Raw genomic sequence first — 230,686 nt, 5'->3', positions numbered from 1 at the left:
CCGGGACGCCGGCGGCATCCGCGGTTTCGCGCGCGCTGGCGCCGCCGGGACCGCCATGCTTGCTGCCAGCGAGTGAAGCTCCCGCCGCCGCGTCAGTGCCGCCGCCGGCGCCGACCACGGCGGCGTTGCCGCCATGGTGCACCTGGTCCGCGGGCGAACCGCTGTGCTCATCCTGCCTTGCCGCCCGGGCCGAGCCGGTTTCCGTGACCGGTACCGGGTTATCGGGCGGCAGGCGGCTATCCGACCGCGCGCCTGCTTCGCCTTGCAATGCATCGGGGACATTGTTTCCTGATTTGCCCGCCATGGGTTGTGATGGTTGATTGGGGATCATGGATCTCTCGCTCCGAATGTGGGAAATGGTCCAGTTCGATTCGAACATACCTCCAAAGTTGCCGGCGCCGGCAGACCGCGAAAAACTCCGGCAAACTGAACTTCCCGATGCCGGTTTGCATCTTGTCGAGGTCGGGCGTGCATTTCGATACCGCTGCCGACACCCGCAAGGGTGTGCACGGCGGCGTACACAGAGATGTGCACAAGGGCGTACGCGAAGGCCTGCGCGAAGGCGACTGTCTTCCATGCGTTGAACATCGGGACTCATCACTTCAGAAGGAGCAGTGCAGCCGTGCAACAGCAAGCCGAACTCGCCATGCCGGCGCAGGAAACCGATGTCCCCATTCGCTACGCGCATATCGATGTGCTGCGCGGTATTGCCGTGTTCGGCATTCTCGTCGTCAATATATGGTCATTCGTATGGGGTTTCGGCAGCCTGCGTTATGGCGTGCTGCCCGACCAGGCCACATTCGTGGACAAGGCCGCGATATTCGGCATCGCCTTTCTTGCGGAACAGAAGTTCTATCCGATTTTTGCCTTCCTGTTCGGCGCCGGTCTTGCGTTGCAGGGAGGCCCTCTCGAAAGCGGGATTGGCGAACGTGCGCTCGCGCAGCGCAGGTACCGCCGCCGGCTGGCCGGATTGCTCGGTCTCGGGATCATTCACGGCACCCTGGTGTGGGGCGGCGATATCCTGACGATTTACGGCAGCATCGGCTTTCTGATCGTCGGCCTCGCCGGCGCGCAGCGCAAGGCCATCGGCATCCAATTGTGGAACTGGACCGTGGTCTGGCTGACGCTGATTGCCTGCAACATCGCCATGGCTCTCACCGCCTATGCGGACAGCGATCCTTACACGCTGGGTGCACGGCTGATCGGCGAGGCGCGCTCGGCGCACCTGGCCTATGCCCATGGCTCGCCGGTCCGGCAATTCCTGCAGCGGCTGTTCGACTACGCCGCCGTAACCATGAACTCGCTATTCATGGTGCCGCATGTGCTGGTGCTTTTCCTGCTCGGTCTCTACTCCGTGCGCGCCGGCTGGCTGACCGAGCCGCAGCGCCATGCCGGCCTGTGGCGCAGGGTGCGCCTGACCGGCTATGCGTTCGGCATCCCCTTCAATCTGCTGTGGGCCTGGGTCGTGCTGAGGGAAACATCCAATCCCTTCGACGCAAATGTTTTCGGCCTGACGGTGTATTCGCTGCTTCCGCTGGGCGGCTCGCTTCTCGCGGCGGCCTATGTGGCAACCGTCATGCTGGCGGCGGGCCGCCGTTCAACAGCGCAGGCGAGTCGCCTCGCGCCAGTGGGGCGCATGGCGCTGACCAACTACCTGGCGCAGTCGGCGTTCGGCGTGCTGCTGCTCCAAGCCGTCGGGCTGGGCTGGGGCAGGCATGTCGCCGAAGCGCCGGCTTTGCTGCTGCCGTTGCTGGCGCTCATCATGGTGTGCCAGACGGCGTTCAGCCGATGGTGGCTGTCGAAGCATGCGCAGGGACCGCTGGAACGGTTGATGGCGCGGTATGTGCGGCGCTCGGGCTAGCGTCGCGCCACGCATCCTAATTGCCGGATTTCGTATGTTCCCGCGCCCAGTCGGCCAGCGCTTTCGCCGGGCCGGCAAGCGATTGCCCGCGTGCCGTCAATGCATAGGTCACCTTGATCGCCTTGCCGGCATCCACGGTTCTCAGCACCAGGCCTTCGCGTTCCAGCGTGCGCAGGGAAACCGTCAGCATGCGCTGCGAGATGCCGTCGATGGCGCGCTTGAGCTCCGTGAAACGCATCGGCCCGTCGTCCAGGTTGCGAATGACGAAAATGCACCAGGGTGTGCATACCTCGCCGAGAATGTCGCGGTCGGTCATGCCCGTGTCGTCCGCTGCGACTCCGCTCTGCAAATCAGCTGTATTCATGCTGCACATAATCGATTCCATTCAAGATTCATCGGATGGCGAATCCAGACCGGCCGTCACTTGCGACGCCTGCATACTCCACATACATCAGTGACAAGGCGGCAACGCGGGTTCCCCGACCTGCAATGCCTTCTATTGAATAATCCTCAGGATCTCCGCCCGCATGTTCGCAAAGCACGGTTGCAGGTCGTCCGCGGTGCGGGCATGGCAATAGACGCCCTTCGGCTGGCCGGCGCCTGCGGTGCGGCAGCGCTGCGGGGCGTCCGCCGTATTGGCCATGCATTTCAGGAGATTCTCTCCGGTGTCGTCGGGCGCCAGTTCAGGCCCGCTGAGCTGCTGCAGCAGCGGCCCGAGTCCGAGCGTAAAGACATGAATGCCTTCGGCGCGTGCGCGCGCCGCAAGCGCTTCCACCATGTTCCTGGCCGCATGGTTGATGTTGACGAACGCGCGCTCCGGCGTGCTCGTATCGTTTTCCACCAGCCGCGGGCCGCCGCCGACGATGCGGAACTCGCGGTCATCGATACCGTGCGCGTTGTACCAGTCGGGCAGGGCGTTCGCGGTGAGAATCGACGCCAGGTTACGGTTCTGCGCGCAGCCGCCGCCGACCAGTTCCTGGGCCTTGGCCTGGTTCCAGAGCCCGCGCGGCGCTTCGCGCATGGCGATATCGTCGGTGGTGCTGATCACGCCCGACACGTTGCAGTTCGCCGACGGCTGAAACTTGAAGAACGAGGCCAGCGAATTGGGCGTGCCATCGGAAAACAGCACGATCACGCGCAGGCTGGAGCGATGAGGCGAGGTCACGCGGTTGAGCTGATCGCGCGCATGCCACATTCCTTCAATGGAATTGGTCGCACCTTGGAACGGCAGGCTTTCGATTTGTTGCACGATGCGGCGCTTGTCGAAGCCGCGCAGCGCGCCGGTGCGTATCGGCTCGTCGACCTCGGCGCCGTTGGAAAAATGGATCAGCGACATCCTGTCGGTGGTGCTGCTGAAACCGTTCATGAAGGTCGCAGCATGTCGGCGGACTTCCGCCGCCACCGGCAGGATCGAGCTTGATGTATCCATCACGAAAGCCATGTCAACGTCGCGCCGGATGGTCTCGGCGCTTGCATCGATATCGAGTGCATTGAATCCGAAGACACGCATGAAGCTCACCGCAACCGTGGCGCGCGCGGATACCTTCACGGCGATCCGGCCCGGCGCCTGGGAATTGAAGTCCACCTGTATGCCGGCGATCTCCGCGCTGGAACCGAGGTAGCCCGCCGGATAGTTGGCCGCAAAGAACCTGCGCGCCGCGGTTTCCGCGTGCTGGCGCTGTTCCGGTTCGCTGTCGCCCTGCACAACGGCACGGGCGCCGGCCACCGCCGCGGCATCGACCGCGGCATTCAGCTTGGCCTTGACCAGATAGCCCAGTCCGGAATCGACCGCCAGGCCGAGGGCGCCAACCAGGACGACCAGGGAAAGCGCCACGATGATGAAAATTTGTCCGCCTTGTTTTTTTGCTGTGAACTTGATCATGCTGTTTTCCGGGCAAGGGCTTTAAAAAATCGTCGATGCATAAAGGTCGGGATTCAATTCGGGAAACGCGACACCGCCAAGACCCAGATCGAGGCTGCCGAACAGCAGCGGAAAGCGATAAAACACTTCGACCAGGTGCGCCACGTCGCCGTCGTCCAGCTGGCCCGACATGAGGTGCGTCTCAGGTGCGCCCGGCAAGGCGGGAAACCCGGCGCAGCTTCCATCGGCATCCCAATACGTGCCGGCGCTGCCGCATGTCCAGACGCCGTTCGCCGGCAGATAAGACCCGCCGTTCCAGCGATGCTGTGCGATCACGACATTGCGGACCACGCCGTTCTGCCGGGAAGCGAGAATCCTGGTGACCCGGATCATGCCGTGGGCCCGCATGTCCAGCGGCTGCGCCGTGGACGCCAGCACATCCATGATTTCCCCCGCCGGCATCGATGTGCGCGAGGCCAGGTTGGCGCCTTCGCGCGAGAGGCTCGTCAGGATCATGTTGGCCTGGATCATGCGGGCGATATCGGCTATCGGAAGCAGGAGCACGAGCAGCAGCGGCAGGCAGAACAGGAACTCGACGGCGGCACCGCCGCGGCGGCGAATGAAATGACGTGGATCGCGTTGCATCAGAATTCCTCGTTGCGCATGGTGGCGGCGACGGAAAACCGGTATGTCCCGTCCTGGAAGAAAGGCTGCACCATGGGAGTCATCAGCGGCCAGCTGCCGTCCAGTCGCAGGACGAAAACCTGGCCGGGCGTACCGAACATGCCGGTGTGGTACTGGCCATTGTCGCCATGGCTTACGCCGTTGATGCGCGGTGAAACCCGGTCGAACAGGCCCATCGAGTTCTCCCTGATCTTCTCAATCACCGCGAGATGACGCTGCGCGCTGCCTTGCGGCGCATGATCGCTGCGCCCGGTGACGGCATAGCGGGCGCCTTCGCGTACCGCATGCTGCATGGTCAGGTTGACCCAGAACATCACGCACAAGTCGATCACGGCGAACAGCAGGAAAAACACCAGCGGCGCGACAATGGCGAACTCGACCGCCGAGGCGCCGCGCTGGCTATGCTTGGTTCTTGTCCGGCAGGCTGCTTGCATGCTTGTCTCTCCCCGGTTGGTCAATCAGCGGGCGGAGGCGAGTTGCGTCCCCGTGGTGCGCACATCCGCCTGAGCCGACCTCTTGCCCAGGACGAGGCGCACAGTGGATGCATCGGCGGCATCGCGAGTGCGGGTATTGTTCACGACGGCCGGCGGCACCGCGAACATGCGGCTCAATTCCAGGGCCTCCTTGCGATAGCCGTCGCGGTACAGGATGACGGTCCGCTGCTGCCTGTACGGCGCGAGATCCGTCATGCGGCTGACATTGACGCCGTTTCTGCGAAGACCGTCGGCGATCCTGCCGGCCATCGTCTCATCGCGCGTGCCGTTGGCGATCACGACGGCGATCCCGCCTTGCGGCTCGGCCTTTGCCAATTCGATCCTTGCGGGCACGGCCGCCATGCCGTCTTTTTTCTCTTCCTCGGTACCGGTCTGCGCCGCTTTCACCGCTTCTTCTACCGCTTGCACCGTTTGTACCGCTTGCACCGTTTGTACCGCTTGTGCCTCCTGTGTAATCTCGGCAGCCTGCAACGGCTGCACATCACCGGCTTGCATCGCTTCCGCCGCAGCCCCGGCCGTCGCCGCCGGACGTGCCTGTCCTTCCTTCACCATTGCGCCGAGACGCTCGTAAGCGAGCGTCAGGTTGCCGAACGCTCGCGCATTCGTCGGATCGATAATGATTGCCTGCGCAAGCTCCGGCATCGCGGCCGCATAGTTTTCCTCGAGCATGTACGCGTATCCCAGGTTGCTGTGGACATGGGAAAGTCCTGGCCGCTGCTGCAGGATGGTCTTGAATTCCGACATGGCAGCAATCATGTCTTTCTGCGCGAAATAGATCGTCGCCAGGGCATTGCGGGCTTCGATATGACCCTCGTCCTTTTGCAGCGCGGCACGGTAGGCGCCTGCGGCTTCCTCCAGCCGGTTTGCCTGCTGGTGATGGCGCCCGAGCCGGTACAGCGACTCCACGCTGTCATCCGAATGACGCACCGCCATGAGCGGCTCGACCCGGAATTTGCGCGGGTCGCTGAGTTCATCGAGCTCGCTGAGGGTGATCTCGGCGGCATGCGAGGCCGGCGCTGCCGCGCAGAAGGCGGAAAGAGCCGAAAGGGCGCAAACGAGCGCAACGGAGAGTTTGGTGGCTTTCATGGCGGTCATCCTTGATGTGGGCATGTGGTAACGGAATTTACTGTGCGGCGAGCGAAGGCATCAGCACGCGGGTGATCTGCAGGAAGGAAGGACCCACCATGATCAGGATCAGCGCCGGAAAGATGCAGAAGATCAGCGGCATCAGGAGCTTCAGCGCAATCTTGGCGGCGCGTTCCTCGGCCTGCTGGCGCCGCCTGGTGCGCAGATGGTCGGCATGCACCCGCAGCGAGTCGCCGATGCTGGTGCCGAACTGCTCGGCCTGTATCAGCATGGTGACAAGCGAATCCACTTCGTTCACGCCGGAACGCACCGACAGGTTGCGCAATGCCAGCTCCTTGCTGCTGCCTGCGCGCAGCTCCAGCGTCACCAGTTGCAGTTCGCTGCTCAGGACCGGCGAAGCCTCTGCCATTTCGGCAGCGATGCGGCCGATGGCCATGTCCGTGTTCAGGCCGGCTTCCACGCAGACGGTCATCAGGTCGAGAGCATTCGGCAGGTTCTCGAAGATCTCGCGCCGGCGACGTGCGATCAGCGCCTTCAGGACGAGATTCGGAACGAGATAGCCGACTGCCGCCGCCGCGCACAGCGCGGCCAGAAGCGTTCCCGTCTTGAGGCCGGCGCCGGCAACGGCAAGCGATGCCCATGCCAGTGCCGGCAACGCAACGGCAAGCAGTACTTTCAGCGCGAAATAGATCGTCGGCGCGTGCTCGCCGCGATAGCCGGCCTGCACGAAGCGGGCGCGCAGCGCGGAGATCTTTTCCTGCCGCACCGGAGCGGACAGGCGCGCCAGCGGACCCGAGATGCGAGCGATACGGGCAACCCACTCGGACGCGCCGGGCGCGTTCTCCGGGTCGGCCGCAGCGGCCATGGCGCGCACGCGTCTGCGCAGCCTGCCGTCCGAGATCAACCGGCTCATCATGAGGCAGCCCGCGAACACCGCCAGGAATACGACGGCAAGAATCAATGTGGATGGGTTAAGCATGTTGGTTTCCTTGCTGAGCTGTGGCTTTAAACGCGAATGCGGATCACCGAGCGCATCCAGAGCACTCCGATCCCCATCAGCGCCGCGACGATGACGAGCATCTTGAGCCCGGCGGCGTCCTGCCACAGCGGTTCCAGGAATGTCGGGTTCACCAGGTACAGCACCGCGCCCAGCGCGAACGGCAGCAAGCCGAGAATCCATGCGGACAGCCGGCCTTCGGCGGAATACACCTTGACCTGGCCCGCGAGCTTGAGCCGCTCGCGGACGATTCGGGCAATAACGTCGAGCAGCTGCGTCAGGTTGCCGCCCACCTCGCGCTGGATCAGCGTGGCCACGACGAAGTAGCCGACATCGCTTCCGGGAATGCGGCTGGAGAGACCCTTGAGCGCTTCCTGCATGGTGATGCCGTAGGTGACCTCGTCATGCACGATGCGGAATTGTCCTGCCAGCGGTTCCGGCATTTCATCTGCCACGATCTTGATGGCGGTCGGCAGTGCATGGCCGGCACGAAGAGCGCGGCTCATCAGTTCCAGCGCCTCCGGCAGCTGCTGCTCGATCGTGGCCAGGCGGCTGGCCCGGCGGCGCAGCACCAGCAGCAGGGGAACCGTGCCGGCAAGCAGGCCGGCGGGAATGCTTGCGGCCGGCGAAGCGCCCTTCAGGCCCAGCACCGCGACTACGCCGATGAACACGGCGCCGCAGAGCAGGAAGAAGCGCGCCACCGTCAACGGCGATCCGGCCTGTTCCAGCAGGCTGGCCATGCCGTCGGCGGCCTTGAAGGTGCCGAGGAAGCGTTCCACCCGTGCATGATTGCTCAGGCGCCGGCGCTTTTGCAGCGTGACTTCGGCAGGTGCCTGCGCACGGTCGTCGCGCAGGCGCCGGGCAAGGCGGCGGGCGCCCTGGCTGCAGACGGCATTCCACCAGAGGTAGATGCCCTCGATCAGCAGCGCGACCGATATGAAGACGGCAATCGCCGCGGAGATGTGCAGGATATCCATGTCTCTTCCTCAAGCCTTTACGTCGTAATGGCGCTGCGGATCGAAGATGCCTTCCGGCAGGGCGATGCCCTTCAGCTGAAGACGCTCGCAGAAGCGCGGACGGGTTCCCGTGGCGCAGAAATAGCCGCGCACGCTGCCGTCCGGCGCCATGCCGGTCTGGCGGAACGAAAAGATTTCCTGCATTGTGACGACATCGCCTTCCATCCCGGTCACTTCCTGTAGGCTGAGCAGGCGGCGCTTGCCATCGGACAGGCGACCGACCTGCAGCACCACCGATACCGCGGAAGCGATCATCTGGCGCGTGGTCCGGGCCGGCAGCGAGATGCCGGTCAGCGCAATCATGTTTTCCAGGCGCAGCAGCGCGTCGCGCGGTGTATTTGCATGCAGCGTCGCCAGGGACCCGTCGTGGCCGGTATTCATGGCTTGCAGCATGTCGATCGCTTCCGCGCCGCGCACCTCGCCGACGACGATGCGGTCGGGGCGCATGCGCAGCGCATTCTTGACCAGCGCGCGCTGCGATATTTCCCCCTTGCCCTCGATATTGGCGGGGCGCGATTCCAGGCGAACCACGTGCGGCTGCTGCATCCGAAGTTCCGCCGTGTCTTCGATGGTGACGACGCGCTCGTCGGCGCCGATGCATCCGGACAGGATATTGAGCATGGTGGTCTTGCCGCTGCCGGTGCCGCCCGAGACAAGAATGTTCAGCCTTGCCTTCACCATGCCTTCCAGCAGGTGGGCCATCGGCGGCGTCAGGCTTTGCAGGCCGATCAGGTCCTGCATGTTCAGGGCCTTGGCGCCGAAACGGCGGATCGACATGACCGGCCCGTCCACCGCGAGCGGGGGAATGATCACATTGACGCGCGAGCCGTCCGCAAGCCGCGCATCGACCATGGGACTGGATTCATCGATGCGCCGGCCGACGCCGGACACGATCTTGTCGATGATCTTCATCAGATGGGCATTGCCGCTGAAACGGATGCCGGTTTCCTCCAGTTTGCCGCCGCGTTCCACGTAGACGTGCTCCCAGGTGTTGACCAGGATGTCGGACACGCCGGGATCGGCCAGCAGCGGCTCCAGCGGCCCGAGTCCCAAGACTTCGTCAAGGACGTCGCGCACCACGTTCCTGCGCTCGGCGTCGTTGAGGGCGACGTTTTCGGCGACGAGAACCTTTTCGGCCACGCATTTAAGTTCGTCGCGGCGCTGCGTCGGCGGCAGCTTTTCGACCAGCTTCAGGTCGATCTGGTCGAGCAGGGCCAGGTGCGCGCGCAGCTTGATGTCCTGGTAGGCCTGGTCGTCCCGCGTGTTCTTCTGCGATGCGGACGTATCTTCGTGTACGGGTTCTCCGTAGTGCATCTGCAGGCGATCTCTTAGTGACATGTGCTTTTCCTTCCCGAAGTTTGTCCCGACGCGGCGCTCAGGCGCGCTTCAGGATGCGATTGAACCGACTGAACCTGTTGAACCAATGGTTTTCTTCCGCCGGCGCCTTGCCGAGCAGGGCGCCAGCCCAGCCGGCAAGGCTCTTGGCGATGGGACTGCCGCCGGCCAGTGCGGTGACGGCCACGCCCTGGTTGGCCGCCGCCTCCGCCGCCTCCTCATGCAGCGGCACGGTAAGGCGTATCGAGACCCCGCAGGCGGCTTCCAGGTCCTTGATCGTCAGTGCGCCGTCTTTCTGGAAACGGTTGACCACGAGTTCGATCTTTCGCGTCGGGTATTCGAGCGACTGGAAGATGCCCAGCATGCGCTTGGCGCCGTGGACGAACGGCAGGCTGGCCTGAACCACCGCAAAGATCGTGTCGGCATGGTCCAGCGCGCGTATGGTCAATCCATCGAGATTGCGGCCCACGTCGAGAATCACGTAGTCGTAATGGCGCGTTGCCAATGCAAGCAGCGCATCGATATGCTCAGGCTTGATCTCAAGCCCGAGAGCCGGATCCTCAGGCGCTGCAAGCAGGTCGAAGTCGGGGCTGACCTGCATCATGTTCGCCTTGAGAAAGGCTTCGTCAAGGCGGTAGATGCCCTGCACCACATCGGCAATGCTGGTTGCGGCCTTGCCGTCGGACAGGTACAGGGCCGCATCGCCAAACTGCAGGTTGAGGTCGAACAGCGCGACCTTTGCGCCTTGCTCGGCGAGAGCGTGGCCGAGATTGGTCGCCAGGAAGGTTGCGCCGCTTCCGCCCTTGCAGGAAGCAAAGGCGAGCACCTTGCCGGACCTTCCAGCCTGGTCGCCACTCCTGCCGGTCTTGGCAGCGATGCGTTCGATGGCCGCATCGAATGCCGCGCCGTCGGCGTTCGACGGAAGCACTTCGCGCACGCCGCAGCGCATCGCCTGGATCAGGAAATCTGCCGACTCGCATTGGCTGAGAATGATGATGGCCATGCGCGGATGCTGCATGCCGACCTGCTCCAGCGACGTCAGCGCCGCGGCATTGTCACCGCCCTCCGCACAGTCGACGATGAGGATGTCGGCGGCCAGCTGCGAGGCGAGGGCGCCAAGGCGCTGCGGCGTGCATTTCATCTCGGTCACCTGCAGCCGGCGTGCCGCGGATGCCAGCGCGCGTCCGATGCCGTCGAGGCGGGACATGTCGGCGGACACGATGGCAATGTTCAAGTCATTCATGATGTTCTCTGTATCCAGGTCAGATCGTGGTCCGAAGCGGCATTGCCTAGCGGGCGCCGCCGGTGTTGAGCACGCTCTGGTGCGGCGTCGGTGCGCTGTAAGACTTCACGTAGCGCCCGGTGGCTTCAGCCGCGGACTTGCCGTCCTGCGCCGGATTGTCCGTCCTGGCCGATGCGGCGGGATCGATGATCTGCGAGCGCTTGAGCGTGCTGAAAGCGTCGCCGAAGCGGCTGTCCAGGTTGGGCGTGAGCGGCGTGCAGCCCGCAAACATCGCGATGGCAGCGACGGCGCAGGCAAGTGCGTGCGGGCGGCTGTTGTGCTTTGCGAATTTCATGGTCTTCTCCTGACGTGCTTACTTGATTTCAAAGCCGGTGGGATGCGCAGCAGCCTTCGCCGGCTTGTTCTCCGCGGTTGCCTGTGCCTGCTGGCCCTCCATCCGGCCTTGCAGGAAGAATTCCTCGCGGCTGGGCTCGACCAGATGGTCCGTAGGCAGAGGGAATGTCTGCGGCAGCGGCTTGACCAGGCGCGGCGTCACGATGAAGACCAGTTCGGTCTTGTCGGTCTGGAAGTCGCTGCTGCGGAACAGCGGGCCGAGAACGGGCAGCTCGCCCAGCACCGGCAGTGCCTTGACGCTGGTGATCATGTTGCTCTTGATCAGACCGCCGATTGCAAAGCTTTGGCCGTCGAACAGCTGAACGGTCGTCGCCGCGCGGCGCGTGGTGATCAGGGGCAGGACGGCATTGCCGCCGGTGCCCGAGGAAGAAATGCCGACACCCTCGCGCGACAGTTCCGAGACTTCCGGCGACACCTTCAGGTTGATGCGGCCGCCTTCGAGCACCGTGGGCGTGAAGCGCAGCCCGACGCCGAATTCCTTCTCTTCCAGCGTCACCTTGCCGTTGGCGTCCTGCGCGACCGGAATGAAGATGCGTCCGCCGGCGAGGAAGCTGCCGTCCTGGCCGCTGATGGCCATCACGGTCGGCTCGGCGAGAATCTTCACCAGGCCGTTGCGGCGTTCGGCATCGATCTGCATGAAGCCGTCGCCGCCCTTGTCCAGGCGCACGCCGCCGTTGCCGGCGCCGCCAAGTTTCGACAGCAGGCCGAGAGTCCAGCTGCCCTTGTTCGCGGTGGCGTTCAGTCCGACGCCCAGGTGGTCGAGCAGGGTCTTGGAAATCTCGGCGACCTTCACTTCCAGCATCACCTGCTGCGGCGCACCCACCGACATCATGTTGACGATGCGCTCGGTGCCGTTGCCTCCGGCTGTTCCGGCATCGTTGCCGCCCTTGCGCACGAAGGCGTTGGCGATGGTCAGGATGCGATCCACCGCGGCGGCGTCGGTGGCGGTGCCGCTGATGACCAGCGAATCGGCGGCGGCGCTGACCTTGATATCCTTCTCGGCCGGCATCAGTTCGCGCAGGCTGTCGCGCACGGCGGCGGTATCGACGCCGACAGCGACTTCCACCATCGCGCAGCGGCCACCCTTGTCCTGGAACATCAGGTTGGTGGAACCGACCTTCTTGCCGAACACGAAGAACATGCCGCGCGCCGCCGCCGATGTCAGCGGTTCGATCTGCACGATCTCCGGATCGGCCACCGCGCGCAGCCATGCCGGCGAAGGCAGCTTCAGCGCCGAGAGGTCGATGCGGGTGGACTTGCCTTCGGCTACGCGCAAGTTGGCGGCCTGCGGGAATTCACCCTTGCAGACCGGCACGGACGCGGCGGCGCTCTTGGCATGGATGCCGGCTTTGGCACCGGCATTGGCAGCGGCTTTTGCGGTGCCGGCTTCTTCACGCTTGGCCTTGCCAGCCTCGGCATCGGCCGCGGACTGCGCCGGCGCGGCGTGCGCAAGGCCGGCCATGGCGGCGACGGCAACCGCGGCGATGCATTGCCTGAACAGGCCGCCACCGTGATGCGGCATCGGCCGCGCGAACATCTGATTCATCTCTGTCATTTCCCGTTCCCCCTTGTCAAATTCTCTGATCTGCGTTGAGCACGTTCCGACTCAGCGGCATTGCGTGATGTGTCCCGAGCCGGTGAGGACCGACTGGCATTGTTCCGCGGCGGCCGGCTGGCTCTTCGCGGTGCCTGCGGGCTTCCTGGCGGGCCTGGCCGCTTCGGCGGCTTTTTGTTCCGCCTTGTCTTTATCCTTGGTTTTGACCGGCTCCGGCTTTGCCTGCGATAGCAGCGTGGCCTTGGTCGCGCCCGTGGTCTCGGCCGGCTGGTGGTCGATCTGGTTGCGCAGCACCAGCGAAAGCTGACCGACGCTGCGCGCCAGGTCGAGCTTCTCGGCCTGCTCCGGCGTCACCTCCAGAGTGACCGCATTGACGACCTTGGGCCGGGTGTCGTTCTGGCTGGCTTCCTGCGCCACCGCGAGCACCAGGATGCGCTCCAGGACCAGCTTGGAAATGTTCTGGTCGCTTGTGTCCGACGGCCGGCGCTCGCCCTGGGTACTGACCAGGATGTCGACGTAGTTGCCCGGCAGCGCGAAGCCGGCGACGCCGATGACATCGTTCACGCGCACGGTCATCGCGCGCTTGCCCTCGGCCACCACGGCGGAAAGTCCGCCGGTCGCGCCGGGCGATGCCAGCTTGGATTCGAGGATGGGTTCGCCGCGCTGCACCGCGACGCGGGTCACGCGGCTGTCGATCTGCTTGCCATCGCTGAAAGCGCCGGCGGGAACGCTGTCGGCCGGCCAGTCGACCATGCGCACGACGTCGCCGCTCAGGCGGGTACCGAGGTTGATGTCCGTCGACGCGACCATGACCTTGCGCGAATTGATTCCGGCCTGCTCGTTCATCCACTGCGATGCGAGCACGACGGCGCCCGCGGCTGCGGCAAAGGACACGCCGATCATTACCATGGCTTTTGAGCCTTTCATACTTTCTCCCTGTTCGTCTAAAAAATGCCTTGAATCGCTGGTGCGTCGTCCCGGACGGTTCTCTGGATCAATCTCAATGAAATACGCTTGCAAACCATGGAAGTTCGAAGCCGCCGCGCTTGAGCGCGATGCAGACCAGCGTTCCCGCCGCGATCGCCACGCCGTAGGGCATCTTTCCCGCTGAATCAGGCAAGGAGGAAGCGCTCGGCATCTCGTTCATCGCGAGCTTGAAATAGCCGGCAAGCAGCATCGTGCGCAAGTTGTCCGCCAGGCAGCGCAGCCGCCCCGCGCGGATGGCGACGAGCAGCGAAAGCACGCCGCCGGCAATGAAGGTCGCCAGGGCGACGCGCGCGATCATGTCCGGTCCCAGGAACGCGCCCGTCATCGCCATGAGTTTTACGTCTCCCGCTCCGAGTGCGCGCAGCAGATACATCGGCAGCATGAGACAGAATCCGACAGCCGCTCCCGCAAGCGCGGCTCCGATGCCCGCCGCTCCCGGCAAGGCGCTGAGGAAGCCGTTCCCTTCGGGCAGGGCGCCGTTGAGCAGGCATCCCGCGCACAGGCCGGCGAGAATCAGCTTGTTGGGAATGCGGCGGCATTGCACATCGCTGCACACCGCGGCGGCAAGGAAGGCGCCCAGCAGGCACAGCACGCCATCGGCGATCAGCGCTGGGTTGAGTTGATCCATCATCTGCCTCCGCCTGCTTGTTGTGTTGAATGGATTGAAGTCGATCTGCTTCTGCTGATTCGATCCGGCATGAATCTTTCATGCCGGATCGGGGAAGCCGTCTCAGGACAGGGCCGCCGGGCAGTTGACGCCACCGCCGCCGAGGCGGGTCGCGATCGTGTTGAAGGTGGCGCAGAGGCGATTGCCGACGCTCGACACCGCCACCACGATGACCACCGCGATAAGAGCGGCCAGCAGGCCGTACTCGACAGCGGCGGCGCCCTCTTCGTCACGCAGAAAACGAACCACACCGGAGAAAAACTGGTTGTTCATACAAGCTTCCTTTCAGTAGAAATGAAAAATTTGATGGTGAGGCGGGACGAGGCGCGTGCCTTCAGGGCACTTGCCGGTTCCCGGTGTGACGTTCCCGCTGGATGCCACTCCTCTCGATCGACCCAAGTAATCGGCTGCGATGGCGCTTTAAGCCCAGGGCTCTGCGCGACAGGCAGTGAAGATTGATTACTTAGTTATGTGTGGTAACCGAAAAAGGAGTGGTTCGGACGGACGCCGGGTGTTGAGGTTTGTTGAGGATCGAGTGAGGATTTGTTGAGAATCCGGGGCGAACCGCCGGTCGGCTGGCCGCTGGCGCTTGAGGAAAGGCGGCGGGAGGGAGACTGCTTCCGGTGCGGCTAAACCATGCTTGTTGCCAAAAACGCCATGCACGGGGTATTGACGCAGATCTGCAGTCGGGCCCTTTCCAGCCATTGGATGGTGACCCACGACGCCAGGGTTTTCATCTGGCGAGTGCCGCTTGAAACCCGCCGTTCCCCGGAGATATCCAGCATGTCGGCATGCCTGCTCGCGCTAGAGCGTTTTCGGTTTGACTGGAGTAGGCGAAGCCGAGAAGATTTGCCCGCAGGACAAGGCGTGGTGACGCGACATGGCGGGGCCATGGCAAGGAGACACAACGCAGTACTGTGGGCAAAGGTTCCTGCATCGTCAGTACAGTCAAGCCGAAAACGCTCTAATGCACGCCTTATGACAATCATTGGGTAAAACACTCGTCCCCGGCATCGATGATGCCGGGGCGTTCTCGTTTCCGTTTCCGCTTACCGGAATGCCACGGGAGATGCTTCCGCCACTCCATGCATGGCATTCGCTATCACCGAAGACAGCCAGGCTGATGCCGCTTCCATGGTGAATGCCGGCAGTATTGCCCGCGATCCGGGCTTGAACTCCTTCACATTGGCGTTATTGGCATAGGCAAGCTGTTCGATCGTTCCCGTCTCGTCGACCAGCCCCAGCTTCAGTGCCTGTTCGCCGCTCCATACTTCGCCGGTGTCGTAGGCGACGCCCTCCTTGAGTTTACTTCCCCGGCGCTCCTTGAATTCCGCGAAGAACTGGCCACCCGCATTGTCCACGAGTTCCTGTGCCTTCCGGCCGGCCGCTTCCGAAGGAGGCGAGAAGGGGTTCAGCATGTTTTTCAGATCGCCCGAGGCGTAAACCTGGTGCCTGACGTCGCGTTTGTTGAGTGCCTCATGCACGTCCCATGTCTGTAGCGCGGCGCCGATCGACCCCACCAGGCTATAACGGCCAGCATAGATCTTGTCGGTATGCATGGCGATCATGTAGCCGGCGCTGGCGCCGATGTTCTGGATGACGGCATACACCGGTTTCTTGTGGCGCTTCTTCAGTTCCCCAACCGCGAAATTGATACGTTCGGCCTCTACCGGCGCGCCTCCAGGCGAATCGATCGAGAGGACCACGGCTTTAACCTTTGGATCGGCAAATGCCTCGTTCAGTGCAGGAACCACCTTCTCCGCCGAAGCGTTGGATGAATTCTTGATCGCGCCGGTGATGCGCACCACACCGAGATAACCGTCGGCATCTTTCAGCAATGGCCCGGTCTTGGGCTCGTAGAACAACGTGGCGAGATAGACGCCGATACCGGCCAGAAGGAACAGGGCGGTGATGACCCGGCGCACGGCCCTCCAGCGGCGGTCGGACCGGCGCTCCTTGAGCATATCGCTGACCATCAGCGACGTAATCGCCTGATGTGTTTGCTCCGGCGTCATGCCTGCAAAATCCAATCCCGTTGAGCGTTTGCCGAACCACCTGCTGCGACGGGATTTTCCATCCGTTTCGTACTCCATGATCCATTCCTTTCTTTAACACGACGGGTACATTGTGGACCATTCGGAAGACGCGTCACAGATTCTCCACAATGCACGACCTGAAAACGGCATCCCCTGCGGCGCCTTATTTCTTTAATGCGGCATCCTGATGCCCGAAAGAATTCCGTCGGGCCTGGCCAACTGTTTTCGCTCCAATATGCGGCCTCCACCGCCGAAGCTCGTCATTGGATAACAATCGCTAACAATCACCAACAGTCACGCCATTTCCAGACGCCCATACGCCCATACACCGGAATCGACCCGCTTGGCATTGTTGTATATTGTTCGGCGTCGCAGCGCCTTTTACGGCGCTTGCTCCTACCCAACGACCCTATGAAAGGGAGGTGAAACTTGTATCGTCTTCATGGTTTCTGCCAGTCCGGCAATTCATACAAAGTGGCATTCTTCCTGAATGCGCTAAGGCAGCCCTGGGAGCCTGTGTTCGTCGACTTCATGAACGGCGCCACGCGCACCGACGAATGGCGCGCGTCGACCAACGAGATGGGCGAGGCGCCGGTGCTGGAAGACGGCATGCGCCGCCTGACCCAGTCAGGGCTGATTCTCGGCTACCTGGCGCGCAAGCATGGCGCCTTCGAAGGGCGCACCGAGGATGAGAAGCTGGAGGCGCAGCGCTGGATCCTGTTCGACAATCACAAGTTCACCAGCTATTTCGCCACTTATCGTTTCATGAAGGCCTTCGGGCCGGCGGCACCCGACCCGGCCGTCATGGGCTGGCTGCGCGGCCGCATGGATGCCGCTTTCTCGGTCGTCGACAAGCACCTGCGGGAGCGGGCCTTCATGGTGGGCGACGCGCCCACGATCGCCGACTTTTCGATGTGCGGCTATCTGTTTTACCCGAATGAGGAGAGCGGGTACGACTTTGCCGAGCGCTATCCGCATATCGGAGCTTGGGTAGAACGCATGCGGGCCATTCCGGGGTGGGGGTCGCCTTACGATATTTTGCCTGGAGAGCGCCTGCCGGTGCGGTGGTAATACCAATCCCAAGTTATGACATGACAGATGAGATCGGTGGATTTTTTCGTCTGGCAAGGCACGGGAGGAATCCATAGCGGGGCTATGGATGACGAGCGCAACGACGCCAGGCGGGAATGGTGGCTGGAAGTGTCAGCTTTATGAACGAAACCGGTCATTGAATATGGTGCCCGTTCAAAGCGGATCGCCATTACGCCAAGGTGATGCCTGCGGTTGTTCCGTGGGTGACTATCGCTTGGATAGAGATCGTTCCTTGGAATTGTCCGTTTAGCCGAAATTTCAAGTATCAATTGCCCAAAACGACGATGGGCCTCTACAGGCGCCGAAAACTTTCAACTCTGATTGTGCATTTTCAACTTTCAATTGGCGGAACCATTTTCCGGTTCGGTATGGATGGCGCAAGCAAATTTATGCAGGAAATTTATCGCGGTTTCGATCCTGTCGCTTTCGTACATCGATTTCAGTAGGCAAAAGCCATTTCCCGCAGAAAGGCTTCACGTTCATCCACCGTTGCGTGAACTTCAGTAAGCCTGGGCTTCTAATCTTCTTTGCCATATGACGTCACAGGTCTGTCATTCCGGACCGCCCTCTGGCATCTTCGATGCGCAATTTCCAGGCTTTTCTTAAATCAACGAAAGACACGGAGGCAGTCATGCAAACCCCCGATCAGAAGCACCTCGGAGAACAGCAGAAAAAAGCGGCAGGATTGAACGAGCTTCAAGGTTCCATGGGTGGAACGGGAATCGAAAACATCGGCGACCAGGATTCGCCGGCCGGCGTCAATACGGCCGTATCGTCCGGCGCTCCGATTGACGATGTCGGCGGCTCGGGCATGGGCAAGGCGGCGGGAGAAAGCGATATCGATGCCGAGGCGCAGCCAGCCGAAAAACGCGCGGTCGACGTTCAGGACCGCAGGGACCAGGCTCATTGACCGGCGGGCAGCGGTGTTTCCCGGTTACCGGCCCCTTCCCGGTTTCCCCGGGCAGGGGCCGGTAACCGGGCTGCCCCCGGCACAAAGAACGGGACAGGGCCGTCGGCATACTGCCGGTACAGCTCGCCGTAGGCATCCCGCAGCCGGATCTCTTCGTGCCTGGACCCGAGCACGAAATACACGGTGCTCACCAGGTTGAACGCAAGCCGCCGGGTGGTCATGTGCGGTGTCAGCCAGAAGATGGGGATGCCGGCGAAATTCAAGGGATGCCGGCTGTGCAGGAAAGGCCCGCTGATGCCGAGCCGTCCGTCCTGCTTGAGCTCGGGTCCCTGCGCGGCAGGGCCGGGAGGGAGCGGCAGGCCGCGCTTCCATGCCTGCAGATTGGCAACGCCGGACCACTGTGCGACACCGGCCTGCTTCAAGCCATGCAGCAGATAGGCCACGCCGGCGGCCTGGCCGAGCCGCAGCACGAGTGCGCCGGGTCCGTCGATGCGATACAGCGTGACCGTCGGCAGGCGCGCGCCGTAGGCCAGCAGCGCGCTGAATCCGGCCAGCGACTGCACCACGAAGAACACCCGGTAGCCGGCATCCCGCCTTGTCTCGCCCAGCCATTGCGCGGCGACTCGTTTCGCGCTGCGCGTGGCAAGCGCGCTGTGCACGGCGGCGAAGGCGAGAGTGGCAATCCCGATCTTGATGGTGGTGCGCATGGCGAGTCCGTTTCCGGTTCAGGCCGGCGCACTGCGGCGCCGGGCTTCGCTCAGGAACTTGAGCAGCAGGCGGTTGACTTCCGCCGGCGCCTCGTTCGGCGCCCAGTGACCGGCATCGCGCAGCAGCTGGATGCGAATGCGCGGCGCGAAACGCTGCAAGCCCTCGAGCAGGAAACTGCCCAGCGACGGATCCTTTTCTCCCCAGATCACCAGCACCGGCGCATCGGTCTTCGCATGCCGCGCAAGCGCCATCGCCCCGGGCCGGGCATTGATGCGGTAATAATCCAGCGCCGCCTTCAGTGCGCCCGGCTGCGACAGCGTATGCACGAAGTCGTCGATCTCTTCATCATCGAAGGCCGGCTTGCGGTAGGGCATGGTCTTGAACATCTGCCGCACGACCAGGAAGCGGCGCGCGGCCAGCAGGCGTTCGGGCAGCAAGGGCAGCTGGAAGAAAGCCGCGTACAGGCTGCGCACCGCCTGCGAGGTGCGCAGTGCCTTTTCCGCATACACCTGCATGTGCGGCGCGTTGAGGATGATCAGGCGGTCGAGCAGTTCCGGATAGGCACCGGCGAAGGTCCAGGCGATGACGCCGCCCCAGTCGTGGCCCGCCACCACGGCGCGCGGGTAGCCTGTAGCCTTGACGATGAGGGCGACATCCTTGACCAGATGGCGCAGGTGGTAATCCTCGCGCCGGGAAGGCACGTCGGATGGCGGATAGCCGCGCAGGTTCGGCGCCCAGACCGAGAAGCCGGCCGCGACCAGGGGTTCGATCTGGAATCGCCAGACATGGCAATTCTCCGGAAAGCCGTGCAGCAGGATGACCGGAGGACCCTCTCCGCTGATCTCTACATGCAGGAAGACGCCGTCGCCCTGTATGCGCTCATGGCGCGTTGACACGGTCGTCACCGGGCTTTCCTTTCAGGAAGGCCGGAATTGCGACGCACGCGCCCGCAAGCCCGTCCGGCAACGCGCCGCTTCATACTTCAACTTCTGCCGGCGCGAACTGCGGATCGCTTTCCTTCAACGCGTCGCGCAATTGGTCCGCCATGTCTTCCAGCTCGGCGATCAGGGCCGCGACCTGCAGGCCGATGAACAACCTCTTGTAGATTTCCCGCTTGCGCTTTCTCATTTTCATGTCGGCATCCTCCTGGTTGAATGATTGCATTTGCGCAGCACCCGGCAGGCCTCTGCGGCGGGGTGAAGTACCAGCTGCAATCGCAATCAGTAGGCAATCCGGGCTCCGGCGAGTTCCATGAGCCGCTATGCCTGCCGCATGACTTCGAAACGCCCCTCGAGCGCCCGCACCAGGTAAAGCTCGTCGAAGCCTTCATCCATGGACGGCCGCTGCAGCCGCTTGAGCGTGCCGAACAGACCGACAGGTGGTACAAGCTGCTTTTTGTCGCGCTGCGCGTTGCGCTGCTCGGAAGCGGACGGGTCCGGCTCGAAGAAGTAGCCGATCACCCGGAAGCGCGCCTGTCTTGCCGCGGTGATATAGCGCGCTCTTTCTTCACGGGAAGGATTGGTATTGTCGACGACGAAGCGCTGCTGCGTGGACAGGCAGGCGTCGAGGAAACGCGTTTCCCGGTGCCGCGTCTTGAGGAGATCGAGGCTGATGCGCATATGCGTATCGAAAAAGCGCTGCCGGTAGAACGTGGACTTGCCGCTGGCCTGGATTCCGATGAAGAGAAGCATTTCCACGACCGAATCGCCATTCCCGCTTTACATCATCGACTGGCCGAGCAGGCGCTGGAACTGCTTTCTGACAAGGTCATAGCATTCGCAGGTCGCATGCTCCAGGCCTTGCCGGTCGAGCACGGTGATCACGCCGCGCTTGTATTCGATCAGCCCGCGCTCCTGGAACCTGCCGGCAACCAATGTCACGCTGGGACGGTGCACGCCGAGCATGGAAGCAAGATACTCGTGGGTGAGCTGGAACGGCGCCCGATGCATGCGGTCATGGCTCATCAGTATCCAGCGCGCAAAACGGTGTTCGACCGAATGCAGCGCGTTGCATGCTACCGCCTGCGACACCTGCGCGAGGTAAGCCTGCAGGTAGCGCAGGCATATCCGGCGCAACGGCGTATCTTCATTTGTCAACGCGAGAAATCGGCCTGTCTCCATGCGCAGCGCTTCTCCCGGAATCTGGCATACCGTGGTCGTGATGGCGATGTCGTTGCCGGTGAGCAGATCGACGGTGCTGAAGCCTTCGTAGCCGACCGTGCCGACTTCCACGGATGCGCCGTTGGACATGGTGCTCAGTATGGAATGCTCGCCGCACAGTGGAAAATAGGCATGATGGATCGGGCCGTTGCGCTCGAACAGCTTGAAATGCAGGGGCGTCCGCATGTACTCCAGGTCGGGAACGAGTCGCTCGTAATCTTCGTCGGGCAGCATGGCCAGCAACAGGTTCCGGCATTCGTGTCTCGACTGCGGAACATGCATCATTGGAGTCTCCTGGTATCACGGAATAATTGACAAGCTTGCAATCGCTGTGACAAGGAAAGGCCGGCAAAGTTTGTGGCGGGGATAGAACTCGTGGCTCAGGCAGATATGCCAGCGCGGACGGCAGATGCCGATACCAGCGGGCAATGGGAGAAATAAAAAAGGGCGAACCTCGCGGCCCGCCCGTCAAACGCAGGTACTCTTTACGTATCGATCTGATCCTTAAACGAATTTGCCGATCTTCTTCTCCACCGCGGCACGCACCGAACCGGTAGTGATGAAGGAATGCGCGGCCTGGATGTCGTTGTGGAACCAGCGGTCGCCGTCGAGGCAGGCCGGCAGCTGGCGGCGGATTTCATCGTAGGCGGCCTGCGTGCCCTGGCCGAGCACGAAGCCGGGCAGCAGCGGCTCGGTCATGGTCAGGCCCTGCGCGGCGAACAGCATCTCGACGCCGACGATGTATTGCGTGTTGGCGATCACGGTCGCGGCCTTGCGCGCGCACCAGGTCGAATTGGAAATATGGTCTTCGCTGTTGCCCTTGGCCGGGATGCTGTCGACGCTGCCCGGCATGCACAGCGTGCGGTTTTCCATCACCAGCGCGCTCATCGAGCACTGCACCACCGGATAACCGGTGTTGACGCCGCGGATGCCGGTCATCAGGTTGCGCGGCAGGCCCCAGGACAGCGTAGGATCGATCAGGCGGTTGATGCGGCGCTCGACGATGCTGCCGAGGTCGGTCACCGCCATCGCCAGCAGGTCCATCGCCTGCGCCAGGTACTGGCCGTGGAAGTTGCCGCCGGAAATGATCTCGAAGCCGCCGCCGTCCTTGGTGAAGATCAGCGGATTGTCGGTCGCCGAATTGATCTCGCGCGAGACGATGGTGTCGATGTAATCGAGCGCATCGAATACCGGCCCGTACACCTGCGGCGCGCAGCGCAACGAATACACGTCCTGGATGCGCGGGGTGTAGGGAATGTCGGTGCGGCGCAGTTCTTCGGGGAACTGTACGGCGCGCGCCTCGTGCGTGGTGCGGGTGGAACCCTTGAGCAGGTTGCGCATGATGGCCGCGGTCTTGATCTGGCCGACATGCGGACGCGCCAGGTGGATGCGCTCGTCGAAGGCCGACATTTCGGCGCGCATCGCTTCCAGCGTCAGGCCGAGCGACAGGCAGGCGTCCGACAGCAGGTTGCGCGAATCATGCGCGGCCAGCACGGCCACGGCGAGCGACACCGTGCAGCCGTTGATAAGCGCCGACGCATCCTTGGCCTTCAGGTCGAACTTGACCGGGCCGACGCCCGATTCCTGGATCGCCTGCGGCGCGCTCATGCGCTTGCCCTTGTACATCACTTCCGCTTCTTCGAAGCCGGCGATGGCCGCGCCGAGATAGGCCAGCGGCGCGAGGTCGCCGGAGGCGCCGACCGAGCCCTTCTGCGGCATGATGGGATGGATGCCGGCATTGATAAAGGCCAGCAGGCGGTCCAGCACTTCCACGCGCGGTGCGGAATAGTTGCTGGCGAAGGCGTTGGCGCGCAGCAGCATGGTGGCGCGGCTGACTTCTTCCGAGAAGGGCTCGCCCAGGCCGGCGGCATGCGCCTTGATCAGCTGGGTCTGGAACAGTTCGATGTGCTCGACCTTGATGCGGGTGTCCTTCAGCAAGCCGACACCGGTGTTGAAGCTGTACATCATCGGCGCTTCATCGTGCATCCAGGTCGCTTCGATGTAGTCGCGGCTCTCCTTGAGCGCGGCGCGGGAGGACTGGGCGAGGTCGACCTTCACCTCCGGATCGCGTGCAATGGCGACCACCTGTTCCGCTGTGAGATTGAAGCCGTCGATAAGGATTGTTGTCATGATGGTCCCGTAAGTAACTTTAACGTTGATTAGGCGGCGCGCACTGCGCCCGAATATGGTTGATGCAGGACAGGGGGCGCTCGCTAGCGCGGCCTGAAGTTCTCGACGAAGCCGGAAAACACCCGGGCCGCGATGTCGGCATCTTCCGCCGTCATGGTTTCATCCGGATGGTGGCTGATGCCGCCGTTGCCGCAGCGTACGAACAGCATCGCCACATCGGTCAGCGCAGCGATCGCCATCGCGTCATGGCCGGCGCCGGAGGGCAGGTGGCGCACCGGCAGGCCGGCCTGACTGATGACGGCGCCGAGCTGTTCCTGCAGCCAGCCGGCGCAGGGCACGCTCTTCGCCTCATGCGTGCGGTTGATGTCGAGGCTGACCTTGCGGCGCGCGCCGATGGCCTGCATTTCGTTGATCACGTCGCTTACCGCCGCCTCGCGCACCGCATCGGTCTCGGCACGGATATCGATGGTGAATACCGCCTTGCCCGGCACCACGTTGGCCGCGCCGTTCGGCACCTCCAGCTGGCCGACGGTGCCGACCAGGCCCGGAATGCCGGAGCAGCGCTTCTCGATGTAGAGCCCGATCTCGGCGGCCGTCATCGCCGCGTCGCGCCGCAGGCTCATCGGCACGGTGCCGGCGTGTCCGGCAAGGCCGGTGGCCTGCACCAGGAAACGGCTGGCGCCGGAAATCGCGGTCACCACGCCCACTGGCAGATTCTCGTCGAGCAGCACGGGACCCTGTTCGATATGCACTTCCATGAAGCCGAGCACATTGTCGCGCCGGTAGGCGGCGTGGGGCAGGTTGTCGGGATTGAAGCCGGCCGCATGCATGACCTGGCGCATGGTCTGGTCGTTGCTGTCGCGCTTGTCGAGCACGCCGTAGTCGAAGCTGCCGGCGATCGCACGGCTGCCCAAAAGGGTCGCCTTGAAGCGCACGCCTTCTTCCTCGGCGAAGCCGATGACCTCGATGGCGAAGGGAAAGCGCCGGCCGGTCCTGTTCCATTCGGCGATGCAGGCGATCGGCAAAAGGATGCCGAGATTGCCGTCATACTTGCCGGCGTCTCGCACCGTGTCGAAATGGGAGCCGGTCAGCAATGCCGGCGCGCCGGGAGCCGAGCCCTCGTAGCGGCCGATCACGTTGCCGGCGGCATCGCGCCGCACGTTCATGCCGGCGTCGCGCATCCATTGCGACAGCTGCTCGGCGGCGCCGCTGTGGGCCGCGGTAAGGTAGGTGCGTGTCAGCATGCCTTCGGCTTCGCTGTGGCCTGCCAGCTCGTCCGCCCAGCGCATGATGGTTGTTCCCGCTGTTCCTCTGCTGCCTGCGTGATTCATGAAGTCTCCTTGTGCGCTCCGGTAGGCATGCGCAATTCCCAGATGTCGAAAAGTATAATATCGTATTCAAACATTGTATACAAAAACCTTGGGCAAAACAGGTGTGCGAGGATTGCTGCCTGCTATATTATCTATATGCGGCGGCATATTGCCGGCAAGCCCGGGAGTGCTCTAATAAGGTGCGCCCTTGCATTGCGGCGGCTGCATGGCGCTTCATCGCGGGCGCCATGTTGCTTTCATGATAAGCTGCCGTCGCCTGATTGATTTGTTTTCCTCCACCTATGGTAAAGCCACGTACAGAAGAAGAACCGGCCGCAGTGAAAAGCGCCAACGAAATCGCCGAGGACATCGCCGCGGCGATCGCTGCGCGCCAGCTGCCGCCCGGCACCAAGCTGCGCGAGGAAGCCTTGTCCCGCCTGTATTCGGTCAGCCGCACCAAGATCCGCGCCGCGCTGCTGACATTGTCGAAGGACAAGCTGATCAATATCATTCCGGACCGCGGCGCATTCGTCAGCCAGCCGACCGAAACCGAAGCCCGTGAAATCTTTGCGACACGCCGCATCATCGAAGCTGCGATGGCGAGGGAATTCATCGCCAAGGCCAAGCCGGCCGACTACCGGATGCTGGAAAAGCACCTCAAGGCCGAGCGCGCCGCCATCAGCGGCAAGGATTCGAAAGCCCGGTCGCAGCTGCTGGGCGACTTCCATGTGCAGCTGGCCGAAGTGGCCGGCAACCAGGTGCTGACCGATATCCTCAAGGAGCTGGTGGCCCGCAGCTCCCTCATCACCATGCTTTACCAGTCCGACCTCGACGCCGTCTGTTCATCCGACGAACACATGGAATTCCTGGAGGCGGCCAAGGCTGGAAAGGTGGAGCGGGCCGTCAAGCTGATCCTCGAACATCTCGACCACGTCGAGGCCGCCCTGCATTTCGACAAGAGCCTGGAAGACAGCAGGAAGGACCTGGTTTCAGTGCTGCTGGCGTGAGCGGGTCGAGTGTCTTTTCATCTTCGTCCTGAATGAGATCTGCCATGCAGACCATATGATCGCTGTCCGTATAATTATGGATATGTTGAAAATTCATATTTAAATCAATAATTTGGATGCAGAACATATCCGTGCATATCGGACAGCCGTCGTGTGTACCGGACGTTTGGTGTCCGTATAGCACACAGTTAGGTCCCAGGAATGAAACGACAGTTTTTCCTTTCACTTTTCTGTCAGAGGCTCGACGAATGGTTCGCTGCTGTTCTGGGCTTTAGTGCCGGGGCTTATGTCTTGTCGGGATGTTTGCGGTCCGTCACGTCAGGGATGTTCGCTTACCATACGAAGCTGAATCTCGGACATCCTGTCCCAATTTCCTTTTCCAGTGATCCCCTACTGTTCGCAGGTCTTGTCCTGGTCCAATTCGGAATCGCGGTCGTCCTGGTCCACACAGTCGGCTGGTGGGGGCTGCGACATATCCTGCGCCGAGCATTTCCGGCTCTTGGTTGGTCTGCTGGAGATGGCGGTCGCATGCCGGGTTTATGGATCATGTTCCTTGGAGCCTTGGCTATTGCCGCCGGTTTAGTGCCTATTGTTTGGCGGATTTCATCAGCGTCATGAGGACTAACGTCCTGGTCAGCCGGACGCTGTAGAAGCATTGCTTCACGCTGCCCGCACAGGTCGATTACATCAACCGTTAGATCAGACCACCCATGATCACGATCCAGATCAGAACAGCAACAATTGCTGACCTTGATGTCGTAGCCTCACTCTTCGATGCATATCGTCAGTTCTACGAACAGCCAACCGACCTTGCGTTGGCAACACGCTTCATTGGCGAACGAATTCAGAACAATGAATCCATGATCCTTCTCGCATCGAACGATCTACAACAGGCCGTGGGCTTCTGCCAGTTATATCCTACGTTTTGTTCAGTCGAGGCAAAGCCGATCTACTCGCTCTACGACCTGTTCGTCGTTCCGAATGCACGGCGTCATGGTGTCGCAAGGGTTCTCTTGCAAGCGGCAGAGCGGCTTGCGGCAGAGAACGGCAAGGCGAGAATGGACCTAACGACTGCAAAGACTAACCAGCCGGCGCAAGCAGCCTATGAATCGCTTGGATGGATTCGGGATGATGTCTTCTATGCCTATAGCAAGCGTATTACGAACTAAACTATCGTTGTTCCCTCGCGCTTACAGCTCATATCAATGACAACCTTAGGCAGAGCACTATGCCAATTGCAATCGAAGAGGGTTTTTATCAAACACATGACCTCGCTCACGTGAGCTGTCTCGGAATAGAGACGAGCCGTCTGCAAGACTGTGTGGCCAAGGTAAAGATCGAACGTATCAAAGGGGTTTTTGGAGCAGCCTCGTTCGGGTTCACTGGCTCAACCCTGGATTTTCTTGCTGAGTTACCCTGGCTTGAAGCCGTCTGGTTCTGGGACATGAATCTGCAAAGCATTGAGGGGCTTTACGCGCTTGAGAATCTTCAATACTTTGGGGTTCATCCGAAGCGACCACCGATTGATTTTAGCCGCTTTCCACGGTTGCGCCATGTGGTAATCGAACCGAGAGCTAAGGATACAGGGCTTGAAAAGCTTAAAGAACTGCAGCTACTTCACGTATGGCATTTCCGTTCAAAAGACAACACCTTTGCCGCACTCGACTTCCCGGAGTCTCTTGAAGAGCTACAGATAAATTGGGCAAACCTCGACAGTCTCGAATCGCTGCCCGCCATTCCGAACCTTCGTCGGCTGGAGGTACATCGGTGTAGGAAGCTTGCGCATCTGGGTGACCTAGGGCGGAAGTTTCCGAACCTCGAGCATTTAGTGGTGGATGCCTGTGGTCGATTGCAGTCAGCAGAGGGTGAGAGAGTTGTGCGAGATTTGCCAAAAATTTGTCACGCCTATATTCAGGGCCATAAACTTGTGTAAACGAGGCCTCACATGATCTTAAACTTCGACGGCTACGCCGCTGGTTACCTCGAACCTAATATTGCTTTAGCATCCTGGAATCATTGCCGGTAGCATCCTTCACAACACTGGCCGTTTGCCATTCCAGGCTGGTGAATAGCCCGCTTGGGGCGCACTCAAGACGAAGCTCGGTGGGCAGCCAGTCGCTCTACGCTTCCGCCGGCAGATCCTGCTGCAGGAAACGTTCGAACTTGTCGGCCGGCAGCGGCTTGCTGAAGTAATAGCCCTGCACCTGGTCGCACTTGTTTTCCTTCAGGTAGTTGAACTGCTCCACCGTTTCCACGCCTTCGGCGATCACCTGCAGGCGAAGGTTGTGCGCAAGGGAGATCACCGACATCACGATCATCGCATTGTCGGCATCGGTGGTTATGTCGCGCACGAAGGACTGGTCGACCTTGAGCACGTCGATGGGGAACTGCTTCAAATAGGACAGGCTGGAGAAGCCGGTGCCGAAGTCGTCGATCGACAGGTGGACATCGATATTCTTCAGTTCATGCAGCGTGCGGATCGTATGCTGCACATCCACCATCACCGTGCTTTCGGTGATTTCCAGTTCCAGGTTGCTGGGGTCGAGTCCGCTTTCGGCCAGCGTGCTTTGCACCGTGCGCAGCAGGTTGGGCTGGCTGAACTGCCGCGCCGACAGGTTGATCGCGATGCGCAGCTTTCCGAGTCCGGCCTGCTCCCATTTCTTCGCCTGCGTGCAGGCGGTGCGCAATACCCATTCGCCGATGGCGCCGATGAGCCCCGTCTCCTCGGCCAGCGCCACGAATTCCGACGGCGGGATCAGGCCGAGCTCCGGATGCTGCCAGCGGATCAGCGTTTCGGCGCCCACCACGCGCCCGGTATTGACGTCCACCTGCGGCTGGTAGTACAGCGTGAGTTCCTGCCGCTCCAGCGCGCGCCGCAAATCCCCTTCGAGGCGCAGGCGCTTGGCGGCGCGCTCATGCATGCGCGGCGCGTAAAACTGGAAATTGTTCCGGCCCTTTTCCTTGGCGCTGTACATCGCGATGTCGGCGTGGGTGAGCAGGGTTTCGAAGTCTTCCCCGTCGGTCGGATATACCGCGATGCCGACGCTGCAGGTCGGGAAGAAGTCCTTGCCGTCCACCGGCACCGGCCGCGCCAGCGCCTGCATCACCCGCTGCACCACCTTCGCCGATTCGGTCACGTCTTCGGATTCCGGCAGCACCAGCACGAATTCGTCGCCGCCGTAGCGCGCCACGGTGTCGGTATCGCGTACCGCGCGCTTGAGGCGCGAGGCGATGGACTTCAGCACGAGATCGCCGGCGCGGTGGCCCATGCTGTCATTGACGAACTTGAAGCGGTCCAGGTCCATGAAGGCCACGCATACCAGTTCGCCGTGGCGCGCGGCCATCGTCAGTGCCTGGGTAACGCGGTCGCGCAGCAGGTTGCGGTTGGCGATGCCGGTCAGCAGGTCGTAGTTGGCCTGGAATTCCAGCTCGCCCTGGTAACGACGCATCTCGGTGATGTCGTATTGCGTGATCACGAAATGGCTGACCTCGCCGCTGTGGATGGACACCGGCGCCACATAGACGTCGCTCCAGAACTGGGAGCCGTCGCGCCGGGTCTGAGAGACGATCGCGTGCGTCTGCGTGCCCGCGTGCAGCGCCGCCCGCAGGTCCGCCACGCCGGTCTGGTCGTCGCCCGGGCGCGCCAGCGGCGCGAAAGGTTTGCCGATCACATCCTCGGCGCTGTAACCGGAAATTTTTTCGAACGCCGGATTGACATACTCGATGGAAAAATGCGGTCGGCGCGCCGAGACGATGATGATGGCGTTGGCACTGGCTTCGATCGCGCTCTGGCGCAATTGCAGGTCTTCGCTCGTCAGCCGCAGTTCGGCGGTACGCTGTTCCACCAGCTGCTCGATCTTGCGTTCCCGGTTAGCTGCGGCCCGGCGGTTGTTGGCGGCATACAGCGTGACCAGCATGCCGAACAGCAGCACCAGCAGCGAACCGCGGTGGCTGTAAATGAAGGCGGACGAACTGCCCGATACCTGGACATGCCAGACCGTGCCGCCGACATCGAAGGATTCTCCGACCAGCATCGGCGGTTCCAGCACCTTGCGCAGGAACCCCGGCTGCGGCTCGTCAGGATTCTCGACCTCCGCATGATGCTGGAAGGCCAGATGCTTGTCCTCGGGCGTCACCGCGGTGGAGATGCTGATGTCGATGCCGGGCATCGACAGTGCTTCCTTGCCGAGAATCTTGCTCACCAGGTTCTTGGAGTTGAACACGGCCTGGGTCACGCCGAACATCGCGCGCCGCCGCTCTTCCGGCGAGCCCAGCGGCATGTCGCGGCGATACAGCGGCATGATGACGAAAAAGGTCGGTTCGGGATTGTCGGCCATGAGAAGCTGCACGATGCCTGTCGCGGATGGCCTGGCGCTGTCCACCGCGCGCCATGCGGCGGCGGCGCGCTGCGGATGGAACAGGGCATCGTTGCCGATGCGCACTTCGTTGTTTTCCTGCGGCGAGATATAGACGGTCGGCAGATACATGTCGCGCGGGCCGGCCGGGGCAACGCCGCGGTCCTTGTATTCGCTGATGCGAAAGCCCGGGAAGTCGCGCCGCATCGCAGCCTCGAAACGCTTGCGCTCCGTTGCGGCGACGAAACGATGATAGGTGAATGCTTCGATGTAGGGCTGGCGCTGCAGCAGCGGCAGGGTGAAGGTATGGAATTCTTCGCGCGAGACTTCACCTACCGCCGCAAACAGTTGATTGACTGCCTGCAGGCTGGCAATGGCGTCGCCGAGGCCTTGCTGCACGTCGGCTATGTAACTTTCCGCTCGCCTTCTGAAGTCCAGGTTCGCCTTGTCGCTCTCCAGTTCGAATGTGAAAAAGAAGAGCGCGATTGTCGTCATGAAGCCTAGGACAAACGTGGCTGCGGCGGCCAGACCAGGCGAGCGCATGCGGTTTCGATGCAACATGAGTGCTGCGGTTTCCTTGCAATATTCCGTGGAGCGGTGCTTGTATTTTTAACATCATACCCGGCGGTGCCGGTTCGTAGGGCACCGACGCACCGTGGCATGGAGATTGCGCAAGAAGACGTGCGCAATCGCTGTAAAAATTGCGCAAGGGAAAGGAAATGGTTGTGCGAATGTCACATCGCCGAGCAGCTTGCGGCGCACTTGCGGCAAGCCTCCGCACAACGCGCCATTTCACCGTCGGGGTCGGCGTGTTCTTCGCAAAGCGCCGCGCAGGCATTGCAGATCTCCGCGCACTCCTTTGCGAGATGCGTGTGATGAGGAGAGCGGCGTGTCATGAAATCGGCATGCACCAGGCAGATCTGCGCGCAGTCTAGCAGGGCGACCAGATGCTTGGCCTCGCTATGCACATGTCCGCCATGCAAGACATGGGCTGCGGTTTCGGTGCAGAGACGGTGACATGCCAGGCAATTGTCCAGGCATTGCTTCATTTCGGGGCTCATCGTATCGGGCATGCTCATCCTCCTTGTCGTTTCCGGTTCCGGCGGGCATCGGGCCCGCCGGCTGCGCCGGGCCATGAAAGACTTGGCAAATCGATAGGTACTTTTTGCCGTAAAAGGTTCACGCCTTCCCAATCTATTGGTCAGGCCCGAAAAATGGTCATTTTTCGGGTCGCTGATCTCACCCTCTCCCTCTGGGAGAGGGTCGGGGTGAGGGGATCCGGCCCAACATATTTTCGGGCCGGATCTATAAGCTTCCCGGCAGGGCGGTCAAGAACCGTAGGCATGCAAGAGGAATTGCTGCAGCGCTTCTGCCGGTGCGCTCAGTACCGCGCCTTGCCGCCACAGTACGCCGGCTTCCATGTGCGGAACCACGTCGAGGATGGGGCGCGCCTCGATGCGCTTGCCTTCCAGCGACCACGGACGGAAGACCATGTCCGACAATACCGTCACGCCGAAGCCGTGCGCCACCAGTCCGCGCACCGCCTCGATCGAGCTGGTGCGGAACACGATGTTGGGTTTCAAGCGCTTGGTCTTCCAGTAGGCAAAGGTGGACGCCTCCGCCTCGTCGGCCGTCACCAGGATGTAGGGATGCTGGGCGATGTCCTTCAGCGAGGGCGATGCCAGCTGCGCCAGGGGATGCTCCGGCGCCATCCACAATTGCCTTCTCGAACGCACCAGGATCGCATGCCCGAAGCGGTTGAGCCTGGACACGTTGGACAGGATCGCCACTCCCAGTTCCACTTCCCCCTTGCCGACCGCCTCCTCGATCCCGGGGCGGTCCATGTCGCGCAAGTCGATCTCCACGTCCGGGTAACTCGCCCGGAAACGCGCCAGCAGCTCGGGCAGGAAATAGCCAAGCACCGTGTACGATGCGGCAAGCCTCACCGTGCCGCGCAGGTTGTTGGCGCGGAAACGCGGTTTGTGCATTGCATCACGCACCGAATCGAGGATGTGGCGCGCATGATGGAAGAAGTCCTCGCCGTCGGCGGTGAGCGCCACGCCCTGCGGAAGGCGGTCGAACAGGCGCACGCCGAGCTCCTGTTCCAGCGCCAGGACGGCATTGGTGATGGCCGACTGCGATACATGCTCGTTGCTTGCCGCCATCGAGAACTGGCCGGTGCGCGCCGCCGCGACGAAATAGCGGAGCTGCCTGAGGGTGACGTTTTCTGCCATGCGTTTTTCGGATATCAGAGTTGTGTATTTGTGATTTTACGATAGCTTGCGGGCTTACTATACTCAATACACAGCCCCAAAAAGGATGGAGACAAGCACGATGAACGCACCCCTGACATCGGACCAGCGCAAGCTGCTCGACAACGTTACCCTCGACGACAAATTCACGCTGGAGCGCGGACGCGCCTTCATCACCGGCACCCAGGCGCTGATCCGCCTGCCGATGATGCAGCGCCAGCGCGACGTCGCCGCCGGCCTCAATACCGCCGGCTACATCACCGGCTACCGCGGTTCGCCGCTTGGCAACGTCGACATGACGGCCATGAAGGCGAAGAAATATCTTGAGCAGCATCATGTCCAGTTTCATCCGGGAATGAACGAGGACCTGGCGGCGACCGCGGTATGGGGTACGCAGCAGGTCAATCTTTTCCCCGATGCCAAGTACGACGGCGTGTTCTCGATGTGGTACGGCAAGGGCCCAGGCGTGGACCGCTGCGGCGACGTCTTCAAGCATGCCAACATGGCCGGCACCGACAGGAATGGCGGCGTGCTGGTGCTGGCCGGCGATGACCACGCGGCCAAGTCTTCCACCACCGCGCACCAGAGCGAGCACATACTCAAGGCCTGCGGCATTCCGGTCCTGTATCCGTCCACGGTGCAGGAATACCTCGATTACGGCCTGCACGGCTGGGCGCTGTCCCGCTATACCGGCCTGTGGGTGTCGATGAAATGCGTGACCGACATCGTGGAATCCGGCGCCTCGGTCGATCTCGACCCGGAGCGCGTGAGGATCGTCATTCCCGAGGACTTCGAACTGCCGCCCGGCGGGCTCAACATCCGTTATCCGGATGCCGTGCTCGACCAGGAAGCACGGATGAACAACTACAAGTGGTATGCGGCGCTCGCTTACGTGCGCGCCAACAAGCTCAACCAGATCATCTGGGACAGCCCGCGCGCGCGCATCGGCATCGTCACCGCCGGCAAATCCTATCTCGACACCCGCCAGGCGCTCGACGACCTCGGCATCGATGAAAACGTCGCCCGCGACATCGGCATCCGCCTCTACAAGATCGGCATGACCTGGCCGCTCGAAGCCGAGGGCGTGCGCCAGTTCGCGCAGGGCCTGGAAGAAATCCTGGTGGTCGAGGAAAAGCGGCAGATCCTCGAATACCAGCTCAAGGAAGAGCTCTACAACTGGCGCGACGACGTTCGTCCGCGCGTGGTCGGCAAGTTCGACGACACCGGCGAATGGAGCGGCAACCACCGCGAGGGCCACGGCAACTGGCTGCTGCCGGCCACCTACGAGCTCAATCCCGCGCAGATCGCGCGCGCCATCGCGGCCCGCATTTCCAAGTACTTCGCCGGCCATCCGATCGAGCAGCGCATCAAGGAAAGGATTGCCTACCTGGAAGCCAAGGAAGCGGTGCTCAAGGTGGGCAGCGGCAAGCCCGACCCGAACAAGGACCGCATCCCGCATTTCTGCTCCGGCTGCCCGCACAACAGCTCGACCAAGGTGCCGGAAGGCAGCCGCGCGCTGGCCGGCATCGGCTGCCATTACATGGTGCTGTGGATGGACCGCCAGACCTCGACCTTCACCCACATGGGCGCGGAAGGCGTGACCTGGGTCGGCCATGCGCCGTTCACCAGCGAAAAGCATGTCTTCGCCAACCTGGGCGACGGCACCTATTTCCATTCCGGCCTGCTCGCGATCCGCGCCGCGGTCTCGGCCAAGGTCAACATGACCTACAAGATCCTGTTCAACGACGCGGTGGCGATGACCGGCGGCCAGACCTTCGACGGTCCGCTCGATCCGGCCACCATTTCGCGCCAGATCGCGGCCGAAGGCGTGCATCCGATCATCGTCGTCACCGACGAACCGGAAAAATATCCGGCCGGCGTCAACTGGGCGCCGGGCGTGACCATCCGCCACCGCGACGAGCTCGACGCGGTGCAGAAGGAATTGCGCGAAGTCAAGGGCGTCTCCGCGATGATCTACGACCAGACCTGCGCGTCGGAGAAGCGCCGCCGCCGGAAAAAGATCGGCAAGGACGGCAAGCCCGGCTTTCCCGATCCGGCCAAGCGCGCCGTGATCAACGAAGCCGTGTGCGAAGGCTGCGGCGACTGTAGCGTGCAGTCGAACTGCCTGTCGGTGGAACCGCTGGAAACCGAGTTCGGCCGCAAGCGCCAGATCAACCAGTCGTCCTGCAACAAGGATTTCTCCTGCGTCAAGGGTTTCTGCCCGAGCTTCGTTACGGTCGAAGGCGGCCAGCTGAAGAAGCCGAAGAAAGCCGCCGTCGCGCAGGATGCGGGCGCGAAGAAGCTGCCGATACTCGACGGCAGCAACCTGCCGCAGCCGACCCTGCCCACGACCGCCGAGCCGTTCGGCATTCTCGTCACCGGCATCGGCGGCACCGGCGTGGTGACCGTCGGCCAGATCCTGGCGATGGCGGCGCACGTCGAAGGCAAGGGCTGCTCGGTGCTCGACATGAGCGGGCTGGCGCAGAAGGGCGGACCGGTGATGTCGCATGTGCGCCTGGCCGACAGCCCGGACAAGATCCACTCCACCCGCGTCGGCACCGGCGCGGCGGACCTGGTGATCGGCTGCGACGTGATCGTCACCGGCAGCCGCGATGCCTTGTCGCGCATGGGCGAGGGCCGCACGCATGCGGCGGTGAATGCGACCGGCAGTCCGACCGCCGCCTTCGTCAAGAATCCCGACTGGAAATTCCCGGGTCAGGCGGTGGAGAACGACATCCGCGCTGCCTGCGGCAGCGACCTCGTCGATTTCGTCGATGCGGGCAAGGTCGCCACGGCATTGATGGGCGACAGCATCGCCACCAACATGTTCATGCTCGGCTATGTATGGCAAAAGGGCTGGGTGCCGCTGTCGGAAGCCGCCGTGATGCGCGCCATCGAACTCAACGGCGTGTCGGTGGAATTCAACAAGCAGGCTTTCGTCTGGGGCCGCAATGCCGCGCATGACTGGGCGGCGGTGGCGCGCCTGGCCAAGGTGGATGACACGGCTGCGCAGGTGATCGAATTCAAGCGCGCGCCTTCGCTGGACGACGTTGTCGCTGCCCGCGTCGATTACCTGACCAAGTACCAGAACGCCGCCTATGCGCAGCAATACCGCGATTTCGTCGAGCAGGTGAGGGATGCCGAGCGCAAGGCCGTCGGCGAGAAGTCGCACAAGCTGGCCGGCGCGGTGGCGCACTATCTCTACAAGCTCATGGCCTACAAGGATGAGTACGAGGTCGCGCGCCTGCACGCCGACACGGCCTTCAAGGCCAAGATCGAAGGCATGTTCGAAGGCGACTACAAGATCAAGTTCCATCTTGCGCCGCCGCTGCTGGCCAAGCGCGATGCCGAGGGCCACCTGGTCAAGAAGGAATACGGTCCGTGGATGCTGAAGGCTTTCGGCATGCTGGCGAAGATGAAGGTCCTGCGGGGCACCGCGCTGGACGTGTTCGGCTATACCGAGGAACGCAAGACCGAACGCGCGCTGATCGCCCAGTACCGGCAGACCGTCGCGGCGCTGCTGCCGAAACTGAAGGCCGACAACCTGTCCGTCGCCACCGCGATCGCCAGCATTCCCGACGGCATCCGCGGCTTCGGCCATGTGAAGGAAAGGCACCTGAAGGCGGCGCGCGAGAAGGAAGCCGCATTGCTGAAGGAATTCGATGCTCCGGCGGCAAAGGGAACTACGACCGCGCATGCGGCCTGACGGATGGCAGGACGTCGGGGCCGGTTCAACCGGGCCTGGCGTCTCTTCGCCGTCGATCATTGCATCTTGTCTCTTCCGATGGTGCAGGCCGTCCGCCTGCAACGCGCTGATGACTGCCGAATAATGCCGACGGCAGTGCCATTCTTGCCGCATGCCCATGTCAGTTAATCATCTTTCCCCGAATCATTTCCGATTTAAAGAAGACTCTCTCCTTCTTTCTTAGGTTTTTCATGCGGGAATAATCGGCAACACTGTCCATCGTTGATTTCATTCGTTAAGCCATTCATGGAGACGCCAATGGACGTGCAGATACTCGCCAAGGAATACTGCTTCACCCCCTTTCTCCAGGAATACCTGGAACGCAGCGTGCGCGCCGCGTTCACACATACGCACAACCATGTCAGGCAGGTCGCCGTCCAGCTGCGCGAAATCAGGGCGGAACGCGGCGGCCGGGAAAACCTGTGCGAAGTCAGCGTCATGCTGCCCGACCGTCCTACCGTGGTGATTCATGAAGTGCAGGAAAACATGTACACCGCGATCGATTACGCAGTGCGGCGCGCAGCCCATCGCACGAAGCGGATGACGATGCGCAAGAAGTCCGGCTCCCACGCTATTGCGCATGATGCCGCCGCGACACATTCGGAACATCCGGCTCACAAGGAATAAGCATGCCGAAGTCTCAGCGTTCATGGATGAACGCATCGGAACTATTGAAACATCATCCCCAGATTGCACGTCTTCTGCGCAGCGGCCGGCCTCAGCTGTGGGCGCCGCGCCGGCGTACGGTCGCCGTCGGCGCGGCCATCGGCACCGCTATCAGCGTACTGCCGATTCCGGCGCAAGCGCTGCTGGCGGCTTTTGCCGCCATCCAGTTCAATGCCCACCTGCCGACGGCGGTGGTGCTGACCTTCATCGGCAATCCCTTCACCATGCTGCCCATCCTTGGTCTCGCATGGATGCTGGGCGCGCTCTGCCTCGGCCAGCCGCTGGCCTGGCCCGCATTCGGATTGCCGTCGGGTGGAGGCGAGTGGCTTGGCCTGTTTCAGGAAGCGGGAATGCCCTTGCTGCTGGGCGTGCCGCTGCTGGCCCTGATTTCGGGCAGTCTTGCGTTCGGCATCGTGCTGGCAGGATGGAAGGGCATGGTGCTTTATCGGTGGAGAAAGCGGAGAGCCGAAGGTAGTTGAGGCAGCTAAGGCAGCTAAGGGCAGCTATCGGCAAGCAGCATGTGCCCATGCTCCTATTAGCCTACGAGCCGCGCTCGGCATGCTCCGGCTGGCAAGGTAACCATGAGCAGGTTTCCCTGCCAAATTCGACACGGCCGGAGCAGAAGGCGATACAGCTATTCATCGTCGGTTGATGCCGTATCGGCTTCAACGCATCGTTACGAACTCCTCGGCCGCAGTGGGATGGATTGCCACGGTATCGTCCAGGTCTTTCTTGGTGGCGCCCATCTTCAAGGCGACGGCGAAGCCTTGCAGGATTTCGTCCATGCCGTGCCCAATGCCATGGATACCGACCACACGCTCGTCGGGCCCGACGCATACGAGCTTCATGCACGCCGGCTGCCGGTGCCGGGTGATGGCGGTGTACATGGTGGTGAATGAACTCTGGTAGGTCTTCACCTGCGCATCGCCGAATTTCAGGCGAGCCTCCGGTTCGCTGAGGCCGACGGTTCCGATAGGAGGATGACTGAACACCACGGTCGGGACGTTCTCGTAATCGAGGTGTTCGTCCGGCTTGCCATTGAACAGGCGCTCGGACAGGCGTCTGCCGGCGGCAACCGCAACGGGCGTCAGATCCAGCAGTCCCGTAATGTCGCCTACCGCATAGATGCCGTCGACGCTGGTGTTCTGGTACTTGTCCACCACGATGCGGCCTTCGGCATTCAGGGCCACGCCGGCGGCCTCCAGGCCTAGGCCGGACGTATCCGCATGGCGGCCGATCGCCCAGACCAGGCAATCCACGGTATGGCTTCGACCGTTTTCAAGTTCAAGGGTCAGGCTGCCGTCGCTGTTTTTGATGACGGCCGTCGGAACCGAATGGCGATGCAGCGTCGGCCCATCCGTCTTCATCACCTGTACCAGGGTCTCGCTCAAGAGCGGGTCCATCTGTCGAAGCGGCGCCTCGTGGCGCACGAACAGGTGCGTTTCCGAGCCCAGCGCATGGAGCGCGCAAGCGAGTTCGACCGCAATGTAACCGCCGCCCACGATAGCGGTGCGCTTCGGCTGCGCCGCCAGTGCGAAGAATCCGTCGGAATCCAGGCCATGCTCGGCGCCCGGGATATCGGGACGGGCGGGACGGGTGCCGGTTGCGATAAGGATGTGATCGGCCGTCATGCGCGCGCCGCCCACCTCGATGTTGCGGGCATCGATGAAGCTGGCAAAGCCGCGGACCAGTTCGACCTTGTTGCGGTCCAGGCTGCTTTCATAGGACGCGTGGATGCGTTCGATATAGGCGCTGCGGTTTTTGACCAGAGCCGACCAGTCGAAGCGGTTCACCGTGGCATCGAAGCCGTAATCCGGACCATAGCGATGGATTGCTTCCGAAACGTGCGCCGCATACCACATGACTTTTTTGGGAACGCAGCCCACATTGACGCAGGTGCCGCCGATCTCCTTCGCTTCGATCAGGACGCACTTCTTTCCATGCATGGCGGCCCGGTTGGCGGAAGCGATGCCGCCGCTGCCGCCGCCGATGACGATATAGTCGTAATGCTTCATCACAGCTTCCTCAAGTTCTCATGGCTTGGATACCGCATGGGTTGATAGTCTGGCGAGCGTTCCTCCAGCAACACCAGCGCGGGATACCGCAGGTCATATCCCGGTGAAGATATTGCTCACTTGCACAGTTTGGCATAGATTGACCCGATCGGATCGTTCCGGAGTGGATGTCATCGGAACGGGGGACGGACACGTCGGCGCGGCGCCGGGGACAGCATCGGCTCTCCGGCATGGAGGAGCCCGAGGAAAGCTGCCTGGTGCACGCAGCCATGCGTTCGTGTGTCCATGTGCCTATGTGCCTATGTGCCGGTTCTGTGGATCAAACTGCTCTTGAGCCAATCCCGAGCGCCAGCCTCCATCGCCGCGGCAATGACGTCGGGCGGCAGGCTGTAAACCGTGGCCCAGGTGGCGCGACCATCGGCCGAATTGGACGGGAAGCTCGCCGTTTCTATCGGCCAGTGATATTTTCGCTTCAAGGTCCTGACGATTGCGGCGAGCGTCACGCGTCCGCGTAGCGGTTCGGCGCCGGTCTGGTCTGCGTTGGAAAGCAGGACCGCAAGTACGGCACCCCGTGCGGTACGCGGGCCGGGAAGAATGGGAGACTTTGCTGGCATCCCGGTATTCTAGAGCGCTTTCGGCTTGACTGTACTGTCGAGGCCGAGACGATTTGCCGCCGTTTCAAGCCATGCCCTTGATGCCGGCCGGATGCCGGTTTACGTGCGACGGCGGGTGAAGATGTTGACAAACCATGCCTAGTCGGAACTCGGACGAGTTTTCCTGCGGGCGAGTTCGCGGTCAAGCGCATTGGCGAAGTTCTGGCGGTCGGCGTGGCTGAACGCGGCCGGGCCGCCCGTATCGACACCGCTGCCGCGCAGCTCTTCCATGAAGGCCCGCATCGTCAGTTGCTGGGCAATGGTGTCCTTGGTGTACCACTCGCCGCGCGGATTGAGCGGCAGCCCGCCCTTCTCCAGCACCAGCGAGGCCAACGGTATGTCGCCGGTCACGACGATGTCGCCGGGGCTGACGCGCTCAACGATTTCAGCATCGGCCGCGTCCGGGCCGTGCGGGACCTGGAGCGCGCGGACGTAACGCGAGCCAGGCACGCGGATCAACTGGTTGGCAACCAGCGTGACATTGAGCTGCAGGCGTTCGGCAACCCGAAACAGGATGTCCTTGATGACGACGGGGCAGGCGTCGGCGTCGACCCAGATGTGCATGACGAATCGGAAGAAATGAGCGGAATGACGCATTGTAACTGCATAAAAAGCTTTGCTTTCCGTTCGTGTGGGAACAGAACATCCTACCCGCAGAGCGCGGCAAGGCAGAAGGGGCGTGAATGCGCACCGCTATCCAGCAAAGATCGTCACGTCGAAGGCGCGTTCAACCAGCCAGCCAAAGGCCACGAATGCAATAAGAACCGACCCGGCTCTAAACACGAGACGCTGATATACCCATGTCTGGCGCAAGACGAAGGCGATCGGCAGGAAGGCGGCAACAATGGCAAGCTGTCCAAGTTCCACCCCGATATTGAAGCCCACCAATGCGGCAACCAATGCCGTCGTCGGCAGACCGAGATCTGTCAATACGGAAGCAAAGCCGAAGCCATGGACCAGTCCGAAAACGAAAGCGGCGAGCCAGCGCTTGCCATGGAAAACCGGGAACAGATTGTTAAGGGCCGCCAGGACGACGGAGGCTGCGATGACCGACTCTATCCAGCGTGACGGCAAATCGACGAAACCGAGCGAAGCGGCGCTAAGCGTGATCGAGTGCGCAACCGTAAACGCGGTGACGATCTTCAGTACATCCGTCAGCGAGGACTTGAATGTCTGCGATGAATGCCAGGTTTGGTTGCGGAGCACCAGCACCGCTGGCAGTAACAATGACAGCAGGAACAGAATGTGATCAAAGCCGATCCAGATATGCCATACGCCGTGTTTCACGTAGTCGATAAATTGAGCGAAGCGGCCGGCGCCGCCGGTGCCCAGCTGCTGCACTGCCTGTTCCGGAGTAAAGATCGCCGTGGATGTTCGGCCATCAAGTTCAAGCTTGAGAAGTCCCTTGTGCTGCGGATCGATGTCGAACAGAAGCTTGTAATGGATGTTCAGCGTTTCGATGGCTTCATTGCATTCGGCGGTGAAACGGATCACGGCATAGGCGCCATCGGTATGATTGTCGATCAGATGCCCGGCGACTTTGGGCGTGCAGGCTTGATCGGCCGACATCAGGCTTAGCCGGGAAAACGCATAGGCGGAAATCTCGCCATGCTTGCTCCGCACTTCATTCCAGGTCAGCTCGCCATTGCCGTCGGCGTCCAGGCCGATGGCCATGTCGAGGTCGCGCAATGCAATGTCCCAACGGCCGGAAACAAGCCTGTCCTCGGCGTCAAGGCTGAGGTAGCTATCGCTCGGCTTGTGCGCAAGAGCCGGTGTGCTGAAATGGCAAAGCAGCGCCAGCAGAAAGTAAAGGACACCCCTTGGCATGCTCATCATTGGCTTTCCAGCTTTGCCGCGAGGTTCGCGAGCAGGGGAGTGTCTATCCTGTTTTGCCGAAGCCAGTTCAGTACGGGCGCCGCCGCCGCCTTGTCATTGCTTGCGGCTGCGGCCTCCAGCAGGAGTCGTGCGTCGGCAAATTCCTTTTGCTCATTCCAGTTGTCCTGCGCATGAACAAGTGCGGATCGAGGATTGTCGCGCAGGTGCAATTCAAAACGGGCCTGCTCACGTTCGTGGACAGTGTCGCCCCTGAGCATCGCCGCGTCAAAGCGTGACTGCAAGATATCGATCTGACGGGAGGCAATGGGTGAGCGGAGCTTCCTTAGGGCGAGCGTGTGTCTTAAAAGCAGTCCATCCGTCCGATGATGGCTGGCGAGAAGAGGAACAACTTCGGCTTCCCTGCCGGCATCAAGTAAAAAATCAGCATAGGCGCCGAGCAGGTAAATGTCAGCGCTGTCAATGGAAAGCGCCTGCCGAAAATGATGTTCTGCCGCCGACGGGTTGTTCTCCCTGGCCGCCATTTCACCCAGCAGCGTGAGAGCCCATGCTTTGATGCCCGGTTCGGCGTTCGGGTGTTTTTTCAATGCCGCGTCCAGCGAGACATAGCTTTGCATGGCATTCGGTCCGAGAGCGTTCGCACCAGAGAGACAGGCGGAAACCACCAGTTCCGATGCCAGGCCGTGCAATCTTGCGCAGCTTTGTCTTGCCTTCTCGTACTCGCCCTGCACGGGCAATATTGTCGCGCGCGTCAGCCATGCCTGGGCGTTGCGGGGATTGGCCTTAACCACATCATCCAGGTCGGACAGGGCGCGCGAGAACTGGTGCTGGCTCTGCCAGACCGTCGCACGCAGTACTTTTACTTCATGGGGCGCCTGCGGCTGGTTCCACCATGGCGATAATGTTGCCTGCGCATATCCGAGATAGCGCGGCTCCCCGGTCCTGCGCGCCGTTTCGATGTATCGCCGTGCGAGCGCGACGGCAGTCGGCACATCTTCCGGCGAAGCCGCTAGCGCCGTGCGCAATTGCCGCAGTTCACGCTGAGCGGGATCGTTACGGCTGGGCAGGCGTTCAAGCACTTGCGCGCCATCGGCCGGCACGTAAGGGGAGGCATTTGCCGGCGCCATGGCAAACTGCGCCGCAACGACTGCGCAGCCTGCGGCTTTGACGACACGTGTTATGAACATGCGTTGCTTCCTTCAACGGTCCCGTTATGCGTTATTTGCCGTCGCTCGGCGACTTCCTTGGTTGGCTCGACTCTCAATCTGTTTATGCTGTCCGTGGTTAGCTCCGGTCATCCTCATCCTGCCGCCGGCAGGATGAGGATTCGGTTGCCGTTGGATGTGCGCGCCTTGCGGAGAACCGAAGGCGGCGCCAATCGGATTAGCTGACCGGTATCGGCTCCGTGCCATCAGGCGTTGTCACCTGCACTGATCCGATGTCCTGCGGTTCGGCCGTATCGGATGTTGTGCCGATCAGTGCCGCCACTCTGCTCACGAACGAGTCGGTCGCCGGCGCCTGAGTTGCACCGGTGTCGTCCGCGGCCGTGCTGGCCGTGCCACTGCTTCCGCCGCCGCAAGCCGCAAGGGACAGAAGAAGCGCAGTCGCGGCCGCCTGTAAAAGATGACGTTTGTTAAGCATGAAGTTCTCCCGTTCGATTACTGGCCGCTGCTGGCGTTGCCGGAAATCGGTGTATTGAAGTAAGGGAATGCTGTCTTGAAATCCCCGGCTGTTTTTCTCACGCCATCCGTCAACGGTGCCGCCCCTGCCGGTGCGTCGGAAGGCTTGCAGCCCACTTTAAGTGCATCGTTCGCACCTGTCAGCACGCAAAGCGCTCCCATTGCCACTCGCAATGAAAGGTCGACGACATCGTCCGCCGGGCGCCGCCCGTTCGGAAAGCCCGCATTATCTCCAGCGGCGACTCCAAGCGGATTCTGTGCATCGCGTGCGGTCGGCGCAATGGAAGTGTTAAGTCGCAGCATTTCGGAAGGCACCACGTTCCTTGGCTGATTCAGTCCTTCAATCCCTTTCAAAAATACCGTGACAAGATCGGTGCGCGGGAAATTGGTCGGCGCGGGCGCGGACGGGAACAGGGTTTGTACAAGTGCCGGCAAGGTCGGGTTGGTCACGTAATCGATGAACTGCGCGTCGCCTGTCGGTTTCGATGTATTGAATCGATTCTTGTCGTCCATTCCGATGACGACTTCGTTCACCAGTGGCATGCCGAGACGGGAAACCTGAGCCCACGAGCCGCCTTCCTTCGCCGCGGTGTTGAGACCCGACTCCGGCGTCGGATTGATCAGTCGTCCCTGGCGCTTGCTTGCCGTGGTATACGCGCCGATCACGGGCTCGCCCGCGGTGGTCAGGCAGGAGATCGGCAATTCCAGCGCTATCGTACTGACGTTTTTCCCTTCCAGATCATTCCTGTTTCCATTTGCCTCCGGCCCGAGCGGATTCAGATTGATCAGGTCGAAGGTCCTGCCGACGGCAATGTAGAAGGGCTCCTTGCGCTGGCCGACGAATACGCGTCCATTGCCGCAGTTGGGAATCGACACGTTGTGTATATGCTGGTTCGCATACGCTTCATAGCCATCGGCCCCGCCGAATGTCTTGTCTCCGATATTGTCGACCGGCTTATCGAACTCGTTGCTGCCTCCCCCCATGCTGACAGCCGATCGTGTGCCGGTTCGCCGGTCACCCCGCACGACGTCGATGGTGTATGTCTCGCGCACATTCAAGGTTGCGGGATTGACGCCGGTAATCGGGCCGGATTGGATGAGCGGGATCTTGACCTGCTTGCCGCCCACCGGAAGCGCGGTGCTTTTGGACGTGTTCTTGAAACGGAACTGGAATGTCAGATCTTCCTTTCCATCTCCGTTGTTGTCGAAGTGGATTTCATACAAGCCGTTTTCGTCGAACTGATAGAAATTGGGGCCGCCGAAAGGATCCTGGAAAGGAATGTAATTGGCCATGACCGTTACAAAATCCTGGCGTCCCGGCTCGTAACTCCGGAACATGTACAAGTCCGTGCCGTCGACCTTCGGCTGTTCGGTCAGGAATGGCGCTTCGCGATGGCTTGATGCAAGCGCAGGCAATGCGAACACGCCTGCCAGGGCAGACGCCATGATTGTGACGGGTAAGATACGCCTTGTTGCCGTACTCCGCATGATGATCTCCAGTTGTTTTCATAAAAATCTTGATCCGGCCCGAAAATATGTTGGGCCGGGGTGAGGTCAGCGGCCCGAAAAATGAACCATTTTTCGGGTCGAATCAATAAGTCAGGCGTCCAGGGATGAATTCCGGCTTCCGGAACATCGATGGAGCAGGAGGTGACTTAGGTGCGTGATACATCTTTCTGCGCACTCGGGGTCTTCCGGCCGGCGTGAAGGCGCGTGTCCGTCAGGTGCCGGCCCCATGCGTCGCGTGCTGTCCGCAATGTGTGCAGGGAGCCGGCGAACGTTCATTTCTTGGATTGATCCAAGGGGATCGCAATCCCGATCACCTTGTTGTTGTCGGAGAAGTTGCCAAGCGCCTTGATCTTCCCGGTCGGCAGACTGACGCTGTACAGGCCGCTGGTTCCATTCTCCACGTGCACCGAGGCAAGCCCGATGACATCGACGGTGGCGCCGTCGCTGATAGCGCTGTAGATATCGAAGCCGGTCTGCATGCTTGCATTGGCGCCAAACTTGCCTGCGGCGGCCAATGTTCCATCGTTCGGCGGAGACTGCAATGCAAGCTGGTCTAGCGTGGCATCGAATGCATAGAGCGTGGTGCCGGTCGATGCGTCGAGGTCATTATTGGTATAGGCCGATCCCGTGATGCCCATGGCATTCGGTCCGATTGCGTTCAAGGGAGTGGCCGGGGGATAGTCAAGCGGATCATCCACGAGCGTCGTTCCTTGCGGATTGATGTTGTGGCGCAGATTCTGGCCGGTATCGCTTACGATCCTCAGGCGGTCCGCAGCCGGGTTGAAATCAACGCCAAACGAGCTGCCTTCCAGTGCGACGGTCAACTGGCTTACCTTGGTGGCGCTCGCGTTGCCTTGGTCCAGCATATAGATGCCGCCCGATTTGCTGACGCCGTACAGCTTGCCGTCCTGCACCCGGAAATCGATTCCAATCAACATGTCACCGGACATCAATCCGGAAACAGTGCCGATTTCCTTGGCGTTATCAGGTTGCATGTGGCTGAAGGAGACGAGTCTGTGGTCATCCGTCAGGCCGATGACCTGCAAGGGACGATTCTGCAGGCCACTGCTGCCTTTGCCATGATCGTCGGTCGCATGCGCCGGCAACATCGTTGCACCCAATGCCGCACCGAATGCGATAGCGAGGGTTGAGCGTAGTGTCTTGTTCATAAGATTTCTCCTGAATGCACAATTCCAGGCGCTGCATTGCCGCAGCCCTGTGTGAGATGGAACGGGTCGCCAGTGTTCAGCGACTGCTTGTCAATGGACGAATGACGGGACCCATCACGCATCCGGCTACCGGGATTTGCATCCGAAAGCGGGGCCGGCCTGATGCGACCTGTCTTTTGTACTACGCACGAACCGGGGGTTTGGATGCAGAAGGTGTTAAATAAATTTGATGATGCGTTCTGAAAACGTTTTGCGCGTCAGAGAGGGGCTGCCGTTCCCACGGCAAGAATCGGCCCGGTAGGTCGGCCGGTAGGCGAGCCCGATTGCGGTTCGAGCGTCACCTCAAACAGCTGATTCGGACCAAGCCCGGGCAACATGCTCAGAGGCACGGAGGTGGGACGGTCCGCTGCGACGAGACCGAGGGACGTGGGAGCGGCCGCACCTTCCGGCTTGGTCCAGAATTGCACCGACCTTCCAGCCTCGAGCTGGACCGGAGACAGCGGGCGCAAGTGAACTTCCTTCGCATCGATGGCAACAACCCATACAGCGCCTGAAGCGGGCGGCTGCAATACCGCCACGTATCTGGGTGTGAGGGCTTCGGGCGCGGCGGTGAACAGGCGCAACGCGAGCAGGGCACTGGCCAGAACGCCGGCCATGCCGCTTGCTCTCCAGAAGAACAAGCTGTTCCACAAGCCCGACGCCGGGGCGCGAGGCGCAGGCAATGCCTGCCGGATATCGCGTTCGATGCGCGCCCAAAGGCGGGGAGCGGGCATGACGGGCGGCGGAGCAGGAGTCACTTCCAGCAGGCGATCTCGCCAGTACCCAACAGCGGCGGCCAGTGCATGATTGCGTCCGATTTCCTGCTCGACTTCTGCCATCTCTTCGGAAGACAGTGCGCCCAGGACATATTCGCCGGCCACTGCCACGACTTCATCCTGGTCGCGGAAATTCATGACAGGCATTCTTTCAGCAGGTGCAGCGCTCGCCGCGTCCATGCCTTGATCGTGCCAAGCGGGCGATCCAGATGGAGCGCAATCTGCGCCTGCGTATATCCTTCACTATAGGCAAGCAGGATGCACAGCCGCTTCTGGTCGTCCAAGCCTTCCAGGCAATGATGCAATGCTTGGGCACTGCGGTGTTCCGACAGGACGTCGGCCGGACCGGGATCGTCCGACGGACGTTCTTCGGTAACGGTATCCGCTACCGGCAGCTCATGGTGGTTGAGGCGAAGGATATGCAGTGCGCGATTTCGCACGATGCTGTATATCCAGCCTCTGGCAGACCCCAGCGCCGGCTGATAGGTTGATGATTTTTGCCAGATCTGGATGAATGCGTCATGAAGCACCTCGTCGGCGATTTCCCGCCGCCGGACAATGCGCATCGCAACGCCCATCAGCCATGCGGCTTCATGCTCATACAGACTGCGAAGAGCGCCGTAGTCTCCGCGCGAACATGCCAGAAGCTTTTCTTCATAGTCGAAATTTCCGTTTGGCATGTATGTGCGAACAACTGTGAATTGATCTGTCGAAGACTGCCGGCTGTATTGAATGGGTGAGGCTTTCCTGTCGGTACGGACGGAACAAATGGGAATGATTGGAATCAAGTGGCCGCTTCCCGCTGCTTCTCCTTTATCCGACAGGGCTTGCCGAAGCTGAATATGCTCGAAGAACTCGGGCGCGTCTTTGTGGGCAGTCAAGGAGAAGGGTACGAGCGCCAGCTATGCGCTGCGGAACAATCCCGAATGCTTTTCGCGTGACAACTATCCGGTTTAAAAGCGGGAAAGGCAATGTGCCGATCTGTGTAATCACCCGGCAGAATCCGCTCAGAGCGATCTACGAAGGCAGGATGTCGAATGCCCGGCTTGCTTCGGCCACGCTGGTTTTACCCTAAATGATTTCAGTGACTAACGCCGCTTTGCGCTAGGCTGTCCACCGTTTGAATTCCTTTTCCATCGTCATGCTCATGTGATTCCCTTTCGTGATTATCACCTGAGTAGGTTTTCAGTGGGTCAATACACATTCTCATACTGCCCGGCAAATCGCAGAGATTGCTCAAATTCCTCGCCCATCTTCAGCGGTGCATCGATCACTTGCCGCGTCACCGGCCCCCACGCGCCATACTCTCCCGCCCATATCAGTTGCCCGTCTTCATCGGTAACTTTCAGCGGCGTGCCGATCTGGTCCGTATGGAAGTAGTAAATCCGACCTGTGCCATGCGAGCCGTCGCTTCGAATCGTCTAGTCGATTCTCGCCCGCGGCGCATAGCTGGCACCGCCGTCCTGCTCGTACACATGGATGCTGATCCTGTCGCGGCCGATTTACTGCAGCAGCCGTAAGCCTTGCCAGACAAAGTTCGTTTCGCTCTGCTTATGGTTTGGCGCGCGGTCCTGCCTGCGTTTGACCGTCTTTCCAATGCGGCGACTAAATGGTCCGTGTAAAGAGAGTTTATTAAGAAATTAGTTTGGCGGGTTCACCATCATCATCTGTGATAGTTATTTCGTCAATGGATTCCAAAAAATGGATGAAATCAATTATGTCTTGCCCAATCTTATCTGGGTGAATACTGATCTCTAGCAAAACCTTGTCTGCTTTTAAGAATATACGAACGTCAAATTCCCAGTCGTCTTTGGAAAGCCCTATAGCTGAATTGTTTTTGAGCCAGTATTCATCTCTACCGATTTCCTTTTTAAAGGTGGGAAAACTTCTGATCTTATTGTCGATGTTAAGAAGATTGATAGTGTAGTTTTCAATATTTTTAAAGTTTACTAAGAATTCTGCTGACATATTGGATTGGTATATAATTTGACATCGGCTTGCATGGTCGCCTCTTGTGCATCCACACAGTGAACGACTTTTCGACGACGTCGATAATCCTCTACGCAACTTACTGAAAATTAATCAGTTTTGATGCGATAGCCCTGGACTCACTAGTGGACGCTTGTACTATCTATATCGTTATTATCGCCACCATTCCGTCGACATTACATGAAGCTCTTCAAGGATCAAATCATCTGGTAGTTGACTGACGTAGTCAACGTCTTCAAAGTCGTTAGCGATACTGAACCCCAAACCATATTCATCATCAATTATGAGAAATCCATGAATTACTAGCTGACGTGTTGAATGCCTTTTTATCTCCTTAATAGTCATTCCTGGCGCGATGGAGTTCCTAAGAGCGTCTAACAAAATAGGCTGATCGCGGTCCAAGGATCTTTCCAAGTTGTTCCGTGGAGAGACATCATGGCCCGCGAACTGGTTGATGATGAACTATGGGAAATCGTTCGCCCATTGCTTCCGCCCCCACCGCCACACAAGACGCCGGCCGGCCGCAAGAGGTTCGATGAGCGACGTGTGTTCACTGGCATCGTCTTCATTTTGCAATCTGGTCTGCCATAGGAAATGCTGCCCCGGGAAATGGGTTGCGGCTCGGGCATGACGTGCTGGCGCCGCGCACGCGACTGGCAGAAAGCAGGTGCCTGGGAAAAGCTGCATCGCGTACTGCTGGCCAAGTTGCGCAACGCCGACCGCCTCGATTTCTCGCGCGTGATCGCCGACAGTTCGTCGGTACGCGCAGTGCATGGCGGGAAAAAACAGGCTCCAACCCAACTGATCGGCGCAAGGCGGGCAGCAAGCATCACCTTGTCGTCGACAGCAATGGCACGCCGCTCAACGTCATCCTGACGGTAGTCAACGGCCATGACTCGACGCAGCTCATGCCGCTGCTCGACGGTGTGCCGTCGATCGCTGGCCGACGTGGACGGCCATTGAGCAAGCCTCACTGTGTACAAGCCGATCGCGGTTACGACTGCGAACGGTATCGCCGTATCCTGCGGCAGCGTCACATTACGCCGCAGATCGGCAAACGTCTCACTCGCCATGGCAGCCACTTGGGCATGACGCGCTGGGTGGTCGAGCGCACCTTCGCCTGGTTGCATCAGTTTCGTCGCCTGCGTGTGCGCTACGAACGCCGGGCTGATATGCATGAAGGATTTCTCCGCTTGGGATGCGCGATCATTTGCTGGCGTACGCTACGCAACGCTCTGCGTGAACCATTTCCATTTTGTTAGACGCTCTAAGAGCGCTATGCTGCCCGGCGCATAAAAATGGAGTCCTTTTTAAAAGAAGTCATCATAGTCCGGTGAATGTATCTGCCAAGTTGTATAGCCCTCCCAACCAAGCGAGTCAATCCAGTTGACCAGATTCGGCGCATGTTGATACAGATATCAATTTAGAGAACGACTTTAATAATTTTCTAATCGCCGGTTTTCTGCTAAATCTGCAATTTATTAAATTGTCATAACTAAATCTGTCGTAGATTGATTCAATAGAACTTAGGCTCGCGTTTTGAAAACTGAATTTTTCATTTCCAATGGAATTACTTTCCACGGTATTGATGTAGTAATTATTAAGGCTTTTTCCGTTGTCCGAGAATCGCATTGCGACACCATTGGAGAAAAATAAAGCCCCTTCTTTTAGATCTCTGCCTAGGTAAATGTTAACGGAAATATTCTTCTCTTTCAGTAAAAATGCAGACGTCTCTAAAAATTTATGCAAACGCATATTCCCGAAAATGCCCATACCATTAGTAATAATTTTCCTTGATAAAAAATATATTTTTATCTCAACAGGAATCAGCTGCTTTTTGTTGGAAATGAATTTCTGAGCTGAGTACATAAGGAGTTCATCCTCATGCCCTGCATGTTCAAAGTCATTATGTTCAAGTATGTAAGGATCAAATGATGGCAAACCTAGGCTATCAGGATCGGTAATATGTCCATTTTTTAAAAATTTAATGAGCAGTTCATCGGCTTGAGCTAGTCCTATTCTTTGCTGCAAAACTAGTGTTTGTTTTTGCCGCTTTATTAACGACATGGGTTCGTTCCTTTAATTCTATGCTTTTGAAGTATGTCGCGTACTTTGGACATTTCGCCGGCACGATTAGAGTTTGGGTATGCATCAATACCTGCTTGTGCAGATTTTTCCATTCTGCTGACGTTCTGTGGTTTACTCATATAGTCTTTTACCGCATCCTGCACTTTTTTCCATTGTCCTTCACGCAAATCACGTGTTGCTTGGTCAACGGGCAATGTGGTCAGCAAATCATTTGTCGCAGTAGGCACTAAGCCCACATGCCCTCCTTTTGGTGGCAAGCCGGGGCCATGTACATTGACATGTACCCCTCTGGCGAGAGTGTCTGGCCCTGCAGTCTGAGCACTTATTGTGTAACCTGCTAAGCCTAACGGATCTATCCACGAAATTGGATTGAATACATACTGATAAAGATTAATCCCACCCACCAATCCAATCGGATCCCGCGTCAGAAACCTCCCCACCTCCGGATCATAATACCGGAAGGTGTTGTAATGCAGCCCCGTACTCTCATCCTCGTACTGCCCGGCAAACCGCAGAGGCTGCTCAAATTCCTCGCCCATCTTCAGCGGTGCATCGAGCACCTGTCGCGTCACTCGACCCCAGGCGCCATACTCTCCCGCCCATATCAGTTGCCCGTCTTCATCAGTAACTTCCAGCGGCGTGCCGATCTGATCGGTATGGAAGTAATAGATCCGGCCTGTGCCATGCGAGCCGTTACTTCGGATCGTCTGGTCGATTCTCGCCAGCGGCGCATAGCTGGAACCGCCGTCCTGTTCGTAAACATGGGTGCTGATCCTGTCGCGGCCGATTTCCTGCAGCAGCCGCAAGCCTTGCCAGACGAACTTCGTTTCGCTTTGCTTCTGGTTTGGTGCCCAGTCCTGCGTGGGTTTGACCGTCTTGGCGATGCGCCGGCCAAGCGCATCGTAGGCGAAACGGGTGATCAGGTCGCCCTGGCGTGTGTCGCTGCGTGCTTCGATCAGGCGGTCATCGGCGTCGTAGAGGAAATGCTGCTGCTGCCATGACCCCTTCTTGCGGCTGCGGACGTTGCCGAATGCGTCGTAGCTGTAGCGGATGTCCTGCCAGACCATCAGCCGGTTGTTGCTGATCGCACCGGCGCTGCGGCGAGTGGCGAGGTCGCAAGGATTGTCGGCGTCGTCCCAGCGGAAATGTTCGTCGCCGGCTTTTGAGTGACAGCCCAGCAGGCGGCCATCCATGTCGTACCGGTATTGCGTCGGCCCGCGCAATGCGTCATGGCGTTCGGACAATTCGTCGGCAGCACTGTAGACGTAGCTGCGCCACAGCTGGCCCCTGTTCGGCGAGGGAAGGGTCGGTTCGGTCTCGCCTTGTTCCGGGCGGATGCTGCTTTGCCAGCTGCGCCGGTTCATTGCATCGTGGCCGAAGCCGGTGCTGAGGCGGCCTTGGGTGCGTACGATCTCGCGGTGCAGGTCATCGCGTTCGATATCGCAGATGATTCTGTCGCCAATGCGAATCTGATGCACATGGCCGGCGCCGTAGCTGAGCATGTCGAGCCGCTGGCCTTGCGGCAAGGTCAGCGAGATGGCGGTGCCGAGTTCATCGTACTCATGCCTCAGGCTGCCGTTGGCCCCGTGTTCGGCGACGAGTTGACCGGCGGCGTCATACTCGAAACGGACGGTATCGCTTTCGATGCCGAGCGCCTTGCCGGCGTCGGTGGGTATGCGCGAGGCGCTCAGGAGGCGATCGAGGGCGTCATAGGCATAGCTGGTGACGGCCGTTTCGGTATGCCGTGCAAGCAGGCGACCGGCGACATCGTATTGCATGTGTGTGTAGCGGCGCTGCACACGTCCCTGGTCGTCGTTGCCAGTCACTTCCATGCCGACCGCATTGCCGGCCTCGTCGTAACGATACTGCTTGACGATGCCGTCGACGCCGGTTTCGCGGCAGAGGCGGTCGGCATGGTCATAGTCGAACAGGTAGCTTGCGCCATTGGCGTTGATGAGACGCATGAGGCGGCCATGCGCATCGTACTCGTAGCCGACCGCGCGTTCAGTCTTGCCGATTGCCTTGAGGAGCTGGCCACGGCGGTTATATTCCCAGCGCTGGCTGTGCCCGGCTGCGTCGCGATGACGCACCGGCAAGCCGGCGGGGCCATACTCGAATTGTTCCTGCGCACCATCGGGCCTCAGGATGAGGATTGGTTCGCCGGTAAGCTGGCGCTCGACGATGGTGCGGTTGCCTGCGGCGTCGGTGATGCCGCGCAGATGGCCGTCGTTGTCGTAATCGTAAAGGGTGGTCTTGCCGGAGCAATCGATGTAGGCGGTGATCTGGCCGCGTTCGTTCCATTGCATGCGCTTGATGCCGCCGCGCGCGTCGGTGACCGATCCGGGCAGGCCGTCGGCATGATAGTCGTATTGCGTTTCGCGGCCGAGCGGGTCGTATGTCGAAAGCAGCAGCCCGCGTTCGTCGTAGCGGGCCGTCCACTGGCTGCCGTCGGGAAAGGTCTGGCGCGACGGCCGCAGGCTGTCCGCGTGATAGCCGGTTTCGGTAATACGCCCAAGCGGATCGGTTTCGCTGACGAGGCGGCCGAGCGCGTCATAGCCAAGATAAACGCTGCGCTGCCCCGGCAGATGCATCGTGACAAGATTGCCGTGCTCGTCGTACTCGAAGCGATAGCGGCTGCCGTCGAACCAGAGCGCTTCCGTGATCTGGAAATGGGCGTCGTACTGCCATTGCGCGGTGCGCCCGAAAACATCTTCAACGCTGCTTGTGCGCTTGTGCGGATCGTAGCGGAAATGGTATCGCTCGCCTTCGCTAGTGCCGTGCTCGATCACGCGATGCAATCCATCGACCTCTTCCCAGCGGTAAGTGCATTGCATGCCGAGGGCATTGTGCTGTTCGCACATCAAGCCATCCTGGTAGGCGAAGCGGCGCACGACATGGCCCATGCGGTCGGTGACGGCGGCAAGCTGGCCGTTGTTGTCGTAGCTGTATTGCACCAGCATGCCGGGCGTGCCGCCCTCGATCAGTTCAATGCCGGTCAGGCGATGCAGCGGATGGTCGTAATGCAATGCCACGCGCAGTCCCTTGCCGGTGACCTGCAGGAGCCTGCCATGCTCTCCGCGCTCGAACTGCAGATGATTCCCGAGGCGGTCTTCAATGCGCTGCAGGTGTGCGGTGCCGCCGGCATCCGGAGCGGTGAAGAGGTGGAAGGTCTCATCGAGTCCATGCGCGAGATAACGGCCATCCTTGAGCCGGCCCAGCGTCAGCTGCTCGGCTTCGGAGTAAATCTTTTGTCCCGGCTCCAGCAGCGGGAACGGGATGTCGCGGCCCTGCACGCCGGTATGGATGAGGCGTTCATCTTCGATGCGCAGCGATATTTCCCATTCATGCCGCCAGCCGCGGCCGAGCATGCCCCCGGTACGGAGATCGCTGCCGTAGTAGCGGCTGCCGGTGAGCGGAAGGCGGCCTGTCAGGCTGAAGTCGTTCTCGTCCTGCGGCAACAGCAGCTTGCGGCCGGTGGTCACATCCACCGGATGGCCGATGAGGCCGCTGATCGCCGGTGCGGCCACGTAGCGGCCGATGGCTTCGCCAGCGGCGAAACCCGCGATATAACGCGCGGCGCAAGGCATCAGCGCCCGCATGCCCGCATCCCCGGCTTTCTTGACAAGGCCGGCAAGTCCGCCTCCCAGTCCGGCCAGCGTGAAGGCCCAGTCCACTGCGGTGCGCAAGGCATCCGGCACTTCCGGATCGATCTTCAGATAGCCGGTACGTCCGCCGCCGATGAACACGTTGGAAGAGCCGGTCTGAATCTTTGCATCGCATTCCGTCCTGTCGTCGATGCGCGCAGCGGCAAGGCCATTGATGAAGACCGTGCCCGAACCCTCGGCCACGCGCGGCAGCGGCGGATGCTTGTCGCAGGCCACGCCACTAAGCTTAACCAGCGCGGCCGCACGGCCGTTGGTGTAGACGTTGTGCGAGCCGCTGATGATCGTTCCGGAGGGCGTTCGCATGGCGCTGCCTATCGCTTCGCCCAGCATCAGGATGCCCGTGGCGCCGACGCCTGCGACCAGGCCGGCCAGCAGGCCGACGCCGAATCCGCAGGTAAAGGTGGCGAAGGCGACTGCCGCGATGAGCGCCACGCCGATGGCGGCGCCGATCAGAAAACCGGACAATGCGCTGCTATGGCTGATGCCATCGTGGATGCGGGCTGCTTCGTACATGTCAGTCCTGAGCGGGTTGCGGGCTGCCGTGTGCGGACGGGGTTTGGGGTGCGGTTGCGGAATTGGCCGGCGCCACGGCGCCGCGCGGAGTAAAGCTCTCCAGCCAGCCGGTCCAGATGGCATTGGCGTGTTCGCCGTGAGGACTTGCGCCTGTCGCCGAAAAGATCAGCACACGCTGCTCCGATAAGGGAAAAGCCGCCTGGCGCTGATATATGGTGCGGTTGGCGCTTCGGTAACAGGCATCGATCTGCTCGCCGTCGATTGCGCTGTCGCCCTTGCCGAGACATGCATTGCCGCGCGAGAGCAGTTTGTACCCGGAAATCTTTTCCTTCATGAGCCCGATCTGGCGCTCAACATACGCGGCAAGCGTTTCATCGGGATGCATGTTGTCGCGTCCGATATTGAGATTGAAGGTCGATTGCTCCGTATCGCCCTGCACGAAGATGTTGGCAGTGCGGTCCTGGAAGCCGGCCGGAAGTTGCAAGGATCCTTCATTGATAAAGTAGGAGAGGTCGTCTGGAAGCATCAAGGTTCTTTCTGCATCATCTTGGATACGGGAAAGATTGATACCTTAATAACAAATTACATTTATTGCAACATTAAAATTCCGCATTCCTGTGGTGCCCGGGCGTGTAGAAAATAACCAACATGAGGCTCGCCAATAGGATGGCGGGCGCATTGGCCTATACTTCCACCAGAGATGCAGCCGTAGTCACCGGCATGCAGTCATGCGGGCGGCGGCATCAGTGAAGGAAATCAGATAATGGCAATGGATTGGTTGAAGGTCTTGAAACAGGTGCCCTGGACGGAGGTCATCGGCAATGCGCCGACCGTGGCCGACGGGGCCAGGAAGCTCTGGGGTGCGGTTGCAAAAACACCGGCGACGGCCGTGCCTCCGGAAACCGCAGTGCATGCCGCCTCGCCGCAGGAAATACTTGCCGAACTGGATAACCGGCTGGGCTCGGCTGAAGCCAGCATCTCCGATCTGCACGGCCAGATGCGTACCTCATCCGAACTGATCAAGGCGCTGGCCGAGCAGAACGCTCAACTCATCCAGCGCATCGAAGTCAATCGCAAGCGCTTGGTCACCTTGGCAATCGCCACCGGCGCGAGCGGCGCCGTCGCAGTCATTGCGCTTGTGACGGCAATCGTGCGTACCGCGGCCTGAACGCCGCGCCGCCGACATTCGCGCTTTCTCGCGGCGGACATCGTCTCGCCGCCGGGATGACGCAGGCTACCCGCCGCCGCGCCGGGTGTAGCGGTCGAAATAATCCATGAAGGCCTGGCGCCGGTCCGTATCGAGGCCAATGAAACGGAAGCTCACCTGCAACACCGGCAACACGATGCCGGCGATGCGCCTGGGCGGCATGGGTATCGCCAGGATTTCGACCCGGCCGCTTTCCAGCGCAACGACATGGCATAAGCCGGCGCCGCAGGGATGGCTTTCAATCGGTGCATGCCGCGTTGCGCCGGGCAGCCAGCGGACGAGATCGGCCTCGGTGCAACCCATCTCGCGGGTCAGTGCCGCATCTTCAGACTGCGCGCGGGTCATCAGCCTCCGGCCACCGGCGGCCAGATCGCGATCACGTCGCCTTCGGCCAGGCTGCGCGCGCCGCGCTGCGCCGGTTCAACGTAGACGCCGTTCACCAGCACCAGGTGCACCATTTTCTCCGGCAGCTTGAAGCGGGCGATCAGGTCGCCCAGCCGGGTCTCGGGGGCCACTTCCAGTTCCACCGCATTGTACTTGCGCTCCGGCGGCAGATAATCGGTCAGCGTCGCAAACAGCTTGAACGTCAGCTTCATGGATGGCGCCACTCCGGCTGCTTGCGAGTGCTGGCGATATAGGCTTCCGGCAGGCAGAGCGGATTGGCCAGCAGCGCCTGCTTCCAGCCGCCGAGCTTCACCCGCGATTCGATCAGTCCGCGCAGCAGGCCGACGTGCTCGGTGAAGCCGATCGCATTGGCACCCACCAGCACGTCGCCGTCGAATTCCAGCCGCACGTGGCGGAACGCCGCCGCATCCGTCAGCTCCACGTGGTCGCCTCCCGGCACGCCGTGCCAGCGTCCGAACGAGGTGGAAACCAGGCCCAGGGTGTCGAGCACGTTGATCTGCGTGACGCCGCGCTGCACCGCGTGCCGGCCCGCCATGTTCATTGCCGCGCAATAGGCCTGGTCTGCGGCGTTGGGCTGGATCGCCGAGACGATGGTCTGCTCGAGAATCGGGTCGTAGGCTTCGGCGCAATCTCCGGCCGCATACACGCCCGGCACCGAGGTCTGCATGGTCTCGTCCACCAGGATGCCCTGCAGGCACTTGATCGGCGCTTCTTCCAGGAAGCCGATGTTGGGCTTGACGCCGGTGGCGGAAATGACGAGGTCCGCTTCCAGCGTGTCGCCGTTCGATAGCCGTGCCAGCAGCGGCGCGCCGCCCGGCGCTGCGCCGGAAGGATTGCGCTCGATCGCCTCGACCCGCGTGCCCACATGCACCGTCACGCCCTTGTCTTCGCACCAGCGCCGGATCATGTTGCCGGCGGCATCGCCCATCATGCGCGGCACCATGCGCTCGCCCATTTCCACCACCGTAAGCCGCACGCCGCGCATGGCCAGCGCTTCCAGGATGATGCAGCCGATGAAGCCGGCGCCCATCTGCAGCACGCGGGCGCCCGGCGCGGCGCGCTGCAGGATGGCGCGCGCATCCTGCAGCGTCCAGCAGTTGTGCACGCCCTCGAGGTCGATGCCCCGCACCGGCGGGCGCGCCGGCACGGAGCCGGTCGCGATCAGCAGCCTGTCGTAGGGAATGAGCGCGCCATCCTCCAGCACTGCCATCCGCGTGCCGGTATCGACGCGCATCACGCGACCGCGCACCTGCTCGATGCGCAGCCGCCGGAAATGGTCCTCATCCTTGCGCAGCAGGGTGCCGCGCTCGTCGATGGCGCCATGCAGCAGGTAGGGAATGGCCATCCGTGAATACGGACGTTCCGGTTCATCGCCGATCAGCACGATGCTGTCGCCGGCGGCATGCTTGCGGATGGTCTCGGCGGCAATCACGCCCGCGGGACCGTTGCCGATAATGACGTGTTGCATGATGTCCTCTTTCATGGGAATCGCCTGCGCCGCAGGCGTACATGCGGGTAAGGAGCGCATGCAGGGGCAGGCCGCGGCACGGCGTGTCCCTGCATGCAGGGCCGCCTACAGCCCGAGGCGGCTGCGCGTCTGCTCGGTCAGCTGGCCTTCCGCCGTCCAGCCGCGCGCGGCGTAATACTCCGGCAGCATCTTGTCGAGGCCGCTGACCAGTCCGGTCGCCGGGCCTGTCCTGGCGGGTTCGGTCATGAGCCGCTTGGGCAGCGCATCATCCTTGCGGGTGAAGCCGGCGCGATTGTTGAAGTCGCGTTCCATGTTCCAGATGCGTTCGCCGATCAGCGCCAGGTTGTCCATGTCGAAGGAGTCGTCGCAGGCCGCGTGCAATTGCGGCTGCAGGTCGGCCAGGGTCCAGGCGAAGGTGGTGAAGACGCAGACGCCGGCCGAATCGAACACGGCGGTGGCATCCTGGAAGGCCTTCACCAGTTCCGGCTTGCCATCGGTGACCAGCGGATCGGTCTTGACCGGAATGCCGAGCACTTCGGACGCCACGGTATAGCCGCGCAGGTGGCAGGCGCCGCGATTGGAGGTTGCATACGCCAAGCCCATGCCCTGGATGCCGCGCGCATCGTAGGCCGGGAATTCCTGCCCCTTGACGCTCATCGACAGGTCGGGATGGCCGTACTTCTCGGTCAGGCGCCTGGAGCCCATGCCGATCTCCCGGCCGAAGCATTCGCCCCTGGCCGTGATTTCGGCCAGGTAGGTCAGCGCCTTCGCGCTGCCGAAACTGGCTTCGATGCCGATCTGCTCCTTGGTGAGCACCCCCATCTCGTACAGTTCCATGACGGCGCCGACGGTGGCGCCGAAGGAGATCGGGTCCATGCCGTCTTCATTGCAGATGAAGTTGGCATAAGTCAGAGCATCCAGGTCATTGACGCCGTTGGCCGAACCGAGCGCCCACGCCGCTTCGTATTCCAGGCCGCCCGATGTGCCCCAGTACTGCGGCCGGTTCTGCACGGTGTAATGCGTTTCGTCGATCTTGGAAATGCGGCCGCAGGCTATCGTGCAGCCGAAGCAGGCCTGGTTGGTGACCAGGTTCGGCTTGCCGTCGGTGGCGCGCGGTTCATGCATGGCTTCGCCGGAGATGTCCTTGGCGCCCTCGAACTGCACCTCGCGGTGGTTGCGGGTGGGCATGGCGCCGATCTCGTTGATCACGTTCATCAGCACCTGCGTGCCGTATTTCGGCAAGCCCTGGCCGGTGACGGCATTGTCGGCGAGCACCTTCTTGGCGGCGGCGGCGGCCTGCATGAAGGCCAGCGGATCGCGGATGTTGCCCACGCCCAGCGTGCCGCGCACCGCGATCGCCTTCAGGTTCTTCGAGCCCATCACCGAGCCGACGCCGGAGCGGCCGGCGGCTCGGTGCAGGTCATTGACCACCGCCGCATACAGGCAGCCGGTCTCGCCGGCGCGCCCGATCGACGAGATGCGGATCTGCGGATCCTGGTGCCGCGCGCGCAGCGCCGGTTCGGTGTCCCAGACCGTCTTGCCCCACAACCAGGACGCGTCGAGCAGTTCCGCCTTGTCATCGCTGATGTGGAGATAGACCGGCGTCGGCGAGCGACCTTCGAAGATGATCATGTCCCAGCCGGCCATCTTCAGCTCGGCGCCGAAGTAGCCGCCGGAATTGGAACAGGCGATGGCGCCGGTCAGCGCGCCCTTGGTGATGACGGAATAGCGGCCGCCGGTGGAGGCCATGGTGCCGGTCAGCGGGCCGGTGGCCCAGATGATCTTGTTTTCCGGCGACATCGGGTCGACCTTGGGATCGACTTCCGAGACGAAGTACTTGGTGGCCAGGCCGCGCTGGCCCAGGTATTCGCGCGCCCACTGCATGTTCAGCGGTTCGGCGGCGCAGGTGCCTTCGGTCAGGTTGACGCGCAGGATTTTTCCAGTCCAGGACATGTCGTTCTCCTTTGCGTTCTCAGGCGGTTGCCTGGTTGCCCAGCTTCGCCGCCCATTGCCGCATGCGGTCGAGTCCGGTCCAGTCGGCATCCACGTAGGTGATGGCGCCGGTGGGGCAGGCCGATGCGCAGGCCGGTCCCGCCACGTTGTCATAGCAGAGGTCGCACTTCTGCACCTTGCCGGTGGTCTGCACATAGTTGACCGTGCCGAACGGACAGGCGATGGTGCACACCTTGCAGCCGACGCACAGGTCGTCCCTGACTACCTTTGCGCCGGATGTCAGGTCGATGCGGATCGCCTCGACCGGGCAGGCATGCAGGCACCAGGCTTCGTCGCACTGGGTGCAGGTGTAAGGCACCTTGGCGCCGGTCTGGTGGAACTCGAATACCTTGATACGCGACTTGGCGGGATTGAACATCCCGTAGTTCTCGTAGCTGCACGCCATTTCGCACTGCAGGCAGCCGGTGCACTTGTCCGGCTCGATGTGTAAGGACCTCTGCATTCTTCGTCTCCTTTGTGTTCTTGAATTCGGCAATCAATCCAACCAACCCAGCGACTCTTCAGCGACTCTTCAACGAAACCATGGCGGAAACCCGACGCTGCTAGAGCGTTTTCGCCCTGACCGGCCTAGTCGACGCCGAGGCAGATTGCTGCTGGAACAAGGCGTGACGACGCGACATGGCCAAGCCATGGCAAGGAGTCGCAACGCAGTGCCGGCGGCAATCTGTCCGGGATCGGCAGACAGGTCAGGGTGAAACCGCTCTAGCCGTTCATCCATACGGGATGAACGCAGCATCAAGCCATAGGCTGACATTGGTGCAGCACAAAGCCTTGCGCATTCGCAAACCATTTTCCTGTCCGGCACTTATTCTTTGCGTGTGACTCTTTTCCGACGGCAATCAGTGAGAGGCACAAAGGGCCTGCGCCTATGCGCGGGCCCTTTTCCTTGGTTGGGGTGTTAAAAAGCAGAGGGACCAATTCCTTTACTTCAAGTACTTACTGTCAGTTTGAAAACTGGGCGTTACGGAGCAAGTTGGTAATTTGAAGTGCTGAAAGCGCTTGGAGCATTACCATGTGACAGAACCGCAGCGGGTCGAACCGGTCAGGCATGAACGCAAAGTCAAGCGTTATCCAAGTGATCCGAGCGATCAGGAATGGCAAGCTATTAAACCTTTGCTGCAGTCACCAGCGAGAACCGGCCGTCGCTGCATCACGGATGTGCGAGAGGTGCTCGATGCCATTCGTTACCTGGTGCGCACCGGATGTGAATGGGCGCATGTTGCCGGTGCATTTTCCGCCTTGGCAAACGGTGTGCTGGCCGGTTTCGGCGCTTCGTGAGGCGCTTGCCGTTCAATGTCAATCATGATGTGGCATTGATGCTGGACCGGCAGAATCAGAATCAGAATCGGCAGAAGCACCCCAGGCAGAAGCACCCCAGTGCAGCGGTCATCGCTAGCCAGTCGGTCAAGGCGCCGGGGGTATCACAAGGGGCTATGGCGCGCGCAAGAAGATCAAGGGCCGCAAGCGACATGTTTCAGTCGATAGCGTTGGGCGGCTGTTGATGGTGAACCTGAGGCCGGTGGATATGGCCGATTCCACTGGAGCCGAATGGGTAGCAGGGCTGAAAGCTTTGCTTATACCATCAAGCGTGAGTATGCAACGCCTGCTCTGCGAGCAGGCGCAAAGACGGTAATGCGTCTGCTCGCAGATTGGGTTGAACAATGCAATGCAAGGCACCCTCACAGCGTGTTATGGAACCTCCCGCCCCGGACGTTGCAACGGGAGCGCGAGGCAGTCCAAAAGGGTCTAGATAGGGTCTAGCGAAGGCCTGGGGATAGGTGGGACAGGGATTTGAGAAAACTCTCCCCACGGAACAACTCCAGTCGGGTCACGAAACGGTTCTTCATTAATCGGCGGATTCTTAATATCGTCGGGATCCGGTTTGGGGGGCGTGAATGCCGGATCAGGCGGTGCTGCTCCGCGAGACGGCGGATTCTGAATGTCGTTCGGGTCGGCCTTGTGTGCCGGCGCGTCCGGTTTGCTCGTATTGTGTTTGGGGTCTTCCGTCCTATACTGGACAGACGGATCATTGCTGCTGCTATGAATCTTTGTCATGTTTTGCTTTCTTTCTGATATCCGATTGACTCTGTAATTGGAAAATGACCTGCTTCAAAATGTCCGCTTCGCATCCGCATTGTTTGCTTTCATGTGCTGAGCAGCTTGTGCATCGCCCTCATTGAGTTGATATGAGAGATGGTTTGATGGAGGTGCGGACTAGAGATGAGTGGAATGGAGTCAGTATCCGGTTCCCGGCGCTAAGTACCTGCCCCATTTCGGAAATGCATTTGTGCCTTTGACTACGGTCGGAAAGACAGCCGAGGCAATGCCTTGTTTCGGTCTGTTGCAGGTCGCCGGAACGTGGTTGCGCGCGTTCACCGCAAGATAATGGTGGTTTGGGTTCGCACTTCGCGCAGTCATGAAAATAACGGTACAAAAGTGAAGAAATCCAAGTAACTGCATAGTGATGCCGCATTGCAGAGAACTTGCGCCCTGGCAGGAGTTTCGGGCAACAAGCTCATCAACACCCCTTTGGCTCTGTCGCGCGCCTGCCAAGGATCGCTGTGCTGCGGGGCAGCCATTGAGCGCTGTCAAATCCATGCAAGCCAGATCCGGTAGAAGTGATCAGGTAGAACCCTTGCCCATGGCAGGCGCTCCGATGCAGGACGCACAATTTTGTTGTGCGTTGCTGCAGTAATGCCGCTGCGCCGCTGCGATCGCGGTATGCACGCGATCCGGCTCGGATGCCGCCATGGGCACATTCATCAATCAAGGAGAACAACATGAATGCATTCAAACGTTTCACCGCCTCGATGCTCGTCGTGTGCGTCACCGGCCTTAGCCTGCCGCTGCAGGCCGGCGCCGCCATCGTATCCACCCAGGAAGCCGCTGCCGCCCCCGCCGTTTCATCGACTGCCGCGGCCAATGCCGAACGGGACCGCGTGATCGGTTTCCTTTCGCGGGAAGAGGTGCGCCAGTCGATCGAAGCGCAGGGCGTCGATCCGCAGGATGCAATCAAGCGCGTGCAGGCGATGTCGGATGAGGAGGTGCAGCAGCTCGCCGGACGCATCGACCAACTGCCAGCCGGCGGCAACATCATCGGCGTGCTGTTCACCGTATTCATCGTACTCCTGGTCACCGACATCCTCGGCCTGACCAAGGTCTTTCCGTTCACCCGTTCGATCCGATGAGCTTCGCGGCATCCGCTCCCCTGTCATGCCTGCGCGCCATCGTTTCCGCGGCGGTCGTGCTGGCGCTGGCGGGGTGCGCGGCGCCGCGGGTCGCATCGCTGCAGCAGCATTGGCCGCCGGGGCTGTCGTCCGAAGCCCGGATCGGCGGCGTTCCATTCTTTCCCCAGGATGATTATCAGTGCGGCCCCGCCGCGCTGGCGATGACCGCGGCGGCGGCGGGCGCGCAGGTGACGCCGGAGCAGCTGGTCAGCCAGGTCTATCTGCCGGGCAGGCAGGGATCGCTGCAGCTGGAAATGCTGGCGGCGGGCCGGCGCCTTGGCCTGGTTACGCACCGGATCCGGCCGGACCTGGAAGCCCTGCTGCAGGAAGTGGCGGCCGGCAACCCGGTCGTCGTGCTGCAGAACCTTTCCTTCCAGTTCGCGCCGGTCTGGCATTACGCGGTGGCGATCGGCTTCGACCGCGGCAGCAATACCATCATCCTGCATTCCGGCCGCACCGAGAACATGGAAATGTCGCTCCATGCCTTCGAGCGCACCTGGGAGCGCTCGGAACGCTGGGCCATGCTCGCGATGCCGCCGGGCCGGCTGCCGGCCAGCGCGGACGCCTCCGCCTATGCGGCTTCGATCGTAGCGCTGGAACGCAGCTCGCCCGAGGCGGCGCGCAAGGCCTATGCCGCGGCGCTGGACCGATGGCCGCTCGACCCCGTGCTGCAGCTCGGCGCGGGCAACACCGCCTATGCGCAGCGCGACTTCGAGGCCGCCGCCCGGGCGTATGGCAAGCTGGTTGCAACCCATCCCGGCCTTGCGGACGGCTGGAACAATCTGGCGCAGGCGCTGCTCGACCAGGGACGGCGGAGCGAGGCGCTGGCCGCGATCGACAAGGCCGTGGCGCTCGGCGGGCCGCGAGCGGGCAGTTACCGCCAGCTGCGGCAGGAGATCCAGGCGCGGAGGTAGTCAGCCCCGCGCGAGCGGAAATACATCGGCCGCCAGCACGCCGCCTCCCAGCTGGCGGCTCGACGCGGCCGCATCGTAGACCACCAGCAAGGCAGGCGGGCCATCGTTTTCGGCAAACAGGCAAATGCCTTCGGCATGATCGACCCCTTGGCCGAATGGCACATCGATGACCCGCTTCAGCCGGCCGGCTTCTTCGCCGGCATCCAGCATGCATTCTTCGTCGGGACAGGTGCCGCCGACCCAGCGGAACACAGTGACGGGGCCGTCGAGATCCATGCTGGGCCCTGCCAGGATCAGGAGGTCGTTGTCCTGTACGCAGAGGTCGCGAATGCCGAGGCCGCCCAGTTCCAGGAAGTGCTTGCGGTAGCGGCGGCCATCGGGGCCGATGCGCTTGAGCTTGAAGATGGAGGGATCGAGCTTGTCCTGCTTGAGCTCCAGTTCGAGGATTACCGCCCGGCCGCGCAGCACCGGTCCGCGCAGGCCGACGAACAGGCGCTTGCCCTTGACGGCGAGGCCCTCGATATCGAATCCGTTGTCCTTGCCGGGGATGGCAAGGAAAGCCGCCAGATGTTCATCGCCGCTCAATGCGTCCATCAGGTCGTTGGTTTTGCCCCGGGCGCGCAGCTGTGCCGCGGTGCGTTTCGCGTTACCTCCCGCCTCATCGTCGGTGGTTTCCTTCTTCAGCATGACTTCGCCGTCTTCCGTCACCACCGGAATGCGAGCCAGGAGATAGCGATTGGTTTCGGAAATCACGCGCGACAGCTGCCTCTGCGCCTTCGCGGCGTCCGTCCCCGGCTCCGGCTTCTTGCGCTTCAGGCTATGGGAGCCGACCAGCCAGAGATAACCGTCTTCGTACGCAAGGCCTTCGATATCCACTTCCTGCAGATCGGCCGGATTGCCCGTCGGCGGTGCCGGCAACCGAAGATAGTCACTGAGCGGAAACTGCTTGTGGCCGCCGGCGCGGGCGCACTCTTTGCCATCTTTGCCGTGCGCGAGGGAAAGCCGCTCCAGGCTGACGGTTTCATCATTGGCGACCCAAAGCGTGTCGCCGATCTGCAGCACGACAGACAGGCCGTCGCAAAGCTCCTTGCCTTTGGAGAAATCATTGTGTTCCGGATGGAATTCCAGGAGCAGGCGCCGGCTTGTCGTCATTGAGAATAGGGGTGATGTGGTTTCAGGTAATGCCGATTTTGCGCTTCAACCCGCCGGCGGCAGAGGAGGGAGATCAAGCCTCGTGCGTTGCAAGGATCAATCATGCAGCGCGTGCGCGGTGCGGGCTGCGGCGACATCGGGCGTTTCACGTCGGCAGCCTGTGCAGTTCCCGGAACAATCCGTTCTGGGAACTGGTTGGAGCCAGCGGCTGCGATAGCAGGTAGCCCTGCACCTCGTCGCAGCCGAGCGCCCTCAGGATATCGAGCTGGCGCTCTTCCTCGACTCCTTCGGCCACCACCCGCATGCCAAGCGCGTGGGCCATGGTGATGATGGCCTGGAAGAACACGTTGCCCTGGTCGCTCCTGCCCAATTCGCGCGTAAACGCGCGGTCGACCTTGAGCACATCGAAGTCGAGCTGCTGCAGCTTGGCCAGCGAGGAGTAACCGGTGCCGAAGTCGTCGACCAGCAGCGTCAGTCCCTGCTTGTGCATGTCATGCAGTGCGCTGTTGATGTCCTGGTCGCCGTTCATCATGGTGGCCTCGGTCAGCTCCACCTCCACCAGCCGCGCATCGACGCCGTGGCGCGCCAGCGCCTCGCGGAAGATGCGTGAAATGTCGGCTTCATTGAACTGGCGCGAGGACACGTTGACCGATACCGGCACCATGACGTCGCCAGTGCGGGTCCAGTGGGCAATCTGGGCGCAGACCTTGTCGAGCACCAGCTGCCCCAGCTGCACCACCAGCCCGGTTTCCTCGGCAAGGTCGATGAAGCTGCCGGGCTGCAGTATGCCTTCCGTCGGATGCGCCCAGCGGACCAGCGCTTCCATGCTCGAAGTGCGTCCGGTCTTCACGTCGATGCGCGGCTGGTAATGAATCACGAACTGATCGTGCTCGATTGCATGGCGCAGATCGGCTTCGCGCTGCAAGCGGTTGCGCAGCGCATCATAGAATTTGGGATCGAAGAAGCGGTAGGTATGCTTGCCGCTGGTCTTGGCCAGGTACATCGCCACGTCGGCATTCTGCAGCAGCGCGCCGGCGTCCTCGGCGTCGTCGGGAAACACGCTGATGCCGATCGAGGTGCCGACCGCGGCGGCGCCGGCCGATAGCCTGAATTTTTCATGGAAAGCGTGCAGGATGCGCTCGGCCACGTGCGCCGCATCCGATTCCTGCACCACATGTTCGATGACCACCACGAATTCGTCGCCGCCCAGCCGGATCACCTTGTCGTGCGGGCGCACCGCCTCGCGCAGGCGCAGCGCGGCATTGCGCAGCACTTCGTCGCCGGCCGCATGGCCCAGCGTATCGTTGACCCGCTTGAAGCCGTCCAGGTCGATGAACAGCACGGCCAGCTTCGCGCCGGCCCTGGCGGCCCTGCCGACCGCGTCCGGCAGAAAGGACTGCACCCAGAGGCGGTTGGGCAGTCCGGTCAGCACGTCTTCGTTGCCGATGCGCTCTAGCTCCAGCACATGCTGCTTCTCGCGGGTGATGTCGCGCAGAGTGACCGCCAGGTCACCGTCGGAACGCACCGCCTTCAGGTGCATGTAGCGCCGGTTCGGATCATTGTCGCCCGCCAGGCACAATTCGCCCTCGAACATGCCTTGCTCGGCTGCCGTCCCGAGCGCGCCGATGACGACCCCGATATCGGCCGGCGAATACAGCACCGACAGCCGGACACCGATGAATTCTTCCGGCCGGTAGCCATAAAACGCCGCACCGCGCTGGTTGCAGTCGATCGCCTCGAAGTCGACGATGCGCCCGTTCTTGTCGCGAATGGGCCTGGAAATATAAAAGCCTTCGCTGCCGCCTTCGGTGGCGATGCGGTAGGTTGCCCTCGCCAGCTCAAGCTGGCGCTTGCGCCAGGCCAGCCGCAGCGACAGAACGGCCGCAATCGCCGCGAACACCAGCACGCCCAGGGATAGCGCGGCGGCGGTCTTGAGAGCGGCCGAGCGCCGCCGCCAGTACGGCGCCATCACGGTGTCATGGTCCAGCCCGGTCAGTGCGATGATGTCGTAGCCCTCCACCTGCTGCCAGCCGACGAAGCGGCTGCGGCCGTCGCGGAACAGCGATCCGCCTTCGAAGAAGCGCTTGCCTGCCGGAATGGAAAGCTCAGGCGGGGAGGGTATTGGGTTGAAAGCGGGGTCATGCACAGTTTCCCCGGTGCGGGCGACCCGCACCCGCCCGTCCGTGCCGATCACGCCGAGAAAGCCGAACGGGCCGAGCGTGACTTCGTCATAGTTGGCGGTAAGGAAACCAAGGTCCACGCTGATGAGGACCACGCCATCGAAATTGCCGCTGGCATCCGACAGCCGGCGCGAATACTGGATGATGGGGTTCCCGGTCGAGCGGCCCCAGGTCGGCAGGCTCATGAACAGGAAATCGCTGCCGGCGGTCTTGTGGGCGAGGTAATAGGGGCGGTCGCTCACGTCGGGGCTGGAACGCAGCGCCCCCGGCCCGAAGGTGCTGGTGACCCGCAATCCATTGCGGTCGACGATGCTGGCGTTGAACGGCGCCGACTCGGGAAACACACCGCGCTGCTTGAAGTCCTCAAGACGCACGCGGTCCCTGGAGGTTTCCCATTCCGCCTTGATCACCAGCAACAGCTGATCGATGGTAGTGATAGTGCGCTGCACGTGCTGTGCATAACCGCGGGAAAGAATGCCTGCTTCCACCAGTGCGGTGTCGATGACTGCCGACCTTTCCTTGTCCAGCCGGTACAGCAAAAGTTGCCAGGAGATGAGCAGCAGGACGGCGGTGCCGAGTATCCACCACAGCGCCAGACGGCCGTTGGCAATCAGAAAATCGAGCCGGTTGCGCCATGTCCGCAATGCGGACCGGCCAGGCGGTAGTGTCGGATAGGTACGCTGGTCTGGGTCCAAGAGCTTGATCTCGCTGCATCCGCGCAAGACGTTCTGCGATGAACGTACTGGCGGGGTCTGGTACGCTCAAGTTTCATGGCTCGTTTGATTGCAAATACTGTAGTTAATTCTGCGTGTCTTTGTAGTCGAACAATTTGCGAAGAGTCAGCATCTCGGACAGCAAGTGATTGCCGGAAAGGCGGAATTAGCGTGAGACCGACCAAGCGCGGCAAGGGCACGAAGCTCACGGACATTGCTGACGCTTCAGGTTTTCCACTCGCCGTGCAACGGCTTCTGCCGGTCCACATGAAATCACCCTTGTCGCGGCTGCCGTCGATGCAACTCTCAGCTATGGACCGCCCCGGCGACCTTTCGGGGATCGCGCCTATGACAGTGATTCGCTCGATGAGATCCTCGCCGCCGACAATATTGAGCTGATTGCGCCGTACAGAAGCAACCGAAAGCACGCTACCCAGGGTGGCCGTCCACTGCGCAGATACAAGCGGCGCCGGAAAGTCGAACGTCTGTTTGCCTGACTTAAAAAGTGCTGCCGCATCCTTGCATCCTTAGCTGGTGGAAGCACGACGATCAACGCTTTACCCGCCTTGTATATCTTGCTTGCTCCATGATCTCGCTATGGAGTCAATTATCAATTGAGCCCTGGCTTTCCAGCCATTGGAGGATATGTGCCTCGTCAATCACATTGTTGCTGCCTGTCGCCGGCCCCTGACCTGATGTCTGGCCGGCGGCCGACACAGGCACCTCAAGGTACTGCGGCGGCAAGAACGCAGCAGAGCGGGACGCGCCTTGCGTTTGCAGATCATCAGATGGAGATACATTGTATTGCGGCTCGTTTCGGGAGCTGTCCTCCCCATCCGCTGCCACAGCCGCAAGCGGTTGCAGGGCAATGGCGCTTTCCAAACGCTCCCGGGCTTCGTCCCCATGCAGTTGTTGCACCTCCTCCAGGTCCGCCTCTTGCAGCGCGTTCAGCGGTATGAAGCCTCGACTGGGCAGATACGCACCCTGCGGATTCAAGGGAGCCGGCGGTAGCACGCGACCTTGCCGCGGCATAAGCACCGACAGGTACTGCTCGCCTCCGGCGGCCGTGCGGAGGTAAGCCTGCAGCGCCTCCCGTGCGGTCTCAAAGTGGGTGTACGCCCGCGGATTCATCGAATCCAACACATGCACATGTCCGTCCAGCCCACTGCATACCAAGGTGACAAAATGTTGCGTTACATCCCGGCTGAATTCCTGACCGCCCACTACTACAATGGCCGTTCCGCTCTGCTCAAGACGTTGAGCCAGCCACTGCAAATCAGCCTGGGCGCGCGTCACCTCCCCCGGTTGCAATATGATGGCGAGATCGTCCATGTCGATCGCGCGCGCTTGGTGAAGAGCTTGCTGCATCTGGCCGATATGAATGCTCTGAAAGGCAATTCCCACCGCATTTCCCTGAAACGCCTGGTTGAGCGCATGCGACGCACAGGTGTTGACCACGGCGCGATCCTGGCTGGTATGGATTTGCGAAGTCAACGGCTGGTCTTCCACATACAAGCCGTCAGGCCGGGGCACACGCGGCGCTTGTATCCTCAAGGGCGTCGCCCCACGGTCCGCAGCGGGGGCCGCGGCAACGGAAAGGCCGCGGGCGGCTTCGCGCAACCCGGCATGAGACCACGGCCTCGACGGGCTGGCAACTCGCATACGTGTTGCAGGCGGCGGTGTGGGCGGTGTGGGCGGCGTGTTGCGACGCTTATCGCCGTCAGCGCCAGGCAGCAAGAAAGGTGCCTTCCGCGCTCGAACGGCTCGTGGGGCGAATAGCGGCGTGCCAAACTGGGCAACATAGCGGTCCCCGTCATGTATGCTCGCCGTGCTACTCATCTCAACCGACTGCAAAACGCCGTAACGGTCGATATGTAGCGTCCCTATAGGGGATCTATCATTCAGGAGTACATCATCGTGTGTATAGGTGAGCCGGCGTCCTCCCTGCCTGTCGCCCACAATATCGACCGTCCACTTTTAAGGATTGTTCGCTATGTCGCGAAACAACCTGATGATGCTCAGGTCGTCAATCCGATCATGCTCGCTGCGCGGCGGCACGACAATGGACTCGCTCGTACCTGGGGCTTGCCTGTAGACGCCTCGAATCACAAGCGTAAACTGACGGTTCAAGTCATTGGGAATTGCCGCGCCGGCCTGCGACGGCTGCGCGGTTGAAGACGAGTGCGCGGCAGGGTTCGTGTAGTTTAGAGGAGGCGAGGGAGGCAGACGGTGTGGGATCATGTCATTTTCATGAGGTTACCAAGTTGACCTCATGGGTGTCATGAAGATGCCGCAAGTTCCAACTGGAGTTTAAAAATCGAAGAGCGGCTCGGGAGCGACGAGGTGATTTGGATACTTCACCTGGCGTAGCTCGATCCGTACGCAGGTCAGCATGATCTTCAGCGGATAAGGCAAGCCCAAGCTTGAACTAACACAGATCAAGCGACTCCTGATGCTTCCGACGCATCAGCCTCATCTTCCGGTGGCTCTTCCCCGGGCATGCCAAGCGGAGCTGCGGGCGTGGGATGGGTGATAAAAGGGCGCAGTGTTGCATCGTCGTTAACTGTGAAATTAATGGCCATCATTTCCTTTAGTCCGGTCTGGCCGGAATAGGATGATCTGAGGTTGGTTAGCGGGAAGACACTAAAACCTCTGTGTTCCATGGCGCCGGCAATTTCACTATCGTACCGGTTGAACAACATCAAATGGACGTTCCTGCCTCCCCATGCAGGCATGACATACTTGTCCAGTTTTCTTAAAAATCCGGCCTTTGTGGTTTCCTCAAGGCTGTCTTTCCCATATCTGAATTTTTGTCCCTTAGCATCCGGTTCCCAATAGGTAGGATCAATAACTCCCAAGGTGCCCTGCTGTAAACTCTCAAGCAATTCCCATCCGTCGCCCTGTTGGATCGTGACACCTGTTAATGCATCGCAGACGTAGTCAATGTGAGAAGGCAAACTATGGAAAAATGTCTCATTCCAGCCTTGCTTCGGCGCAGTGCTGAGTTCCGTTCTCAGGCGCGTGGTTTTAGAATCTTTCTCCGACCGTCTTTTCTTCGTATTGACAATGACTGCAACTTTTTCGAGTAAGCGGTTTTCAATGCCTCTATGTCGGCCGAGTATCATTCCGTCAGCGCGCATGTGTGGCCCCTTGTGCTCCGAACGGGAGAGATTGACTGGTGTGGATGGAATACGGCCATTGTGTTGCGCCAGCAGGTAAAGAGCCGCATTGCTTGCACGAAGTTCTATGTCTTCCTTAGTCCAGTGTTTTGGCTCGGGCGGTAGCGGAAAAGTGAAGTTGTCCAATATGTACGTCTTGAGTTCCGTGTTGAGCTTAAGATTCATTGAGTGGTCGACCTCCGCTGTCTTTAGCCATGTCTTAACAGTGTCATCCAAAAAGCGGAGCATTTCCGCGCTCGACATCGACGCCACGGAGCTTCCGGCGCGCGAAGCAATTCGATGTGCAAGCTCGAAATCCGTTTCCCTGCTCGCCTTGCCATCAACGTTCTTGAAAACCGGATAGGCATTGATAACGCGATAGAACAATTTCTCGATTTGCCGCAGATGTGCATTCAGCGCCTGCTTGACTTGCTCGGGATACCGCTGGACAGTCTTCAACGTGTTGTGGCGGTATTGATCCCATTCGTTCATGACAAGCCGCAGATCAGTCTTCATCTGTCTGCTGCGTTGTTGTGCGGCCACCCATATGGTGAGATATCCGGTACCGGCAAAGGCATCAACAAATCCGTTGATTTTCGGCGCATTCAAACCTTTATATAATGCCCGAAGTACGATGCCAGCGGGGTCTTCCTCCAGTGCGTCTCTCTTCATGCCCAGGAGCGGATACAGCGTTCTAACCCTGTCGCCTCTGTCACCCTTGCCCTCCATGAACATGCGCTGGCGAACGTTGTATTCGGTATTGAATTCAATGGTACGTGCGACGGGTTTGATTCGTTTGGCTTGCTTGGCAGGCATCTGCTCTGAAATGCTGGTGAAATTCTCCAACTGTACCTTACCGACAATCGGAATGCCGATATCGAGCAATTCGCCATCCTTGTTCAGCTTGCGATAAACCTTAGCCAGTTTTCCACTCTTTAGCACAACGTCACGATGGACGAAGACGCCTTCTCCCAGGTGCTCACCCGGAACTGCATCACAAGCCTGTGATAATGCACGTATGTCGACCATGGTTACTTTGTATCCATGATGTACGAATTCCTGCGTTCGCCATCGGTTCGTGCTGACAAATTTGGTGAAGGTACGCGGAGCGACTCCTGTTACTGAATATGTTTTTCCTATCTCCCAAGGAAGATCGGCGTTGGCCGCTGGCTTGCGGAAGATCGCTTCGTGATCGGATTCGGCTTCATCCGTCCCGGCATGGGCAATCGCTTGCGGAGACAACGCGGATACCGGTGCCTGCGCCGGCGGCCAATGCTCGGGCCAGTCACGTAGCCGGATTGCGGCCAGTTTCTGGCGGTCCCTGGCGATCTCCTGCCGGCGTGCAGGATTGGTAGTGTTTCTTTCCGTTTCATCGAAGCGGCGCTGCTGCTCATCCAGCACTGCCTGCAGGGGCTGGGTATGCATGGTCCAGCCATCGGCAGCGGGCACGCGCGCCATCCAGACGCCTTGCTCGGGACGATAAAAGGCGGGAAGCAGGAAGGGATAAGTCCCCGGCATCAGCAGCAGATTGGTATGTCCATCGGCTATGGAATTAAGCCAGCCATCGATCTGGCTCATCTGGTCGGCAGCAACAGGCTGATCAACGCTTGCGGCTGGAATGCCATGCGCCTGAAAGTAAGCTGCCAATCGCTGTGCGGTAATGCCAGTGGCGTCCGGCTTGCCGAAGTGACTGCTCAGTTCAACGATAGGCTGCGTGCCATAAATATCACCAAGACCTCGCGCGATATCCTGCCTGACGTGATTACTCAGGAAGTCGAGATATCCCTCGATCTGGGGAGCGCTGCCCGGCACCATCGCGCCAACCAGCCTGCCGGGGTACTCGAGAAGGTCTCGAAAATACTGACGGGTATCCTGGATCCAGACCGGCCCCTCGTTAAGGGAGTCGAGTTCGAAACACGCCCCTTTTCTGCGCATCAGCGTCTTGTAGTGCCCGTCCCCGTCCGCCGTGTCGAGGTCGCCAGCGAAGATGATCATGTTGTCGGCATGCTCGGCCAGGACATCGGCTAGTGCATCAAACTGGCCATGATCAAAAGTTACTGGCTTGAGTAAGGGCAGGCCTCCGGGAATGTGACGGCACACCAGATCCATGTCGGCGCCATGGTTGGCCTGATGGTCGGGGATGGAGAAACACGGACGTTGCGCCAGGTTGTTGTAAGCATGCTGCAGGCAGCGCATCGCCTCCTGCGGTTCAAAAAAGGTCAGCGTGCGCGCACCTTCCTGCACATGCGCTGGCCATGCTGGCGAAATGGTAACGAAGTGCGCGGGAGCCTGACTGTGCGACGGGCCCGGAGACGCGGGCGGACTTCCGTTACCAGTGCGAAGCCGCTGGTCGATGTGGCCGGTTGGGCTCTGCGGGGATGTGCGCGGTCTTTTTCCGATACTGGTGCGCAGGGCCTCGAAACGGGATGGGACGCGGATCTGCAGAGAAGCGGGGCTGGGTAAAGGTTCGGACGCGTTGAACTCGCATGTCAAGTTGCGGATTTCGGATTGACGCGCCGAGCCATGCTTGACCGGCATGGGAATCGCGAAATCTACTCGGGTCAGCTGATCCTGCCGGTTCAGATGCAAGGTAAAGCTTATTAAGAATAATTTTTCTGTAGATGGCAGCGAAGAAAAAGTAATAGTGCGGGCACCGCCTGGGTGCCTTTTGCAATCCACATTGAATTTGTCAGGGGAATCGGCCGCCAGTCGGAAGGCCAGCAGAACGGTGCCGTCTGCCAGATTTTTATTATCTGTCGCCTTTCGCGCCGGGACGACCATCCGGATTCCGCCGAGAGTGCACTCGAATTGTTCCTGCAGGCTAGCAGGTAGGGAAGCCGACCTGGGAGCGGGCTGATCGGCAGCAGGGGTATTGCATGCTGGACGAGATGTGGAACGGCTGAGTGGTTGCATGGAAGGCCTGACCATTGAATATTAAACGCAGCATGAGTGACAGCCAGGTTAAAACGGTTCCATTTTCCGTGTATGCGAAGTCGACTGCAGAAGGTCAGGGCGAGAACGCTCTAGGGCTCGGGCACGGCAACATCAGGAGCGTCAAATGCGATAATTTCGATTGGCGTCCGGTTTTTCGTCAGAAGATTTCCATATCGCAAGAATAGGGAGGTGGCTCTCAGTCTGCTTGGCAAGGACGTCGCGCATGGCATCATTAAAGCGCTGAAAATCAGTCAGTGATGTGGGGCGTCTGAAAGTCTGAAAATCTGAAAGGTATTCGAAAATCCCTTTCCGCTACCTGCAAGTATTTCCTTGAACCGGAGAACGCACGTGCCGGCAACGCATAAGGCGCTACGGCGTTTACTTCGTTACAGTGACCTGCGGGTTCAATTGGCGGATTGGCCGGGATCCGCAGGCATGGTGTCTTGGAAACTGTTGCATCAGTATGCGGGTAACGCCATTCGTCCATCCAAAGCCATCTTGCAGCGGATACTCGCCGCCGCCGCCGCCACTCGCCTCTGGCGCTAGTTCACTGAGTGCGTACTTTTCGATGACCTTATGTTCACGATGGTAATACCCGCCAACGATCGATAGCCAGCGGCATGCGATGTCGTCGGCAAGCAGGTTTTCACCATAATCAGCCAGGCCCCGAATGGCCATCCACTGCAACGGAGCCCAGCCGTTCGGGCGGTCCCATTGCTGGCTGCTGACGACTTCCGTAGTGGCCAGGCCGCCCGGCTTGAGCAGTCGGGATGACATGGCAGCGACAAGACGGGCGGCCTGTTCACGCGTGGCCAGTCCAACAAAAAGCGGCGTCGCGCATGCCGCAGTGAGATTGGAACGAATACCGTTGCGTTGCCAGTCGTAGTCAAAGAAGGCACCCTGTTGCCCGTCCCACATGTATCGAACAATGGCGGCTTGTCGCGCACGCGCCTTTTTCAGGAAGCTGGCGCAGGATGCATGGTCTCCGACTAGCGAACTGAGCTCGCTGATCTTGAGTTCAAGTTTGTACAGAAGACAGTTGAGGTCGACCGGAAGAATCGCCGTAGTCCGTATTGTTTCAAGCGCGCAGGGATTATCAAGCCAGCGAGAGCTAAAGTCCCAGCCTGATGCCGCGGCCGCTCTCAGGTCGCGGTAGATGTCGTGGACTGGCCTCGTTCCCGATCCGGCCCGAGCGGTCATGATGTCCTCGATGTATGACTCGTCGCGCGGGCTGTCGCGGTCATCCCAATACCGGTTCAGGATCTCGCCATCCGGCATGCGCACGACATGCCGATGCACGTCACCGGGACGGAGTTCATCAACTTCATCCATCCAGTAGGCGTATTCCTTGAGCAGCTGCGGAAGATAATTTGTGGCCGGCTTGAGGCCAACGCTTTCGAACAGTTCCACCATCAGCGCAAAGACCGGTGGTTGCGAACGGCTCAGGTAGTAGGTGCGGTTGCCGTTAGGGATGTGGCCATAGGTATCGATCAGGTAGGCAAAGTTGTTGGCCATGTCGCGCATCAGGACTTTCCGTCCACTTGCTGCAAGGCCAAGCATCGTGAAGTACGAATCCCAATAGTACAGCTCCGTGAACCGCCCTCCTGGCACTACATACGGGTAGGGAAGGGGCAGCAAGGATGAGTGGGCGGGATGCTCACGCGGCTTACGGGTCAGCACCGGCCACAAGCTGTCGATATGAGCGCGCAGTGACCGGTCCGGATCGGATACATAAGCAGACACGGGCGTTTGAGGAATTGAAAAATGGGAGCGCACAAAGCGGGCAAGATCAAATCCGGGAATGGTTTTCTCCCGCCGGAAGGCATCGAGAATGTGCTTCGGGCTATTCTGGAGCGGCACGCAGTCGGTAAAGCATTTGCTGTCATCGAAGATCCGCTGCATTTGTACGGCGACGAATAATTCCTGATAGCGCTCGGAAGGCGTCAGGGTATCTGCCGGAGAGATCCGGGAAACCCTCCTGATTGAGGCAAGATAAGAATCCGTTCCGTTGCCCGCAGCGCGCGGCGTTGCAATTTCAATCTTCCGCATCGTAACCGGCATGCATTTCCCTTCCGTCTTGAAGGCTGTCATCTTCGTGACAGCGGATTATTACTCGGCGTAATTCCAAAGCAGACCACCGTCGACATACATTGTCGTTCCGGTGACGTAATCGGCGTCGGGCGAACAAAGAAAGGCGACGACGCCTGCAACATCGTCCGGCTTGCCCATTCGTTTCAACGGAATATTGTCGATCAGTGCAGCGACCTTGTCTTTATCGGAAAGTAATGCAGCATTGATTGGCGTGCGTATCGCCCCAGGAGCGACATTGTTGACGGTAATGCCGAGCGGCCCAAGCTCTACGGCAAGATTGCGGGTCATCATCTTCATACCGCCCTTGCTCATGCAGTAACTGCTAAAACCGGGGAAGGGCAGTTCTTCATGCACTGAACTGATATTGACAATCTTGCCGGTTCGGCCAGATTCCCGCAGGTACTTCACGAAGGCTTGGATTGTAAAGAAAACGCCTTTGAGATTGATGTCAAGCACACGTTGATAGGCCTCTTCCGTCGTCTCTTCGAGCGCCGCCTTGATTTCAATGCCAGCGTTGTTAACAAGCAGGTCGATTTTCCCTAATCGATCTACCCCTTCCTTGATTGCACGCTGGTCGTCTTCCACCTTGCTGATGTCGCCAAAACATATGCAGCCACGGCGGCCCAAGGCCGTAACCTGGGTAAGCGTGTCTTCCGCCAGGGGATCGTCAGGCAGTGCATGTACGATGATGTCGGCACCTTCCTGGGCAAGCCGCAGCGCAATTGCCTTGCCAATGCCTTGTGCAGCACCGGTTACCAGTGCGACTTTTCCGTAAAGCTTCATACGCGGTCTCCAGAAATGACGATCATGAATCTCTGATCAATAGGCTGCAGCAATAGTTGCAGATGCTATAAATCGGACCGCAGTGATAGGGGCTTCCGAGAACAACCTGTATCACCGCATGCCGGAACGCGTCAATCAGAAAAGCGGGAACTCCGATTTCCCCGGTTACGCTTGCATTTCACTGGATACGTTGAGAATACTGGCAACCACTCGAGTTCATACTTCGTCCAATGGCTCATTCAATGATCATGGTCAACATCAAGCACGTCGTATGCCACTGTCCGGAATTTGATCTGCTTCGATGATGAGATTGGTCGTTTTGGTAATCTAGGCTAGGATCTAACCGAGTGGTTACTGAAAATAGAAAGGCAACATCTGGTGTTTTTGTAGAACTGGGAAAAGTCTTCCGCACGCTCGCGATTGATGGATCGATTATGCGGGACTAGTGCTGCTTTTGCGCTTGAGCGGCAATCGAAAGTTGTCGAAGATCAACTCATTCGCACTCGTTGCCAACCTTGCTTTCGGTTCCACACTCGCTTCGCTTATGGATACCAACCCTGTCTCCCTGAGCCAAGGCTCGACGATGCACGAATCCTAAGCAACCATACATATTCGTGTCGGCATTTTATTTCCATTAGGAGCTGCCCATTTTCGCGAAACGAGCAATCATCTTCTCAGCCGCTGCCGGTAATAGCGCTACGCTTTCAAGTGGCACCGGCGTCATGGCAATTACGGCTCCATGCTGAATTTTCTGCGCAAGGGACGACCGCACGAACTGCTGATTCGGATCCGTTCCAGTTTCTGGTTCGTGCCGGCGCTGATCGTTATATTCGCCATCCTGCTGGCTTTCTCTCTGATCGAACTGGACCAGATTTACGATGACAGGCTCCTGGCGCGTTGGCCGCGCTTGCTCGCCAATGAAGCCGAGGGCGCTCGCGGTGTATTGTCGGCAATTGCCGGCTCGATGGCGACGGTGGCAGGCGTCGTTTTCTCAATCACAATTGTTGCTCTTTCGCTGACATCGAGCCAGTACACATCGCGAGTGCTGCGCAATTTCATGCGGGACCGGGCCAACCAGGTCGTGCTAGGGGTATTCGTCGGCGTGTGGATTTATTGCCTGGTGGTGATGCGAACCATCAGCGACGACGACGAATGGAAGTTTGTTCCGTCACTTGCTGTCCTCACCGCGGTGATTCTTGCGATCATCGCGAGCGGATTCCTTATCTTCTTTATCCATCATATTTCCTCGACCATCCAGGCGTCGGAAATTACTGCCTCCATCACCCGCGATACCTTGCGTGCCGTCGACAGACTTTTTCCAGACGAAATCCGCAATGGATCGGAGATGCCGGAGGCGCATGAACTTCAAGCCGGCCAGCGCTGGTACCCGATTCTGGCCGATGCGATGGGTTACATCCAGGGGATCAATGCCGGCAGTGTGCTTGCCTTCGCATGCGAGCGCAACACGGTGGTACGCATGGAGTCCAAGGTCGGCGAGTTTATCGCGCCGGGACGGCCATTCGCATCGGTGGCAATGGAGCATCCCCCTGACGCATCAACCTGCCGGGACCTGAACCGCGTTGTTGCCGTGGGAATCTATCGCACCATTGAACAAGATCCCGCCTTCGGCATACGGCAACTGGTTGACATCGCGCTCAAGGCCCTGTCGCCTAGCATCAACGATACGACGACCGCAGTATCGTGTATCGAGCATATTGCGGTCATTCTCACCCGGTGCGCCCAACGTTCTATGGTTTCGCTTCGCAGCTATGAAGGCGATACCTTGCGCGTCATTGCTCGCCGGCCGGATTTCGCCGAGCTTGTATCGCTTTCGTTCAGCCAGATACTGGAGAGCGCGGAAGGGAATACAGAGGTCCTGTTGCGCATGCTGCTCGCGCTGGAGCAAATCGCCTATGGGACCTGCGCAAGGCAAAGGCTGGCGACGCTTAGGTTGCATGTCAGACAAATTGAACAAGCCGCACTGCGCGGTTTGAAAGCCGACGAGGCGCTTCAGCGCATACGGGATTCCGTCAAACGCACTGATGCAGTGCTTGACTTATCCGAGTCAACCAAGATGTTGGATTGCGCTCCAGTAAGCAGGCCTTGAACTACAGTACATTTACCTCTCCCATGAACCTGGCCGCTTTGGTATTGGCCTCAAGCCCGATCAGGCCATCAAGTTACCCATCACCTGTCGTCGGTACATGGATGTGAATATCATTGCGCGACCTTAACGCTCAGGCCTGCTCGCGCCAGTCTCGGCGGGTCCTCAAAGCCGAGGAATACCTCTCCACCTACCGTGCGCAGCATGGCGTCGGTCTCAGCCTTGTTTTCCGAATCTAGCGACCGATAATAGTCGCGGGCACGCTGCAGCATCCAGAGACTGTACGGACGGATAATGCGTTGGCCTTCCCGCCCTTCGAGCATGAATGCATGCTTGCCGATGACGCGAGGTAGTGCTTCGTCCGGATGTTCCATTATCCACTGCCGCACATGGCGAGCAGAATCGGCAAGTACCGGTAACTGTTCGATGAACATCCGCCGCAATACCGGAAGCAAGGTCTGCGGTATTTCGTCATTGGGCAGAAAGGCTCCACTCAGCGGTATTGGGTTCTGCATTCGCTCGACCCATTGCGCCACAAGCGGGGCTGTCTTGCGCATGTGGTCGCCGCTTTTCGGATCCCGGTATTGATGAGCATAGAGCGGGCCGATAAGGCCGAAGTCGGCAATGGAGGGCCGATCGCCGAACAGGAAAGGATGGCATGCGAAGTGCCGGGACAAGTCGGCCAGAAGGCATTCGTAAGAAGCTTCAATAGCGGAATGCATGTGCGGCTCCGCTCCGAGCAGAACAGCGGCATTGGCAAAGGGCCCGGCACGACGGGCTCCGATCTCCCGCTGCTGCTCGGCTGACGCATCGGGCGCATTAAGTGCTCCAAACGCCTGGATTGCCCAGTCCCTGTTGTAATGCCACCGATAATGCATCGCCGGTATGACCAGCCACTCGTCACCATATGTTTCCAGTAACAGCGAAGCGAGACGCTGGCGCGGCGTATCCGGATAGACCGATGGTCCGGTGTGGCATGATTCCAGCGTATCGATGATTTCCGTGCTGTCTTGCAGACATCTGCCATCTGGCGCGATCACGACGGGAATAACGGGAAATCCCACTCGTGGAAGAATTATCTCCTTATAGACACCGGCATCGGATGCGATTTCTTCAAACGGAATATTCTTCCAGCGCAGATAGGCTCGCACCTTCCCCGTGAAGTAACTGATGTCTGCACCGTACAACTTATATGATTCGTTCTGCATGACCCCTCCGGCAGCTATGCGCCGTTGCTGGCGCCGTGAGATGGCTATGCTAACAGCAAAAAGCACGCTCGTACTATAATTTGTTTTCCTGAGATGGTCCATCTTCGGCGGCGATAAACCACCTTCCGCACAGTAATTCCAAGACTCGGAAAGGCGCTATCGCCGTTTACCTGCCGTTCGAGTCTCCCGCCAGCGAACGCCCAACCGGTTATTTAGGTCGAGCCGCAAGGCGGTGTCGGCTTCTACGAATTTTCAGGTCTCAACTACGGCTTTGGCATAGCTGGAGCGGTCGATGTCTACAACTTCGACAGACAACTGCGTGTTCAAACCGGTGCCTGATGGAAGATGCTGCTGCAATGCTTTCAATACCCGTTGTGAAAGATCTTGCTTAGCTTCGGGGCTGCGACCGGAAAGTATGGACAAGCGAGCGGCGACGAAGGCACGTCCTGCAGGTGCGGATCCCACGCGGAACGCTGCAACGCAACAGGCGCGACTCTTGATGTCGACTTCCTCAAAGTGGCCTGAGGCCACAAGTTCAGCATTTGCCGTGGCCAGGCAAGCCGCGGCATCGAACTGCGCAAGGTTTTCACTGTACTCGACGAAGAGATGGGGCATTTATGACCTGTTTAGTGTTGAATCGCGGAATGCAAGATTAGCATGGATGGGAGCCGGCCAAAATCGGACTCGCAAATTTCCGATAGCGGTGCCAACGGCAGCCGCGATAGGCCTCGAGGTGCAGGTAAGCGGCTTAACCGAATTGACAAACCACGCATGACCACATGACTGCACCGTTGCATGCACCTCAACATTCATCAGCGTGGACACCATGTCCTGGAAGGCCTGACCGCTGACCGCTGACCGTTTCTTGCCGAGCGGCGCCTGTCGTCTGATTAGCACTGTCGGCTTCATGCCAGGTTCCGTACGGTCGCCGTCGCGGCGTGTACTACCTTGTCGATCCTATTGATTCGGCCCGAAAAATGGTTCATTTTTCGGACTGCTGATTTCACCCTCCCCCTTTGGGAGAGGGTCGGGGTGAGGGGATCCGGCCCAACATATTTTCGGGCCGGATCTATAAACAGCCGTTTTCCTGCCTATACGCGAATGTTCCCATTCGCAATGAAGTGGATTTTCGGCAGGAGGCGTCGACTCTCAGTTTATTCAGCAAGCATCTATCAGGCTGCTTCGCGTTGCCGACACCACAGTGCAAACTCATGGGCCGGCAAGGGACGGCTGAACAAGTATCCTTGGGCCTGATTGCAACCATGTTCCGACAGATACTGCAGTTCGTACTCTGACTCGATGCCTTCACCATGAACATCGAGCCGCAAGCTGCGACCCAATGAAAGTATGGCTTCAGTGACGGCGCGAGACGCATGGTCACGCTCAATATGCCGTATGAACGACTGATCGACCTTCAGCTTATCCAGTGGCAAGCTAGTCAGACTGCTCAGGCTGGAGTAACCGGTGCCGAAATCGTCTAACGCGATGCGTACTCCGAGCGACTTGATCCTGTTCAGGATATCGACGGCTTCATTGACATCGTCCATGACCGCACTTTCGGTGACTTCAATTTCAATGCTGCCCGGACTCATTCCGGTTTCTGAAATAATCTCTCCAAGCTTTTTGGCGAACGTTGGATGCCTGAACTGCAGAGGCGACACGTTAATTGCGATCGTCAGCGCCATGCCTTGTCTTAACCAAATCCTATGCTGCCGGCACGCCTCTTCCACAACCCATTGCCCGAGGTCGGCAATCAGGCCGGTCGCCTCTGCAACAGGAACGAATCTGTCGGGGCCAAGAGTCGCGCCCTGGCCGTCCTCAAGCCGCACAAGAGCCTCGGCACCGATTAACTTTCCACTCTTGATATCGATCACTGGCTGGTAATGCAGACGAAAACCCCCTTGCGCAAGGGCTTTCTTAAGCCTAAGCTCGATCAGGATTTCTTCTTCTGCCTGCTTTTCAAGTTCCGTTGTATAGAAACGAAAACTTGCCTTTCCCGTCTTCTTGCAGTGGTACATAGCGAGGTCCGCGGTGTGGATCAGCCCGCCGACATCACGTGCGTGATGTGGGAAATAACTTATGCCAATCGAAGCCGACACACCGAGCTCCAGCCCATTGACGGAAATCGGCCGACTAAGACTGTCTATGATGTGCCGGGCAACAACGGCGGCGCGATGCCGGTCAGCGTTAATGTAAGAGAGGATGACCACAAACTCGTCACCGCCGAGCCGACCGACCAGGTCTTCGTCACGCGTACACGCAAGCAGTCGATTGCTAATCTCCTTTAATACTTCGTCGCCGGTCTCATGCCCGTAGAGGTCATTGATGGGTTTGAACCGATCGAGGTCAATGAACAAGAGCGCACCTTGGCTATGCCCCCGATTGGCAGCAGCAAGCAAGTGTTCGCAATACTCCATGACCAGGGCTCGATTGGGCAATCCGGTCAGGATGTCATGCAAAGCAGCATCGCGGATCTGGCGTTCGGACAGCTTTCGTTCACTTATGTCCTGGAGCGTCCCGTGCAATTCAATTACTTCGCCCCGCTCATCTTGGACAGCCTCGCATTTGGCGTTCATCCAGATTGTTGACCCGCTGCCGTGATTGACCTGTATTTCAAGGTCATAACCCTTACCGGTTCGTATTGCCTCTTGCGCCGCAGTATTCACACAGTCCCATGATTCTTCGGTGAGAAATGTTCCCCGCTGTTCGGCGAATGGTGGAACTTCTCGCCCGCAAACGGCAGCGAGCGACTCGGACGACGTTACTTGGCCGGTACGCACATCCCAAGACCAGGTACCGATTCTGGCTAGGCGATGCGCCTCCAGCAACTGCGCGTCCTTCGCGTTAAGCAGCGTGCTGGCGCGCCCCAGGGCTGCGGCGACTTTATCCGCCTCCTGGATGCCGGTATGGGGAATTATCGCCGGAGCTCCAGCCCCCAAAGCGGCAGACGGGGCGATAAGAACATTAAAGGAGCGAGCAATTTTTCCTCCCTTGAACCATGCAAGTGTGAGACCGAGCACAAACAGCGCTATTACACCCAGCGCAAGACTGGTACGAGGGGCGGAAAGTGCATCGCTTATTGAATCTTGCGGAATGCCGATCGCGACTGACCAGCCAGTGACGGGAGAGCGCCGATAGAATGTCAATGTTGAAATGCCTTCGTTCGTCGTCGCTTCTACTGCCCCCTCCGGAGCCGTCATCATCGCCTCAAGAAGTTTGTTGCTGGCTTTTTTGCCAATGAACTCGTCGAGGGATAAGTTGCGGCCAACGATAGTCCCGCCGCTGTCGAGAATGCCGGCTACCCAGTCCGACGGCAAATCTTGTGCCTTCAAAATCGCTTGAAAATGCTCTGGTAAGACACCGATACCTAATGAATAGGTGACCACGCCGTCGATTACCACAGGGACATCAAGGCTGATGATGGGATGCTTATACTGCGGGACTTTAAAAAGATCCGATGCGGCAGGCTGCCCGGTCGCGAAAACCCGCCGAACATGATCGCGCGATGGCTGAGGTGGAAGTGGAGCACCATATTCCTTTGAGGTATTGAGAATCAGTTGCTCCGCATTATTCCTCAATACAACATTGGAGCCGATCCCGGCGTCGGCAATGGCTTTCTGCGCCCGCTCATGAAATCGCTCAAAATGCCCCTGAACCAATGAATCCGCAGTAGCCAGGGCCTCAGCGGTTGCCTGAACCCGAAGCAGATGGCCGTCCACCGCTTGCGCTAACGCCCGGGCGGTATGGATCATGTCCCTTTCCTGTTGTACGCGGCCTGCTTGGTACTGAAGCGTGAATAGGACAATCGCCCCGATCACGCCGGGGAGCAGACACGCCAGGACTAGGGAAAGCAGAATGCTTCGTACAGACCGTCCGGATTGAGAAGTTTTTTGGTCGATCACGACGACGCTCGGTAGTTGGTATTGTTATGACGAAAAAGTGATGTTTTCTATCGCGCAAAGTAAGCTTTGATGTTACGTGGGACGAAGGATTCCCCCATGTACTACGACATTTCTGAGCAGTCGCAATAGTGAGTAGCCGCAATACGTGCTGGGGAGAACGTATGTCGAGCTGCAAGATGTCAGTGGATAACGATGAGGCCATCGGTCCCAACCGTTTCAGCCCGATTGGCGACATCGCTGGCCTGATCGAACAGCTGGGTGAGTCAAGCACGGCAGAGGCGTGCCGCCAGCACACACAGTAGCAACGCGATGGAATGCAGATCACCATTGATTAATGTTTCTCACTTGCAGTTCAGGCGGCAGGCATTCGCTGAGAGTTGAGTGAGCCTATTGCGCAGACAGGAATGGATCCGTATTGCCTCGAAATCGAGTAGCGTAAAGCGCCCTCATGGACAACATTAATGAAGCGGCTGTAATTCTGAACAGCATTACAGATCCGGCCCGAAAATATGTTGAGCCGGATTCCCTCGCCCCGGCCCTCTCCCAGAGGGAGAGGGGGAGATCAGCGGCCCGAACAATCAACCATTTTTCGGGCCGAATCAATAAGTTGCTTGCGGTGGGTGTAGCACTAACTCCCTCTTTCGTTACGGCTGAACGCTCAAGCTTCATGTCATGCCGGTTAGCCGCAGCCACTTCAATGGTCAACGGAACACCGGGGGCTCAGTGAGCAGGCTGCGCTTGACGCCGCCGTTGCCGGGGTCGCACGGGTTCGGCCCGTTTCTTTTCCACCCAGCGGCGCTTTTGTCGTTCTGCCGTCCAGCGCCAGCCAACTCCGGCCAATGCTCTTGAGCTTATCGGTCAAGGGCACTCCATTGAATACCGGTGCGTGGCACCAGAAAATCAGTGTGAACGCGCTCCAGTGCATGGGTATTCTTCGACTAGCGCTATTTGTACACCGACCGATGATTTTGCACACGGCTCCGCCCTGCCGCAACGCCGAGCCCTGGATTGCGATGACAGATTGGTTCCGTGAGCTCGGTTCACTATGGCAGGTTAAGGGTACGCGGTCAGCGGCAGCTTCCTGTGCAAGAGCAGACGTTCACTCATATTTATCAACTGTTCCAAGTCGACCCTTACCGGCCTCTCGGCTTTCACGATAGCGGACATTCAACGATCGAGGTAAAGGGCATAGGACGGTTCTGCCGCTATGGACGAAGTGAGCATGCGTGTCCCGGCTTGTCTGTCACTTGACCGAAACATTGGCGTCTGTCGGAATGGTCATCAGATTGAAACCTATGTGTTAGGCAGGAAGTCGCATTGTTTCCCCTCTTCAGTCCATACAGCATCGATATTAAATTTGGCCGTTCAAGTCTCTATGCTATTGAAAGCAGTATGAAGATGTCTAAATCCAGTGGCAGTCTATCTCCTCGATTGGGCGACCTTCATCCAACACAAGCTTTGGCCTTGTCCGTATCCTGGATCATTAGGAGCTCGAATAAATTAATCAGAAAGTTAATCGTTAGCGTTAAAAAAACCGAGCTAATATGTTGGAACGAAGATTTTTGACTTCACCCGACAAATTTCCATGGTCTAATCGAATTGAATACGTTGAATGTATTTCAAGGATTTTCCACGCTTACGACAGCATTTCCCGTCGTAACTGCGAATTTTCTCGGACCTATTCTAACAATGCCTTGAGGGCCTGGTATTCTAGGCGCCTCGCTTCCCAGCGTAAGCGCCTGAGAACCCTTGAACGGCTGACCTCCCATGACAGTACTTACCGAGCCATCCTGCCTTATCTTCCGGATTCCATCACCGAGCACACTGTCAGTGGTGATATAGATCGTTCCGTCAGTGTCCACTGCGATTCCGGTGGATGAAGAAAACCGAGCTTTGTCTCCCATTCCATCCAAGTTCAACGGCTCGCTGCCATAGGGCATAAAATTACCTGCGATGGTGTCAACCCTGCCGTCGGGAGAGATTTTCTGCAAGAGCGAAGTATATCCGTACGCAATCGAATAAAGATTGCCGGTCGCATCAAAAGCTATGCTACAGGCGTACAAGGTCGGCGTGCCAGCGATGGGATTAGCCGTCCCGACAAAATTGCTTACCGCTCCAGAGGGGCTGATTTTTTTAATAAAATAACCTTCTGCGATATAAATAGAATTATCAGGCCCCGCCGCAAGGCCGACGTCGTTGCATCTGCTTTGCAAAGGGCCGCTTACCTGGACAACTGCCAGCGTGCTGACTTGGCCCGAAGGAGTGATCTTTCTGATTGCATAGTCACCCTGTCTCTCCACATCACCGTTAGAAATCAACCTATCGGCTACATAAACATTCTCCGCTGCATCCACTGCGATGCTCATTGGTCCGTTGAATAATGCCTCGCTCCCGATACCATCGGTTATTCCGCTTGGGAACGGACCAATTACCCTAGGCTTGCCGGCCAAGGTGCTGACAACGCCCGTCGCGGAAATTTTCCGGATTGTAAAATTCCCCTTGTCTGCGACATAGAGGTTGCCCGAAGGGCCTTGTGCAAGAGCTGTCGGCTTCCTGAAACGAGCTGCGGCGCCCACTCCATCCATGGCCCCAATGCCGGGACCGGAGGGAATTGAATAATTTGATTCGGTCTCCGTGCTTCCGGCAATCAGTTCGACGACGGATTTTTGTGCCGTGCCGGAAGTGCTCGATGTGCCATCCCCTCCGCCACATGCAGCGATCGTCAGGAAGATGCTTAACGCGCCGATGCCTCGCACAATGCCTTTGCGGCCATCTAGATCAGACAATTTGAAATTGGCCCCGGAACGAACTTTCATTTAGAACTCCCAAACGTCTATAGTTTTCAGATTTTTATAGCAAACCATCAACTTTACTGTTTTTGCCAAAAAATGGTATGAAAAAGGTTGTAGAACACCTCTACGCATGAGATTTCTTGCTTCAGTAGTCAACTTCAGGAGGGGCTCCGGCAAATATGCTCACTCTGCCTTCAGGTATGATTTTGCGGACGTTCATATTCCAGCTATCAACTACGTATACGTTGCCTGCCTTGTCTTCTGCTTCTGACTTCTTTTGGCCGGACTCGGCAGTAGATCGCTTTCGCTCTGACCGGACTGACGATCCCGGCTGCTTTGCCGGCGACACTGCGTTGTGTGGGGGCGCCGAGCCCGCCATGTCGCGTCACCACGCCTTGTTTCGCCGGCAAACCACCTCGGCCTCGCCTAGTAGTCTGACACTGCTCACTTTTTTGTTTTAAAGCGGTCCAAGGGGATTGGCTGTCCAGGAGACTGTGATGAACCGGAAATATGTGCTGCAACTCACTGCGCAAGAGCGGACATGAATGGCAGCAATGGTGCGAACAGGCAAATCGGCGGCATGGAAGATCCGACTGGCGCATGCCTTGCTCAAGATGGACCAAAGCGACGGCTGACCGAGCTGGACGGATGCACGCATTGCCGAAGCGTTCGGCATGACGTCCCGCAGTCTGGAGAACTGGCGCAAGCGCGCAGTGCAGGAAGGGCTTGCGGCGCTGTTTGAGCGCCACTATGCCACGCGGCCAACCAGCCGCAAGCTCGACGGTGCTGGCGAAGCGCAGTTAGTCAAGCTGGCCTGTTCACGCGCCCCGGAAGATGCGGCTGGCTGGACCTTGAATTTGCTGGCCGACAAACTGGTGGAGCTGCGCGTTGTCGATGCGATTTCACGCGAAACCGTGCGGCGCACACTCAAAAAAACGACTTCAAACCGTGGCTGAAAGAGCAATGGTGCATCCCGCCGCTCATGATGCCGAGTTTGCCTGCCAGATGGAGCAGGTGCTGGAAGTATACGCCCGGCCGTACGATGCACGCTACCCAGTCGTTTGCATGGATGAACAGCCCAAACAATTGATCGACGAAGTGCGTGAGCCGGTGGTTGCACCGGACGGGACGGTTCGAGAAGATTTCGAGTATGCACGACGCGGGGTGTGCGTGGCTTGTATGTTCGTCGAGCCCTTGGCCGGTTGGCGTACGGTCGCGGTGAGCGAACGCCGCACGGCCGTTGATTGGGCGCAGCACATCAAGGAGGTGGTGGATGCACCCTGCTATAGGCAGGCCGAGCGGATCACGCTGGTATGTGACAACCTCAACACCCACCGATTGGCATCGCTGTACGAGGCATTTGCACCGGACGAGGCGCTGCGGCTGGCACGCAAACTGGACCTGTTGCATACGCCCAAGCATGGCAGTTGGTTAAACATGGCCGAGCCGGAGTTGAGCGCGCTGACACGGCAATGCCTGGACCAGCGCATCGGTGAGTGTGGACGCGTCGCCGACGCTTGCCAGGGATTGGGCCGAGACACGCAATAGCCGGCAAACGGGTATCGACTGGCAATTCCGCACAACTAACGCGCGCATCAAACTAAAGTACCTCTATCCGAAATTTGAAGCGTGACCGACTACTGGGCCAAACCGACCGCGCTAGGATTGATTCGCCTAAGAGAAAAGCCGCAATCTGCCGCTACTTCCAGCACGGTTGTGAAGAGGCAAACAAGAGGCGAAAAATTTCGAAACCAAGTCTTTCTAATGATATCTAGCAGGAATAGGTTTTCAAGTTGGCATTTCTACGGCAACAGCAGGCACAGCGGGTCTGTTACATCAAAGGAAAGATTATTTCATGGCGCCTCCACCGTCTTCACTGGACACGACAAAGATTTCCGCACCTGCCACCGGGCGACATTACATACTGGGTCTAGGGATATTCGTTGGGCTGGTGCTGCTGTTCTATATGACGCATCGCATACTGATGCATTACGATCCGCGTATCGCCGCAGCACTCCAAGGTGGAGCCATGCCTGCTCTCGCCACCTTTCTAGGCACACTGCCTGTTTTGTTCGCGCAACAGTTTTCGCAACGTACGTTTGACGGTTTGCTGGGTTTCGGCGCGGGCGTGATGCTGGCAGCCAGCGTTTTTTCCTTGATCATGCCGGCATTGGAGGCCAGCGGGGTACAAGGTTTCAGCGCTTGGGGTGCAGGCCTTATCACTGGAGGAGGTATTTTGTTAGGAGCTGCGCTCCTTCTGGCAATGGATAAGCTTGTTCCACATGAGCATTTTGTGAAAGGTGTGGAAGGTATGCACGCCCATCGGCTAAAACGGGCGTGGCTGTTTGTATGGGCCATTGTGCTCCACAATTTCCCGGAGGGACTTGCCATTGGCGTGGCATATGCAGGAACGGACAATGTCGGAGCAACTGCACTGACAACCGGCATTTCTATCCAGGATGTACCTGAAGGTTTGGTAGTAGCCGCTACATTGCGTGGCGTAGGATATGGTCGTACCACAGCTGTGGGTATCGGCGCAGCGTCCGGTCTGGTCGAACCCCTTGCTGCGGTAATGGGCGCCGCGGTGATCGGGATATCGAACATGTTTCTGCCTTGGGGGCTGGCATTTGCGGCAGGGGCGATGCTCTACATTATCAGCCACGAAATCATTCCCGAATCGCACCGGGCTGGTCATGAGACCCTGGCAACCGGCGGTTTGATGATTGGATTCGTGTTAATGATGCTGCTGGACACGGCACTTGGTTGATCCAGACGTCAGCCGGGTGGGCTTCAAATACATGCAGACGAAACCGGTTAAGCAAAGTGTGACATCAGATTGGAAGCCGATCGATAGTCGTCACTGGCAGAGCGGAGCACGTCGACTGCATCAGCCATGCCGTCGCTTCAGCCATATCGTTGTAGAACACACGATGATTGATATCGCCAAACTGGATACGGGCAAGGTAGGCCAACCGACTGTTTGGGACAACGATGGCGATCTGGAAATCCAATGATTCCAGTTCTATGTTCAACGCCTGCTGGACCTCGACTGCTGGGTACGACATAGCGGTCATTTCCAGGTCATCCAGCAATACTCGGCTACAGCTGGTATCCCGGCGAATCTGGCAAATGCGCTGGTGACGCTCGTTAAGCATCTCTACGCTTACATCTCCCCTCAGTCGCGCGATGATGATTTTGCCAACCAATTCAACCCATACATTGTCCTGTAACACGCCCACTTCGTTCCCTTTAGTCATGTGGCAAAGCCATGCATTATCGACAGTACGACGCGGGACACAAGTGCATAGCTTCGCTTCTAGACGTCAAGTTGACGAGCGTCAACCTGCTGGCTGGATCGGTCTGTGTGGCAATGCCACAATAGAAATTTTCCAGCCATTTCAATTCATTTTGTTGCGAAAATAGCATTATTGATTGGGTATGGCATTTATTGAGGAAGCATCAGTGTGCCCCCATGAAATTACAAATGTGAAATAAGCTAAAATGCTGCGTTGCGCTTGCTATACGCCTTCAGATGTTATTGCCGTACTCATCCTCCCTCGTGAACATGGCTATCTAACAGGGTTAGAATACATTGAAAACTCGCAACTATTTAACCCTGATGGTTGCCCTTATTCTTGCACCCACAGTGATTTTCGCGACTTGGGGGCTATACCTACTTCTGGAAAATGAACGCGAAGCCCGAATAAGTCTGGTTGAAGCAAAAGCAGCGGCCATCGCGTTGGATATCGACCAGGAGATTGCAAATATCGAAGGGACACTCCAGGTTCTTGCATACTCAAATTATCTGCAGAACGGCGATCTTGCGTCCTTCTACGAACTGCTAAACAAAGTCAATACAAGAACCGATTCTTCGCTTGGGCTGTATAGCCCCGATGGCAGGGTTCTACTCCATACCCAGAAGCCTTTTGGCACCAATCTGTCTGATGTCACTTATGACTGGATTCCTGCCGCCTTTGCTCAGCGCAAGGTCACCGTATCCGATCTAAGACAGGGAAAGATTGGAAACGCACCAGTCGTCTCGGTCAATGTGCCTGTTGTCACCTCGGCCGGCAAAGAGTACCTGCTTTCGCAGGTCATCCAACCGAAGCACCTCGGCAGACTGCTGAACACGCATAGCTATCCCGACTCCTGGATCGTAGGAGTTGTGGGTTCCGACGGTGTCAGTATTGCCCGAAATAAAAATGAAGCTGCGTTCGCGGGCAAAGCAGTTGCGCCCGACCTGTTCAAGGCCATGCAGGGCCAGCCGAATGGCCATGTCAGGAATATTAGCCGGGACGGCATCCCGGTTTACAGCGTCTTCACTCGTACCGACCGTACCCAATGGTCGATAGCCATTGGTGTTCCCGAGATCGAGATCGAAGCGCCAGCCAAGCGGGCCGTCTTGTACGGCATACTTGCCTTTCTTCTGGTGTTCGGGGTTGCAGCGCTCGCGGTCTTCATGCTCGCAAGACGTATGGCCAATGCATTTGGCGAAGCCGTGTTGGCGGCTGATCTGCTTGGTAACGGCGTCATTCCCGAGATGCGAGCGTCGAATGTATTGGAGGCTGATGTACTGAACGCGGCACTTCATCATGCTGGTGCCAGGCTTGCCGCCGAGAGAGCCGATCGAGAAGCGCTCGAGCATGAGCGCGCTTCGCTTCTCGCCAAGGAGCACACCGCCCGGAAGCTGGCCGAAGACCAGAATGCCGCCAAGGACGAATTCCTGGCCATGCTCGCGCATGAACTGCGCAACCCGCTTGCTCCCATCAGCGCCGCAGCAGAGCTTCTGAAGGTGGCTGGTCCGAATGACAAGATGGTTCAACGGTCGAGCGATATTATTGGGCGGCAGGTCGATCATCTGAGCGAGCTTGTTGATGACTTGCTGGACGTTTCCCGTGTCACCCGAGGCCTGGCTGAACTGGAAAAGGAAAAGGTCGACATCAAATCGGTCGTGGCCGATGCGGTCGAACAAGTCCGACCGTTGATAGAGTCGCGCAAGCATACGCTCAACATACGCGTGAAGGCAGGCCATGCCATGGTCTTAGGCGATAGGACACGCCTGATTCAGACAGTAGCCAACCTGCTGAACAATGCCGCGAAGTACACCCCGCAAGGTGGAGAAATTATCCTCGGCGTTGATGTCGAAATGGAGTGGGTACAGATCAGCGTGACGGACAACGGTATGGGCATGGAGCCGTCTCTGCTTCCGCACGTTTTCGAATTGTTCCGGCAGGGAAAGCGTACTCCGGACCGCTCACAAGGCGGATTGGGGCTGGGACTAGCGCTGGTGAAAAGTATTGTGACGCTTCACGATGGACGCGTGGAAGCGCGTAGCGACGGCCTGGGCAAGGGCAGTACCTTCGAGCTCGTTCTTCCACTAGATAAAACAGCCGCGGATGACGCCCCGGATGGCGAGAGGCAAACCGACGTACACCGCTCCGCCAAGCCAGTTGCGATCCTGATCGTTGACGATAATGAAGATGCGGCACATAGCCTGGCGTCCCTACTGCAGGCAAAGGGACACCAGGTAAAAGTGGAAGCTAATGCGCAAAAGGCCCTGATAACTGCGGCGGATAGCGCTTCACAGCTCTATATACTCGATATTGGCCTACCGGATTTGAACGGCTATGAATTGGTGCGGCGTCTGCGGGCACGGCCCGAAAATGAAAAAGCCATCATGGTTGCTTTAACTGGCTATAGCCAAGCTCATGACAGGGTCCTGTCTAAATCAGCCGGCTTTGACTATCATTTCGCAAAGCCACTAGACACGGCTCAGCTCGATCGAATTTTGGCCGCGATCAATAACGTTTCGACATCGACTAGGTGACCAGCCTTATACCAATCCCATGTCACGGAATGGCTTGGGATTGGTATTACCTGCTTGGTATTTGATGTCGTACATCTGACTATGTAAAACGTCTAGGTCTGCTTGGGATCGCGGAACGTCGGTAATAGGTGAAGCAGAATGAGTCTCCTTTCATACGCAGAAGGAGACAGTCATGAATGCCCACGAAGCTCAGCCCGCTACCATGCGGGCATGGAACAAAGGCAAGTTCGTCGGTCAAAAAGCGCCCTTGAAATTGAAGGAAATTTGGGCCATCCGCATCCGGCTGCAACTGGAGAATCGTACTCGCGATCTGGCTTTGTTCAATCTTGCAGTTGATAGCAAGCTTCGCGGCTGCGACCTGCTTAGTCTCCGCGTCAGCGACGTCACGCAAGGCGGTCGAGTAGTTCCGCGAGCCATCGTATTGCAGCAAAAAACCCAGCGGTCCGTGCAGTTTGAAATTACCGAGCAGACGCGCAGCTCGGTTATGGCCTGGGTTCAATGTGCCCACCTAACCAGTAACGAGTTCCTGCTTCAAAGCCGCCATTCGTGCGGTGACCAAGGACCTTCCTTCACTACCCACTGGGATCGATGTGATGAAAATATGTTATGCAACCATTCTTCGTCGGCCGGTTCATCCTTGCGCCGGCGCACTCGCTCGTTCGTGAAGTCCTTTGCCCGCGGCGCTTTGCCACGAAACGGGGTTTTTCTACGTCATAGGCGCTGTCACCGTACATGCGCTTCTCGCGACCATGCGGCAGGTGTCGCAGCGGATGCTTGCATGCACATTGGCTGGCGTCACCATCGCGCTGTGCGCCAGTCCGCTTTGGCGGTCCACGCCAATGTGCAGTTTCATGCCGAAGTACCACTGCTTGCCTTTGCGCGTCTGGTGCATCTCGGCTTCCGTGGGCATTCCCCCGTCACCTTGAGATCGACAGGAGCCAGCAGGCCTGGGGCCAGCACGCCGCCAGAACCTGTTGCGCCTTTTGCACGCATTGCGTCGCCCGCGCATGCTGCTTATGATCCGGGCATGCCATGCATTATGCAGATTCAATCTCTCTTCAGGATCTCCTTCGCAATCGTATTGCGCTGAATTTCGCTCGTGCCCGTCACGATGCGGTAGAGACGTAGACGGCGGAAGATGAATTCAACCGGGTGATTCTTCGTGACGCCGACATTGCCGTGGATCTGCATGGCTTTGTCCGCAATCTCGAAGCAGCGCTCCGATACGAACAGCTTGCACATCGATGCTTCCTTGCGAACCTCGCGCCCTTCGTCGGCTGCCAGAGCCGCGTTCATAACCATGCTTTCGCAGGCATACAGCGCGGTTGCCATGTCGGCAAGCATGTGCTGGATCGCCTGAAAGCGGCTGATCGGCCCGCCGAACTGCTGGCGATGATGCGCATAATCGACGGCCATCCGGTAGGCCTGCCGCGCCAGGCCGATCATGGTCGGGCAATGCAGCAGCCGGTTCACATTCACGCGGTCCATTGCGATTTTGAAGCCGCTGCCTTCGGTGCCTATAAGGTTGGCCGCCGGTACGCGCACCGACTGCATGTCAATGTCGGCATCGACATGCTGGCCGGTCATCGGCAGGTAGTCATAGGACAGGGTAACGCCGGGCCGGTCAAGGTCCACCAGAATGGCGGAAATGCCGTCCGCTCCCTTCTCCGGATCGGTGACGCACATGACAATGGCAAAATCGGCAAAGGCGGACGCCGTAATGTAATGTTTGCGACCGGTAATGACATACTCATCGCCTTCGCGGACCGCCCGCGTCTTGATGCTGGCCGCGTCTGAGCCCGATCCGGCTTCGGTCATTGCAAAACATGCACCTTTCTCGCCGCGGATGCAGGGCGTGATGTAGTGCTCGATTTGGTAGGGCGTTGCGTATTTGATCAGATTGCCGATCCGCGACGGCCCTCCCCAGTCGCCTAGCACATGCGGAAACAGGATGGCGCCGGAAGAGGCCACATCATCCTTCAAAACGCACAGTTCACTGACGCTGAGCCCCAGGCCGCCGAGTTCGCGCGGAAGCTGCAGGCCGTACAGACCCAGTTCGCGGGAGCGCTTCCAGATTCCGCGCACGGCTTCCTTCGGCAGCTGGTCCTCATAGCCCAAGCGCTTATCTTTCTCGAATGGAATCAATTCCGCATGAAGATAATTATGCAGGCGGCGGCGGATTTCCGTGAATTCGGGACCGGAAGGGGAAAGCATCGATTGCTCCTTGATTTGTTCAGGCAGGCCCAATATTGACAATAAGGCCGGAGCAATGTGATTATCAGGGCGGCGATTTCAATAACGCTAGGGAATGGGATGAGATTGGAAGACCTGGATTATTTCTTGGCTGTGGCCGGAGCAGGCCATGTCGGGCGCGCTGCCGAATCCATGGGCGTGACCCAGCCTGCGCTCACCAAGGGAATACAGCGGCTGGAAAGCGAGTTGCAGATGTCCTTGTTCGAGCGGACAGCAAAAGGCATGGTCCTGACGGCGGCGGGGGAGGCATTTCACGAGCGTGTGCGCATTGCGCGCCTCGGCCTCGACGAGGCGGTCAAGGAGGCGAACGACCTGCGGCTTGGAAAGGCAGGCCTGATCCGGGCAGGCATTTCGCCGACCTATGCCGAGCCGATTTTCGGTCATGCCTGCGCGGAACTGCTGGAACAGCGGCCGGCGGCGCGCATGCAGGTGATGGTCGGTCTCAACGACAAGCTGTTCGCCGCGCTACAGCAGGGCGATTTGGATCTGTGCATCAGCGCGCTCTCGCAGTCCGAGCGGCCCGAATTCCACCAGCATCCCCTGTTCGCGGACAATCTACATGTCATCGCGCGCGAGGGGCACCCGCTTTTCAACTCGATGAGTTTGCAGTTTCGGGACCTGACCACGCAGTCTTGGATCTTGCCGAACTCCGCCGTCATGGCGCGGCGTGCCGTCGATGCGCGATTTGCGGAGCAGGGTTTGCCGGCTCCCAACGTGGTGATCGAATCGGACTCCTCCATCGCCTCTCTACTGAGTGTGGTTAAGGCAACCGATCTGCTGAGCATCATCGGTGCATCCACCCTGCGGCAGCAGAGCGGTGCCGGGCTGAAGGTGGTTCCGCTGCATCTTGCAATGTGGCCGCGCGTGATCGGAATTACCACGCGGCGCAACGCCTATCTGTCTCCGCTAGTCATGCGCTTCATCGAATTGCTGCGCGGCTATGCCACCGTAGGCAATCAGTCTGGTCCTTAAGTCAAAGCATTATTCCGCTGCGTTATTGAGTTTTGGCTGCAAAGTATCACGACGCGTAGTGCTGCCTCCTATCATTCTTCTCACTACTGACGATAGGGGGTGTAATGAACCAGGGTCGATTCATCACGCGCAACGCGCAATACTGGCCTGATCAACCGGCAATCATTTTTAGTGAGAAGGTGACCACGTTCCGCGAACTCGACGAACGGTCAAGCCGGCTTGCGAATGCGCTTCTCGCGCTCGGCGCCAAAAAAGGCGATCGCATCGCAGTCCAGGCATGGAACAGGCCGGAGCTGATCGAACTCGAATGTGCGTTGTACAAAGCCGGGCTGGTGAAGGTGGCACTGAATGCGCGTCTGTCGCAGGCCGAGGTGATCGACACGATAAGCAATGCGGAACCTGTCATCATGCTGGCCGGCGCCGCCCATGTTGCGTCCATCGCCAGCCTGAAATCTTCGCTCGGTCCGGTTTCCCGCTTCATTGCCATCGGCGCGGAACAGGAAGGTTTCCTCGACTACGAGGATTTGCTGCGCGCCGCGGCTGCCGAAAGCCCGGATGTCGAAATGGCAGAGGAAGACCTGGCGGTGCTGCATTACACTTCCGGCTCCACCGGCAAGCTCAAGGCGGCGATGCAGACCGTGGGCAACCGCATGGCATCGCTGCGCAAGGTGGTCATGAGCCGGATGCGGGTCGGACCCGGCGATGTGCTTGCATTGGCGGGGCCCATCACGCATGCGAGCGGCATGTTCATACAGCCCTTCCTGTTCCAGGGCGGCACCATCCTGCTGCATGAACGGTTCGAGCCGGAAGCTTTTCTGGCGTCCATTGAAAAGCACAAGGTGACGGTGTGCTTCGCGGTACCGACCATGATCAACATGCTGGTGGCGCATCCTCGGGTGCGCGACTTCGATCTCAGCTCGCTGAAGCAGATATCGTACGGATCGGCGCCGATGGCTCCCTCGCGCATCAGGGAAGCGTGGGAAATCCTCGGCCCGGTGCTGTCGCAGGGCTACGGCGCAGGCGAAACCACGGGCGGCCTGGTGGCCTTGAGCACCGAAGATCACAGGCTGGCGATCGAGAGCGGCCGCGAGGAACTGTTGAGCTCCTGCGGACGCATCTTCAGTGAATCGGAATTGCAACTGGTCGACGACGACGGCAATAAGGTGGCTTGCGGAGAAGTGGGCGAGATCGTGATCCGCGGCCCCGAAGTCTTCGCAGGCTACTGGCGCGAACCCGAGCTGTCGGCTGCCACAGTCAAGAACGGCTGGCTGCACACCGGCGATCTGGCGCGCATGGATGACCGCGGGTACCTGTACATCGTCGACCGCAAGAAGGACATGATCATTTCCGGTGGATTCAATGTATATCCGACGGAAGTCGAGCAGGCCATGTACCGGCATCCTGCCGTGTACGAAGTCTGCGTGGTCGGCGTTCCCGACCCGGTCTGGGGCGAAGCCATCAAAGCCGTCGTCGTTCTGCGCGACGGGCATGCGGCCAATGAAGAGGAAATGATCGCTCACTGCCGCCAGTATCTGGCGGACTTCAAGAAGCCGCGTTCGGTCGACTTCGTCGGCGAGCTTCCCAAGAATGCCAACGGCAAGCTGTCGCGCAAGGATGTGAAGGAACGCTATTGGAGCGGCCAGGCGCGGCGCGTCGCATAACGGACGGCGACGTATTCAATCCGGATCGGATGAGTTGAACAGAACATGATGGGAGATAGGATTATGAGAATTTCTGCTGCATTGCTGGTGGCGGGCTTGAGCGCTTCGACAGGCACGCAGGCGATAGAGGTGTACGGTATCGTCGACATGTCGCTCGGCTATGTAAAGGGTACGGACAGCACGACCCGGCTGGATGACGGCCGACTGTCGGCTTCGCGCGTCGGGTTTCGCGGAACCGAAGAGATCGCGCCGAATTTGAAGGCCAAGTTCGTGCTGGAGTCCGGCTTTTCGGCGGACACGGGAGCGGAATTCTTCCGCAACAATTCGCTGTTCGGCCGCCAGGCTTACGTCGGCCTGTTCGGCGGCTGGGGCGAACTGCGGCTGGGAAGGCAATTCACGCCGGCTTTCTACAGCCTAGGGAAGATCGACGCGTTTCGATTCAACTCCTTCGCGTCGCCAATCCTGCTGCTCTCCAAAACCTCGTCGCAGGGCGCGGGATACGTGCCCTACGGATCCCGCTTTAACAATGCCGTCGGATATCTTTCACCCAATTTCAACGGCGTGGTCGTTCGCGCAGCCCTCGCAGCCGGCGAGACGGCGGGCAGTACCCGAAGCGGAAGCGGTGCAAGCGCCAGCATCGATTACGACAAGGGGCCACTCTATGCCTTCTATGCGGTGCAGCGGTCGTACAGCACGATCACGGCGGCGGCACCCGAGCCTTATGCATCGACCCATCAGTACGCAGGTGCGGCATACTGGTTCGACAGCGTCCGCCTCGGCGGATTTGTCGGAACGTCGAAGAGCGACGCGCCTGCCACGCGCTCGGCCCGGTATGCGGGGCTCAATCTTATATGGAAAGCGAACTCGCAGAACACGCTGCTTGCCGAAGCAGTAAGGCGTGATGTGCGGGACACGGATAATCAGTTGACGTCATTCGGGCTCGGTATTGACCATTTGCTGAGCAAGAGAACAACACTGTATGCGCGCTTGGTGACGATCGACAATCCTTCGAATGGCAGCGACAACATCAACGCCATTCCGATCGCGGCTGGTTCCGGCGACTCGGGGCGGTCGATCAATGTCGGAGTCCGGCATACCTTTTGATTTGCTTTTCACGATGATGAGCGAGCCGCAAATTTTGGCAGGATAGCCTGCATTCACAGCATTCTTAGGAGGCCAGGATGGCAAAAACAATTCCACCAGCGATGGACATGTCGCGCCGCAATTTCCTCAAGCTGACAGCCGCGGGGGCCGCAGGGCTGGCAGGCGCAATGCCCGGTTCCGCTGCATGGGCATCGGAATGGCCCAGCAAGACGATCCGCTTCATCAGTCAGTCGGGAGCAGGCGACCCGGTGGATCTCAGGTTGAGGGACTTTGTCACCGACCTCGCTCCCGCCCTGAAGAACGTACCGTGCATCGTGGAAAACAAACCGGGTGCTGGCGGAATCATTGCCGCCCAGTCGATGATCAATTCCGAGGCGGACGGCAATACCATCTTCCTCGGCAACGCCGCCATGACCATTCTTCCGAACTATCACAAGAAGCTTCCTTTCTTGCCGATCCGGGACTTCGCTCCGATCGCGCTTTCCGGTCAGGCGCCCACTGCGCTGGCCATTTCCGCAAAGCGCCCGGAAAAGACCTTGGACGAATGGCTGGCCAGCATCAAGAAGCGGCAGAGCAACCCTATCTACGGATCCACCGGAAGCGGCACGCCGGGCCATCTGTACGGATACCAGGTGAGCGAAGATTTCGGATTCAAGGCAGAACATGCGGCGTACCGGGGCAATGTGCCGGCGCTCATGGACTTGGTGGCCGAACGTTTCGAATATGCGGTGCTGGACATCTTCAGCCTGAGGCCGTTCTATGCCAAGGGCGAATTGCGCATCCTCGCGGTGGCGGCTAACGAGCGCTCGAAATTCCTGCCCGAAGTTCCAACTTTTGCCGAGCTTGGACACAAGGGATATGACCGGATGGGATGGACGGCCTATTTTGTAAAAGCCGGCACATCGCCAGCCATCATCAAGCATCTGGCCGATGCCATGAATACGGCGAACAACACACCGAAGTGGCACGATAGAAGACGCCAGCTTTGGAGCGAATGGCAGCTGCTGTCGCCCGCCGATATCCAGAAGAGGTTGCAGAGCGAAACCGAGGCGTGGGGTACGTTGATGAAGCGAGGCAACATCCAGGCTTAGAGCCTGGTTCCTGCGAGCTGTGTTCAGAGACGAAATTGAGGACCCTATGGAAATGACGCAAGACATCAAACCTTTGGAAGCGGTCATGCACGGTTTTCCGCCAGCTCCCGACGGCATCATTGATGCAAATAACTGGTTCGAACTGCCCTATCTCAGGTGGAGCCTGATGAACCGGGCGAGAATGGTGCGCACCGTGCCGGTGTGGCGGGGCGGCGGGCCGGTAGCGCATCTGGGCAGGAAGGAAGGATCGATCACGGGCACGCCTGTTACCGGAATGGATGGCCAGGCGTCTCCTCTTGAAAGCGTGCTGGCCTCTCTTGAGATCGACGCCTGCATCGTTCTTCATCAGGGAAAGATCGTCTACGAGGAATATTTTCACGGGATGCAGCCGTGGACCCAGCATGGGAGCGCATCCATCAGCAAATCCTATGCGGCCGCGCTCGCCGGCATACTTGCGCATGAGGGATTGCTGGATTTCAACCGCCAGGCCGCTTATTACATCGACGAAATGCGCGGTACGGCGATGGGCGATGCAACGCTGCAGCAATTGCTGGACATGCAGGTCGGGATCGTGCGGCCGGGCCTGCAGAGCAGGGCCCAAGGGCTGGGTCCGCAGGACGGCGGTGTATTTGAAATCATCGGCCTGGCCGAGCCGGGACCGTCTTCGCCGAAGAATTTCTATGAATTCATCCTGCGCAAGGAAAGATCGGGCGAGCATGGGGTGCGCTTTTATTACGACAATGGTCCGCCCGAGGCGCTCGCATGGGTGATGAAGCGCGTATGCGGCGCTACCTTGTCCGACCTCGTCTCTAGGTATCTGTTTGAGCCGCTGGGAATGGAGCGCGACGGCTCGTATTCGATCGACAGCACCGGCGCGGAATTCGCAGCCGGAGGCCTCCAGCTGACGCTGCGCGATCTTGCGCGTTTCGGCGAGGCGCTGCGCTGCGATGGATTCTGGAACGGCCGGCAAATCATCCCGGCTTCGTTCATCCAAGAGGTGCGCCGCGGCAGCGATCGGGAGATGTTCAGCCAGAGCCGTTTCGCAGCGGCTATGCCGGGCGGCTCCTACCATAATTCATTCTATGTCGCGCATGATGACGTGGACGGCTTCATGGCCAGCGGCCGGTATGGGCAGCGACTCTATGTCTCTCCGAAAGCCGAGCTGGTGGTGGCGCATTTCGCATCGGCACCGGGACCGTCGCCTCATCCGTTCGAGAAGCCCTACGTCAGATTGCATCGTGAACTGGCGGAACTGTTCCGGCCATAAGCTCGATCAGGCGGCCGCAGCCGATGTTGTGTCTGCCGATCCTGATGTCATTCGCACAGGCATGGTTCGTGCAGTTCCCACACCGTGCGTCCCATACCGGCAGTGAGCCGGTTCATCGAACATGCGCCGAAGTTGCTGCCGAACGCCGAGCGCGTCCGGTTCACTTACGCTTTTTCGCGCCCGATTTTTTCATGCCGTTGGACCGGTAGACGGTGGCCGCAGGCAGCATCGGTAGAAAGACAGCAATCACGGTCGCGTTCCTCCGGCGAAAATGCCGATCACTACGCCGGCCAGACAGGCAAACGCCACGATCACAAAAAAACCCACCTTCAGCGCCTTCTGGTCCGAGTTGTTCTCTGTATTCTAAACCGTGTCCTGATAAAACCGAGAAATTGAGCAATGGCGGCAAACTCAGAAAGTTAGCGTGAATTCGACAGGATAGCCTCTTCGGTTTATCAGGCAGAGTTCCCGTTATGCGAACTATTCCTTTCTACCAAATCCGCTTATGACCCTGTCCAAATGAAGACGTCGTCGTAACGGTGACGGCGTTCACCGTTACGGCTGAAGACGCTACCGAACTTGGTGACGATCAGGCCCGCAATACGCACTTGCAGCAGACGAGCAAGAAGATAGGGCGCTGTCAGAAGCAATAGCGTGACGATCACAGTGCTCACGATTTTCCTTTCCAGCGAAGATATGCCTGATTACTGATTACTGATAACTGATGCAATGGTTGCCCGCTCGCTGGGTTGGATCAACGAAGATAGGAAGAAGTGCCATATCCGTGGAGCGGGATGTCGCTTGGAGGAGCGGAGGACGGCAAGGCATCCGACACGACTTTGTTAAATGCATTGCGATACTCGAAAAGAAAATGCCAGGTTTTGCAGGACGTGCGTACCGACCGCTGACGGACCGGCCCGGTAGTTAAGTCCAGTACAACCGACGCAGCTAAACGGCACGTCCCGGAAGACGGCTGATGCGATGTTGGATTTGCTTAACGACCCGAGCGAGACCTTAAGCTTTCTGGGGAAGAGCGACATGCTGCTCTTGGCCCAGTGGTAGCGGCTCCCATAACCGAGCAGCGGTACAAGCCCTCCGGCCTGTACCTTGTCCGGCCGGTCTACATGTTATTGACGAGGCCTTGAATGCCGACATCTGTGAACAGCTTATTGACGATCCGCCATTCTCCGTCCAGTCGAACGAATGAAAGATAGTCCACATAATGGTAGTCATACATCGGACAGGACACCTTCGCAAAAGCGATCTCATGCGTGACTTCGATGGTGATCGGCTTCATTCTGAACGGCTCGCCTCGCGCGTGGGGTGATTCGCGGTTCGCAACCACGACCAGGTAGTCGTCCAGGGCACGATAATATGGCTGGCCCCGTACTTCGGCAAAAAGCGCCGCTTTCGGATGAAATACTTTTCGCAGTAGTGCGATATCGCCCCGGAAAACTCCCTGGCAATATTCCGCTACCACCGCAATTACAGCCTCATGGTCATTCATGATGTTCTCCTTCGTCTCAGTCATGAAAGGCGTTCGACCGCAGCGCGTACACGCTGGCCGAACAAGAAGGCAGTTTGCAGGTCTCCTTCTGACATTTCGTTCGGAGCTGCATCGGCCGGTGCGGCCGTTGCCAGTCCTGCAAAGGACGACAAATAATTGATATCGTCACGTTTAGATGCTTTCACGTTGCTGGGCATCATGCCCATGCCAACCCATAGCATGCCGTGTTGCTGGGCAAGGGTAAACATCGTGTAAATGGTCGTCTGCTTATCTCCGGCGATAGAGGCCGAGTTTGTAAAGCCGCCTGCAAGCTTGTCTTTCCATTTCTGGGCAGCCCACGCTTTCGACGATGCATCCGCAAATTTCTTGAACTGCCAGCTCATATTGCCCATGTAAGTGGGCGAGCCGAAAATGATGGCGCTGGCGTCGTCAAGCGCATTCCATCCCGCTTCCGGTATGTTGCCCTCCGCGTCGACAGCAAGCAGCGTTCCACCGCTTCCCTCAGCAACCGATTCGGCCACTCTGCGTGTGTGGCCGAAGCCGCTGTGATAAACGATGACGATATTTTTGTTCAAGGTGTTCTCCGACAAGTCAATGATTGATCCAGAATCCAATGTCTATTCATGCGTTGTTGCGCAGGTCAGTCACCGACCGCCCCGCAACGCCCCAGTTGTCGGTATCGACCTCGTCGATCACGACAAAGGTTGTGGCAGGGTCCTTGTCAAGCACGTTGACAACAAGGTCTGTTGCACCTGAGATGAGCTGGTTTTTCTGTGCTGGCGTCACGCCTTCCCGCGTGACCTGGATGAGGATATAAGGCATGGTTTTCCCTTGGAGTGATGAGGCAACTGCATCTTATTTCCTCTTTTAATGTCGATAAAGATAGAATCATGAATATTATTAATTACATGATGTAATCAAATGGGGCGACATTTTGATGGGCAAATGCTGGGCAGCATCGAGCTCTTCTGCAGAACGGCGGAGCTCAAGAGCTTCACTGCCGCGGCTGCACAGGCTGGCGTGACGCAGGCGGCAGTCAGCAGATCCATATCCAGATTGGAAGGGCGCCTTGGCGTGCAGCTCTTCGTCCGTTCAACGCGCAGCGTTCGCCTCACTGAACGGGGGCAGGCGTACTACGAGCAGTGCCGTCAGGCGCTTGGGCAGCTGATCGATGCAGAACGTGAATTGACGGGGCACCAGGCCGTCGTGGCGGGACTCATCCGGATGAGTCTGCCGACGTCTTATGGACATTTGCGTGTTCTGCCTCTGCTCGCGGAGTTCCGTCGCACGTATCCGCAGGTTCGCCTCGAAGTCCAGTTGACAAACAGGAGCGCCGACCTGGTGGCGGAGGGAATCGATCTTGCCGTTCGCGCACGAAATCCGCCTGATTCAGGGCTGGTGTCGAGAAAACTGGAAGACGCTGAGCTGGTTGTCGTCGGTTCACCCGCTTACCTGAAGCGACATGGCACGCCAGCGAATCCCACGGACCTGAAGCAGCATGAATGCATCCAGTTTGAAAGGCCCCTCACGGGGCAGGTGATACCGTGGGCGCTGAACGTGAATGGAGAATGCATTGACGTGAATACGGCGGGGTCCCTTTGTATTACCGACGACGTGCTTGGTCTGTCAACCGCAGCGCGCTCCGGGATCGGTCTTGCGCAAACCTATCGTTTCATCGTGGAAGAGGATCTGAAAAACGGCACGCTTGTTGAAGTAATGCGTGAGTTCGGCGGAGCATCGCGTCCTTTCAATATCCTGTATCCGCCACATCAGCATATGCCCCAGCGAGTACGGCTGCTTGTTGAGTTTCTGGTGAATAAACTACGGGATAGAAACTGAAGCATGTTTCGCTTGGCGAACCATTTGATTCTGCAGATCTACCACTACGCAAACCACCAGCGATTCGAAGCTTGGCCGACATCGCTGGCCGCCATCCCCTTGCTGACGAGCAGCGACAGGAAAATGGGAAGGGGTTCAGTCAATGTGCTGGCGGGGGCGCCGATGTCGATGGTGCGCGCTCAAGCCATTGAATTGCTGACGCCATGTCGTTGTAAAAAACTTCATATTCTCCTTCGCCGAAAGCGAGGCGAGCCAAGTAAGCCAGCTTTGTATTCGACACTACGATTGCACGTCGAAGAGATTCGCCAAGATACCGCGCCTCTACCATGTGCCGCTGCAAGAACACCAGATCCAAATCCGGCGTTGTCATTTCACGAGCATCGTAAAGAATCTTTTGGCGACCTGCATTCCTTACCACGTCAAGTAAGTGTTCATGGCATTCGAGGAGCAGGGCTTCTGTTGCCGCGCCGCGAAATCGGACAATCGCCATGTCCCCGGCCAGCTCGACCGCAAAGCTGCCTTTCATGGCATTAACATTCCTTTCATGTAGAAGTGGACCCATACCGTCCACGCATTTTAATGCGTCTTCCATAAAACTGCGTTTGCCTTGCGCCGCATGACGAGTGAAAACTTCTTGCAATGCACCGATTAGCACTCAGTGTTCTGGCCATCAATCAGGTCAATTCGAATGAAAGCAGCCGCTTGTGCATTCCTAAGTGAGAGCCTTTTCGTTTCGAAAACTGGCTGTTCGACAGCCCACTTCCTGAGACAGCCAATAGCCGCTGAATGATTTTTATCGACGTTCAAGGCACTCGTTTTAATGTTTTCCTTCTAAGGGGTTTGCTAGAAGAGGCAAGAATATGAAGACCATGTTGATTCAGGGCAAACAAGCGCCCGCATTTGACAAAGACCTGCTCCATACACTCAATGTCCCGGAGGGAGGCGCGGTGATGGACGACAATGATGACCTCCTTCGGATTGGAGTACAAAACGAGGAGGGAGAGATCTATCGGATCATCGGCGCTGAAGACGTTATAGATTTCACGGCCATCGTCAAGGAATTGAACGCAGACCATTGGCCAATTGAAAATCTAGCGCCCGATACCAGGCGGGGTCTTCATGCGATTGTGCATCCGCCCGAAGACATCCAGCTGAAAGCTCTGGGAATTGACCCAGAAGATCCAGGAAGCGCCGCCCAATTTTTGTAAGTCAAATGCGGACGAAAGTCGCGCAGATACCGCGTCGGAAATTCTGGCAACTTGTTCTCAAGAGCGCGGCCTTGCTGCGCTTTTCTCCTTGACTCGACACGATTTCGCCACCTCTGTGCCGCACTTCAGCGATGGTCTTCGGTGACGCAAAGTGCACGACCCGAATAAAACCGGCTGATTTTGGGCGGCCCTCCTATTCCAGTTTCTCGGAAAGAACTGGAGCCGATTGGTAAGGACGCGAATCAATGGGTATATCAATGGTAAACGTGGTTCCCCGGTCTTCCCCACTGTCAACTCCAATGCTGCCACCATGGCTTTCGGCGACACTGCGTACATAGGGCAAACCGATCCCCCAGCCCCGCTTGTCGCCTTCCCTTGCCAATTTTGTTCTCTGGAACACTTGAAATACGGACTCGATTTGATCGGGGGGTATCGGATTGCCTTCGTTATGCACGGTCAGGATCAAGCGTTGATGATATGCATCAATTTTGATGGTGATCGGTCGTGCCGCGTCGCCATACTTTACTGCGTTGCCAATCAGGTTTTCCACAGCACGTTTCATACTATCCCGGTCCCACCAGCCTCGAACGGACCTGCCTTCCCGGTGGACGTGTTGTTTGGCGGTCACGTTTGGCGCGCACGCCTCATGGACGACTTCCCATATATCGAATTCTGTAAGCCGCAGCGACATTCGGGCGCCGTTCTGGAAGGCGACAGCATCAAGCAGATCATGGAGCATACGGTCCATACGCGCGACATGGGACAGTGTTTGCCCAGCCAGCTCGTGCATGTGCTTTGGTTCGGAGCTTACCCGAATCAACTCGGAAGTCAGTGATATGGCGCCCAAGGGCGTTCGAAGGTCGTGTGCGACCGCGGCAACAAACCTTTCCCGGAATATGGATTGTGCCAACGCGAATGCAGTAACCGCCTCCCGGATCGTCGTGTCAACTGCACAATTGATGATGCGGATTTGTTCTTCATTGATCGAGACGTTGTTCTGCTTGAGCACATCAAAGGTGGTCCAGCGAAAGAGTTGGTATTCGGCTATGACTGCAGCGATATCGTAATTGGTCAGTCGCGCGCGCTCCCCTCCGTGTTCCGAGCCTACGGTTGTCGCATTCACTCCTGCGCCATCTCGTGTATGGCAGTCCGAGATAGCCTGGACGAGGTTGTCATAGAGCGTAGGTAGCGTGTTGACGAGTATTGGTTCGGCCAGTGTGCTGGCTTGTTTAACTTCAGCCCGAATGCGTCGCATCCACTCGGCAAATACCTCTTCTCGCAGGCTTAGCATTTGACGAGCTGTCTGGGACAAAGCGCCAAGCGCCTTGTCTTGATCGCTTGCCAGAGTCATACGTGTTCTCCCACCGGAATTGTCATTATTGCCATTCTGCTATATACGAATGTAGACTCCGTCGATAAAGAACCGTTCATGCAAGTCGCCCTTGTAATGGCAACGTCGGCAGCTCCAGGCCAGTTCTGCTTGAATCTGCATCGGTATGGGAGCCGGCCTTCTTACCATTGTTATTGCCTGGCGCTTTCAGGCCCGCTTTTAGCCGCATACTGCGTTAGGTGAGCTTGGCACTGCGGGCCGCACATGCGACCTTTCTGACATTCGCTGCCTGTTAGCGACCGGTGCTAGGCGACCCTGAGCGGCCATTCGATCCTCTCCTAAACCTTACCGTTCAACATGGTCAGCATCCGACGGCGGACCGTACGATGGATAGGCTGAGCATCACGTCGGCGATGAAATCCCGCGCCCGGAACTGGCGAGACATGGTCCGTCTTGACAGCCAGACTTCGCTGTCTTTTCCAATGCGATTCAACACGAGAGACGAGATGAACTGGCTTGCAAACAAAGTTGCCATTGTGACTGGCGCTATCTCGGGGATCGGGGGCGCAACTGCTTTGCTATTCGCCAGCGAGGGCGCCGCAGTGATTGTCGGAGCACGCCGCAAGCATGAGTTGGAAACGCTCGTGGACGAGATAACAAAGAAGGGTGCGCATGCAATCAGCGTAGCAGGGGATGTCGGAGATGAAGCTCATGGAGAGTTTGGAGTGCATGCGCTTCAGAGACTGCCCAAGCCGGTCAGAGTGAAACCGCTCTAGCTTTTCATTTTCCTCAGGAATGCAGTGTAGAGTCCAGACGTGTCTTTCGGTGCTTCCATCATCGGTAGATGGCCTATTCCATGCAAAACATGCATTTCCGCACGGCTTAGCTTTGCCTTCAAAACGCCTGCACCTGACACATCGAATACCCTATCGTTTTCGCCCCAGAGAACCAGTGTTTTATGCTTGAGAGTCTCAATTCGTTCATGGAGCAGATAGCGGTCCTTCAACTGACCAAGCCAAATCCGATGATTGGACTCGGCATTATTGATTGCGCTGGACTGCGAGGCTTGAATTATCGGGAACGGTAGGAAAGGCCGCTTCGCGAATACAAGCGACAGCATTTCTTCAAACTCTGCCGGATTACGTGCCACCAGAGGCGCCTTGCCGGCGTCGATTAACATATCCATTTCACTCGGGGTAGTTGAGCGAATACCGTGGGGAGCGCCGATAAAAGCGATGGAGGCGACGCGATCCGGATATTTGATGGCAAACAGTGACGCGATGGTGCCGCCCATCGAATTGCCGGCCAGATGCGCGCGCTTGATACCAAGCTTGTCCAGCATTTTCACCAGCAACTCAGTCTGGGCGGCATAGTCATACTGGAGGTCCGGCATGCGGCTGCTTTCTCCAAAGCCGGGTAGATCGGGGACGATAACGTGATAACTGCCGGTCAGTGGCCTGGCAAAATCGACCCAGTGGTCTTTTTCGGCAAAGATACCGTGAAGAAGAACAACCGCGTCCCCGCTACCGCCCTCCAGGTAATGGATTTCATGCCTGTCGACCAGGATGGTTTTCTCTTCAAGTCCGGCGATTCCTCGATTGAGCTCGATCAGCGGCTCCCGGAAGTAATGCGGAAGCGTGTAATATGTGGCCGAGATAATGGCCAGGAAAGCAGCGGCCAAATACACACAAATGCGCTTCACATGATTCTCCTTGGTTTCTATCCGGTCTGTCGGTCACGGGTTGTCGGTCAGGGGTAACAGCGTCCGCCAGACTATAGATATTCATCCTGAAAAACTTGTACGTTTGGGCTATGCGCGCGACAAACACCTTCACGCTTGGGACTAATCGGGCACTTTATATTGGTGAGTTGCCTGCCACGGAATGGCACTGCCATGCTTCCCCGGTACTGCTGATCGGATTATCTGGGCGTTTCGCGGTACACCTTCCCGATGCCGGGATCCAAAGCTGTCACAGCGTATTGATCGACGCCGGCGTCGATCATGTGTTTGATCCCTGCGGCGAACGGGTCGCGCTGATCTATTTCGAACCAGACTCTATTGAAGCTCGCCGACTGCGGCAGCAGTTTCGTCTCGATGGAAAGGTGATCTTCGATGTTGCAATGCGACCGGTATCGAGCGCAAGTTTCAACCGTCATCTCGGCAGCTTTGACTTGCAAACGCTGCTCCGGTTTAAAGTGCCTGACTCGATAAAGCTAGACGTTCGAGTGGAAAACAGCCTGAAGCTCTTAAGGGCGGTAAACGACAGGCCAGTTGCGAGGGACACTGCCGCGCTGGCCGCCGCGCTTTCTTCCTCGCGATTCAATCATTTGTTCCGAGCCGAAGCCGGTGTGAGTTTCCGAAGTTATCGAATCTGGTCCCAAGTCAGGTCCTCGTTTTTCTCACTGGCGCAAGGCACCAGCCTTACCGATGCCGCGTTATACGGTGCTTTTACAGACTCATCGCATTTCAGTCGTACGTTCAGAAAGACCTTCGGCATGTCGCCTTCGACAGTGCTAAAACCCTTGGAGGAAATAGTCATTGTGTAAATGGAAGATCCGTTCTTGCGAATGGCCTTTCCCACGTATGGCAGACATGTTGAAAGGACCATCTTCACTCTAGCCGAGGTGTCTTGTGCGACGCATGGTATTTACACGGCACATTGGCAATGTCCAAGCTCAGAGCAGTACGCTTGCCGGTGCCAGGCGCCAGGCCAGATACCAATCGCAGGTTCAGAGTCGCGACGGACTCACGCAACACCAAAAATATTCAAAAACGTTTTTACGTGCTTATCCGGGGAATAAAGGACGGTCTATATGGACGGTTGGTGCGCAGCCCGGACTCATGGCATCCCATAAATTGGCTTCCGTGTTGCATGCAGCGGGCAGTCGTACCTTGACTCAAACTATGGTGCAATGCAAAATAGACGGCTATGACCGTCCGTCTTCAACCCGCGCACCTGCTTTCTTGCGATATTTATATCGTTGAGCGGACTCGTTTTGCGGGTTCACACTTGGAGGCAGTCTCCTACCCAGGAGCAGGATTGCCGCGCGGTTATTTCTGCTCAGTGACTCCCCCGTAAGCACCTTCTCATCGATAGATAGACCGATGCCCCCTTGCGGCGTCGTTCCTTTCACTGTTTCGTTCTGCACGCTGCGCACAACCGTTCGCGTAGTGTCTATGTTCATCTTGTACTCGGGAAGACTAGCCCGAGAAGGTACCTCTATGTCTTTGTCAAAAATTCGCCGGGATTGGTTTTCCAACGTCCGTAACGACTTGCTTGCAGGTCTCGTTGTCGCGCTTGCTCTCATTCCAGAGGCGATCGCGTTTTCCATTATTGCCGGTGTAGACCCGAGGGTAGGGTTGTATGCTTCGTTTTCCATCGCGACCTTGATCGCCTTCTTCGGCGGGCGTCCGGGAATGATCTCCGCAGCGACCGGCGCCATGGCCCTTGTCATGGTAACGCTCGTAAAAACCTATGGCTTGGACTATCTGCTTGCGGCTACGATCCTGGCAGGTGTTCTGCAGATTGTCGCCGGCTGGATAAAGCTCGGTCGGCTGATGCGTTTCGTCTCACGCTCGGTTGTAACAGGTTTCGTGAACGCACTAGCCATCCTGATCTTCCTTGCGCAGCTACCTGAACTGACGAACGTCACGTGGCAGGTATACGCCGTCACGGCCGCGGGTCTGGCGATCATCTACGGTCTGCCGTATCTGACGCGCGCGGTGCCGTCGCCGCTAGTCGCGATTGTCGTGCTTACAGGGGTAACCATTGCTCTAGGTCTGGACATTCGCACCGTGGGCGACATGGGTCAGCTCCCGGACAGCCTGCCGTCCTTCCTGATCCCGAACGTGCCGTTCAATCTCGAAACCCTGCAGATCATCCTTCCTTACTCCATGACGTTGATGGTGGTTGGTCTGCTTGAATCGTTGATGACGGCCACCATCGTCGACGATATGACCGATACCAAGAGCGACAAGAACCGCGAGTGCGTAGGCCAAGGCATCGCAAACATTGCCACCGGCTTTATTGGCGGCATGGCTGGCTGCGCAATGATTGGACAGTCTGTCATCAACGTGAAGTCTGGCGGGCGTGGCCGCCTTTCTACCTTGACTGCTGGAGTCGTGCTGTTGATTCTGGTCGTGTTTTTGGATGAATGGGTCAGGCAAATCCCAATGGCAGTGCTCGTTGCGGTGATGATCATGGTGTCCATCGGTACATTTAACTGGGGTTCGATCAGACATTTGCGGGAGCATCCTGCGAGCTCGAGCATCGTGATGATTGCAACTGTCGTCGTCACGGTGGCAACCCACGATCTGGCAAAAGGGGTGTTGACCGGTGTTTTGCTGTCCGGCGTGTTCTTCGCGCAAAAGGTCAGCCGACTTCTGAATGTGAGCTCGCACACTGAGAACGCTGGTCGCGTACGCCGATACCAGGTGACAGGACAGATCTTCTTTGCTTCGTCGGATCAGCTCGTCCAATCCTTCGACTACGGCGAAGCCGTCGATAAGGTGGTTATCGATCTTAGCCACGCGCACTTCTGGGATATCACCGCAGTCGGCGCACTGGACAAAGTCGTGTTCAAGTTTCGTAGGTCAGGTGCGGATGTGGAAGTGCAAGGTCTCAATGAGGCTAGCGCCACCATGGTGGACAGGTTTGCCGTACACGACAAGCATGATGGACACGATGTCTTGGTTGGTCACTAAGGTTCGAACTTAACGTAAAGAGGCATAACGCCTCTCGATCCCGCGGGAATTGCAGCGGGAAGCCGAACTGTTCAAATGGCGCTTGAGTTGCAGGAGCCGGTGCAGGTGCAGGTGTGGAAGCCGATGCCGTAGCATCGTGATCGTCGTTCCCGCCGCATCCGGACAAGCCGATCAATTCAGACGCTATCAAGAACTTTGAAGTCTACTGCAACGTCGTACGTGTCTGCCTTGAGCAGGGCTCGCCGATTCTCAAGGGAACAGTGCAGTCGAATCTGCCATTGCTCAATGCTGAAACAAGACGGCATTTCGATGCCGGCATTTCGCCGGCGACAGCGGTTCTGCAGTTGGAAAAGAAAATCGAAGCATAAGCCGTTGATCGGCTCTGCAAAGATGTAGCCAGCGCTAAATCATGTATTGGACCTGTCGCGAAGAAGGCCTGTCACTGCGATATCGGCCAGGACGTCGTTCGAAAGCACAAGTCAGCAGACCACAGCGCAAACCGGCATCTCGAACGGATCAGGCATGGAGTTTGAACTTTGTCGTCGACCAGCTTGCCAATGGAAACCGCTTTCGCTGTTTAACTATTGTTGATGTTTTTACCCGCGAGAGTTTGGCAATCGAAGTGAGTCAGCGCTTATCAGGTACCGACGCGGTATCGGTACTCAACCGGCTGCGTCAGGCTGGGCGTGTGCCTGGCACTCTTCTTTGCGACCACGGCAGTGAAAGCACAAGCCAGATTCTCGACCTCTGGGTATGCCACAGCAAGGTCGGCATTGGGTTCTGCCGGCCGGGCAAGCGAACTGACAACGCGTTCATCGAGTCCTTCATCGGGACGGAGATGAGTGCATGAATGCCCACTGGTTTGAATCCCACAAGATTTGAGAATGCAGATCCTGGCATGGCATCTGGAATACAGTAGGAGTCGTCCTCTCAGGGCGATTGGAGAAGTCACACCAGCTGAATTCGCCAGTCAACACAAGCAAAAGAGCAAATCGGCAGCTGAAAATAGAGCAGGCGACTAACCTCCGGCCATGGCTACAAGATCCCGGGCAGATCAGGTCTTCGCCGTGTATTAAGCGGTGTAGGCTGCGTCGTCGTATTCAGAAGTGTGAAGAAACGCTTTCTTAACTCATTGAAAATTTTCAGAAAAGCCCGCATAAAAGCCTTGAGCGTCAAAGCCTCCTTGAGGCTCTACCGTATGATTCGATGCAACAACTATGTTGATCAAGCGCATAGCGAGAAAAATCAAAGCGGCTCTGCCGCTTTCACAATACGCTGTTCGCACACTATCCATTCAGGAGATCTGGAGACTCCATTTAAGAGGACGCCATATTGAACGGAAAAGAGCTGGCAACAAGAACGCTAATTCAGAGTAGTGTCGTTGCGGCACTTGTGCTTGTGTTGCTCACGTTGCTCTACGCAGCCGAAGTATTTCTGGTAGTGTTCGCCGGTGTGTTGCTGGCCATCCTGTTTCACAACACTGCCGCATGGCTTCATACAACCACCGGGCTTCCTGAGAAATGGTCAACTGCCATCGCTCTCGTTTTTCCATTCTTGGCGCTTGGCATGCTGATCTGGTTCATGGCTCCAGATATTTCAAACCAGGCTGGAGAACTCACCGACCGGGTCCCCAAGGCATTAAAGGAACTAGAAAAGCAGCTGCGCAGCTATAAGTGGGCGGACAGGCTCATAGACCAGGGCGGCCAGATGCAGGATGCACTTCCGTCCGGATCGAAAGCGTTCGACCTCGTCAGTGGCTTGTTTTCTTCGACCTTCGGTGCTCTCGGCAACCTCGTTATCGCTTTGGCGATAGGTGTCTTCATTGCGGCTATGCCAAGGACTTATTTGTCGGGCCTGATTCATCTCATTCCCATCAAGCATCGCGATAGAACACGGGCCGTGCTTCAGGCAACACGGTCGGCTTTGGCATCCTGGTTAACAGCCAAGCTGATTGCCATGGCGGTCATCGGCTGCTTGACGACACTAGGACTTTGGCTGCTGGAAATTGACTTGGCGCTAGTCCTCGGAATTATTGCTGCTCTATTGTCCTTCGTGCCTAACATCGGGCCGATCGTCGCACTTGTGCCCGCCTTGCTCATCGCCTTTGTAAGCGGGCCCGATCAAGCCATGTACGTCATCGCACTGTACGCCGCAATCCAGACTTTCGAAAGTTATATTCTGACTCCGCTGCTTCAACAACGCATGGTCGATTTGCCACCAGCGTTGACAATCACCATGCAGGTTTTGTTTGGCTTTCTTGCTGGTGCGCTAGGTATCATCGTGGCAACACCGCTCACTGCTGCAGCAATGGTGATGATAAAGATGTGGTACATCGAAGATATCCTGGGCGATCGAAGCCTTGAGTCCAAATAGGCCTGTGCAGTGAGGCCAAAAGATGGCGTCCAAAGCGGTTTTCTGACAACCGGCCTTGAACATAGGCTTTGGTAATCACGGCGGACATGCATTCGTTGAATCTGTTTGGCCGCTTCCTGACAGCTATTATTTTGCTCTTTAATCCGCTAAACGGTCAGGCTTGATGGCCGAGCGCTATTCCGGGTCGCGGACTTGCCGGATCAGGATGCACGGATACGAGCTCGCCCAATCGAACGGCGGCTGAGTGCAATCCTGGCGAATACCGCTGCTCGTTCTTCTATTGGTATTGAGCCTGTTGGAAGCCGGACACCTGACCGTGTAATCAGCATAGCCGGCCGCCAGGTCCTTCGTGTTACAACAGCCGATGCCGAAGACAACGGCACTACCACCGAGCTATTGGCGCAGCAACGGGCGGACTCCATCAAACTCGGAATGGAACGTGCATCAGAAAGGCGACTTTCGAGCACGGATCGATTTCTGGCAGCGATTCAATCCTGTATCCAGACCGCATTTGGACGGCTACGGAAGGCTGCGGCATTTACTGTTCCACTAATGCAGATTTTGTTGCGAGGCAAAGTGCAGTTGCCCAGCTTGTGCAGTTCTCTAGCGTGAAGGCCTAATCACTGCATCGACTACATGTATGACACCGTTGTCGGCAGCAATATCGCTGAGGATGACCGATGCATTCTCCACTTTTACGAGTCCGTTGTCGGATTCCAGAGAAATTTCACTGCCGTCAATTGTTTCTGTTGTTCCTGGTCTAATCTCCGCAATCGATACTTTTCCACGCACAATGTGATCGGATAAGACCTGACGGGCCATGTTCTGGTCTGACATGAGCTGGGCTCTTTCGTTTCTGGGCATGGACTGGAAGGCCGAATCCTCAGGTGCAAACACCGTGTATGGCCCGCTTTCCCGCAGAATGTGCTCCATACCCGCTGTCCTTACTACCTGCAAAAATGTACTGATTTCTCTTGAGTCGCCTGCCAAGTCAAACAGATCTTGTGCCGAGACAGTATTTAGACACGCAGACAGCATCAGAAAAGCGATTTTCTCTTTCACAAGCGACTCTCCTTGCATCTCAAGAACAAGCGTACCCGCTAAGGAGGCTGTGTAACCTTGGCGGACCATGTTGACGTTTTAGAGCCGGAGCGGTCTCCCTCGTTCCCCACTCAAAAAAGCGAGAAGCAGCTACGGCGACTGGTCGGAGCCCCCTAAGGCCTTGGATCCCGATGCAGCTTGCTTGCACATCGTTAATCCCACGAAAAGCCGAGCAATACCGAGAAGCCGGACACGTAAATGACTAGCATCAGCAAACTTTCGAGCCCGATGTTGCCAGGTCCTGAACGCTGGCGGAACAACAGGCCCGGCAGAAGTACGAGGTTCAGAAGTATTGCAAGTATGGTCAGAAACTCCTCGGACGCTCCTATTCCGGCAGCGTGATAGACAGAACCGCCGAGAAATACCCTATCCGCAGCCGCCACGAACAGTGCATCAAAGAAATTTCCACCAACGATGTCGCTAACCGCGAGGATCAACGCGCCGCGGTGGACCGCTGCAATGGTGGTCACCAGTTCGGGGAGCGATGTGCCACGCCAGATAGAAGGCCGCCGGCGGCAGTTTCGCTCATACCCGTCATGTCGGCAACGACTATCCCTGCTATCGTGATATCGATGGCATTGAGTCCAAATTTGATGAGCAGAGCCGAGAGGGACCCGGCCGCTGGCACCTTCTCCGGCACATCGAGTACAGTGTCTGAAGTTTGGCGCGGTCGCCATATCGGCGTTGCGCTGGTCCGGAATGCCATTCAGAACCCAAGCCCCGCTGCAGCGACCAGCAACACGGTCGCCGGGTGTATATGACCCACCGTTACCGGGGGACTCGCCATGCCAAGCAAAATGAGTGTGAGAAGCACGATCAGTATGGCAGTCTGCACCATGTACGGTAGGAACTTTGCCTTCCTATAAGCTGTCGGTCGTTTATTCATTAGGTAACGCAAGTGCGCCAAGGAGGCCCCTGTCTCCGCGCCCTACACTTTCACGGGGGTACCCACGGATGAAGCGGGCACGACCGATCCGCACCATTGTTACCACTATCATTCTGACTCTCGGCGTGGTTTGGCTTGCCTTGAATCTTACGCTTGGTGACAAGCAATTCGAGGAACGCTTCGTGCGGCAGTACGACGTACACGACCGCCAGTTTCTTCGCACCATGGGCGTCATACTCGGCCCCCCGCAGGTACAAGGAAACGACATCACCGCTCTGATGAACGGGGATGCAATTTTTCCGGCGATGCTGCAGGCGATCCGCAGCGCCCGTCATACCATCAATTTCGAGACCTATATTTTCTGGTCCGGTACGGTGGGACAGCATTTCGTCGATGCCTTGAGCGAGCGTGCTGCCGCCGGCGTCAACGTGCATGTACTATTGGACTGGGTGGGAGGCAATTTGGACCCAGGGGTGCTGGAAGAACTGCGCGCTGCCGGTGTCCATGTCCGCCGCTACAACGCCCCGCATTGGTACAACCTGCACTTTCTGAACCACAGGACGCACCGCAAACTGTTGGTCGTTGATGGCGCTATCGGCTTCATCGGCGGGGTCGGCATTGGTGAAAAATGGCGTGGCAACGGCGATGTGGCCGGTGAGTGGCGCGATACTCACTTCCAGGTCAGGGGGCCGGTGGTCGGGCAACTGCAGGCCGCATTCGTGGACAACTGGATGTTTGCCTCGGGCGAGGTATTGTACGGTAGTCGTTACTTTCCCGATCTGGAGCCGGTGGGGACCCAGCTAGCGCAGGTCTTCACGAGTTCACCAGGCGGCGGCAGGAACAGCATGCAGCTTATGTATCTGCTTTCGTTGACGGCGGCCACGCGTAACATCCGCATCTCCGCCGCGTACTTCGTTCCAGACGATGCATCCGTCCAGACCCTGCTTGCGGCACTGAAACGCGGAGTGCGGGTGCAGATCGTGGTGCCAGGCGAGCAAATCGACTGGAAGTTCGTCAGACGCGCATCACGTGCCCTGTGGGGAGATCTTCTCGAGGCAGGGGCCGAAATTTACGAATACCAGCCATCGATGTACCACGTCAAGGTACTTATTATCGATGACTTTCTCGTTTCAACCGGTTCAACCAACTTTGACAACCGCTCCTTCAGCATCAACGATGAAGCCAACCTTAACGTCTATGACCAGGATTTTGCGCTGCGCCAGATCGACGTATTCGACGAGGACATACGGAGATCTAGCCGGGTCACGCTGGAGGCATGGCGCGAACGCCCGATCCACGACAAGGTCCTTGACTATCTTGCGTCTCTGGCAAGTGGACAACTTTAGCGCTGCAGTAGTCAGGAAATGTCCACCGGGACCGGAAGGTAGGAGCCTTGCGTCGTTGCGGGTTTCGCTGTAAACATCCCGGCACTGCACGGATTGCTATTGAACGGGAATCTGCAGCCCGGCGGGTACTGGGACAGCATATATGGGCTCCCTCCCAAGTACAAGGGACTGATCGACAGGAATGACATGGGGGAGGAGACTGCAGTCGTATATCCGGCATCTAAGGTGGACTCTATTGTGGTCCGTGCCGACATGGAATCTGCGACATCATTGCGCCAATCGATGGAAGCGGCAGACCTACAACTGCCAAGCATGTTATCGGCGTCAAACGATGTAGGTGTATCCCTGGGTGCCATGATGGGCGATCAATCTCTTCGCAAAGGCGGGTATATTAAACGTCACGTAATCGCCTTGGGTTCAGGCGGGCATAGGGTACGTCGGACTGTTAAGCTTCTGACTCATGCGCGTGACGTTTCCTCCGTAGATGTCTCCATCACGCAAAGTCGCATAACAGATCCGCGCAGGCTTGTTGGCCAGCGCGCACGCCGCCTTGTCGTGGTTGGCGCGGGACTGAACACCAAGTGCCCAAGTTCGCAGGCCGTCAATCTGGCGACCAGCCTTAACAGCGATGCTCGCCGCTCGGAGTACCGATCGGGCACCGTGCGTCAGCAGCATGCGCAGATATCGCTCTCCCTTCTTGGAGATGCGCCCCAAGTTTCTGGTATTGCCGGACGAATGTTCTTTCGGCGTCAAACCAAACCAACTAGCGAAGTGCCGGGCGTCCTTGAAATGGGAGACGTTTCCACTACTAGCGGCCTCCATCGCGGTAGCAGTCAACAGGCCAATGCCTGGTATCGACAGCAGCGTGGTGCAGGCAGGAGACTGTGTCGCCAGCACCGTGAGTTCGCGTTCAAGCTAAGCCACCCGAGCTTCGAGCAACCGAATCTCTTCCACCAGCAGCTTCATTGTGCCGCGAATGAGAATTGGGATGGCGGAAGCGGGATCGGCAAGGACTCTGCTGCTTTGTTCCAGGCCGTTGCGACTGCCAGTCGCAAGGAAATCCCAAACTCGCGACGGACTCCTTTTGTTGACTGATCCCCGTGCCCACGCGAACCAGTACGCCTACTTTGACTCCAAAAGACGGAGGAAGTCCATCCCATCAATTAACGGGAACGTATCTGCGTTCTGTCCAATTGAATGTTAGAGCGCCTTTGCCAATGTAAAAAAGCTTGTCTCATCGAAGTTGTCTCCCTGTGCAAGTAGTTCAAAACCGGCTTGTTTCAGAAATGGCTGGATTTCTCCCCGGGACCATGCACGATGTTCAATTGCATCACAAAATTCAATGGGCTTACCATCAAGGATGCCTGTGTATGTGGCTTCCCAAAGCACAACGAGCGGAGAGTCAGAGAGTCGGGTGGTGGTAGATCTTCGCCGAATCTCGGCCGTTTCGTCACGCACGCACAACTCGCCATTGAAGTAGTTTGTTAACCCGATTTTTGAGTCTTCGTAGTTGTCGAAGAAGAGCTTCCCCGATCTTCGAAGTGCTTTGTGGCACGAGCGAACGGCCAACCGCAAGTCCTCGTCAGAGATCATGTGTGTGAAAACACGTCCGACGACAAAGACAAAGTCGAACTCATTTTCGAAAGGTAGCGAACGAAGGTCAGCGACTTCGACCTTGACATCGGGTAAGTGCTTGCGGCCGACACTTACCATTTCTGCGCTATAGTCGACAACAGTGAGATCAACACCATGCCGGAAAAGGCAGCTGGCGATCTCGAACATCCCACCGACAAAAAGTGCTCGGTGACCCGGCTTCACACCTGATCGCTGAAAAATAAAGTCTTCGACAGCATGTCTATCAACGGCCAACTCATAGAACTTCGCGCAAATCGCGGCATGTCTTGCGTACGTGTTATTCATTCGGATAGATATACCACTTCGGTTCGATGGGGTTCATGTGAAGCACGGAAGTCCGAGTGTAACGCCAAGTTAGACCCACGGCGAAAAATCGGCTTCACGAAAAAGTGCTCTATTTCGTTTGGCCCTAGCCTAAGTGAACCAATCTCTTCAAGGTGAGCAGCCCGATGCCGGGAAATCTCCAGAGGCCGGCAAGCAGAGATAAGCATTCGGTCAAAGTCCAATGCAGCTGGATGGTCATGGATCGCCTGCAGCAGAAGTGATCCAATGCCTTTGCCTTGATAAGTCGGATCAACGTACCACCAACTTAAAAGTGGAATTCTTGACGCATAGAGGAAATTCAGCGATGCACAACCGACAAAGACGCTTCCTTGCTGTGCCAGGAGCACAGCTCCGGAAGATATGCTTGCTGCAAGGAGCGGTTCATCAAGTGGGGTGTGTCGGCCAAATTCGTCCTTCCTTTCAAAAGCCATACAGACAGCCATCTCGTTAGTGGTGGCAAGCCTAACGTGTACGTCCACAAGTTCTTGCATCCTTTTCTCCTTGCTATTGTGGGGTCGAACGACTTCGTTGAGCCGCACATAGCGTCGGTGGCGAATGCGAAGTTGAATGAATTATCATGGACGGCTTCCGTGATGGTGTCCTTGCTTGCGTCTTCCACCTCGCTTCATACTGTACGCCACTATGGTGCCGTAAGCGACGACGATGGGAAGAGCAATCAAGCCCATGCCGAGGGTCGCTGCTGCCAACGCCTGCATCATGATGAATAGCGGTGCGGCGGCAGTAAGAGAAAGCAGACGGGAGTGGCGCTCTCCATATAAAAATCCATGCAACAAGCCTATGGCATATGCGGATGACAGGATGATAGCTAGCGTCGCAAATAACTCACCATAAGTCAGTCCATGAATTGGCGTATCAGGGAAATATGCTTTTCCAACCGGGAGCACATCCAGCAACCGATCAATCAGGAACATGGCAAACCAGGAACTGATGAAGCTTGTAATCGCACCTGCTGCTGGCAATAAGGATCTCATGACACTTAACATTCAGGTTGACCCACGCGCAGCATGGGCATCGAATGGCGTGTTATAAAACATGCAAAGATTCCTTGTTCATGAATCTACGGCGACAGCAGCCGCAACGGTACCAATACAAGTAGTCCAACAACGATAAAGACTGTTGTCTTTCGCTTCAATTGCCTTGCTTCGGTATTTCCATTTTCTGCAAGATTGTTCAGTTCACGCGAGTTCAAAACTCCGACCCGCCTCATTCGCTTCATCTTCTGCGGAAACAGCCACAGGACTCCAACGCCTACCCGAATCAAGAATGCAGCAGCAAAGAGATAATTAAAGTTGACCATGTCGGGTGGAAGATTTTGCAACAGTGCTAAAAGTCGAGTTACGTATAACTAGGTTTATATGGCAGGGTCTGCTTGATGAAACAGGATGATGTCTGATAAATCATTTTGCCAAATTCTCAGCAAGTCGCATGCCGCTTGGTCTGTCGCCTATTCTCTACATTCGTACAGCATTAGTTAACCGTAAAAAGCAGCACCCGGAATCCTGCTTCTAGGCGACCACCCACCTTACTCGAACCGCCACTTCTCTTTCTGAGAAACAAGCATTACCGTCTGCAGACGGAAGACGGAGCAGGTCTATTCGTCTAGGGCAAGATGGTATACCCGCATTCACAAACTGCGCCATCCCGCAGACATGGGAGCCTAGGCAACACGATTATGGCGCAATGTTATTGCAGCCAATACCGCTACGATGGCGATTGCGACGGCACTTGTTGCAGCTGCCACGCTGAATCCCGTAATAAACGCGGCTTGCGCTTGCTCCAACACGCCAGCCGGCAGGTCCGCCGACAACGATTTGGCTCCGGCGAGGCTGTCTGATACTGCGTATTGAATATGGGTGGCCATCGCGCTCTGAGACTGATCGGCCATGCGAGCGCGATAAATGGCTGTTGTCAAACTCCCCAGTGTGGCAATGCCTACAGCTAAGCCGAACTCTTGCACCATTTCAGACAGGGCCGAGGCTGCACCTGCCTTGTTGGGTGGGGCAGCGCCTACTATGAGATCGGTTCCCAATGCAGCAATGGTGCCGAGGCCGAGGTACACCAACGAAAATGCAGCGGTGACAAGTGTAATACCCTGAGATACATGAGCGAGTTGCGCCAGCATCAAATAACCGATCACCGAAAATCCCAGCGCTCCAGCGATCAGATAACCTGGCCGAATCCGCCTTGCAAGCAAGGGTGCTGAAATACCGGCGACTAGCATGGCGAGTGCCGGCCCTCCCATTTGCAATCCTGCAGCCAGAGGTGACAATCCAGCCACCAATTGCAGGTACTGGGTCACCAGCAGCATCGTTCCGCCGACACCCATCAGGCCTACAAGAAGCACGAACAACGCGACGTTGAATGCGCGGCTGGAGAACAGGTCGAGGTCAAGCAAGGGATTGCTCAGTCGGCGTTGACGCCGAATGAACAGCAACATGAATGTTGCCCCGCCAATCAAAGCCAACGCGGTGGTAGCTACTATTCCGTCCTTGGCGATCTGCTTGATGGCGTAGATGATGGGAAGCAATCCACAAAGCGAAAGCGCGACGCTAGGCAGATCGATGCTTTCCTGTTGCCGAGCATGGTGCTCCGGCAGAAGAAACGGCGCGGCAACAAGTACTAGCCCGACAATTGGCAGCGCTACCAGAAACGCGGCTCCCCACCAGTAATCTTCGAGCAAGACGCCGCCTACCAGGGGGCCGGCTGCCATCCCCAGCGCGAACATGGTCGCCCACACCCCAATCGCCAGAGCTCGCTGGCGAGGCTCGTGAAACATGTTGGTGATTAGCGCTAACGTCGACGGCATCAGAGTCGCACCTGCCACACCCAGTGCGGCACGCGCGGCAATGAGCATAGCCGAACTAGTCGAGTAAGCTGAGATTAGAGAGCAAACCCCGAAGGCCGCAGCACCGATCATGAGCAGCTTGCGTCGCCCGATGCGATCTCCCAAGGTTCCCATCGTGACCAGAAAACCGGCAATCATAAAGCCGTAGGCATCGACTATCCATAGTGCCTCCACGCTTGTGGGACGCAAGTCCATTGCCAATGCAGGTAATGCCAGATGTAGCAAGGTCAAATCAAGCCCTAGCAAGATCGTCGGGAGTGCAAGTAGCGCTAAACCCAGCCACTCACGGGCACCGGCGTTCTTTTTAGCGGTAAAAGGGCGAGTCGGCAATTGTTGCCGGCCAGGCATTAAATCGTCAGGGGCATTCAAAGCGGCCTCCAAATTTGTTTAGGGTTATAGATCCGGCCCGAAAATATGTTGGGCCGGATCCCCTCACCCCGGCCCTCTCCCAGAGGGTGAGGGTGAGATCAGCAGCCCGAAAAATGAGCCATTTTTCGGGCCGAACCAATAGTTGCGGAGACCACACCTTAAGGGCAATATCAACCCGTTACAATTTAACTGTTTATCCTATTACCATTGCTACTAGCCATGTTCGAACGAAGCCTGCGCCGTACAAAGAGTGAGCTGTCCGAGTTTCTGACTCAACATCGCAAGAAGCTGACACCGGCCGATGTCGGCCTGCCCTCCAACGGGAGGCGTCGAACCCCGGGGTTGCGCAGGGAAGAAGTTGCAGCGCTGGCTGGCGTCGGGCTCACCTGGTACACGTGGTTTGAACAAGGACGCGACGTCCGCGTGTCGGAAAAATTCTTGCTCAACGTGGCATGTGCCCTCAAGCTCGATGACGCTGAGTGCTGCCATTTGTTTCTTCTAGCTCATAAACGGCCACCACCGCCAGAAGCTCGGCAATGGATATCGGTAACACCGCTCATTCAGCGACTGATGGATGATCTCGCAACAAGGCCTGCCTACGTAATGAACTTGCATTGGGATGTCATTGCGTGGAATACATCGGCAGCTGCGTTGTTTGGTTTTAGTGCCCAGCACGACCAAGAACATGGGAGGCTCAACATTCTGCGGATGGTGTTTGCCGAACCTGGAATGCGTCGGCGTCTTTTTGCATGGCGCGATGATGCATCCAAACTGCTGGCGCAGTTTCGCTATGATTTTGCCGTGGCACCGGACGATGCTTCGATGTTGTCGTTGGTTGACGATCTGAAGAAACTGTCACCCGACTTTCGCCGGTGGTGGGAGACGCCGACACATAACGAAGCGCGTCGCGGCATCGAGTCCGTAATGACCGCAGCTAACGAACGCCTGAATCTTCGGCATGAGACCTTGATAGTGGACGAACACCGGCATCTTAGGATGGTGGTCTATTTTGACGATAGCGCTACCGACTGACTCACTGGCGACTGGCAATCTTTGCGGTATCAAAAAGGGGGTAGTATGTTCAGCAAATTGTTAGACGCGGCCTATGGCCGTCCAGGTAAGTGCTGCAACGGCTGCCAAAGCAAACCAGCCGGGGTGGCGCCCTCTCGTGCCGATCAACACCAACAACGAACCGCCAGCATAGGCCGCTATTGTCGCCTCGGCCAGTAAATCGGGGAACGACGCGTGTGGCGTTACGGCAAGCCGCGCCAGCATGGCGGCAAAGGCACAGCCAAACACCGTTGCGAGATGCCAGGTAGCCCAGAGAATGCGGATGTGGCGGTTGCGGAGCGGCGGTGCATCTTCGGCGGGAACGAGAGTGCCTTGCCGCAGATGGCGAAAGATCAGTAGTTCACCCAGAACGGAATGGGCAATGCCGGTTAGGACAGCCAGCACGGCTGCGATAGCGAGAAGGGTTTGCATGTATTCTTTTTGATCCGGCTGTGGTGCTTAATTTAATGCTCCGGTCATCCTCGCAGGAGGCCAACCGGCTCGAGCGGCACGTCCGAGGATGGATCGAACGATCAAACGATGAAATGGCGCTATCAATAGAATGTAGAGGCGTCCTAAGCGATTGTGGCAGCGAACAACGGTTGATAAGGTCAGGCGACGTTTTTCATTCGGAGCCGATTGGCTGGAGCACAGCAAAGACAGCCGAAAGTCCAGGTGCTTGTCACCTTCTCCAAGCACGATTTCCGTTTGGTCGGTGCTGTAGATTTTGAAAAAGCCGACACGGCTTGCATTGGCGTCCTCTCCGAGTGAAGAAAGGTGCTTTATGGTCTTGAGGCCGAAGCCTGCTGCCAGTGCGTCCCGAATCTTCATAAGCGCGGTCATCCAGGGCGATAGCTGGGAAAAAATAAATCTCGCTAACTGCTCCGGATTGGTTGACGCTCCCGCCGGAAGCTCAAGAGAGTAAGCATCGGCGAAATTTACCAACGGATAGGTGCTGGTAATTCTGGAGTCAAGCGGAAGTGGCACCGCCTTTACGTGGTCTTGTTCCATATCCATATCCATATCCATATACGCGTTCCTGTAAGTTTTTCGGTGCCTTATCGGTTATACATCATCTCGCAGTTGATTATCCGCGACGGTGACAGATAAAGATAAACCGTCCGTTGATTTTCCTATTTCGCGGCTGCTGTCGAGAGCTTCAGGCGCAGTGGCTGATCCGGGCGCAGGGTAATATTGAACACGGGTTTTGGGGCGGTCATTTCATCCGGGACCGTCACTGCAAAGCGCTGCAGGAACATCGCTGCAATGATCGTCATCTCGGCCATCGCCAGATGCTGGCCCAGGCACACTCGTGGCCCGGTGCCGAAAGGCATGAAGGCGCCGCGCGGGAAGCCCGGCGCGTCGGCGGCAAAGCGCTCTGGACGAAATGCGTGCGGGTCCGGAAACCATCGTGGGTCGTGATGCATCAACTGTACCGGTATTGTGAACATGGTGCGGGCGGGCAGTTGCCAGGCTCCCAGGGTTATCGGACGACGGGATCGACGTGTCAGCAGCACCGGCGCCGCCGGGTAGAGGCGAAGCGTTTCCTGGAGCGTCTGAGTGAGGTAGGCGAGCGAGGGCAGGTCTTGCGCCGTCGGAATTCTGCCTTGCAGTGCCGTGCGAATCTCTTGCCGGGCAGTGGATTGCGCCTGCGGGTTGGCCGCCATGCACCATGTCCACCAGGTCAAGGTGGCCGCGGCAGTCTCATGTCCGGCAAGGAATGCCGTCATGCATTCATCGCGCACTGCTTTCAGCGGCCACGCAGAGGAATCCTCGTGGTGCAATGCCAGCAGTTCGCTTAGCAGATCCTTCGGCCAAGCGGCGGGTGCCAGCATCAGCCGTGCCTGGATATGCCGGTCGATCAAGCGATTGAGTACAGCGAGTGCCTGCCGCTTGGCGCGTTTCCACGGCATCCAGTCGGGCCATCTTGCGGGCCAATACATTTCGGCATTACCGGCAACCGCCGTGTCGTGTACGGCCCTTTCAGCAGAGCGCGCGTCCTCATCGATTTCGCTGGAAAACATCATTCGCACGATGACATCCATCGCCAGTGACGTAAGGGAGCTCTCGATCGGCCAATCCGCATCGCCGGTACGCCATTGCGCGAAAGCCTTCTCAGCCGCACCCGACATGGCGGGAACGAAGGCTTCGACAGTTTTTGGAGAAAAGTTGGGTTGCAGGGTATGCCGCTTGGAGCGCCATGGCTGGCCCTCGGCGATCAGTACGCTATGCCCGTGCAATTGGGAAAATACCTGGATGCCTCGCTCCCATCGGATCAATGCATCGTGATGGTTGACCAGCAGTTCGCGCACGAGCTGCGGATCCGACACCACGACTTGATGTTCGGGCCAGATATGCAGATGGACCATGTCGCCATAGCCTTGCCGCCATTCGGCCAGTGCGCCGGGAAGGTCGCGCGACATGCGGCGAAGCAGGCTCCATCCGGTCAAGCCGGACGGTGGTCCGGGCGGCCAAGTGCCGGGCGGGTGCAGGTGTGCTGGGGATGTGCCGTCTACATCGGCATGATAGGGGCAATTGGAAGATGTCGAAGGTTTCATGCTGTGGATTATGTGCCGCGCGTCTGCCCGTTTCTTGAACCGAAACGACATAAGCGATTGACAGCATGCGCTTGCTATACTTGGCGCTTATGATTTCCGGACAGCCAGATACGTTGCCGCTTTATCCCGACCCGCTGGAGCGCGCTCCCCGCGCATGTGGTGGGGACGGCGCCCCGAACGCATGGCTGCGCCTTGCGCCTCCGGCGCTGCAAGGCGCACTGGTCGCGCTGGTTGGCCGGGATACGAGCAATCCTCCGCTAAGCAGCGCGCAACGCCTTTCGCATTTTCCTGCGTCGCCCATGGTGACGATTTCCTGGTTTCAGGGCCTTGATGTCGGTTTGGTGGGGCGCGGCGAAAACGGCCCTTGCTGGCAACCGTTCGGAGCGCGGGTAGTCGTCTCCGGTACTCAATCTCATCCGACCGTAAGCTGGGCGCCGACCACAGGGTGCGGTTACATGGCGTGTTTCGCCGCAGACGCTGCTCAGGCACTGTTCGAGTTGGACCTTGCTGCGATTCAGGATCGCTTCGTTCCCGCCGACCAGCTACTAAACGGCAAATGGTCACCGCTCTGGAATGCATTGCTCACCAGCGATGATGCAGATTTGCTGTCGGTGCTGGAAAGCCATCTCGCAGGGCGTTGGCAGGCGCTGCAGGGCCGTGCTTCGGCACAGCCATCCTTACGTCAATTGGGGCGCCACTGGGTGGAGCGCCTGGCTTGGCAGGCACAGGAATGGCGGCGCATGCACAGTCCGCGGCATGTGGAGCGTCGCATCAAATCTTTCAGCGGCAGGTCGCTGCGCGAGTGGCAGGCTCTGGTCAGGACGGAGAGCCTGTTTTTCGCCGTTCGAGATCGATATGAAACCGGGCAGCCATTCGATTGGGCCACGCTGGCTCAGGATGAAGGATTTGCCGATCAGGCGCATATGAGCCGCGTGGCCAAGCGGATAACGGGTTTTTCACCGAGCGAGTTTGCCCAGCGATTCTTCGAAGACGAATCCTTCTGGATGTACCGGCTATGGGTGTGAAGGCAGCACTAAAGTATAAAAGCTTTGCAAGTCGGAATTGCATGTACATTCTCGATGTTCCTTGAATGTAGCCCGGACCGTGCCGGCTTTGATGTCAGCCCTAAAACTTGCCGCTCTTGCACCGAAGTGCATTATTTCCGCATGCCATATACTGGCCGGCATGCACCCCACAGGCTGCTGATGGCATTGGCGGCTCTAGGCCGCATTCCACCCATAGACCTCATGGATACGCAGCGCAGGATCCGACCGAAGTTGTGTGCGAACGCCCTTGGAACGACTTTTAATTTGCATCTGAGGAAGTACCTTGGCTTTTGGCCATGGAGAGATGTTTTATCTTAATTCCGTTTACTCATATTGAGGTGCTTTCACACAGGCTGGACCCAAAGTGGACTTCAGTGGTGCATGAATAACGAGGGTTTGGTAGCGGCTATGCAAACACGAACCATATTCCTTTATTTGGCTCGACCTTGTATCGGGCTTCTACTTATCTCGCCAGCAAATATCAAATCCTGTATGTCAATCGCCGCTTCTGCGCTGCGGGGCCTTACGCGGAAGATGGATTGCAAACGTGACGCCATCGTTCTGGTTGGAGGTAACAACAATCTCACCCTCGTGTGCAGTGACGATTTGCTTGACCACGTATAGTCCTAGTCCCAGATTTTTGGAGTTTGTCGCGACACGTTCATTCGCGGGGCGGATGGCGAATCGTTTGACCGGGTCAAAGAAGGTTCTCAACTTTGCGGGTGGAATCACCTCCCCGTCATTTTGCACCGTGTACACCACTTTGTCCGGAAATCCGCTAATCGATACTTTAATCACGCTGTCCAGACTACCATGCTGAATCGCATTTGAAATCAGGTTCGAGAATGCCTGGGCGATGCGCGCCCCATCCCAGGCACCCAAAAGGTGTCCATCCGTCGTCAACTGAATTTTGCGGTCAGGATGAAATGTCCTGGCTTCCTCCACGACGTTTTCACATATCACCAACAAATCCAGCGTGGAAGGATCGACCGGTATTCCATCGCCCAAGTGAGTCGTTGAAAAATCGAGCAAGTCACGCACAATCTCTTCCATACGCTGCGAACTATTGAAAATGCGCAGCCCAACTTTCAATGCTTTTGAAGGCAAAGCTTGATCTTGGAGCAGCACTTGTGCTCCCATGCTGATAGCACCCAAAGGTGTGCGAACGTCGTGTCCAAGAATAGCCAGAAATAGATGCTGGGCTTCGCGTAGCATCCGCGTGTAGCGCGCCATCGACTCAGTTTGTGCCTGGTCGATTGCTTCATTGAAGCGGATCATGTCCTGTATATCTTCAGGGGTCGCAATCCCGGTATGTTTGGCCCATAATCGCAGTACGCTCGATCGGAGGGCCCTGAACTCTGCCATGACTTGGTCGCCGTTCAAACCAGCTGATACGCGATGCGCTGCGTGATTCTCGGCAGCAGTATCCTCTGTGCCTTGCGGGGCGAGTCCTCTGGATTTCGCGATGCTCTCCTGCTCATCCTGAGCTGTTTCCAGATCAGTGGCAATAACCTTAAGCACTAATGCAGCATGATCGCGCAGCTCGGTCTTGTCAGCATCGCGCAGGGGTTCCATCGTTGCCGCAAAATTTTCCCAATCCTGGAGTATGACCTCGAGATTGGATCGAATAAACTTCGATAGCTTCACGGTGTTCCTCGAGGACTTTCGCGCGAGGGCAGACGCTTGCAGTCGAGTAGTTCACGTACGTGACCAAGCAGCTTCTCAGCGAGAAACGGTTTCTTGATAAATGCATCGTAGCTATTTCCTGGGGCGACTCTGCATTGCAGCGATCCGCTCATCAAGAGAATGGGAAATGGAGAGCCATTCTGCCCCGCGTTCAAGCGCTTGCTCAGTTCCAGGCCACTTAGGTCGGGCATGCAGCAGTCGGAAATCAAAAGTTGCGGCTGCTGAACCTTGATCTGGGACAGAGCTTCTTCTCCGCAAAATGCGACGCGCACAGCGTAGCCATGGGCTTCCAGCAACATTGAACAGGTTTCGGCAATATTTGGGTCGTCATCTACTACCAAGATCATTACTGCTCCCTGAATTCGCTATTTAAATAGGCGAAATATTTTAGAACCAAGCAAGCTTTGCCCTACTTGGCGGAATACCTACGTTCGTTTAAAAGATAGCGGACGGAATGTCCAAGATCCTCCCGAATAAGGGAGTTTTGACTGAAGGAATTAAAACGGAATGGCTCTGTGAAAGAGCAAGACGGGATGCGACCTACAATGATGCTGCTTGATGGAGCACTGCGCTCCAGTCTTCGTACCATACAGGAAATAAGCAGAAGTACCTACCTTTCTTTTCCTCAAAAGGCAAAAAGAGAAAAAGGTAAATTCCGAACTCGAATCAAGCCAACCTTAACGGTCTAAGCTGGTTCATCGATCCAGACATCCAAGAACATGCATGTTCGATGTGACTGACCGGTTTCGGCCTTTGTGCAAATCATCTTCCGGTACTTGCAATGGCCATTCCGTATCGTATTGCCGCCGCCTTTTTAATAGCTTCGAGTTGTCAGCCGGCATTCATTGGAGACGGCTAGCTTTTCTAAAGCAGCCTTCTAAAGCGGCCTTCTAAAGCAGTGCTATAAAGCAGTCTTTTACGCGGTGACGAGAAGACGCCTGAGGTAGGCATATCATCTCGTCGTTCATACCTCATTCCCTTGACAATTTGCGTCATCAGCGTAGGATCTAAATTACCTGTCGCGTTCATACGTGCCAAAGCATCCTTTGGACGATCTACGCGTATTGGTTGGAAATGCGTCCTGGCGGGAGCGATTGTCGTTGCCGATGAACCCGAAGCCATGCTACTTCCGACCCCCTGAACCTTTGGTTCGAGGGTGCTGGCAACGTGCGACAGGTACAATGCAAATCTAACGGCCCGGTTCGAAAGAGCTTGGGCCGTTTTCATTATGGCTGCCAGATGGCGCCTCCGACCGGTCCTCGGGCGTGCACATCAGATCAGGTCGAGCGGCCCGGCGTGGCGCGTGTGCATCTGGCATCCGGCAGCAGGCAGGCAACCTGCCAAATGGTGAAATCTGATAAGACTTTTCGTAATCAAGACTATGCTTGAACTCAGATGAAATGGGCGAAGCAGATCCTGCTGACCACACGTCCTTTTATTATATTTCGTCCATGACCTTGGTGAGGGTCGCCAACGCCAGCGGCTTGGTCAAATGGCGGTCAAATCCAGCCTCTTCGGCTCGTACCTGGTCTCCCTCTGTTCCCCATCCGGTAATGGCGACGAGAAGTATATTGCCCAAGCCGTCGATGTTTCTTATGTGGCGTGCCACTTCGTAGCCTGTCATACCAGGCATGCCAATATCAAGCAACGCAACTTTAGGCCGGAAAGCCTGCGCAACCTGAAGCGCTTGCATTCCATTATGAGCAACCTCGACATCGTGACAGTACATTTTCAACAATGATGCCAGACTATGGGCTACGTCCCTGTTATCGTCAGCCACCAGAATGCGAAGTCTTCTTTGTGGTGTACCGCTTTTCGTCAAGGGCTGATTTCCTTCACCATTGGTTTCATCCACCTGGCCAATCGGAATCCGCACGGTAAAGGTACTGCCACGTCCGACGCCTTCGCTCGTCGCGGTTACCGTACCGTCGTGCAGGGTAACCAAATTGCGCACAAGTGCAAGGCCAATACCAAGGCCGCCTTGGGAATGTTCCATATTGCGCCCGACTTGACTAAACATTTCGAACACCGAGGCCAACGATTCCGATGGAATGCCGACTCCATTGTCGTTGACAGAGACAACCGCATCATTTCCATCCTGCTCAACCGTTAGCGTTATCTTTCCGCCATGCGGCGTGTATTTGGCGGCATTGGTCAGCAGATTGCCGACCACCTGTGCAATTCTCGTTGAATCTACATATAGCCTGATTGGCTTTTCACCAAACTTCACGCTGAGTTCGTGCCGCGCGGATTCTATGATTGGCAGACTGGTTTCTACTGCACTTGAAATAATGCTATTCAGATCAACCAGATTTTTTTTAATTACAATCTTGCCGCTACTTATCCGAGCCATATCCAGCAAATCATTGAGCAGGTGAACCATCTGATTTGCCTGGCGTTCCATCATGTCCCTGACCCGGGCAACGGATTCTGGACTGTCTGCACGTATGCGCAACATCTCAAGGCCCGTAATAATCGGTGCCAGCGGATTGCGCAATTCATGGGCGAGAACGGCCAGGAAGTCGCTCAAATGCTTGTTTGACTGAGACATCTGATGAAACAAGGTCCGGTACTTGTCTTCGGACGTGCGCAGTGCGGCCTCGGTACGCTTGAATGCATCAATGTTCGTGACAACGGCTACTTGTCCTGTGATGTGCCCGCTGTCATTCTTGACCGGTACGGCTGCGACTTGCGTCCAGATCTCCTTCCCGTCGTCCTGCTGATACAGCATCTCGACTCCCGGTACGACCCGCTCTCCACGAAGAGCGCGGGATCCTGGGAAATCTTGACGGACATATGGTTTCCCATCTGCGTGACAGGCACGCCAACGACCATGACGAGCGTCGTCCAGAGAAGGTTGGATCCTGGTTGGCAGATAACGGTGCATTTCCTGATTTGAAAGCACGACTTTTCCCTCGGCATCGACTACTCCAACGCCTACCGGCAAAATCTCAAACACTGCGGCAAGTCGGGATTGCGTCTCGCTCAAAGCCTCTTCCGCCTGCTTGCGTGACGTTATATCCATTACATTGCCGACGAATCCTAAAAATTCACCCGTCGACGCCCGTCGTGGACGGCCCATGTCAATGACCCATCGGTAGCTTCCATCACTATGCAACAGCCTATGTTCGAGCATGAAATCCTGCTTATGCTCGTTGGCATTGAGAAACGCATTGTGCGCCGCTTCTCTATCCTCGGGATGGATGGCGTCGGTCCAACCGAAACCTATGCCTTCACCATCATCCTGCCCGGTAAATTCATACCAGCCGCGAGAAAGAAACGAGCATGATCCGTCAGGTTCGGTGACCCAAAGCATGGCAGGGGCGGCATCGGCTAGATCGCGAAAAAGCGTTTCGCTGCGACGGAGAGCCTGCTCGGTCCTGCGGCGCTGCACAGCAGCTGCCACCTGATTCGCACCGACTCCCAGCACGAGGCGATCATGCTCTGTCGGAAAATCGTCCCGGTGCGACCCTACAACGACAATTCCACTGTCCTGTGCAATGCCGAATCGGGCGAATGTCACGCGAAGCGTCCCGTTACCATACGGATCAGGCATGGTGGCAACCTGGTTTGCATCGAATTGCGTTAAGCCGGATTCCAGCATTGCCCTTATCTGGGGCGAGACAATTTCAGCCGCACCATGCCGGTTGCCGCATATGGTTTCAATCGAATCGTTTCCATCGTGGCTGCCCAAGCGAACATAAACCAGGTCAAGACCCAGCATGTTCCGCAAGACATCGGCCAAGCTCTTGATGAGGCCTTCAGGAGGAAGGGTGCCCCAGATAGCCGACAGGGTCGAGATGGCTACAAGGTCGCGTGTAATCTGCCGGAGGCGATTGACTTCCGCAATGTGCATGTTTGGCGTCTGCATGTCGTGTGCTTGCGACCGCAGAGTCAACTGCGGCGAGATAATTGGTTAGTTAGTGGTTTTCCGGGCTTCGATTTCCCTAAGCATTTCTTCAGGCGGCACATAAAACGGGTTTTCCTGAAGGATGCCACCCACAATCACCATGGGGTGCGTACGCATCACGTCAATGACCATGCCGGCGTCGAAGCGCGACAAGTCATAGGTGCAGATAACCGGGTCATGCCGTTTTGGCAAGACCTGGTTAAGGCGCGCTTCATACTCCACAATGTCATGCACCCCAGGCAAATCTTCCAGGGCCCATTCCATATGGGCGATGTTGCGAGATAATTTGCCGGGAGGATTCTTGCTTGGAGCAATGGCCTCTTTGAGAGTGTCTATCATCAGATGCTGGTCGAAACGGCCATTCTTGAGGTAGGTTTCTTGCCAATGCTGGATTTCCAACTGTCCTGTTGCCTCGGCTGCCGAGGTATCGATGCCTTCTTGCTGCAGGCGCTGTAGATGTTCCGCGCGGTGACTAGCATTCACGATATGGAAGGCTCGATCCCCGTTCTCAAGTCCTTCTTTGATGAAAGGCATCAATACCCGGTATTTCTCTTCCTGGGTGTGGAAAAAGGCACAGATATGACATGAATGTGTCAACGTAGAACCGGCCAACTTTATCGGCTTCCCAATCTCAGACATCACACCGCTCCTGAAAATGCGCCTGAAGCTATCGCGCCAGATAGTCTATTGGAATGTTATCCTACAACAGACAAAACGCGAAAAAGCCTCATGTAAAAATGGCAGGCAGACGATCCGAGCTTTATTGGATGGCAAACCTTCAAAGATCTGGACGGTCGAGAATTGCGGCAGCATAGAATACTCGGTGCCGATAACAAACCTTAACTAACCTTACCGTCTGAATTTTCCGGTCCCCGCATGCTTTTCACGGTCTCAACGTCGCGAAGCATATTGGTCATCCGTTGCACTAATTCCCTTGCATTTACCGGTTTGTTAAGAACAGGTATTCGCCCATCCACCCGAAGGGCTTCGTTAGCAAATCCAGTAACGATAATAGCCGGCAGGCCCGGTTGAAGCTGATGCAGTCGTTGTATCAATTCATGGCCGTTCATGCGCGGCATACTGAAGTCGGTAACGACGCCGTCGATAGGATCATCGCGAACGATTTCAAGAGCTGCGAACGGGTCGTTGACGACACTCACGCGATAATTGCTCAGCGTGAAAATATTTTCAAAAAGATAAGTAATCGCGACATTGTCGTCGACTAAAAGGATATGGTGCATGGCAAGGGTAGGTCATGCAGCCCCTGAGCAAGCTGCCAAACCAACAAAATGGTGAATGATACAAGCCAAAGGAAAAACGAAGCCTGTTGCTTTGATTCAAGACAGTCGTAATTTGATTTTCATCAAATTCCTGGCGCGTGTTCATCCTGCGTTTTCGGAACGATATTTGAAGACGATCATTTGCGCTGGACCGTTACAGTTGCGGTTACGGTTCCGGTAGACACTTCCAGCCCATGATTGGAGATTCGAGCCCAGACCCAAGTCGAGCCACGAAGCGGTGTTGGCTTGAACGACTTGGCAGGCTGCTCACCCACGCTGCCGCGATGCGGCGGTTCTTGGACGGGTAATCGCCTTGGCATAGGACCACTCGATCAGCTCCACCAGGTAGTCCGTCGGGACTGTGCTGACATCCACGATTGTGACCCAGTGAAACCTGGCCATGTAGCGCGCTGGCTTGATGCCGGGCACGTCGGTCAACTCCAGGAAGCGTTCAGGAGTGGTGCGAATGCTGAAGCGCCATTTTTCCGGGTCGCTGGTTTTGAAGTAGGCAAACTTTTTACTGCCGGCGTAGTAGACAAGCACGTTGCTGGGCGGCCCGAACAGCTTGGAAGATGCGCCGGGATAACGGCCGCAATGCTCTTTGACGGCGATAATATCCATTTCTCACTGTCCTCAATCTCAATGATTACATCGACAAGCTTTTAAACGGGCATAAGGGCACGACCACGTGCAACCAGGTACGTCGCCTCACTTACCGAGCTGGCGATGCAAGCAGGCCTTCCAATTGCCGCCGCGCCACGGCGAATTCCTTTTTAAGTTCGGCGAGCAGGCCGCTGCTGCCGTCCAGGGTTCCTTCCTTGCCCATCCTTTCAAGTTCCATGCAGGGAGCCCGCATGCGGATGGCGCCCAGGTTTTCGATGCTCGACAGGAAACGGTGGCAAGTGGCCTGCACCTTCTTCGCATCGTTCTCGGCCAGCGCATTCGCTATGGCGTCCAGGTGGCGCGGCGAATCGTTGATGAACAGCTGAATGATGTCGGCCACGATGGTGGGGTTGTCGTCGTCCTGCAATTCAAGCAGCTGGTCGATGCGCTGCCGGTCGATGACGATTTCCCCGACCGCACCTGCCTGCGCTTGCGGCGAGGTGGCCATCAGCGCGGCGCGCACATCGTCGAGTTCAACCGGCTTGGGCACATAGTCGTCCATGCCGGCGGCAAGGCATTTCTCGCGGTCGCCCGGCATTGCATTGGCAGTCATGGCGATCACCCGCGGGCCACCGCCGCCGAAACGCTGCCGCAGCCGCCGGGTCGCTTCCAGTCCATCCATTTCCGGCATCTGCACATCCATCAGCACCACGTCGTAGGATTGCCGCTCCAGCGCGTCGAGCGCTTCCACGCCGTTGGCCACCACATCGGCCCGATAGCCGAGATGCACCAGCAGTTGGCGCACCACCTTCTGGTTGATGGTGTTGTCTTCCGCCACCAGGATATTGAGCGGCAGCGTATCGGCCAGCTTGCCGGGGGCGGCCGGATGCTGTTCCGGGCGCGCGGCCGCCAAATCCAGCCGCATGGCATGCAGCAGCACCTCGAACAGCGCGCCGGGCTTGATGGGCTTGTTCAGGAAGGCGGCAAAGCCGATGTCGGCAACGCGCGTGTCCTGCGGACGGCAGGCCACCGAGGTCAGCATGATCAGCGGCAGCGACTGCGGATCGCGGGTCTTGCGGATTTCCAACGCCAGGCCGAGGCCATCCATTTCCGGCATGCTCATGTCGAGGATGCCGACGTCGAAGGCTTGGCCATGCCGCACCAGGTCCAATGCCTCCGCCGCCGAGGCCGCAGCCGATGGGATCATGCCCCACAGCAGGGTCTGCTTGATCAGGATGCGGCGATTGGTGCTGTTGTCGTCGACGATGAGCACATGGCGGCCGGTCAGGGCGGATGACTGGTCCTGCAGCAGGCTGCGCGCCAGCTTCGAGCCCGAGGCCCTGGCGGTGATGGTGAAGTAGAAGGTGGAACCCGAGCCCACGGTGCTTTCCACCCACATGCGCCCGCCCATGATTTCGGTGAGCCGCTTGCTGATCGCCAGGCCGAGGCCGGTGCCGCCGTACTTGCGCGTGGTGGAAGTGTCGACCTGGGTGAAGGCCTGAAACAGTTCGCCAAGGCGCTCGCCGGGAATGCCGATGCCGGTATCCCTGACGGCGAACCGCAGTTCATGCTCGCCGCTGTCGAGCAGCGTGGCGCCGACCGACACCACGACTTCGCCGTGCGGAGTGAACTTGATCGAATTCGACAGCAGGTTCACCAGCACCTGGCGCAGGCGGGTGACATCGCCGATCACGGACGCCGGCACGCCGTCGTCGATGAAATAAGCGAGGTTGAGATTCTTTTCCGAAGCAGCCGAGGCCAGCAGATCCAGCGACTCTTCGATGCAGCGGCGCAGGTCGAAGGGATGCATTTCGATGTCGAGCCTGCCGATTTCGATCTTCGAATAGTCGAGGATATCGTTGATCAGCGTGAGCAGTACCTCGCTGCTCGACCGTATCGTCTGTGCATAGTCGCGCTGTTCGTCATCGATGCCGGTATTGAGCAGCAGGCTGGTCATGCCGATCACCGCGTTGAGCGGCGTGCGGATCTCGTGGCTCATGTTGGCGAGGAACATGCTCTTGGCCTGGGTCGCGGCTTCCGCTTTTTCCTTGGCGGCCTGCAATTCCATCTCATATGCCTTGCGCTGGGAAATGTCGCGCAGGATGACGGTATAGACCAATCCGTTATCGCTCTCGAGCCGCGAGATCGATGCCTCGGCGGGAAACTCCGTGCCATCCTTGCGCAATGCGAAGATCGCCCGCCGTTCGCCCATCTTGCGGGCGTTTTGCCCGGAACGGTCGAAGCTGTTGATGTGCGTTCGGTGCACCCGATGATGACGTTTGGGCAACAGCAGGTTCAGATCCTGCCCGTTGGCTTCATGGGCCGTCCATCCGAATACGCGCTCGGCGCCCTGGTTGAACAGGATGATGCGATGGTCGCCGTCGACGCAGATGATGGCGTCGTCGGCAATGCTGAGGATGCCGTTGAGCTGGGCGGAAGTCAGGTTGGCTGGCATGTTGGAACGGTCATGAAAGTTGGGGAGCGGCAAGCAGGGCATGCATCAGCTGACGCACGGCGGCCTGCTCCTGCCGGGGAGAGAAGAGCGGCGCGCGCCGGGCGCACTGCTGCTTCAGGGTGTCGAGATAGGCCCGGTCGCTGATGGTTCGCGCGATCATGGACGCGAGCATGTCATGATCCCCGACCGGGAAATAGCCGGCATAGCCGGAGCCGAGCATGCCGCGGTTGCCCGGAATGTCGGTGGCCAGGACCGGCACGCCGCTGGTCACGGCTTCGATGATGACATTGGCGCCGCCCTCCATGCGCGAAGTCAGCACCAGCAGATCGCTTTGCGCCAGCTCGCGGCGTGTCGCTTCGTGCGGGAGTGCGCCCAGCCAGCGGTAGTGGGGCAGCCGGCGCTGCGCCGCCTGCGCCTGCAGTGCAAGCTCCGGATCGAGCGCGCCGCCGATGTGAAGCAGCCGCGCGCGGTCAGGATCGACCAGCGCGGCCGCGCGCAGGTAAGTCATCGGATCCTTCTCTTCGCGCAGATGTCCGATCATCACGACACGCAGTATTTCCCTGTCGGGTCTTGGAGTTTCGGCAAGGAGCGGCGGCGCGGATTGATAGATCACGGATGCTTTGTCGCGCAGCGCGGCATCGAGTTCCTGCAGCCCCGCTTCCTGCAGCAGCACCAGTCGGCTGGCCAGCCGCAGCGAGCGCCGGGCCTCTTCGTCATGGCGGATATCGCGGTAGAGATCGGTGCCGGTCAATACGAGTACCGACGGGCGTTGCGGAAAGCGCGCGTGGAAGTCCGCAAGCGAGGCCGCCGATCGGCGCGCATGCAGCGCGATCATCGCGTCGCATGGCGTTCCATCCCATTGCTGCCGCAAATCGATCCGGTAATCCGAAAGACAATTCGCCCAGCGGATTGCGGTTTGCCAATTGCCGTTGTTGGCTTTTGCCGTTGCCGGACTGATAATGCTGACGTGCGCTTTTTTCAATGCCGCTTTCCTGCCTGGTTTGGATTGCAATGATGTTTCCTGAGAATGACCCGACAAATGACCCGACGACCGAAACGATGAGTGCTTCCTTCCGCCAAGCCAGTGCGCACCAGCTTGCCGATGCATTGCTGCAAGTTCATGCGCAAAACATGCTGCTGTTTCGCAGCCTTGCCGAGCGCGGATTTGACGTCGCGGCCAGGGTGCCTTGCCTGCCTGTCATCAATCCGCCGCTGTGGGAAATCGGTCATGCCGCCTGGTTCGCGGAGTGGTACGTCCTGCGCGAAGCCGCCAGCAGCGCGCCATCCGCAGCCCGGCATCCCTCGCTGCTGAACCGGGCCGACGGCTGGTTCGATTCTAATACGGTAGCGCATGATGCGCGATGGACACTTCCGCTTCCCGCCGCGGCAGACATCCTCGCCTATTGCGCAGAAGTGCATGAACGCGTTCTGGAACGGCTTGCCGGCATCGGTACCGACCGCGCCGACGAGCCGACGCTCTACCCGTTCCGTCTCGTGCTGGCGCATCATGCCATGCACGGCGAAGCCTTTTTTTATACGCTGCAGACGCTCGGCGTCCGGCCGCCGCCGGAACTGGCGCCGCAATTGCTGCCGGACGCGGCGCCGGGGCAGCCCGGCCAGGAGATCGACATCGGCAGCACGGCCTTCATCATGGGCACGCCGCCCGGCCAGGGCTTCGCCTTCGACAATGAACAGCATGCGCATGTGAGGGAGGTGGCGCGGTTCGCGATCGACGCGCAGCCTGTTTCAAACCGCCAATATCTCCGTTTCATCGACGCGGGCGGTTACCGCCAGCCGCAATTCTGGAGCGAGGCCGGCCGCCGATGGCTGGCGCAGACGAAGCGCGAGGCACCCGCCTATTGGACTGCCGGGACCGCCCGGCATGCCGGGGAAAACCCCGACGATGGTTGGCGCTGCCGGCGCTTTGCCGGCGATCTGTCCCCGCCGCCCGACGAGCCCGTACGGCATGTCAGCCTGCACGAAGCGCAGGCTTATTGCGCCTGGGCCGGACGGCGGCTGCCGACGGAAGCGGAATGGGAAATCGCGGCCCGTTCGCAGTCCGAGCGCTTCGGTTGGGGCCGGATATGGGAATGGACCGCATCCTCGTTCGAACCGTATCCCGGCTTCGAAGCCGGCGCTTACCGGGAGTACTCGGCGCCGTTCTTCGGCAGTCATCAAGCGGTGCGCGGCGCTTCATTCGCCACGCCATCGTGCCTGCGCGCGCCGCAATTCCGCAATTTCTACCTTCCGCACCGCGACGACATCTTCATCGGTTTCCGCACCTGCGCGACGGAACCCTGACCATCGAGAGAGACCACCATGCCCGTCACCACGACCGTCACTACGCTTCCAGCACGCAACATATTCGGCGAACCCCTGGTTCCCTGTTCCTTCGACCCCCTGACCGGATTTTTCCGCGACGGCTGCTGCAAGACCAATGCCGAAGATATCGGCACCCATGTCGTCTGCGCGATCATGACTGATGAATTCCTGTCGTTCAGCGCCAGTCGCGGCAACGATCTGTCGACTCCGGTGCCGGAATGGGGATTTCCCGGTCTCAGGAGCGGTGATCAGTGGTGCCTTTGCGCGCTGCGCTGGACGGAGGCCCTGGAGGCCGGCATGGCGCCGCCGGTCGTGCTGGAAAGTACCAACCTCGCGGCCCTGGAAATGATCGACGAGGACGTATTGAAGCAGTTCGATCACCGGCTGCGCTGACCGCGCCGCGTGACCGGGGTCAGGGACCGGGGGCCGTTGACGAATCTTTTCGGAATGGGAGACTCCAAGCGCAATTGCAGCCTTGGGTTTTCATAAAGTCCGATGTGCCGACGCCGAAAAACACTTCTTTAGCATCTGATGCCCGGCCCCAGAGGTCAGTACGCACATTGCTGCTATGGCTTGTGCTTGGATGTTTGCTGCCGGGAATCGCCGGTGCCATATTCCTGCTGGTTCATGAAGTACGGCTGAGCCGATCGCAGCTGGAGCGTGACACCTTGCAAACCGCAAGAGCCCTGGTGCAGGCCGTCGATACCCAGATACTCGGGGTGCAGCGTCTAGGGCAAGGCCTGGCCACTTCCGACGCCATTGATCAGGACAATCTCGGGCGCTTTCATGCGCAGGCACGGCGAACCCTTGACCAGGCCGGACTGGGGTCGACCATCAGCCTGTCCGACGCCGAGGGCCGGCTTAAGGTAAGCACGGCGGCCGAGTTCGGCACCAGCCTTCCGATGAACGGCAATCCGGAACTCGTACGCCGGGTATTTGCGGAACGCAGCCCGGTGATTTCCCCGCTATTTTCGAGCTCCATTACCGGGCAGTCGCTGATGGCTGTCGGCGTGCCCGTGATGCGCAACGGCGAGGCGATCTACGCATTGACGGTCACCATCGAGTCCAGGGGCTTCAATGATCTTCTTCGAAGTCAGCGCCTGCCGGACGGATGGATCACTACCATATTCGACGATACCGGCGTCATCGTCGCGCGCAGCCAGGAGGTGGAGAAATTCACGGGACAGAAGGCCGCGGACAGCTACATCAGTGAGCTGAAGAAAGGCGACGAGGGGCATTTCGAAGGCGCCAATGGTGTCGGCGTTCCCGTCCTCGTCACCTATGCCCGCTCGCCGCTTACCGGATGGCGGGTTGCCGTCAATATTCCCCGCGAGACGCTGGCCAAGGAGTTATCGCGGCAAGTGGGTATCCTTACTCTGGGAATTCTTGTCCTCTTCATCATAGCCCTTGCACTGGCTCATCTCCTGAGCCAGAAAATCGTGCGCTCGTTTCAAGCGTTGGTAAAGCCCGCGGCGGCCTTGGGCGCCGGCGACGAGATCATTATGCCGCGCGTGGAGGTCAAGGAAGCGGCCCTGGTAGCAGCGGCGCTGAAGGAGGCGGCGGATCTGCTTGAATCGCGTTCAGCCGCCCTCAGGGCCAGCGACCGCGACCTGGCCGAACGGAGCAGGGCGCTGCAGCGAAGCGAAATGCGCCTGAAGACATTGACCGAACATGCCCCCGTCGCCATTGCCGTGTTCGACCGGCAGATGTGCTATCTGGCGGCAAGCCGTCTCTGGCTCAAGAACCTGAAGCTCGAAGACAGGAGTGTTGTCGGCGCATGCCATTACGATCTTGTTCCGGGTATTCCGGAGACCTGGCAGGATGCGCATCGGCGTGCTCTTGCCGGCGAAACCCTGTGCGCGGACGCCGACCGTTTCATCCGCGAAGATGGAACGGAACAGTGGTACCGTTGGGAAATCTGGCCATGGAACGACGATACCGGCGGCGTAGGCGGCATCATCATTTCCGCCGAAGACGTTACCGCGCGCCGCCAGGCCGAACGGCAGTTGCGCGACAGCGAGTCGCGGCTGGCGCTGGCATTGAGAGCGGGGAATACCGCCGTATGGGAAATCGATGTGGCGACGCAACGCCTGCTGCCTGCCGACGACCGGCTGTATTCCATGCTCGGCTATCGTGCAGCGGACATGGACACCGTCGGCAAGTGGCTGGACAGCATTCATGAGGATGAACGCAAAAGTACGGGAGAGCTGCTGCGCGATGTCGTCGAAGGGAAGCGCGACAATTTCTCGATCGAGGCACGCTACCGCACGGCGGACGGGGCCTGGTGCTGGCTGCTGTGCCAGGGCATGGCCGGCGAACGGACCGGCGACGGACGTGCAACCCGGCTCGTGGGTACGCATACCGACATCAATGCAAGGAAGCTGGCGGAGCAAAGAGCGCGCGAAGCCGCGCTGCACGATCCGCTGACCGGCCTGCCGAACCGGGCCCTCGTCTTCGAATACGGTAACCGGCTGCTCGCCGCCGCGCAGCGCAAGCACGGCCAGGGCGCGCTGCTGTTTATCGACCTCGACCGCTTCAAGCCGATCAACGACCTTTACGGCCATGATGTCGGCGACAGGGTGCTGCAGGAAGTGAGCCGGCGCCTGCTTTCCTGCACGCGCGCCGAAGACTTGGTCGGGCGGCTGGGAGGCGACGAATTCGTCATCCTTCTGCCCCATCTCGCGCCGGATCTGCGCCGGGCATCCATTGTCGCATTGCATGCGATCGAGACCCTGAACCGGCGCGTCATGATCGACTCGCTGGAGCTGTCTCTCTCGGCATCGATCGGCATCAGCTACTATCCGGCGCACGCAACGGGCATGAGCGAACTTGTCCATGCCGCCGATCTCGCCATGTACCAGGCGAAGCAGTCGGGGCGCGCCAACTTCCAGGTCTACTGCGACGAATTCAACCAGCGCGCCGACGAGGCATACCTGCTGGAAGCGCGCTTGAAGCAGGCGCTCAAGCACGGGCGGCTGAGCCTGCACTATCAGCCCGTGATCGACATGGACAGCGGCATGCTGACCGGCGCCGAGGCGCTGGTCCGCCTTGCCGACGACGGACAGGCGGTCGGCCCGCAGGCCTTCATACCAGTGGCCGAAGCGGCGGGACTGATCGGCGAGCTCGGCGAATGGGTGGTCAGGGAAGCCTGCCGGCAGCACGATGCCTGGCTCGCGGCGGGATTGAAGGTCTCCATCGCGATCAATGTCTCGCCGCTGCAGTTCAGGGAGAAAGGCTTTGCCGAAAAAATGAAACGGATCATTCTCGACGCCCAGATCGAACCTTCTTTCATTCAGATCGAGGTCACCGAAAGCGCGGTGATGGAAAATATCGATGAGGCGATTGCCATCCTGAACAGGATCAAGTCGCTTGGCGTGAAAGTGGCGCTCGACGATTTCGGCACAGGATATTCCAGCCTCAGCCACCTGAGCAGTCTTCCGCTGGACAAGCTGAAGGTGGATCAATCTTTCGTGAGGCGCATTGGTTGCGATCACTCCAGCCAGCTGGTCACCGAAGCCATCATTGCGCTGGGGCGCAGCCTGAAGCTGGAAATCATCGGCGAAGGCATCGAATCCGAAGACGCCTTCCTGTACCTGAAGGAGCATGGCTGCAACCATGCCCAGGGCTATTGGCTAAGCCGTCCGCTGCCGGCGGATCAGTTTGCCGAATGGTGTACGCAGCAAATTTCGTAATGCCGCGGATACGGTATGATCGGATCCGTTTCCCCACCCGGCCTGCTGGCATCCATCACATGACAACATCAGAGACAACATCCCATTCCGACCTCATCCGTTTCGATAACCAAGTCGCCATCGTGACCGGTGCAGGCGGCGGGCTCGGCCGCTCGCATGCGCTGCAGCTTGCCGCGCGCGGCGCCAGAGTGGTCGTCAACGATCTCGGCGTATCGCGCGATGGCGCCGGCGCCGCCGTCTCTGCGGCGCAGCGCGTGGTCGACGAAATCCGCGAGGCAGGCGGCGAAGCGATCGCCAGCCCGGCGTCGGTCACTGATCCCGACAGCGTGGCGCAGATGGTGGACGCAGCCATGCAGCAGTGGGGCCGCATCGACATCCTTGTCAACAATGCCGGCTTCCTGCGCGACAGGAGCTTCTCGAAGATGAGCCTGGAGGATTTCCGCGCCATCGTCGATGTTCACCTGATGGGCGCCGTCTACTGCACCAAGGCGGTATGGGACATCATGAAGCAGCAGAACTACGGCCGCATCGTGATGACGACATCGTCATCGGGCCTGTTCGGCAATTTCGGCCAGGCCAACTACGGCGCGGCCAAGATGGCGCTGGTCGGGCTGATGCAGACGCTGGCCATCGAAGGCGAGAAATACAATGTGCGGGTGAACTGCCTCGCGCCCACCGCCGCCACTCGCATGACGGAAGAATTGATGCAGCCTGACGACCTGGCGCTGCTTACGCCGGAGAGCGTCACGCCCGGCATGCTTTACCTGGTGTCGCGCGATGCGCCGACCAAGACCGTGCTGTGCGCCGGCGCCGGCACCTTCTCCCGGTCCAGCATCACCCTTTCCGACGGCCTGCATATCGGTACGCCCGCGGATGCGGCGGAACAGCTGGCGGCGAGCGCCGGCCGACTCGCAGATCGCAGCGCAGAGATCGTTCCGGCATCGGGATTCCAGCAATCGCAGATGGAAGTGGCCAAGGCGCGCGCGGCGCGTTCCTGAACCCCGGCCATGCCTAGTGCAGTCAAACCGAAACCGCTCTAGCGTTTCCAGAGCGGCGCCGAGCTTGGCCAATCCATGGTCAAGCCTCGGTCAATACTCGTTCAATCCTTCTTTTCCCGGAATTCCACATCGATGATCGTCTTGTCCTGATCCGGCGTTCGTGCTGGATCAATACCAGGCTTCAGGAATGAAGACATCGTGCGCGCGACCAGGACTCGCCGCAGCCGTCGATAGCAGAGCAGAAAGCCAGCCGCAAATCCGAGGAACAGCACCGGCACCCATTCGCCGCGATAAAGAAAATGCAGCAGGCAGCATGCCAGCAGCGCGGCCATTACCGGCAGCCGGGCCTTTCCGGGCAGCAGGCCGACGGCGCGCAGTTTTCCCTGGCGTATCCAGGGCAGCCTGGCGAACAGCACGCCGAGAAGAAGGCCGGCGACAAAACGATTGACGTCGAGGTAATGCGAGACGACGCTGACAACGAGGTAGCCGGCATAGGTGGTGCTGCTGGCCAGCGCCACCAGCGCCAGCAGCAGGACGGCGCCGGCCAGCTTGGGCATGCGCATCGCGCTTTGTACAAGTAATCGGAAGATTTGAGTTACTCCTGCAACATCTAAGTGCGGTGATTTCAGGAAGAGAGTTTCAACGCCATGCTTTGTTCCGGCGTTCCTTCCACGTAATCGTGTCCATGGTTCGTCAGGCGCCAGACGCCGCTTTCGGATTCGTCCACCAGCTGCCTGTCCTGCAGCAGGCTGAGATGGTGGCGCACCACCGGCGGTTCCACATTCAGGCGTTGGGCAATGTGACTGGCGCTGACCAGCGGGTCCGGAGACTGCAGCAGCTGGCCGAGTATGGCTTCCATTAGCATCGGATCTCGTTTCATGGCGTCCTCGTTTGCAAAAGACGCCATCTTAGAGCAGTTTCAGCCTGGCTGTACCGCCGATACGGGGCCGGACGGAAACCGGTCCGGCGCCACCCCCAGCCGCCATGGAGACGACACGGATTCGAAACGAATCATGTGGGAGCGGGCATGCCGCACGCGCCGGCCACGATGCAGCGCCAGCCCGCGAAGCATGCCTCGAATTCCGCGGCCGGCAGCGGCCGGCTGATCACGTAGCCCTGCACTTCGTCGCAGGAGGTGCGGCGCAGGAAATCCAGGTGCTCCGCGTTTTCCACGCCTTCTGCCACAACGCTCAGCTTGAGCGCGTGCGCCAGGTCGATGATGGATTCGGCCAGGATCAGCGGATTGATGTCGGACGCCTGTTCCTCGTCCAGAAAGCTCCTGTCGAGCTTGAGACAATCCAGCGGAAACTTGCGCAAATGCGACAGCGACGAGTAGCCGGTGCCGAAATCGTCGATGGAAAGCTGGACGCCGAGATGCTTCAATTCCCGCATGACCGAGATGGCGAGGTTCTGGTCCTGCATCAGTGCCGATTCCGTGATTTCCAGCTCCAGCGCTTCCGGCGGGAGGCCTTCCCGGTCGAGCACCTCGCGCACCGTGTCCACGATGCCGCGGTCGTTGAGCTGGCGCGGCGACAGGTTGACCGATATTTTCAGCATGCGCCCGCCGTTTCTCCAGGCGGCGACCTGCCTGACGGCTTCGGTCAGCACCCAGGCGCCGATCTCGGCAATGCAGCCGTTTTCCTCTGCCAGCCCTATGAAACAGTCGGGCGGAACATTGCCGAGCCGGGGATGACGCCAGCGGATCAGCGCTTCGGCGGAAACCACCTCCAGGCTGTGCAGGCTCACGCGCGGCTGGTAATGCAGGATGAATTCTCCGCGAGCCGCAGCGCCGCGCATGTCCTGCTGCAGGGTGTGGCGCATCAGGGTCTCTTCGCGCATTTCGGCGCTGAAGAAACGGTACACGCCTCCGCCCTGCTCCTTGGCGCGGTACAGGGCGGTGTCGGCCGCCGACAGCAGGGATTCGCTGGTGGTGGCATCGCGCGGATAAAGGCTGATGCCGACCGATCCGCCCACCTTGATTTCCTGGGATTCCACGACGATGGGGCTCGATAGCACGCCGAGCAGCTTCTGTCCAAGCCGCGACGCCGATGCCTCGCCCCGGCGGCATTCCGCCAGCAGGACGAATTCATCGCCGCCGAGACGCGCGACCAGATCGTCGGGGCGCACGCATGCCCGCAGCCGCCGCGCCACTTCCCGCAGCAGTTCGTCGCCGAAGCGGTGGCCGAGCGAATCGTTGACTTCCTTGAACCTGTCGAGATCGAGAAAAAAGACGCCCAGCGGCGAGCCGATGCGGCGGTCGTTCAGGCGTGCCCAAAGCGTGGACTCCAGCACGCTGCGGTTAGGCAGTTCGGTGAGCGCGTCAAGCGTCGCCAGCCTCTGCATCTGCTGCGCGGTGCGGATCTCCCGGGTGACGTCGGTGGTCGCGCCGCGATAGCCCGCATACACGCCGTCGACGTGGAACGGTTCGCCGGACATGCGGATATGCCGGATCACGTTGGGGTATTCGGGCAGGCTGACGGAGAACACCAGGTCGCGGAACGGCTGGCGCGCGGCGAAACAGCGCAGGAATTCCTTGACGCCATCCTCGCTCATGTCGCGCGCGGTGTCGGCCATGGGGCGGCCGATGAGCGCATGCGGCGGCAGGCTCAGCCGCTGCTGTATGCCTTCGGAAATGAAGGTAAACACGGCGTGCGTGTCGATTTCCCAATACCAGTCCGATGACAGCTTGGTCAGGCTGCGGAAGCGCTCCTCGCGCAGCGCCAGTTCCCGTTCCGCCTCGACCTGCGGCGTAATGTCGCGGCCCACCGCGACCAGTCCCTTGCGCTCGCCGGTCCTGGGATCACGCACCGCGCGCAGGTTGAGGCTGATCCAGAAAGTGCTGCCGTCGCGCCGCCGCCCGCGTATCGTCGTCAGCCCGCGCGGGCGCGTGCCGCGAGTGGCGGCCGCGCGGTCGAGGTCCTCGCTCATCAGGAAATCGGCGGCCCGCTTGCCGATCATCTGCTCGGGCTCGTAACCGAAGAAATCCCGGTGCGAGGGCGACACGTAGACGTAGCGGCCTTCTGGATTGAGATGGGCGATCATGTCGCCGGCATTTTCGGTGAGCACCCTGTGTTCAGCCTCGCTGCGCAGCAGGCGCTCCTTGCCCTCGTAATGGCTGGTGACGTCGGCCAGGCTGCCGAGCAGGCCGATCACGTTGCCGTCGGCGTCATGGCGGGGCGCCGCGTTGCTGAGCAGCCAGCGTATGCTGCCATCGCTGCGCACGATGCGATATTCCATGGTGTGATGATGGCCGCCGCGGGCGCGTTCCGCTCCGACGGCGAACCCCGCGGCGTCTTCCGGATGGATATAGCTGATCCAGTCATCGAAGCTGAAAGCCTCCGGGGACACGACCTGCGCCGAGCTCGGATCGAGGTAGACGCAACGCCTGTTCATATCCATTTCCCAGACGACGGCAGGCGCCTCGTCGGCGAGCCGGCGGGTGCCGTCCCGTGTATCCATGTCGGCCATCATACGCTTTGTCATAGTTGATCTTGACTGCCGGGCGGACATAAGCGTCTCGCGACCGTACCGTCATGCGTGTCTCCCTTCCATGTAACCATAAAAGATTGATGTAAGGCAACAATATTATGCCGTCAGCAACACCGTGAGCAGGGATAATCACGTGTTTTAGTATTAACAAAGTAAGAACGGTTGTGAGCGCACCGAACCGATGATGCTCCACGCGCGAGTGGGCAGGTTCCCTCAATTTGCGAGTGTTTGGTATCGAATGGTGATACCGATAGTCGGAAGACTGGAGACCAAGCTCATATTATTAGACCGGATTGCACCCTTTTGCGACACTGCGCTCACTGTCAACCAAGAAAGGGAGCGCAACATGCAAGTCACTTACCAACGCGATACACGTGCCTGGACCATGCAAGTCTGGGTGTCCTTCGGCGTCGCCGTTTTCCTTTGCGCGGTAGGCCTTGCCTACCTGCCCGGCAAGGATCTCGACCGCGCGTTCATGGTCATGGGCTACCTGTTCTGCCTGACCAACGTCTTCGTGCTGGCCAAGCATGTCCGCGACAACGAAAAGAGCCGCCTGCGCGGCAAGGCGGTCGACAGCCCGATGTTCCGCTACGTGGTCTGGGGCGGCTTCATCCTGGCGATGGCATTGACCGGCTGGGGCATGCTGCGCATGGAGATCAATGACACCTACAAGGCCTTTCTCGGCGTGAGCTGGCTGTACCTGATCTCCAGCGCCTTCACGCTGGCCAAGACCCTGCGTGACCGCCACGAGGCCGACCTGCTGGAGCAGCGCGCCGAACGCCAGAGCGAGCAGCGGGCGCAATAACGAATGTCTCGCAAACTCAACCATTCAAAACCACTCGGGAGCAAAGCCATGTTCATCCATCTGTTTCGATCCTCTCTTACCGTGCTGGCGCTCGCCGCCGCGGCGCTGTCCTTGCCTGCAAAGGCTCACAACGATGCTTCGGCGATCAGCGCCATCTCCGCGCTGCCGCTGGCTTCGGTGGTGGCCGGTGCAAGCACCGCGGCGGCGGCGACCGCGATGCTGCCGGTCGCGCTGTCGACCAGCGGCGCGGTGCTGGTGGTCAAGACCGTGGAAAGCACCGCCCGCGGCACGGTGCTGGTGCTGGAGCGGCTGTCCGACGGTGCGGCGGTCAGCATGGAAATCGCGGGCTCCGGCCTGGCTGCTTCCGCGCTGGCGGTCGGTTCGGCGGTCGGCGTGACCGTCATCGGCAGCGGCGCGATCCTGTCGGCGGCAAGCCAGGTGATCGCCTTCGTGCCGAACACGATCGGCAAGGCCCTCCTGCACAACGAACGACTCACGTACTGACCCGCGGAGCCATCATGCGCAAATTGATCATTCCGCTTCTTATCGCCGTCGCCGGGCTCATCGTAACGGCCAGAGCCCATGCCGGCCGCAGCTGCGAGGAAAACCGTCCCACCGTGCAGACCATCGCGCGCGGCATGGCGCTCGCCGAGCGCACGATGCAGCTGCTCGATCGCAGCGGGCACCAGGTGGTGTTTCTCGCGCGCGCGGGCCAGGATCTGACGAAATACGGCTTGCGTTACTCCCACCTGGGCATCGCCTACCGGCAGCCCGACGGCAGGGGAGGCCATGCCTGGCGCGTGCTGCACAAGCTCAATCAATGCGGCACCGGCGACGCCGCCCTGTACCTCCAGGGCCTGGGCGAGTTCTTCCTCGACGACCCCTGGCGCCACGAAGGCGCGTATATCGCGCCGCACGCACAGATGCAGGAAAAGCTGCAAGCCCTGCTGGCCAGGAAGGAGGACGCGCTGGCATTGCACGCCACGCCCTACAGCATCGTCAGTTACGCATGGGGGCAGAAGTACCAGCAATCCAACCAGTGGGCGATCGAAACGCTGGCGCTGGCGATGGCGCCGAACATCGGCACGCGCCTGCAGGCGCAGGCCTGGCTGCAGCTGCACGGATATGAGCCGTCGGAATTAAGGATCGATGCACTGACCCGGCTAGGCGGGCGCATCGGCGCGGCCAATGTCGCTTTCGATGATCATCCGGCGGCGAAGCGTTTCTCGGACCGTATCGAGACGGTGACCGTCGATTCCATCTTTGCCTGGATGCATCGGACCGGCATGGCAAGCGCGCCGGTAGTGGTTCGATAAAGAACGGCCCGCCGCTACTGCTGCTACTGCTGCCCGGCGCCCTGCGGCTCCACATAGCCGAACACCTGCCGCAGGTAGGCGAGAAAGGTCTCGTCGGTCGCCATGGTCTTGCCCGGCGAGTCCGACAGTTTCACCACCGGCTGGCCATTGCAGGTCACCAGTTTCATTACGACGTTGAGCGTCTTGTGGCCGGTGTCGTTGCTGAGGTTGGTGCCGATCCCGAAGCCGGTCAGCGTGCGGTCGCGGAAATGACGGTAGAGCGCGAAGGCCTTCGGGAAATCGAGCGCATCGGAAAACACCATGCGCTTGGTCATCGGGTCAATGCGCAGCTTTGCGTAGTGCGCCAGCGCTTTCTCACCCCATTCGAACGGGTCGCCGGAATCGTGGCGCAGGCCGTCGAACAGCTTGGCGAAATAGAGATCGAAGTCGGCCAGGAAGGCATCCATGCCGACCACGTCGGTCAGCGCGGTGCCGAGGTCGCCCCGGTATTCCTGCACCCAGTCTTCCAGGGCCGCCTTCTGGAAGTCGCGCAGGCGCACGCCGAACGCCTGGTAGGACTGCAGGTATTCATGCGCCATGGTGCCGATCGGCACCAGGTTGTATTTCATCGCGAGATAGACGTTGGAGGTGCCCTTGAAGAATTCGGGAACTTCGCGCGCGAGGGTGGCCACCACCTCTTCCTGCCACGCGCCGGAGAAGCGGCGGCGCACGCCGAAGTCGAAGAACTCGAACGGTTGGCGGCCCAGGGGCTCCCTGCCGAAGTCCTTGAGCATGGCAATCTTGGCGGCCAGTCTTTTTCGTCCTTCCTCGATCGCCGGCTCCTGCGGAAAACGCCGGAAATAGAGTTCATTGACGATATACAGCACGAAGATCTCGAAGGCCATCACATGCACCTGCGGACCGGTGGCGACGATGCGCAGCGCCGGGCCGTCGGTTTCCACGCGGATGAACTTGCGCTGGAAGCGGAAGAGGGTGAGGAAGTCGACGAAATCGCTCTTGATGAAACGCAGGCCGCGCAGATAGTTCAGCTCCTCTTCACGGAAGGAAAGCGAGCAGAGGTGATCGAGCTCGCGTTCGACTTCATCCTTCAGCTCCGCCAGCGGATACGCCGGCGTATTGCGGCATGCGAACACGTATTCGGTCTGCGCGTCGGGATGGCGATGCAGCATGGCCTGCCACATCGTAAACTTGTACAGGTCGTTTTCCAGCAGGCTGCGTACGGCGAACGGGGCGGCGGATGGGGCGGCGGATGGCGCGGAATTCATTGTTGTGTTCTCGTATGGATTCATGGCGGACAATGATGCCCGATTCTGTTTGGCAAGCTCGCGCTTCCCTTTAACTCTCTGAAAGCGCTTGTCATGTTAAGTTCTTCCGGCATTATCGCCGCTTGAACAGATAGGGGCTCATTGCCCTTGCGGAAAACTCGACATCATCGCCGGGCTTCAGCATTTCCGCTTCCTCGTTCGAGACGATCACTTCCAGGATCTGCGCGCCAAGCAGCAGCGTGACGATGTACAGCACTTCCTCGTGCCTCACCGCCAGCACCTGCGCATGCAGGCTGAGCTGTCCGGACAGGCGGTTCTTCAGGAACACGTCCGCCGGCGTGCCGCAGGCGGTCAGGCGGCCGGCCTCGATCTGCAGCACCTGCCGGGCCAGCTTGAATACTTCGCCCAGATCATGGCTGACCATGATCGTCGTCAGGCCGAGGCGGTGGTGCAGGGCCGCCAGCTCCTCCTGCAGTTCGGCGCGCAGCTGCATGTCGAGCGCCGACAGCGGTTCGTCCAGCAGCAGCAGCTGAGGCTTGCGCGCCACCGCGCGCGCCAGTGCCACCCGCTGCTTCTGCCCGCCGGACAGTTGCGCGGGGCGGCGCCCGGCCAGCGCGGACAGGCCGGTGAGGTCCAGCAGTTCGTCGACCCATGCCGCATCCGTGGCCGCGTAGCCGATGTTCTGCCTCACCGTCAGGTTGGGAAACAGCGCATAGTCCTGGAACACGAAACCGATCGGGCGCTTCTGCGGCGGCAGGTTGATTCCGCGCGCCGAGTCGAACCAGGTGATGCCGTTGACCGCGATGCGTCCCTGTTCCGGCTGCAGCAATCCGGCGAGCATGCGCAGCACGCTGGTCTTGCCGGCGCCTGACGGTCCGAACAGCGCGGCGAAACTGCGGGCTGCGAGCTCGGCCCGCACGTCCAGAGCGATGGCGCCGGCCGCTCCCTGCAGGCTGTGGATGAGCGAAAATTCGACCATCAGCTACCCGCCTTGAGCCACTTCTTGTTGCTCACGTAGACCGTCAGCAGAATGACGAAGGTGACCGCGAACAGGACAAGTGCATAGAAGTTGGCGGCCGCATAGTTGAGGCTTTCCACTTCATCATAGATCGCGATCGAGGCCACCTTGGTCACGCCCGGGATATTCCCGCCTATCATCAGGATCACGCCGAATTCGCCGATGGTATGCGCAAAGCTCAGCACCACGCCCGACAGCAGGGCCGGCTTGATATTGGGCAGCAGCACGCGCAATAGCGTGTACCAGTCCGGCTTGCCCAGCGTGCGAGAGGCTTCGATCAGCGAGGCGGGCAGGGCCTGGAATCCCGACTGGATGGGATGCACCATGAACGGCAGGCTGAAAATCACCGAGCCGATCACCAGGCCGGCAAAGCTGAACACCAGCCGCACCTGGAACCACTGTTCGAGCCATTGCCCGAACGCGTTCTGCGGACTGAAGGCCAGCAGCAGGTAGAAGCCGAGCACCGAGGGCGGCAGCACCAGCGGCATGCTGACCAGGGTTTCGACCAGGGGCTTGAAGCGGGTGCGGGTATAAGCGACCCAGCAGGCGAGCGGAATGCCGATCAGCAGCAGGATCAGCGTGGTGACCGCCGCCAGCCGGAACGTCAGCAGCAGCGGCTGCCAGTCGTGGTTCAGGTAAGCCGCGGGGTTCATGGTTTCGGATCCCGCACCACCGTCATTTCATTCGCCTTGATCAACGCCTCCACGCTGTCGCCTGGAACGATCTGCAGGGCATGCGCCGAGCGCGTCGTAATGATCGAGGCGATGGCCTGGCCGTGAAAATCCAGCCTGACCCGTGTCATCAGCTTGCCTTCTTCGACACCTGTCACCGTGCAGGCCAGGCGGTTGCGCAGGCTGATCTGCCCCGCCAGATTCCTGGCCAGGGAGACTTCGGCTTCCTTGAACATGAGCATCACCGGCATGTCCGCCTGCCAGGACGCCACTTCAGCGCCGGCCCCGATCAGCATCGCGGTGAAGCGCTGGCCGAAAGCGGTTGCATCCACCAGCGCGATGCTGCCGTGGACTTCAATCGAGGCGATGCGCGCGGCGAGGCGATTCATGCCGGCCGGCCGGCGCTGCGGCGATGCGGGATAGGGTAGGTGGTGCAATTCATTGCTTGGATTCAGTCAGGGAATTCGATAAAACGGCGCATCAATGGAAAGGGCGATAAGCAATTCGATAAAGCTGGAACCGTGTCGCCAGGCACCATTGTCCACGGTTTTGAGGGAAGTAGACAGGCTGCCGACAGGTTCCTGGCTATATGGAAGGCAATATGCAAGACAACTGTCGGGCAACCGGGCGTCCAAACCTGAAAAGCAAACGATAAATTTTTATCATCGATTTTATTGCGAATGATTCTTATTTGATCTATGATCGACTCACTGAATCGCGATCGCTCACTTGGCAGCTGCGCCGCCGTCCGCCGTTCAGTTGCGGTCATACCCAGCAACGCCCGGTATCGCCTCAGTAGCGCCGCAATATCGCTCTAGTATCACCCGTCCGCCAGCCAGCTTTCCTTTCGTGTGAGCCGCCAGCCCCGTGTATTGATGTCTTGCATGGAAGCGCGCATGGAAGCGCATTATGCGCCCCTCACCGGCTGGCAGTGAAATCCCTTCATCTGCCTTTCGTCTGTTCAGTTCCTCCCGTGGCTGCCACGGCGGGAAGTGTGCGTCTTCACGGCGTTTCCCTGCATGCACTGTGTCCAACTCAAAAAACGAAAACACTCGCAATCATGCCGATGCCACTCGCCACCGCCGCTTCAGACACATTGAACCCGATTTCCCCTGCGCCCGCGCGGCTCAAGCCGATGACGCTGGCCATACGCATGGCCGCCGCCGGCCTGCTTGGCTGGGGCTGCATGGCGCAGGCGACTGCCCAAGCCCAAGCTCAGCAGGTCGATGCGCCCGCCGTTAATGCCCCCCATCCCGCAGAGCAGGCGGCAACCGTGCTGCCCGCGGTGCGCGTGACGGCAGATCGCTCGGAGAGCCTGCCGCAAGCCTACGCCGGCGGCCAGGTGGCACGCGGCAGCCGTCTCGGCGTGCTGGGCAACCAGGACATCATGAAGGCGCCGTTCAGCGTCAGCAGCTATACCTCGCAAACGATCCGCGACCAGCAGGCAGCAACCGCGGCCGACGTGCTTGCGCGCGACCCCTCGGTCCGCTCCACGGCGAATGTCGGCGGCATTCTTGACGCCTTCACCATCCGCGGCTTTCCGATCGGCGAGGGCAACGTGGGCGAAATCGCATTCGACGGACAATACGGCATCGCGCCCAACTACCGGGTATTCTCGGAGTACGCCGAGCGGGTGGAAGTGCTCAAGGGACCGGCCGCGCTGCTGTACGGCATGTCGCCCAACAGCGGCATCGGCGGCGTCGTCAACATCGTGCCCAAGCGGGCCGGTGCCGAAGACCTGACCCGCGTTACGCTGGAGGCTTCTTCAGGATGGCAGGGCGGAGCCCATCTCGATACCAGCCGGCGCTTCGGCGAGGGCAAGCAATTCGGCGTGCGCTTCAACGGCAGCCATCGCCAGGGCGATACACCGGTGGATAAACAGGAGCGCAAGGCAACCGTCGGCGCCGTGGCGCTCGACTACCAGGGCGAACGCTTCCGCGCCACGCTCGACGTGATCGACCAGCGGGAGCGTTTCGACGCGCCGTCGCGGCCCTTTCTCGCCGATCCTTCAATCGCCATTCCCGGCGCGCCCGACGGCAAGAGCAATGTGACCCAGCCGTGGGAGTGGGCCAGGGTCGAAGACCGGGCCGTATTGCTGCGCACCGAATACGACCTGAACGAGCAGCTGACGCTGTTCGCCAATGCCGGCGGCGCACAGACCGACGTCGCCCGCTTGTTCGGCACGCCGACCATCTTCAATGCCGCCGGCGATACCCGCAATACGCCCGGCTATTTCAAGTTCGACATCGACCGATCCACCGCCGACGTCGGACTGCGCTCGCGCTTCGCCATCGGCTCGGTGCAGCATGCGGTCACCCTGCAGGCAAGCCGCTACCGCGACCAGCTGGACCGCGGTTCGGTCAGCGGCCCTACGGCGCTGTCGAATATCTATGCGCCGCGCAACACCGCCGCCCCAGCGGTTGCCGCGCCGGCGACCGTGCCCGCCATTTCCGAGACGCGCCTGTCGGGCGTCGCGCTGACCGACACGCTGTCGATGATGAACGACAGCGTGCTGCTGACCGTGGGCGCGCGCCGCCAGCAGGTCGAATCGGACAACTTCAGCCCGACCAGCGGCGCCGTCACATCGTCCTACGATGAAAGCGCGGTCACGCCCTTGTTCGGACTGGTGGTTCAGCCATGGAAGAATGTTTCCCTTTATGCCAATTACATCCAGGGCTTGAGCAAGGGCGATGCCGCCCCGCTGACCGCATCGAATGCCGGCGAAGTGTTCGCGCCCTACAAGGCCAAGCAGCATGAAGCAGGCGTCAAGGTCGACCTCGGCAGCATGATTGCCACTCTCAGCCTGTTCCAGATCAGGAAGCCGAGCGGACAGCTGACCGGCAATGTCTTCGGCGTCGATGCCGAGCAGCGCAACCGGGGCATGGAATTAAGCGTGTTCGGGGAAGCGGCGAAAGGCGTGCGCCTGCTTGGCGGCATCACCCTGATCGATGCCGAACTGACGAAGACCAATAGCACCGCCACCCGCGGCAAGACCCCGGTCGGCGTGCCCGAGGTGCAGGCCAATGCCGGCGCCGAATGGGATACGCCTTGGCTGCCCGGCCTGACGCTGACCGGCGGTCTGGCCTATACCGGCAAGCAGTTCGTGAACCAGGCGAATACGCAAAGACTTCCATCCTGGACCCGGGTCGATCTCGGCGCACGCTACACCACCAGGGTGGCGGGCAAGGCCACTACCTTCCGTGCCAACGTGCTCAATGCCTTCGACCGCGACTACTGGTCGGGCGTGGCATCGTACGGCGGCTTTGCGCAGGGGGCGCCGCGCACCCTGCTGCTGTCGGCATCGGTGGATTTCTAAGTTCAAGTGAAGGAGGCATCCATGCGAAATGAGACGCCGCGCGCCGAAGCCGTCCCGGTAAATACCCGCCGCTTCAGGCACGCAAGCGCGCATGCGCCTGCGCTGCTCAAGCCGATTCTCGACGAGGCGGTGCGCGGCTTCATCGAAGCATCGCCCGGCAGGCTGTTCGATCTGGCCGACCAGTATGGATCGCCCCTCAATATCGTGTGGCCGCAGATGCTCAAGCAGAACGTGCAGGCGTTTCGGAAAGTGCTGCAGGCACACCAGGTCAGGCATGCCATCTATTACGGCGCGAAGGTGAACAAGTCGCAGGCGCTGGTGCGTGCCGCCGTCGAGGCCGGCATCGGCGTCGATGTCTCCAGCATTCATGAAATGCACGATGCGCTGCGCGCGGGAGCGAAGATGTCGGACCTGTGCGCAACCGGACCGGCCAAGACCAGCGAATTCCATGCGGAATTGATGGCTGGCGCGGCGCTCATCTCGGTCGATTCGGCGGAAGAATTGACAGACCTGATCGAATCGGCCGCCACCATGGCGCCGCCTGTCCGGCCGCGCCTCTTGCTGCGCTACCGGCCGGATGCGTCGGAGGCAAGCCGTTTCGGCATGGGCCGCGACGACATCTTGTCCTGCCTGCGGCAACTGGCGCGGATGAGGGACCGCTTTGCCTTCGAGGGCTTTCACTTTCATCTGAGCGGTTACGCCGCCGACAGCCGGGCGCAGGCCATGCGCGAACTCTTGCCACTGGTCGACGCCGCGCGCAGTCTCGATCTGCGCCCGCGCATCATCGACATCGGCGGCGGCATGCCGGTGTGCTATGTCGAGGGCAACGACTATGATGCTTTCCTGCAAAGCCAGTCCAGGGAGCACTATCGGAACGGCAAGCTGCCGGAATCTTTCTATCCCTATGGCAGCCGTCTCGATGCGGCCGCCTGGCTGGACGGCCTGCTGACTTCGCCATGCATGGAAAATGAAACCGTGGCGGCCTGGCTCAATGCCAACGACCTGATCCTGGCGCTGGAGCCGGGACGCAGTCTGGTGGACCAGGCCGCAGTTTCGGTATTCAGGGTCACGCGCATCAAGCGGCTGGCCGGCGGCAGGCATGTCATTTTTGTCGAGGGCAGCAGCTTCAGCGCCTGCGAGACCTGGTTTGTATCCGAGTTCCTGGTCGACCCGATACTGGTCTCGGCAGCCGGAGAAGACGATGCGAAGCATGCCATGCCGACGCAAGCCTATATTGCCGGACACAGCTGCCTCGACGACGACGTCATCACCAACCGCCTGCTTGCCTTCGCGCGCAAGCCGCGCGCCGGCGATCTGCTGGTCTATGCGAATACCGCAGGCTACCAGATGGATCTGCTGGAAAACGAATTTCACCGCCACCCAATGCCGCGACGCATCGCCGTCACCGTCGATGCGTCCGGCCGGCAGCAAATCTCCCCTGACGATTGAACGGAGGAATACCATGATCCTGAACAAGGTCACTGATCTGATCGGCAATACCCCCATCCTGAGCTTGCCGGTCCCCTCGAAGAATTCCAGGCTGCTGCTCAAGATTGAGAAGAACAATCCCGGCGGCAGCATCAAGGACCGCATGGCCCGCAACATGGTGGTTGCCGCGCTCAAGTCCGGCCGCCTAAAGCCGGGCGGCGTGATCGTCGAGTCGTCGTCCGGCAATACCGGCATCGGCCTGGCGATCACCGCCATCGAATTCGGCCTGCGCTTCATTGCCGTGGTCGATCATCATGCGGCCCAGGACAAGATCGCCGTAATGCGCGCGCTCGGCGCCGAAATACGCTTTGTCGAAGGCAGTTATCGCGAAGACGAGGTGGCCGTGGTGGAACGCCAGCGCCTGGCGGCGGAACTGGCCAGCCAGATTCCGGGCTCGGTGTTCATGAACCAGTCCGACAACGTGGCCAATGCCGGCGGCTATTTCGATTTCGTGCGCGAGGTGATCGACCAGATCGGCGGCCCGGTGGACGCCTATGTCGGCTGCGTCGGCACCGGCGGTTCGATGACCGGTATTGCGCGCGGCTTGAAGCTGCATAATCCCAACACCCGGACCATTGCGGTCGAGCCCGACGGTTCCATCGTGTTCGGCCAGCCGGGGCATCCCTATTTCCAGTCAGGAACCGGCACGCCCAAGGGCGATACCGTGGGGCTGGTGCTCGATTACAGCTGCATCGACATGGGCGTGCAGGTGACCGATGCGCAAGCCTTCGAAACCGCGCGCTACATCGCCAAGCATACCGGCCTGCTGGTCGGCGGCTCGACCGGCGGCGTGATCTACAAGGCGCTGGAATTCATTCATGGCGGCCTGATAGGCGGCAACGTCGTCGCCGCGGTCGCCGACGGCGGCGAAAAATACCTGCATACCGTCTTCAACGAGGATTGGCTGAAGTCGCGCAACCTGCTCGACCCCGACATCGGTAAAAAACTGGACGGTTGGCTGAGCACCGACAGCGAGGAAGAGGCGCCGCGTCTCTATCCGCGCCTGAGCGTCGCATGAGCCACGCAAGCGAGGCGGGCCCCGGCCCGCTGAACGTGGTCGTCTGCGGCGGCGGTCGCACCGGGCACCTGAACGCGGTGTTGTTCAAGCAGTTGCCCGGCGTGCGCGTATCCATGCTTACGCAGAATGAAGACGTGATCGCACGCCATCGCGCGCAGGGCAACATGCTTGCCGCGTTCCTGCCCAATGGCGAAGCACCGAGGGCGCGGCTCGATGCCATATCGCGCCATGCCGGGGAATTGATGCAGGATGCCGACATGGTCATCATCACCGTGCCGGCGCAGGCCCGGCCGCAACTGCTGGAAACAATTGCAGCGGCGCTGCCCGCAGACAAACCGGTGCATGTCGGTGCCATTCCCGGCTTTTGCGGCTTCGACTGGCTGGCGGAAAAAGCGCTGGCCGGCCGGCCCAATGCCGTGATCTGGGGCATGAAGGATGTGCCCCATACCGCCTTCGACCTGCAGCCCGGCGACTCGGTCCGCATGGGCGGCGCCAAGAGCCGCCTGTATGTCGCCACCCATGCGCGCGAAGACGCGGCTTCGCGCCGGTTGCTGCTCGACCGCCTGCGAAGGCTTTATGCGGCGCCGGTCGAGCTGCTCGACAATTACCTGGAAATCACCCTCACGCCGGGCAACCCCATCATGCATCCGTCGGTGGTCTACGGCCTGATCGGCCCCTACGGACAATGGCACGGCAGGAAGCTGCCTGCTCGCCTGTGCTGGTGGACGGACTGTCCGGAACTGGGCGCGTACTTCCTGGAACGCTGCGATGAAGAAAGCCGCCAGCTGTGCAGGACGCTGGAAGAACGGCTCGGCATCGACCTGTCGTCGGTCAAGCCGCTGCGGCAGGAAATCATCGATGCCTACGAAGACCAGATCCGCGACCCGGCCACCATGCTCAGCGTGCTGCGCACAAACCGGGCCTATGAAGATATCGAAGCGCCGCTCATACCCGCTCCCGACGGCGAAGGTTACCTGATCGACAAGCGCAGCCGTGCCTTCCATGAAGATGTCGCCTACGGCCTTGCGCTGCTGGTCGGCATGGCAAGGCGGCTGAAGCTTGCGGCGCCGCACCTGGAGGAAATCTTCGAGTGGCATGTGTCCCACATGGGCGGCATGCGTGCCTCCGCGCTGGACTACCTGCCTGCAGGCTGGCCTGAACGACTCTTACCCGAACCAATCTGAACGAATTGCGAACCATGAAACCTGAACTCAAATTGCTGCGGCCCGACAGCAGCTTCTACGCCGAGCGCAAGAGCCAGACTCTGGCAAGCGCGCGGCGCAATGCCTTGCGCCGCCTGGTGCGGTGCCTGTTCGCCGAAAATATCATTGACAGAAAACTGCTGGTGTTCGCACCGCAAGGGCAGGGCGCCTGGCTGCCGCTGTGGCAGTCGCATGCACTTCTCTTCTTCGACAAGCTGTGGGCGGCGCCTGCCGGCACCATCATCAACGGCGGCGACATCACGCTGGTCGAAAACGGCGGTGCGCGTACCGCGATAGAAACACCGGACGAACTGCTTCAGCTGCTGCGACCGCACTTCGACTTTGCCCCATCGGACGAAGGCGTGGCGGGATTGAAAGCGGATATCGCCAACAGCATCGGCAACGATGCGCTGGCCCGCATTTACCGCGACGCCTGGAATGCGGAACTGCGCGAAATGGCACGGTCCGCGGGCGCGCCGACCTTCCTCGACGGACTGCGCAGGCAAGCCAGCACCCGCGATGCCGCCGTGCTGCTCGATCAGTGGGGAGCGCTGGAAGGGCATCCCTTCTACCCCACCTGGAAATCCAAGCCGGACCTGTCGCCGGAGGAAGTGGCGCAGCTGTCGCCGGAATTCAACGCCAGGGTGAAGCTGCGCATCGCCGCCTTGCGCGCCGACATGGCCTATGTGGAGCGCATGCCCCAGATCGGCGATGTCCGCGAGTGGTTCGCCGATCGCTTCCCGATGCTGTGGTCCGACTGGAAAGCCGGACTGAATGCGCGCCGGCTCGATGAGAACGACTGGCTGCCGCTTCCCATCCATGCCTGGCATCTCGAACACTACGTCAAGCGCGAATACGCGGCGGAGATCGCCGAGGGCATCCTCATCCTCGACGGGCCGGAGATCGATACGCTGCCGACCATGTCCTTCCGCACCATGGCGCCCGCGGACGATGGCAGGGCGCCGTTCATCAAGCTGCCGGTGGCCTTGTGGCTCACCAGCGAGCAGCGCAGCCTGCAGGCCAAGTCCATTCACATGGGGCCGCGCATCAGCGCGCTCATCAAGCGCATTCTCGTGGATGAAAACCACTTCGGCGGCACGCTCGACATCTTTCCAGAGGAAGTCGCCTTCCATTACCGCCATGCGGTGCGCCAGGAAGACCGGCCGGGACGCCACCTGTCCGTCGCCTACCGCGCCTGCCACGATGCCTTCGAGCGCAACGACGGCCTGCTGCCGGTGACGGTGGCGGCCCTGTTCGCCGCTTCGCCGGTCGATGGAAGGCCGCTGGCGACGGAATTGATCGAGGGCGGAAAAGGCAGGGCGCAGGCCGCGCAGGTCGAAGCCTGGTTCCGGAAGTATGCGCAAACCGTCATCCATCCTGTCATCGGTATCTACATGCTGTACGGCATTGCCCTGGAGGCCCACCAGCAAAACACCACCGTGCTGTTCGATGCCGGCGGCACGGCGCAAAGCCTGCTCATACGCGATTTCGGCGACGGCCGAACTTATGCGCCGCTGCTCAATGCGCGGGGACATGAACTCAAGCCCTATGTGCATCCCGGCATCCTGCCTACGGTCTTCACCGAAGAGATCGAACCGGTGCGTACCTTCGTTATCGATGCGTGCTTTGTCTGCCACCTGCATGAACTGGCCCTGCTGCTCACCGCCGAATACGGTCTTGCGCCGACGCGCCTCTGGGAAATCCTGCGCAGGGAAACGGAGCGCAGTTTCGAAGCCTATGCGCCGCGCCTGTCGGCGGAATTCCTGCAGGCCGAGAAGGCCGCCTTCCTGGAGCAGCCTTGGCAGACGCGGTCGGTATTGCGCATGCACCTGCTCAAGTACGCGGACTACCGGCTGCAGCATGGCTTGCCTAATCCGCTGATGTCGCTGTCCGCACGCCAGGAAGATTGAGCGATGCCGGATGTCCATGCCAATGCCGGGCCGCCGCAGTCCCCGCAGTCCCCGCAGTCCCCGCAGTCTTCGCGCCTGATCCATGTGCTGTTTGCGATCCAGCTCGTTTCCATGGGTGCGATGGAGATGAGCGGGCCGTTCTGGCCGGTTCACCTGAAGGCGCTCAGCGATTCCGACGCCGTGTTCGGTTTCGCCAGCGTGGCCGTCTATGTCGGACCGATGCTGGGCATCGTGCTGACGAGCGCCTTCTGGGGACGCATCGGCGACCGCTTCGGACACAAGCCGATGATGATCCGGGCCCTGCTCGGCCTGTCGCTGACGCAGCTGGCGCTCGCCTTCACCGCCGACGTCTGGATGATCCTGATCTTGCGGTTCCTGCAGGGTGCCTGCGCCGGCTATATCGCACCGGCGCAGGCTTACGGCGTGTCCATCGTGTCGCCGCTGCGCCGGGCGCGGCTGTTTGCCTATCTGCAGGTATCGACCAACGTCGGCTCGCTGGCCGGCGCGGTCGCCGGTGGCTTGATCCTCGACCAGGCCAGCTTCTTCCGCATCAACGTGGTCGCCGCCGTCCTGTGCGCGCTGTGCGCCGTCGTGGTGGCGCTGGTCCTGCCGGCGGTGCAGCCCTTGAAAGGCAAGGTCGCGGCAGGCGTGCCTCCGGAGCCGCCGCGCGGTATCGGGATGGCGGCAACATGGAGGTCCCCGCCCATCCTCGGGCTGCTCTGCGTCACCGGCATCCTGCTGGTCAGCCGCATGATCACGCAGACGCCGTTCTCGCTCTATGTGCGCACGGTATTCGACGTAAACAACTGGGTCGTCGGCCTGTGCTATGGATTGCTCGCGTTCGGATTCGTCGTTTCCGCCTCGCTGTGGGCGCGCCACTTCGAAGACAAGTCCTTGCCGGAGTCGCTGCGCCGCATTGCCGCTGTCGCCCTGGCGTGCGCGCTGCTGACCGCCGTCGCCGGCGTTAGCCGCAGCGTGCTGATGTTTGCCGCGATTCACTTCGCATGGGGGCTGCTGCTCGGCGCGACCACGCCGGTGCTGATGTCCTTGATCTCGAAGGCGGCAGGCAGCCTGAGGCAAGGTTACGTGCTCGGCGTCGCGCAGAGCACCACGCAGTTTTCCTCGATCGCCGGCATTGCGCTGGGCGGCTGGTTCATGCAGGCGGCTGGCCTGGAATACACCTACTTCCTGGTGACGCTCTTCTACATGCTGTCGGCCGGCGCGGTCTGGTGGCTTTGGCGCGGGCAGCCGGCGCCTGCAGCACCCGACGGCGTGGAAACCTCTCCAGGGCAATAAATCTTCAACATTTCAACGAGTCTACCGAGTCTACCCTATGGCAACTCAATCTCGCCGGGCCGCTGTGCTCCTTCTCATCATCCTGGGCTGTCTGCTGGGCGCAAGCCTGGCACTTTTCCGAGCGCCGGACAATGGCGGCCGGAATGCGGCGCAGCAGGGCAGCGACGCCGCTGAAGGCGTGAACGATACACGCAGCATCGTCACGGTCACCGACCTGCTCGGACGCAAGGTGGAAGTCCGCGTGCCGGTGCGGCGCGTCATTCTTGGCGAGGGCCGACAGCTCTATCTGGTTGCCGCTCTGGATACCGCCAATCCGATCGAGCGCATTGTCGGCTGGCGCAAGGACATGATCCAGGCCGATCCGGATACCTATCGGCGCTATCTGAAGCAATTCCCGGCCATCGCCGACATTCCGACGTTCGGCGGCTTCGAGGATGGCACTTTCGACATTGAACAGGCGATCGCGCAGAAGCCGGATGTCATTTTCCTCAAAATCGAGGCCCAGCGCGCCACCGAGGATTCGCGTTACATCGAGAAGTTGCATGCGCTCGGCATTCCGGTGGTCTACATCGACTTCCGGCACTACCCTATCGAAAACACCGAGCCGACCATGCGCCTGTTCGGCAAGCTGTTCGGCAAGGAGTCTCGCGCCGACGAGTTCATCCGTTTCCGCGCCGAGCAGATTCGCCGGGTCACTGATGTCATCGATGCCAGGAAACCGGCACGGCCCAAGGTTTTCATCGAGCGCATCGGCGGCTATACGCAGGACTGCTGCCTGAGCTTCGGCAACGAGAATTTCGGCCGGTTCGTCGAGCTGGCCGGCGGCGACAATATCGGCAAGCAATTCATACCCGGCACCTTTGGGCAGCTCAATCCGGAACAGGTGGTCGCCTCGAACCCCGACCATGTCGTCGTCACCAGCGCCAACTGGGAAGCCTATGCGCCGGGCGGCAGCTGGATAGGCGTGGGGCCGGGGGCCGATCTCAAGGAGGCCGCGCGCAAGCTCGAGGCCTATACGGCGCGTCCCGCCTATGCCGGCACCACCGCCCAGCAGCGGCGCGCCTTCCATGCGATCTGGCACCAGTTCTACAACAGCCCGTATGAATTCATCGCTATCCAGCAGCTGGCCAAATGGTTTCATCCCGAATTGTTTGCCGAACTTGATCCCGACGCCGGCTTCCGCGCCTTGCACGAACGCTTTCTTCCCTTCGGCCATGAACCAGGCTATTTCGTATCGCTGAATGCGAATCCAAGCAATCCGGCAGCGTCGGCAGCATCGGCAGCATCGGCGAGCCTGCCCGGACAAGCCAATGCGGAGGTCCGCCCATGAGCGCCGTCCTGCAGGAAGAAACCGGGCAACGGGAAGCCTATCGCAAACTGGTGCGGCGCAAGCAGTTCGTGCTCGCGTCGATCAGCCTGCTATTGGTGTTGAGCGTGCTGCTGGACCTGGCGCTCGGCCCGGCCAATTACCGCTTCGGCGACGTCGTCCGCGCCCTGTTCATGCCTGACAGCGCGCCGCTGCAGCTGCGGGTGGTGCTGTGGGAAATCCGCCTGCCGGTGGCCCTGATGGCGCTCGCGGTGGGGGCGGCGCTGTCGGTGGCGGGCGCGCAGATGCAGACCATTCTCAACAACCCGCTCGCCAGCCCCTTCACTCTCGGCATTTCCGCCGCCGCAAGCTTCGGCGCCGCGCTCGGCCTGGCCTTCGGCGTCAGGCTGGTGCCGGTGGCGGCCGAGTACCTGGTGCCGCTCAATGCCTTCCTGATGGCCATGCTGTCGGCCTTCCTGATCCACATGCTGTCGATGCGCCGCGGCGTCACCGCCGAGACCATCGTCCTGCTGGGCATTGCCCTCGTGTTCACCTTCAATGCCCTGCTTGCGCTGGTGCAGTATTTCGCTTCCGAACAGGCGGTGGCCGCCGTCGTCTTCTGGACCATGGGCAGCCTGACCAAGGCGACCTGGACCAAGCTGGCGATCACATGCGCCGTCATCGCCGTCACGCTGCCCCTGTTCGTGCGGCGCGCCTGGGCGTTGACCGCGCTGCGCCTGGGCGAGGACAAGGCGGCGAGCTTCGGCGTCGATGTGCCGCGCCTGCGCTTCCAGACGCTGGTGCTGGTCAGCCTGCTGGCCGCGATTCCGGTTGCCTTCGTCGGCACCATTGGCTTCATCGGCCTGGTCGGGCCGCATATCGCCCGCATGCTGATCGGTGAAGACCAGCGCTTCTTCCTGCCGGCATCGCTGCTCACCGGCGCGCTGGTGCTGTCGCTCAGCTCGGTGGTCAGCAAAACGCTGATTCCCGGCGCCATCTTTCCGATCGGCGTCGTCACCTCTCTCATCGGCGTGCCTTTCTTCATTTCTCTCATACTCGGCAGCAGGAGGAATGCATGGTAAGCCTGCGGCTGGAGGGTATCGGCGCCAGCTATGGGCGTCAGCCGATCATTGCCGGCATCAGCACGCCGGCCTTCCGCGCCGGTGAAGTCGTGGCCGTGATCGGACCCAACGCCGCCGGCAAGTCGACGCTGTTCAAGCGAATGGCCGGCCTGCTCGACGGTCCCGGCAAGGTACGCCTGGAGCATTCGGACAAGGGCATGGAAGGCATCTGCTACATGCCGCAGGACATCAGCGCGAATGCGCGATTGACGGTGTATGAATCGGTGCTGCTGGCGCGCAAGCAGCAGACGCCGTCATGGACGGTGCATGATGCCGACCTGGCGCTGATCGATGAAGTCATGGCATCGCTGGGCATGGCCGAGCTGGCATTCCGAAACCTCGGCGAACTCAGCGGCGGCCAGCGCCAGCTGGCCTCGATCGCCCAGACGCTCGCGCGCGACCCGGAGATCCTGCTGATGGACGAACCGACCAGCGCGCTCGACCTGCACCGGCAGGTGCAGGTGCTCGCCTTCATGCGCAAGCTCGCCCGTCAGCGCAACATGATCGTGTTCATCGCCATTCATGACCTCAACCAGGCATTGCGTTTTTCCGACCAGGCGCTAGTGATCGCCGGGGGTACGCTGCAGGCCAGCGGGCCGAGTGCGGAAGTCATCACCGTCGAGATGCTGCGCCGGGTGTACCGGATCGCGGCGCGCATCGAGCGTTGCTCGATGGGCATCGGCCACGTGATTGTCGATGATGTCGTCTGAGCGTCGTCTGACCATGGTCAAGAGGAACCGCAATGCATAGAGACCTTCCCCCGAGCTTGCTCGAATGCCTGCGAAATACCACGCCGGGCACGGATGAAGTGATTCATCTCAATAACGCCGGCGCCTCGCTCATGCCGCGCGTGGTGCTCGATACCGTGCTCGATCACCTGCGGCTGGAAGCCCGCATCGGCGCATACGAGGCGGCCGAGGCCGAACATGCGCGCATCGAGAAGGTCTATGCCTCGGTTGCCCGCCTGCTCAATGCCCATCCGGATGAGATCGCGGTCGTCGAAAATGCCACCCGTGCCTGGGACATGGCCTTTTATGCCCTGCCCCTGAAGCGGGGCGACATCGTGCTGACATCGACCACGGAGTACGCGGGAAATTACATCTCCTATCTTCAGCTGCAGCAAACACGCGGGATAGAGATACGTATTCTCCCCAATGATGAGCGCGGGCAGGTCTCGGTCTCCGCGGCACGCGACATGCTCAAGGACCCGCGCGTCAGGCTGATTTCATTGCCGCTCATCGCTTCCAACGGCGGACCGGTGCAGCCGGTCGGCGCCATCGGCCCCATGGCCCGCGCGGCCGGTGTCTGGTTCCTGCTCGATGCCTGCCAGGGAGTGGGCCATCTTCCCGTTGACGTGAAAAAGATCGGCTGCCACATGCTGTCGGCCACCAGCCGCAAGTATCTGCGCGGACCGCGCGGCATGGGCTTTCTTTACATCGAACAGGAGCTATGCCGGCAGCTTGAGCCGCCGTTCCTCGACCTGCATGCGGCGCGGCTGGAAGCGCCCGACCGTTTCCGTGTCCGGCCGGATGCACGCCGCTTCGAAAACTGGGAATGCAATGTCGCCGCCAAGCTGGGCATGGGGTCGGCGATTGATCATGCGCTGGACATCGGCATCGACGTCATCTGGCGGCGCATCCTGGCGCTGTCCGATTCGTTGCGCGAGGGCCTTGCAGCGATTGCCGGCGTGCGGGTGCATGATGCCGGGCTGGTCAAGTCGGGCATCGTGAGCTTTGCGGTGGAGGGATTGTCCGCTGCCGAGGTGCAGCGGGCGCTTGCGGCACAGGAGAAGCGCATCAACGTCAGCACGACGACGTTCCGCTCGACGATGCTCGACATGCAGCAACGCGGACTGACCGAACTCGTGCGCGCTTCGGTTCATGCCTACAACGCCGAGCACGAGATCGACACCCTTGTGACATCCATCGACCTGCTTGCGAAAGGAAAAGCACATGCCTGAACTTCCAATCCTTAGTCCATCCTACTGCGTGGCGATCAAGCCGATTTCGTTTCTGCGCCGGTCGGAAGAGGTCGACGACAGCGAGGTGCGGCAACTCGCCGATCGCATACGCGAGGCCGATGTCTGGACCATGCCGATCCCGATCGATATCCAGACCGGCATCATCATGGACGGCAACCATCGTGCCCGCGCCGCAATCCTGCTCGGCCTCGACTACCTGCCTTGCGTACTGCTCAGCTACCGTGACCCCAGGGTGATGGTCAGGAGCGCCCGCACCGGCGCGCCGTTCAATGTCGACGAGATTTATCGCCGAGTGGTGCATGATGTGGAAATGCTGCCGTACAAGACGACCCGGCATGACTTTGCACCGGCGCTGCCGTGCACGGAAATCCGGCTCGGCATGCTGCGTTCCGGCGGTGCTGGTATTACTCCATCTTGATGCCCGCCTGTTTGATGATGCGATCCCACTTGCTTCTTTCGCTCTTGATGAAGCGGTCGAATTCCGCCGGCGATGAACCATCGGCGCGGGTGCCGAGAGACGCAAGCTTCTGCACCACTTCCGGCTCCTTCAGAATTTTCGCGGTTTCCTTGTAAAGCGCATCGACGATCTCGGGCGGCGTTTTCGCCGGTGCGACGAGGCCGAACCAGGACAGGACTTCCGCATCCTTCACGCCGGCTTCCGCCATGGTCGGCACGTCCGGCAACTGCTCCAGGCGGCGCGGTCCGGCCACCGCGATCGGCTTGATCTTGCCCGATTTCATCTGCGCGATCACCGACGGCGGCGTTTCGATGGCGCCGGTGACCTGGCCGGAGACAATGGCGGTAAGCGATTCCGATCCGCCCTTGTAAGGCACGTGCGTGACCTTCACATTGGCCGCGCGCTGGAACAGTTCCGCGCCGAGATGCGGCGTGGTGCCGTTGCCGGGCGAGCTGAAGAAGATATTGCCTTCATTCTTCTTCGCATAAGTGATGAATTCCGGCAAGGTCTTGGCTTCCACCGTATTGTTCACCACCAACACCATCGGCATGTCGGCCACCATGGTGATTGGCGCGAAGCTGGTCGCCGGATCGAATGTCAATTTTGAGTACAGGCTGCCGTTGATGGACAGGATACCGGCTGAAGTCATCAGCAGCGTGTAGCCGTCGGGCGCAGATTTCGCCACCACGTCCGCTCCCATATTGCCGCCCGCGCCCGGCCGGTTCTCGACGATCACCGGCTGGCCGAGCGACTTCGACAGCCGCTCGCCGATCAGCCGCGCCATCACATCGGCCACGCCGCCCGGCGCGAAGGGTGCGATGATCTTGATCGGCTTGGTGGGATAGGCATCCTTGGCGAGCGTCGGACCGCATCCGAGGGCGGCTGCGGCAATCAGGACGAGGGTGGTTCTTCTGGCTTTTGAAATCATGTTTGTCTCCTAGTGTTTTGTATTAACAGCTTGTGGTTTCGGATGATGCAGGCAAATCAGGCGACTTCGATCTCCACCAGCACCGGCGTCGGCGAGCGCAGCGCCTCTGCCAGCACGCCGCGCAGGTCTTCCGCCTTGTCGACCCGCACGCCGTCGCAGCCCTGGCCTCTGGCCAGAGACACGAAATCGATATCAGGCAGGTCCGTGCCTTCCAGCTTTTCATCCGGGCCAAAGCCGAACACGCCGGCAAATTCCTGCAGCGCCGCATACCTGCGGTTCTTGAGGATGATGAAGGTGATCGGCAGTTTCATCTGGGCCGCGCTCCACAAGCCCTGGATCGAATACATGGCGGAGCCGTCGCCGATCAGCCCGATCACCTTGCTGTTGCGCTTGACCATGGCCACCCCGACCGCCGCCGGCAAGCCATAGCCGAGCCCGCCGCTGCACATCGTATAGAAGGTTTCGCTGCGCAGGATGGGCAGATAGTTGTGCATCACCGGGCGCGAGCTCGGCGCTTCCTCCACCACGATGGAATCGGGCGCGCGCAATTCGGCAAGCGTCTGCAGCGCGAAGGCCACCGACATGCGGCCGCCCGCCGCGGGAGGTTCGGCGCGGCGCGGCGCGGCGCGCAAGGCCGGCGTCGGGCGTGCCGGCGGCGGGTCGCGCTGCAGCAGGTCCTGCACGGCGAGGCGGATGTTGCCGACCGCGGCGGTGCCGACCGGCGACCATGCGGCAATCGCCGGATCTTCGATCAGCTGGCACAAGGCGGCCCCCGGCGGCACGTGCGGCCCGAAACCTTCGACATGATAGGTAAAGGCCGGCGCACCGATCACCAGGATGAGATCATGCGGCGCCAGCAGGCCGACAATTTTTTCACGCATCGCCGGCAGGAAGCCGGCGAATAGCCGGTGGTCTTCCGGAAAGCCGCTGCGGCCCGACATCGGCGCGGTGAAGACCCGCGCGTTGTGCCGCTCGGCCAGCCTCACTACGTCGTCCCATGCTTCGCCGCGATCGACCGCCGCGCCGACCACGAAGGCCGGCCGGGTGCTGCCATCGAGCGCGCGGCCGATGCCGTCGAGCACGGCCGGATCGGGACGGGTGCAGGCGCTAACCACTCGCTGCGGCACGGGTTCGGCGGGACGATCCCAGTCATCCGCCGGGATCGATACCAGCACCGGGCCGCGCGGTTCCTGCATTGCGATGTAATAGGCGCGGGCGATCGCCAGCGGCACGTCTTCGGCGCGCGCCGGTTCGCAGCTCCATTTCACATAGGGCTTGGGGAGTTCCGTCGCCTGCGCGGAGAACAGGAAAGGGTCATAGGGCAGGATGGCCCGGGCCTGCTGGCCGGCGGTGATCACCATCGGCGTGCGGTTCTTGTGGGCGGTGAAGATGTTGCCCATTGCATGCCCGACGCCGGCCGCCGAATGCAGGTTGACGAAGGAAGCATTGCGGCTGGCCTGCGCAAAGCCGTCCGCCATGCCGACCACCACCGATTCCTGCAGGCCGAGCACATAGCGGAAATCCTCGGGGAAATTGCGGAACAGCGGCAGTTCGGTCGAACCGGGGTTGCCGAAGATGGAGGTCATGCCGAAACGGCGCAGCAAGTCGATGACGGCGTCGCGTACGGTGAAGGTCGGTTGGGATGCGGCTGGGGCGGATTGGGACATAAGGGGTAATCTTGAATTGAAAGGACTGGGCAATTAGTTCAAGGCATGTGCTCCTTTCTCCCGCAGGCGGAAGAAGGGAGACGCTCTGCATCTGCGGTTTTAAATCTCACACTGCCCAGTATGTCAAACTCGCCATTGCCGCGAAATTGCTTTTTTCGAGCAAAGCCATTACATTTCAGTATGACTTTAGACGGCCGACAGATCGCTGCATTCCTCGCCATTGCCACCCACGGCAGCCTGGGACGGGCCGCCGAGGCCATGCACATCACCCAGCCTGCGCTCAGCCGCATTGTCAAGCGGCTGGAAGACGAGCTGGACGCACCCTTGTTCGAACGCAACTCCAAGGGCATGCGGCTGACGCCGTTCGGCGAGGCGCTGCTTCCGCGTGCCACCTTGCTGCAGCAGGAAGCGCTGCACGCCGCCGAAGAAATCCAGGCCATGCGCGGCTTGGGCAAGGGCACCATCCGGGTCGGCGCCATCGGCAGCATTGCCAGTTCCATCCTGCCGCATGCGATCGAGGAAGTCCTCACCCGCTGGCCCAATCTGCGCATCGAAGTGGTCGAGGGCGTCTGGGACCGGCTCGCCGACGCGCTGGTGACCCATGAAATCGACATCGCGCTCGGCACGCAGATGGAAGACAGCGACGACATCTGCGCAATTGCAGACTGCCGCTGGACCGATGCAAGCTACGTGGTGACCGCGGCCAGCCATGAACTCCGGCAACGCGAGAAGCTTTCGCTCGCCGATACGCTGGAGCAGCGTTGGGTGATCGTCCCGCGCGGCACCGCGCCCTATGAAGACATGCGCCGCATGTTCGCCAGGCACGGCCTCGGCTTGCCCAACATCGTCGTCGAGACCCGTTCCATCGTGGTCTTGAAAAGCCTTGTGATCAATGCCGGCTTTCTCAGCTGGATGCCTGCGCCGATGTACGAGGTCGAGCGCAGGGCTGGCCTGCTCGATGCATTGCCGATCGAAGGGGCCCGCGCCGAGCGCACATTGACCGCGTTCCGCCGCCGCGAAGGTTTGCTGCCCGCGCCGGCGGCAAAGCTGGTGGAAGAATTGCGAAGGATCGCCATGACGCCGGGAAGCGGCGGCAAGCGTGCTTGATTCCAAACCAAAAACCATGCTGCGGCGCACTTCGGTATACCAAGAGGCTGGTTTTACATGAAAAATCGTGCCGTCTACCATGATTTTTCGTACAAACCTGGGTTGACGGTATACATCAAAATATTTGCGGTGTACTTTAATAGCCATTCCAACAAATTAAATCTGGCTAAAGAAAACCGCATGGATACCCAGACCGCCCGCTTGCTGGTTGAACTCCGCGATCTCATCATGAAGGGTGCCTTCGCCGCCGGCGAGCGGCTGGTGGAGGCGGCGCTGTCGGAAAGGCTGCAGGCCTCCCGCACGCCGGTTCGCTCCGCGCTGCTGATGCTGGAGCAGGAAGGCCTGGTGCAGCGCGTGCAGGGCGGCGGTTACATCGTGCGCAAATACACGGCACGCGAGATTTCCCAGGCGATTGCGGTGCATGCCAACCTGGAAGGCATGGCCGCCCGCCTGCTGGCGGAACAGGGCGTGCCGCGCAGCCTCAGCGATGAATTGCAGTCCTGCCTCGATGAAGGCGACCGCATCACGTCGGCTGCAAAGATGGAACTGAATGCCGTGGCAGCCTACTTAGAAATGAACAACCGCTTTCATCAATTGATCGTCGATGCCTGCGGCAACGAAGTGCTCAGGCAGTGTCTCGCATCGATAGACCGCATTCCTTTCGCCTCGGCAGGCGGCATGCTGCCGTTCCAGTCCAAGCAGGCGCACAGCGATGAACTGATGCGTTTCGCCCAGCGCCAGCACCACATGCTGGTCGATGCCCTTCGGCGCGGACAGGGTGCCCGCGCCGCAGCGCTGGCGGAGGAGCACAGGCAGATCGCGTTGCAGAACCTCAAGCATGCAACCGAGCACAGCGGCGAAGACAACCCGATTTCCATCCTGCGCCTGGTGTCCTGACAGGCTTCGGACCGAAACGATATTGCGCTGATCAACCCTTGCCGGCAGGGCAGGGGAAGGCGGAGCCATGTCTGGAACATTGCAGTCACTGCAGCAACGTCATCATCGGCAGCACGGCAGCACCGAAAACAGAACAGAAGATTCGTGTGGCAACCAAGCATTACAACATTGGAGAGAGACAAAATGAAACATCCCATCAATCTGAAACGCAGAACCCTCGCAGCGGCCCTCGCACTGGCCGCCGCCGCTCCCGCCCTCAGCTTCGCCCAGGCCGATAAACCGATCCGCATCGGCTACACCATGTCGCGCACCGGTCCCTACGCGCCGGGCGCACAGGTGTCGCAGGAGCCGAACTATCTGCTTTGGGCCGAGCAGGTCAATGCCGCCGGCGGCCTGTCGGTCAAAGGCCAGAAGCGCAAGGTCGAACTCGTCGCCTACGATGACCGCAGCGAAATCGAGACCGCGGTGCGCACCTATGAAAAACTCATGGGCAGCGACAAGGTCGACCTGATCCTGCCGCCATGGGGCTCGGCGATGAATTTCGCGGTCGCACCGCTGGCTAACCGCTACGGGTATCCATTCCTGGCGCCGACCGCGCTGTCGCGCAAGCTGATCGACATGCAGCTGCCTTACTTCTTCTCGCTGCTGCAGCAGCCGGACAAGATGATGGGTGCGCTGGCCGACATGCTGGCCGCCAATGGCGTCAAGACCGCGGCGGTGGTCTACATGGATGACCTGTTCGGCATCGAGAACATGGCCTCGCTGCGCATCGCGCTCAAGGACAAGGGCATACAGATCGTCGAAAGCAAAAGCTATCCGCTCGGCGTGAAGGACTTGTCGCCGGTGCTCAAGAGCATCAAGACGCTCAATCCCGACGCCTTCATCGGCATCACCTATCCGCCCGATACCATCCTCGCCTCGACGCAGGCGCGCGAAATCGAATTCAACCCCAAATTCTTCTATGCCTCGGTGGGCACCGCATTCCCGCTCTACAAGCAGCGCATCGCGGCCGATGCGGAAGGCGTGCTCGGCATGGGTTCCTGGAATCCGAAGGTCTCGCCCGGCGCCAAGGCCTACTTCGATGCACATGTCGCGCAGATGAAGAAGGAACCGGACCGCTGGGCCAGCGGCCATGCCTGGGCCGGCCTGCAGATCCTGCAGCAGGCGGTGGAAAAGGTCGGCCTCGATCGCAAGGCGCTGCGCGAGCACATCGCCGGCAACGAGTTCGACACCATCCTCGGCAAGATCCGTTTCCAGCGCGGCGAGAACACCAGCATTCCGGGCACGGTCGGTCAGTGGCAGAACGGCGAGTTCGAAGTTGTGTGGCCGCCGGCGCGCGCCACCGCCAAGCTGGTGACGGCCAAGCCGGCCTGGAAGTAAAGCCGCGACCCACAGCACTCGTCGAGACTAAAAAATGGATCTTTCCCTGTTTGCCGATCTTGCGGTGAACGGCCTGGTGATCGGCGGCATTTATGCCGTCATCGCCATCGGCCTGAACCTGCAGTACGGCCTCATGCGCATCCTCAATATCGCCCACGGCGAATTCCTGATGATCGGCGCTTTCCTCACCTTCACCCTTCACACGGTCACGGGAGCGAGCCCGCTGCTGTGGCTGCCGGTGGTCGTTGCCTTGTGCTTCGGCGGCGGGCTGGTGCTGCACCGGCTGGTGTTCCGTCGCCTGGCCGCGACCTCCAAGTCGCTCGACCAGGTCGAGGAGCGCAGCCTGATCATCGGCTTCGGCCTGATGTTCATCCTGCAGAATGCCGCCAACCTGATCTGGGGCGCCGACATCCGCGGCTATGACTTCATGAGCGAGCCGCTCAAGTATGCCGGCGTGGTCGTGACCAAGAACCGGCTGCTGGTGCTGTTCCTGGCGGTGGCGGCGAGCGTGGGATTGATCCTGCTGCTGCAGCGTACCCTGCTCGGCAAGGCGGTGCGCGGCATGCTGCAGTCGCCGCTCGGCGCCTGGCTGGTCGGCATCGACACGCAGCGCCTGCATCCCTTCGTGTTCGCGCTTGGCATTGCCATGGCAGGACTCGCCGGCTCGCTGCTGAGCATGATCTACGAAGTGTCGCCCAACATCGGCGAGACCTATACCGTCATGGCGCTGATCGTGATCACGCTCGGCGGGCTGGGCAGCATCGGCGGCAGCTTCGCGGCCGCCATCCTGCTCGGCCTGGTGGAAAGCTTCGGAACGCATTTCACCAATCCTTCGCTGAAGATGCTGCTGAGCTACGGCATCTTCGTGCTGATCCTGATGACCCGACCGAAAGGCCTGTTCGCAAAATGAAAACCTTCATGAGCCTTGTGGCCGCGGCCGGCATCCTCCTGGCCGCCGGACCGTGGGTCCTGTCCGACTTCTGGCTGTCGCTGGCGATGACCTGCATGATGTATTCCGCGCTGGCGGTGAGCTGGGCCATGTTCAGCGGCACCACCCGCTATCTCTCTCTGGCGACCTCGGCCCTGTTCGGCCTCGGCACCTATACCACCGCGATGGCGATGCAGCACCTGCCTTGGCCGCTGCTGATCATCGGCGGCGGGCTGGTATCGGCGCTGTTCGCGCTGCTGGTCGGCGCGGCCGTGATGCATCTGCGAGGCACCTATTTCGCGGTGCTCACCTTCGGCCTGGGGGAACTGGTGCGCCATTCCATCACCTATACCGAGAAAAGCGTGTTCGGCACGGTCGGCCGCGTCCTGACCGAAGTGCCGTCCAACGAAACCCTGTACTGGACCATGCTGGTATTGGCGCTGCTGTCCATCGTCACCTACAAGCTGGTGTCGGCATCGCGACTGGGCATGGCGATGCGCGGCATCGGCGCCGACGAGCAGCGCGCCGCCACCTTCGGCGTAAACACCCGCGCCACCAAGCTGGCCGGCTTCGCCCTCAGCGCATGGTTCGCCGGCGCCGTAGGCGCCGCCATGGCGGTACGCTGGACCTACATCGATCCGCATTCCGCGTTCAGTCCTCTGATCGGTTTCCAGACGGTGCTGATCGCCATGATCGGCGGCGCCACCACCTGGCGCGGCCCGGTGATCGCCGCCATCGGCCTGAGCCTGCTATCGGATGCGCTGCGGCTGAACTTCCCGCATGCCTACCTGATCATTCTCGGCGTGCTGCTGATCGTGTGCGTGCTGTTCATCCCCGGCGGACTCGCCAGCATCCGGTGGAAGAAAATTTTCAACAGGAATCACGGCGGCCTGGTTGCCGGACACAAGGAGGCGGCATGAGCACATCCATGCTTTCGGTGCGGGGCCTGGGCATGCAGTTCGGCGGACTCAAGGCACTGTCGGACGTAACGATGGAGGTCGCCACCGGCGAGTTCGTCGGCGTCATCGGTCCCAACGGCGCCGGCAAGACCACCTTCTTCCATGCCATCAGCGGCGTTCATGTGCCGACCTCAGGCACGGTGCGCATTCGAGGCCAGGAGATGCAGGGCAACAGTCCGGATGCCTTCTGCCGCGCCGGCGTGGCGCGCACCTTTCAGACGCCGCGCATCTTCGGCGACATGACGGTGCTGGAGAACGTGCGCTTTGCCTTCATGTTCGGCAACCGCGGCGGCGATGCGGCGCTGGTCGACAAGGTGATCGAGGAAACTCATCTGAGCGGCTTGCGCGGCGAGACGGCCGGCGAGCTGCCTCCGGCCCGCCAGCGCCAGCTTGAAATCGCGATGGCGCTCGCCACCGCACCGCGCCTGCTGCTGCTCGACGAAGTGGCGGCCGGCCTTACCGAGGGCGAAGTCGAAGACGTCGCGCGGCTGATCCGCCGCCTGCGCGACACCTATGGCCTGACCGTGGTCTGGATCGAGCATGCGGTGCGCACGCTGATGAAGACGGTCGACCGCGTCGCGGTCCTCAACTTCGGACAGCTGCTGGCCGACGGCACGCCGGCGCAGATCGCAGCCGATCCGAAGGTCATCAGCGCCTATCTCGGTGACGAGGTCGATGATGCCGATAAGGCCGATAAGGTCGATGAGGTGAGCCAATGAGCGCATCCATGAACATACTGCTTGAAGCAACGCGACTGTCGGCCGGCTACGGCCCGCTGGAAATCATCCGCAATATCAATGTCCGCGTGCTGCAGGGCCAGCTGACGGTGATCGTCGGTCCCAACGGCGCCGGCAAGACCACACTGATGCGGGCTCTGTCGGGCATCCTGCCGCTGGGCCAGGGCGGAGTTGCGCTCGCCGGCAACGCGGTCGAATCCTTCAACGTATCGAAGCGCGTTTCCAACGGCCTGGTGCTGGTGCCGGAGGGCCGCCACCTGTTCACCCAGATGACGGTGGAAGAGAACCTCGAACTCGGCGGCTACCTGCTGCCGGCTTCCGAGCGCCGGCGGCTGATGGACGAAGTCCTGGCGCTGTTTCCTCGCCTTGCGGAACGGCGCGGGCAGCTGGCCGGCACCATGAGCGGCGGCGAGCAGCAGATGGTGGCGGTGGGCCGGGCCATGATGGGCAAGCCGAGGTGCATGCTGCTCGACGAGCCTTCGCTCGGCCTGGCGCCGAAGATGGTGGCCGAACTGTTCCGCATCCTGCGGCAGATCTGCGACCAGGGCACCGGCGTGCTGCTGGTCGAGCAGAACGTCCGCCAGGCGCTGTCGGTCTGCGATCACGCCTACATCCTGGAGCAGGGGCAGGTGGTAGCGGAAGGCTCGGGGCAGGAATTGCTGCAGGGCGAACGGATCAGGAAGTCGTATCTGGGGCTGTAGAGAAGCAAGGGCTGCCGGCCATGCAGCGCCGGCGGCATATCACTCACATTCAACATGATTGGGAACCGAAAATGAGCACTATCTCCATGCTGATCAACGGCGAACGCGTACAGGCCCGCAGCGGCGCGCAATTCGAACGGCGCAATCCTCTCGACGGCAGCGTCGCCACCACCGCGCCGGCCGCCGGCGCCGAGGATGCGATCGCCGCGGTCGATGCGGCGGCCAAGGCCTTTCCAGCCTGGGCCGCGATGGGACCGGGCGAGCGCCGCGCGCTGCTGATGAAAGCCGCCCATGCGCTCGAAGCCAAGGGCGAGGCCTTCGCCGCCGCGGTCGCCGCCGAGACCGGCGGCTCGGCCATGTGGTCGGGCTTCAACGTGCACCTGGCGGCCGGCATGCTGCTGGAAGCCGCATCGATGACGACCCAGATTAGCGGCGAAATCATTCCGTCCGACGTGCCGGGCAGCCTCGCCATGGGTGTGCGCCAGCCGGCCGGCGTGGTGCTGGGCATGGCGCCCTGGAATGCGCCGGTCATCCTCGGCGTGCGCGCCATCGCCATGCCGCTTGCCTGCGGCAATACCGTGGTGCTGAAGGGTTCCGAGCTTTGCCCCGCCACCCACGGGCTCATCATCGAAGCCATGCAGGAAGCCGGCCTGCCGCCCGGCGTGGTCAATTTCGTCACCAATGCGCCGCAGGACGCGCCGGCGGTGGTGGAAGCGATGATCGGCCATCCGGCGGTGCGACGCGTTAACTTCACCGGTTCCACCCGCGTGGGCAAGATCATTGCCGCCTACTGCGCGAAGTACCTGAAGCCGGCCGTGCTGGAGCTCGGCGGCAAGGCGCCGTTCGTCGTGTTGGACGACGCCGATATCGACGCCGCGGTCAATGCCGCGGCCTTCGGCTCATTCGCCAACTCCGGCCAGATCTGCATGTCCACCGAGCGCATCATCGTCGACAGCAAAATCGCCGATGCCTTCGCCGAGCGACTGGCGGCCAAGGCCGGCCAGCTGCCGCTGGGCGATCCGCGCAAGGGTCCGGTGGTGCTGGGTTCGGTGGTCGACATGAGCACCGTGCATCGCTGCAACGAACTCATCGACGATGCGCTGGCAAAAGGCGCGAAGCTGCTGTGCGGCGGAAAAGCCGATTCCACGCTGATGCCGGCCACGCTGATTGACCACGTGACGCGCGACATGAAAATCTACCACGAGGAATCCTTCGGGCCGGTCAAGGGCATCGTGCGCGTCGACGGCGTTGACGAGGCGGTGACCTGCGCCAACGACAATGAATTCGGACTGTCGTCGGCGGTGTTCGGCAACGATATCGCGCGCGCGATGAATGTCGCCAAGCGCATCGAGTCCGGCATCTGCCACATCAACGGCCCGACCGTGCATGACGAGGCGCAGATGCCGTTCGGCGGCGTCAAGGGCAGCGGCATGGGCCGCTTCGGCGGCAAGGCCGGCATCGCCGAGTTCACCGAGCTGCGCTGGATGACGGTGCAGACCGCGCCGCGGCATTACCCGTTCTGATCCGCTAGAGCGGTTTCGCCTAAGCCGGACAGGTTGAAACCGCTCTAGTTCAGCAAGGTCCTGGCCATTTCGAAACGGTCGGCCCAGTACCGGCTGGTCAGCTTGTCCACGCGGACCTTGCCTCGAGAGTTCGGCGCATGAATGAACTCACCCTTGCCGAGGTAGATGCCGACATGCGAAAACGGCTGGCCAAGGGTATTGAAGAACACCAGGTCGCCGGCCCTGAGCTGGCTGATCGCCGCCTCCCTTCCTTCGCGCGCGAGCGACGCCGCGTTTCCCGACAGCGGCATGCCGGCCGCTTGCCGGTACACGTAGGTCACCATTCCCGAGCAATCCAGCCCCGCATCCGGATTCTTCCCGCCGAACCTGTATCCGGTCTTCAGCAGCATCAGCGCATACATGGCGATTTCGCGCGCCGCCGGTGACGACTCGGGTTCGTTCTGAAACATGTCGGCAGTGATTCTGCCTTGCGGGGCATGAGGAGCACTGCCGCAGCCGACGAGGCCGGCAAGGAGAAAGGCGATGAGAAGGTTTCGCTTCATGCGGGTTCACTTGATTTTGTGCGATTGCATAGGATGTCACTATACCTGCAACAAGTGAACTGCCGAAGCCGGCCGGCTAGACTTGTGGCGCTTTCGTCAGATCCGGATGCATGCTGCAGTAATACCAATACCAAGTCATGACATGACAGATGAAATTGATGGATTTTTTCGTCTGGCGAGGTGCGGGAGGAATCCATAGCGGGGCTATGGATGACGAGTGCAACGCGGCCAGGCGGAAAAAGACGCGAATTCATGTCATGGAATGGCTTGGGATTGGTATAAGGGTAATCGGCCAGTCGCCTGCCATGACGCCACGCCAGGAATCGTTTATTGATACTTCATGGATAAGTGTGGGTTCGACGGCATGTGTTTTTCTACACTGGCTGCAGTCAAGCCGGAGAACACGATGACCCATTCCACATTCAAATGCGCAGCGCCTGCGCTTCCATCAAGGCGTCTCTTTTTAACGCAGGCCCTCGGCACGATAGGTATGGTGTCGCTTGCAATGGCCGCTCCTGTCTGCGCTGCGGACCTGCTGGTGCCGAACATCACCGGCCTGTATTCCGTCAGTGTCGCGAAGATCGAGCGCCCGTCATTCACAGCCGAAGTCGCGGAACTGGTACGCCAATGGCCGGGAAGGATAGCGGTGGGCGGCGGCCGCTACAGCATGGGCGGACAGACGGCGGTGGAGGGCGGGCTGCAGATTGACATGCGGAGCATGAACCGCCTTGTCTGGTTCCGCCCGCAAGCGAAGACGGTCAGGGTGCAGGCCGGCATGCGCTGGCGCGACCTGCAGGACATCATCGATGGCCATGGCCTGTCGGTGAAGACCATGCAGAGCTACGCCAACTTCACGATTGGCGGCTCGGTGTCGGTCAATGCGCACGGGCGTTATGTCGGAAACGGCCCGGTCGGCAATTCGGTCAGGGCGCTGCAGATGGTCCTGGCCGACGGCAGCATCGTCGAGGCTGGCCCGGATCGGAACCGCGCCCTGTTTTCGGCCGCCGTCGGAGGATATGGCGCTGTCGGGATCATCACCGAGATCGAACTGGAACTCGGCCGCAATGTGAAGATCGAGCGCATCGTACAGGCCGTGCCGCTGGAAGACTATCCCGCATTCTTCAAAACCCTGATCGAGCCGGACCGCGAGAACGTCCTGCATAATGCCGACCTGCTTCCGCCGGAATTTGATGCTCCCGTTTCCGTGACGTGGAGAGAATCGGGCAAACCGCTCACGGAGAGGCAAAAGCTCATACCGAGAGACGGGTCTTACACCGCAGTGCAGAACGCGATTTGGGCAGCGACGGAAATGCCCGGCGGGGATTGGCTGCAATCGAAGCTCATCCGTCCGAACGAACTGGGCAAACCCGTTGTGAAATGGCTCAATCATGAAGCCAGCCGCGATACCGCCGAACTTGAGCCTCGTACGAGGCTGATGAGCACGTATGCCCTGCAGGAGTACTTCATCCCGGTCCGTCATTTTTCCGGGTTCGTTCGCGGCATGCAAACCATCCTGCGGCAGCGCGACGTGGATGCACTGAATGTCTCGATCAGGCACTCGCCGGCGGATGCCGTCGGCATGCTGCCCTGGGCCAAGGAGGAGGTGTTCTGCTTCGTCCTGTATCACAAGCAGCGCACGCATGCGAAAGCGCGCGCCGATGTCGGACGCTGGACACGCGAACTGATCGACTTGGCGTTGATTTACGAAGGCCGGTATTACCTGCCGTACCAGCTTCATGCGACGTCGCAGCAATTCAGGCGTGCCTATCCTGAAGCGGCAGAGCTTGCACGCTTGAAGGCCCGCGTCGATCCGGCCGGCAAATTCTCCAACGAATTGTGGAGAAAGTACCTCTAAGCCTCCGGGTTCGCCAGGATAGTCAGTGGGAGGATTCCTTGAGGGTAAGCTGGCGTGTGTCGTAAAAGCCCTGGAAACGCGCAATCTTGCCTTCGTCGTCAAATGCAAGCAGGCTGACGCCGTCGTAGGAAAGCGCTTCGCCGGAAGGACTCTTGCCGGTGGATTTCCAGAACAGGCCGGCGGAATGATCGCTGGTTGTCACGTCGTAGAACTCGGAATGGATTTCGCCGAACGCCGATGCATACTGCCGCCAGAATTCGGCGATCTCGCCGCGCCCCTGGCGGATGCCGTGTTCTCGCTCCAGGACGGGATTGCTTAATTGCGCGCCATCGGCAAACATGTCCGCGATCTGCTCGGCAACCTGCGGGTCGCCGTCTTCAAGACGATGCAGCTGTTCAATAAATCGATCGGCAAGATGTCTTGCTTGTTGAACGTCCATGACAATTCCTCATTTTGAATGTGGTAGATATGACATAAACCGGTCGCTGTCCGATTCGGTTTGAGCCTTAAAGTTCTGACCTCGCGGGATGGGCGCGCGGGCGCGAAGTCCGGGCGGGCCGCCGCCTTCAACGACGCTTTCGCTCCCACCTGTTGCCGGAAACCCGCCAGCAGAAGGCCAGTCTTTTTTCCAAAATGGAATTTTGCAAACATTGGATTCATCTTCAGACGATAGGCAGGATAGAAACATCCGGCTATCTTGGGTTGGCCGGACATTGAAACGGTCGCGCATATATCGCATTGCGTCGCCCGGGCTGCCTTGCGTGAAAGGCGAAGTGCGCATGCCTCTGTTCAGTCCAGCTTTTCGAGTTGCATAGAATGCGCGAGCGTTTCGATCGGCAGATGTTCGCTAGGTGTTATGGCTGTCCTTGAACAATGCATTCAGTTCAGATCCGGCGGCGGCATTGGCAAAACCGTCGAAACGACCCTCATCCGCCAGGAGCTTGGCGGCACGCATCAACCCGCCCCATGCCGCACGCGCCAATCCTCCGCCGACGCTGACTCGCCTCACACCGAGTTTGGCGATATCGGCAATCGTCATATCGCTGGCCGAGCCGACGAGCAGATTGACGGGTTTCGGATGCACCGCAGCCACCACGGCTTCGATTTCTTGGCGTGTGCGTATGCCGGGCGCATAAAGGCAATCCGCACCCACCTGCGAATAGGCTTTCAATCTTGCAATCGTCTCTTCCAGATCGGGGCGACCCGCGAAGAAGCACTCGGCCCGGCCAATCAGCATGACATCGCCGCCAGCCTTGTCGATGGCGCGCCGCGCGGCTCGAAGCCGATCGCATGCCACCTCGATGGAGTAAAGCGGCTGGTCTGAGATGCCGGTCGAATCTTCAATGGAAATTCCGGCCACGCCGGTCTCGATTGCCAGCCTGACGCTCTCTTCGACCTGTGCGGATTCGGCGGCAAATCCGCTTTCAAAGTCTGCATTGATCGGCACGTCCGTAGCGTCGACCAGCTCGCGCAAATGGGTCAGAACCGTTTCACGGTCGAGACTATTGTCGGGGTGGGCACGTGTCCAGGCCAGGCCCGAACTGGTGGTGGCAAGCGCTTTGAATCCCAGGCCCTGAAGATATCTGGCACTGCCTATATCCCAAGGATTGGGAATCACGAAACACCCGGACTCATGCAGTTTCCAAAAATTCTGCCGCTTGGAAAAAATACCGGATGCTTGTGTTGACATGACCATGCTCTCTGTTAATGTTTTGACGAAACCAACCATTTCGTTGGTGCCTGAAGATTCGAATCAAGCTGCATTGCTCTGCGACGCCCTGTTGGCTGGATATCGTAATTCCAGCTGATCGGCGATCAGCGAAGCGGTATTCACCGAGTCGGTGAGGCCGAGGTGGCCATGTCCGACGGCCAGCCACAGGCCGGAATTCCCGGGCGCTTCACCAATGACTGGCACCGAGTCGGGCATGCATGGTCGATGGCCCATCCATGTGGAAGCGGGCATCGTGCCGAGATCCGTGAATGTTTCGCGCGCAATCCGTTCCAGAATAGCGGCGCGGCGCATATCCGGCGGACGTTTGAGCCCGGCGATCTCCACCGTGCCTCCGACGCGAAGCCCGCCTTCCATTGGCGTAACGAACACCTTCCGGTCAGCGAGCACAACCGTGCGGGATACGAGGTTTTCCGCACCGGCGAATTGCACGTGATACCCGCGCTGGCTCTCAAGCGGAAGCCGAACCCGCAAGGGATCAAGCAACTTGCGCGACCAGGCACCGGCGGCGACGACAATGTGGTCAGCCGTCACCAGGGCATTCATGCCTTTGACTGACCACCCTGACTCCGTCTGCGTCAGCGCCAGGACCTCGTCGCGCAATAGCTGACCGCCATGGCGAACGAAAGCCTGTGCAATCGCAGAGACGTATCTGGCCGGATTGCGGATGGTCGCATGGTCAGGCAGATACATGCCAGCCTGATAGCGCGGGCCGATCCGTGGTTCGAGCGCTGTAATGCCATGGCGGTCGAGCACTTCGAAACGAAAGCCATGGCTCTCGCGTATCTGCCAGGCTTGCGCATCGCCCTGTGCTGACTGCTCGTCCGGATACAGGTGAAGATGCCCCGCCTGCATGAATAACTCCGGCACGCCCACTTCGCGCGTCAATGCGGCGTGCTTTGCGATAGCGTCGTTGTGCAGCGCTGCCAAACTGGAAACCGACTGATTGACTCGTTCCGGCGATGCGGACAAGACAAAGCGTGCCAGCCAGGTAGCGGCTCTGGGCAAATATCCCATCGGCAGGCGCAGCGGACTTTCCCTGTCCATGAGCATTTTTGGCAGCGATGCCATCACACCAGGCGTGGCAAGGGGAACGATGGAGCTCACGCTGATGGCACCGGAGTTGCCGTAGCTGCAGCCTTTTCCGGGGTCATCTTTGTCGATCAGTGAAACGGCCATGCCGCGCTTCTGAAGTTCCAGGGCAATGCAGGTGCCGATGATCCCCGCGCCGATGACGGCGATCCTGGGGCGCGTGGAAGGGGATTGGAAATATTGTTCAGTCATGGCAATTACACTAACCTCAGTCCGATTTCAATACAACACCAAATATTGACATGCAAACCGGGTTGCAAAACCTGGAAAACGAAACTTCTTATGGATAACTAGACACGACTTCGCCACATTTGCCTTCAACACATTTCTAACTCACCCCATTAGGGGGAATGCTCATTAGAGCGCTTTCGGTTCGACCTGCCTGACGATCCCGGCTGCTTTGCCAGCGACCCTGCGTTGTGTGGGAACGCCGCGTCCTCCTTGCCATGGCCCGGGGGCGCCGAGCCCGTCGTCGCGTCACCACGCCTTGTTTCGCAGGCAAACCACCTCGGCCTCGCCTAGGCCGGTCAAACCGAAAGCGCTCTAGCCATTCGGTTTCACGAAAATTGAGAAAAAGCGAATGAGGTATTTCCATGCGTATAGCTTCGTTTCGTAATTAAACGATGTTGCCCGGACGATTGTGGTTTTGCTGTCCCTGTAAACTTTGTCCTGATTAACCGACCAATAAATTAATTACTGAAAACTTAGGGTAACTTTGAATTCGACGGGACGGCATCGTTGGGTTGGCTAGCGAAGTTCCCACTTTGTCTGCCACATGGTGTCATATAAATCTGGCTGGGCACGGGTTACAGGAGTCACAGCGATGGACAAAAGCCTCGGAAAAACTATCTGTTGGACTCCCACCTGGAAAAAGGCGCATGAAGGCATCGGGCTGGAGCATTTGCTACTGACGGAAACAAATGCTGACAGCGTAGTTTTGGGCATAGATGAAGAGCGAGGCCCATTTCGCCTTGTTTATCGTCTCAGCTGGGATACGGGCTGGCAGCTCCACAGTGCCGAACTGTCCCTGGTAACGGAACGGTCTTTTGACTCGATCGCGCTACGCACGGATGGTAAGGGGCGATGGGAGGACGGTGCCGGCCGGAGGCTTGCCGAGTTGGATGGCTGCCGCGACATTGACATATGGCCGACCCCTTTCACCAACAGCTTTCCAATTCGCCGGCGGCTGCTTGCAATCGGAGAACGGCAGGAATTTCGCATGGCGTGGGTCGACGGCCTGGACTTGACAGTGCGGCCCCAGCCTCAGCGCTACACGCGCCTTTCCGAAAGTATGTACCTCTTCGAAAGCCTGGATGGGAGCAGCTTCCAAGCAGAGCTGCCAGTGGATGAAGATAGTATCGTGCTGGACTACCCTGGTTTATTCCAGCGTGTAAAGGTGGTGTAGGCCAGGATGCCTAACGCTTCCATTGAACAGCCATCTCCAACGAGCTTCGCTCGGGATCGGTCGCCAATCATGCCGAACGTGAGCGGCATAGTACGGTGTATCAGCCAACGCTAAACGATTGGCGGGCCAACGCCCGGGAGAGTGCGGTCGTGCTTGCATAGCCAGCCTCTTTGGCCGCCTGCTTCAATCTGCATCCATTCATGACCGCCTTGCGGGCGATCGACAATCGCACCTGCGCCAGATATGCACCTGGCGGGCGATTCATCGTGTCACGAAAAAGTACGGCGAATGCCGTGCGCGACATGCCAGCTTCCAGTGCCAGCGTTTCCAGGGTCCAGGGAAGTTGCGGCGCAGTGTGGATGGCGACCAGTGCCCGAGCAATCCGCATATCGGATAGTCCATTCAGGATTCCGAATGGAGTCCGGGGCTGTGCGATCAGATGACGCAACAACCCTATGAACATGATGTCGCCCGCTCTTGCCAATAATGCCGGCTGACCACACCGTGGCTGGGATAATTCCGATGCGATAAGACGTATCACCAGATCCATTTCCGAATCCGATGTATCAAGCGATAGCATAAGAGGCTGGGCAAAGGCTTCCAACAGAATCGTGGATACCGGGCCGGCAAAACGGGCCTCGACACACATGACGACCGGAGCGTCCGCTTCGCTATCGCTCATGCTTAGGGCGCACGCCACATCGCCGCGTATCACGGCAACGGCAGGTGCTGACAAGCATTGTTCCCTTTCTCCCGCCAAGCTCAGGCGCACCGTACCGCTTGTGATGAGATGCAATCGAAGAAAATCCATTTCCGCTGCTGCATGGGATTCCACCTCGGACAAAAGGCCAGCATGCCTGACGAAAAATCGAGGAGCCAATCCTTCAAGAAGCGCGGACAATCGGTCAAGACGAGGGGGGTGAATCATTTCTGAACGATAAGCTAACGATTTTGAATATATTAGCATCGACCGTACGGGAAAATGGGAATGTCTCTCTCACCCAAAAGGAAATCGTCATGCTCATTCCGCGTCAGGCAGTACCTTCACTGTCGGTCGAAACAGTCGCTCACGGTCACTTTGACCTTGCCGCCCAACCAGCACAACCAGCCGCGCGATTTACGATGGCGGCTTTCTATCGTGGCCTGCATTGCCCGATTTGCGCCAAATACCTGGCGGAGCTTGAGAGACTTCTGCCTGAATTCGAGGAGCGCGGCGTTGCGGTGATTGCCATCTCTTCGGATGCCGGGGACCGGGCGTCCGCAATGGCGGATAAGGTGCGTGCCACAGGATTACGTATCGGCTTTGGACTGCCGTTGCAAACGGCGCGTGAGTGGGGGTTGTACGTATCGGAAAGCCGCGGCAAAACCTCCATTGGGATCGAGGAACCGGCGCGGTTTTCGGAGCCTGGCGTATTCCTTGTCAGGCCGGATGGAACGCTTTATTACGGCGCCGTGCAGACAATGCCGTTCGCACGCCCGAACTTCACCGATCTCGTTGGCGCAATCGACTTCGCAGTCGCCCACGACTATCCGGCGAGAGGGGAGTACACCGGGGCGGTTTGATCGATGTGGAAGCACTCGGTCATGCTTGCCGAGTGCTTCCTGCCCTATATTGCTTAATCAGGGATATGCGGGATGCGGAACTACTGCTTGCCCATTCCGCAGCAACTGCATCCGCCCGCATTCATCTTGCTCATGTCGCAGCAGCCGCATCCGGACTTTCCATTGCCGTCCTTGCCCGGACTGCACATCGCACCGTGCTGCGGCGAAGACTCGCCTTGCTTCATGGCATGCGACATCCCCCCTTTATGCATGCCGCAACAAGCGCAGCCGCCGCCAGGCATGTTTTTATGCTGGGAAGAAGTGCCGGCTGCCACTGGCGTGTGCCGCATGTCCGGATTAGATAGCGCACCTGCACAGCCCGATAGAACAGAGGCGGCAAGCAATGCGGGAATAAATGGAGGAAGTGAAAGTAATCTCATTCTGAAATCCTGGTATCTGTAAGCTCGTGAATCATCGTTGCTGCTCAAGAGGGCCTCTCAAGCGTGGTGGCTTGAGAGGCAGCCAGCTTAAGCTGCCGTTCTAATTGCGGCGGTTGCGGCCGCAAGTGTTTTCGGAGTTGATTACGCTAAGGTGAGCTGAGGCGGGCGCTGCAAGCCTTCCGGGATATAGGAAGTGTAGAACTCGTCATGCATGGCAATGTGTCGTATCGCGCGGGCGATCGGCAGCACCCTGTCACTCGGGAGCAGAGCGATCGATGCGAGCGCAAGGCAGCTGCTGTTCATGCCGCAGGAAAAAGGGGACGAAGAGGAGGAAGGGGAAGAAGGGGGCGAAGAGCCGGCATGCTGTTCGGCATCCGGCGTGCCGGCATCCGACTTCAAGTCTTGTATCATGAATGCACTGTGGCAGTCTTCCATGTCATGCTCGACCACCGCTGCCTGATTCATTTCAGCATAACAAGCCAGAACGGCCACGGCTGCCGGAGCCTGCAAAGGCATCAGCAGCAGCAGTAGATAAACAAGAACGCGTTTGACATCGTTATGCATCATGCGATGGTACCAAAAATCATTGGCCCGGTTTTAATGACAGTGCCGACAGCACGCATCGTCGATTTCGCACGTTGGCGCAGGGAAGAGTTGCCGTCCGACTGGGCAATCCGGAACTTTCCGCCGAAAATCAGCAATTCTGGGACGTGTTTGAGGTTTGCATCAATCGCATGCCAGCAGCGACAGCGCGGGTTTTCGCGATGCGGGAGTTTCTGGGCATTGAAGTCGCGGAAATTTGTAAGGAAATCGGCACCACTGCGTCTAACTGTTGGGTGATATTGCACCGGGCAAGGATGATTCTGAGGCTTTACCTTCAACAACGCTGGTCTGGAGAGGAAGATCCGACATGATGTCGTGCAGGAAGGCAACCACTTTGATGTCGCAGCAGCTCGACCGTCCGCTGGGGGGAACTGAACGCATGGCGCTGCAATTCCATCTCATGATGTGTTCGGGCTGCACCAACTTCAATAAAAACATGATGTTCCTGAGAGCCGTCTGCGGGCAGGCCAGCGGAAAGTCCTGATTTGCAGGAGATTTGCAGGAAATCTGCATCCTGCGTTGTGACGTCGGAAGTATTGCAAAAACAACCATTGAGAAAGGGTTCGGGCATGCTGGCAATTATTGGCGGAACTGGTGTCTATCAAATGAGCGGTATGCGAATCGTGGAAACACGAACAGTGGAGACACCGTTCGGCGCGCCGTCTTCCGATATCGTAAAGGGAGCTTTCGGCGATCATGAAATCCTGTTCCTCGCCCGGCATGGCAGCGGGCATCAACATCTTCCGCACGAGATCAATTACCGCGCCAACATATACGCACTCAAGGCGCTAGGCGCAACGCAGATCATCGGTATCTCGGCGGTGGGCAGCTTGCGGGAAGATATTGCTCCCGGCGACCTGGCGATTCCATCCCAGTATTTCGACTGGACCCGAGGTCGCCGCGTCCAGACCTTCTTCGGCAACGGCATCGCCGCACATGTTTCGACCGCAACGCCCGTCAGCGCCAACCTGATGCGGTGGATAGCCGCTCATGCGGCGCAGCTCGATATTCGCCTGCACCCTGACGTGACCTATGGCTGCGTGGAAGGTCCGCGCCTGGGCACGCGGGCCGAAAGCCATTTCCTGCGCCAGGCCGGCTGCGATCTGGTCGGCATGACCAACGTGCCGGAAGTATTTCTCGCGCGCGAGGCACAGATCTGTTACGCCACCATTGGCATTGCGACCGATTATGACTGCTGGATGGAAGACCCCTCCAGGCATGTGACCGCCAACTCGATCTTTGCGCTCTACCGGCAGAGCCTGGAAAAGGCGACGACGCTGCTGGCATCGCTGCTTGCTGCTCCCCTTCCTCCGGAAGAGCCGGAAATCCGCACCGCACTGTCGCACGCATTATTGACGCCCGATACTGCGTTTAATGAACAGCAGAAGCAGTGGATGGATGTCCTGAGGAGGTGAGTTCAGCGCATGCATGACAATCTTTTGTAAGGAAACCACTTCAATGCCGTTTAAGGTAAAACGACTCTCCTGGAATAGCCATGCACGCCACATATCCCCTGCTACGCAAGACCGACTTCCCTGCCATTCGACGCAAGGCGCTTGATACGCTGCAAGTCAATCTCGGCTATAAATGCAATCAAACCTGCCAGCACTGCCATGTCAACGCCGGGCCGACTCGCAAGGAAATGATGGATGCCGACACCGTGGACCTCGTGCTGCGAGTATTGCGCGACCGCCGGCTGACGATGCTTGACCTGACCGGAGGTGCGCCGGAAATGAATCCCCATTTCCGGCATCTCGTGCAGGAAGCGCGGCGTCTGGGAGTCCGGGTCGTGGACCGCTGCAATCTCACCATTCTGCTGGAGCCGGGATATGAAACGCTTGCCGATTTCCTCGCGGGGCAGGGCGTTGAAATCACGGCGTCCCTTCCTTGCTATTCAGCGGAAAACGTCGATCGCCAGCGTGGCGACGGTGTATTCGAAAAGAGTATCGCCGCCTTGCGCATGTTGAACGCTCTGGGTTATGGCAGGGAGCAGGGCAACCTGATGTTGAGTCTCGTCTACAACCCCCAGGGTCCCTCACTGCCGCCAAACCAGCAAAAGCTGCAGGCAGACTACAAACGAGAGCTCGCTTCCCATTTTGGCATCATGTTCAATCAGCTCTTCGTGCTGGCGAACATGCCGATCCAGCGTTTCGGCAGCATGCTGGTTTCCAAGGGGCAGTTCGCGCCCTATATGAAGCTCCTTAAAGACAACTTCAGTGACGCCAATCTCGATGCCGTGATGTGCCGCAACCTCATCAGCGTCGATTGGCAGGGATTCCTGTACGACTGCGACTTCAACCAGATGCTGGGGCTGCCACTGCCTGCCTCCGGACAGGGAAAACGCCATTTGCGCGATCTGATCGACAAGGACGTGGAGGGCGAGCCGATCACGATTGCCGACCATTGCTATGGTTGTACCGCAGGACAGGGAAGCAGTTGCGGCGGTGCCTTGGCGGCGTAGTGCCTTGTCATGAGCCATCTCGCCGGACACAGGGGAATAATAAATGAAGAGTAAGAAACTGCTTGTCCTGGCGGTCTTGCTGGCAGCCGTCGTTGCGTACTTCGGCCTGGAACTTGGCCGCTATCTGAATCTGGATTACCTGAAACAAAGCCAGCAATCCTTTCAAGCCTATTACGCAGAGCACCCCTTGACGGCCGTTGCCGCCTACTTCGGAGTCTATGTCGTCGTTACCGCGTTATCGTTTCCCGGCGCGACGGTGGTTACCCTGGCCGGTGGGGCCTTGTTCGGCGTTGTGCTGGGTACGCTCATCGTCTCCTTCGCGTCCGCGATCGGCGCCACCCTTTCCTTCCTCGTATCGCGCTACCTGTTACGTGACTGTGTCGCTTCGCATTTCCGCGGGCAGCTCGATACCATCGACAAAGGCATTGAGCGTGACGGTGTGTTCTACCTGCTGACGCTGCGGCTTTTGCCCGTCTTCCCGTTCTTCCTGGTGAATCTCCTGATGGGATTAACGCGCATGCCGGCCAGGACATACTATTGGGCGAGCCAGCTCGGCATGCTGGCCGGGACCATCGTCTATGTCAATGCGGGAACGCAGCTTGGCCAGATCGATCGACTGCAAGATGTCCTGTCTCCGGGGCTCGTCTCGTCGTTTGTCCTGCTTGGCTTGTTTCCGCTCATTGCAAGGATGCTCCTCAACCTGTTCAGGCAGCGGAGGATTTACAAGGGCTGGAAGAAGCCATCGTTCTTCGACCGAAACCTGGTCGTCATCGGCGCCGGTTCCGGCGGTTTGGTGACAGCCTACATCGCGGCCGCCGTCAAAGCCAGGGTGACGCTGATCGAAGGCGGAAAAATGGGTGGCGATTGCCTCAATACCGGCTGTGTGCCCTCCAAGGCCTTAATCCGTTCCGCCAGGCTCGCCAGGGATGCAAGGAAAGCAGCGTCACTGGGAATTGCCCGTGCCGAGCTCGATCTGCACTTCGCCGACGTCATGGCGCGTGTCCGCCGCGTGATTGAAGAAATCGAACCGCACGACTCGGCGGAGCGCTATTCCGGATTGGGCGTTGAAGTCATCCATGGCCGTGCGAAGATCACATCGCCGTGGTCGGTGGAGGTCAATGGCCAGCGGATTACAACACGCTCGATAGTCATTGCCGCGGGAGCGCGTCCTGTCGTACCGCCCATCCCTGGCTTGGCGGAAGTCGGATACGTGACGTCGGAAACGCTGTGGTCCCTCACTGCGCTGCCAAAGCGCCTGGTGGTTCTGGGTGGCGGGCCGATCGGTTCGGAATTGGCACAAGCCTTTGCCAGCCTGGGGTCGCAGGTCACCCAGGTGGAGCGATCTTCCCGCTTGCTCAATCGCGAAGATCCGGACGCTTCGGATATTGTCGCCCGCGCGCTGGCGTCTGATGGCGTTCGCATCCTCACAAACCATGAAGCGGTGCGCTGCGAGCAAGCCGACGGCATCAAGCGACTCATCGTCAGGACCGCCGGCAATGCGACGAACGGCGAGTCCTCCAGCGAGCTGGCGGTCGAGTTTGATGTCTTGCTCTGCGCGGTCGGACGCGTTGCACGCACCGAAGGATATGGACTTGAAACGCTAGGGATGCCGCTTACCAAGCAAAAGACCATCGATACCGACGCCTACCTGCAAACGCTGTACCCGAATATCTATGCGTGCGGTGATGTTGCGGGTCCGCTTCAGCTCACGCACGCGGCCGCACATCAGGCGTGGTATGCCGCCGTGAATGCGCTATTCGGACCGTTCAAGCGATTCAAGGCAGACTACAGCGTGATACCCCGGTGCACCTTCACCTCTCCGGAGGTGGCGCATGTCGGCATCTCGGAACAGGAAGCCAGGGATAGGCAGATCGACTATGAAATCACGAAGTACGATATCGGCGACCTCGACCGTGCCATTGCGGACGAAGCTGCTTACGGCTTTGTAAAAGTTCTGACGCCTCCTGGCAAGGACACCATCCTAGGCGTAACGATTGTCGGCGAACATGCCGGCGACATGCTGGCGGAGTATGCGTTGGCAATGAAACACAAGCTTGGATTGAAGAAGATTCTGGGCACTGTCCATACCTATCCGACAATGGCGGAAGCCAACAAGTATGCCGCCGGCGAGTGGCAGCGCCGGCATGTGCCGCAGCGATTGCTGCACTGGGTCGAGAAGTACCATGGCTGGCGCCGGAGATCACCGCGGATGGCGGTGGCTAAACAGCCGGTTTCATAGCCTGATTCATTTTTATACTTGTTCAGAGAAAAGGGATGCGATGCAATGCAGCGAATACTCAGAATACTTAGAATACCCAGCCTTCCAGGTCTTCGGGCAAATCACTCATGCCGCTGAACGAACCGGAACAATCCGGGCACCAGCGTGGCAATGGAAGCCTCGGCTGAACTGCCATCCATGATGAGCGCTGACTTAAATATGCTGCCATGAGCATTTCCATCATCATTCCGGTTCTGAACGAAGCGGCGTCAATCCGCCGCGTTCTCGATAGGGTCCGTTCGCAACCCGGCAATCCGGAAGTCATCGTGGTCGATGGCGGCAGTGTCGACAATACGCCGGCGCTCTCCATGGCAACAGCAGACAAGGTCCTCAGCGCGCCGCGTGGCCGCGCAAATCAAATGAACGCCGGCGCCGCCGTCGCCTCGCATGAAGTGCTGCTCTTCCTGCATGCCGACACGTTTCTTCCCGACGATGCCACCTCGATGGTGGCCCAAGGATTGGCCTGCGGCCGATATCGCTGGGGCCGGTTTGATGTCCACATCGATGGGCGGCCAAGGACGCTGCGGATAGTGGCATTGCTGATGAATTGGCGTTCCCGGCTGACTGGTATAGCAACCGGCGACCAGGCCATCTTTGTCACGAAAACGGAATTTGTCTCGGTGGGAGGCTTTCCCGCGCAGCCATTGATGGAAGATATTGAATTGTCGTCCCGTCTCAAGCGAAATTCGGCGCCTCTCTGCCTTCGCGCCAGGGTCTCCACTTCGGGAAGGCGATGGGAAGCCGGCGGAGTCTGGCGCACGATCCTTCTGATGTGGGCCCTGCGCCTGCGGTACTGGCTGGGCGCGCCGGCTGAACAGCTTGCAAAGGCATACCGATGAAAACCGAATGTGCGGTGATTGTATTCGCCAAAGCGCCCGTTCCCGGCTACGCAAAAACACGCCTGATTCCCGCACTCGGTCCCGCTGGCGCGGCGGCCCTGGCGACGCGCATGCTCCATGAGACGCTGGCACGAGCGGCCGAGGCGAGAATCGGTCCCGTAGAGCTATGTTGCGCACCCGACACCGCCAATCCTGTCTTGATGGAAGCCGCCCGAAGCTATGGGGCAACGCTGACTTCACAGGGTGAAGGCGACCTTGGACATCGCATGCATCGTGCGCTGGCTCGAGGTCTTCAGGTCGCCAGTTCCGCGCTTGTGATCGGCACCGACTGTCCCGGCCTGGGCGTGAGGGAACTGCGGGCTGCCGCACAGTATCTGGCCGATCATCGCGCCGTTTTCGCGCCCGCGGCAGATGGCGGATACGTTCTCGTCGGCATGTCTTCCCTTTACCCTGCGCTGTTTGAAGATATTGCCTGGAGCACGGATAAAGTCATGTCCCAGACGCGCGCGCGCCTGGAAACGCTCGGCCTCGTTGCTGCGGAACTGCCGGTCATGCATGACGTGGACACGGCGGAAGACCTTGCTCATGTGCCGCAGGAGTGGTTGCCATGACGTCGGACACTTCTCTCATGAAGTTCGTCCTCATCGGAGGACTTCCAGTTGTTCTGTCGGCGCTACAGACCGTTCATGCCGCTCCTCCGGAGCTTGCGCGCTTTTCGGCAATGCCAGCGGGCCAGTCCATCTCGGGATGGACGGCCTTCAGGCCTGCGCCAAAGGCCGGGGATACCGATTATTCGCTGGTACGGGACGACAACCGAACGGTATTGAAAGCTTCCGCGAAAGCGTCGATGTCCGGCGTGATTCACCCGGTCAGGGTGGATATCCGCGAGTTTCCGCTGCTGCGCTGGCGCTGGAAAGTGGCCGGTACCGTCAAGTCGGCCGACATGATGACCAGGCAAGGTGACGACTACGCTGCTCGCGTCTACGTCATGTTCGACTACCCGCCCGACAAACTGTCTTTCGGCACGCGGACCAGGTTGAAGATTGCCGAATCCGTCTACGGTCAAAAAATTCCTACGGCGGCACTCAATTACGTCTGGGACAACCGTTACCCGGTCGGCACGATACAAGCCAACGCGTACACCGACCGGGCACGGATGATCGTCATGCAAAGCGGCGCTGCCCGGACCGGACAGTGGATTACCGAAACGCGTGATCTCGCAGCCGATTTCCGTGCCGCCTTCGGTGATGATCCTCCGGACATTGTCGGTGTCGCATTGGCGACTGATACCGATAACACCGGTGAAACTGCAACCGCGTGGTATGGCGACATCGAGTTTCTGCCGCGTACGGCATTGGAAGCGCGATGAGACAGCTGGTTCTTGTCGGCGCAGGCCATGCTCATGCCCAAGTTCTGCTTGAATTGTCAAGACGCACGCTGGACGATGTCAAAGTCATCCTCGTCGCACCGCATGCCCTTGCACCGTACTCGGGCATGGTACCCGGCTGGCTTGCCGGGCATTATTCCTGGGATGAGTGCTGCATAGACTTTATGCATCTCTGCCGCTGTGCGGGAGCCGACATGGTGCTCGATGCGGTGGCTGGCATTGACACGGCACAGTCTAGAGTGATGCTTGCAGGAGGACGGCAGCTGAACTACAAATGGCTATCTCTGAACCTTGGCTCCACGCTGCTGCCGCCTGAAAGCACCAAGCTCCGGATCCTGCCGATGCGACCGCTGGCCGAGCTGCAGCGGCATTGGGACGACTTGCTCGAGGCGGTGCGGTGTCTGCCGCATGGCGCCGGATTTCGCGTCCTGATGGTGGGCGGCGGCGCGGCCGGCGTTGAAAGCTTGCTTGCGGCGCGCCATCGAATGGCCTCCGCAGCGCCACATGTTCGTTTTGACTTTCTGCTTGCCACCCAGGGAAAAGAACTCGTGCCAGGGCAGTCAAGAACGGCGGCGCGCCTGCTGCGGGCTCATCTTGAAAAACACCGCATCACCATCTTTACCTCCTTCTCGGCTGACAAGCTTGAAAACGGCTCGATAACCAGCACCGAAGGGCAGGTCATCGACGCCGATACGGTGTTGTGGGCAACCGGCGCACAGGCGCATCCATGGGTAACAACCTCCGGTCTTGCGGTCGATACCCAGGGCTTCATCCGTATCGGGCCTACACTCCAAACCATTTCGAATCCTGATGTCTTTGCGGCGGGCGACTGCGCCGGTTGGGAAAAACCCTTACCGAAGGCCGGAGTCTTCGCGGTACGCATGGGGCCGGTTCTTGCACGGAATATCATCGCCAGGATAAACGGCAGTCGTCTTGAGTCGTTCTCTCCCCAACGACGCTACCTCACCCTGATCGGGACCGGGGAGCGGCACGCTGTCGCTTCCTGGAATGGTATCGGCTGGCAAGGCAACTGGGTATGGCGCTGGAAGGAGCACATCGACCGGCGGTTCATCGCCAGGTACAACACACTCGTAAGGAAGCACGGATTGGTGCGTCTAAACGAATAACCATACAAGGAGACTTCCGTGCGTGTTTCCTACGATGATGCCGGCTGGCGCTCGGCATTCCTGGAACAATGGACGCAAGGCAGCGCCGCCCATTCATCCTGTTGGCGTCGAATCACGCACGGCTCGCAGTATGATTCGTCTCAGGCCGATCAATCCCACAACGTTTATGTCGATTAAAGGAGGTTCCATGCCTAAAGCAACCTGGAATGGTGTCGTGGTCGCGGAAGCGTCTGACGATACAGTGAAAGTCATCGAAGGAAATGTTTACTTTCCTCCCGAGTCGGTTAGCCAGGAGCATCTGTCCCCCAGCGAAACCACCAGCCGATGCCATTGGAAGGGAACTGCAAATTACTTTAATGTTTCCGCCGGTGGTGAGATCAATCCGGATGCGGCTTGGGTCTACAACGATCCTTTGCCCGCTGCGAAAGAAATTGCCGGCTATATCGCCTTTTGGCACGGGGTTCAGGTATCGAAGTAAGAATGGGAGTTTTATTATGGTCCGGCTCCTTGGTCATTCGGCGAACCCGAATGACCAATACCAGCCTTTGGCGCTGAAGCGGTTTCGCTTTGACTGGCTTAGTCGAGGCCGAGGCCGAGGCGGATTGTTTCTGGGACAAGGCGCGGCGACGCGACATGGCGGGCCATGGCAAGGAGGCGCAACGCCATACCAGGGACAATCCGCCCGGGATCGTTAGGCAGGTCAAACCGAAAGCGCTCTAAAGGCGGCGGAATAAGAGGCTGGCGTTGACGCCGCCAAAACCAAAGCCATTGGAAATGGCATAGTCGGCTGCTATTTTCCGGGCCGATCCGCTGACAATGTCGATGCCTTCCGCGGCCGGATCGGGCTGTGCCAGGTTCAATGTGGGAGGCGCCATCTGGTCGCGCAGGGCAAGCACGGTGAAGATTGCTTCCACGCCGCCAGCCGCCCCGAGCAAATGTCCTGTCGAGGACTTGGTGGCGGAAACGGCGGGGCCGCATCCCGTGCCGAATATCGCCTTGATGGCAGCCAGTTCACTGGTGTCGCCGACCGGCGTGGACGTCGCATGAGCGTTCAGGTGCCCGATCTGTGCGGGTACAAGGTTTGCCTGCCGGATCGCCAGCTCCATGGCGCGCCGTCCGCCGGCGCCGTCGTCGGGCGGAGACGTCATGTGATACGCGTCGGCGCTCGTACCATACCCCAGCAGTTCCGCAATCGGCGTGGCGCCGCGGCGCAATGCGTGCTCAAGCTCTTCGATGACCAGCATGCCGGCCCCTTCTCCCATGACAAAGCCGTCTCGTTCGACATCGAAGGGACGGGATGCCTGCGTGGGATGGGCACTGAAAGCGGTGGACATCGTTCTTGCGGCGGCGAACGCGCCGAAGCTGACGCGATCGATGCAGGCCTCGGCTCCGCCGCACAAGGCAATATCGGCTTCGCCGGCGCGAATCAGTCGCGCGGCATCGCCGATGGCTTGCGCGCTGGCGGCGCATGCGGTGACAGGCGCGCCCAGCGGACCGCGAAAGCCGTGGCGAATGGAAATGTGTCCAGCGGCCATGTTGGCCAGAAAACTGGGGACGGTAAAAGGAGAAAGCCGTCTCGGCCCACGGCCGTCGGTGGTCCTCACCGCATCCACGATTGCGCCGAATCCGCCCACGCCTGAGCCCACAATGGTTGCCGTCCTTTCGCGCGCGCTGTCAGTGTCGGGCTGCCAGTGGGCCTGGTCCAAGGCCTCCTGCGCTGCGGCCATGGCAAACAGGGTGAAGCGGTCCATTTTTTTGTGATCCTTGGGCTCCACAGCGAAGGCAGCATCGAATCCCCACGGGCGGTCTGGCGTCAAGCCCGGCACGATGCCGGCGACCTTGGATGCAATCCCTTCCGTGACTTCCTCAGGCAGCGTCGCCAGTCCGGAATGACCATCCAGAAGGCGGCGCCATACAGCCTCGACGCCACAGCCCAACGGCGACACCATACCCATGCCGGTTACGACAATTCGTCTCGTATTCAAATCATGCTCCTTCGTTGACTAATGAAGATATGTGGAAAAAATTGGCAAAATGCGCCATGCGTCGGCGTTTGCACATGTCGGGTGCCGTTGGGATCAGGGCAAAGTATAGGGAGTTGGTGAACCGGTAGTTGACGCATCGCGCCAATGAATATGCAAAATGCGCCATAATGCAGGAACCATGAAACTGTCCTGGCAAAGCACTCTTACTGTTTCGGCCCACTTCCTACATGGAATGCTGCACTTCGTTCGCATCCGTCACGGAGAAAAGGTGGCAGCACAGGTACTCGCGAGTGCCGCAATTCCCCATTCTCTGCTCCATCAGCCTGATGCACGTCTGACGCCAATGGCAACTTTGTGATGCTTACCTGCCATCAGGCTCATTTTGAGAAACCGGGCAATTACCCTCCTGCGCAAACTCATGGATGAACGCACGATAAAAAGTAGAGTCGCAACAACATTCGGCTTTGCCTTAGTCTCCGTCCTAAAAATGCCGCTTTCGCTTCTAACGGAAACAACTCTGCGGTACATCAAAAAACAGACGCTGAAGCAGGCTTACTTTTCCTGAAGCAACGAGGAGACGATCATCATGAAGAAGCTTAAGTCCAGATCAGCGTGGTCCGCCATATTCGCCATTGGATTCGTCGCGGCCGCCAATGCCGGTGCGCAGACGGCAGCGGCGGCGTCCGTCGAAAAGCTCCAGCGCTATCAGATCGACCCGGCGAAGGTCTTTGTCGCCGGCATTTCCTCCGGCGGCTTCACCGCGGTGCAGATGCACGTGGCCCATTCCGCGACTTTCAAGGGGGCGGCCATCTATGCGGGCGGCGTCTACTGGTGCGCGGGCGCTGGCGGCGCCGCGACCGCCCTCGCCAACTGTGGCGGCCAGACCTTGCCGACGAACGAAGCGTCCTACAACAGCATGCTTGCCCAGTCGATCGCTTATCTGAACACCCAGTCTGCCCTGGGCACGATCGACTCATCGGTGAATCTCAACGGTCAGCCGGTTTATCTGTGGTCCGGCACCAGGGACGCCACCGTCAATCCACGCCAGATGGCCGACCTCAATGCGGAGTATCTTCACTATGGAGCCAAGGTGGTGTTCGATAATGGCTTTCCAGCCGCGCACGGCTGGGAATCCCCGAACGGTGAACTCGACTGCGGCAGTGCGGGCAGCCCCTTCATGGTGAGATGCTTCCTCAATGGCGCTCCCTACGATTCCGTCCAAACCTGGCTGAAGCACTTCCTGGGCCGGCTGAACCCGCGCAACAATGGAAAGCTGCAAGGCACGCTGTCAACCTTCGACCAGGCCGAATTCGGCGCAGCGCCCAACGTGTCGTTGAGTTCGACCGGCACTGTCTTCGTGCCGAAAGCCTGCGCGCAAGGAAAAACATGCGGCATGGTGCTCGCACTGCATGGCTGCAAGCAGTACTCGGCACTCATCGGCAATCGCTGGGTGACCCAGGCGGGCATCAATGAATGGGCCGACACCAACAACCTCGTGGTTGTCTATCCCGACACCATTGCGTCGTCCGCACCAGGGCCGACCAATCCGAATGGCTGCTATGACTGGTGGGGCTACTCAAACCAGATCGATCCCAACTATGCGCTCAAGAGCGGCGCGCAGATGTCGGTGCTCTACAAGATGGTGCAGCGTGTGACGGGACGGCAGTAGTGCATATCGGCATAGATAAACTCCCGCCCAGCCGGGTATGACTCTATGAACGACAGGGTGGGAGCGTGTCTCTTTTTCCGGAGGAAACCTCACACATAGCAAGGCCCTAGAGCGGTTTCACCCTGACCTGCCTGCCGATCCCGGACAGATTGCCGCCGGCACTGCGTTGTGACTCCTTGCCATGGCTTGGCCATGCCGCGTCCTCACGCCTTGTTCCAGCGGCAATCTGCCTCGGCCTCGACTACGCCGGTCAGGGAGAAAACGCTCTAGCTTCGATGATGTGCGAGTGTAATGATGACGATGGGCATTGGCGGCTGGAAGACATGATGATTCTGGCATCAATCGCTCTCTTGCTTGTTGGACCAATATTGGCCCTTGATAGGCGGCACATCAACCTGTCATGAACTTTTAGCGTCGCCGTTCATCGCAAGAGAAAGCCATGCTGACAAGACCCTGATTTCACCACCACGGACACATCATGAACCAGAGCGGCGATGAAGGACCTCGTTTCCCCACGGCGGCCGGCATTTTTTTCGGGCTGGGGCTGGGCGGCTTCTTCGACGGCATCGTGCTGCACCAGATACTGCAGTGGCATCACATGTTCACCAGTGCCGGCTATCCTCCAGACAGCGTTTCAAATCTTCAATTCAACACTCTGTGGGACGGATTGTTCCATGCATCGACCTACATCTTCGTCGTGATCGGACTGATCCTGCTTTGGCGCGCAGCGCACCGTCGGCATCTGTGGTGGTCGGGGCGCATGCTGGTAGGCAGCATGCTGATGGGATTCGGCATCTTCAACCTGGTTGAAGGCATCATCAACCATCAGATCCTGCAGATCCATCATGTAAACGAGACCGTGCCGCCAGACCAGTGGCTTTACTGGGATCTGGGCTTCCTCGCATGGGGTGCGGCCATGCTGGCCGGCGGCTGGTGGCTTCTGCGCTCCGGGCGGCGGCGTACCGAAAGTCGCAAGCCGCATCTGCGGCGCGTGCAGTAGCGCAGCAGCGCAGCAGGGCGGCAGCTTGCAAACCGCGCACGTCGCTGCACCACCCAGGTGCTGAGTGGCGATCCGGGCGCCGCGATGGTGCCGCTGCGGCGGTCTTCTGCACCCTGAATGTGCAAGCGGCTGATGCAAGCGTGCCGGCATTCCTTTATTTCCCTATATTTCCTTCAGTCCCTGCAACTTCGGCCGATTTTCCGGCTGGCACACCAATTGCTGTACCGGGAACAGAGTAGAAGCGGCTAGCGTTTCACTGCAGCGCCGGACATCCCGGCGCGCATGGAATGCGGGGCATTGCTCTTGCGGCCATCCGGCCGCACGCACGATGTGACGGCATACGTTGCATCCGGCGTTTGACTTCCGATGCATGTCGGACCTCAAGAGAGAGAACATCATGCCCCATGCCATACCGATTGCCACTGCCACTGCCACTGCATTGTGCGGCAGCCATCCCGTTTTCCCTACTGTCGTCGCCCGCATTCGCGGCGTGCTGCCACACCTGCACGGCCTGCCGAGGCTGCTCGAGCGCGCCGCTTCGTCCCATTCGCTTCTTCCTTGCCAACCCAAGAGTGATCCCATGATGAAATCTTCATTTTCCCGCCGACTCCATCGTGCCGCGCGCGGCCTGCTGCTTTCCGCGGCAGCATTTGGCCTGCTGCAAGGCGGCGCCTTCGCCGCCGACAAGGTGACTTTCCTCACCAGCTGGTATGCCCAGGCCGAACACGGCGGCTTCTACCAGGCGGTGGCCAAGGGCATCTATCAGAAGCATGGCCTCGAGGTTTCCATCAGGATGGGTGGGCCGCAAGTTAATGGCATGCAGTTGCTGACCAGCGGCCAGGCCGACTTCCTGATGGGTTACGACCTGCAGGTACTGAAGAGCATCGAACAGGGTCTGCCGGTGACCACGGTTGCGACTTCCTTCCAGACCGACCTGCAAGGCATGATGACGCACGCGGATGTGAAGGGTCTGGCCGATCTCAAGAACGGCAAGACCGTGCTGGTTTCCACTTCGGGTCGCACCACCTGGTGGCCATGGCTCAAGGCGAAGTACGGGCTGACCGAATCGCAGTCGCGCCCGTACACCTTCAACCTCCAGCCCTTCATGGCCGACGTGAACACCGCGCAGCAGGCTTATCCTTCCTCCGAGCTGTTCCAGGCGCTGAAAGCCAACGTCAAGACAAACTTCTACCTGTTTGCCAACGACGGTTATCCGCCCTACGGCACGACCATCGTCACGATGGACAAGACGGTCAAGGACAGGCCGGATGTGGTCGCGCGCTTCGTGCGGGCATCGATGGAAGGCTGGAAAAGCTACCTCGCCGATCCGGCGCCCGCCAATGCATTGATCAGGCAGGACAATCCCAACATGAAGGATGACCAGCTTGCCTATGCCATGGACAGGCTCAAGGAATTCAACTTCGTCGGCGGCGGCGATGCGGCAAAGGGCGGCATCGGCATCATGACCGAAGCGCGCTGGAAGAAGACTGCCGATTTCATGGTCGGCGCCGGGCTGCTCAAGCCGGAAACCGACTGGAGGAAAGCGTTCACGACGCAGTTCGTGAAGGACTTGAAGGTCATGCCCTGAGTCGGCAATCAAAGCATCGCAGTGCAGGCGCGCAAGCCTGCACTGCATGAATCAGGAAGCAGCAAATCAAGGGCGAAGGCGACCGTGTCGGCGCGCCGGCCCATGGCGCAAGCCATTGTATTGGAGTATCCCATGCTGGTCACACAACAGAAAACCCTGCGCAAGTTCTGGTACGCATTGATGCCGATGACAAAGCTCGATGAAGGCCCGCAGCCCTTCAGGCTTCTCGGCGAAGACATCGTGGTGTGGAAGGGCGCCGACGGCAAGCCTGCCGCGCTGCGCGACCGCTGCTGCCACCGCACCGCGAAACTCTCGAAGGGCTTCGTCGAGAACGGCAATATCGTCTGCGGCTACCATGGCTGGACCTACGATTGCAGCGGCGCCTGCGTGCGCATCCCGCAGGCGCCCGACAGCAAGATTCCCGCCGGCGCCCAGGTGCAGTCTTATCGCTGCCAGGAAAAGTACGGCTATGTCTGGGTGGCGCTGGACGAACCGCTGCAGCCCATTCCCGACTTTCCCGAAGAGAGCGACCCGGCCTATCGCCGCATCCTGCAGTTCTACGAAAAATGGAACACCAGCCCTTTGCGGGTGATGGAAAACTCTTTCGACAATTCGCATTTCAGCTTCGTGCACAAGGCCAACTTCGGCATGATCGACAATCCGGTGCCGTCCAAGTACGAGTTCCGTCCCAATGACTGGGGCTTCGAAGCCGAGACCCATGTGCCGATCAGGAACCCGCCGGCCAGCTACCGAATCACCGGCACCACCGATCCGGTCACCGAGCGGCACCTGGTCAACCGCTGGTACCTGCCGTTTTCGCGCCGTTTCGGCTGCATGTATCCGGCATCGGGACGCCACCACATCATCTACAACTGCGCCACGCCGATCGACGACAAGAGCCTGATGCTGGTGCAGTGGCTGTATCGCAACGACAGCGAGGAAGACTGCTCCGCGCAGGAGCTGATCGACTGGGACCGTCCGATCACCGACGAGGATCGCGACATTCTTGAAGCGACAGATTACGACGCCTGCGTCGACACCCGCCGCCGCGTCGAGTTCCACATGGAATCCGACAAGCCCGGGCTGTTGATGCGGCGCATGCTGATGGATTTGTTCACCCGCGAAGGCGAGAGCGAAGCTTTCCGTCCCGTCATTGAAATCCAGCCCGTTGAATGACGGGTAACAGTCGAACAGAGAAGGGCCGGCGCGCCGGCCGAAGGACATGCGATGAAACGTGAAGACATCATACCCATGGATGGACTGCCGGACCTGAAGTCGGAAAGGGATGCCGATACGGTGCTGCTCGCCAACCAGGTGGAAAAAACCTACCCCAATGGCACGCACGCGCTCGACCGCGTGAGGCTGGAGATAGGCCGCGGCGAGTTCGTCTCGCTGCTCGGTCCCTCGGGCTGCGGCAAGAGCACGCTGCTGAAGATGTTCGCCGGACTGGAAACGCCGTCGGCCGGACAGATCCGCTGGTGGGGCGGCAACATGGCCACCGTCAATACGCCGGGGCGCACGCTGGCGATGGTTTTCCAGGAAGCCACGCTCATGCCCTGGGCCAGGGTGGCCGACAACGTGCGCCTGCCGCTGGACCTCGCCAGGCTGCCGCGCGAACAAAGCATGCCGCGCGTGCAAAAGGCGCTCGACATGGTCGGCCTGTCGAAGTTCGGCCATGTGTATCCGCGCGAACTGTCGGGCGGCATGCAGATGCGCGCTTCCATCGCCCGCGCGCTGGCCACCGAGCCCAACGTGCTGCTGATGGACGAACCCTTCGGCGCGCTCGACGAGTTCACGCGCAACAGGCTCGACGCCGACCTGCGCGCGCTGTGGGCGGAGCGCGACCTGACCGTGGTGTTCGTCACGCACAGCATCTATGAAGCCGTCTACCTGTCGTCGAGGGTGGTGGTGATGGCGGCGCGTCCCGGCCGCATCATCGCCGACGTGCCGATCGAAGGGCCGCAGGTGCGCGACGAGGACTTCCGCGTGTCGCCCCAGTTCATCGGCTATTGCAAGCAGCTGTCCGACCTGCTGACCGCGGCCAACATGGGCCATGCACATTGAAACCGGAGAAGCCATGACACCCCGTTCCAAGAAACCGCTGCTATCCGACCCGCGCATGCAGCGCATCGCCGCGCCCGCCGTGGTCGGCGCCATCCTGCTGCTGCTGTGGCAGGCGCTGTGCACCGCGTTCGACGTGCCGGTCTACCTGGTGCCGACGCCGGCCGCCATTTTCGGCACCCTGGTCGCCGACTGGAGCCTGCTGTTCGGCACGCTGCTGGTCACGCTGAAGATCACCTTCCTCGCGTTCGCGCTGGCCGTCGTGCTCGGCGTGGCGGCCGCGTTCCTGTTCGTGCAGAGCAGGCTGGTCGAAGCCAGCCTGTTCCCCTATGCGATCCTGCTGCAGGTCACTCCTATCGTGGCGATCGCACCGCTGATCATCATCTGGGTCAAGACCCCCATTTTCGCCCTGACGATCTGCGCAACGATGATGGCGCTGTTCCCCATCATTTCCAATACCGTGCTCGGCCTGCGCAGCGTCAATCCCGGCCTGCTCAACCTGTTCCGTCTCAACCGCGCCACCCGCTGGCAGACGCTGGTCCGCCTGCGCATTCCGAGCGCCTTGCCGAGCTTCTTCGGTGGATTGCGCATTTCCTGCGGCATGTCGCTGATCGGCGCTGTGGTGGCGGAATTCGTGGCCGGCACCGGCGGCACCGGCACCGGGCTGGCCTACCAGATCCTGCAGGCGGGTTTCGAACTGAACATCCCGCGCCTGTTCGCTGCTCTGCTGATGATTACCGTCACCGGCGTGCTGCTGTTCGGCCTCATGGTGACGCTGTCGCGCCTGGTGCTGTCGCGCTGGCACGAGAGCGAACTGGAATAGGGAGGCGGCATGCAGCAGAACGCATTGATGACGGTGCGCGTGACGGAAAGGCGCGCGGAAGCCGACGACATCTGCACCTTCGAGCTGCGCGATCCCGATGGGGGCCTCCTGCCGCCCTTCGGTGCCGGCGCGCATATCGACGTGCATGTCGCACCCGGCCTGACGCGGCAGTATTCGCTGTGCAACGCTCCATGCGAGCGGGAGCGCTATCTGATCGGCGTGCTCAGGGAAAGCGCCAGCCGCGGCGGCTCGCGCGGTATGCATGACGACGTGAAGCAGGGAAGCCTGCTGCGCATCAGCGCGCCCAGGAACCACTTCCCACTCGTGGCGGCGCGCAAGACGCTGCTCTTCGCCGGCGGCATCGGCATCACGCCCCTGATCAGCATGGCGGAACAGCTGAGCAGCGAGCCGTCGGAATTCGCTCTGCATTACTGCGTACGCTCGCTGTCGCGAGCTGCCTTCCATGACCGCATCGCGGCGGCGCGCTACCGGCAGTCGGTAAGCCTGCATGCCGACGATGCGCCCGGCACGCGCTTCGATGCGGCCGCCATCCTGGCTGCCGCCGACCCCGACACGCACCTGTACGTCTGCGGCCCGGCCGGCTTCGTTGCCCATATCACCGGCGCCGCGCGCGATGCCGGCCTGCCGGCTGAACAAGTGCATGTCGAATACTTCGCGCCGCCGGCGTTATCGGTGGGGCCTCGCGCGCCGGATGCCGGATTCGAGGTACGTATCGCCAGCAGCGGCAGGCGCTTCCCGGTCGGCGCGGGGCAAAGCATTGTCGAGGCGCTGGCTGACGGCGGCGTCGATATCCCGGTATCGTGCAAGGAGGGCGTCTGCGGCACCTGCCTGACTCGTGTGCTTGACGGCGAAATCGAGCACCGCGACTACTACCTCAGCGAGACCGAACGCGCCCGGCATGACCAGTTCCTGCCCTGCTGCTCCCGCGCGAAGAGCGCGGTACTTGTTCTCGATCTGTAAAGGCAATTCCATGTCCAACCCCGATATCGCTTCAACATGCCAACCGCAGGATTCCTGCCTGGTCCGCAACGCCGCCGCCATCATGACCGGCCTGGCCGACGCGGCGGCCCGTCATCCCGGGCCGGACATCCGTATTGCCGGCGGCGTCATCGCCGACATCGGCGTGCTGGAGCCCTTGCCCCATGAGCGCGTGATCGATGCCACCGACTGCGTGGTTTACCCGGCATGGGTCAACACGCATCACCATTTGTTCCAGTCGCTGCTCAAGGGCGATGCCGCCGGCATCAATCTGCCGCTCACACCCTGGCTGGCGGCCACGCCCTACCGGTTTCGCGCGGCGTTCGACGAAAACAGGTTTCGGCTGGCCGCGCGCATCGGCCTGATCGAGCTGATGCGTTCCGGTTGTGTCACCGTGGCCGACCACAACTATCTTTATTATCCGGGCATGCCCTTCGATACCTCCGCCATCCTGTTCGAGGAGGTAGAAGCGCTGGGGCTGCGTTTCGTGCTGTGCCGCGGCGGCGCCACCCGGACTCGCCGGCTCGAAGCCGACCTGCCGTCGGCGCTGCGGCCGGAAACGCTGGAGGCATTCATCGGCGATGTGGCCCGCCTGACCGCGCGCTATCACGACCCGTCGCCGGCAGCGATGCGGCGTGTCGTGATGGCGCCCACCACGCCGCTGTTTTCCATGCCGCCGCAGGATCTGCGCGAGACCGCGGCCGAGGCGCGCCGGCTAGGCATCCGCCTGCACAGCCATCTGTCGGAAACCGTCGGCTATCAGGAATCGGCGCAGGGCATGCATGGCTGCACGCCGGTGGAATTTGCGGCACGATGCGATTGGCTCGGGGCCGATGTCTGGTTCGCCCACCTGGTAAAGCTCGACCCGCAAGAGATTGCCCTGCTGGGCGCGACCGGCACCGGTATTGCTCATTGCCCGCAGAGCAATGGACGGCTGGGCAGCGGCATTGCGCCGGTGCACGCATTGGAAGCGGCCGGCGTCGCGGTGTCGATCGGGGTCGATGGCGCCGCATCGAACGAGGCCGCCGACATGATTTCCGAAGCCCATGCGGCATGGCTGATGCAGCGTGCCCGCGCCGGGGAATTGGCGAGACCTGCGTATGCGGGCGGGAACGGCGAAGGCGGCGCGCATGCCGCCTCGGTGGAAGACGTCGTGCGCTGGGGCACGACCGGCGGCGCCCGCGTGCTCGGTCTGCCCGGCGTTGATGGCCTGCAGCGCGGCATGGCCGCCGATGTGGCGATCTATGCGCTGGACGATCCGCGATACTTCGGATTGCATGATCCCGCGATCGGCCCGGTGGCCTCGGGCGGTCGGCCCACGTTGAAATGCCTGCTCGCCGGAGGCAGGGTGGTGGTGGAAAACGATGCCGTTCCCGGCATTGATCTCAAGGAGCTCGGGTCGCTCGCAAGGCAGGCGACGCGTGAATTGCTCGGGATGGGATGAGCGGCGACAAATCCGTCGGCGATGAATCTTCCTGCCCGATATGCTGCGGCGGACGCGCCGCGCTAGAGCGATTTCGGTTTGACCGGCCTAGGCGAGGCCGAGGTGGTTTGCCGGCGAAACGGGGCGTGGTGACGCGACATGGCGGGCTCGGCGCCCCCGGCCATGGCAAGGGGGACTCGGCGTCCCCACACAACGCAGTGTCGCTGGCAAGCAGCCGGGATCGTCAGGCAGGTCAAACCGAAAGCGCTCTAACAGGCACCCCTTTCAAGGTGATTCTTATGGGGTAAATAAGGCACCAGACAGGAGCTGAGGCATCCAAGCGGCACGGAGGTGTGGGATGGTCATGGATGCGGTAGTGCAACGTTGCGTGGAGCAAAGCCCGGTGACAGTCATGGCAAGACTGACCATGCAAAGAGCGCTGGAGCCGAACTGGATCAATGAACTGTTCGAACAGGAGCGCGGCTTGCAGTACACCCGTCAGCTGCTATTTTCCACAACGGTCGAACTCATGTCAGTGGTCGCCGTTGGCCTTCGCCCTTCCCTGCATGCCGCTGCCAAGGCCTGCAAGGACCTGCCTGTCTCCCTGCAAGCGTTGTACGACAAGATCAACGGCATCTCTCCCAGCCTGGTGCGCGCCCTGGTGCAAGGCAGCGCGACTCGCCTCAATGAGGTACTGGCTCCCATGCTGGGCGGTAGGGCGCCCATGGTGCCCGGCTATGAGCTGCGCATTGTCGATGGCAATCATCTACCCGCCAGCGAGAAACGTCTCAAGCCTTTGCGTGGCTTTCGCGGCGCGGCACTGCAAGGCCAGTCGCTGGTGGTGTACGACCCGGATACCGATCTCGTGGTCGACATGCTGCCCTGCGCAGACGGCCATGCCCAGGAACGCACCATGATGCAGGCCGTGCAGCAACAGGCAAAGCCAGGCCAGTTGTGGATTGCCGATCGCAACTTCAGCACGCGTTCCATCTTCTGTGGCTGGCAAGAACGCGGCAGCTGCTTCATCGTGCCTGAACATGGTCGCACACCAAGCCCGCTGGAACTCGACGCCATGCAATTGCGGGGCAAGATCGAGACGGGCATTGTCCATGAGCAAGCCGTGTCAATCGAGAATGACCAGGGCAAGCCGATACGGCTGCGCCGGGTGGAATTGCACCTGGAGCGCCCCACCGAAGATGGCGACACCGTCATTCGGCTGCTCACTAACCTGCCAGCATGGGAGTTCACAGCGCGCAGTGTGGCGCGTCTGTATCGGTGTTGCTGGCGAATTGAGTCGCTGTTCCAGAGGCTCGAAGCCGTGCTGCATAGCGAAGTGGCTTCGCTGGGTCATCCACGGGCTGCGCTGTTTGCCTTTGGCGTGGCGGTGATGGCGTATAACGTGCTGGCGGTGCTGCAATCGGCGGTGTGGGTCGCGCATGACCTGCAGGATAGTGACGTGGAACTGTCGTCATACTGCTTTGCTGACGAAATCCGGACGCACTATGCCGGTATGGTAATGGCTGTTATACCAATAGCATGGGAGCCTTACGACAGCATGACCGCGGCCCAGCTGGCGGAGGTATTGCTACAAATAGCACTACATGCCAATCCTAAGTCACTGCGAAAGCATATACGTGGCCCGAAGCCATCGGCAAAGAAAGGCTATGTTTCCGGTGCTGTCGCACGCCGCCATGTCGCCACTGCGCGAGTCCTCAAAAATGGCCTCGTTAAGTAAGACCTTGAAAGGGGTGGCTCTAACAGGCTGTTGAAAAACGATTTCTCTACCCGCTTTTTTGGGTTTTCAAGGGTGCTCAAACCATTGATGACCTCAAAAAAATCGCTTGTAGGGCGTTTTAAGCGACCAGAATTCTTCGTACTCCCATCTGCAAAGGGTTTTTCAACAGCCTGCTAAAGCTCCATCCGCAGCAGCGTTGCCATCGCGCTCGGAGACGTCGTCTTTCCGGTTTCCGGCATCGACGGGTTCCATTGCGGGTTATCGATATTCATCAGGCTGCCGACAACGATTCCTTCCGCGACCATACGCCTTTCCTTGCTCAGCATCTCGCCTTGTCGCTGTGCAACCATGAGCATGCGGATATGGGTCGGACCTGTCCGTTCGTGAGGCGCTGACGCCGCGGAGCGCGGAACCGTTGCAGCCGAAAGCATCGAGTACACCTTGTCCACGGTCGTATAGAACATATCCTTGGCCAGGGAGTGCGCGTGCTCCAGCTCGCGGCGCTTGACAGGATCGTTGGCCAAGGCGGCAATGACAGCCGGGTCAAATGCAACCGGCTCCTCCTCCATGACGGTGCCTGGCGGCGGATGCGCTTCATCCGCGGCGGCGTTGTTCGTCGCCGGCATGGGAGACGGCATTTCGGCGGGGTCGCCATCCGCGCCAGCCAGAGGGGTAGGGTTGAAATCGGGTGGAGATAATAATTCGGGTGTTGCCGGTGGAGCCGCTTCCGGCGCCTGCAAGGGAGACGACTCGATGCTTCCGGGTGAAGGATCGAACGCCAGCGACGGGTCGGAGGTGTCGGGAATCTGAGGCAGCGGGGCGTCCATGTTCATGTTTCTGATCATTTCTTAAGCTGGTTTTTAAACTCCGCGAGCGATGTTCCAACCATTTCATCCCTCCGATTTCGCGCTTCGTTGTGGCGCGCCGGTTTCCGTTTCTACATCCATCAAGACAGAATTCCAAGGGCTACCAACTTGTCTTTGGCGTTGTTGATCTTCTGCGACATATCTTGAACTTCAGCCGGCGTTGCGGTCTTGTTTTTATCCGGATGCCATTTAAGCATCATCTTTCTGTAAGCTGATTTGATATCGGCTGGCGTCGGGTTGTCCTTGGGGTCCAGCCCCAGCACATTAAGCGCATTGTTTACTTCCGCTTGTTTCTTTTGCTCCGGCGACTGCGGCTTTGCGCCGCCGGCTCCGGACGCTCCACCTGTATTGCCTGTATTGCCTGTATTGCCTGTATTGCCTGTATTGCCTGTATTGCCTGTATTGCCTGTATTGCCGGTATTACCCGTGTTACCCGTATAGCCCGTGCTACCCGTATGACCTGCGTATCCGGTCCCGGGCTGATTGTGGCCGGCATACCCGCTGTGAGCGGTTGGACGAAACACCTGGACGCTGGACTGGCCGGTCTTGTAGTCAAACATCATGCGGGTGCGCGTGCCGGACCGGTCCGGACTGGACCAGTCAGTCACGGCCGCATGTGCTCCGGTCCTGAGATCGACACTTTCGTGCCACAAGCGATTTGTCTTGCAGTCGAAGACCTGGCGCCGCTTCATCCCATTATCAAGCACGAAAGGCGTGGAGCAGCTATGCGAGCCGGTTTTCAGGTTCTTGAACTCGTGCCAGGTTTCGCCCTTGTCATTGATCGTGATGCGCGAAAAGGTACCGGTCCGGTCCGGGGGGGGCCAGGGGAAAGAGAACGATACGCGGTTCGTCTGCGGATTGAAATGTTCGGTCCATTTCTTGCCTGTCGTAAGGTCCTGCACGGCTCTTGCGCGCATTCCGCTACTGTCCGGCAGAGACCATTGCGTAGCATGGCCGCGCGCTCCCGTCCGCGGGTTGAAGAACTCATCCAGATGGTTGCCGCCATTGTCGCGCACCGTACGCCAATGCACGCCGCGTCCATCGGGTGCCGACCATGCCGTCAAGGGTGAAAACCGGTTAAAAAAACCGCCCGGGTGCGGCGCTCTTGCACTTTCCGCGCTCCGTGCAGTTCCGGTTCCGGGCATTTGCGCACCGGCATGAGCCCCGAGTTTCTGGCGAAGGTCGGATTCAAACGAACGCAGGCGGGCACCGGCAAAATTCGTGGCGGCACCAATGTCCTCCTTCGGGAAAGCGCCGGATTTCGAGGCCAGGTTTTCCGGACGAAAATTCGAAAACATGTCATTGAGCTTCGAAGCGGCAGGCTGGCTTGGTCCCGGCGCTGCATGTTTGGCTTTCGAATCACTTCCCACCCGCGGGTCTGCGAATCGGTTGACTCCGGGGTTGAATCGAACATTCATGTTTCGCTATCCTCAAGTACCAGAAAAATTTGGACGTTCTGATGCTAATAAGTGGTTGAATCCCGATCACGGTTCCCTTTGCCTTCTTCAAAGATTTCGCATCGCCATAGAAGTTAAGAAAATCGCGGTGCGTGCCGGTTCTTTCGCATGCCTGCCCGAAGCTGCATGCGGCTTTTTAAATGCATGGCATCAGGAAAAGGTTTCGCCTTGCCGACATGGACGAGGCAAATGCCTGGAAGGCTGCTCTGATAAAGAACCGGCAGTTACCTGGTGCCAGGCAAGGTCGGAATCGAAGCCTATTCAGCCTGTCCGGATCAGGATAAATGTGAATTGTCTCGGTATCCCTGCCGAGGGTCGGTCCGTTGTATTCCTTTGTAATCCGACATCAGCATCAGGGCAGTCTTCGTGAGGGCGCCGACCTGGTTGAAACTGGTCCAGTCCACAGGTGTCAACGGGTGCGATATCGCTTTCAAGTCCTTGAAAAATCTTGAGGCCGCGTCGATATGGCTGCGCAGATCCTGAATGGATTTTCCCTCTTTCCTCAGCGCGTCTTTCACTGCGGACGCCGCCGGACCGCCTGGTATTCCGGCGCCCCGGCCGCGCATGTATGTACCCTTGACCGTATCAATCCACATTCCGCTTTTAAGAAGACGATCACCTTCGTTTTTAAAGACGCTTGAGATTTCATCTTTCAAGGTTTTCAATTCCGTATCAGGGATCGACTTCAGTATTTTGGTGATGACCTCATCCTTATCTTGCCTGTTCGAATAGTGGTGTTTAAGGTTCAAATAATTTTCCAGATTCGGATTCTCATGAAAGCGCGAAACCTGGGGCGGGGCAAGGGTGCCTTGATTGCGTCCGATCGTCGGACCGCCTGCGCCTGGCATCGGCGACTGCTTATTGCGGATGAGATGCAGTGCAGTCTGGCGAGCATCCTGGCCGGGTTTCCAAGATGCGCCCGCATTTTTTTTCTCTTCGATTGCCGCCAATTGGAATGCCGCCTGGATGACGGCTTGCGCTTCCTCGTGACTCATCATCGGGTCTTGGATGAAGTCCGTCTGCCTCGCCGCGTTCGGCATGACAGGACGGGTGGCGCCGTTCATTCTCAAAACGGAATTAACGAATTTCAGATAGGCGGAGTCAACATGATTGGCCGGTGTTTCCACGGCTTTGGCATGCATGTTACTGCGTTGAATAAAACCTGTTGCCGTTCCGTTTTTGGGAGGCAACCCGACAGATCCTCCTCCGGGCTGAATGCGCAATTTCCTTCTGTACCCTTCCGCGAGTTCGGCCGCGGTCGCGCCCAAGGCGTAGACATCGTTTGCCTTGCCGGCTCCCGTCTTGCCCCTGTAATCCTCGGAGATGGTTTCCAACGGGCTCCTGCGGCGCGTGTCGCCGGGCCTTTTCGTCGGACCGTAGTCGACGATCTTGACGGCGCCATCCTCTCTCACCATGATGCCGTCCTGCCTGATGTCCCTATCCACAATGCCGGCCTTCCTGAGATGCTCGGTGGCATCCAGGGTGCAATCGCAAAGATACTGTATCGCCCCCCAGTATTCGCGCGCGGCGAGATAGTTCGCGTCCAGGCATCGGCCAAGGATGTCGGCGGTTTTCTGCGCGTCGTGGCCGGGAACCGCCTCCATCAGCAAGGCCCGCATCTGGACGCCATCCACGTTCATGGTCACGATGCCATAGAATTCGCAGAGGTTCGGGTGCCTGCTCAGCGCATTGCTTCCGGGGCGTGCTTCGATGATGTTCCGGTAGATTGCCAGTTCTTCCCGCAGCTTGTCGCCCGATTTCGTTTGGCCCGCTGCCTGGCCAGGCGAGCCGTGCTCGTCTAACATGAACTTGGCGGCGAGCTGCACCTGTTCGTTCTGATCGACGCCGCCTTGCTCCTTCGCGCGCGGGCCGATGCGCCTTGCCTGCAGGCGCACGATGCAGCCGAAACTGCTTTCTCCGGGAAGCTCGCGGGTCGGCTTGATCGTGTTCCAATCGATATCGGGCATGCCCGGCAATGGGCCGCAATCCGTTTCCCATTGCATTGGAACGGCGCCTTCCTGCGCCAGCAGCCGCTCGATCTGCGCCATTGCTTCCTGCCTCAGCGCTGCCTTGGTCTGCTCTCTCGCCGAGGTGCTTCCGGTATGCTGTGCCGATGCGGAGGCCTGTTCATAATCCCCGAGGATCCGTCTCATCACCGACCGTCCCCGATTGGGTTGCCAAACGGGCGATGTGCTAGGTGTGCTGGAGGTATTGGTATCCTGTGAGGATAGATGCGCATCCAGGTGATAAGTACCGCCTTCCTGAGCGGACGCTGGCGGGGATTGCCGGCTGCCCGGCGCAACTTCCCTGCGCCCTTGCGGACCGCGCGGGACGCCGGTGCTGCCGGGATTTGCCGGCGCGGCACGGGAGGAGGCACCGACGCTGCCCTTCCCGATCCCGGAGGCGGGGGGCGCGGGTATTCTTGCCCGCTCACGGCGCGTCGTATGCACGGATGGCGGCGTATTGGCGGGCGACGGTGACGGTGTAGGGGGCGCTACCGGTGCCGGAGGTGCAGCCGGGTTCGCTGTCGCGTTCGCGGGCTTCGAAACGTCGGTAATTTTCGAACCGAATGTCAGCCCGGGTGAGGGATTCGAAATCTTGCGCATTCAGCTGTTTTCCTGAAATGTTGTCGTCGACCGGCTTACCGCGCGGGCCTCAGGCCATGAAAAAGAAAAGTAATGGAATATTCGATTATCCTGAAGATCTCTCATCGCTGCCGGCCATTGGTATTGGCGCTGCCATCCGCCTGGACCTTGAAGTTTCCCGCATTGAAGCGAAGAGAGGGCAAGGCGTCACCGTCAGCGAAATAGCGTGCACATTGGAAATGAGTAACGCCGCTATTTAAAGAGTTCCATCCCGAAGTGAAAATGGTCTCACTCTCACCCTCTAGGAAAGGGTCGGGGTGAGGGGATCCGGCCCAACATATTTTCGGGCCGGATCTATAAGGAAGGAATTCCGAGTCCCGTCTCGACCAGGCCGCCTTCATGCCTTGCTCGCTCAGCCCATCATCGAATGATCAGGTCCTGGTCCAGCAGCCGCGCCGCTTGCAGCATGCCGGCTTGCGGCGCGGAGGCATCGGCGACCGGATCCCAGTCATTCAGAAGAAGTTCATCAGCCATGGTTGTCGTCGGCATTGCCGGTAGGAACAACAAAGTACGAACGGACGTGAGTACAAAGTAATTCCGCGTGCAAACAATGTTCCATCATGGCGGCAATCGGCAGGCGGCGGCAATACGGCATCGCGGCAGGCGAAGAAGCTTATTTCGGAATCGAGCCGTCCACGCCCTTCACATAAAAATTCATGTCCATCAGCAGGCCGATTTCAGCTTCCTGGCCTGCCGCGACCACTTCCGTGCCGGACTGGTTGAAACCCAGCATGGCAGAGTGATACGTTTGACTGCGCTAAAAATGTTTCCAGGCGTCTTTGATCTTGATTGCCGCCTCATCCATCCGCCAGCTGCGACTAATACCAATCCCAAGTCATTCCATGACATGAGACCGCGTCATTTCCGTCTGGCCGCGTTGCGCTCGTCATCCATAGCCCGCTATGGATTCCTGATCCGCACCTCGGCCTCGCCAGGCGAAAAAATTCATCGATCTGATTTGTCATGTTATGACTTGGGATTGGTATAACCGCTTGCTTGTGCTGTCGGAAGATCTACTCCAGCAATGGCGGGGGCCGAGTTGCCCAGCGGTTGATCGACGAGTCATCAACCAGCACGACGCGCTCCTGCATCATCTCTTCCAGGTGCCGGTAACTCATATCCGCTGCAAACGCAGAAAAAATTTCTTGGAACAAGCTGGAACTCAAGGGCCGATTAGTTCCACCCATGCCCGCTTCCAATTCATCCTGCAGAGCTAGTCAATCATGCCCATTGGTTTTCCCTCCCCACATTCCTCCGGCGCCTCCTACATGCACTCCGACACTTTGCCCACCGGACAATCGCCGCGCGAGGATAGAGAGGCGACCCCGCCTGTTGCCGGTCCGTCCTCGGCGGTGCAGCCGGCGCGCCACAGACCGCGGGCCCGATCGCATCCTCTTCAGGTGCAGATGCGTGCTTCCGTCAAACGCCCTCTGTCACCGGACCCGGATGCACAACAAACCGACCATGCTCAAAGTGAGCAAGGTCGAGGGTTTTCCGAAAGAGCACTTGGAAAACGAAGAACTACTGAAAAGTCCCCTCCGCCTGCAATCCATGCAGGGGACGATGCGGTTGGCGTCATGTCCGAAAATGAGGAAATTACCCATGGCGATGTCAGCGCGTTGGACAAACTATGGACAAAAGGCCAGCATTACACCGTTGCGGCGAACTTCGACATGAAGAAGATGAGCAGTCTTGTCCGTGCAAGTTCAGCGCGCAAGTCAGAACTTCAACGCAATGGATACAAGGCAACAGCCAGTGGGGCGCGTGAATTATCGCAAGCTTGCGATGCCACGCCGGGCCAGTACCTTGGCGAAGGTATTTTCGTCCATCACGATATCACGCTGAAGAATGGACAAACGGCGCCCGCGGTCTACCGCCTGCTCGATGAACAGAGCTCGGTGCGCGATATCGGCGTACCGTTTGCCGGCGAGATGGATGGCATGCGGATCAATACCGAGCAGGCGATCCTCGCACGCATGCGTGAAAGAATTCCGACGCTCTATCCACTTGTTGGCAGCAAACAGTATGCCACCGAGCAGGAACAGTCCGGCGTGGTCGTGCAGGCGCTGCTTGCCGCCCTGAATGCCCCGGAGGTCAACTGTTTTGCCGATGCATTTGCCGGCACTGCATTCTTCTCGTTGTGGATGGCAGCGCAGCAGCGCAGTGGAACAGTCAAATCCGGCTTGCGACTCATTACAAACGAGTGGGACCATTACCGGCACAACACCTTGAAGACGGTCCAGCAGCATCCACAGCAAGTCAAGGAAGCGCTGGAGTGGCATATGCAGCGCATCAGGCATCTGTACTATCGCGTCCTGAACGATTATCCGATCTATGAAGTGGTCAATGGTCAACGGGTCCGGCAATCCGACGTGGAGCTTGCTCGCCGGATCGCGCAGGATGCGGGGGAAAACCCGGCAGCGATGACGATCTCCGGATTGATGCGGCTCATGAACGACACGGTTGAAACCTGGATAAGGGAGACAGACATCAACCGGCAAAAGAATAGTGATCTGAGCTCGGCGCTCAAGCAATATGTACTGAGCAGTCTAGAGTATCCGCTGCCGGCCGAGCCTGAACATTACACCGACGAAGACATCGGTCTTCGGGCGAGCAATGCTGCCCTGTACCTGCTCGCCCAGCACAACAACCGGTTTCCAAGCACTCCGATAAATTTCACTCATTCGACAGTACAAAGAGCGAATGTGGATCCAACCGGGCTTACTACTGGCCGCAGCGGTCTCATCACAAATCAGATGCTTGAAATACCCTTTCGTATTATGCACAAGATAGATGGTGTAACGAAGCTGAAGTTCGGATGGCTGAATTCGGAAACGTCCAATGACAATCGAGCTTTCTTCGATAGCCTGCCGGTCAATATCGATCGAATGTCGGATGCCTTGACTGGAGCCGATGTGATACAAGGCGACGGATGGAAATTGCTTGATAGCTTGAAACGCGGCGTGCTCGCGGTGGTTGACCCGCTTTATTGGGAGCCTGATGGTACAACCAGGGTAGCGACGTATTCCAACAATAATGTCCCTGAATCGAAACTCGGCGGCTTTTTTGAACAACTGGACCGCCATGTCATGCCTGCCTGGCGAGACAGACATGTGCGTATCGTGATGTTCAACCGATCCTCTCCCGGAGCTTCCTGGAGCCTCCAGAGAAGGGGATTTGAGGTGTTTCCCTTGTCCAAACTGGATGTGACTAGCGGGTATTGGGGCAGCCTGCAGGAAATGGTGGCAGTCAACTTCTCCTTCGACGCCAATGCAACGCTACACTCCTGCGTAACGTTGCCCGAGCCTGAAGCGCCGCTTGGCGTACCTGACATTGAATTCGTTGAAGATTCGGCGGACAACCAGGAGTCAGCAGGATCGAGCAAGCAGACTTGAATCTGGCGGGGAAGGAAGACGAGCCTCGAACGGTTCTGATGCGGTAAGCCGGCTCTGCTAGAGCAGATTGCGGGTGAGTGCAGGAAAGAGTCGCTTTGCGTTGGAGTGCAGGGCAAGGCGAGACGGCCGTACAATTAACCGCAATCCGCTCCAATACTACTTGTTCGACGTTCCTGATGGGCTTGCATTCCCGCGCTCCCGCGGAACACTGGCTCCGGAAACCGGATCTGCATATATCCCGCCGGAAACGCCGGAGTCGCCGCCGGACGGGCCAGACGTGCCGATGCCTTGGCGGGCTTCGGACTGGGTCGGACGTTCCAGCGCCAGGAAATAGTTTTCCGTCGTTGCCCGTTGTGCGGGTGCATTCAGATCCGGCCATTTATTGCGCGTAAAGCCCTGCGCCATGTCGAGGCGGTCACGGTTCATCTTGAACACCAGCGGGTCATTGCGCTCCTCCGGTAAATTGAAGGCCTTTAACGGCAATGGAAGCAGCTTGTCGTCGAGGCTCCATGCCTTGTCGAAATCCAGCACGACATAGGCGATCCGCCCGCGCCCCACATCGATGACTACGTCTTGAACTTCACCGATATCCTGTCCCTTCAGGTCATCGACATCACGCCCCATAAGTTCCGAGGCGCGCACCATTCCACGTGTCGCAGGTTGCCTGTCAACTTCGCTGCCAAAGAACCGGTCGACTCGGGAAAGAAGGCCTTTTTGTTCGGAGTAATCAGGCCAGGCGTTGCTGTCAAAACCGGGCATGTTGACAAGCTTTTCCCGTCCCACGTTGAGTATCATTTCACCCCGGTCCCGGCTAAGGCTGAATGCCGTCATGGGGAACGGGTACAATTTATCGGCAGCGCCGAGCCCACCCCCAACTGAAAGCACCGCGTAAGGAACGCGTCCGGCCTGAAGGTCGACGAAGAGATCCTTTATTTCACCGAGGCTTTCGCCTTGAGCATTCCCGACGTCTTTTCCGACCAGCTGGCTGGCGCGCATATCGAACCGTTCGGACCGCTGTTGCGATGTGGAGGACGCTCCCGATGCCGCACCAGCCTTGCTGTTCTGCGCGGACATCTCCCGCCGGCTCGCGCCGGCATTTTTCCCGTCTTCATTGGACGTACCGCCTGATCGGTCATGCAGGGCATTTGCTTCTTTACCCCTGCCGTTGTATCGCATCGAATCGGTCACCGCAGACTCGCCGAGTCTATCGTTATGTGCGCCCGGAGTTCCGCCATGCGTTGCGGCCCAGGCGCCGTTCAACGCGAGCACACAAACCGCAGGCACGATCGCACGTTTTATGAGATTGGTATTTTTCATGTCAACTCTCCTTAGTCGGTCTTCTTTCGTTGGATCCCGGTCCCTGCGCAACTAGCAGACGAAATCAATCGGACCAAGACGAATGCATAAAAGTTGGTCAACGATAGACGGTGATCGTTCATTGAAAATCTGCCGATGTCTGTTCAATTTCTTAACTTGATACCTCAGGGCGGAATCGGAAGTCCATCTCAAGCTTGTGGAGAGTGAGTGCAGCGCAGCAAGGCCGCAAAGGACGCAATCTCATCTCTTCGAAAACCTGAGACAGGTATTGGCGAGCAAATGTATTCGAATCGGCACAATCGTGACGCAACACAATTATCCAACCATAATGCAAGACGCAATATCGTGTTGGCGCTTCTCCGGGCATGGTATTTGTAAGCTGCCTGAATGTTCGTAAAAGATTCCTTAATGAAATCCCGGGCGGGCGATCCTGATCTATGTGTAATGGTTGTTCGTATCGGCCAGATGCATCAAAAGCCTCACCTTCGATTGTTCACAAGCCCGTAATGGCTACTTGGATATACACTCTTCGCTTCCGGATGCGCCTCTTCAAGAATGTGGTACGGCTTGCATTGAGAAAATTCATGCATGACGACATGACGACCTACGCGTCGGCGCTTGCCTATCACATGCTGTTTTCCTTCTTTCCATTTGCCATTTTCCTGTTTGCCGTTCTCAGCTTCTTCGACTTGTCCATCCTGCTTGACTCCATTCAGCAGGCAGCATGGCACGCGCTCTCTCCTAAAGCCATGGAAAGAGTTCGCGCGGCGTTCAACGAACTGCGTGTTCCTCAGGGAGGACTGCTGTCCTTCGGCGTTCTCCTCTCCATTTGGCTTGCATCGCGGGGAACCCGTTCGATGATGAAGGCACTGAATGTTGCCTACGGTACTACGTTCAACAGACCTGCTTGGCAAAGCTATCTCGCGTCCATCGCCTATACGCTCGGCATCGCGGTCATTCTGATAGCGGGCACCGGCATGCTCGTAATCGGTCCGGAAGCCATACGCTGGGTCGGGTATTTCGTCGGACTGGAAGATACCGCGGTGATGCTCTGGACTTGGCTGCGCTGGCCGGCTGGCCTTTTTCTTCTGATGGCCGCCACTGCGATCGTCTACCATATCGTGCCCGACGCCGCCAACCCATTCCGGCTGGTCTCGCCCGGCGCGATCATCTCCGTGCTGGTCTGGGTGGCCGCCTCCCTGGCATTCAAGTACTATCTGCAACACTTTGCCAGCTATAGCGCAATGTTCGGAAGCATCGGAAGCGGCATTGCGCTGCTGCTTTATTTGCAACTCTCCACTTCGGTCCTTCTTTTCGGTGCCGAAGTCAATGCGGTATGGGCCAAACTCTCACGTGCGGCGCACGCATCCTGACGGGCCGGCCGTTCAGGCCGCCGGCGTCGGGTCAGCAGGATTTTCCGGCCATTTCACAAGATCAACTTGATACCGGAACGGCAGATCGCCTATGAGGTCAGTCACCATATCCTTATTACGATTTCCTAAGTGAGAACGGGGCGTACATGCATTCAAAAAACACGCGCAACGAAAAGTCGATAGACCGATTCAGCCAGACCATTGGCCATAGCCGTTTCATCGTTCTCATTGCAGTTGCCGCAGTGATGCTAATTGCCGTATCCCTCTTTCTGCTAGGTGCAATACAAGCCTTCACCAGCGTCTGGGACGCATGGAAGTCGGTATTCGATGGTGACATCCACTCGACCGAATTAACCATACAGTTTCTGGAGGTCGTCAGCGTCATGCTCAAAGCGGTCGTGTTCTATATCATCGGTGTAGGACTCTACAGCTTGTTCGTCGCCCCGCTCAACATCACCGTATCGCTTGGGGTTCAGACTCTTGCCGACCTCGAATCAAAGGTGGTGAGTGTCGTGGTGGTGATTCTCGCCGTCACCTTCCTTGAGCATTTCGTCCGTTGGGAAGAGCCGCTGGCAACGCTCCAGTTCGGCGGTGCGATGGCCGTCGTAATAGCAGCACTGGTCTTGTTCCAGCGACATAGCCATCAAGCCAAGGAAGAGCAGAAGCAACACAATCCCGATGAGCAGGCACGCGCCCAGAAGCATATGTTCGAAAACGAAGACGAGAAAGCCGAGATCATTCCTCACGATAACGTCAGTGAAGCCAGCGCCAAACGTGAGCCGTAATGTGAGCGGCTCGTCGAAGCCGCACTAGAGCGGTTTCGGTCTGACCAAGATCATGCACGAGCGCGGCGTGTTCGTTGGTCACACGACCATTCATAGCTGGTCCTTCAAAACTCTACCGGTGCTGGCTGCGGCATTTCGCCGTCGCAAGCGCACGGTGGGCAGTGGCTGGAGAATGGACGAAACTTACGTGTTCTTCGGTGGACAATGGAGGTGTCTCTATCGTGCCGTCGACCGTCACGGCGCCACGGGTAACTTCCTGCTTACTGCCAAACGCGATCAGGCTGCGCGCGTCGCTTTCTGAAACGCGCCATCGGCCAGCACGGCTTACCCGACAAGATCACCATCGACAAGTGCGGTGCCAATACGGACGTCATCCACCCAATTCAAGCCGATGTTGCGGCATACATATGGAGCGCATGCGGTCGAAGCCGGCATGCCGCTGGACGTGCTGCAGCAGACGTTGGGACATGCTTCGTTCGACACGACTACGATCTATGTGACGACGGAAGACCGGCGAAGAATGAAGACGGAACAGGGCTTTTGGGAGAAGAAGATGAAATAAAAGCTCTCGACCTTGACCAAGAAGAGCAAGCACTCTCTGTAATAGAAGTCGCTGCGAACGCGCGGGCAAGAAAAAGAGGGCGCAAGAGACCAGCCCTCTTCTCGCTTCCGCCACGTAAAGTTGACAGTCCCCTGCCGACCAGTTCTATCTCCTGGTCGCCTGAACGACGGATACCGCTCGCTTTTTCTCGCGCTGACTTCCTTATCGCAACAGGACAACCATGACTAAACCGCTGCTTCATAGCAAGTCGCAGCCAGGCACCTATGCGAACAGGCATGATACGACGGTCCCTCGGGCACTGGTACGGTGTGGTATCGCTTCGCATGGCAAGTCGGGGGCAATGTTCCGTCGAGTTTGCACAGATAGGGAGCATGCAGAAGGCCATGGCTGAAGCGCCCGATGGCGAGTTAGAATCGGCCCATCCCGATCAGCATGTCGTGCCGCACAGGCTGCACGGCCAACAATCCGACATGGCAGCAGAATCCGACCGACCCAGACTGGTTGTCTTCGATTTCGACGGCACGCTTGCCGACTCCTTTCCATTCTTTCTCCGCAGCTTCGACGTCCTTGCCGGGCGCCACGGCTTCAGACCGATCCTGGGCGAAGACCTGGATGCGCTGCGCGGCTGCGATGCGAAACAGATCATGCGGCATGTCGGCATTCCGCTCTGGAAGGTGCCGCGCGTGGCCTCGGATTTCAGGACCATGATGGCAAGCGAAATCGACGACATTCCGCTGTTCGACGGCGTAGGAGCCATGCTGCACACGCTCGTTGGCGAAAACGTCCGGCTTGCGGTGCTGAGTTCGAATTCCGAATCCAACGTGCGCGCCGTGCTCGGCCCGGAGCATGCGCGGCTGATCGAGTGCTATGCCTGCGGAGCATCGCTGTTCGGCAAGCGCAGCAAGCTGCGCCGCCTTCTTGGAGAGATGAATATCGACCGCCGGCATGCGCTGTGCGTCGGCGACGAGGTGCGGGACGCGGAAGCGGCGCGCAGCGAGCGCCTGCGCTTCGGCGCGGTAAGCTGGGGATATACGCGCGCCGACGTGCTGCAGGCGACCCGGCCCGACTACCTGTTCCGACGGGTGGACGATATTGCACCGGCCTTGCTAGGAAGGAGTACGTTGGTGGAAGATTGATGGACAGTGCCGATTAATTCAAGGAATTTTTCTTCCCGCTGAGTACGGCGCACAAGCCGGGAACGGCTTGCCTTGGATCGCGTTAATCCGGGATATGCGTTGGGCCGCGCGGAGTGCTGGCGCTCCCTCATTCTGCTACATCTCGCCGGGAAGACCGAGCGCGGTTTCATCACATACTGCCTCAACAAAATTACGGTGATTCACCGATCCGGTATTTTTTAATCTTGTCGTGCAGGGTAGTCTTCGCGACACCCAGGGATTCTGCCGCGCGGGCGAGGCTGCCGCCGCAGCGCGTCATCGCTTCGGCAATCAGGGATCGTTCGAAGGCCGCGACCGTTTCCGCCAGCGGCTGGGCATGAGGGCCGGCCTGAACCTGGGTACCGAAGGGTGGGAAGCCGGCTTCGATCCCGAGAACGCAGCGGTCGGCGACATTACGCAGCTCGCGCACGTTTCCAGGCCAGTCGTAAGCCAGCAGGGGCCCGGTATTGGCCTCGCCGGCGCTCGGTACCGGGCGGTCATGACGGGCTGCCGCCTGGAGCAGGAAGTGTTCGAACAGGAGCGGAATGTCTTCGCGGCGCTGCCTCAGCGGCGGCAGCAGCAGATTGGCCACATTGAGGCGGTAGTAGAGATCCGGTCGGAACTTGCCTTCGTCAGCCAGTGCTTTCAGGTCGACCTTGGTCGCAGCGAGGACCCTGCAGTCCACCGGGATGGGCGTATTGGAGCCAAGGCGCTCGAGGCTGCGCTCCTGCAGGACGCGCAAGAGCTTGGTTTGCATCGCCAGCGGCATGGATTCGATCTCATCGAGAAAGAGCGTGCCTCCTCGCGCATGCTCGATCTTGCCCACGCGCCTTCGGCTTGCGCCCGTATAGGCACCGGCCTCGTGACCGAAAATTTCGCTTTCGAACAGGGTCTCCGGTAGTCCGCCGCAATTGATTGCAACGAAGTTGCCGTTGCGCTTGGGGCTTGCATCATGCAGGCAGCGTGCAACCAGTTCCTTGCCGGTTCCGGTTTCCCCTTCGATCAAGATGTCGGCGGCGCTGTTGCCGAGATCCACCACCAATTGCCGTACGCGCATCATTGCCGCGGAGTTGCCCAGCAGCCGTGCTTCCAGATGATCGCGGCATTGCAGACGCGCGCGGAGCTGGCGCACTTCAAGCGTCAGGCGACGGTTGTCGAGTGCGCGACGCGCAACTTCCACCATGTAGTCGGGCGAGAAGGGCTTTTCGATGAAGTCGTGTGCGCCATCCTTCATTGCGCGTACCGCCAGCGATACGTCGCCGTGGCCCGTGATCAGAACGACCGGCAGATCCGGATCGATACGGCGCACTTCATTGAGCAGGGTCATCCCGTCCATGCCCGGCAGGCGGATGTCGCTGACCACCACGCCGGGATAATCCGGAGCTATGCGGAGCAGCGCCTGTTCCGCCGTCTCAACCACAGCCACGGGAATGTCTTCAAGTTGCAGTGCCTGTTCGCAGCCGAGCCGCACGTTCGGATCGTCCTCGACGACAAGCACGTGCAAGGTTTCACTCATTTGATGGGTCCTCCGGAGCAGCAGGGATTTCCAGCGTAAAGACGGCGCCGCCGTCGGGATGGCGGTCGCCTGACAGGCTTCCGCCGAAGTCGGCGACGATGCCGGCCGAGATGGCCAGGCCCAGGCCCAATCCGCGCCCGTCTTCCTTGGTCGTGAAGAACGGTTCGAACAGGCGCGGGCGAACGTCATCCGGGATTCCCGGGCCGCGGTCGCGTACCTGGATTCGGACACGGTCGCCGTTGCGGCAGGCAACCAGTTCAAGCACGACTTCATCCATGCCGTCCATGGCATCGAGCGCATTGCCGGCCAGGTTGACCAGCACCTGTTCCAGCCGGTTCGCGTCGCACCATGCATACAGCTCGCTCTCGGAAAGGTCGACGCGCGTTTCCACGCGCGCCTGCGTCAGGCGCTGCTGCAGAAGGAAGAGCGCATTGTCGATGGCGCGCCGTATCGAAACCACTTGCGGGGTCCCCGAGGACTTGCGGGCGAAAGATTTCAGCTGCGCGGTCACGGTGCCCATCCGGTCGACGAGGCCATCGATGCGTTCCAGGTTGCTGCTGGCGGTGTCTTGATTGCCGCGCGCCAGAAACTTGCGGGCGTTGCCGGACAAGGTGCGCAGTGCGGCCAGCGGCTGATTCAGCTCGTGGGCAACGCTCGCCGCAAGCTGGCCTATCACCGCCAGCTTGCCCGCCTGAACCAGTTCATCCTGTGCTGCGCGCAGCGTGCGTTCGGCTTGAATGCGTTCCGCCACTTCCTGCTGCAGGCGGATATTGGCCGAGGACAGATCCACCGTACGCTCGGCGACCTTGCGCTCGAGTTCGTCGTATGCCTTTTGCAATGCCTCCCGGTCTGCGAGCCTGGCATTCAGATGACGGCGGCGTTCATTGAGCATGAGGGCCAGAATGCAGAGAAAGCCTGCAACTACACCGGCCAGCAATGAACGGTCGGCGGCATTCCGGCGGATCTGGTCCTGCGATGAAAATACGGTGATGTTCCAGGGTGTTCCCGGCAGAACCTGGGTCTGTGCGACGAATTCGCCGGTGACCGGAAACATCGCCACCATTTCCGGATTCGTTTTGGGCAAACGGACCAGTCGCGCCCCATTGTCGAGATTCTTCAGGTCGACAACGCCGAGCGGATGAAGCGCTTGCCGGTTGTATTGCTGTGTCTGGTCGAAGGCACGGCGTGCGGCGTCGTCCAGCGGCCAGAGCGTCATGAACTTCCAGCCGGGTACTGATGCCAGGATGACCACGCCATTCTCGTCGGAGACCAGGGCCGGCGCTTCCACCGTCGACCAGGATTTTTCCAGTTGCTTCAGGCCGATCTTGACGACGGCTGCTCCCAGCGCTCCCTGGCTGTTCGCCAGCACCGACGAGAGGTAATACCCGGGCTCGCTGCGTGTCGTTCCAATGCCGAAGAACCGCCCGCTGCCCCTGGTCATCGCCTCGCGAAAGTAAGGCCGGAACGAGAGATCTTCTCCGACGAAGCTGTCCTCGTGGCGCCAGTTGCTCGATGCAATCACCTTGCCCGCGCGGTCGAGGATGTAGATGGACAGCGTGCCCGCCCGTTCATTGAGCTGTTCCAGATATTCATTGACTTCCTGGACTTGGGCACGCCCGGGACTCGGGGTTTCAACGAGTTCAAGCACATCCCGCTTCAGTCCTAGGGTGGTCGGAAAATAAGCGTACTTGTCGATCTCCCTTTCCAGATTCGTTGCATACAGGTTCAACCGATGACGGCCGGTAGCCTGCAGATCTTCCAGTCCGAGCGCCATGCTGTACTGGAATGTCAGCATGGCGGCGTTCACTGCCAGTATTGCGAACACAAGCACCAGCACCAGCGAGGGAACGTTGAGCAAATGTTTTTGGAAAGGCATAGGCGTGGCAGGCGTTCGGACCTTCGGATTATGCGCCTCTTCCTGCAGGGACCTTGGGAAAATGCCTGCAGGAAAGGATGTCCGGCAGATCAGGCCGCGCGCGAGGCGTGCCGCACTTCCTCCAGCGGGAGTGCGCTTTCGGATTCGGCCAATTCCTCGGGAACCGGCTCGATAGCGTTTTCCCATTTTGCGACGGCAGCGGTGGCGATTGCATTGCCCAGCACGTTGGTCACGGTGCGGCCCATGTCGAGGAAGTGATCCACTCCCATCACCAGCAACAGGCCGGCTTCCGGCAAGCCGAACATCGGCAGAACGGCGGCAACGACCACCAGCGATGCGCGCGGCACGCCGGCAATACCCTTCGAAGAGACCATCAGGACCAGCAGCATGGTGATCTGCTGGCCAAGGGTCAGCGGAATGTCATATGCCTGAGCGATGAAGAGGGCCGCGAATGCGGTGTACATCATGGAGCCGTCGAGGTTGAACGAGTAGCCAAGCGGCAGCACGAAACCTGTGACACGGTCCTTGACGCCGAATTTTTCCAGCTGTTCCATCAGTTTCGGATAGGCCGATTCCGAGCTTGCCGTGGAAAAGCCCAGCAGCATCGGGCCACGGATCAGCTTGAGCAGCCGGAAGATATCCTTGCCGAGGACAATGAAGCCGGCAAAGATCAGCACCATCCACAGCACGCCCAATGCGAGGAAGAAGCTTGCCATGTACTTACCGTACACCAGCAGGATTCCCAGTCCCTGGGTCGTGATGACCGAGGCAACCGCGGCAAACACGCCAACCGGAGCGAAGCGCATCACGTAGTCGGTGACCTGAAGCATGACGTGGACCACGTCTTCCGTTGTTTTAAGCAGGCTCTTGGAAGTTTCGTTCTGCAGCTTGCCCAGTGCGATACCGAAGAACATGGCGAAGACGAGAATCTGCAGGATCTCATTGTGCGCCATGGATTCGAAGATGCTCTTCGGGAAGACATGGGTAATGAAATCCTTCAGGTTCAGTGCGGAGGTTTTGAGGTTGGTCGAGGCAGTGACTTCCGGGAGAGGGACGGCAAGATTGTCTCCCGGCCGCAGCAGGTTGGCCATGATCAGGCCGATCAGCAGGGAAAGCAGCGATGCGGTGATGAACCATCCGAGCGCCTTGCCGCCGATTCGTCCGACCGCCCGGGAATCGCCCATGCTTGCCAGGCCGGCGACCAGCGTCGCGAGCACCAGCGGGGCAATCACCATCTTGATCAGGCGCAGGAAGATATCGGTAAATATGGACAGGTAGCCGGCGATGTCCTTGGCGATGGCCGAGGTCGGCGCGAAGGTATGGCAGAGGTAACCGACGACAATGCCGGCCACCATGGCAACAGCGATCCGGGTCGTAAGTTTGTTGCTTTTCATGAAAACTCCTTTGTCTCTTCTTGAACTGGCCGAAGGATGAAAACGTTAATGTTTATAGCCATGACGGCTTTTGGCGCGAATATGCCGGGTTGTCTCTATGCATGTGCCGTGCCAAATTCATGCGCACGGGAAAAGTCATGCACCGTTTTCGCAAGTGCCTGTTTACAAAGGGTTAAAAATCCGGCGATGGGAAATGAGTGGCTGGAGTGAGTGCGGATATCCGAACAGTTCGATTAATGCAGATTCGGATATCCGAATGACATTGGTCCTGTTGTTTCCCTGTTACTTGTATCAAGTTGGAGACGTAGCGAGTACATCGCCACATCCTGCGCCGGTATGAAGAGGTTCTGCATTTACTGCAGCGAATTTGGGTGCCGCATACAATGCAGCTTGACCTTCCAATCGCTGGAAGGCTTATCTTCACCTTATCTACAGCACCAGCAGGAAGAAGATCATGAACACCGGCTTGACCAAACATACCGACATCGCCGACCTGTCCATCCGGATAGACGGCATGACCTGCGCGTCGTGCGTGATGCGGGTCGAGAAAGCCTTGAAGAAAATTCCCGGCGTTACCGAAGCCTCGGTCAATCTCGCCACCGAAAAGGCGCAGGTCCGCGCCGTCGGCGTACCGGTGGAAACGCTGATCGCGGCGGTCGGCAAGGCGGGTTATGACGCTGCGCTCGATCTGCCGGAGCAGCGGGGCGGGGCGGTGGAGCCGCGGGCCGGCGGCGCGCCGCTGCCCGCGTGGTGGCCGGTCGCCGTGTCGGCGCTGCTCAGCCTGCCGCTGATTGCGCCGATGTTCGGCATGCTGGCCGGCCGCGACTGGATGCTGCCGGGCTGGTGGCAGCTGGCGCTGGCCACGCCGGTGCAGTTCTGGCTGGGAGCGCGCTTCTACAGGGCCGGTTGGAAGGCCTTGCTGGCACGCTCCGGCAACATGGACCTGCTGGTCGCGCTCGGCACCAGCGCCGCCTATGGTTTGTCGCTCTACCTGCTGCTCAAGGATGCAGGGCATGGCGGGCATGGAGAAGCGCCGCACCTGTATTTCGAATCATCGGCGGTGGTGATCACGCTGGTATTGCTTGGCAAATGGCTGGAAATGCGCGCCAAGCGCCAGACGGTGGCTGCGCTGAATGCGCTGGAGAGTCTGCGCCCCACCGAGGCAATCCTGCGCAGCGGCGCAACGGAAAAACCGGTACCGATCTCATCGATTCGCGTCGGCGATACGCTGGTGGTGCGGCCCGGCAGCCGGGTGCCGGTCGATGGCCGGGTACTGGAAGGCAGCAGCCATCTCGACGAATCCCTGCTGACCGGCGAAAGCCTGCCGGTGAACAAGACGGTCGGCGACAAGGTCACCGGCGGCGCGGTCAATGCCGACGGTTTGCTCATCATCGAGGCCACCGCGGTCGGCGGCGCCACCATGCTGTCGCAGATCATCAAGCTGGTGGAGGATGCGCAGGCGGTCAAGGCGCCGATCCAGCGCCTGGTCGACAGGGTGAGCGCGGTATTCGTGCCGGTCGTGCTCCTGATTTCCGTACTGACCCTGCTGGCCTGGGGCTTGCTGACCGGCGACTGGCAGCAGGCGCTGCTCAACGCGGTCGCGGTGCAGGTCATCGCTTGCCCATGCGCGCTCGGATTGGCGACGCCGACATCGATCATGGCCGGCACCGGCGCGGCGGCGCGGTACGGCATCCTGATCAAGGATGCGGAAGCGCTGGAGACCGCGCATGCCGTCACGACGGTCGCGTTCGACAAGACCGGTACGCTGACCCAGGGCAAACCGGCAGTGGTTGCGATTGAAACGGATGCGGCTTTTGCCGCATCTGCGGTATCTGGAGCATCTGCAGCATCTGCGGCCGCAGCTGCAGCGATAGCCAGCCGGGCAACAGGAAGCGAGGCGCAAGCATCCGAACGCCTGCTTGCGCTGGCTTACGCGGTGCAGCAGTACAGCGATCATCCGCTGGCCAGGGCGGTGGAGGCGACCGCCAAGGAACACGGCATTGCCGCGCCCTCGGCGACCGCCGCCAAGGCGCTGGCCGGCCGCGGCGTGCAGGCCAACGTGAACGAAATGACGGTCTATCTCGGCAACCGTCGCCTGATGCAGGAACTGCAATTGCCGCTCTCGGCACTGGAAGACGTCGCCCGGCGCCATGAACAGGCCGGCCGCACGGTGTCATGGCTGGCATTTTCGAAAGAGGGAGTTTTGCACCTGGCCGGCCTGCTGGCCTTCGGCGATGCGCTCAAGGTGACGGCGCGGGCAGCGGTGGCCCGGCTGGAGCGGCAGGGCATACGGTCGGTGATGCTGACCGGCGACAATGCGGGCAGCGCCGCTGCAGTCGCCGGCGCGGTCGGCATCGAAGACTTCCGCGCCGAGGTGCTGCCCGCCGACAAGGCCGGCGTGGTGGCCAGCCTGAGACAGGACGGCCGCAAGGTGGCCATGGTGGGCGACGGCATCAACGATGCCCCGGCGCTGGCTGCGGCCGATGTCGGCATTGCCATGTCCACCGGCACCGACGTGGCGATGCACACGGCAGGCATCACGCTGATGCGCGGAGACCCGGCGCTGGTGGCGGATGCGATCGAGATCTCGCGCCGCACCTACCGCAAGATCCGGCAAAACCTGTTCTGGGCGTTTATCTATAACCTGGTCGGCATACCGCTGGCGGCATTCGGCCTGCTCGATCCGGTGATCGCCGGCGCCGCGATGGCGCTGAGCTCGGTCAGCGTGGTCGGCAATGCCTTGCTGCTCAGGCGCTGGAAACCCGCTCTTTCGGACAGCAAGGCTTCGAATTCGACGGAAAGGAGTGCGGCATGAATATCGGGGAAGCGGCGAACGCCTCTGGCGTGACCGCAAAGATGATTCGCTATTACGAAAGCGTGGGCCTGATCGGCCAGGCGGCACGCACCGATTCCGGATACCGCCAGTACGGGCCGAACGAAGTGCAGACGCTGCGTTTCATCAAGCGCTCGCGCGAGCTCGGCTTTTCCATCGAGCGCATCCGCACCCTGCTGGCGCTCTGGGGTGACCGCGGCCGCAGGAGCGCCGATGTGAAGACGCTGGCGCGGCAGTACATCGAGGAGCTCGACCGGGACATCGAAAAACTGCAGACCATTCGCGACCAGCTGCATCATCTCGCCGACTGCTGCCAGGGCGACAACCGACCCGAGTGCCCGATCATCGAGGACCTGGCGCGGCGGATGTAATTCGGATGCGGATGTGTGCGGCCCTGTCCGAATCGGTATCGGTATCGGTATCGGTATCGGTATCCGGTCGTGCAGGCCAAG

General features: G+C 59.5%; 198 protein-coding genes and 6 pseudogenes (1 of these 204 only partly in view). 93 read left to right on the top strand and 111 right to left on the bottom strand.

What is annotated here, in order from left to right; all coding sequences use genetic code 11:
* A protein-coding gene (locus RY831_RS01345) for a hypothetical protein (RefSeq protein WP_326504531.1) crosses the window boundary here: on the bottom strand, positions 1–331 show its 5' portion. It extends 218 nt beyond the left edge of the window; the window shows 331 of its 549 coding nt (coding positions 1–331); its start codon is at positions 329–331; the stop codon falls past the left edge of the window.
* Between the two features lie 291 nt (positions 332–622).
* Here RY831_RS01345 and RY831_RS01340 point away from each other — a divergent pair, with 291 nt between their 5' ends.
* Entirely contained in the window at positions 623–1,861 is a 1,239-nt protein-coding gene (locus RY831_RS01340) for a DUF418 domain-containing protein (protein ID WP_326504530.1), read from the top strand.
* 16 nt (positions 1,862–1,877) lie between these two features.
* Here RY831_RS01340 and RY831_RS01335 read toward each other — a convergent pair whose 3' ends face one another.
* From RY831_RS01335 to RY831_RS01265, 15 genes are all read right to left on the bottom strand, one after another.
* The gene (locus RY831_RS01335) at positions 1,878–2,225 is read right to left on the bottom strand and encodes a winged helix-turn-helix transcriptional regulator (protein WP_326504529.1); all 348 of its coding nucleotides are present in this window, start codon (positions 2,223–2,225) and stop codon (positions 1,878–1,880) included.
* A 132-nt stretch (positions 2,226–2,357) separates the two neighbouring features.
* Complete coding sequence (locus RY831_RS01330; protein WP_326504528.1) at positions 2,358–3,743, bottom strand: VWA domain-containing protein; 1,386 nt, start codon at positions 3,741–3,743, stop codon at positions 2,358–2,360.
* Positions 3,744–3,764: 21 nt separating this feature from the next.
* A complete protein-coding gene (locus RY831_RS01325) occupies positions 3,765–4,367 on the bottom strand; it encodes a TadE/TadG family type IV pilus assembly protein (protein WP_326504527.1) in 603 nt (200 codons plus the stop codon).
* Positions 4,367–4,840 (bottom strand): TadE/TadG family type IV pilus assembly protein, encoded by a 474-nt coding sequence (locus RY831_RS01320; protein ID WP_326504526.1) that lies wholly within the window; start codon positions 4,838–4,840, stop codon positions 4,367–4,369. The genes RY831_RS01325 and RY831_RS01320 overlap by 1 nt, the downstream gene beginning before the upstream one ends.
* Positions 4,841–4,864: 24 nt before the next feature.
* Complete coding sequence (locus RY831_RS01315; RefSeq protein WP_326504525.1) at positions 4,865–5,986, bottom strand: LytR C-terminal domain-containing protein; 1,122 nt, start codon at positions 5,984–5,986, stop codon at positions 4,865–4,867.
* Positions 5,987–6,023: 37 nt separating this feature from the next.
* Complete coding sequence (locus RY831_RS01310; RefSeq protein ID WP_326504524.1) at positions 6,024–6,965, bottom strand: type II secretion system F family protein; 942 nt, start codon at positions 6,963–6,965, stop codon at positions 6,024–6,026.
* A gap of 26 nt (positions 6,966–6,991) precedes the next feature.
* Entirely contained in the window at positions 6,992–7,960 is a 969-nt protein-coding gene (locus RY831_RS01305) for a type II secretion system F family protein (protein WP_326504523.1), read from the bottom strand.
* Positions 7,961–7,969: 9 nt separating this feature from the next.
* Positions 7,970–9,337, bottom strand: a complete 1,368-nt coding sequence (locus RY831_RS01300) for a TadA family conjugal transfer-associated ATPase (RefSeq protein ID WP_326504522.1) — start codon at positions 9,335–9,337, stop codon at positions 7,970–7,972.
* A gap of 37 nt (positions 9,338–9,374) precedes the next feature.
* A complete protein-coding gene (locus tag RY831_RS01295; RefSeq protein ID WP_326504521.1) occupies positions 9,375–10,577 on the bottom strand; it encodes a CpaE/TadZ family protein in 1,203 nt (400 codons plus the stop codon).
* A 46-nt stretch (positions 10,578–10,623) separates the two neighbouring features.
* Complete coding sequence (locus RY831_RS01290; protein WP_326504520.1) at positions 10,624–10,911, bottom strand: hypothetical protein; 288 nt, start codon at positions 10,909–10,911, stop codon at positions 10,624–10,626.
* An 18-nt stretch (positions 10,912–10,929) separates the two neighbouring features.
* The gene (locus RY831_RS01285) at positions 10,930–12,525 is read right to left on the bottom strand and encodes a type II and III secretion system protein family protein (RefSeq protein ID WP_326504519.1); all 1,596 of its coding nucleotides are present in this window, start codon (positions 12,523–12,525) and stop codon (positions 10,930–10,932) included.
* 51 nt (positions 12,526–12,576) lie between these two features.
* A complete protein-coding gene (cpaB, locus tag RY831_RS01280; protein WP_326504518.1) occupies positions 12,577–13,452 on the bottom strand; it encodes a Flp pilus assembly protein CpaB in 876 nt (291 codons plus the stop codon).
* A gap of 73 nt (positions 13,453–13,525) precedes the next feature.
* The gene (locus tag RY831_RS01275) at positions 13,526–14,143 is read right to left on the bottom strand and encodes an A24 family peptidase (RefSeq protein WP_326504517.1); all 618 of its coding nucleotides are present in this window, start codon (positions 14,141–14,143) and stop codon (positions 13,526–13,528) included.
* Positions 14,144–14,242: 99 nt separating this feature from the next.
* On the bottom strand, positions 14,243–14,452 hold the full coding sequence (locus RY831_RS01270; protein WP_326504516.1) for a Flp family type IVb pilin: 210 nt from the start codon (positions 14,450–14,452) through the stop codon (positions 14,243–14,245).
* A 776-nt stretch (positions 14,453–15,228) separates the two neighbouring features.
* Positions 15,229–16,272 (bottom strand): S49 family peptidase, encoded by a 1,044-nt coding sequence (locus RY831_RS01265; protein ID WP_326504515.1) that lies wholly within the window; start codon positions 16,270–16,272, stop codon positions 15,229–15,231.
* A gap of 372 nt (positions 16,273–16,644) precedes the next feature.
* Here RY831_RS01265 and RY831_RS01260 point away from each other — a divergent pair, with 372 nt between their 5' ends.
* A complete protein-coding gene (locus tag RY831_RS01260; protein ID WP_326504514.1) occupies positions 16,645–17,286 on the top strand; it encodes a glutathione S-transferase family protein in 642 nt (213 codons plus the stop codon).
* A gap of 652 nt (positions 17,287–17,938) precedes the next feature.
* Positions 17,939–18,217, top strand: coding sequence for a hypothetical protein (locus RY831_RS01255; protein WP_326504513.1), 279 nt, complete (start codon positions 17,939–17,941; stop codon positions 18,215–18,217).
* Here the strand turns inward: RY831_RS01255 and RY831_RS01250 are convergent.
* The 7 genes from RY831_RS01250 to RY831_RS01220 all read right to left on the bottom strand — a co-directional run bounded on the left by RY831_RS01250 (position 18,211) and on the right by RY831_RS01220 (position 24,545).
* Positions 18,211–18,924: a methyltransferase family protein gene (locus RY831_RS01250; protein ID WP_326504512.1), complete on the bottom strand. Its 714-nt coding sequence runs from the start codon at positions 18,922–18,924 to the stop codon at positions 18,211–18,213. The genes RY831_RS01255 and RY831_RS01250 overlap by 7 nt on opposite strands.
* Positions 18,925–18,942: 18 nt before the next feature.
* Complete coding sequence (locus RY831_RS01245) at positions 18,943–19,830, bottom strand: alpha/beta fold hydrolase (RefSeq protein WP_326504511.1); 888 nt, start codon at positions 19,828–19,830, stop codon at positions 18,943–18,945.
* A gap of 70 nt (positions 19,831–19,900) precedes the next feature.
* The gene (locus RY831_RS01240) at positions 19,901–20,059 is read right to left on the bottom strand and encodes a hypothetical protein (RefSeq protein WP_326504510.1); all 159 of its coding nucleotides are present in this window, start codon (positions 20,057–20,059) and stop codon (positions 19,901–19,903) included.
* A gap of 125 nt (positions 20,060–20,184) precedes the next feature.
* Complete coding sequence (locus tag RY831_RS01235) at positions 20,185–20,616, bottom strand: AAA family ATPase (RefSeq protein ID WP_326504809.1); 432 nt, start codon at positions 20,614–20,616, stop codon at positions 20,185–20,187.
* A gap of 27 nt (positions 20,617–20,643) precedes the next feature.
* Positions 20,644–21,369 (bottom strand): Crp/Fnr family transcriptional regulator, encoded by a 726-nt coding sequence (locus RY831_RS01230; protein WP_326504509.1) that lies wholly within the window; start codon positions 21,367–21,369, stop codon positions 20,644–20,646.
* A 219-nt stretch (positions 21,370–21,588) separates the two neighbouring features.
* Positions 21,589–23,214 carry an HAL/PAL/TAL family ammonia-lyase gene (locus tag RY831_RS01225; RefSeq protein WP_326504508.1) on the bottom strand — a complete coding sequence of 542 codons (1,626 nt, stop codon included), beginning with the start codon at positions 23,212–23,214 and terminating at the stop codon, positions 21,589–21,591.
* 83 nt (positions 23,215–23,297) lie between these two features.
* A complete protein-coding gene (locus RY831_RS01220) occupies positions 23,298–24,545 on the bottom strand; it encodes an allantoate amidohydrolase (RefSeq protein WP_326504507.1) in 1,248 nt (415 codons plus the stop codon).
* A gap of 281 nt (positions 24,546–24,826) precedes the next feature.
* On the opposite strand from RY831_RS01220, the gene RY831_RS01215 reads away from it, so the two are divergent.
* The 3 genes from RY831_RS01215 to RY831_RS01205 all read left to right on the top strand — a co-directional run bounded on the left by RY831_RS01215 (position 24,827) and on the right by RY831_RS01205 (position 27,464).
* Positions 24,827–25,531, top strand: a complete 705-nt coding sequence (locus RY831_RS01215; RefSeq protein ID WP_326504506.1) for a GntR family transcriptional regulator — start codon at positions 24,827–24,829, stop codon at positions 25,529–25,531.
* 710 nt (positions 25,532–26,241) lie between these two features.
* A complete protein-coding gene (locus RY831_RS01210) occupies positions 26,242–26,700 on the top strand; it encodes a GNAT family N-acetyltransferase (RefSeq protein WP_326504505.1) in 459 nt (152 codons plus the stop codon).
* Positions 26,701–26,759: 59 nt separating this feature from the next.
* Positions 26,760–27,464 carry a hypothetical protein gene (locus tag RY831_RS01205; protein ID WP_326504504.1) on the top strand — a complete coding sequence of 235 codons (705 nt, stop codon included), beginning with the start codon at positions 26,760–26,762 and terminating at the stop codon, positions 27,462–27,464.
* Positions 27,465–27,651: 187 nt separating this feature from the next.
* Here RY831_RS01205 and RY831_RS01200 read toward each other — a convergent pair whose 3' ends face one another.
* From RY831_RS01200 to RY831_RS01190, 3 genes are all read right to left on the bottom strand, one after another.
* On the bottom strand, positions 27,652–30,447 hold the full coding sequence (locus RY831_RS01200) for a bifunctional diguanylate cyclase/phosphodiesterase (protein WP_326504503.1): 2,796 nt from the start codon (positions 30,445–30,447) through the stop codon (positions 27,652–27,654).
* Positions 30,448–30,620: 173 nt separating this feature from the next.
* Positions 30,621–30,959 carry a four-helix bundle copper-binding protein gene (locus tag RY831_RS01195; protein WP_326504502.1) on the bottom strand — a complete coding sequence of 113 codons (339 nt, stop codon included), beginning with the start codon at positions 30,957–30,959 and terminating at the stop codon, positions 30,621–30,623.
* Positions 30,960–31,214: 255 nt separating this feature from the next.
* The gene (locus RY831_RS01190) at positions 31,215–32,120 is read right to left on the bottom strand and encodes a LysR family transcriptional regulator (protein WP_326504501.1); all 906 of its coding nucleotides are present in this window, start codon (positions 32,118–32,120) and stop codon (positions 31,215–31,217) included.
* A gap of 100 nt (positions 32,121–32,220) precedes the next feature.
* On the opposite strand from RY831_RS01190, the gene RY831_RS01185 reads away from it, so the two are divergent.
* From RY831_RS01185 to RY831_RS01175, 3 genes are all read left to right on the top strand, one after another.
* Positions 32,221–35,844, top strand: coding sequence for an indolepyruvate ferredoxin oxidoreductase family protein (locus RY831_RS01185; protein WP_326504500.1), 3,624 nt, complete (start codon positions 32,221–32,223; stop codon positions 35,842–35,844).
* Between the two features lie 297 nt (positions 35,845–36,141).
* Entirely contained in the window at positions 36,142–36,510 is a 369-nt protein-coding gene (locus tag RY831_RS01180; protein ID WP_326504499.1) for an HPF/RaiA family ribosome-associated protein, read from the top strand.
* Positions 36,511–36,512: 2 nt separating this feature from the next.
* Positions 36,513–37,028 (top strand): DUF2062 domain-containing protein, encoded by a 516-nt coding sequence (locus tag RY831_RS01175; RefSeq protein ID WP_326504498.1) that lies wholly within the window; start codon positions 36,513–36,515, stop codon positions 37,026–37,028.
* Between the two features lie 186 nt (positions 37,029–37,214).
* On the opposite strand, the gene gorA is transcribed toward RY831_RS01175, so the two are convergent.
* The 13 genes from gorA to RY831_RS01115 all read right to left on the bottom strand — a co-directional run bounded on the left by gorA (position 37,215) and on the right by RY831_RS01115 (position 48,613).
* The gene (gene gorA, locus RY831_RS01170) at positions 37,215–38,564 is read right to left on the bottom strand and encodes a glutathione-disulfide reductase (protein ID WP_326504497.1); all 1,350 of its coding nucleotides are present in this window, start codon (positions 38,562–38,564) and stop codon (positions 37,215–37,217) included.
* A gap of 299 nt (positions 38,565–38,863) precedes the next feature.
* Complete coding sequence (locus RY831_RS01165) at positions 38,864–39,178, bottom strand: hypothetical protein (protein ID WP_326504496.1); 315 nt, start codon at positions 39,176–39,178, stop codon at positions 38,864–38,866.
* 138 nt (positions 39,179–39,316) lie between these two features.
* Positions 39,317–39,781, bottom strand: a complete 465-nt coding sequence (locus tag RY831_RS01160; RefSeq protein ID WP_326504808.1) for a YaiI/YqxD family protein — start codon at positions 39,779–39,781, stop codon at positions 39,317–39,319.
* A 129-nt stretch (positions 39,782–39,910) separates the two neighbouring features.
* On the bottom strand, positions 39,911–41,053 hold the full coding sequence (locus RY831_RS01155) for a HupE/UreJ family protein (RefSeq protein WP_326504495.1): 1,143 nt from the start codon (positions 41,051–41,053) through the stop codon (positions 39,911–39,913).
* Positions 41,050–42,237 carry a tetratricopeptide repeat protein gene (locus RY831_RS01150; RefSeq protein ID WP_326504494.1) on the bottom strand — a complete coding sequence of 396 codons (1,188 nt, stop codon included), beginning with the start codon at positions 42,235–42,237 and terminating at the stop codon, positions 41,050–41,052. Before RY831_RS01150 ends, RY831_RS01155 begins: the two co-directional genes overlap by 4 nt.
* 196 nt (positions 42,238–42,433) lie before the next feature.
* A complete protein-coding gene (locus tag RY831_RS01145; RefSeq protein ID WP_326504493.1) occupies positions 42,434–42,691 on the bottom strand; it encodes a hypothetical protein in 258 nt (85 codons plus the stop codon).
* 17 nt (positions 42,692–42,708) lie between these two features.
* Positions 42,709–44,175 (bottom strand): DUF4331 domain-containing protein, encoded by a 1,467-nt coding sequence (locus RY831_RS01140; RefSeq protein WP_326504492.1) that lies wholly within the window; start codon positions 44,173–44,175, stop codon positions 42,709–42,711.
* 335 nt (positions 44,176–44,510) lie between these two features.
* Positions 44,511–45,407, bottom strand: a complete 897-nt coding sequence (locus RY831_RS01135) for a DUF4394 domain-containing protein (RefSeq protein ID WP_326504491.1) — start codon at positions 45,405–45,407, stop codon at positions 44,511–44,513.
* Positions 45,408–45,664: 257 nt separating this feature from the next.
* Positions 45,665–46,360: an anti-sigma factor gene (locus tag RY831_RS01130; RefSeq protein WP_326504490.1), complete on the bottom strand. Its 696-nt coding sequence runs from the start codon at positions 46,358–46,360 to the stop codon at positions 45,665–45,667.
* A complete protein-coding gene (locus RY831_RS01125; RefSeq protein ID WP_326504489.1) occupies positions 46,357–46,902 on the bottom strand; it encodes a sigma-70 family RNA polymerase sigma factor in 546 nt (181 codons plus the stop codon). The genes RY831_RS01130 and RY831_RS01125 overlap by 4 nt, the downstream gene beginning before the upstream one ends.
* A gap of 513 nt (positions 46,903–47,415) precedes the next feature.
* Positions 47,416–47,607, bottom strand: a complete 192-nt coding sequence (locus tag RY831_RS33165; protein ID WP_367576075.1) for an RHS domain-containing protein — start codon at positions 47,605–47,607, stop codon at positions 47,416–47,418.
* A 247-nt stretch (positions 47,608–47,854) separates the two neighbouring features.
* Positions 47,855–48,190 carry a hypothetical protein gene (locus RY831_RS01120; protein ID WP_326504488.1) on the bottom strand — a complete coding sequence of 112 codons (336 nt, stop codon included), beginning with the start codon at positions 48,188–48,190 and terminating at the stop codon, positions 47,855–47,857.
* A gap of 174 nt (positions 48,191–48,364) precedes the next feature.
* Positions 48,365–48,613, bottom strand: coding sequence for a hypothetical protein (locus tag RY831_RS01115; RefSeq protein WP_326504487.1), 249 nt, complete (start codon positions 48,611–48,613; stop codon positions 48,365–48,367).
* Between the two features lie 33 nt (positions 48,614–48,646).
* On the opposite strand from RY831_RS01115, the pseudogene RY831_RS01110 reads away from it, so the two are divergent.
* Positions 48,647–49,473: pseudogene (locus RY831_RS01110) on the top strand (IS5 family transposase).
* 115 nt (positions 49,474–49,588) lie between these two features.
* On the opposite strand, the gene RY831_RS01105 reads toward RY831_RS01110, so the two are convergent.
* Genes RY831_RS01105 through RY831_RS01095 form a run of 3 tightly spaced genes read right to left on the bottom strand, consistent with a single transcriptional unit; the run spans position 49,589 to position 54,961 of the window.
* Complete coding sequence (locus RY831_RS01105; protein ID WP_326504486.1) at positions 49,589–50,278, bottom strand: hypothetical protein; 690 nt, start codon at positions 50,276–50,278, stop codon at positions 49,589–49,591.
* Positions 50,269–54,477: an RHS repeat-associated core domain-containing protein gene (locus tag RY831_RS01100; RefSeq protein WP_326504485.1), complete on the bottom strand. Its 4,209-nt coding sequence runs from the start codon at positions 54,475–54,477 to the stop codon at positions 50,269–50,271. Before RY831_RS01100 ends, RY831_RS01105 begins: the two co-directional genes overlap by 10 nt.
* A 1-nt stretch (position 54,478) precedes the next feature.
* Entirely contained in the window at positions 54,479–54,961 is a 483-nt protein-coding gene (locus RY831_RS01095) for a DcrB-related protein (protein WP_326504484.1), read from the bottom strand.
* A 279-nt stretch (positions 54,962–55,240) separates the two neighbouring features.
* On the opposite strand from RY831_RS01095, the gene RY831_RS01090 reads away from it, so the two are divergent.
* Positions 55,241–55,645: a hypothetical protein gene (locus RY831_RS01090; protein WP_326504483.1), complete on the top strand. Its 405-nt coding sequence runs from the start codon at positions 55,241–55,243 to the stop codon at positions 55,643–55,645.
* Between the two features lie 66 nt (positions 55,646–55,711).
* On the opposite strand, the gene RY831_RS01085 is transcribed toward RY831_RS01090, so the two are convergent.
* The 5 genes from RY831_RS01085 to RY831_RS01065 all read right to left on the bottom strand — a co-directional run bounded on the left by RY831_RS01085 (position 55,712) and on the right by RY831_RS01065 (position 60,012).
* Positions 55,712–56,029 (bottom strand): hypothetical protein, encoded by a 318-nt coding sequence (locus RY831_RS01085; RefSeq protein ID WP_326504482.1) that lies wholly within the window; start codon positions 56,027–56,029, stop codon positions 55,712–55,714.
* Positions 56,029–56,280, bottom strand: coding sequence for a sulfur carrier protein ThiS (gene thiS / locus RY831_RS01080; RefSeq protein ID WP_326504481.1), 252 nt, complete (start codon positions 56,278–56,280; stop codon positions 56,029–56,031). The genes RY831_RS01085 and thiS overlap by 1 nt, the downstream gene beginning before the upstream one ends.
* Entirely contained in the window at positions 56,277–57,557 is a 1,281-nt protein-coding gene (locus RY831_RS01075) for an NAD(P)/FAD-dependent oxidoreductase (RefSeq protein ID WP_326504480.1), read from the bottom strand. Before RY831_RS01075 ends, thiS begins: the two co-directional genes overlap by 4 nt.
* Before the next feature lie 105 nt (positions 57,558–57,662).
* Positions 57,663–59,510, bottom strand: coding sequence for an aldehyde ferredoxin oxidoreductase family protein (locus tag RY831_RS01070; RefSeq protein ID WP_326504479.1), 1,848 nt, complete (start codon positions 59,508–59,510; stop codon positions 57,663–57,665).
* Positions 59,511–59,529: 19 nt separating this feature from the next.
* Complete coding sequence (locus RY831_RS01065) at positions 59,530–60,012, bottom strand: 4Fe-4S dicluster domain-containing protein (protein WP_326504478.1); 483 nt, start codon at positions 60,010–60,012, stop codon at positions 59,530–59,532.
* A gap of 572 nt (positions 60,013–60,584) precedes the next feature.
* Between RY831_RS01065 and RY831_RS01060 the strand changes: the two are divergent.
* The 4 genes and pseudogenes from RY831_RS01060 to RY831_RS01050 all read left to right on the top strand — a co-directional run.
* A pseudogene (locus RY831_RS01060) lies at positions 60,585–61,116 on the top strand (transposase); the annotation flags it as partial.
* Positions 61,117–61,118: 2 nt separating this feature from the next.
* Complete coding sequence (locus RY831_RS33160) at positions 61,119–61,331, top strand: integrase core domain-containing protein (RefSeq protein WP_367576071.1); 213 nt, start codon at positions 61,119–61,121, stop codon at positions 61,329–61,331.
* Positions 61,332–62,350: 1,019 nt separating this feature from the next.
* A complete protein-coding gene (locus RY831_RS01055) occupies positions 62,351–62,758 on the top strand; it encodes a PA2779 family protein (protein WP_326504477.1) in 408 nt (135 codons plus the stop codon).
* On the top strand, positions 62,755–63,711 hold the full coding sequence (locus RY831_RS01050; RefSeq protein WP_326504476.1) for a PA2778 family cysteine peptidase: 957 nt from the start codon (positions 62,755–62,757) through the stop codon (positions 63,709–63,711). The genes RY831_RS01055 and RY831_RS01050 overlap by 4 nt, the downstream gene beginning before the upstream one ends.
* Here the strand turns inward: RY831_RS01050 and RY831_RS01045 are convergent, their stop codons facing one another.
* The 6 genes from RY831_RS01045 to RY831_RS01020 all read right to left on the bottom strand — a co-directional run bounded on the left by RY831_RS01045 (position 63,712) and on the right by RY831_RS01020 (position 76,722).
* A complete protein-coding gene (locus RY831_RS01045) occupies positions 63,712–64,863 on the bottom strand; it encodes a DUF3616 domain-containing protein (protein WP_326504475.1) in 1,152 nt (383 codons plus the stop codon).
* A gap of 145 nt (positions 64,864–65,008) precedes the next feature.
* Positions 65,009–67,738 carry a bifunctional diguanylate cyclase/phosphodiesterase gene (locus RY831_RS01040; protein WP_326504474.1) on the bottom strand — a complete coding sequence of 910 codons (2,730 nt, stop codon included), beginning with the start codon at positions 67,736–67,738 and terminating at the stop codon, positions 65,009–65,011.
* A 621-nt stretch (positions 67,739–68,359) separates the two neighbouring features.
* Positions 68,360–69,250, bottom strand: coding sequence for a hypothetical protein (locus RY831_RS01035; RefSeq protein WP_326504473.1), 891 nt, complete (start codon positions 69,248–69,250; stop codon positions 68,360–68,362).
* A gap of 944 nt (positions 69,251–70,194) precedes the next feature.
* On the bottom strand, positions 70,195–73,695 hold the full coding sequence (locus tag RY831_RS01030) for a josephin domain-containing protein (RefSeq protein ID WP_326504472.1): 3,501 nt from the start codon (positions 73,693–73,695) through the stop codon (positions 70,195–70,197).
* 531 nt (positions 73,696–74,226) lie between these two features.
* Positions 74,227–75,939 carry an alpha,alpha-trehalase TreF gene (treF, locus tag RY831_RS01025; RefSeq protein ID WP_326504471.1) on the bottom strand — a complete coding sequence of 571 codons (1,713 nt, stop codon included), beginning with the start codon at positions 75,937–75,939 and terminating at the stop codon, positions 74,227–74,229.
* 18 nt (positions 75,940–75,957) lie between these two features.
* The gene (locus tag RY831_RS01020; RefSeq protein ID WP_326504470.1) at positions 75,958–76,722 is read right to left on the bottom strand and encodes an SDR family NAD(P)-dependent oxidoreductase; all 765 of its coding nucleotides are present in this window, start codon (positions 76,720–76,722) and stop codon (positions 75,958–75,960) included.
* Positions 76,723–77,461: 739 nt separating this feature from the next.
* Between RY831_RS01020 and RY831_RS01015 the strand changes: the two genes are divergently transcribed.
* Positions 77,462–78,829: a DUF2254 domain-containing protein gene (locus tag RY831_RS01015; RefSeq protein ID WP_326504469.1), complete on the top strand. Its 1,368-nt coding sequence runs from the start codon at positions 77,462–77,464 to the stop codon at positions 78,827–78,829.
* Positions 78,830–78,939: 110 nt separating this feature from the next.
* Here RY831_RS01015 and RY831_RS01010 read toward each other — a convergent pair whose 3' ends face one another.
* The 4 genes from RY831_RS01010 to RY831_RS00990 all read right to left on the bottom strand — a co-directional run bounded on the left by RY831_RS01010 (position 78,940) and on the right by RY831_RS00990 (position 86,752).
* Positions 78,940–80,034: a glutathione S-transferase family protein gene (locus RY831_RS01010; protein ID WP_326504468.1), complete on the bottom strand. Its 1,095-nt coding sequence runs from the start codon at positions 80,032–80,034 to the stop codon at positions 78,940–78,942.
* Positions 80,035–80,286: 252 nt separating this feature from the next.
* Positions 80,287–80,649, bottom strand: coding sequence for a 5-carboxymethyl-2-hydroxymuconate Delta-isomerase (locus RY831_RS01005; RefSeq protein ID WP_326504467.1), 363 nt, complete (start codon positions 80,647–80,649; stop codon positions 80,287–80,289).
* A 557-nt stretch (positions 80,650–81,206) separates the two neighbouring features.
* Positions 81,207–83,786: a bifunctional diguanylate cyclase/phosphodiesterase gene (locus RY831_RS01000; protein ID WP_326504466.1), complete on the bottom strand. Its 2,580-nt coding sequence runs from the start codon at positions 83,784–83,786 to the stop codon at positions 81,207–81,209.
* Positions 83,787–85,555: 1,769 nt separating this feature from the next.
* The gene (locus RY831_RS00990) at positions 85,556–86,752 is read right to left on the bottom strand and encodes an NHL domain-containing protein (RefSeq protein WP_326504465.1); all 1,197 of its coding nucleotides are present in this window, start codon (positions 86,750–86,752) and stop codon (positions 85,556–85,558) included.
* Between the two features lie 632 nt (positions 86,753–87,384).
* Here RY831_RS00990 and RY831_RS00985 point away from each other — a divergent pair.
* From RY831_RS00985 to RY831_RS00975, 3 genes are all read left to right on the top strand, one after another.
* Positions 87,385–87,684: a helix-turn-helix domain-containing protein gene (locus RY831_RS00985; protein ID WP_437126200.1), complete on the top strand. Its 300-nt coding sequence runs from the start codon at positions 87,385–87,387 to the stop codon at positions 87,682–87,684.
* Between the two features lie 7 nt (positions 87,685–87,691).
* Positions 87,692–88,276 (top strand): IS630 family transposase, encoded by a 585-nt coding sequence (locus tag RY831_RS00980; RefSeq protein ID WP_326504464.1) that lies wholly within the window; start codon positions 87,692–87,694, stop codon positions 88,274–88,276.
* 307 nt (positions 88,277–88,583) lie between these two features.
* Positions 88,584–89,495: a ZIP family metal transporter gene (locus RY831_RS00975; protein ID WP_326504463.1), complete on the top strand. Its 912-nt coding sequence runs from the start codon at positions 88,584–88,586 to the stop codon at positions 89,493–89,495.
* A gap of 64 nt (positions 89,496–89,559) precedes the next feature.
* Here the strand turns inward: RY831_RS00975 and RY831_RS00970 are convergent, their stop codons facing one another.
* Entirely contained in the window at positions 89,560–89,985 is a 426-nt protein-coding gene (locus tag RY831_RS00970) for a hypothetical protein (RefSeq protein ID WP_326504462.1), read from the bottom strand.
* Between the two features lie 335 nt (positions 89,986–90,320).
* On the opposite strand from RY831_RS00970, the gene RY831_RS00965 reads away from it, so the two are divergent.
* Positions 90,321–92,555: an ATP-binding protein gene (locus tag RY831_RS00965; protein ID WP_326504461.1), complete on the top strand. Its 2,235-nt coding sequence runs from the start codon at positions 90,321–90,323 to the stop codon at positions 92,553–92,555.
* 780 nt (positions 92,556–93,335) lie between these two features.
* Here RY831_RS00965 and RY831_RS00955 read toward each other — a convergent pair.
* Positions 93,336–93,456: pseudogene (locus RY831_RS00955) on the bottom strand (transposase); the annotation flags it as partial.
* Positions 93,457–93,602: 146 nt separating this feature from the next.
* Positions 93,603–94,769, bottom strand: a complete 1,167-nt coding sequence (locus RY831_RS00950; RefSeq protein WP_326504460.1) for an acyl-CoA dehydrogenase family protein — start codon at positions 94,767–94,769, stop codon at positions 93,603–93,605.
* A 99-nt stretch (positions 94,770–94,868) separates the two neighbouring features.
* Here RY831_RS00950 and RY831_RS00945 point away from each other — a divergent pair, with 99 nt between their 5' ends.
* The 5 genes from RY831_RS00945 to RY831_RS00925 all read left to right on the top strand — a co-directional run bounded on the left by RY831_RS00945 (position 94,869) and on the right by RY831_RS00925 (position 100,903).
* Positions 94,869–95,780, top strand: a complete 912-nt coding sequence (locus RY831_RS00945; protein ID WP_326504459.1) for a LysR family transcriptional regulator — start codon at positions 94,869–94,871, stop codon at positions 95,778–95,780.
* Positions 95,781–95,884: 104 nt separating this feature from the next.
* Entirely contained in the window at positions 95,885–97,441 is a 1,557-nt protein-coding gene (locus tag RY831_RS00940) for an acyl-CoA synthetase (protein ID WP_326504458.1), read from the top strand.
* A 63-nt stretch (positions 97,442–97,504) separates the two neighbouring features.
* Positions 97,505–98,545, top strand: a complete 1,041-nt coding sequence (locus RY831_RS00935) for a porin (protein WP_326504457.1) — start codon at positions 97,505–97,507, stop codon at positions 98,543–98,545.
* Positions 98,546–98,622: 77 nt separating this feature from the next.
* Positions 98,623–99,636 (top strand): Bug family tripartite tricarboxylate transporter substrate binding protein, encoded by a 1,014-nt coding sequence (locus tag RY831_RS00930; RefSeq protein ID WP_326504456.1) that lies wholly within the window; start codon positions 98,623–98,625, stop codon positions 99,634–99,636.
* A gap of 46 nt (positions 99,637–99,682) precedes the next feature.
* Positions 99,683–100,903 carry a serine hydrolase domain-containing protein gene (locus RY831_RS00925; RefSeq protein WP_326504455.1) on the top strand — a complete coding sequence of 407 codons (1,221 nt, stop codon included), beginning with the start codon at positions 99,683–99,685 and terminating at the stop codon, positions 100,901–100,903.
* Between the two features lie 503 nt (positions 100,904–101,406).
* Here the strand turns inward: RY831_RS00925 and RY831_RS00920 are convergent.
* The 4 genes from RY831_RS00920 to RY831_RS00905 all read right to left on the bottom strand — a co-directional run bounded on the left by RY831_RS00920 (position 101,407) and on the right by RY831_RS00905 (position 103,232).
* Positions 101,407–101,577: a hypothetical protein gene (locus RY831_RS00920; RefSeq protein ID WP_326504454.1), complete on the bottom strand. Its 171-nt coding sequence runs from the start codon at positions 101,575–101,577 to the stop codon at positions 101,407–101,409.
* Positions 101,578–102,023: 446 nt separating this feature from the next.
* Entirely contained in the window at positions 102,024–102,410 is a 387-nt protein-coding gene (locus RY831_RS00915) for a nuclear transport factor 2 family protein (RefSeq protein WP_326504453.1), read from the bottom strand.
* Positions 102,411–102,430: 20 nt separating this feature from the next.
* Positions 102,431–102,985 (bottom strand): flavodoxin family protein, encoded by a 555-nt coding sequence (locus tag RY831_RS00910; protein WP_326504452.1) that lies wholly within the window; start codon positions 102,983–102,985, stop codon positions 102,431–102,433.
* Positions 102,986–103,031: 46 nt separating this feature from the next.
* Positions 103,032–103,232: a 2-hydroxymuconate tautomerase family protein gene (locus RY831_RS00905; RefSeq protein WP_326504451.1), complete on the bottom strand. Its 201-nt coding sequence runs from the start codon at positions 103,230–103,232 to the stop codon at positions 103,032–103,034.
* 99 nt (positions 103,233–103,331) lie between these two features.
* Here RY831_RS00905 and RY831_RS00900 point away from each other — a divergent pair, with 99 nt between their 5' ends.
* A complete protein-coding gene (locus RY831_RS00900) occupies positions 103,332–104,249 on the top strand; it encodes a LysR family transcriptional regulator (RefSeq protein WP_326504450.1) in 918 nt (305 codons plus the stop codon).
* A 139-nt stretch (positions 104,250–104,388) separates the two neighbouring features.
* Here RY831_RS00900 and RY831_RS00895 read toward each other — a convergent pair whose 3' ends face one another.
* Positions 104,389–104,841, bottom strand: coding sequence for a hypothetical protein (locus RY831_RS00895; protein ID WP_326504449.1), 453 nt, complete (start codon positions 104,839–104,841; stop codon positions 104,389–104,391).
* A gap of 268 nt (positions 104,842–105,109) precedes the next feature.
* On the opposite strand from RY831_RS00895, the gene RY831_RS00890 reads away from it, so the two are divergent.
* On the top strand, positions 105,110–105,457 hold the full coding sequence (locus tag RY831_RS00890) for a hypothetical protein (RefSeq protein ID WP_326504448.1): 348 nt from the start codon (positions 105,110–105,112) through the stop codon (positions 105,455–105,457).
* A gap of 193 nt (positions 105,458–105,650) precedes the next feature.
* Here RY831_RS00890 and RY831_RS00885 read toward each other — a convergent pair whose 3' ends face one another.
* Entirely contained in the window at positions 105,651–106,808 is a 1,158-nt protein-coding gene (locus tag RY831_RS00885; RefSeq protein WP_326504447.1) for a sensor histidine kinase, read from the bottom strand.
* Between the two features lie 422 nt (positions 106,809–107,230).
* On the opposite strand from RY831_RS00885, the gene RY831_RS00880 reads away from it, so the two are divergent.
* Entirely contained in the window at positions 107,231–107,563 is a 333-nt protein-coding gene (locus RY831_RS00880; protein ID WP_437126191.1) for an SDR family NAD(P)-dependent oxidoreductase, read from the top strand.
* On the opposite strand, the gene RY831_RS00875 is transcribed toward RY831_RS00880, so the two are convergent.
* On the bottom strand, positions 107,560–108,489 hold the full coding sequence (locus RY831_RS00875) for an alpha/beta fold hydrolase (RefSeq protein ID WP_326504446.1): 930 nt from the start codon (positions 108,487–108,489) through the stop codon (positions 107,560–107,562). The two genes, RY831_RS00880 and RY831_RS00875, sit on opposite strands and share 4 nt — an antisense overlap.
* A 110-nt stretch (positions 108,490–108,599) precedes the next feature.
* Here RY831_RS00875 and RY831_RS00870 point away from each other — a divergent pair, with 110 nt between their 5' ends.
* The 5 genes and pseudogenes from RY831_RS00870 to RY831_RS33525 form a co-directional block, all read left to right on the top strand.
* The gene (locus tag RY831_RS00870; protein ID WP_326504445.1) at positions 108,600–109,334 is read left to right on the top strand and encodes an AraC family transcriptional regulator; all 735 of its coding nucleotides are present in this window, start codon (positions 108,600–108,602) and stop codon (positions 109,332–109,334) included.
* A gap of 676 nt (positions 109,335–110,010) precedes the next feature.
* Positions 110,011–111,492, top strand: coding sequence for a SulP family inorganic anion transporter (locus RY831_RS00865; RefSeq protein WP_326504444.1), 1,482 nt, complete (start codon positions 110,011–110,013; stop codon positions 111,490–111,492).
* A gap of 409 nt (positions 111,493–111,901) precedes the next feature.
* Positions 111,902–112,342 carry a DDE-type integrase/transposase/recombinase gene (locus RY831_RS00860; RefSeq protein WP_437126190.1) on the top strand — a complete coding sequence of 147 codons (441 nt, stop codon included), beginning with the start codon at positions 111,902–111,904 and terminating at the stop codon, positions 112,340–112,342.
* A gap of 482 nt (positions 112,343–112,824) precedes the next feature.
* Entirely contained in the window at positions 112,825–113,865 is a 1,041-nt protein-coding gene (locus RY831_RS00855; RefSeq protein WP_326504443.1) for an AI-2E family transporter, read from the top strand.
* A 162-nt stretch (positions 113,866–114,027) separates the two neighbouring features.
* Positions 114,028–114,477, top strand: a pseudogene (locus tag RY831_RS33525) (DUF8459 domain-containing protein); the annotation flags it as partial.
* Here the strand turns inward: RY831_RS33525 and RY831_RS00850 are convergent.
* Together RY831_RS00850 and RY831_RS00845 are read right to left on the bottom strand one after the other, a co-directional pair.
* A complete protein-coding gene (locus tag RY831_RS00850) occupies positions 114,469–114,927 on the bottom strand; it encodes a fasciclin domain-containing protein (RefSeq protein ID WP_326504442.1) in 459 nt (152 codons plus the stop codon). The pseudogene RY831_RS33525 and the gene RY831_RS00850 overlap by 9 nt on opposite strands.
* Positions 114,928–115,118: 191 nt before the next feature.
* On the bottom strand, positions 115,119–115,643 hold the full coding sequence (locus RY831_RS00845) for a calcium:cation antiporter family protein (protein WP_326504441.1): 525 nt from the start codon (positions 115,641–115,643) through the stop codon (positions 115,119–115,121).
* A 277-nt stretch (positions 115,644–115,920) separates the two neighbouring features.
* Between RY831_RS00845 and RY831_RS00840 the strand changes: the two genes are divergently transcribed.
* The gene (locus RY831_RS00840) at positions 115,921–117,198 is read left to right on the top strand and encodes a phospholipase D-like domain-containing protein (RefSeq protein ID WP_326504440.1); all 1,278 of its coding nucleotides are present in this window, start codon (positions 115,921–115,923) and stop codon (positions 117,196–117,198) included.
* Positions 117,199–117,615: 417 nt separating this feature from the next.
* Here RY831_RS00840 and RY831_RS00835 read toward each other — a convergent pair whose 3' ends face one another.
* The 5 genes from RY831_RS00835 to RY831_RS00815 form a co-directional block, all read right to left on the bottom strand.
* Positions 117,616–118,020 (bottom strand): transposase, encoded by a 405-nt coding sequence (locus RY831_RS00835; RefSeq protein WP_326504806.1) that lies wholly within the window; start codon positions 118,018–118,020, stop codon positions 117,616–117,618.
* A gap of 378 nt (positions 118,021–118,398) precedes the next feature.
* The gene (locus RY831_RS00830) at positions 118,399–119,118 is read right to left on the bottom strand and encodes a class I SAM-dependent methyltransferase (protein ID WP_326504439.1); all 720 of its coding nucleotides are present in this window, start codon (positions 119,116–119,118) and stop codon (positions 118,399–118,401) included.
* Positions 119,115–119,648, bottom strand: coding sequence for a GNAT family N-acetyltransferase (locus RY831_RS00825; protein WP_326504438.1), 534 nt, complete (start codon positions 119,646–119,648; stop codon positions 119,115–119,117). The genes RY831_RS00830 and RY831_RS00825 overlap by 4 nt, the downstream gene beginning before the upstream one ends.
* An 84-nt stretch (positions 119,649–119,732) precedes the next feature.
* On the bottom strand, positions 119,733–120,149 hold the full coding sequence (locus tag RY831_RS00820; RefSeq protein WP_326504437.1) for a hypothetical protein: 417 nt from the start codon (positions 120,147–120,149) through the stop codon (positions 119,733–119,735).
* A 686-nt stretch (positions 120,150–120,835) separates the two neighbouring features.
* The gene (locus tag RY831_RS00815) at positions 120,836–122,392 is read right to left on the bottom strand and encodes an MFS transporter (protein WP_326504436.1); all 1,557 of its coding nucleotides are present in this window, start codon (positions 122,390–122,392) and stop codon (positions 120,836–120,838) included.
* A 219-nt stretch (positions 122,393–122,611) separates the two neighbouring features.
* Between RY831_RS00815 and RY831_RS00810 the strand changes: the two genes are divergently transcribed.
* Positions 122,612–123,424 carry a helix-turn-helix transcriptional regulator gene (locus tag RY831_RS00810; protein ID WP_326504435.1) on the top strand — a complete coding sequence of 271 codons (813 nt, stop codon included), beginning with the start codon at positions 122,612–122,614 and terminating at the stop codon, positions 123,422–123,424.
* Between the two features lie 60 nt (positions 123,425–123,484).
* On the opposite strand, the gene RY831_RS00805 is transcribed toward RY831_RS00810, so the two are convergent.
* The 3 genes from RY831_RS00805 to RY831_RS00795 form a co-directional block, all read right to left on the bottom strand.
* Positions 123,485–123,874: a hypothetical protein gene (locus tag RY831_RS00805; protein ID WP_326504434.1), complete on the bottom strand. Its 390-nt coding sequence runs from the start codon at positions 123,872–123,874 to the stop codon at positions 123,485–123,487.
* Positions 123,875–123,901: 27 nt separating this feature from the next.
* Positions 123,902–124,471, bottom strand: coding sequence for a DUF2867 domain-containing protein (locus tag RY831_RS00800; protein ID WP_326504433.1), 570 nt, complete (start codon positions 124,469–124,471; stop codon positions 123,902–123,904).
* A gap of 104 nt (positions 124,472–124,575) precedes the next feature.
* Complete coding sequence (locus RY831_RS00795) at positions 124,576–126,000, bottom strand: cytochrome P450 (protein ID WP_326504432.1); 1,425 nt, start codon at positions 125,998–126,000, stop codon at positions 124,576–124,578.
* A gap of 89 nt (positions 126,001–126,089) precedes the next feature.
* Between RY831_RS00795 and RY831_RS00790 the strand changes: the two genes are divergently transcribed.
* Positions 126,090–127,025: a helix-turn-helix transcriptional regulator gene (locus tag RY831_RS00790; RefSeq protein ID WP_326504431.1), complete on the top strand. Its 936-nt coding sequence runs from the start codon at positions 126,090–126,092 to the stop codon at positions 127,023–127,025.
* Between the two features lie 516 nt (positions 127,026–127,541).
* Here RY831_RS00790 and RY831_RS00785 read toward each other — a convergent pair.
* From RY831_RS00785 to senB, 8 genes are all read right to left on the bottom strand, one after another.
* On the bottom strand, positions 127,542–128,693 hold the full coding sequence (locus RY831_RS00785) for an ATP-binding protein (protein WP_326504430.1): 1,152 nt from the start codon (positions 128,691–128,693) through the stop codon (positions 127,542–127,544).
* Positions 128,690–129,079, bottom strand: coding sequence for a response regulator (locus RY831_RS00780; protein ID WP_326504429.1), 390 nt, complete (start codon positions 129,077–129,079; stop codon positions 128,690–128,692). Before RY831_RS00780 ends, RY831_RS00785 begins: the two co-directional genes overlap by 4 nt.
* Positions 129,080–130,170: 1,091 nt before the next feature.
* On the bottom strand, positions 130,171–132,603 hold the full coding sequence (locus RY831_RS00775; RefSeq protein WP_326504428.1) for a PAS domain-containing hybrid sensor histidine kinase/response regulator: 2,433 nt from the start codon (positions 132,601–132,603) through the stop codon (positions 130,171–130,173).
* A 45-nt stretch (positions 132,604–132,648) separates the two neighbouring features.
* On the bottom strand, positions 132,649–133,281 hold the full coding sequence (locus RY831_RS00770; RefSeq protein ID WP_326504427.1) for an MEDS domain-containing protein: 633 nt from the start codon (positions 133,279–133,281) through the stop codon (positions 132,649–132,651).
* Positions 133,282–133,481: 200 nt separating this feature from the next.
* Entirely contained in the window at positions 133,482–133,883 is a 402-nt protein-coding gene (locus RY831_RS00765; protein WP_326504426.1) for a response regulator, read from the bottom strand.
* Between the two features lie 306 nt (positions 133,884–134,189).
* Entirely contained in the window at positions 134,190–134,543 is a 354-nt protein-coding gene (locus tag RY831_RS00760) for an MmcQ/YjbR family DNA-binding protein (protein WP_326504425.1), read from the bottom strand.
* A gap of 91 nt (positions 134,544–134,634) precedes the next feature.
* Positions 134,635–136,980, bottom strand: coding sequence for a response regulator (locus RY831_RS00755; RefSeq protein WP_326504424.1), 2,346 nt, complete (start codon positions 136,978–136,980; stop codon positions 134,635–134,637).
* Between the two features lie 10 nt (positions 136,981–136,990).
* The gene (gene senB / locus RY831_RS00750; RefSeq protein WP_326504423.1) at positions 136,991–137,992 is read right to left on the bottom strand and encodes a selenoneine biosynthesis selenosugar synthase SenB; all 1,002 of its coding nucleotides are present in this window, start codon (positions 137,990–137,992) and stop codon (positions 136,991–136,993) included.
* Here senB and senA point away from each other — a divergent pair.
* The 4 genes from senA (at position 137,992) to RY831_RS00730 (ending at position 143,992) form a co-directional block, all read left to right on the top strand.
* Positions 137,992–139,281, top strand: a complete 1,290-nt coding sequence (gene senA / locus RY831_RS00745) for a selenoneine synthase SenA (protein ID WP_326504422.1) — start codon at positions 137,992–137,994, stop codon at positions 139,279–139,281. The two genes, senB and senA, sit on opposite strands and share 1 nt — an antisense overlap.
* Before the next feature lie 18 nt (positions 139,282–139,299).
* Positions 139,300–139,695: a DUF2237 family protein gene (locus RY831_RS00740; RefSeq protein ID WP_326504421.1), complete on the top strand. Its 396-nt coding sequence runs from the start codon at positions 139,300–139,302 to the stop codon at positions 139,693–139,695.
* A 275-nt stretch (positions 139,696–139,970) separates the two neighbouring features.
* Entirely contained in the window at positions 139,971–142,994 is a 3,024-nt protein-coding gene (locus RY831_RS00735) for a bifunctional diguanylate cyclase/phosphodiesterase (protein ID WP_437126189.1), read from the top strand.
* Between the two features lie 59 nt (positions 142,995–143,053).
* Positions 143,054–143,992, top strand: a complete 939-nt coding sequence (locus tag RY831_RS00730; protein WP_326504419.1) for an SDR family NAD(P)-dependent oxidoreductase — start codon at positions 143,054–143,056, stop codon at positions 143,990–143,992.
* 101 nt (positions 143,993–144,093) lie between these two features.
* On the opposite strand, the gene RY831_RS00725 is transcribed toward RY831_RS00730, so the two are convergent.
* The 3 genes from RY831_RS00725 to RY831_RS00715 all read right to left on the bottom strand — a co-directional run bounded on the left by RY831_RS00725 (position 144,094) and on the right by RY831_RS00715 (position 147,475).
* Positions 144,094–144,549: a hypothetical protein gene (locus RY831_RS00725; protein ID WP_326504418.1), complete on the bottom strand. Its 456-nt coding sequence runs from the start codon at positions 144,547–144,549 to the stop codon at positions 144,094–144,096.
* Between the two features lie 68 nt (positions 144,550–144,617).
* Positions 144,618–144,872: a winged helix-turn-helix domain-containing protein gene (locus tag RY831_RS00720; RefSeq protein WP_326504417.1), complete on the bottom strand. Its 255-nt coding sequence runs from the start codon at positions 144,870–144,872 to the stop codon at positions 144,618–144,620.
* A gap of 131 nt (positions 144,873–145,003) precedes the next feature.
* The gene (locus RY831_RS00715; protein ID WP_326504416.1) at positions 145,004–147,475 is read right to left on the bottom strand and encodes a sensor domain-containing protein; all 2,472 of its coding nucleotides are present in this window, start codon (positions 147,473–147,475) and stop codon (positions 145,004–145,006) included.
* 352 nt (positions 147,476–147,827) lie between these two features.
* Here RY831_RS00715 and RY831_RS00710 point away from each other — a divergent pair, with 352 nt between their 5' ends.
* Genes RY831_RS00710 through RY831_RS00700 form a run of 3 tightly spaced genes read left to right on the top strand, consistent with a single transcriptional unit; the run spans position 147,828 to position 149,602 of the window.
* Entirely contained in the window at positions 147,828–148,286 is a 459-nt protein-coding gene (locus tag RY831_RS00710) for a YiaA/YiaB family inner membrane protein (protein ID WP_326504415.1), read from the top strand.
* Between the two features lie 48 nt (positions 148,287–148,334).
* Positions 148,335–148,790 carry a hypothetical protein gene (locus tag RY831_RS00705; protein ID WP_326504414.1) on the top strand — a complete coding sequence of 152 codons (456 nt, stop codon included), beginning with the start codon at positions 148,335–148,337 and terminating at the stop codon, positions 148,788–148,790.
* A gap of 14 nt (positions 148,791–148,804) precedes the next feature.
* A complete protein-coding gene (locus tag RY831_RS00700; protein ID WP_326504413.1) occupies positions 148,805–149,602 on the top strand; it encodes a DUF2145 domain-containing protein in 798 nt (265 codons plus the stop codon).
* Positions 149,603–149,625: 23 nt separating this feature from the next.
* Here RY831_RS00700 and pncB read toward each other — a convergent pair whose 3' ends face one another.
* From pncB to RY831_RS00675, 5 genes are all read right to left on the bottom strand, one after another.
* Complete coding sequence (pncB, locus tag RY831_RS00695) at positions 149,626–150,867, bottom strand: nicotinate phosphoribosyltransferase (protein WP_326504412.1); 1,242 nt, start codon at positions 150,865–150,867, stop codon at positions 149,626–149,628.
* 112 nt (positions 150,868–150,979) lie between these two features.
* Positions 150,980–151,846, bottom strand: coding sequence for an ATP-binding cassette domain-containing protein (locus RY831_RS00690; protein WP_326504411.1), 867 nt, complete (start codon positions 151,844–151,846; stop codon positions 150,980–150,982).
* Positions 151,846–152,538 (bottom strand): molybdate ABC transporter permease subunit, encoded by a 693-nt coding sequence (gene modB / locus RY831_RS00685; RefSeq protein WP_326504410.1) that lies wholly within the window; start codon positions 152,536–152,538, stop codon positions 151,846–151,848. The genes RY831_RS00690 and modB overlap by 1 nt, the downstream gene beginning before the upstream one ends.
* Positions 152,535–152,993 (bottom strand): TOBE domain-containing protein, encoded by a 459-nt coding sequence (locus tag RY831_RS00680; protein WP_326504409.1) that lies wholly within the window; start codon positions 152,991–152,993, stop codon positions 152,535–152,537. Before RY831_RS00680 ends, modB begins: the two co-directional genes overlap by 4 nt.
* Positions 152,994–153,007: 14 nt before the next feature.
* The gene (locus tag RY831_RS00675) at positions 153,008–153,325 is read right to left on the bottom strand and encodes a hypothetical protein (RefSeq protein ID WP_326504408.1); all 318 of its coding nucleotides are present in this window, start codon (positions 153,323–153,325) and stop codon (positions 153,008–153,010) included.
* Between the two features lie 291 nt (positions 153,326–153,616).
* On the opposite strand from RY831_RS00675, the gene RY831_RS00670 reads away from it, so the two are divergent.
* From RY831_RS00670 to RY831_RS00620, 11 genes are read left to right on the top strand one after another with little or no spacing between them, the layout of a single operon-like run.
* Positions 153,617–155,872: a TonB-dependent receptor gene (locus RY831_RS00670; RefSeq protein WP_326504407.1), complete on the top strand. Its 2,256-nt coding sequence runs from the start codon at positions 153,617–153,619 to the stop codon at positions 155,870–155,872.
* A 21-nt stretch (positions 155,873–155,893) separates the two neighbouring features.
* Positions 155,894–157,321 carry a Y4yA family PLP-dependent enzyme gene (locus tag RY831_RS00665; protein WP_326504406.1) on the top strand — a complete coding sequence of 476 codons (1,428 nt, stop codon included), beginning with the start codon at positions 155,894–155,896 and terminating at the stop codon, positions 157,319–157,321.
* A gap of 13 nt (positions 157,322–157,334) precedes the next feature.
* Positions 157,335–158,378 carry a PLP-dependent cysteine synthase family protein gene (locus tag RY831_RS00660; RefSeq protein ID WP_326504405.1) on the top strand — a complete coding sequence of 348 codons (1,044 nt, stop codon included), beginning with the start codon at positions 157,335–157,337 and terminating at the stop codon, positions 158,376–158,378.
* A complete protein-coding gene (locus tag RY831_RS00655) occupies positions 158,375–159,562 on the top strand; it encodes an NAD/NADP octopine/nopaline dehydrogenase family protein (RefSeq protein WP_326504404.1) in 1,188 nt (395 codons plus the stop codon). Before RY831_RS00660 ends, RY831_RS00655 begins: the two co-directional genes overlap by 4 nt.
* Positions 159,563–159,576: 14 nt before the next feature.
* Positions 159,577–161,490: an IucA/IucC family protein gene (locus RY831_RS00650; protein WP_326504403.1), complete on the top strand. Its 1,914-nt coding sequence runs from the start codon at positions 159,577–159,579 to the stop codon at positions 161,488–161,490.
* Positions 161,491–161,493: 3 nt separating this feature from the next.
* Complete coding sequence (locus RY831_RS00645; protein ID WP_326504402.1) at positions 161,494–162,786, top strand: MFS transporter; 1,293 nt, start codon at positions 161,494–161,496, stop codon at positions 162,784–162,786.
* Between the two features lie 37 nt (positions 162,787–162,823).
* Entirely contained in the window at positions 162,824–164,116 is a 1,293-nt protein-coding gene (locus RY831_RS00640; RefSeq protein WP_326504401.1) for an ABC transporter substrate-binding protein, read from the top strand.
* The gene (locus RY831_RS00635; RefSeq protein ID WP_326504400.1) at positions 164,113–165,174 is read left to right on the top strand and encodes a FecCD family ABC transporter permease; all 1,062 of its coding nucleotides are present in this window, start codon (positions 164,113–164,115) and stop codon (positions 165,172–165,174) included. The genes RY831_RS00640 and RY831_RS00635 overlap by 4 nt, the downstream gene beginning before the upstream one ends.
* A complete protein-coding gene (locus RY831_RS00630) occupies positions 165,168–165,923 on the top strand; it encodes an ABC transporter ATP-binding protein (RefSeq protein WP_326504399.1) in 756 nt (251 codons plus the stop codon). Before RY831_RS00635 ends, RY831_RS00630 begins: the two co-directional genes overlap by 7 nt.
* A gap of 32 nt (positions 165,924–165,955) precedes the next feature.
* Complete coding sequence (locus tag RY831_RS00625; protein ID WP_326504398.1) at positions 165,956–167,173, top strand: aminotransferase class V-fold PLP-dependent enzyme; 1,218 nt, start codon at positions 165,956–165,958, stop codon at positions 167,171–167,173.
* Complete coding sequence (locus tag RY831_RS00620) at positions 167,166–167,612, top strand: ParB N-terminal domain-containing protein (RefSeq protein WP_326504397.1); 447 nt, start codon at positions 167,166–167,168, stop codon at positions 167,610–167,612. The genes RY831_RS00625 and RY831_RS00620 overlap by 8 nt, the downstream gene beginning before the upstream one ends.
* Here RY831_RS00620 and RY831_RS00615 read toward each other — a convergent pair.
* On the bottom strand, positions 167,599–168,579 hold the full coding sequence (locus tag RY831_RS00615) for a Bug family tripartite tricarboxylate transporter substrate binding protein (RefSeq protein WP_326504396.1): 981 nt from the start codon (positions 168,577–168,579) through the stop codon (positions 167,599–167,601). The genes RY831_RS00620 and RY831_RS00615 overlap by 14 nt on opposite strands.
* Before the next feature lie 56 nt (positions 168,580–168,635).
* Entirely contained in the window at positions 168,636–170,246 is a 1,611-nt protein-coding gene (gene mdlC / locus RY831_RS00610; protein WP_326504395.1) for a benzoylformate decarboxylase, read from the bottom strand.
* A gap of 180 nt (positions 170,247–170,426) precedes the next feature.
* Here mdlC and RY831_RS00605 point away from each other — a divergent pair, with 180 nt between their 5' ends.
* The 8 genes from RY831_RS00605 to RY831_RS00570 all read left to right on the top strand — a co-directional run bounded on the left by RY831_RS00605 (position 170,427) and on the right by RY831_RS00570 (position 178,478).
* The gene (locus RY831_RS00605) at positions 170,427–171,353 is read left to right on the top strand and encodes a LysR family transcriptional regulator (protein ID WP_326504394.1); all 927 of its coding nucleotides are present in this window, start codon (positions 170,427–170,429) and stop codon (positions 171,351–171,353) included.
* Positions 171,354–171,533: 180 nt separating this feature from the next.
* Positions 171,534–172,250 (top strand): GntR family transcriptional regulator, encoded by a 717-nt coding sequence (locus RY831_RS00600; RefSeq protein WP_326504393.1) that lies wholly within the window; start codon positions 171,534–171,536, stop codon positions 172,248–172,250.
* A 183-nt stretch (positions 172,251–172,433) separates the two neighbouring features.
* Positions 172,434–173,630: an amino acid ABC transporter substrate-binding protein gene (locus RY831_RS00595; RefSeq protein WP_326504392.1), complete on the top strand. Its 1,197-nt coding sequence runs from the start codon at positions 172,434–172,436 to the stop codon at positions 173,628–173,630.
* Between the two features lie 34 nt (positions 173,631–173,664).
* Positions 173,665–174,540 (top strand): branched-chain amino acid ABC transporter permease, encoded by an 876-nt coding sequence (locus tag RY831_RS00590; RefSeq protein ID WP_326504391.1) that lies wholly within the window; start codon positions 173,665–173,667, stop codon positions 174,538–174,540.
* Between the two features lie 8 nt (positions 174,541–174,548).
* Positions 174,549–175,478: a branched-chain amino acid ABC transporter permease gene (locus RY831_RS00585; protein WP_326504390.1), complete on the top strand. Its 930-nt coding sequence runs from the start codon at positions 174,549–174,551 to the stop codon at positions 175,476–175,478.
* Positions 175,475–176,236, top strand: a complete 762-nt coding sequence (locus RY831_RS00580; protein ID WP_326504389.1) for an ABC transporter ATP-binding protein — start codon at positions 175,475–175,477, stop codon at positions 176,234–176,236. The genes RY831_RS00585 and RY831_RS00580 overlap by 4 nt, the downstream gene beginning before the upstream one ends.
* An 8-nt stretch (positions 176,237–176,244) precedes the next feature.
* Positions 176,245–176,955 carry an ABC transporter ATP-binding protein gene (locus RY831_RS00575; RefSeq protein ID WP_326504388.1) on the top strand — a complete coding sequence of 237 codons (711 nt, stop codon included), beginning with the start codon at positions 176,245–176,247 and terminating at the stop codon, positions 176,953–176,955.
* Positions 176,956–177,026: 71 nt separating this feature from the next.
* Positions 177,027–178,478 (top strand): aldehyde dehydrogenase, encoded by a 1,452-nt coding sequence (locus tag RY831_RS00570; protein WP_326504387.1) that lies wholly within the window; start codon positions 177,027–177,029, stop codon positions 178,476–178,478.
* 44 nt (positions 178,479–178,522) lie between these two features.
* On the opposite strand, the gene RY831_RS00565 is transcribed toward RY831_RS00570, so the two are convergent.
* Positions 178,523–179,020, bottom strand: a complete 498-nt coding sequence (locus tag RY831_RS00565; RefSeq protein ID WP_326504386.1) for a C40 family peptidase — start codon at positions 179,018–179,020, stop codon at positions 178,523–178,525.
* A 406-nt stretch (positions 179,021–179,426) separates the two neighbouring features.
* Here RY831_RS00565 and RY831_RS00560 point away from each other — a divergent pair, with 406 nt between their 5' ends.
* Complete coding sequence (locus tag RY831_RS00560; RefSeq protein ID WP_326504385.1) at positions 179,427–180,875, top strand: FAD-binding oxidoreductase; 1,449 nt, start codon at positions 179,427–179,429, stop codon at positions 180,873–180,875.
* Positions 180,876–180,897: 22 nt separating this feature from the next.
* Here RY831_RS00560 and RY831_RS00555 read toward each other — a convergent pair whose 3' ends face one another.
* From RY831_RS00555 to RY831_RS00545, 3 genes are all read right to left on the bottom strand, one after another.
* A complete protein-coding gene (locus RY831_RS00555) occupies positions 180,898–181,314 on the bottom strand; it encodes a nuclear transport factor 2 family protein (protein ID WP_326504384.1) in 417 nt (138 codons plus the stop codon).
* A 408-nt stretch (positions 181,315–181,722) separates the two neighbouring features.
* The gene (locus tag RY831_RS00550; protein ID WP_326504805.1) at positions 181,723–182,565 is read right to left on the bottom strand and encodes an isocitrate lyase/PEP mutase family protein; all 843 of its coding nucleotides are present in this window, start codon (positions 182,563–182,565) and stop codon (positions 181,723–181,725) included.
* Positions 182,566–182,628: 63 nt separating this feature from the next.
* Entirely contained in the window at positions 182,629–183,888 is a 1,260-nt protein-coding gene (locus RY831_RS00545; RefSeq protein ID WP_326504383.1) for an NAD(P)/FAD-dependent oxidoreductase, read from the bottom strand.
* A 631-nt stretch (positions 183,889–184,519) separates the two neighbouring features.
* On the opposite strand from RY831_RS00545, the gene RY831_RS00540 reads away from it, so the two are divergent.
* Positions 184,520–185,101, top strand: a complete 582-nt coding sequence (locus RY831_RS00540; RefSeq protein ID WP_326504382.1) for a putative glycolipid-binding domain-containing protein — start codon at positions 184,520–184,522, stop codon at positions 185,099–185,101.
* Positions 185,102–185,201: 100 nt separating this feature from the next.
* Here RY831_RS00540 and RY831_RS00535 read toward each other — a convergent pair whose 3' ends face one another.
* Positions 185,202–186,029, bottom strand: coding sequence for an AraC family transcriptional regulator (locus RY831_RS00535; RefSeq protein ID WP_326504381.1), 828 nt, complete (start codon positions 186,027–186,029; stop codon positions 185,202–185,204).
* An 89-nt stretch (positions 186,030–186,118) separates the two neighbouring features.
* Here RY831_RS00535 and RY831_RS00530 point away from each other — a divergent pair, with 89 nt between their 5' ends.
* Positions 186,119–186,664 carry a peroxiredoxin-like family protein gene (locus tag RY831_RS00530; RefSeq protein WP_326504380.1) on the top strand — a complete coding sequence of 182 codons (546 nt, stop codon included), beginning with the start codon at positions 186,119–186,121 and terminating at the stop codon, positions 186,662–186,664.
* An 80-nt stretch (positions 186,665–186,744) separates the two neighbouring features.
* Here RY831_RS00530 and RY831_RS00525 read toward each other — a convergent pair whose 3' ends face one another.
* Positions 186,745–187,131, bottom strand: coding sequence for a hypothetical protein (locus RY831_RS00525; RefSeq protein WP_326504379.1), 387 nt, complete (start codon positions 187,129–187,131; stop codon positions 186,745–186,747).
* Between the two features lie 93 nt (positions 187,132–187,224).
* Positions 187,225–187,650 carry a hypothetical protein gene (locus tag RY831_RS00520; RefSeq protein ID WP_326504378.1) on the bottom strand — a complete coding sequence of 142 codons (426 nt, stop codon included), beginning with the start codon at positions 187,648–187,650 and terminating at the stop codon, positions 187,225–187,227.
* Positions 187,651–187,817: 167 nt separating this feature from the next.
* Here RY831_RS00520 and RY831_RS33155 point away from each other — a divergent pair, with 167 nt between their 5' ends.
* From RY831_RS33155 to RY831_RS00470, 10 genes are all read left to right on the top strand, one after another.
* The gene (locus RY831_RS33155; protein WP_367576074.1) at positions 187,818–187,997 is read left to right on the top strand and encodes a sigma factor-like helix-turn-helix DNA-binding protein; all 180 of its coding nucleotides are present in this window, start codon (positions 187,818–187,820) and stop codon (positions 187,995–187,997) included.
* Positions 187,994–188,170: a zf-HC2 domain-containing protein gene (locus RY831_RS00510; protein ID WP_326504804.1), complete on the top strand. Its 177-nt coding sequence runs from the start codon at positions 187,994–187,996 to the stop codon at positions 188,168–188,170. Before RY831_RS33155 ends, RY831_RS00510 begins: the two co-directional genes overlap by 4 nt.
* An 85-nt stretch (positions 188,171–188,255) precedes the next feature.
* Positions 188,256–189,101: an S-methyl-5'-thioinosine phosphorylase gene (locus tag RY831_RS00505; RefSeq protein ID WP_326504377.1), complete on the top strand. Its 846-nt coding sequence runs from the start codon at positions 188,256–188,258 to the stop codon at positions 189,099–189,101.
* Between the two features lie 80 nt (positions 189,102–189,181).
* Positions 189,182–190,147 (top strand): arsenosugar biosynthesis radical SAM (seleno)protein ArsS, encoded by a 966-nt coding sequence (gene arsS / locus RY831_RS00500; protein ID WP_326504376.1) that lies wholly within the window; start codon positions 189,182–189,184, stop codon positions 190,145–190,147.
* 43 nt (positions 190,148–190,190) lie between these two features.
* Positions 190,191–192,386, top strand: coding sequence for a dihydrolipoyl dehydrogenase family protein (locus tag RY831_RS00495; RefSeq protein WP_326504375.1), 2,196 nt, complete (start codon positions 190,191–190,193; stop codon positions 192,384–192,386).
* A gap of 206 nt (positions 192,387–192,592) precedes the next feature.
* Positions 192,593–193,264 carry a TIGR04283 family arsenosugar biosynthesis glycosyltransferase gene (locus RY831_RS00490; RefSeq protein ID WP_326504374.1) on the top strand — a complete coding sequence of 224 codons (672 nt, stop codon included), beginning with the start codon at positions 192,593–192,595 and terminating at the stop codon, positions 193,262–193,264.
* Positions 193,261–193,875, top strand: a complete 615-nt coding sequence (locus tag RY831_RS00485; protein ID WP_326504373.1) for a TIGR04282 family arsenosugar biosynthesis glycosyltransferase — start codon at positions 193,261–193,263, stop codon at positions 193,873–193,875. Before RY831_RS00490 ends, RY831_RS00485 begins: the two co-directional genes overlap by 4 nt.
* A complete protein-coding gene (locus RY831_RS00480) occupies positions 193,872–194,633 on the top strand; it encodes a DUF3047 domain-containing protein (RefSeq protein ID WP_326504372.1) in 762 nt (253 codons plus the stop codon). Before RY831_RS00485 ends, RY831_RS00480 begins: the two co-directional genes overlap by 4 nt.
* On the top strand, positions 194,630–195,778 hold the full coding sequence (locus tag RY831_RS00475; RefSeq protein ID WP_326504371.1) for an FAD-dependent oxidoreductase: 1,149 nt from the start codon (positions 194,630–194,632) through the stop codon (positions 195,776–195,778). Before RY831_RS00480 ends, RY831_RS00475 begins: the two co-directional genes overlap by 4 nt.
* Before the next feature lie 187 nt (positions 195,779–195,965).
* On the top strand, positions 195,966–196,256 hold the full coding sequence (locus RY831_RS00470; protein WP_326504370.1) for a DUF427 domain-containing protein: 291 nt from the start codon (positions 195,966–195,968) through the stop codon (positions 196,254–196,256).
* Between the two features lie 238 nt (positions 196,257–196,494).
* On the opposite strand, the gene fabF is transcribed toward RY831_RS00470, so the two are convergent.
* Positions 196,495–197,763 carry a beta-ketoacyl-ACP synthase II gene (fabF, locus tag RY831_RS00465; protein ID WP_326504369.1) on the bottom strand — a complete coding sequence of 423 codons (1,269 nt, stop codon included), beginning with the start codon at positions 197,761–197,763 and terminating at the stop codon, positions 196,495–196,497.
* Between the two features lie 586 nt (positions 197,764–198,349).
* On the opposite strand from fabF, the gene RY831_RS00460 reads away from it, so the two are divergent.
* The 9 genes from RY831_RS00460 (at position 198,350) to RY831_RS00420 (ending at position 209,061) form a co-directional block, all read left to right on the top strand.
* Positions 198,350–199,432, top strand: a complete 1,083-nt coding sequence (locus tag RY831_RS00460) for an extracellular catalytic domain type 2 short-chain-length polyhydroxyalkanoate depolymerase (RefSeq protein ID WP_326504368.1) — start codon at positions 198,350–198,352, stop codon at positions 199,430–199,432.
* A 478-nt stretch (positions 199,433–199,910) separates the two neighbouring features.
* A complete protein-coding gene (locus RY831_RS00455; RefSeq protein WP_326504367.1) occupies positions 199,911–200,432 on the top strand; it encodes a DUF2243 domain-containing protein in 522 nt (173 codons plus the stop codon).
* 580 nt (positions 200,433–201,012) lie between these two features.
* Positions 201,013–202,020: an ABC transporter substrate-binding protein gene (locus RY831_RS00450; RefSeq protein WP_437126199.1), complete on the top strand. Its 1,008-nt coding sequence runs from the start codon at positions 201,013–201,015 to the stop codon at positions 202,018–202,020.
* Positions 202,021–202,152: 132 nt separating this feature from the next.
* Positions 202,153–203,196, top strand: coding sequence for an aromatic ring-hydroxylating dioxygenase subunit alpha (locus tag RY831_RS00445; protein ID WP_326504365.1), 1,044 nt, complete (start codon positions 202,153–202,155; stop codon positions 203,194–203,196).
* Positions 203,197–203,247: 51 nt separating this feature from the next.
* Entirely contained in the window at positions 203,248–204,084 is an 837-nt protein-coding gene (locus tag RY831_RS00440) for an ABC transporter ATP-binding protein (protein WP_437126187.1), read from the top strand.
* Positions 204,085–204,097: 13 nt separating this feature from the next.
* On the top strand, positions 204,098–204,904 hold the full coding sequence (locus RY831_RS00435) for an ABC transporter permease (protein WP_326504364.1): 807 nt from the start codon (positions 204,098–204,100) through the stop codon (positions 204,902–204,904).
* A gap of 9 nt (positions 204,905–204,913) precedes the next feature.
* A complete protein-coding gene (locus tag RY831_RS00430; protein WP_326504363.1) occupies positions 204,914–205,885 on the top strand; it encodes a PDR/VanB family oxidoreductase in 972 nt (323 codons plus the stop codon).
* A gap of 10 nt (positions 205,886–205,895) precedes the next feature.
* Entirely contained in the window at positions 205,896–207,347 is a 1,452-nt protein-coding gene (locus tag RY831_RS00425) for an amidohydrolase family protein (RefSeq protein WP_326504362.1), read from the top strand.
* A 391-nt stretch (positions 207,348–207,738) separates the two neighbouring features.
* Positions 207,739–209,061, top strand: coding sequence for an IS4 family transposase (locus RY831_RS00420; protein ID WP_326504361.1), 1,323 nt, complete (start codon positions 207,739–207,741; stop codon positions 209,059–209,061).
* 173 nt (positions 209,062–209,234) lie between these two features.
* On the opposite strand, the gene RY831_RS00415 is transcribed toward RY831_RS00420, so the two are convergent.
* From RY831_RS00415 to RY831_RS00405, 3 genes are all read right to left on the bottom strand, one after another.
* A complete protein-coding gene (locus RY831_RS00415; RefSeq protein ID WP_326504360.1) occupies positions 209,235–209,894 on the bottom strand; it encodes a hypothetical protein in 660 nt (219 codons plus the stop codon).
* Positions 209,895–210,007: 113 nt separating this feature from the next.
* Positions 210,008–211,345 carry a J domain-containing protein gene (locus RY831_RS00410; protein ID WP_326504359.1) on the bottom strand — a complete coding sequence of 446 codons (1,338 nt, stop codon included), beginning with the start codon at positions 211,343–211,345 and terminating at the stop codon, positions 210,008–210,010.
* A gap of 314 nt (positions 211,346–211,659) precedes the next feature.
* A complete protein-coding gene (locus RY831_RS00405) occupies positions 211,660–213,432 on the bottom strand; it encodes a protein kinase domain-containing protein (RefSeq protein WP_326504358.1) in 1,773 nt (590 codons plus the stop codon).
* A gap of 614 nt (positions 213,433–214,046) precedes the next feature.
* Between RY831_RS00405 and RY831_RS00400 the strand changes: the two genes are divergently transcribed.
* Complete coding sequence (locus RY831_RS00400; RefSeq protein ID WP_326504357.1) at positions 214,047–214,229, top strand: hypothetical protein; 183 nt, start codon at positions 214,047–214,049, stop codon at positions 214,227–214,229.
* A gap of 816 nt (positions 214,230–215,045) precedes the next feature.
* Here RY831_RS00400 and RY831_RS33370 read toward each other — a convergent pair.
* Positions 215,046–215,156, bottom strand: a pseudogene (locus tag RY831_RS33370) (IS6 family transposase); the annotation flags it as partial.
* Between the two features lie 279 nt (positions 215,157–215,435).
* On the opposite strand from RY831_RS33370, the gene RY831_RS00395 reads away from it, so the two are divergent.
* On the top strand, positions 215,436–217,424 hold the full coding sequence (locus RY831_RS00395; RefSeq protein WP_326504356.1) for a hypothetical protein: 1,989 nt from the start codon (positions 215,436–215,438) through the stop codon (positions 217,422–217,424).
* Between the two features lie 156 nt (positions 217,425–217,580).
* On the opposite strand, the gene RY831_RS00390 is transcribed toward RY831_RS00395, so the two are convergent.
* A complete protein-coding gene (locus tag RY831_RS00390) occupies positions 217,581–218,741 on the bottom strand; it encodes a PRC-barrel domain-containing protein (RefSeq protein WP_326504355.1) in 1,161 nt (386 codons plus the stop codon).
* Positions 218,742–219,178: 437 nt separating this feature from the next.
* Between RY831_RS00390 and RY831_RS00385 the strand changes: the two genes are divergently transcribed.
* The 5 genes and pseudogenes from RY831_RS00385 to RY831_RS00365 all read left to right on the top strand — a co-directional run bounded on the left by RY831_RS00385 (position 219,179) and on the right by RY831_RS00365 (position 222,597).
* A complete protein-coding gene (locus tag RY831_RS00385) occupies positions 219,179–220,114 on the top strand; it encodes a YihY/virulence factor BrkB family protein (RefSeq protein WP_326504354.1) in 936 nt (311 codons plus the stop codon).
* A 146-nt stretch (positions 220,115–220,260) separates the two neighbouring features.
* A complete protein-coding gene (locus RY831_RS00380; RefSeq protein WP_326504353.1) occupies positions 220,261–220,899 on the top strand; it encodes a YqhA family protein in 639 nt (212 codons plus the stop codon).
* A 40-nt stretch (positions 220,900–220,939) separates the two neighbouring features.
* A pseudogene (locus RY831_RS00375) lies at positions 220,940–221,307 on the top strand (DDE-type integrase/transposase/recombinase); the annotation flags it as partial.
* Positions 221,291–221,461, top strand: a complete 171-nt coding sequence (locus tag RY831_RS00370; protein WP_437126186.1) for a tyrosine-type recombinase/integrase — start codon at positions 221,291–221,293, stop codon at positions 221,459–221,461. The pseudogene RY831_RS00375 and the gene RY831_RS00370, both read left to right, overlap by 17 nt.
* 383 nt (positions 221,462–221,844) lie before the next feature.
* Complete coding sequence (locus RY831_RS00365) at positions 221,845–222,597, top strand: HAD hydrolase-like protein (RefSeq protein ID WP_326504352.1); 753 nt, start codon at positions 221,845–221,847, stop codon at positions 222,595–222,597.
* A 190-nt stretch (positions 222,598–222,787) separates the two neighbouring features.
* Here RY831_RS00365 and RY831_RS00360 read toward each other — a convergent pair whose 3' ends face one another.
* The 3 genes from RY831_RS00360 to RY831_RS00350 all read right to left on the bottom strand — a co-directional run bounded on the left by RY831_RS00360 (position 222,788) and on the right by RY831_RS00350 (position 227,401).
* Positions 222,788–224,131: a sigma-54-dependent transcriptional regulator gene (locus RY831_RS00360; protein WP_326504351.1), complete on the bottom strand. Its 1,344-nt coding sequence runs from the start codon at positions 224,129–224,131 to the stop codon at positions 222,788–222,790.
* Complete coding sequence (locus RY831_RS00355) at positions 224,124–226,007, bottom strand: sensor histidine kinase (protein ID WP_326504350.1); 1,884 nt, start codon at positions 226,005–226,007, stop codon at positions 224,124–224,126. The genes RY831_RS00360 and RY831_RS00355 overlap by 8 nt, the downstream gene beginning before the upstream one ends.
* A gap of 89 nt (positions 226,008–226,096) precedes the next feature.
* Positions 226,097–227,401: a dicarboxylate/amino acid:cation symporter gene (locus tag RY831_RS00350; protein WP_326504349.1), complete on the bottom strand. Its 1,305-nt coding sequence runs from the start codon at positions 227,399–227,401 to the stop codon at positions 226,097–226,099.
* 454 nt (positions 227,402–227,855) lie between these two features.
* Between RY831_RS00350 and RY831_RS00345 the strand changes: the two genes are divergently transcribed.
* Complete coding sequence (locus RY831_RS00345; protein ID WP_326504348.1) at positions 227,856–230,216, top strand: heavy metal translocating P-type ATPase; 2,361 nt, start codon at positions 227,856–227,858, stop codon at positions 230,214–230,216.
* Positions 230,213–230,605: a Cu(I)-responsive transcriptional regulator gene (gene cueR / locus RY831_RS00340; RefSeq protein WP_326504347.1), complete on the top strand. Its 393-nt coding sequence runs from the start codon at positions 230,213–230,215 to the stop codon at positions 230,603–230,605. Before RY831_RS00345 ends, cueR begins: the two co-directional genes overlap by 4 nt.
* Positions 230,606–230,686 lie beyond the last annotated feature (81 nt).

It is taken from the genome of Noviherbaspirillum album, from assembly GCF_035916955.1.
GTDB classification, from domain to species: domain Bacteria; phylum Pseudomonadota; class Gammaproteobacteria; order Burkholderiales; family Burkholderiaceae_D; genus Noviherbaspirillum; species Noviherbaspirillum album.
Note: the sequence above shows the minus strand (reverse complement) of the source record. Positions and strands in the feature narration are given on the sequence as shown.

Excerpts from the sequence above, each read along its gene's own strand:
- RY831_RS00670 (WP_326504407.1), top strand. The coding sequence starts at position 153,617 with ATGCCGATGCCACTCGCCACCGCCGCTTCAGACACATTGAACCCGATT.
- RY831_RS00620 (WP_326504397.1), top strand. The coding sequence starts at position 167,166 with ATGCCTGAACTTCCAATCCTTAGTCCATCCTACTGCGTGGCGATCAAG.
- RY831_RS00590 (WP_326504391.1), top strand. The coding sequence starts at position 173,665 with ATGGATCTTTCCCTGTTTGCCGATCTTGCGGTGAACGGCCTGGTGATC.
- RY831_RS01195 (WP_326504502.1), bottom strand. The coding sequence starts at position 30,959 with ATGCCCGATACGATGAGCCCCGAAATGAAGCAATGCCTGGACAATTGC.
- RY831_RS00810 (WP_326504435.1), top strand. The coding sequence starts at position 122,612 with ATGTTCGAACGAAGCCTGCGCCGTACAAAGAGTGAGCTGTCCGAGTTT.
- RY831_RS00830 (WP_326504439.1), bottom strand. The coding sequence starts at position 119,118 with ATGAATAACACGTACGCAAGACATGCCGCGATTTGCGCGAAGTTCTAT.
- RY831_RS01235 (WP_326504809.1), bottom strand. The coding sequence starts at position 20,616 with ATGCTTCTCTTCATCGGAATCCAGGCCAGCGGCAAGTCCACGTTCTAC.
- RY831_RS00720 (WP_326504417.1), bottom strand. The coding sequence starts at position 144,872 with ATGAAACGAGATCCGATGCTAATGGAAGCCATACTCGGCCAGCTGCTG.
- RY831_RS01320 (WP_326504526.1), bottom strand. The coding sequence starts at position 4,840 with ATGCAAGCAGCCTGCCGGACAAGAACCAAGCATAGCCAGCGCGGCGCC.
- RY831_RS00490 (WP_326504374.1), top strand. The coding sequence starts at position 192,593 with ATGAGCATTTCCATCATCATTCCGGTTCTGAACGAAGCGGCGTCAATC.
- RY831_RS01155 (WP_326504495.1), bottom strand. The coding sequence starts at position 41,053 with ATGATGAGCATGCCAAGGGGTGTCCTTTACTTTCTGCTGGCGCTGCTT.
- RY831_RS00345 (WP_326504348.1), top strand. The coding sequence starts at position 227,856 with ATGAACACCGGCTTGACCAAACATACCGACATCGCCGACCTGTCCATC.
- RY831_RS00860 (WP_437126190.1), top strand. The coding sequence starts at position 111,902 with ATGTATTGGACCTGTCGCGAAGAAGGCCTGTCACTGCGATATCGGCCA.
- RY831_RS00825 (WP_326504438.1), bottom strand. The coding sequence starts at position 119,648 with ATGCAAGAACTTGTGGACGTACACGTTAGGCTTGCCACCACTAACGAG.
- RY831_RS01250 (WP_326504512.1), bottom strand. The coding sequence starts at position 18,924 with ATGCGCACCACCATCAAGATCGGGATTGCCACTCTCGCCTTCGCCGCC.
- RY831_RS01015 (WP_326504469.1), top strand. The coding sequence starts at position 77,462 with ATGCTGAATTTTCTGCGCAAGGGACGACCGCACGAACTGCTGATTCGG.
- RY831_RS01085 (WP_326504482.1), bottom strand. The coding sequence starts at position 56,029 with ATGACCCGCGCGCAGTCTGAAGATGCGGCACTGACCCGCGAGATGGGT.
- RY831_RS01210 (WP_326504505.1), top strand. The coding sequence starts at position 26,242 with ATGATCACGATCCAGATCAGAACAGCAACAATTGCTGACCTTGATGTC.
- RY831_RS00410 (WP_326504359.1), bottom strand. The coding sequence starts at position 211,345 with ATGAATGTTCGATTCAACCCCGGAGTCAACCGATTCGCAGACCCGCGG.
- RY831_RS00990 (WP_326504465.1), bottom strand. The coding sequence starts at position 86,752 with ATGAAAGTTCGTTCCGGGGCCAATTTCAAATTGTCTGATCTAGATGGC.
- RY831_RS00365 (WP_326504352.1), top strand. The coding sequence starts at position 221,845 with ATGGCTGAAGCGCCCGATGGCGAGTTAGAATCGGCCCATCCCGATCAG.
- RY831_RS01220 (WP_326504507.1), bottom strand. The coding sequence starts at position 24,545 with ATGAATCACGCAGGCAGCAGAGGAACAGCGGGAACAACCATCATGCGC.
- RY831_RS00845 (WP_326504441.1), bottom strand. The coding sequence starts at position 115,643 with ATGGCGACCGCGCCAAACTTCAGACACTGTACTCGATGTGCCGGAGAA.
- RY831_RS00675 (WP_326504408.1), bottom strand. The coding sequence starts at position 153,325 with ATGACCGCAACTGAACGGCGGACGGCGGCGCAGCTGCCAAGTGAGCGA.
- RY831_RS00535 (WP_326504381.1), bottom strand. The coding sequence starts at position 186,029 with ATGATTCACCCCCCTCGTCTTGACCGATTGTCCGCGCTTCTTGAAGGA.
- RY831_RS00775 (WP_326504428.1), bottom strand. The coding sequence starts at position 132,603 with ATGCAGACGCCAAACATGCACATTGCGGAAGTCAATCGCCTCCGGCAG.
- RY831_RS01065 (WP_326504478.1), bottom strand. The coding sequence starts at position 60,012 with ATGCAGAGGTCCTTACACATCGAGCCGGACAAGTGCACCGGCTGCCTG.
- RY831_RS00530 (WP_326504380.1), top strand. The coding sequence starts at position 186,119 with ATGCTCATTCCGCGTCAGGCAGTACCTTCACTGTCGGTCGAAACAGTC.
- RY831_RS01130 (WP_326504490.1), bottom strand. The coding sequence starts at position 46,360 with ATGAATTTCCGCGACCAGGATGAAGTCGTGGCAGTGGCCGGCGAATAT.
- RY831_RS00765 (WP_326504426.1), bottom strand. The coding sequence starts at position 133,883 with ATGCACCATATCCTTTTAGTCGACGACAATGTCGCGATTACTTATCTT.
- RY831_RS01265 (WP_326504515.1), bottom strand. The coding sequence starts at position 16,272 with ATGGAGTACGAAACGGATGGAAAATCCCGTCGCAGCAGGTGGTTCGGC.
- RY831_RS00550 (WP_326504805.1), bottom strand. The coding sequence starts at position 182,565 with ATGTCAACACAAGCATCCGGTATTTTTTCCAAGCGGCAGAATTTTTGG.
- RY831_RS00625 (WP_326504398.1), top strand. The coding sequence starts at position 165,956 with ATGCATAGAGACCTTCCCCCGAGCTTGCTCGAATGCCTGCGAAATACC.
- RY831_RS01205 (WP_326504504.1), top strand. The coding sequence starts at position 26,760 with ATGCCAATTGCAATCGAAGAGGGTTTTTATCAAACACATGACCTCGCT.
- RY831_RS01020 (WP_326504470.1), bottom strand. The coding sequence starts at position 76,722 with ATGAAGCTTTACGGAAAAGTCGCACTGGTAACCGGTGCTGCACAAGGC.
- RY831_RS00510 (WP_326504804.1), top strand. The coding sequence starts at position 187,994 with ATGATGTCGTGCAGGAAGGCAACCACTTTGATGTCGCAGCAGCTCGAC.
- RY831_RS00730 (WP_326504419.1), top strand. The coding sequence starts at position 143,054 with ATGACAACATCAGAGACAACATCCCATTCCGACCTCATCCGTTTCGAT.
- RY831_RS00565 (WP_326504386.1), bottom strand. The coding sequence starts at position 179,020 with ATGAAGCGAAACCTTCTCATCGCCTTTCTCCTTGCCGGCCTCGTCGGC.
- RY831_RS01160 (WP_326504808.1), bottom strand. The coding sequence starts at position 39,781 with ATGCACATCTGGGTCGACGCCGACGCCTGCCCCGTCGTCATCAAGGAC.
- RY831_RS00870 (WP_326504445.1), top strand. The coding sequence starts at position 108,600 with ATGCGCGCGACAAACACCTTCACGCTTGGGACTAATCGGGCACTTTAT.
- RY831_RS01050 (WP_326504476.1), top strand. The coding sequence starts at position 62,755 with ATGAGCTTCGCGGCATCCGCTCCCCTGTCATGCCTGCGCGCCATCGTT.
- RY831_RS01055 (WP_326504477.1), top strand. The coding sequence starts at position 62,351 with ATGAATGCATTCAAACGTTTCACCGCCTCGATGCTCGTCGTGTGCGTC.
- RY831_RS00615 (WP_326504396.1), bottom strand. The coding sequence starts at position 168,579 with ATGATTTCAAAAGCCAGAAGAACCACCCTCGTCCTGATTGCCGCAGCC.
- RY831_RS00440 (WP_437126187.1), top strand. The coding sequence starts at position 203,248 with ATGAAACGTGAAGACATCATACCCATGGATGGACTGCCGGACCTGAAG.
- treF (WP_326504471.1), bottom strand. The coding sequence starts at position 75,939 with ATGACAGCCTTCAAGACGGAAGGGAAATGCATGCCGGTTACGATGCGG.
- RY831_RS00835 (WP_326504806.1), bottom strand. The coding sequence starts at position 118,020 with ATGGAGGCCGCTAGTAGTGGAAACGTCTCCCATTTCAAGGACGCCCGG.
- RY831_RS00435 (WP_326504364.1), top strand. The coding sequence starts at position 204,098 with ATGACACCCCGTTCCAAGAAACCGCTGCTATCCGACCCGCGCATGCAG.
- RY831_RS01125 (WP_326504489.1), bottom strand. The coding sequence starts at position 46,902 with ATGCCAAACGGAAATTTCGACTATGAAGAAAAGCTTCTGGCATGTTCG.
- RY831_RS00545 (WP_326504383.1), bottom strand. The coding sequence starts at position 183,888 with ATGACTGAACAATATTTCCAATCCCCTTCCACGCGCCCCAGGATCGCC.
- RY831_RS01315 (WP_326504525.1), bottom strand. The coding sequence starts at position 5,986 with ATGAAAGCCACCAAACTCTCCGTTGCGCTCGTTTGCGCCCTTTCGGCT.
- RY831_RS00805 (WP_326504434.1), bottom strand. The coding sequence starts at position 123,874 with ATGCAAACCCTTCTCGCTATCGCAGCCGTGCTGGCTGTCCTAACCGGC.
- RY831_RS01230 (WP_326504509.1), bottom strand. The coding sequence starts at position 21,369 with ATGATGCATGTTCCGCAGTCGAGACACGAATGCCGGAACCTGTTGCTG.
- RY831_RS00630 (WP_326504399.1), top strand. The coding sequence starts at position 165,168 with ATGGTAAGCCTGCGGCTGGAGGGTATCGGCGCCAGCTATGGGCGTCAG.
- RY831_RS00975 (WP_326504463.1), top strand. The coding sequence starts at position 88,584 with ATGGCGCCTCCACCGTCTTCACTGGACACGACAAAGATTTCCGCACCT.
- RY831_RS00915 (WP_326504453.1), bottom strand. The coding sequence starts at position 102,410 with ATGAATGACCATGAGGCTGTAATTGCGGTGGTAGCGGAATATTGCCAG.
- RY831_RS01120 (WP_326504488.1), bottom strand. The coding sequence starts at position 48,190 with ATGTCAGCAGAATTCTTAGTAAACTTTAAAAATATTGAAAACTACACT.
- RY831_RS00940 (WP_326504458.1), top strand. The coding sequence starts at position 95,885 with ATGAACCAGGGTCGATTCATCACGCGCAACGCGCAATACTGGCCTGAT.
- RY831_RS00495 (WP_326504375.1), top strand. The coding sequence starts at position 190,191 with ATGAAGAGTAAGAAACTGCTTGTCCTGGCGGTCTTGCTGGCAGCCGTC.
- RY831_RS00740 (WP_326504421.1), top strand. The coding sequence starts at position 139,300 with ATGCCCGTCACCACGACCGTCACTACGCTTCCAGCACGCAACATATTC.
- RY831_RS01005 (WP_326504467.1), bottom strand. The coding sequence starts at position 80,649 with ATGCCCCATCTCTTCGTCGAGTACAGTGAAAACCTTGCGCAGTTCGAT.
- RY831_RS33155 (WP_367576074.1), top strand. The coding sequence starts at position 187,818 with ATGCCAGCAGCGACAGCGCGGGTTTTCGCGATGCGGGAGTTTCTGGGC.
- RY831_RS00795 (WP_326504432.1), bottom strand. The coding sequence starts at position 126,000 with ATGAAACCTTCGACATCTTCCAATTGCCCCTATCATGCCGATGTAGAC.
- RY831_RS00725 (WP_326504418.1), bottom strand. The coding sequence starts at position 144,549 with ATGCCCAAGCTGGCCGGCGCCGTCCTGCTGCTGGCGCTGGTGGCGCTG.
- RY831_RS01105 (WP_326504486.1), bottom strand. The coding sequence starts at position 50,278 with ATGTCGTTAATAAAGCGGCAAAAACAAACACTAGTTTTGCAGCAAAGA.
- RY831_RS00470 (WP_326504370.1), top strand. The coding sequence starts at position 195,966 with ATGCCTAAAGCAACCTGGAATGGTGTCGTGGTCGCGGAAGCGTCTGAC.
- RY831_RS00520 (WP_326504378.1), bottom strand. The coding sequence starts at position 187,650 with ATGATGCATAACGATGTCAAACGCGTTCTTGTTTATCTACTGCTGCTG.
- RY831_RS00665 (WP_326504406.1), top strand. The coding sequence starts at position 155,894 with ATGCGAAATGAGACGCCGCGCGCCGAAGCCGTCCCGGTAAATACCCGC.
- RY831_RS01225 (WP_326504508.1), bottom strand. The coding sequence starts at position 23,214 with ATGACAACAATCCTTATCGACGGCTTCAATCTCACAGCGGAACAGGTG.
- RY831_RS00475 (WP_326504371.1), top strand. The coding sequence starts at position 194,630 with ATGAGACAGCTGGTTCTTGTCGGCGCAGGCCATGCTCATGCCCAAGTT.
- RY831_RS01135 (WP_326504491.1), bottom strand. The coding sequence starts at position 45,407 with ATGAACAAGACACTACGCTCAACCCTCGCTATCGCATTCGGTGCGGCA.
- RY831_RS00790 (WP_326504431.1), top strand. The coding sequence starts at position 126,090 with ATGATTTCCGGACAGCCAGATACGTTGCCGCTTTATCCCGACCCGCTG.
- RY831_RS01190 (WP_326504501.1), bottom strand. The coding sequence starts at position 32,120 with ATGGCAGAAAACGTCACCCTCAGGCAGCTCCGCTATTTCGTCGCGGCG.
- RY831_RS00580 (WP_326504389.1), top strand. The coding sequence starts at position 175,475 with ATGAGCACATCCATGCTTTCGGTGCGGGGCCTGGGCATGCAGTTCGGC.
- RY831_RS00780 (WP_326504429.1), bottom strand. The coding sequence starts at position 129,079 with ATGATCTTGGTAGTAGATGACGACCCAAATATTGCCGAAACCTGTTCA.
- RY831_RS01140 (WP_326504492.1), bottom strand. The coding sequence starts at position 44,175 with ATGGCGTCTGCCCTGGCAGGCGTGTTCGCATTGCCTGCGCTTGCATCA.
- RY831_RS00350 (WP_326504349.1), bottom strand. The coding sequence starts at position 227,401 with ATGAAAAGCAACAAACTTACGACCCGGATCGCTGTTGCCATGGTGGCC.
- RY831_RS00700 (WP_326504413.1), top strand. The coding sequence starts at position 148,805 with ATGCGCAAATTGATCATTCCGCTTCTTATCGCCGTCGCCGGGCTCATC.
- RY831_RS00460 (WP_326504368.1), top strand. The coding sequence starts at position 198,350 with ATGAAGAAGCTTAAGTCCAGATCAGCGTGGTCCGCCATATTCGCCATT.
- RY831_RS00980 (WP_326504464.1), top strand. The coding sequence starts at position 87,692 with ATGGTGCATCCCGCCGCTCATGATGCCGAGTTTGCCTGCCAGATGGAG.
- RY831_RS01070 (WP_326504479.1), bottom strand. The coding sequence starts at position 59,510 with ATGTCCTGGACTGGAAAAATCCTGCGCGTCAACCTGACCGAAGGCACC.
- RY831_RS00370 (WP_437126186.1), top strand. The coding sequence starts at position 221,291 with ATGTTGCGGCATACATATGGAGCGCATGCGGTCGAAGCCGGCATGCCG.
- RY831_RS00455 (WP_326504367.1), top strand. The coding sequence starts at position 199,911 with ATGAACCAGAGCGGCGATGAAGGACCTCGTTTCCCCACGGCGGCCGGC.
- RY831_RS01255 (WP_326504513.1), top strand. The coding sequence starts at position 17,939 with ATGCAAACCCCCGATCAGAAGCACCTCGGAGAACAGCAGAAAAAAGCG.
- RY831_RS00885 (WP_326504447.1), bottom strand. The coding sequence starts at position 106,808 with ATGACTCTGGCAAGCGATCAAGACAAGGCGCTTGGCGCTTTGTCCCAG.
- RY831_RS00760 (WP_326504425.1), bottom strand. The coding sequence starts at position 134,543 with ATGGATATTATCGCCGTCAAAGAGCATTGCGGCCGTTATCCCGGCGCA.
- RY831_RS00715 (WP_326504416.1), bottom strand. The coding sequence starts at position 147,475 with ATGACAAAGCGTATGATGGCCGACATGGATACACGGGACGGCACCCGC.
- thiS (WP_326504481.1), bottom strand. The coding sequence starts at position 56,280 with ATGAAGCTGACGTTCAAGCTGTTTGCGACGCTGACCGATTATCTGCCG.
- RY831_RS00480 (WP_326504372.1), top strand. The coding sequence starts at position 193,872 with ATGACGTCGGACACTTCTCTCATGAAGTTCGTCCTCATCGGAGGACTT.
- RY831_RS00905 (WP_326504451.1), bottom strand. The coding sequence starts at position 103,232 with ATGCCTTATATCCTCATCCAGGTCACGCGGGAAGGCGTGACGCCAGCA.
- RY831_RS01295 (WP_326504521.1), bottom strand. The coding sequence starts at position 10,577 with ATGAATGACTTGAACATTGCCATCGTGTCCGCCGACATGTCCCGCCTC.
- RY831_RS00900 (WP_326504450.1), top strand. The coding sequence starts at position 103,332 with ATGGGGCGACATTTTGATGGGCAAATGCTGGGCAGCATCGAGCTCTTC.
- RY831_RS00445 (WP_326504365.1), top strand. The coding sequence starts at position 202,153 with ATGCTGGTCACACAACAGAAAACCCTGCGCAAGTTCTGGTACGCATTG.
- RY831_RS33160 (WP_367576071.1), top strand. The coding sequence starts at position 61,119 with ATGGGTAGCAGGGCTGAAAGCTTTGCTTATACCATCAAGCGTGAGTAT.
- RY831_RS00505 (WP_326504377.1), top strand. The coding sequence starts at position 188,256 with ATGCTGGCAATTATTGGCGGAACTGGTGTCTATCAAATGAGCGGTATG.
- RY831_RS01175 (WP_326504498.1), top strand. The coding sequence starts at position 36,513 with ATGCCGAAGTCTCAGCGTTCATGGATGAACGCATCGGAACTATTGAAA.
- RY831_RS01290 (WP_326504520.1), bottom strand. The coding sequence starts at position 10,911 with ATGAAATTCGCAAAGCACAACAGCCGCCCGCACGCACTTGCCTGCGCC.
- RY831_RS00360 (WP_326504351.1), bottom strand. The coding sequence starts at position 224,131 with ATGAGTGAAACCTTGCACGTGCTTGTCGTCGAGGACGATCCGAACGTG.
- RY831_RS01200 (WP_326504503.1), bottom strand. The coding sequence starts at position 30,447 with ATGTTGCATCGAAACCGCATGCGCTCGCCTGGTCTGGCCGCCGCAGCC.
- RY831_RS00930 (WP_326504456.1), top strand. The coding sequence starts at position 98,623 with ATGGCAAAAACAATTCCACCAGCGATGGACATGTCGCGCCGCAATTTC.
- RY831_RS00405 (WP_326504358.1), bottom strand. The coding sequence starts at position 213,432 with ATGGCGCAGATCGAGCGGCTGCTGGCGCAGGAAGGCGCCGTTCCAATG.
- RY831_RS01330 (WP_326504528.1), bottom strand. The coding sequence starts at position 3,743 with ATGATCAAGTTCACAGCAAAAAAACAAGGCGGACAAATTTTCATCATC.
- RY831_RS00430 (WP_326504363.1), top strand. The coding sequence starts at position 204,914 with ATGCAGCAGAACGCATTGATGACGGTGCGCGTGACGGAAAGGCGCGCG.
- RY831_RS00355 (WP_326504350.1), bottom strand. The coding sequence starts at position 226,007 with ATGCCTTTCCAAAAACATTTGCTCAACGTTCCCTCGCTGGTGCTGGTG.
- RY831_RS01215 (WP_326504506.1), top strand. The coding sequence starts at position 24,827 with ATGGTAAAGCCACGTACAGAAGAAGAACCGGCCGCAGTGAAAAGCGCC.
- RY831_RS00925 (WP_326504455.1), top strand. The coding sequence starts at position 99,683 with ATGGAAATGACGCAAGACATCAAACCTTTGGAAGCGGTCATGCACGGT.
- RY831_RS00635 (WP_326504400.1), top strand. The coding sequence starts at position 164,113 with ATGAGCGCCGTCCTGCAGGAAGAAACCGGGCAACGGGAAGCCTATCGC.
- modB (WP_326504410.1), bottom strand. The coding sequence starts at position 152,538 with ATGAACCCCGCGGCTTACCTGAACCACGACTGGCAGCCGCTGCTGCTG.
- RY831_RS00560 (WP_326504385.1), top strand. The coding sequence starts at position 179,427 with ATGACCCATTCCACATTCAAATGCGCAGCGCCTGCGCTTCCATCAAGG.
- RY831_RS01185 (WP_326504500.1), top strand. The coding sequence starts at position 32,221 with ATGAACGCACCCCTGACATCGGACCAGCGCAAGCTGCTCGACAACGTT.
- RY831_RS00575 (WP_326504388.1), top strand. The coding sequence starts at position 176,245 with ATGAACATACTGCTTGAAGCAACGCGACTGTCGGCCGGCTACGGCCCG.
- RY831_RS00945 (WP_326504459.1), top strand. The coding sequence starts at position 94,869 with ATGAGATTGGAAGACCTGGATTATTTCTTGGCTGTGGCCGGAGCAGGC.
- RY831_RS01335 (WP_326504529.1), bottom strand. The coding sequence starts at position 2,225 with ATGAATACAGCTGATTTGCAGAGCGGAGTCGCAGCGGACGACACGGGC.
- RY831_RS01300 (WP_326504522.1), bottom strand. The coding sequence starts at position 9,337 with ATGTCACTAAGAGATCGCCTGCAGATGCACTACGGAGAACCCGTACAC.
- RY831_RS00600 (WP_326504393.1), top strand. The coding sequence starts at position 171,534 with ATGGATACCCAGACCGCCCGCTTGCTGGTTGAACTCCGCGATCTCATC.
- RY831_RS00970 (WP_326504462.1), bottom strand. The coding sequence starts at position 89,985 with ATGACTAAAGGGAACGAAGTGGGCGTGTTACAGGACAATGTATGGGTT.
- RY831_RS00485 (WP_326504373.1), top strand. The coding sequence starts at position 193,261 with ATGAAAACCGAATGTGCGGTGATTGTATTCGCCAAAGCGCCCGTTCCC.
- RY831_RS01100 (WP_326504485.1), bottom strand. The coding sequence starts at position 54,477 with ATGTACGAAGCAGCCCGCATCCACGATGGCATCAGCCATAGCAGCGCA.
- RY831_RS00425 (WP_326504362.1), top strand. The coding sequence starts at position 205,896 with ATGTCCAACCCCGATATCGCTTCAACATGCCAACCGCAGGATTCCTGC.
- RY831_RS00880 (WP_437126191.1), top strand. The coding sequence starts at position 107,231 with ATGGTCCGTCTTGACAGCCAGACTTCGCTGTCTTTTCCAATGCGATTC.
- cueR (WP_326504347.1), top strand. The coding sequence starts at position 230,213 with ATGAATATCGGGGAAGCGGCGAACGCCTCTGGCGTGACCGCAAAGATG.
- arsS (WP_326504376.1), top strand. The coding sequence starts at position 189,182 with ATGCACGCCACATATCCCCTGCTACGCAAGACCGACTTCCCTGCCATT.
- RY831_RS00415 (WP_326504360.1), bottom strand. The coding sequence starts at position 209,894 with ATGAACATGGACGCCCCGCTGCCTCAGATTCCCGACACCTCCGACCCG.
- RY831_RS01240 (WP_326504510.1), bottom strand. The coding sequence starts at position 20,059 with ATGAAAATGAGAAAGCGCAAGCGGGAAATCTACAAGAGGTTGTTCATC.
- RY831_RS01075 (WP_326504480.1), bottom strand. The coding sequence starts at position 57,557 with ATGCAACACGTCATTATCGGCAACGGTCCCGCGGGCGTGATTGCCGCC.
- RY831_RS01150 (WP_326504494.1), bottom strand. The coding sequence starts at position 42,237 with ATGTTCATAACACGTGTCGTCAAAGCCGCAGGCTGCGCAGTCGTTGCG.
- RY831_RS00890 (WP_326504448.1), top strand. The coding sequence starts at position 105,110 with ATGAAGACCATGTTGATTCAGGGCAAACAAGCGCCCGCATTTGACAAA.
- senA (WP_326504422.1), top strand. The coding sequence starts at position 137,992 with ATGATGTTTCCTGAGAATGACCCGACAAATGACCCGACGACCGAAACG.
- RY831_RS00800 (WP_326504433.1), bottom strand. The coding sequence starts at position 124,471 with ATGGATATGGATATGGATATGGAACAAGACCACGTAAAGGCGGTGCCA.
- RY831_RS01305 (WP_326504523.1), bottom strand. The coding sequence starts at position 7,960 with ATGGATATCCTGCACATCTCCGCGGCGATTGCCGTCTTCATATCGGTC.
- RY831_RS00385 (WP_326504354.1), top strand. The coding sequence starts at position 219,179 with ATGTGTAATGGTTGTTCGTATCGGCCAGATGCATCAAAAGCCTCACCT.
- RY831_RS01270 (WP_326504516.1), bottom strand. The coding sequence starts at position 14,452 with ATGAACAACCAGTTTTTCTCCGGTGTGGTTCGTTTTCTGCGTGACGAA.
- RY831_RS00770 (WP_326504427.1), bottom strand. The coding sequence starts at position 133,281 with ATGTCTGAGATTGGGAAGCCGATAAAGTTGGCCGGTTCTACGTTGACA.
- RY831_RS01000 (WP_326504466.1), bottom strand. The coding sequence starts at position 83,786 with ATGATCCATACCGCCCGGGCGTTAGCGCAAGCGGTGGACGGCCATCTG.
- cpaB (WP_326504518.1), bottom strand. The coding sequence starts at position 13,452 with ATGAAAGGCTCAAAAGCCATGGTAATGATCGGCGTGTCCTTTGCCGCA.
- RY831_RS00650 (WP_326504403.1), top strand. The coding sequence starts at position 159,577 with ATGAAACCTGAACTCAAATTGCTGCGGCCCGACAGCAGCTTCTACGCC.
- RY831_RS00395 (WP_326504356.1), top strand. The coding sequence starts at position 215,436 with ATGCGTGCTTCCGTCAAACGCCCTCTGTCACCGGACCCGGATGCACAA.
- RY831_RS00895 (WP_326504449.1), bottom strand. The coding sequence starts at position 104,841 with ATGGAAGACGCATTAAAATGCGTGGACGGTATGGGTCCACTTCTACAT.
- RY831_RS01325 (WP_326504527.1), bottom strand. The coding sequence starts at position 4,367 with ATGCAACGCGATCCACGTCATTTCATTCGCCGCCGCGGCGGTGCCGCC.
- RY831_RS00840 (WP_326504440.1), top strand. The coding sequence starts at position 115,921 with ATGAAGCGGGCACGACCGATCCGCACCATTGTTACCACTATCATTCTG.
- RY831_RS01310 (WP_326504524.1), bottom strand. The coding sequence starts at position 6,965 with ATGCTTAACCCATCCACATTGATTCTTGCCGTCGTATTCCTGGCGGTG.
- RY831_RS01145 (WP_326504493.1), bottom strand. The coding sequence starts at position 42,691 with ATGCTTAACAAACGTCATCTTTTACAGGCGGCCGCGACTGCGCTTCTT.
- RY831_RS00690 (WP_326504411.1), bottom strand. The coding sequence starts at position 151,846 with ATGGTCGAATTTTCGCTCATCCACAGCCTGCAGGGAGCGGCCGGCGCC.
- RY831_RS00820 (WP_326504437.1), bottom strand. The coding sequence starts at position 120,149 with ATGAGATCCTTATTGCCAGCAGCAGGTGCGATTACAAGCTTCATCAGT.
- RY831_RS00865 (WP_326504444.1), top strand. The coding sequence starts at position 110,011 with ATGTCTTTGTCAAAAATTCGCCGGGATTGGTTTTCCAACGTCCGTAAC.
- RY831_RS00555 (WP_326504384.1), bottom strand. The coding sequence starts at position 181,314 with ATGGACGTTCAACAAGCAAGACATCTTGCCGATCGATTTATTGAACAG.
- RY831_RS00950 (WP_326504460.1), bottom strand. The coding sequence starts at position 94,769 with ATGCTTTCCCCTTCCGGTCCCGAATTCACGGAAATCCGCCGCCGCCTG.
- RY831_RS00585 (WP_326504390.1), top strand. The coding sequence starts at position 174,549 with ATGAGCCTTGTGGCCGCGGCCGGCATCCTCCTGGCCGCCGGACCGTGG.
- RY831_RS01045 (WP_326504475.1), bottom strand. The coding sequence starts at position 64,863 with ATGACGACAAGCCGGCGCCTGCTCCTGGAATTCCATCCGGAACACAAT.
- RY831_RS00705 (WP_326504414.1), top strand. The coding sequence starts at position 148,335 with ATGTTCATCCATCTGTTTCGATCCTCTCTTACCGTGCTGGCGCTCGCC.
- RY831_RS00655 (WP_326504404.1), top strand. The coding sequence starts at position 158,375 with ATGAGCCACGCAAGCGAGGCGGGCCCCGGCCCGCTGAACGTGGTCGTC.
- RY831_RS00570 (WP_326504387.1), top strand. The coding sequence starts at position 177,027 with ATGAGCACTATCTCCATGCTGATCAACGGCGAACGCGTACAGGCCCGC.
- RY831_RS00540 (WP_326504382.1), top strand. The coding sequence starts at position 184,520 with ATGGACAAAAGCCTCGGAAAAACTATCTGTTGGACTCCCACCTGGAAA.
- RY831_RS01090 (WP_326504483.1), top strand. The coding sequence starts at position 55,241 with ATGGCAATGGATTGGTTGAAGGTCTTGAAACAGGTGCCCTGGACGGAG.
- RY831_RS00660 (WP_326504405.1), top strand. The coding sequence starts at position 157,335 with ATGATCCTGAACAAGGTCACTGATCTGATCGGCAATACCCCCATCCTG.
- RY831_RS00605 (WP_326504394.1), top strand. The coding sequence starts at position 170,427 with ATGACTTTAGACGGCCGACAGATCGCTGCATTCCTCGCCATTGCCACC.
- RY831_RS00755 (WP_326504424.1), bottom strand. The coding sequence starts at position 136,980 with ATGCCAGCCAACCTGACTTCCGCCCAGCTCAACGGCATCCTCAGCATT.
- RY831_RS00645 (WP_326504402.1), top strand. The coding sequence starts at position 161,494 with ATGCCGGATGTCCATGCCAATGCCGGGCCGCCGCAGTCCCCGCAGTCC.
- RY831_RS01180 (WP_326504499.1), top strand. The coding sequence starts at position 36,142 with ATGGACGTGCAGATACTCGCCAAGGAATACTGCTTCACCCCCTTTCTC.
- mdlC (WP_326504395.1), bottom strand. The coding sequence starts at position 170,246 with ATGTCCCAATCCGCCCCAGCCGCATCCCAACCGACCTTCACCGTACGC.
- RY831_RS00380 (WP_326504353.1), top strand. The coding sequence starts at position 220,261 with ATGCATTCAAAAAACACGCGCAACGAAAAGTCGATAGACCGATTCAGC.
- RY831_RS00595 (WP_326504392.1), top strand. The coding sequence starts at position 172,434 with ATGAAACATCCCATCAATCTGAAACGCAGAACCCTCGCAGCGGCCCTC.
- RY831_RS00935 (WP_326504457.1), top strand. The coding sequence starts at position 97,505 with ATGAGAATTTCTGCTGCATTGCTGGTGGCGGGCTTGAGCGCTTCGACA.
- pncB (WP_326504412.1), bottom strand. The coding sequence starts at position 150,867 with ATGAATTCCGCGCCATCCGCCGCCCCATCCGCCGCCCCGTTCGCCGTA.
- RY831_RS00640 (WP_326504401.1), top strand. The coding sequence starts at position 162,824 with ATGGCAACTCAATCTCGCCGGGCCGCTGTGCTCCTTCTCATCATCCTG.
- RY831_RS01285 (WP_326504519.1), bottom strand. The coding sequence starts at position 12,525 with ATGACAGAGATGAATCAGATGTTCGCGCGGCCGATGCCGCATCACGGT.
- RY831_RS00450 (WP_437126199.1), top strand. The coding sequence starts at position 201,013 with ATGATGAAATCTTCATTTTCCCGCCGACTCCATCGTGCCGCGCGCGGC.
- RY831_RS01275 (WP_326504517.1), bottom strand. The coding sequence starts at position 14,143 with ATGATGGATCAACTCAACCCAGCGCTGATCGCCGATGGCGTGCTGTGC.
- gorA (WP_326504497.1), bottom strand. The coding sequence starts at position 38,564 with ATGAAGCATTACGACTATATCGTCATCGGCGGCGGCAGCGGCGGCATC.
- RY831_RS00390 (WP_326504355.1), bottom strand. The coding sequence starts at position 218,741 with ATGAAAAATACCAATCTCATAAAACGTGCGATCGTGCCTGCGGTTTGT.
- RY831_RS00400 (WP_326504357.1), top strand. The coding sequence starts at position 214,047 with ATGAAAAAGAAAAGTAATGGAATATTCGATTATCCTGAAGATCTCTCA.
- RY831_RS00710 (WP_326504415.1), top strand. The coding sequence starts at position 147,828 with ATGCAAGTCACTTACCAACGCGATACACGTGCCTGGACCATGCAAGTC.
- RY831_RS01165 (WP_326504496.1), bottom strand. The coding sequence starts at position 39,178 with ATGCCAGCAAAGTCTCCCATTCTTCCCGGCCCGCGTACCGCACGGGGT.
- RY831_RS01030 (WP_326504472.1), bottom strand. The coding sequence starts at position 73,695 with ATGGTCGTCCCGGCGCGAAAGGCGACAGATAATAAAAATCTGGCAGAC.
- RY831_RS01010 (WP_326504468.1), bottom strand. The coding sequence starts at position 80,034 with ATGCAGAACGAATCATATAAGTTGTACGGTGCAGACATCAGTTACTTC.
- RY831_RS00420 (WP_326504361.1), top strand. The coding sequence starts at position 207,739 with ATGGCAAGACTGACCATGCAAAGAGCGCTGGAGCCGAACTGGATCAAT.